The organism is Streptomyces sp. JLYT201, assembly GCF_059448825.1.
On sequence record NZ_CM182551.1, the window covers coordinates 6,662,002 to 6,892,687 of the forward strand.

Sequence of the window (230,686 nt, forward strand, 5' to 3'; positions counted from 1 at the left end):
AGTCATGAGCAGGGAAATCGCCAACCTCGCCGCCAGGGTCGCTGCCTTGGAGAAGAGGCTCGACCGGACCACCCGCTCGGCGAGGCTGGCCTACTCCTCCATCGAGGCCGGAGCCATCGAAGTCCACAACCACGACGGCACCCTGACGGGGATCGTCGGAGTGCAGCCGGACGGCACCACCGGCATCACCGCGGTGAACGGGGCACCGCCCCCCACACCGAGCGCACCCCTCGTCGAAGCGGGCGTGGCCGTCGTCAAGGTCACCTGGGACGGAACGTTCACCGACACCCTGGCAGCACCGCTCGACCTCGCGCGAGTACAAGTGCACGTGCTGACCGACCCCGCATCCGAGCCCGACCCGCGCAACCCGGCAGCGACGATCGAGGCCGCCTCCGGGGCCACCGTCACGATCGGGGTCGCGAGCTACCAGACCGTATGGGTTCGGCTCGTCGCCCTCAACACCTCCGGCCGCCCCGGCGGCGCCTCGCCCGCCTCGCCCGCCGCGCCCCGCCGCGCCAACCGAGACGACCTCGCGACCGGTGCCGTGGAACTGACCCATCTGTCGGGGGCACTGGCCGACTCCGTCGCCCAAGGCTTCGCCGACGCCACGTTCAAATCCTCCACCTGGGCGGTCGTCGGCCTCGGCACGGGCGCCTCATGGACAGTCGTCGGGTCCCCTGACGCGCAGAGCGGCGGAACCGTCGGGCAGGCCACCGGAGCAGTCTCCCTGGGAGGACGCGTCCGCATCCCCTACGAGCCGACCACGCTCTACCGCGTCTCCGTACGCGTGCGCACCACCGCCCAAGCCGATCCAGCCGCACCAGACACCGTCTACCTGGGCCTGCTGGGATACGCCGCTGACGGCACCACCCTCGTCAACCGCAACGGCGAGTCCTCCCTGCTGTCGCAGAACTACTGCGCCGCCGCCGGCGCGAGCGTCGCCGCGACGTCCGGCTGGAGCACGTATACCGGATACGTGAGGGGGAGAGCCGTCCCCGGCACGAGCGGCCCGAACCGGGACCTGCGGAACCCGGGCAACATGCACGACTACGTCCGCTACATCAGCCCGTACGTCCGCCTCAACTACGGCAACAGCCCCGGCACGATGCAGGTCGACTGGGTGTCCGTGACCGCAGTGCAGACCGGGCTCGTCACCGTCGACAACCTTGCTGCTGGCTCCGTGCGCGCCGAACACCTCGACGCGGACGCGATCAACGGCAAGACCGTCACCGGCGCCGTGGTCCAGACAGCGACCGGCGGGCGGCGCCTGGTCATGAACCCTGCGGCCCGCGATGGCCAGCCCGCCTTGGAGATGTACTCCGGATCCCGGGCCGAGGTCGCGCCGGGACGTGTGCGGTCAGAGGTCCTCGACATGGGCTCCTGGCTTCAGCCGGAGATCTCGGTCGAGTCTCCTCTCGTCGGCGGATCACGCGCTGGCATCACCCTCAGATCACCGGAGGTGGACGGGCAAGGGCGTGTGAGGATCCAACCCTCCGACCAGACCGACGGACATGCACACATCACAGTGGAGAACGGCGGGCCGGGCGCTGACTCGACGGTCACGCTGTACGGCTCACGAGGCAGCAGAGCGGGCCGCGGCTACCACTCCGTGATCGTCAAGGGCAGCGGCGTCACCGTTCACGGCGGCACTCGACAAATGCGCTATGTGGATGGGGTGTTGAGCGTGCCCAGCATCGCGACGGGTGCCGTAACGATCACGCCGACGCCGAATGCACCGACATCTGTGACCGTGAGTGGCCTCGACGTTGCGGGTAAAGATCATCGCGGGTTCGTGACCGCAGCCTCCTCCGTTCCCGGTGCCATCGAGGAGTGCACGGTCACCAATGTGAGCGAAAGGGGACTGACTGTGTGGGTGAAACGGAGCAACAACACGGCTACGAACATCTCCTACCTTGTCATAGGGAGTTGACGCTCATGTCATCTGCTGGTGAATCCGTTGAATGGCCTGCAGTCGTCCTTGTGGCTGTTTGTCGCACGCTGGGTTGCCCAGCGGAGAACATTCCATACCCTGGGCTTTACTACGAAAACCTTGAGCCTCCGGTCTATCGTGGCCAGTGTGGCCAATGTGGCCAATCTGTCAAGGAATTTCACCGAGACGGGGGCGCCTAGCTCGTACTCAAGCGCGGAAGGGTGCCTCGGGTGCGATCTTTGCCTTTCCGCTGCGAGATGCATTTGGTGACTTAGTAGAAGTCGAATGGGCCTCCGGGCATGATTACCGCTTCACCGGCTCCTCGTGCGAAATGGAGGGCCGCAGTTGTCAATTCGTCTAATTCCCTTGTCCAAATGCTCTCATCTCTAAAGGGCCAGTGGCGCATGCTCTTGAAGGTAGTGTCCCGATTCTTGAAGTCGGAGGAGGGGGTGACGGACTCCCCGTTCCAGGCGTTCAGAATGGCTGCGGGTGTGGCGTGCGCTCCAGGGGTGTTCGCGATGTCTAGTGCAGTTGGAGAGTTGAGGAGGCTGGTACGGATCTCCGCCAGGCAACTTGTGGCGAGCCTGCTTGCGTACTCGGCGACACGTTTATTGGCTCCTAGGAAGTCTGTTTCGTCGATGTCGCGCAGGTGCTGGAGGTCATGGATTGCCCGCGCGTGAGCCCAGTTCCACATGGCCCGTTCGCGGCATCGAGTTGGTGGGATGTACCTTCCCTCGCCTTCTTTGTTGCAGATTCTCCAGAGGGCACCGATAACGGCCTGGCGGGCTTTGAGTGCCCAGTCGGGTTCCCTTTCGCTCCCTGCCGCTGCCATAACCCACAGTACGTCGGGCGCGCTTAGTGACTGTGTCTGTTTTGCGATTTCCTTTTCGCTCGGGCTACCGGCGGCCAAATGGTAGTTTCGCACTTCACATTCGAAGAGGTGGCGAAATCTCTCTCTTTCCTCGTAATGGGGGTAGAGTACTGACGATACATAAGGGCGAATAGTGAGGCTGACACTTCGAGGAGTATTTCCTCGTACGCCATCTTCTGCGAGTCGGCGTCGGTCCTGCCAGTAGGAAGGGTCTCCGCCCCAAGCATTCACCACCAAGTCGAGTACATCGCGCTCTGGCAGGTGTGTACCACTTAGCCATGAGTAGTACGTGGTCCGGGAGATGCCAGTAACCTCGCATGTTGCCTTCACGCCGCCTGCGTGGCCAGCACTGTCTCTCAAAGCTCTCAGCTCGATAGCGAAGGCGTGGAGGGGTTGCTCCGGGTCAAGTCGATTGGCTCGTCTACCCACGTTGTCCCCCTGTAGTCCCGCGTAGTCCTGAGAAGTCGCGAGGTAGTCCGAGGCCGTAGCCTAGCCCGCTCGCTCGTGTCGATGCTGATGTTGTCCATCTCTAGGGCCTGCAACGGAGGTTGAAGTGGGGATCGCGCACAGCGTGAAGTTGATCCTGGTCTTAGCGGCGGGGCTAACAGCACTCAGTGTTGGCCTGGCGGCTGGTCTGCTGTCACGGCTGGACGGAAGCTCACTTCCCGCCTGCGTGAAGTGCGGAGCTGCTGCTTTCAGTGTGTCCTTGACTCTTCTGCTCCTTGTGCTCACCAGTGTTGGGATCCTGGCCTGAGACTCGGCAGATCTCGATGCTCGGGCGAGAGCTTAGACTGAGCCGAGGCGCGGGGCTGCGATGGAGGATCCACGTGACCGCGCCAAACCAGGACCCCACCCCTTGGGAACTGCTGCGTGCCATGCAGCAGATGCGCGATGACCTGCGTGCCGACTTCGCTGAACTTGGGGCTCGGCTCGCAGAGATGGTCACAAAGATCCAGTACGACGCGGACCGCCGTACCGACGAGATTCGGATCAAGAACCTCGAAGACGGCGTCGCGGACCTGGAACGTGCCTGGGAGGCGGAGCGCGAGGCCGCCCGCGGTGCTCGCCGCCTGGCGCTCACCGCCCTCGCCGCCCCGATCGTCGTCGGCGTCGTCGTCGCGATCCTCGTGAGCGTGCTCGAACTGTAAGTCCACACCGCGGCGCGGGGGAGAAGCAGGACGCGCCATGCCGGAGCTCTGGCTCCCCGGCGCCGAGCGGCACCCGCTCGGCGACACCGCACCGACCGATACCCAGTACGCGCCCCGCGTGATCTGGCACATCACCTGGGACAAGAACGGCACCCCCTCCAAGCCGCTGGAGCGCGTGCCGTTCGACAACCTCGTCCGGTACTTCACCGGCGCGGGCAAAAGTGCCGCGCCGCATCTGCTGTGGGACCCCTTCACAGGACGCACCGCACAGTTTTACCCCGCCATCAGTCGCTCGAAGTCCGTGGTCGACACGGCCGGCGGCACACGCACCAACCGAACCGGGCGCGTGTGCCTCCAGGTGGAGACCCTGTTCTTCCCCTACTGCCGCGTGGGCGGCAAGACCTACCGGACCGTCCAGGAAACCCCGGCCAAGGGACTCGACAAGATCTTGACGTGGGCCCGCAGTTGGGGCGTTCCTGACGTGTGGCCCATGGGCACGCCGACCTGGAGCGCGAACCGAAGTGAAGGCACCTGGCGGCGTCAGGGTGGTCACTACGCGCACGCCCATGTGCCGGAGAACCGCCACACCGACCCCGGTCCCATGCCGAAGTGGCCCACGAAGGGGCCACAGCCGAAGCCCGGGACGCCCCCGTTCCCTGGCCGGGGCTCCTTCGGCCCCGGCAAGGCGAACGCCTCGGTCCTTCTTCTGGGCCAGCAGCTTGTCCGTCGGGGCTTCGGCAAGCACTACAGCGTCGGTCCGTCACGGGAATGGGGCGAGGCGGACCGGCTGAACGTCGCCGACTTCCAGCGGGCACAGGGCTGGAGCGGTGCTGATGCCGACGGCTACCCCGGCCCAGAGACATGGCGACGGCTGTTCGCCTGACTGCCCTGCTTCAAGGAGTGGAACCTGATGAACCTCTACACGTCCCTGCTCAGGACCGGTGTGCCGGCTGCGGTCGGCTGGCTCGTGGCTGTCGCTCTGAGGCACGGCCTGGAACTCGACGCGACCGCCGTCACCGGGGTCCTGACACCGATCGTCACTTTCGTCTACTACGGCATCTTCCGTCTCGCGGAAGAACATCTTTCGCCCAGGTTCGGCTGGCTGCTTGGGTACGCGCGGCCTCCCAAGTACGAGAAGGGCGAGCAGGCCATGGCGTAGAGGGAGCCGCTAAGCGGACTCCGGGTGTTCCGCGCCTGTCCTATCGTGGGCTCCAAGGTTGGACGAACGGAGGGGCGGGACATGCAAGTTGATCAGCAGCACATGACTCTCGATGAGGTGCGCAAGCTGCTGGCGGAGCTCGATGACCAGCCGCAGGAGCAGCTGCTGGCCCGGCTGCTGACTGAGCGCAACGCGCGTGTCGGAGGGCTTCTCCACACGAGCGTTCGCGAGGCTACCGCGAGCTGCCCGGCGGAACTGTCCGCAGCCGAGCCCGGCAAGCGGAGGGTGCTACCGCTCGATTCTCAGACCGCCGCTGAAATGGCGACGATGATCGCTGACCGCGCAGAGGGACCGCTCTTCGGTGGGACGGTACGTCACTGACTTAAGAGCGACAGGAAGAAGGCCCCCGCCTCACGGCGGGGGCCTTCGACCTCTTGGAGAAACCCACCCTACCAACGATGGGGGAGGGGGAGCCCCGCCTCGCGCCTGGTTACAATCTATATGCAAACAGGTCGGTATCGAGGGAGGCGCAGGGGTGGCGGACCAGGAGAGGCCAGTGGTGAGGAAGCCCTACTTGGCTGGGGGGGCCGAGTTCGCGGCCCTCTACGGTGTGAAGCGGCTCCAGGTCAGCCAGTGGATCAGCCGTGACGGCACCCTCGACTACCGGTACGCGAAGATCATCAGCGGTTCCCCCTACTGGCTTCTCGACTTCGCCCGCCGGTTTGGTGAGACGACCCCGCGCCCGCGGCAGCTCAACGCTACGGAGCTCGCGCGCCTGGAGGCGGAGCAGTCGCCGGGGCGCTGGGTCCGAGAGGTCAGTGAGCTTCCCCCGCTCGTCGGCCAGGCCGAGCTGGTGGAGCTGTTCCGCCTGCCGTCCAGCGCACTGCTGCGGAACGCCGTGAAGTCGGGCCGGTTCCGGCCTGCCGACTACACGCTTTCAGGATCGCCGATCTGGCTTCTGGAGCCCATCGTCGACGATGTGCCAGCTCTCCAGGCGGGGGCGCGAGCGGTGGACTGGACCATGGACGAGAAGGTCCTTGAGGTCCTGCGGGAGGGAACCTACGACGGCCCCGGCTCGAAGATCATTCCGCGCGGTCGCGCGGCGAGCCGCGCGACCGAGTAATCGCAGGTCAGGGCCATGCATTCTTGATCTTTACCCTCTATGCATATAGAATAAAACTACCCCGAACGGGGTGTGTCCGCCCATGTGGAGGGGTGTCGTGCTGCGCTGCAGGGGTCCGCCAGAGGTTGGTTCGACGAGGCCGTCGATCGACATTCCGCCTCATCAAAGATAGATTCCAACACTCCACGGAGTGCGTACTATCTCTGAGGGGGAGCCGTGATTGACCAGCCTCCGTTGTTCAGCACGATTCAGTCCGTTCGCCATCCCGCCGACGTCGGGATCCAGCAGAGGTTCGAGGCCTTCCATGCGCTGAACCCCTGGGTGCTCAGGGCGCTGGCCCGGCTGACGGGCGACTGCGCCGACAAGGGCTTCAGCCGCATCAGCATCGGGATGCTCTTCGAGCTCCTGCGCTACCAGTACGGCGCGGCGACCCGCGGCGACGAGTTCGCCCTGAACAACAACTTCCGCTCCAGGTACGTCCGCTTGCTGCTGGCCGAACACCCGGAGTGGGCACCGCTTTTCGAGGTCCGCGCCCTGCGCGCGGACTGACCACGACCTCTTGGAGCCAGATCGTGAACGCACCAGCGGGCGCCGCAGTACAGCCCGCAATCAAGATCAAGTCACGCAAGCCGACCGGCATCGTCCCGTGGCCTCTCCTGCTCATCGAGGGCGAGGAAGGCGCGGGCAAGACGTACGCGGCCGCCGAGTTCTCCCGCAGTGAGCGCATCGGGCAGATGTACTGGATCGACCTCGACGAGGGATCGGCCGACGAGTACGCCGCCATCGAGGGCGCCAACTACCTGATCATCGTGCACGACGGCACGTACCGAGACATCCTCGAACAGGTGGAGGCGGTGCACGCCGAGGCGCGTCGTGTCGCTGCCGCCCAGGAGCCTCCGGTCGTGCTGGTCATCGACTCGGGATCGGCGCTGTGGCGCATGCTCACCAACTGGACCTACGAGCGCGGCCGCCGGACGCGGAAGAACCGTGCCCTGCTCGCGCAGGACCCGGATGCCGCCTACGACATCGGACGAAACCTCTGGAACGACGCCTTGGAGCGGTGGAACCGGGTCATCTACCTGCTCCGCACTCTGCCCGGCATCGCCATCGTGCTCGCACGCGGCAAGCAAGTCAGCGCGACGGACGACAACGGCCAGCCGATCCAAGGCCGCGCCGAGTGGAAGGTGGCAGCCCAGAAGGACTTGGGCTTCGACTCCACGTGCTGGGTCCGGATGAAGCGCGACTCCGAGCCCCAGCTCATCAAGGCCCGCTCCTTGCGGATACGCGTGGAGCAAGGAAGGCCGCTGGCTCTGCGCGACTTCAGCATCGAGGACCTCGTCTTCGACAAGCTCGGCTGCTCCGTGGACTCCCAGCCGCGCATCATGCCCGCGCTCGCCGGTGACCTGGTGCAGCCCTGGCTCACCCGCATCGCTGGCCTGGACGACAAGGCAGCCCTCGGTGCCCTGTGGCGCTCGGTCCCTGACCCGGTCAACCGCCTCAGCCGCGATGAGATCGCCACCGTCCGGGCCGCCGCAGAGCAGAGGGCCGCCGAACTGGACAACCCCCGCCCGGAGATGGGCGACGGGGCCCTGAGTGACGCCGACAAGCTCCGAGCGGCAGCCAAACGCAAGGCCGCAGAGCAGGACGCCGACGCCGAGCAGTGACCAGCCCGCCCTCATCTCTTGGAGAACTCCCATGTCTGTAGTCACCGTCGCTGACGGCGGCGCCCCCTCCATCTGGAGCGCGGCACATGACGTCGACGCCCGCCGCCCCCGGTCACGGCAGACCCAGCTCGGAGCGTCCGACACCGTGTGCGGTCGGCGCGCGGCGTACATCCTGCACGGCGTCACGCCGACCGATCACCCCGACAAGCGGGCCGCGATCCTCGGCACCTTCATCCACCAGGGCCTCCTGGAATCAGCGCGTACCGAGTACGGGTGGCTGGTGGAGCGCAGTGTCCAGGACGCCCTGATCCGGGGCCACGTCGACGTCGTCCAGCTCGACAAGGCGACCGCTGCCGGTCTTCCCGCCCGCCACAGACCGGCCGTGCCCGCCGATGTGCTCACCGTGGAGGACGTGAAGACCAAGTCCACGTACATGTGGGACCGCGTCCGCCGCTATGGAGCCACCGTCGCCGAGCTGCGTCAAGTCCACCTGTACGCGGGGGCGTTGAGCGAGGTCGGTTTCGAGGACGTACCGGGCCAGCGGTACCTGTCGCGCCTGGGCCCTCTCGACATCCAGCGGCTGCGCTTCCGGTTCATCAACCGCGACAGCGGCGAAGAGTACATCCAGGAGATCGACTTCGACCCGCAGCGCGCGGCGGAGGCCCAGTGGTGGGTGGAGCGCGTACGGGAGATCAGCGACCCCGAGGAGATGCCCCGCGATTTCAACGGACCGGGCCTGGATGCCATCTGCGACTACTGCCCCTTTCGCTCAAAGTGCTGGCCCGGCACAGCGCCCGGAGTGCCTGAACAGGCCGCGCTCATCCGCAACGAGGCAGATCGTGAGCAGGCCCTCGCCGACTACGTGAAGGGACACGAACTGGCCAGTGAGGGCGAGCGGATCAAGAAGTTCGCCCGGAAGAAGCTCGACCAGTCCCCGGCAGGGATCTACGGCGCCAACAAGCTCTCGTGGCGCGGTGGCAACGACGAGGAGCGGGACGACGTGGAGGCGATGGTCGATCTCCACGAGGTCGCCGACATCCCCGTGCCGATGAAGCCGGACGCCGACCGCATGGTGAAGAACCTGAAGGCGGCAGGTCTGCCCATTCCGCGACGGAAGACCGGCAGGAAGACACCCGCGGTCATCAGCGTCACGCCGGCCTGACCTCGGTTCTTGCTCCAGCCCCGCCCGGCATGACCGGGCGGGGCACCCCGTTCTGCCGCCATGCCCGCACCGCCCAAGGGGACTCGTGTCCATCCAACTGATGATCGCGGCCGCGTACTTGCCGCCCGACGTGCTCAGCCAGAGCCAAAAGCTTGCCCTCATGAAGATCGCCGACAGCGCCGACGATGAGACGCGTCTTGCGCGGCCCGGCCTGACTCGCCTCGCCGCGTGGGTCGGTGTGACGGACAAGCGCGCCATCACCATCGTCACGGAACTGATCGCCAAGGGGCTCGTCGAACGCGTCGAGACCGGAAAGGCGGGGCGCGCTGCGGTGTACCGGGTCTTCCCGCTCGGCGTGCCGCCCACCCCCACTACCGCAGAGCTGAAGTCGGCCGCGGAGGCGCGCAAGGCGGCCCCGAAGAATCCCCGCAAGGCCCGCCCTGGTGTGAAGCGATCATCACCGGCCAAGCCCGCCATGACCTACCAGGATGTCGAAGCCAGGCAAGCGGCCCGCGCGCACACCATCGAGGAGCCGCAGGCCCATGCAGGGTTCCACGCGGAGAACCCTGGGAGCGGGCGAGGGTTCCACGAGAGGAACCCGGACGAAGAAGGGTTCCACGGGGGGAACCCGGGGGCCGAGAGCGGCAGGGTTCCACCAGGGGAACCCGAGAGGTTCCACGGGGGGAACCCACTGGGTTCCTCGGGTGGAACCCCTTCCTTTCCTGGTCCTTCCTCTGCTCTTCCTGTCCCCCCTCCCCCCACGGCTGGCGCCGTGAGGGAGTCCGCTCCCGTGGGCACGAGCTCCGGAGTCACCGGTACCGAGGAGTCGACGGCGGGGTGTGAGCGGCATCGCGGGCGGCCCGCAGCCTCGTGCCGTGGGTGCGGCACGAATCCACGCGCCGGACGTCAGAGGCAGCAGGAGGCGCTGAAGGCAGTGGAGCGGGAGCAGGCCTCTCGCTTCTGGGACGAGTGGCACCAGGGCGCGAGCAGCCGCCGTCAGCAGGCCGGGGAGCGTGCGGAGGCAGCGGAGGCGGCGCGCCGCGAGGCGAGGCAGGCCCTGCTCCAGGCCAAGGGCCGCAGGCGCAAAGAAACTTTGCCCCCTGAGTGATCTTTCGTCCTGGAATCTGGACATTCCCCGATATGCATATAGAATAGAATCAGAAAGAGAGGGAGGGGCCCTCTCTTTACCGAAAGGACGACATGACCTACCTGCCTACGCTCCGGCGCGACCGCAAGGGTGCGCTCGTGCTCGATGGCGGCGCCGCCGCCCGCGAGCAGATCGGCCTCCTCGCCGACCTGTACCGCGAAGACCCCGAGGGTGTCGGCGACCTGCTCATCGACATCGGTGACCTCAAGGAGCAGGTTGAGCGCGAACGCTGCCTCAACGGGCTCGGCCAGGCCGAGCTCATGCGCGACACAATCGTCCAGGAACTCCTTGACGACATCGGTGGCGCCGAGTTCCGCCTCGACCCCCGCGAGAACCATCATGCGCTCGCGCAGGCGCGCGGCCTCGCCTATCGGGCGCAGCTCATCGTCGACGTCGCCCGGCGTCGCGCCGACGAACTGGCGACGCTGACCGCCATCGCCCGGGGGGAGCGGGAGCGGGAGCGGTCCGCGCTGCCGCCGGGTCCTCGCCTGGTCGGCTGATCAGGCTTCCGACTGTTCCAAGATAGATCCCAACTCTGTACTGTTCGTGGCACACGACCTCTTGGAGAACCCGTGAGCAAGATCCTGATGGCCCCCCTGCCGGTGCACGGCCACACAAGCGACCCGCTGTGGCAGAAGCTGTGGACCGCCTACGAGCCGCTCATCACCTCCCTGCGCTGCATGCCGCTCCTCACCAACGTGGAGATCAGCGGCGGCATGTTCGGCATCACCGCCGAGCTCAACGACGGCTCGCATCTGTGGATCTCCTCGGTCGCAGACCTGCCCGTCGACCCGGCCGAAGCCCAGGGGTTCCAGGTCAAGCGCATGCACTTCGACAACCCGACCGTCGACGAGCTGATCTACGACTCCACGGAGGACGGGACACAGTCCGAGCACCGCAACAACATCGTCCCTCTCGTGAAGGCCGTCGCCGCCTTCGTCGCTGACCGCCATCTGGCGCCGAAGATCGCCGACGTGTACTCCGTCTACATCCAGGCAGCGACGGTCAAGCACGAACCCCTGAACCGGAAGCTCTGCGGACCCGCCGACGCCCGCCAGACGACGCTGGCCTGCTACGAGGGCTTCATCGACAGGCAACTGAGGGGCAAGGGCTGGCGCTGCATCCACAAGCAGGGCGGCACTGAATGGCCCGTGTCCGTGTGGGTGCTCGCAGGCGAGGTCGTCACCGTGTCCATCGTCCGCGACGGCCAGGCCATCTGCAGATGAGTGCCGCAGGCAAGCCAGAGGCGACGGCACAAGCGAGCAGCGGGCGCTGCTACTGCTTGGTCGCGCACGTGCAGAACAACAAGGACCGCACCGAAGTCCAGACCGCTCTGGACAACGCGCTCCGCACGAACGACGCCCACGCCGTCCTCGTCGCCTGCCTTCAGCTCCTGGCCCCCTGCCCAGCCCGCGGTGAGCAGGTGACGCGATGAACGCCGTGCACGCGCTGCTCGTGCTCGCCGTCGCCACCGCCTCCGGCCTGCTCGTGCTCGTCGTCGACGAACTGCGCTGGCAGGCCCGCAACCGGCGCCCGCGGTGTACGACCTGCGGCCAGCACCACCGCACCAACCGCTGCTGAACCCTGTCCGGCCCGGCCGCAAACAGCGCCGGGCCGGACAGTCCGACCTCTTGGAGAACACCTCATGGGATACGACATCTACATCCAGACCCCCGACGGCAAGGACGCCGAAGGCGACGAGAACTACTTCCGCTTCGCTTGGACGGCCATGCCGCGCACGCTCGACGCGATGAACAACTTCGGGATGCTCGTCGACCTGCCCACCCCCACGTTCCCGAAGCTGTCCGAGTACGCGCTGACGCGTGAGGACTTCCTGCCCGGGGCGGAGCCCGACACGACCACCACCGACCGCGTTGCCGCGTACCGGACCGCCTACCTAGCGGCCAAGGACGCCTCGGAGCCCGACCCGAAGGGCATCCCCGCCTACAAGCTCGAGTACAACGACGGCTTCCTGGTCACCGTCGCCGAGATCACCGCCGCACTGGCCAGCTACGAGGCCCAGGCGAACGCGGACATCGCCGAGATGCCCGTAGGCGACCTGACGTGGCCGTCCTGGATGGCCTTCCTGCGCCGTGCCAAGACGCTCGGCGGCCTGCGCACCTACTGACCCGTCCCTCGCTCGGCCCCGCCGACGCGGGGCCGAGCCTGCGCGCGAACTCTTGGAGAACGACCACCACCATGGCCACAGTCATCGACCTGCTGTGCGGCGCCGGCGGCAGCAGTACCGGCCTCGTCGAAGCTGGATACGAACTGATCCTCGGGATCAACCACTGGCAACTCGCGATCGACACGCATTCCGCCAACCACCCCAACGCCGAGCACGCGACCATCGACATCTCCGGCTTCCCGATGCGCTACCTGCCCAACGCCGACGTGCTCTGGGCATCAGTCATCTGCACGGAGATCAGCCCCGCGGGCGGACGACGCAGGGAAACCCATCAGCTTGACCTTCTCGACCTGCTCCAGGAGGAGCGCGACGAGTGGGAGACCCTGACCAAGGACGCCTTCGAACGAACCCGCGTCACCGGCTGGTGCGTCGTACGCGCCGCCGAAGCCAAGCGGTTCAAGGCCATCGTCGTGGAGAACGTCGTCGAGTTCGGCCTCGAATGGATCTTGTTCCCCAAGTGGCTCGAAGCAATGGAACTGCTCGGCTACCAGTACCAGATCGTGTGCGTCAGCAGCGCGCACGTCGGCGACGACACCAACGTGCGCGCCCCGCAGTGGCGCGACCGCATGTACGTCGTCTTCACCCTCAAGACCATGCGCAAGCCGGACCTGGAGCCCAGACCGCTCGCCCCCTGCGCCGACTGCGGCGAGGACGTGCCTGCCGTCCAGTCCTGGAACGTTGAGGGCGTCCGCATCGGGAAGTACCGGCGTGACTACCTCTACCGCTGCCCCAACACACGCTGCCGCCATGCCGTCGTCGAACCGTACGTGCGACCGGCCAGCGACATCATCAACTGGAACGACCTCGGCACGCGCATCGGTGACCGCAAGAAGCCGCTGGCGGACACCACGATGGACCGCATCCACGCGGGACTGCTGAAGTTCCCCTACCGGCCCAGCTCCATCACCCTCACCCACGGCAAGGACGGCGGAGACAGGGCATACGCCGTCGAGGACCGCCCGCTCCCCACACGTACAGCCAAGCAGGGCGACGCCCTCCTGGTGCCGACCGGCGGCTCCTGGAACACCGACGCCGCCCCGCTCGACGTGCCGCTGCGCACCCGCACCACCCGCGAGAGCGAAGCCCTCGTCACCGTGGACCCGTTCATCGTCGAGTTCCGCAACCACTCCACCGCCAGCCCCGCCAGCAACCCGCTGGCCAGCGTCACCGCCCAGGGCAACCACCACGGCCTGGTGACCCACAACGGCCGCGTGCCCGACCAGGCGAACACCACCCTCGTCGTCCCCTACCGCAAGGCCGCCGTCAAGACAGCCGCCGAGCCCGTCCACACCCTGTCCACACGCGACTCGGCCGCCCTCGTGCGCAGCGCCCCGCGGGTCGACGACTGCTACTTCCGGATGCTCAAGCCCCGCGAACAGCTCCTGGGACAGCGGTTCCCGGAGAGGTACGTCGTCTACGGCAACCAGGCCGAACAGACCATGCAGGCAGGCAACGCGGTCAGCGTCAACGTCGCCAGGTGGATCGGCAAGCGATTGGAACCCGTCCTGTGACCGGATTCCGCAGCGCCCTGCCCGGCACCCACGTCACCGGCCACGCCCCCTGCTGGGGCGACCCCGACTTCGCCGTGGCCGAGGACCGCTGGAACACGAGCGAGGACCTGGTCGCCATCTGCGAACCCGTCCTCTACGTCTGCGGACACTGCCCCTACCGGGCCCCCTGCATCCGACAAGTCATTCCCGCGAAGAGCGAGTTCACCGGCGTGTGCGGCGGCCGGATCTGGCTCAACGGGGAGGTCATCGAGGCCCTGCCGGAGGCGGACCACGGCGAACTGCCGCCGCCCGTGATCCGCAAGTCGTGCGGCACCGCAGCCGGAGTCCGCGCTCACCGGCGCGCCGTCGAGCAGCAGTGCCCCAGATGCCTGCGCTTCCGCGACATGCCAGACCAGCTCGAACTCCCCACCACCTTGACCAGCACGGAAGAGACCCCATGACACACCATCGCGCGATGCGTGAACTCCTTGGCCCTGTCGCGGCCGTGGCCCTCATCGCCCAGGCCAACCCCGACCTGTCCGCGCCAGGCATCGAGTTCGTCACCATCATCCACGACGGTGAGGACCGCGGCATCGGCGTACGACTGCACCTGCACCAGCCCGCCCGCGGCGTGTACGAGCGGTGGGCGCACTTGATCGGCAGCAACGACCCCGACTCGCACACCACGAGCCTGACCCGCTGCGGCACCGTGTGCCGCCGCACCTACGGCTCCTACGCGGACATCCCGGTTGAAGCCATGGCCTACACCACCCCCTCCGTCAGCCGCCGTGGACCTACGGACCAACGGCCCACCGAGCCGTCGAAGGGAGCAGGCCGGTGAACCAGGACGCCACAGCCGCGCGCGTGTGGGAAACCGTCGGCCTCTGGGCTGACGGCCGCCGCGGCGAGGCCATGAGGGAACTCGCCGACCTCACCGAAGCACAGACCCTCCCCGAGATGTACGGCGTCGCCTGCGGCCTCGCCGTCGTGGCCCAAGCCGCTCTCACCCAGATGCACGGACTCCAACCCGGCGCAGCCTTCTGGGGCGTACGAACCCCCCACGGAGCCAGCCCGGAGGATGTCCTGACGGCCGAGCAGCTGTTCACCGCGCGCTTCATCGCTGCCTTCCTCAACAGCGACACCGACACGACCATGGCCCTGTTCGTCTCCGCCTACACCTCCCCGGACCCGGCGCTGCTGCCGGCCTGCCTGGGCACCATGCTCGCCGCGACCGGGGAAGCGGTCGGCGAGCTCACACGAGGCGGCCGCCGTTGAATAGCACAGCGACCTACACAGGCGATGGGCTCCGGCACGACGTCGCTGACCCTCAGACCTGGACGGTACGGGTTTGCTCTGACCGATGCCGCACCTGCATCTTCCGGCCGGGCAACCCCATGGGCCTGGAGCCCGGACGCGTCGCGGGCATGCTCAAGGCGGCGCTCGCCGAGGAGGGGCACATCGTCTGCCACGCAACCCTCGGCACCGACACCCCGGCGATCTGCTCCGGCTTCGCCACGCACCCCCGCGGGCGCGAAGCGTCCCTGGCGATGCGGCTGGCCCGAGCCGGAGTGCTGACGGTCGTTCCCGTCCAGCCGGACCAGAAGGGGTGACCATGCCCCGGAGAGGCACGAGCAGTGGCCCTGGCTCCGAAGAGGTCCATGCCGAGGAGTGGTTCGAAGGCCTGCCCGGCCGAAGGTTCCGGGTGGCCCTGCCCCCGCGGTTGCTGCTGCTCAACGCGAACCAGCGGTTGAGTCCCTTCAGGCGCGCGGAACTCACCAAGGTGCTGCGCCGCGCGTCCTGGGCGGCCGCGCGCGGCATCCCACAGCTGGAGCGCGCGCACATCATCGGCGTGCTCCACCCGCAGAACCGGCAGCGGCGAGACCCGGCTAACTGGTACCCCAGCTTCAAGGCGTGCGTCGACGGGCTCGTGGACCAAGGGGTCTTGGAGGATGACGACCACACCCGGGTCGTCGGACCGGACATGCGCCTCGGACACGTGGTTGAAGGCGCGCGTCTCGTCCTCCACATCCGTGAGCTACCGCCGGTAGGTGCACGCCGCGACCTGCAGAAATAGCACCACCGGTGATCGAAAAATCTCACCGGAAATCTTACCCTCACCCTTAATGCATATAGAATAGAAGTAGAAGGAAGGGGGGAGCCCTTCCGCTACCCAGGGAGTGATCGTGACCGACCCCTTCAGCCTCGCGGGCATTCGTCAGCGCCTGAGTGCCGCACATATCAGCTCCGAACAGGCGGACCGGCTGGCCGACGTCATCGCGGCCTCGCTCCGGGAAACATGCGCCACCTCGTTCCCGGGCTCCGACTATGAGCTCTGGTGCCAGATGCTCCCCGAATCGCTCCTCGACCTCATCGTCGAGGTCCTCGCCTGGACCGACGACGGCCTGATCGCCGCTGACCACCTGCCTGCCGGGGCGGCCAGCCGCGTCCTTGAGGACCTCTGCATGAAAGGCCTCATCGTCCCGGCCTCCTGACACCGCCAGTCAAGCCTGGCGGCCGGGGGCGGTCGCTCCCGGCCGCCGGGGAACCCACACCAAGGAGGTGTGCATGTCTCTGCTGGACCCGTGCCCTCTTGCCGACCGCCAGGTCTGCCAGGCCACCCGCGGGCTCGCCCGCGCCATCCTGCGGCGCCTCGGTCATACCGCGGCCAGGGTCGAGCCGCGCATCAGGACGATCATCGTCACCAGGGCTGATGCGCCCTCGCGTCATGTGCTGTGGCGCCTGCACGGTGATGACGGGCGACTCCTGCTCCAGTTCGACCTTCTGCGGGCCCCCGGCGCCGCATGGGATGGCCTCGCGGCCGACGCGGCCTTCCTTGCCGCGCTGGCCGACCTCCGAGTTCACCCGCCCGGCTACTACTACGTGCACCCCATGCCCGACCCGCGTGACCTCGCGATACCGCTCCCCGTAAACCCGCGAGGCCTGCCCCCGCGCGCCGTGGGTCCGCTCACCGGACTGCCCCCTTCTGGCGAGGTTGCCTGACCGGCCCCGCCTGGCCGGGGGCGGCCCCCTATGACCGGAATGCACATAGAAAAGAATCCACTGGGGTGTCTGCCCCACACACACCTGGAGAACCCATGTCCCAGCAACCCGCGACCCCGCCGCTCGAAACGCCCGACCACCACTTCGGGGCCATGTGCCTGCTCCTCCTCACCCGCAACCCCGACAACGACCTCCTCCGCGACGCAGTCCGCCTCGCCGATCACGCCACGACCGCCGCATGGGCCCTGCGCCCAGACGACCTCGCGACGCTCACCGCCGAGCAGTACCGGCAACTCCTCAACTACACCGGCGCGCCCCAACTCCTCGACATGGCCCTGTACCTGCGCGGAGACAGGCGACGCATCCGCACGCTCATCGACCACATCACCCGCGCCATGACCGACCTCCTCGCCCACTACCCCTCACCGACCAAGCAGAGCTGACCCGGAGCCGGGGTCGGCCCTCGTCAAGTGCCCGCGGCCGACCCCCGCCAGTCCCAACCCAAGGAGAACCGTGCACACGCCAATACGGACGTGGTGGGTCATCTTCCACGAGCCGAGCCCCACTCAGATGGAGACCGTCGCCGTCGAGCCCCCGCCCAGCGACGCCGACGCCCACGACCAGCGGTGTGCCGAGCTGGAACAGGCCGGACACCGCGCCTACGTCATCAACGCGTCCGACGAGGACGCGGCCAGCGACATCGCCGCCCGCATCTGGGCGCAAGAGCTCGTCACCAACCCCCACCGCCGGGCCGCCGCCAACGCCCACCTCGACCGCACCCGACCCACCCGATAACCCTCCTGGAGACCCGCATGTACAACGCACTACAGGGCCTGCGCGCCCGCCTCATCGACCGCCTCGGCATACATCCTCACAGCGTCAACACCGCGCTGAAGACGACCGTCGACGAGTACCGTGCCAGAGCATCCCACCCCGCCATCGCGCGTAGCGGGCTCACCCCGGCCCAGTGCCTCAGCGCAGCCATCCGCACCCCGCACTTCCGTGCCTCCGCGTCCTGGCGCGCCCTGACCCTCGACGGCCGAGACATTGATGCCCGACTGCTCTGGGAGGCCTACCTGCAACGGCAAGCCTCCGCCGCCAAGCGCGCCCTCCGGGCCGTACCCCGTACCGCAGTCCTCGGCAACCCAGACGCCCTCAGGTGCATGGGCCGCCAGCTCGGCCTCGATGACGAGCAGACCGACCAACTCGTCCTCAACATCGCCGTCACCGTGCGCTCCGGATACCCCTACCGCCCGGCATCCCTGCGGCACCTCACCTTCCCCGAGCTCCTCGCTGAAATCCCTGCCGATCAACTCGCCGCAATGCTTCAGCTCGCTGCCAGGCAAGCCGAGAACGACGACGCCCAGGGCTACTCCCGGCGCGATCAGTAACACTCCCGTGCGGGCCGGACTGGCACCTCAAGACCGGCCCGCACAGGCCCAGATACCCCTCGCGACGGAAGATCTAGATGAGCCAACTCGACCTGTTCGCCACGGCCCCCGACGAGCCGCCGGCCCCGACCGCCCCCATCGCCCCGGCTCCCCGGATCCTCACCGACCTACCGCCAGCACCCGCCCCGACAACCCTGTTCACCCGCGCTCGCAGCACCCCTATCCCGGACAAGCCGAAGCTGCACCACTACCGGCCCATCAGCCGTGACCCGCACGAGACCGCCTTCGATATCGCCGAAGCCGTCAGCTATGCGTGGCACCACAACCAGGGCGGGGACGGCATCGAAGTCCCCCTGGGCGTCGTCGCCGCCCTCGCCTTGTGGCCACTACGGGGCCCGGACGCATACCTCGCCGCCGACTGGTGGCTCAGCCTGAACGACACGCAGCTCCTGAAGGCCTTCCGCGAGTGCTGGGCCCGCTGGTGGATCATCCGCCCCGACCTCATCGACAGGGCCACCCCCCTGCACAAGTGGGTCGACGACGAGGACCCGCACCCCAGGCGAGCCTGTGCCGTACGGGCGGTCGTTGAAGCCGCCCTCACCCGAGGCCTCCTGCACCTGACCAGCAGCGACAAAGCCGACGCCCGCTCCACCACCGACGTCATGGGCGCGCTGCTCACCATCATGCGCTCGCCCGGCGCTAGGGATTCGCTGGCCGAGGTCCACACGCCGCCCTGTCTCGCCGAACTGATGGCCCGCATGGTGCTCGACGACGTCGAACTCCGGCCCGGCGTGTCCTTCGACGAGCCCGCGGGGGGAACGGGCGGCATGTACCGAGCTGCCGCACAGGTCCTTCGCGACAGAGGCCTTGATCCGCACAACGTCGGCTGGTCCCTCACGGACATCGACCCGGTCGCCGCCGCCGGTGCCGCGGTCAACGCGATCATCTGGGATCTCGGCCCGCACGTGCTGATCGCGTGCGCCGACACCTTGGTCGAAGGTAACCCTCAGGCCAGGGCGGCGAAGGAGGCGCGCGAGTCTTGGGCGCGCCGTGATCGGCTTCAGTCGCAGGCCGCCTTCCTCGCGGCCCTCAAGCAGGCCGATGCGCTAGTGCAGGCCATAGCTGCCTGACCTGCGAGAACTCCAAAATTTAGGCACGGGTGATCTTGCCCCTCCCTTGAATGCATATAGAATAGAAGCATCAAGAGGGGGGCGGCCGGCCCCTCGCTACTGCCTCGGCATACGACACCACCGGAGTTCACGTGACCTACCAGCGAGGCGACCGCATCGCGCTCGTCCACACCACAGACCCGCACACCGACCTCACTGAAGGAGATAAGGGCACCGTCAAGCGATACGACGCCAACCTCGCCCAGCTCTACATCGCCTGGGACAGCGGCTCCAGCCTCTCGATGCTCCTCAACGACGGCGACGAAGTCCGCCCTGCATAGCGACACCGGGCCCGCCCCCGCGCGGGCGGGCCCAACGCACCACCAGCACCACACCTCTTGGAGAAACACGCATGCTCATCACCGACGCCGCCGTCCAGGACGCGGCGACCACACTTGCCCAACTGCTGGGCGGTGACTGGACGCTCAACCCCAACGCCCCCAACGACGGGGCAGCCCACCTCATCTGCAGCGACGGCCGAGCCATCAGCTTCCGCCCCGTCTTCGGCGGAGCAGCCGTCCAACTGTGGATCACCGGAAACGCCGCGCCCGTACCGCCAGACGCCACCACCCCAACCGAACGAGCCACCCACGAAGCCCACATAGCCGCCCGCCTCCCCGAAGGGCACCGCTACAACAAGGCGGCCACCCTCCTCAGCGAGGAAGACGAAGACCCCACCCACATCATCCTCCGCACCCTCGAAGACCACCTCCTCCCCGCCTTCGACTACAAGCCGGGCTACGTCGGCCACCGCCCATGGATCGACCTCTTCAACCACGCTCTCGTCGACGTGGTCGACGAGAGGGGCGCCCCATCCGCCGTCGGAGAGCTCGTGCCCGATCCTCAAGCCGACCCGGTGATAGAGGAAGGTGCACAACCTCAGGGCGACGGGAGTACGCAGGACCCGCTCGCCAGCGCCGCACGCCACGAGAGGCCAGAAGCCACGGCAGGTCATCAACGCGAGGCCGTCGCGCCTGCCTCAACTCCGGAGCCTGCAACTCCAGAGCAGCCAGGCAAACGAGAGTCGGCCGTTACGCAGCGACGTGACCGTAAGCGCCCGCCCAAGCGCCGTCCTAAGGCCAGCACTGTGTAGTGCGTGAGACCGAGGGGCGCGCCACAGGCGTGCCCCTCGGCGAACGCGAAGGCGGCGGTGCACCGCGCAGTGCTCCGACCTCGCGCTCAAGTCACGGGCCCTCCCCACCACCCTGGCCCTCCTCGTCGTCCTGGCCCTCATCTCGGCGACGACGCAGCCGCTCGACAACGCCGCTCCAAGCGGCGACAAGCTCCTCCACCTCACTAGCCAGACGGGTTCCCATCACGCACACGACGCTGATGAGACCGAAGACCGCGAGCACCCACAGAGTGGGACCGTCCACAGATCTACCTCTCGAAATACGGGCGAGAGCCGCCCATACGCAAGAGGCGTCAGGCGGCGATGGCGAACGAAGCAGCGCACTCTGGCGAACCAGGGGCCCGCGGGACGCGGCACGCGGAAAGGCCCAGTACTCCACACGGCGAAGTATCCCGACGCACATCACGAGCCACCGTGGCGGCGAGGGACACCGCAGCATGCAGCAAGCTCTCCGTCAGCCATGCCACTACTGCTGCATGGAACTTCGCCTGGTGCTGGTGGAAGGCGGCTTCGTCGATCTGCTCGGAGTGTCCGACGAGAGTCCACGCACCACGATGGGCGAGCGGCGACACGCAAGAGGCCAATCCCATTGCCTCCTCTGCTGAACCCGCGATTCGGCGCGCCAAGGCGACCACGTCAAGGTCAAACAGCCTCGCGCGGCGTTCCGCCTCCTTCTGCAGGCGCGCGTGGTGGAGGAGGGTGAGGAAAGTGTGGGTCTTCCCGGAGCCGACGTAGTGCAGGGCGATGCCTGAGCTGAGGCGAGGGTTGGAAAGGCGCACACTCCCGAGATGAACCTCATCGACGAGCATGAGTTCGACTGCTGCCATCTGCAGCGAAGCCGGGGTGTAGAAGCCGCCTGTCTCCGTCGACACGTGCGGCACTCTAGCGCCCTATGGATATGGCTGCGCAGCCTTGAAGCAGGGGCGACGAGAGGCATAGGCTGGGAAGCGACGTAGCCTGCAAGAAGACAGGCTTGAGGCCCCGCCCCGGGTACAGGGGCGGGGCCTCTGCGCGTTGGAAGGGGAATCCGCTGCGCGGAGGTTCACTGCCCGCGGCTCATCTGGAGCGATGCCTGCGGCCTTCCTGTGGGGGCGTCCCGCCGGGACGTGTTCGGGACACGTTCCGGACGCAAGGAGAGGAACAGGTCGACAAGGGCCGACGAGGTCAGGAACAGAACATGCCGTCTGACCTGGTGAAACGTAGAGATTCGGCGTTGATCGGCAAGAGCCGCCAAGATCCTCGAAGGACTCATAATCCGTCGGCCGTGGGTTCGAGTCCCACCCGCCCCACTGCGCGGCGCAGGTGCAGAAACGTGACACCTGGCCTGGCGGTAGGCGATCGCACGGTGGCCCCGGCGGACTCGGTCCGGTGGGGCCACCGTCGTATGTGGCCGTCTGACCGCCCCTGATGGACATTCCCGACCGGGAGCATCGCTCATGGCCCCTCTTGCCGCGCCTGTCGATGCTGGTCGAGGACGTCGGCGACCGCCGATACGGCCTCGGGCGCGGTCCGGGCGAGGACCGGCAGGGCCTCGTACCAGCCGCTGGTGCTGAGGACATCGCGGAGCACGTCCCTCACCGTGGTGTCGTCGCCCGCGTGGCCCGGCATCGCTTGGCGTGCGAGAACGCGCAGCAACGAGATTGCCCAGGCGTCGCCGGTCACGGTGGCCACGTCCAGGTGAGCTGGGACGCCCGCCAAGTGCGCGGCCACGGTGGTCAGAGCCGTGGCCCGCTCCACCGGATCCGTCAGGCGCGCCGCCGCGCGTAGCGCGCGGTCCGGGGCGCCGAGCACGGTGTGGAGCAGCGCGAGGCCCGTGCTGAGCAGCGGCTCCGTGGCGCCGCGTGCGCGTGCCTCGTCCTCCAGCGCGACGAGGTCGGCCTCCACTCGCTTTCCGGCCGCGATCCGGAGTACGGCGTGAGCGAGCCGCGTGCCGTAGCCGCTCATCAGGCCGGGGCGTTCGACGCCGGGAACGATGGCCTCCGGGGCGAGGCCCACCTCGACGGCGAGGGCCACGCGCCGGTCGTGACGTCGCGCCCGACCGGAGCGCCCGCGCGCGTCCGGCGCGGACCACCGCGCCGCTCGCTGGGCCTGACCGGCGTGGGCGAAGGCCTGCGCGACCAGTCCCCGTACGAGGGGCGCCGTCGAGTCCGTGACGTCCACGTTCCGTACAACGTCCTCCGCCTCTTCCGCGTACCGCAACGCCTGACCGGAACGTCCCGCGCCGGAGTGAGCCAGGGACGCCGACGTCAGGATCCGGACGGGAAGGGAGGGGCAGGGGTCCGAGGCTCGGGCCAGGAGCATGTGGGCCTCAGCGAGCCAGGAGGCGTCGTGGTGCGCGAGCGCCCCGGCGAGGAGCGGCAGCCAGGGAATTGGGTTCGCGCCGGCGGCTGTGCCTCCGGCCTGTCGCGTGGCCTGGGTCAGGGCGAGCCGCGCGCGGGGGCCGTCGCCGATGTCCGCCAGGTGCCGCATCCTCGCCGGCAACTCGTCCGGTTCGTCGGGCTCGTCGGCGAGCGTCATACGGGCCCTGGCCGTGGCCTCCGGGGGAGCGCTGTCCAGCAAGGCCCGTGCCCGGTCTGGCGTGCCGTCGACGTCGAGCAGGGCCCGGACCAGCCGGGCCAGCGTCTCGCGGACCCTGTCTCCCGCCGGGGCGTTCAGGAGTCCGTCCATCCTGTGGAGCGCGGCGTCTGCCAGGGCGCGGGCGTCGTCCGGTCGGGCCCTCGCGAGTACGGAGGCGGCCAGGGCGGGGCAGTCGACGGCGGCGAGCCCTGCCGACGTCACGTCCAGCCAGCGGCCGAACTCCGCCATCCTGTGGTGGACCGGGTCGGTCCGCCGGGGGTCGGCGGCGGCTACGGCGGCCCACATCTCCACCGCGACGGCGCTGCCTTCGTCCGCCTCGTAGGCCAAGTGGTCTGCCTCGTCGCACAGTTCGTCGAGGAGTCGGGTGGCGAAGGCGGGGTGGGAGTCGTGGAGCAGGGAGGCGGTGTCGGCCGCCGCCGCGAAGGCAAGGGGGTGGCAGACGTCGATCGTGTCGAGGAGTCGGATCGCCTCGTCCGGTTCCCCCGCCGAGGCGAGCACGACGGTGACCTGCGCCACGATTCCCTCCGTGTCGGGTTCCTCCGCCGGGGCCAGCAGGGCGTTCTGGTACCGGGCCCGTTCCGCCCAGTCGGCGGCTTCCCGGGCGATCTCCCCCGCGCCCGGGCGCCCCGTCTCCACGAGGGCCTGTGCCACCGTGATGAGCCGTATCGCCTTGGACGCGGGGTCCTGGGGGGACCGGGCGAGGGACCGGGCCCACGCGGTGTCCCCGGCCCGGGCCAAGGCCCGGAGGACGTCACGGGGCACAGCACGACGCTCCCGCTCCAGGAAGAACCGGGAGGCGGCCGCCGAGGCCAAGGCGTCCAGCCCGTGGCTCATGCACGTGACGTGGTCGAGTGAGGCCAGCGAGAGGTCGGTGCGCGCGTGGTCGGCCAGGCGCAGCAGGCGGCGGTGGTCGAGTGCGAAGGCGGTGAATCGGGTGGTGTCGCCGGTGCTGCGGAGGAGTTCCGGGTAGCCGTTGAGCAGGTAGAGGGGGGTTGTTGGCGGCCACCGTTCGGCGCGGTAGGCGTCGGCCCAGTGGTGCAGCCGTCGCGTCAGGTCGGTGACCGCGCGGCGGGGCAGGAGGTGCGTGGCCGTGTCGTACAGCGTGTCGTGCGCCAGGACGTACGTGTCCGGTTCCAGGTCCTCCGGTGCCAGTCCCCGCCCTGCCACGTTGCGCAGTAGGTACTCCAGGCGGAAGGGGGACGGCGCTGTGGCGCGTCCGCCCAGCTCCATCAGGTCGGCCAGGTCCTGGTGGCCGAGACCGCCGCGGGCCAGGGCGAGCAGGCCGATGACCTCCTCGCCCTCGGGCTCCCTGAGCAGCACCGTCAGGTCCCGGAGGGCGGCGTCGCGCAGCCCGTGCGCGACGGGGGAGGGCCGGAAGCCCGGGATGACCACGGCGCTCCGTAACGCGTGGTCCCCTTCCACGTCGGCCGGTACGGGCGGGTGCCAGCGGCTGCTGACGAGGACCCGCAGCCCTGGGGGCGGGTCCTTGGGCAGCAGAGAGGCGATGCTCTGCCGGTCGAGGCGCGCCTCGGCGTCCTCGTCGAGCCCGTCGACGACCAGAAGGAGTTCCCGGCCGTGCCGCAGACTTGTCCGTGCGCCCTGCTCGTACAGCGAGAACAAGGCGGCCTCGTCGAAACGGCTCGGCTTCTTGCTCCCGACGAGGAGGCTGAGCTGGGCCGTCATCTCGTCGAGGAAGTTCCGCGCGTTGTTCGCCGGGGTGGCGCGCCGTACGAAGTAGGCGATGAGGTCCACGTCGTGCGGCACGTGGCCGGTGACGAAGGCGGCGAGCAGCGCGGTCTTGCCGGACCAGGGCGGTGCGAGCAGCTGGGAGTACGCGGGTCCGCTCCGGCTCGACTCGGCGAGCGCGTCGAGATCCGCCTGCCGTCCGACGAGCTCGCGGGCCAGGTGCCCCGGCGCTGTGTGGACCGAGCGGAAGAGGGGGGCAGGGGCGGAGCGGGAGGTGTGTGACGGTCGTCCGCCTCTGTTTCTGCGGCTCTCCGCCATGGCGTCCCCGATCACCTGCTCCCAGAACCGGGACTGGCGAGGGGGCTTCCCGGTCCTCGCTTCCAAGTAGGTGATCAGGCGCCGGTACTTGTCCACGTTCGCGTCCATCGGCGCCGTCGCCCCCTCAACTTTCAGCCACTCGCTGAGCGTTGACGTGGAGATGCCCAGGTCGATCCTGATGCGGTTGTACGAGATCTCGTCGTGCGCCGCCTTGGCGTCCCCGTACAGCTTCCGCAGGAGGGCGGCGAGCTGATCCCTCGCGCTCCAGTCGTTCATCGGCCTCCTCGCCGGAAAGTCCCCGGACACCTATCGCGGAGCTTCTGAGCAGGGCAAACACCGCGTTCCCCGACGATCCGACCTCGCCGGAAACCCGCCGGACACGGGACAACTACCGCACTCGCCGCCCGGCAACCAGACCATGGGGCGGCACGTACGGGAGGAGCCCCCTCATGTCCGCACTGCCCGCCCTGCTGGCCGACGCCCCCACGCTGGCCGCCACCGTAGGCCTCACTTACACCACGACTCTGCTGACCGTCGCGCTCGTCTCGGTCGTCTCCCGCAACCCGGTCCGCCGCCGCGACGCCCGCGCCACCCTCGCCATCCTCGTGAGGCGTCGGCCGTCTCGTTGAATCAAAGGGCGGCGAGACGGGCGGGCAACTGAGAAGTTCCCCTTATAAGGGTTCGCTCGAACGCGAGACGGCGCATCCCTTCCCGTGCCAAACTGCCTCTCGCCAGAGGCCAGTTCACCTCCCGCCGCTCCGTGCCCTGAATGCCACTCGGCAGGGCGCGGAGCGCAGGAGGAGGGCAACCCATGGATGAAGGTCCGTGGAGCTGGTTGAGAAGTCACCTTGCTGATGCGAGGAGGTGGTTATGGGGACACAGAGGCGATGCGGCACGGCTGGTGATCGAAGTCGTCGCCTCGGCAATGGTGTCCCATGTTGTGACGTTCCTTTAGGGAGGCCGCTCCCGGCACTCCAATTGTCGGGAGCGACCACCTGAGCCATGCCCAGAGTCTTGCCTCCGACGTCGGGGGTGAGACGGCAAGGGCACGGCAGTCCGTGAGTCAATGCTGGTGACGATACCTGACGTCAACTGGCTACGGACTGGTGAACCCTGCGCTAGCAGGGATGCATCGTGAGACGTTCCCGTTACGGCGTTTGACGCTTGGTTTTCCCCGCGTGAGCGGGGACCCCTCCATGTGGACTATCCGAGACACCGAGGTCGCCCCCCATGCGCCTGCCTGACTTACCCCAGCCCAACGGCGAGTGGCCCCGCCCCCGTTGGGACCCCCGCCACCACCCCTGCGTGCGCGCCCTGTCGTTGGACGGCGATGTCGTCGAGCAGAATTTAATTCAACTCCTCTCCCGTGCCGAGGAGTTGAAGGACGTCGGGGGTCTGGCCCCCGGGGAGAAGGTCGCCCTCATCGAGTACCTGCTCGCCATCTGCTACGCCTCGGGTACGTATCCGTCCTCGACGGAGGACTGGACGCGGTGGGTTCTGGAGGCCCGGTCGCTGGGGACGGCGGCGGCGTGGCTGGGGGCGCGGCCCGATGAGGACTGGGACCTGTTCCATCCCGCTCGGCCCCTCGGGCAGAACGCTCGGCTCGCGGACTTCATGGCGCGGTACGGGACCGGGCCCGCCCAGCTCGTCATCGAACGCGCCGGGGACTACGCGCAGTTCGCCGACCACCACCATCTGGAGGATCCCGAGGCGCTGCCCGCGGCCGACGCGTTCAGGGCCATGCTGACGCAGCACACCTTCGGGCTCGCCGGGCGTGCCCGCGTGTCCGGCAAGGGGACGCTGGGCCCCGCCCTCACCAACCTGGCCGCCGGACGGCTCAGCGGCCGGATCCGGGTCCTCGCGCTCGGCCCCACGCTCGGCGACACCCTGCGCCTCAACCTCGCCCCGACCGCCGACGGCCCGGGGGCGCTCAACCTGACCTGGACCGAAGGGCCAATCGAGCGGCGGGGGTTCACGGCCAAGCCGCGGGGTCGTGCCGTCACGGGGTTCGCGGATCTGCACAGTTATCTGGGGCGGTCCGTCTTGATGCGGCCGGTGCCGGGAGCGTACGGCGAAAGCGCCGCTGTCGACCGGGTGTTGGTCGGGGCCGGTGAGCTTCTGGAGCTGGACCCGGAGCTGCACCTCCAGGACGCCGTCATGTCCGTCACGCGCACCGGCGAGAGGAAGCCGCTGTGGCCGTCCGCGACCCGCGACCTGTGGCGCGAGGCCCACGCGCTGTACGCCGCCGTGGAGGAGGAGGCCGGTGGGCTCTACACGCGCCTCGGCAAGCTACCCAAGGCGCGGCAGCTCGGCGGCCACCCCTTCGCACCGCACGGGCGTCACCCCTTCGACCTGTTGGCCGTCGGGCTCGTCTCGAACAAGTCCACGCCCGTCACCTGGGTCACCAGCGTCTTCCCCTTCGCCCCGGGCCTCGCACCCGTGCTGCATCAGGCGTCGTCGCGTGGTTCCCAGGTGGCGGAACATATAGCCAGGAGCCTCGACAAGGCGGCGTACTCGGCCTGGGAGATCGCCTATCCCAACCCCAAGCCGACCGACAAGAAGGCGCAGCTCGCCCGCTTCGACGCGCGCGGCGAGCACTGGAAGGCGACGGAGGAACCCTTCCACACCCTGCTCCAGGACGTCGCCGACGGGGAGTTGGTGACGGACTGCATGGCCGAGTACGTGGAATGGCTCGTCCCGATGGCGCGCCGCGCCCTGGAGAAGCGCCTCGACTCGCTGCCCGGCAATACGCGGGGTATGCGCGCCCGCGCCGCCGCCTTGCGGCGCTTCGACGCCGAAGTCACCGGCTTCCGCGCACCGGACGACCTCAAGGGGCTCAAAGGCCTCGACGGACTCAAGGGAGGGGAAGGGTGAGCAGCGGGATCGAGCGTGATGCCGCGGCGGCGGGCACGGATCAGTCTGGCGGCGCCCAGCTCACGGCCTGGCTCACCGCGCTGGTGCGCAACCGTGAATACGGCGAGCTCGCCCAGCTCCGGCGCGGTCGCGTCCGGACCAACGCCCATATCAGGGCGGGATGGTACGACCCGGAGCGCAGGGAGATCTATGAACAGGTCGCCTTCCTGTTCGCGGTGTACCACCGGGGCGTGAGCAAGCCCGCCCCCGGCGTCGGTAGCCTCGGCACGGCCGTACGCCGGATCGGCGGGCCCGCCGGGCGCGGGCCGAACGACCCCGGGGCCGCTCGCCTCGTCGACCGCATCGTGACCAGCCGCCGCGTCCCCTGGCGGCACCTCCAGCACGCGATCGCCCGGCTGCGGGCCTGCGAGCAGCCGCCGCCGTCCTGGTCCCGACTCGTCGACGACCTCCAGCGGTGGCACGACCGGAAGGCCCGCGTCGCCTACGGCTGGGCGGTCGACTTCCACGAGCCCGAGCCGCACGACACCGGTAGGAACACGACCCAGAAGGGCCCCAGCACGTGACTGATGCCTCCGCGCCTCGCGGCCAGTTCCTCTCGCTCCACCTGTTGGAGACCCTCGTCGCGGTCCTGCCGGTTCGCGACGAGAACGGCTCGCCCAAGACCCTGGTGTACGGCGGTGCCGAACGCCACCTGATCACCAGCCAGGCCCGGCGCCGGGCCGAACGCGTCCACGCCCGCAACCGCGCCAACGACGGGGTCGGCCCGCTGGCCGGGCGCACCACCGGCCTCCGTACCCGCGAGTGGGCCCTCATCACCGCGCGGGCGCTGGAGTCCGCCCACGGCTGGGACAGGGACGAGGCCGTCGCCATGGCGCGGTCCGTGCTGGAGGCGACCGGGCTGAAGTTCGGGGACCCCGCCAAGAAGACCGTTGCCAACCTCACCAAGGTGCTGGTGTTCGCCCCGGCCGACACCGGTGACCGGATCGCCGCGCACATCGCTGCCCACGCCGGGGAGCTTCGCGGGTGGCGGGACGCATACCTCGGCGCGCAGGCGGCCGCGGCGAAGCCGAAGCGCGGCGGGCGCAAGGCGGCGGAGGAACCCGAGGGGGATGACGGCACGGCCGCCGGCAGCGCCGCCGACGGCAAGGTCCCGCCGCTGCCCAAGGCGTCGCGCGACGCGGTGCTCACCGCCCTCGCTCCCCGTGACGCCATCGACATCGCCCTGTACGGCCGGTTCCTCGCGGAGATCGCCGAGTCGCCCAACGTGGACGGCGCCGTGCAGAGCGCGCACGCCTTCACCATCCACGAGGCCGAGCAGGTCGACGACTTCTACGCCGCCGCAGACGACGCCAAGCTGGAGCGGAAGAAGAACGCCCTCGACTTCCTGGACGCGGCGGACGACGCGGGCGCGGGCATGACGGGCTACCAGTCCCTGATCTCCGGCACGTTCTACCGGCACTCCGTGCTCGACCGCCGCCAGCTGAGGGCCAACCTCCAGGCCGCGGGCATGACCGAGGAGGAAGCGGCGGACGCCGCCGTGGGCGCCGAGCGGGAGTTCGTCACCGCCTTCGTCGAGGCGTTCCCCGAGGCGAAGAAGAACTCCACCGCCTCTACCGGTTCGCTGCCCGCCCTGGTCCTCGCCTTCGAAGGGGAACGCCCCTACAACTACGCGGCGGCCTTCCAACGGCCCGTCGACGAGAACGCGGTGGACAAGGAGGAGGGCGGCCCGGCCGGGCTCGCCGGTGTGCGGCGGCTGCTGCGCCACCACGTCTTCGTCAGCGAGCGCCGCCCCGATCTGCGTACGGCCCGACTGCTCACCTACGACCCGCAGATCGACGCTCTCCTCGACGAGCTCGAAGCGCGGCACGCCGTGGGCGGAGTCCGCGTGGAGACCATCGACGGGCTGACGCCATGACGCACGTCCTGCTCATCAGGCTGGCCGCGCCCCTGCAGTCCTGGGGCACTATCTCCCGCTTCGCCTCGCGTCGCGACTCGCACAGCCGCCCCACCAAGTCGGCCGTGATCGGACTGTGCGCCGCGGCCCTGGGGCTGCCGCGGGACGAGGACCTCGGGGAGCTGGCGCGGACCGTCTTCGGGGTGCGCGCCGACCATCCCGGAACTCCCGTCCGCGACTACCACACCGTCGGCGCGGGCCGGTACCCGCTGCGCCCACGCGACCTGATCACCGACCACCGGCGCGCCGCCGCGGCCTCCGCGAGCCTCGACGCGGCCACCGGCGACCGCTTCAGCCACCACCGGCTTGCCGACTGGTACGGCGCGCCCAAGAAGATCGCCTCGGACCCCGTCTCCGGCGTCCTCGTCTCCGGTGAACCGGCCCGTTCGGCGCTCATCACGGAGCGGTGGTACCTCGCCGACGCCACCTTCCTCGTGGGGCTCCAGCACGCGGACCCGGACCTTCTGGAGACCGTGGCCGAGGCGTTGGAGCGGCCGCGACGGCTGCTGTGGCTGGGCCGCAAGTCCTGTCCTCCGTCGGGGACCCTCGCCGCCGGGATCGAGGCCGGGGACCTGGAGGAGGCCTTCCGTACCAAGCGGTTGCTGCCCGGGCCCGACGGCACCGCCGACCCGGCGCGGCGGCCCTGGGCGTGGTTCCAGGTCCCCGCCGCCACCCGGGGCGCCACCCCCGTACAGGACCAGCCGGTCAGCTTCGACGCGGCACGGCCGGAGCACACCACCCGCTGGGAGATCCGCCGACGCGTCACGATCGACCCGAACGCCACCGGATGGGACGTCATTCCGTGAACGACCCCACGCGCGCCACCCCCGCCCCGGGCCGGTTCGTCGCCAGCCACTCCGTCCTGACCCTGGACGCCCGGCACCCCTACGTCGCGAAGTCCCTCGTCGACGCCCAGGACATGCACCGCACGGTGATGAGCGGCTTCCAGGGGTGGGAGGTGGCGGAGGGCAGCCGTGACGCCCGCGCCCAGATGGGCGTCCTCTCGACCTGGACCCTCGACCTCAAGGAGGCCGCTCTCGTCCTGGTCGTGCAGTCCCGGGTACCCCCGGACTGGGGACACGTGCCGAGGGCGGCACTGCGGGACCAGCCGCACCTCATCACCGTCGACCGCACCTTCCGGGTGGGCGACACCGTCGTGTTCCGCACCGTCGTCAACCCCACCTACAGCAAGCCGCAGGACGGCCCGGACGGCCGGATGGTCCGGGGGAAGCGGGTGGCCCACACCAAGCCCGACGGGGTCAGGAAGTGGGTCAGGCGCCACTTCGGCGACGGTCGGGAGCCCGGCCGCGTCGGCGTCACCGCGGACCCCGACGACGTCGCGGTGCGCATGCTGCCCCCGGTCTCCAGCCCGGCCCCCTACAAGAGACTGAAGATCGCCCGGGCCGAGCTGCGCGGATCGCTGACCGTCACTAACCCTGGAGCGTTTGTCACTGCACTCTCCGACGGCATCGGTCACGCCCGCGCCTACAGTTGTGGACTGCTCCTGACACGATGAACACGAAGTAGCCAGTTCGCTGAGGCAGGTTTCCGTCGTATTGGAATGTGGACGGAGGCTCAGGCGTAGCTCTTCAGCGGGAATCTGCTGAGCCGAGAGCACGCCATCGCCTACGCGCAAGCTGTTGCTCGGTCTCTTGCCGCCCTGCCCTGTAGTGCTACTGCGGACTGGACGCGGTGGCCATGACCATGGTGAACGGCACAGTGGGATCATCCCCGCACGCGCGGGTCCACAGCGCGTGACCTGCGGCGCTACGTCGTCGGCAGTGGATTTTCTCCTACTTCTTGAGATGCCGGCATTTCAATTGGATGCGGACAAGTCCCTGCTATGTGCCGCAAAGGTCTCCCTAGCCGCAGCGTCCCGGCGACGGACTCGTGTTGGAGCCACGTCTGTAGAGACGCGTAGGCGTGAGCCTTGGTTGGGCGTCATGGGGAGGGCTGGGTGTGCACCAGTAGATGCCTCCGCTGTTCCGGGCGGCAGCTCACCGTGTCTCGCCCGGGACCGTGGAGTCGGGGAGGCAATTGCCTCCCCGCCCCGGCTTGGGTGGGACCGAGGGGAGCTTGGTGGGGTCGAATCGGGCGGACATGTCCGGTTCCCCGGCGAAGCCTCAGGTGAGATGCGGCACCGGATTAGGTTTCGTTCACTCAGGTAGACCGTGCGGGCCAGTGTGCCTGTGCCTCCCCGATATTTCGGGGAGGCACAGGCCCTCACACCCGAGCGAGGTCAGCGGTCTCCGAACAGCTTCTGCTGGCGTTTTCTTTCCAGGAAGCAGGTGCCGGTGAAGACCGCGCCTATGAGGGTGCCCCCTAGGAGGGGGATCAGAACGCTGGAGGCGACTCCGTTCCCTGCGGTCAGGGACACAAGGAGGAAAATCACAAACATGACCACGCCTGCGAGCGACCCGATCAGCACGGGGTGCCTCGCGGAGAATTTCTGGCTTCTTGTGGGCGGACGGCCGCCAAAACGCTTCTCGAAGCGCCAGTAGGTGTCAGCAAGGCGAGCCATCAGGCCCCTTGGGTTCGGAGATCCCATCAGAGCGTTCCACCCTCAGTTGGGGAGGTTCCGGTCGGCCCTCCACCGGTTGACCGCGGGGCCGAGCTTCCCCGCGAAGCTACCAGCGATCCCCCAAGCCATGGGCTGCCAGGTCGCCGACCAGTACCCGCCGAGGGTCTGGTTCTCCCCAGAGGCGGCGTGGGCGCCCGCGCCGGCGACGCCCGCTCCGACGATGACGCAGGCGGCAGTCGCGGTCCCGCCGGAGACGAAGCTGCACCCGGCGGCGACTCCGATTCCGAGGATGGCTCCACTGTGCTTCTTCCAGACCTTCTTCACCTTCCCCCACCCGGGTATGCCCCAGAGGCCGTTGGGATCGATCACGTTGGTGGGGTCACCAGAGGCGTACAGGTAGGGGTTGGCTTCCAGGCCCGAGGGGTCGGGCTGGGTGAAGCGGCCGAGGCGCGGGTCCATGTAGCGCGCCTCGTTGTGGTAGAGCCCGGTGGGGTCCTGGTAGCCACCGGCGAAGCGGTACGGCTGGGGGACCTTCTCACTGATGTTCCGGGTGACACCGCGCGGGCTGTAGTCGTACGTGTTGACCTTCGCGCCTTGGTCGTTGACGACGACCCTGGTGGAGCCGAGGGCGTCGGTGAGGTAGTAGTACGTGCTCTGTGTCCTCGACGCGCCCTCCGTGCGGAAGGAGTTGAGGTTCCTGCCCGGCTCACGGGTGAAGTTCATGTCCACCCCGGCCGTGGTCTTGGAGGACAGACCGACGGGGCCGTGGTGGAAGGTGGTGTCGCCGAACTGGGTGCGTTCGGACTGGTCGGTGGAGGCGTAGCGCCCCTTGAAGTCCTGTCCGCCCTGGGTGAGGGAGGTGAGCTGGGAGAAGTCGTTCCACTGGCCGCCGGTGCGGGCCGACTCAGGGGTCGGGGTGGCCGCGGTCTCGTTCCCGGCCTTGTCGTAGGACCAGCCCCTGGTGTCGCCGTTCTTGCCGGTGATCTGGGAGGCGTCGTTGTAGGTGTAGGTGGTGCCACCGGGGCGGCCCGCCTTGGTGCCCTGGGAGGTGAGGTTGCCCGCCTTGTCGTAGCAGTACAGCCAACTGTCGTTGACCGTGGTCCCCTTGGTCTCGTTGGTGAAGGTGAGGCGCCCGGCGGAGTCGTAGGTGTAGGTGCGCTTGAGCCCGGCGACGGCGTCCGTCTCCGTGCGGATCTGCGTGCCGTCCTTGGTGGTGCCGCCGCTGGTGTACGCGTAGTCGTAGTCGAGGTCGACCAGCGTGCCGGACGGTGAGGCCGCCTTGATGCGCTGTGTGCGGTTGGCCTTGTCCGGGGTGACGGTCTCGACCGTGCCGCCGGGGAAGCTGGTCTTGGTGCGGAAGTCGTTGGCGTTGTACTCGTAGCCGGTCTTCTTGCCCTGCGCGTCGGTGAGGGATTCGAGATTGTTGACCTTGCTGTACGTGTACTTCACCGTGCCCGACGGGTCCGTGTACGACTCGACGTTGCCCTCGGCGTAGTAGGTGAGGACGGTCTGTGAGCCGTCCTGCAGGGTGCGGATCGTCTCCCGGCTCAGCGGGTCGAAGTCGTACTTGGTGATCCCGGTGGCGTCGGAGCGCTGCTTGAGGTTGCCGTCCCCGTCGTAGTCGTAGGTGACGGTCATGTTGGTGCTGGAGACCTTCTTGATCCGGTCGCGGTTGTCGTACACGTAGACGGTCTTGATGCCGCGGCCGTCCACGCTGGTCTCGGCACGGCCCAGACTGTCGTACGTGTAGGTGCTCGCACCCAGAGGGTTCGGCGGGGTGACCTTGGACAGGTTTCCCTTGGCGTCGTAAGTGACCTTGGTGGTCTTGCCGTTGGCGTCCGTCACCTCGCAGCGCTGACCCTTGAAGCCGCCGCAGGTGGGGTCGGCGGGGTTGTAGGTGAAGGTGCGGGTGCCGCCCTGGGCCCCGGCGACGGTCTCCTTGGTGGTGTTGCCCGCGTCGTCGTAGTCGTACGAGACGGCCACACCGTCGGCGGACGTGATCTTTCCGGGGACGTCCGAGCCGGCGATGGTCTTGTAGCCGGTGAGCGTCGAGGTGGCGCCGGTGGGCAGCTTGGCGGACGTCGGGTTGGACCGGGTGTCCCAGCCGTAGGCGGTGACGTTGCCCGGGGTGCCGCCCACGCCCATCGCGTCCACGGCCGTCTCGACGTTGAGGTTGGCGTCATAGGTGCGCTCGCGGTTGCGGCCCAGCGCGTCGGTGACCTTCGTGATCTCCCCGTCGGCGGCGTGCGCGTAGGTCGTGGTGTTTCCGGCCGGGTCGGTGACCTTGGTGGTTCCCGCCCTGCCTTCCCCGGTGGTGTAGGTGTAGGTGTACGTCGGTCCGGTCTCGCCGGAGCCGTCGAAGTGGGTGGCCCGCTTCATGGAGGTGACGCGGTTGTCGCCGTCGTAGGTGAAGACCGTCACCCTCCCCTCCGGGGTGGTGATCTTCGTCAGACGGCGGCTCGAGTCGTAGCCGAACTGTGTGGCCTTGCCCTCGGTGTCGGTGGTCTTGGCCAGGTCACCTGCGGGGTTGAGGTCGAACACGGCGGTGCGGCCCGTGTTGTCCTTGGCCTGCCACTGTGAGGCGTCGGTCTTGACCAGGTCGACGAAGCGGCCCGAGCGGGACTCGGTGAGCTTGAAGCCCTTGTGCTCACTGCCCTGGTCGTGCTGCTCGACGAGGATGTGGCCGCCGTTGCGGTCGGTGACCTTCACCAGCGTGCCGGAGGCGCTGTAGGTGTCCTTGCTGCCGGAGCCGCGCTCGGTCACCGTGTACTCGCCGTTCGAGGACTGCTTGAGGTCCAGGCGGTAGCCCTTGGGGGTGCTGTAGGTGCCGTCCGTCTTCTTGGTGAAGGTGACGGCCCCGCCGGTGGCGTCGTACAGCACCACTTGGCTGTCCTCGATCTGCAGGTAGCGCTCGTAGTTCTGCCACCAGCGCTGCGACACCTTGCCCCACGGGGCGTCCAGGGAGTTGTAGGTGCGGGTCAGCTGGAGGGACTTCCCGACCCCGGCGACCTGGAAGTCGGTCCCGGCGAGCATCAGGTTGCCGGTGGAGTAGTTGATGCGGGCCACCAGGGAGTCGGTGACCCGGACGTCGGAGATCTGGTGCCAGGGCACGTCCCCCTGCCCCTTGGGCACCACCGCGGCCACCGCCTTCGCGGGGCGCTTCCGCTTCCCCGTCGCGGCCCCGGCGCGCTCCTTCTGCGCGGCCCGCCACGCCGCCACCTCAGGCGACGGCTCACGCTCACGGACCGAGTCCGGAGCCTTCGTCTCGCCGACCTTCACCGGCGGCATCTCGGCCTTGGCGCTGCGCTTGCCCCAGGCCGAGGACGGGCCGTCCGGCTCGCCCTGGGCGAAGGCCGCGGGCACGGCTCCGGCCAGCAACGCCACGGCGGCCGAAGCCGCCACGACCGTGTGTCTCGCGCGAATCCGCCTACGTCTCTTCGGTGTTCCTGTGGTGCGTGAAGACATGCTTCTCCTCAGGAAGACAGAGCCCGGTGACCCTCACGGCCACGGGGTCTTTGCACGTTTGCAGCACTTCACGGAACTCGTACAGACCCCTGCCTTGATTGCGTGACATTCCAGCCCTGATTTCCCGCCGCGAAAGCGACAAGTCGCTCGTCGTCCGGCGTGCCTGGGGGTCTGGTCGCTACCGGACCAGCAGTGGTTGCGTATGGGAAGCATCGGCTCGAAATGCACGCCCTGTTCGGTCCGCTGTCTGGCTACTGGCGGGCCTTGGGCGTCGAGGGCGGAGTGGCGGTGTGGTGACGGTGCCGGCCCGTCGTTTGCTTGGCTTGCAGGGGGTGATTGTCGTGGTGCGGCGATGGCGGGGGTGGCTGCGGTCGGGGGCCATCCCCGCACGCGCAGGGACCACAGGCCGCGACCTGCAGCTCTACGCGGCGGACACTGGGTTTCCCCTTACTTTCAAAGAAACCGCCATTCCGCCCCATTAGCCACCAAGCACTACTAGCCATCACAAAGCCCCACTCAGTGGCAGCATCCGAAGGCCAGGCCGACGGCGTAACCCTATGCCCGCTGTGGACGCAGCCCCGTGGCCAACTCGTACTCGACCTGCTCCCGCAGAAGCGCAGGCCCTTGTCCTCGCTGGCCGTGAGGCGGGCGTGGCTGTCAGGCGGCAGCGTGGGCACGGACCAGGAGGGTGCCGACCGGCTCATCGGCGGGGGCCAGTAGGACCGTGGCGTCCACGTCGGTGAAGCCGTACCGTTTGAGCAGGTCCGTCCAGGCTTCAGGGCCGTACTGCCAGCGCAGCACGGTGAGTTCGTGCTCGCGGCCCTCCAGCCACTTGCCGCGCATGCGCTGGGGCCCGTACGTCTCGCCGGTCGGTGCGGCGTGGGCGAAGGCCAGGACGCCGCCGGGGGTGAGGCGGCGGGCGATGAGGGGCAGGAGCCGGTCGGGGTCGGTGAACCAGACGGCTCCCCACGCGCTGTAGACCGCGTCGAACGTCATTGAGGTGGTGGCGAGGTACTCCACGGCGTCGGCGTGCACGAACTCCAGCCGCGGGGTGTCCTGCCACCAGGCGCGGGCGCGCGCGACCTGGACGGCGGACAGGTCCACGGCGGTCACATCGACGCCCTGCCGGGCGAGGTGTGCGGCTTCCACGCCTTGCGCGGGGCCCAGGTCGAGGGCGCGTCGGGGCAGGGGAGTGCCCAGGAATTCGGCGCCGGGCCCGTGGCCGGGGTACTGCGTCCACTCGAAGACCGCCGCGTCCGGCCGCGGCGCTGGGCCCTCGCCGCGGTGGGGTTTGTAGGTGTCCCAGTACTCGGCCGGGGTCTGCGGCGCACGGGGCATGAGGCTCCTCGAGGAGGCGGCGGGGCCGGTGGAGTGGGCCACCGTACCGATCCGTCCGCCCCCGCGCGGGGTGAGGGCGCAATCGGTTCAAGGAGCGACGGGAACGGGCCCGGAAGCGCGCGGTGCGCTTCCGGGCCCGTTCGGGTGAGGCCGTTTCTCAGTGGCAGTTCGACCCCGGACGGCAGGGGCCGCACTTGGCGAAGTCGGCCTCCCATAACTTCCAGTCCACCTCGAAGCCGTTGTCGGCGATGATGCGCGCGGTGCGCTCGACCGAGCCGTCGTACTTGAAGGCGATCTCCGGGATGTGCTCCAGGAACCGGCCGTTGAAGTGCTCGGCGCAGAACTCGCGGTAGTTCCGCGTGTCCAGGATGAACACGTGCACCGCGATGTCCACGATGCGCCGCAGCACAGCTCCAGGCCCTGGCCCCACTTCTCCATCGCGGTGATCAGATAGCTGACGGCCGCGTGGAAGAGGCGGGTGGCCATCACCTCGTCGAAGGGGTGGTCCCGCATCAGGAGCAGCACCTCGCGCTCCCACACCTCCGGCTTCACGTACGTACGCGGATCGCGTACGAGGGTCTCGACTGCTGTGGCCATGCTGACCTCCCGGTGTGCTGGTGCCCGGTGCCCGCCGACCGCCCGTCGGGGTCGACATGCCTCCACGAAAGCGCCGGTGAGAGCGCAGCGGCAGCCAACTCCCGTACCGTGCGCGTCGTTTGCAGGCCGTGCACATGCGGTCGACGGTGCGGGCCCGGGCCTCTACCGTGGACGTTCCTGCCCCCGCGAGCGGAGGTGGGCATGCCTGCCACCGGTACCGACCCGCTGTGGAACAGTGCACTCGTCCGCGCCCTCGTCGCCCGCTGCGACCCGGGCGGGCTGATCCGGCTCGGCCGCGAGCACCGTGGCTGGCGCCAGAGCGACCTCGCCGAGCGCATCGGCTGCTCGGCCTCCACTGTCTCCCGAATCGAACAGCGCGGCAGACGCACCGACCTCACTCTCCTGCGGCGTGCCGCCCGCGAGGTGGGCGTACCGACACACGTGCTGGCTGCGTCGCTCGGGCTCAGCGCCTCTCCAGCCACTAGGGTGGCCCGCGACAGGCCACGCTGCGCCGAGGAGGCCGATCCCATGCGCCGTCGTACGCTTCTCGCCGCCGCAGGGCTTGCGGGCCCTGCCGCGCTGCTGAGCTCGCTGGACGATGCGCTGGCCGTCACGCCCGACCCGACCGGGTCGCCGGTCCCTCTCGACACCCGGTTGGCCGCGGCCCGTGCCACCTTTGACGCCGGCCGCCACACGGCATTCCTCCAGGACCTGCCCGGCCTCCTCGGAGACCTGCACCACGACGTTCGTACGCACGGCACCGACCACGCCCACGCTCGTCTGTCCGTCTGCTACGGCCTGGCCACCGCCGCCCTGATCAAGATCGGCCGCTACCCGCAGGCCCGCCTGACCGCCGACCGCGCCACTACCCACGCCGAGCTGTCCGGATCTCCGCTGGCTGCCGCGTCAGCCGCCCGCGAGCTGAGCATCGTCTTGCGCCACCAGGACCAGTCCCAGGCCGCGCAGCGCCTGGTCCACCAGGCCCTCCGGGGCGTTGAGCAGACCGGTCTCAGGACCGACGCCCAGGCCTCGGCGTACGCCCAGATGCTCTGCACCACCGCGTACACCGCGGCCCGCGCCGATGACCGCGACCAGGCCCTTGCCATGATCGGAGAGGCTCGCCGCGCCGCCCGCGGCCTTCCCAGCCAGGCTCCCGAGGGGCGACTGTTCCCCCTCACCCCAGCCGCCGTCGACCTGTACGCGGTCGGCGTGCACTGGGCGCTTGGCGACGCGGGAACAGCCCTCGACGTGAGCCGCGGCCTGCACCCCTGCCACTTCAGGACACCCGAGCGCAAGGCCAGGCTGCACACCGACCTCGGCCGCGCGTGGTGGCAGTGGGGCAAGCCCGAACAGACGGCGACGGAACTGCTCTCGGCCGCCCGGGTCTCACCGGGCGAGGTACGCGACCGCCCGGCGATCCGGACGATCATCTCCGACCTGCGCGCCAAACACCCACGGACACCGGGCGTACGCGAACTGGCCGCGGCCGCGGGGCTGACCGCCACCTGACACCTGGCGCTCGCCCTGGCCGTCGCCCTCACGGGCGAGGAGTGAAGGCGGCGGCCGCGCAGAGCACCTCCCGAGCTGCGATGCGCTCTGCGTGGAGTCCCGGCAGGGGATCATGTGGTCGAGGGGGCCATCCCCGCACGCGCGGGGACCACGGCACCCAGACCGTCCTGCAGGCGGAGTCCCAGGGACCACCCCCGCACGCGCGGGGACCACGTGACGCCGAGGTGTCCGGCGTGGCGGGTGATGGGACCACCCCCGCACGCGCGGGGACCACAGGCCGCGACCTGCGGCTCTATGTCGTCAGCAGTGGATTTCCCCTTACTCCTTGAGATACCGACATTCCATCCCGATATGCGCAATCGCCAGCATGTGCCGCCAAGGTCCGATGATGTGGGTCATTGGGACGCCCTTACGTGGGAGAGGTGTTGGCCTGCTGGTGTACCCATGCTGCCTTGAGGGCCGCGCATCGGTGGATTGGTGGGATATCACGGCGGACGTGTGGTGCGGGGATACGATTCTGAGGGTCGTCTGGGGTTGACGGACAGGGGAGAGGTCTCGTGGCCAAGTTGGTTCAGGAGCAGCTGCTTGAGGTGTTCGTGGACGACTACGTGTTCGCTCTTCAGGAGTCGTGGGATGCCGAGCTGCCCGTTGAGTTTCCTGACGGCTTGAACGCCGATGTGTTCGTGAACGCGTTTCCGGGCCGGGTGGACGTGTCCAGTGCCGGTCACATTCATACTGCCGCAGTGAAGGTGCAGGTGTGGGACGGGGCGCCGCCTGCTGAAGACGCCTCTGCGTGGGATGTGAGAGACGAGGTCGGGTTCGAGTCGGTGAGCGGCGATGTCGCCGTGTGGACCCCGACCTTGGGGCGCACTGACGATCTGATCGAGCTCGGCAGAAAGGGCTCGTGGCGGGTGCGGGTGCACTGTGCGGGCCGTGACGAGGTGGCCGCGTTGAGGGGTTCGGAAGAGTCCGTTGTGGGTGTCGAGCGCTATCTGGTGCAGTTCTTCCCGGTCTGCTGACTGGTGCGGGGGCGGCTGGTGGGCGCCGGCCCCCCCGGTTCGTCACGTTGTGATCTTTACGAGGAAGGCGTCGTCCTTGGTGTCGGCGAGCATCCTGTTCTTGGCGTAGAAACCTTTCAGCAGCAGCCCGGCGTCGCGGTTGTGCTCTGCCAGAACGGGCTTGGCTGAGAAGTTGAACTTCCGGGCGTCCGGGTTGTATTGATGTTCAGCGGCTCCTTCCAGTGTGGAGCGGAAGGGGTACTCGTCGCACTGCTTCTTGCCGCCCTCTGTGTAGTTCGGGCCCCAGTGCCTCCGGCACTGAGCGATGGCGGCCTTGCCGTTGTCCTCGTTGCGCCCGCTGTCCCGTGTGCGGTGCAAGGGGGCACTGGGATTCTGTCCGGGAACCTTCTTGGCGGACATATAGGGCTTGGTGTCGTCCGGGCTGAGGAAGGCGAGCCGGATGTGCTTGGCGACTTCTTGCTCCACCGCTCCGTTCTTGGCGCTGTACACGAGCGGGACGGCGTAGCTGAAGGTCGCTGCACCGCGCCGGGCGGGGTTGCCGCTGCCGGTGGAGTTGGCCAGATAGCCGGCGGCTTCCCACCGGGGAGCGAGCAGGAACAGCCTGGTGCTGGAAGGGGGCTTCACGGTCCATGGGGCGGGAGGTGTGACGGTGACGGTCGGCTGGTAGACCGCGAAGATCGTGTCGAGCCGACCGCTGCCCTGGCCCGGTTTGGCATGGACGGTGTGCGTGAACGACTTCTGCCGCTTGGCCTCGGCGAAGGTCTTGGTGCCGGGCATGGTGCCGCCGTAGGTGTAGCGGGCGCCGGACGGCCAGCTCTGGGTGATCTTCGGCTTCACCGAGATCTTGAGGGCGTCGGCGGGGACGCTGCCGTTCTTGCCCATCTCGCTGAAGTGGAATGTGTAGTCGGTCTTCCGGCTGTTCTTGGCGACCGTGCCCACCACGCGCAGGTTGAACCAGCTCTGTCCCTTGACGCGTCCGTTCTTCAGCCAGGTCTGGAGGAAGGACGTGCCGGTGCACACCGCGAAGCGGGACTTGACGAAGAACTTCTTGTCGCTTCCCAGACCCTTCCTGCATTCGTCCAGGGTCATCTTCCGCGAGGGCTCGGGGTAGATGGCGTCCCGGGGGGCCGGGACCGAGGGCTGAGTCCCAGAGGGCGAGGCGGGCGGCGAGGGTGCGAAGGACGACTCCTTGGCGACTGTCCCATGGGTGGCGGCAGGCCCAACTGTCTCGGCTGCGGTGAGAGGCTTCTGTGCTCTGCTGGTCCGGGCCATCGCGTGCAGTCGTTCCAGGCCGCCGTCGGCTTGAAGCTGCGCGAGTGAAGGAAGGGGCGTGCCCAGTGGCAGCGCGTAGGTGAGCACGGCTGTGTCCGGGCCGTCGTCGGCGAGCGCGGGTGCGACGGCAGGCAGGGCGGTGAGGGCTAAGGCGACGGCCAGGGTCGTGCGGCACGATATGCCGAACCACGGTCTTGCCATGGGGCGTTCTCCTGTTCGGTTCGTGCCGGGCTCGTCCGGCACGGAGGCGCAAGATTTACCGAACTGGTGACCGAGATGTGGTGCGGAGTGCCCAAGGCGGCGCGATACAGCGCTTCGCTGGCCAGAAGCGCCACGGCCGCCCCCTGGGGCCTTGAGGGACTTGGTGGTGGGGCGGAGCACCGTGGAGCCAGCTGGGTGCAGCCCTTGTACGTCCCAGCCGCTGCGGAGGAATGCCGCAGCGCGCCATGATTGACGCGAACCGGCGCGCTGACCCCCTGTGGAGCTGCCGCAGGAGCGGCGAAGCGACGGTGGAACGCTGATCCGCTGAGGAGAAGGTGGCGTGGGAGCGGTGGAAGGCTCACGCCTCGCCGCAGATGCTCGCGCTCGCCTGGCTCGCGGCTGCCCACTGTGAGGGCTGTCGCGTGATTCCGGGTCGTGTGCCGCAGCCACACGATCGCTCAGACCGTTCCAGGCAGTCGTGCGTGTGTGCGAGTCGTGGGACTTGTGCGCTACGAGTGCTTGACCGAGGGTCCGTGAAGCCAAGACAGTGGCGGGACTTGCGGGTTCTACTCGGCGGTGAGGCCGGAGGTGGCGCGCAGCAGGGCGCGGTACTGGCGGTTGATGGGTCCCCCCCGCATGCGCGGGGACCACTTCACCTGGCGGGACGTCAGCAGTTAGCTGCCGAGGCCACCCCTGCACGCGCGGAGGCCACCGGCCAGGGCGTCGGCACGGCCGTCACCTACGGGGGACCATCCCCGCGCGCGGGGACCACAGTGGCACGACATCGAGCTGCACGGCGACGTCGGGACCACCTCCGCACGCGCTGGGATCACCTTGCCCTCGGCTACGGCGGGTTCGGTGCCTGGGGACCACCCCCGCATGCGCGGGGACCACATTGACGCGTCCGCGAGGAGCAGCAGCCGCTCGGGGCCACCCCCGCACGCGCGGGGACCACGGGTGGGGCCTTTCTGGCTACCACCCCTGACTGGGACCACCCCCGCACGCGCGGGGACCACCCCGCATGGCTCATGCCAGATGAGGCCGTGGTGGGACCACCCCCGCACGCGCGGGGACCACGTCCAGCTGGTTCTCGTAGAAGTCGCTCATGAGGGACCACCCCCGCACGCGCGGGGACCACCTGTAGAACGCAAGAATTCCTGCCGGACGGCGAGGGACCACCCCCGCACGCGCGGGGACCACGCCATGCTGCTGGGGTCGGTCATGGAAGACAAGGGACCACCCCCGCACGCGCGGGGACCACTGGCGGGCCGTCACCCGGCTGCGGGCCGCGTCGGGACCACCCCCGCACGCGCGGGGACCACCAGACGTGGCGGCGAGCGCGGCTCCGGGAGCAGGGACCACCCCCGCACGCGCGGGGACCGCGACGACGACAGCGAGGTCGCGGAGAAGTACGGGGGACCACCCCCGCACGCGCGGGGACCGCAAGGACGGCGTGAAGGCGTCGGCCATGGCCGGGGGACCACCCCCGCACGCGCGGGGACCACAGGCCGCGACCTGCGGCTCTATGCCGTCGGCAGTGGATTTTCCCTTACTTCTTGAGATACCGGCATATCATCTGGATGCGGACAAGTCCCTGCTACGTGCCGCAAAAGTCTCCCTAGCCACAGCGTCCCGGCGACGGACTCGTGTTGGAGCCACGTCTGTAGAGACGCGTAGGCGTGAGCCTTGGTTGGGCGTCATCGGGGGGGGGCTGGGTGTGCCCCCGTATCGTGGATGGTTCCCCCTCGGGGCGTTTCTGTCGCGCCGCGCCGTACTGGGCGCTGTCGCGTGAAGCAGACCACGACGTTCCTGCCGGGCGGCTACTCTTCGTAGTCGCAAGTGGGCCGAGTTCAGCAGCTGTTGCGGTCGCGCCGGGGGGTGCGGCTATGTGCGGCAGGCCGCCAGGTCGTTCCCGGCCCCGAAGGGCAGGTCACGGTGAGCGCTCCTGTCGCCGTCGTATCCAATGGGCGACCTCGCCTCGATGTGCTACCTGCACCAGCGCGTCGATCCTGACGCCGGAATTCGTCTCGACGGAGAGGACCTTTCCCTGGTGGAAGGTGACGTGCTTGCCCAGGTGCAGCGCCCCTCTCGGGCGTCCGGTGAACGTGGACCGTGACTGGATGAGCAGACGCTGGTCGGTCAGCGCTACGGAGAACTCATCGCCGAGCAGGGAGAAGGGCAGGCGTCCAACCTTCCGGCGCACCGCCACCACCAGTCTCACCTGTTCGCCTTGGCGCACTTTCTCCCGGATGTCCCATCGGGCGACGGTGCGTAACAGCGAGAGTTTTACGGCGTAAACAAGGACGACGAGGGACGCGTCCCAGATGGCGGACGTGAAGGGGGGGCATCCGGCGATCCATGGGGTGCGGATGACGGCGATGGCCGCGATGAGGATGGAGAGGCGGGCGGAGCCGATCGCTATGCCTTTGGCGGCGGGGTTCATTCCGTTCCCTCGGGTCGGCTGCGCGGACCGGTGCTGTGCCTCAACTTACGTAGTGGAACGGAGGGAGGCCGGGCGAGCGGCAGCGGGGTGACGGGGGTGCCTGTCGTTCGCTCGGGTCGCGGGGCCGATTGGTGTAGGGCGGTGTGGCGATCGCGGGGGGTGGCTGCGGTGGGGGCATCCCCCGGGCGGGGACGGACCGCTCCGCCTGCGGACCTGCTGGGCCCAATGGCGGAGGGCCACTCCCGCACGCGGGGCCAGGGTGCAGGCGTCGGCGAGCTGCTGCGTCCGCGAGGGCCACCCCCGCACGCGCGGGGACCACGGCCCGCGTTCGACGAGGCGCTGAGCCGGGCCACGGCCACCCCCGCACGCGCGGGGACCACGGGCGGCAAGGCCGAGTGTGCCCCGCAGTTGCTGCTGGGTGGCTACGCTTCGTGGCCCTAAGTGGGCTGAGTCCAGAGGCTGTTGCGGTTGGGCCCCAGGGTGCGGCCATGCGTGCGCCAGCGGGTGTCTCCGCCGTTCCGGGCGGGGCCGGGCAGGGCTCGGCAGGGGCGAGTCAGGCGGGCCGGGCCCGCGGCCGGCGGTCGCGCGTGTGGGCGTCGCCGCGTATCCGGCGAGCGAACGCAGTCGAGCGCGGCGCCCATCGGCGACATTGCGGACTTTCGCCCCACCCGTTTTGGGACCAATGGCCCCCTGTCATCCCCGAACGCGCCGATACCTTTGCCCCTTCTTGACGCTTTCTTTAACTGGGAGGGGACCCGTGTCAGAGAGCCCGCCGAGGCGGTCATTCCGGAGAGCGGCGGTGTTGAGCACCTGTCTCGCGCTGTCCGGACTGCTCACCTTTGAGGCCGTCGTATCCGGAGCCACCGCTGTGGCCGTCACCGCCGAGCCCCGGTCCGGCAAGTCCGACGATGGCGTGCCCGCCGGTGTGCCGAAGGCTGCGACCGATGCCTCGGGCGCCGTGCTGAAGGCGCGCCTCGACGGCAAGCGCGTCGAGGTCGTCAGCAGGCGCACCGAGACCCGTACCGTGTGGGCGAATCCGGACGGGACCCTGACGGAGGATCAGTCGGCCGGTCCCGTGCGCTTCCGCGCGGAGGACGGCTCCTGGCGGAGCGTCGACATCAACCTCGCCGAGCGGGCGGACGGCAGTGTCGCTGCCAAGGCCCATCCGCTGGGCCTCACGCTCGCGGGCCCCGCCCCCGAGCGCGCTGACGCGGCGGCCACCCGTCGGCTTCGAGCTGATGAGCCGGTGCCCGCAGCCACTCCCTTGGTGTCCCTGAAGTCTCCGGAAGGGCAGCGCGTCGAACTCGGCTGGCGCGGCGCCCTGCCCGCGCCCCGGATCGACGGCACCAAGGCGACCTATCACGAAGCCCTGCCCCACGCCGACCTCGTCGTGGACGCCACCCGTACCGGTTTCGAACAGTTCCTGTCCCTCAAGTCCCGCGCGGCCGTGGACGAGGCGGGCACCCTGCGCATGACCCTCACCGCGAAGGGGCTGACCGCCAAGGCGTCCCCGGACGGCGGCGTGACCTTCGTCGACACCGGGACGGGGAAGGCGGCGGGGACGCTGCCCGCCCCCGTCATGTGGGACGCCCGCGTCGACGCGCGCTCCGGAGAGCACCCGCACCGCGCGCCGGTCGAGATGGCCTTCGCTCAGCGCGGCGACACGGTCGACCTGACGCTCACTCCGGACGCGAAGTTCCTCGCCGACTCCGAGACCCGGTTCCCGGTCACCGTCGACCCGTCCGTGAACCTGCTGTCCACCTTCACCACGTTCGTACAGGAGGGCTGGACCACCGACCAGTCCACCGCCAAGGAGCTGAAGCTGGGCAACAACGGGTCGGGGCAGGTCGCCCGCTCCTTCCTGAAGTTCGACAACCGGCCGGTGAAGAACGCCGAGATCAAGTCGGCGACGCTCAAGCTCTGGAACCACCACTCGTGGTCCTGCCAGGCACGCGCCTGGGAGGTGTGGGACACCAACTCGGCCGGCACTGCGACCCGCTGGGACAGCCAGCCCAAGTGGAACCGCAAGTGGGCGACCTCCACCCAGACCAAGGGCTTCGGCAGCGGCTGCGCCGACGGGTGGGTCAGCGCCGACATCGCCAAGCTGGCGCAGGCGTGGGCCACCAACCCGTACAACGAGAACATCCTGGGCATCCGGGCCGCGGACGAGAAGGACCCGCACGCCTGGAAGCGCTTCAACTCCCGCAACGCCGCCGGCGACGTGCCGGTCATCTCGGTGACCTACAACCGCCTGCCCGCCGCGCCGAGCGCCGTGAAACTCGACCCCTCGGCGTCCAACACCTTCAACAAACGCACGTACGCCACGTCCAGCACGCCCACCTTCTCCGCGAAGGTCTCCGACCCGGACGGCGGCACCGTCAAGGCACAGTTCGAGGTGACCGCCGACCCGGGCCCCGGTGACGCGGGCTCCTACTCCTGGACCGGCACCAGTACGGGCGTCGCGTCGGGCGCCGTCGCCAAGGTGACGCTTCCCGCCGACAAGAAGCTCGGCTCGTTCGCCTACCGCGTCCGGGCCCGCGCCCACGACGGCTCCGCCCACGGCCCGTGGAGCGAGTACGTGCCCTTCAGGGTGAACACGGCCAAGCCCGTGCGGCCCGCCATCAGTTGCGACGGGTACCCGCAGGACGAGTGGACCGACAAGAACGGCGAGCTGAGCTGCACCTTCACCACCACCTCCAGCGACGGCCGGGGTTTCCTGTACGGCCTGGACGACCCGAACACTCCGCAGCAGGTCAATGACCCGGCGGGCACCGGCGGCAAGCCGCAGACCGTGAAGCTCAAGGCCGCCAAGGGCCGGCACACCCTGCACGCCCGCACCGTCGACTCGGCCGGACTGCTCTCGGGCACGAGCACGCTCCAGTTCGGCGTCGGCCCCAAGCCCGCCGCACTGCTCGTCCCGGACGTGCCCACCACGCTCCAGGAAGGCGCGACCGACACCCCGGCCCCGCTGCTCTCCGGCGTCGTCACCTCTGCCGACCAGGCCCGGGTGAGCGGCGAGTTCGCGCTCTACGACGCCTCCGGCAAGGCACTGTCCGGCGTCGCCCTGCCGCCGTCCACCGAGGAGAGCGGCAGCCGTGTGGCCACCGTGATCCCCGAGGACACGCTCGCCCCGGGCACCACGTACCAGTGGGCCATGCGCGCCTGCGGTGAGGCCGCGTGCTCCCCCTGGACCCCCAAGCGCACGTTCACCGCGAAGGCCCCGAAGGCCGACCCGGTCCCGGACACCCGTACGGTGGAGGTCGCGGCGCTGACGGACGTCACCGCCCCGGTCGGCGCCGAGGACTGCGCCGGAAAGGACTGTGCCGCCGTCCGTGACGAGACGCTGCGCGTGGGCACGCCCGGCGGCGTTTCCTGGCGCTCCTGGCTCAAGGCCGACCTCGCCGCCGTCCCCGCCGGAGCACGGGTCACCGACGCCCGTCTGAAGCTGCACCGCGCGGACTGCTCCGCCGACGACGACTGCACCGAGCCCGCCGCGACCCTGAAGGATCTCGCCGAGGCGTGGGGCCCGGAGCAGAGCGGCCAGGCCCTGGCCGCCGCCGCGCGCGACGAGGCGTACGAGACGGAGGAGGGACTGCCCCTTCCCCTCGGTGACCTGAACATCGGTCCGCTGGTCGAGGACTGGCTGGAGACCGGCGAGAACCACGGGCTGAGCCTCCAGCTCGGTGATGAGAAGGACGCCGCCCCCGGCGTGGTCTATCACTCCTCGCGCGCCGCCGACCCGGCGAAGCGCCCGAAGCTCGTCATCTCCTACATTCCCGCGGCCGAGCCCGGCGTCCCCCAGGACGTCAAGGCCGTTCCGGCCGACGGCGGGCTGCTCGCCACCTGGAACGCCCCGCAGGACCCGGGCTCGGCGGCCGATGCCCTGAAGTACACCGTGGTCCTTCGCGAAGGAACGGACGAGGTCGCCCGCCAGACGGTGGAGGACACCCGCGCGGTCTTCACCGGCCTCGACAACGGCGCCGCCCACACGGTCACGGTCACAGCGACCACGGAGTTCGGCACGTCGAAGACGGCCGCCTCGCAGACCGCGAAGCCGGTGGCGGTCGCCGCTCAGGACCGCTACGCCCAAGCCGTACGGGACTACTTCGCGGCCCGCGCCGCGCTCCTCAAGGGCACGCACTCCACCGCGGAGAAGGCCGCGGCCGCGTCCCCGCACGGGGCGATGTTCCGGGACCTGCTCGCCGAGCAGGAGCCCGAGCTGATCCGGACCCGTGCCGCCCACGCCCGCCGCGCCCGCCACTTCTCGGAGGTCAAGGCCACCTTCGAGGACCTGCTCACCGGCCCGGGCCCGGACCGCACGGTCGTGGTGCGCGGCCGGGTCACCGAGCGGACCGTCCTCACCCACGAAGACGGCACGCAGGAGCCCGAGGAGGGCGAGGCCCCCGGCCGGTTCGTCTTCGCGGACGGCGTCCTGCGCATGGAGGCCAACGACGCCGCCGTCGAGGTCACGATGCCCACCGACCAGGCCGCGGTCCAGGCCGCCACGGTCGCGCCACCCGTCGAGGACAGCCTGTCGGAGGTCGCGCCCCCCGAGGACGAGGCGCTTCCCACCGAGCTGGACGAGGACGGCATGCTGCGCGACGACCCGGCCGCGTCCGGGCCGCCCCTCGCCTACGCCGCGCCGAACCACAGCGGCACCGCCTCCTGGGCCAAGCGCCACGTCGGCATCGGGTGGGACCACGGCAACGACTGCGCCAACTTCGTGTCCAAGGCCCTGCACCACGGCGGCAAGATGAAGATCCGCAAGGGTCCGCGCAGGAACCTGTCGAGCTGGTACCGCGGGAAGATCTTCTGGAAGCGGGTCGACAGCTTCACGTGGGCCGCCGCGGCCAACCTCCGCCAGCACCTGAAGAAGTACCGGGGCGGCCGCGAGATCTCCCGCTACGACGCCCGGCCGGGTGACGTGATCTTCGCGTTCTACCGGAAGGACCGGCAGTGGAACCACGCCGGCGTCGTCACCGGCGGCAAGCGCGGCAACCTGAACATCACCCAGCACGGCAGCAAGAACCACACCACGCTCAACCAGTGGCTCAAGCCCAAGAAGATCACCGCCATCAGCGTCATCAGGCCGGGGAGGCGCAGTTGAGGAGAGTACGCATCGCAGGCTCCGTGGCGGCGGCGGCGCTGCTCCTGAGCGCCTGCACCGCGGAGGACCGCACCCCGCCGTACGTCAAGGACGGCACGGCCGACCTCGACCTGTCCGTGACGGGGCAGCCGGTCCCCAAGACCCTGGCTCTCGTCGAGAAGGCGCTCGTCCGCATCCAGCGGCACGACGCCGACGGCCTCGCGGAACTGTCGTACGACGGCAAGCACGCCACGGAGACGGCGGGTGACTGGGTGGCGAAGTGGGGTGACGCGGCACAGCGGCCCATGGTCGCGAACTTCCTCGTCAGCCCGCAGAAGTACGTGGACGTCAAGATCCGCTTCAAGGGCGTGAAGGGCACCCTGTCCCTCACCCTCCAAGAGGACACGGACGACTGGACGTACGGAATCGTGACGCGGGAGGGCTTCTACGACGACTGACCCGCCGACTGCCCGGCGAGCCGCCGGAGGCGGCTCCGGCGGCCGCATGGCCGCCTGGGCCGCTGCCCGGCGGCGACCCCGCTGTCGACAAAGGTTGTGGCGAAGGCGCGAGTCGCGCGCCGCACGGCGGCCGCGCGCCGCTCATGGCGCGAGCCCGGTCGCTCGGTGCGGCCGGGCTCGCCTTCCCCGTTGGTGCGCAGGCCCCTCGCGCTCGCGCGGGGCCCGCGCACCGCGGAACCGGACGAGGCGTCGGCAGGGCGTGCCCCGCGCCGTCGGGAACCGCGCTGGATGTCTCAGTACTTGTTCAGGCGCCAGTTGCTCCAGTGCCCGGGGGCGCCGCCGGTGTTGCCGCCGTTGAACCGCTCCTTGTACCAGGCCCTTCCGTCGGTCCCCTTACAAGTGATCGCGAAGTTCCAGCCGTTGGCCCAGGCCATGTCGATGGAGTGGTTGCCGGGCTGGGTGCACTGGCCTCCGAGGGAGGTCCAGGCGCTCGTTCCGCTTCCGGAGCCCCACTTCGTGTACGCCTGCTTGTTCGTGCCGATGACGAAGACCTGCCACTGCCCGTTGGGCAGCTTGTGCTTGAGCTGGCTGTCGCAGTAGAAGCTGCCGCCCCAGTTGCGGTAGTGGCACCATCCGCCGCTCTGGTAGGTCGTTCCGGGGTCCGACACGGCCAGGGCCGCGCCGCGGCTCTCGGCGCCCGTCGCGGCCTGGGCCGCCACGGCCGTACCGCCCAGGGCGAGCGTGGCGCCCAGGGCGAGGCCCGTCAACGCGTGTGCTGTGCGCATGGTGATTCCCCCTTGTTGTCCGGTTGTTCTCCGGTGGTGTGCTCGACACGAGAACCTAGGGGGAGGGCCTCGGGGTTCGCGTCCGGCGCTCGTTAGACCTTGCTCGTCAACCGAGCACGTAACCGGGGTAAACCTGAGCGGCAGCCGACCGGCTCAGGCTCCCGTCGCGGACCCCGGCACCACGAGCCCGCTCTCGTAGGCGACGACCACGGCCTGGGCGCGGCTCTTGAGGTCCAGCTTGGACATGATGCGGTGCAGATGCGTCTTCACCGTGCCTTCGCTGAGGAAGAGCTCGGCGGCGATCGCGTCATTGGTGAGCCCGCGCGCCACCAGGGTGAGGACGTCGAGCTCGCGCGCGGTCAGCTCGGCCAGCTGCTCGGGCCGGCGCAGCACGGCACCCGGGCGGGGCGTGTACGCCTCGATGAGGCGGCGCATGACCGTCGGCGCGAACAGCGCGTCACCACCGGCGATGGTGGCGATCGCGCCGAGCAGCCGCTCCGGCGGGGTGTCCTTGAGGAGGTAGCCGCAGGCGCCGATGCGCAGCGCGTCGTACACGTACTCGTCCACGTCGAACGTGGTGAGGACGACGACGCGCGGCGGGGGAGCGAGGTCCAGGGCGAGGATGCGCTCCGCCGCGGTGAGGCCGCTGATGCCGGGCAGGCGGACGTCCATGAGCACGACGTCGGGCCGGTGCCGCTCGGCCAGGGACACGGCTGCTTCGCCGTCCGCGGCCTCCGTGACGGACGTGAAGCCGGGCGTGGCGCGCACCAGCGCGGCCACCCCCGCCCGGATCAGGTCTTGGTCGTCGACGACGAGAACACTGGTCATGTACGAGCTCCCCCTTAAGTTTCGCTGCCGTCCGGCGCGTCGGGCACCGGCGTCGCGGCGCCGGCCGGAAGGGTGAGCCGGACCTCGTACCCCCCGTCACGCCGCGGCCCGGCGGACAGCGAACCCCCGCAGAGGTTTGCCCGTTCCCGCATCCCGATCAAGCCGTATCCGCTCTCCGGCGCCGAGACGGCCGGTCCGTGGCTGTCGCCGGGCGCCCTGCCATCGTCGCGCACGACGACCGTCACCTGGTCCGGTTCATAGGTGATGTGCACGTACGCGCTGGTGGGCGCCGCGTGCTTGACCACGTTGGTCAAGGCCTCCTGGACCACGCGGTACGCGCACAGGTCCGGGCCCAGAGCCAGCTTCCGGGGAGTGCCGCGGGTGCGGACGGTGACGCTGACGTCGGCCGCCCCGAGCCGGTCGGCCAGCTCGCCGACCCGGCTGAGTCCGGGCGGAGCGTGCCGCGGCGCGCCGTCCCCCTGCTCGTCACCGACGTCGTCCACGCGCAGCATCGACAACAGGCGCCGCAGCTCGTCCAGTGCCTCCCGGCTGGAGTCCGCCACGGCGGACAGGGCCGACCGCGCCGTCGCGCCGTCGGAGTGGAAGACGTACGCGGCCAGGCCCGCCTGTACGGAGATGGCCGACAGGTGGTGGGCGACGACGTCGTGCAGTTCGCGGGCGATGCGGACCCGCTCGCCGAGGACGGCGGTGCGCGCGTGCGCCGCCTGCTCGTTCGCCAACTGCGCACTCAGCCGCCGCAGTTCGAGGTTGCGCTGGGTGATCAGGCGCATCGCGTGCCCGAAGGCCAGGGCGATCGCCGGGATGAGGATCCCCTGGGCGAGGACGAGGATCGCGGGAAGGCGCCCGCACACCCCGTTGTACAGGAGCACGGCGCCGGTCAGCGCGGCCGAGGCGAGCGACACGCGTGGCGCGCGCGTCGCGGCCACGCTCACCAGGGCGATCATCGGGGCCCACCAGTTCAGCGAGGGCTGGTAGCCGAGCGCGAGATAGCCGGTGTACGCCGCGCAGGACACGGCGAGGGCCACCACGGGCGCCGAGCGGCAGCACGCGAGGGGCAGCGCGACCAGGCAGGTGAGCAGATACGCCCACGCGTCGAACGGCTCCCACCCCTCGGGGTGGTACTCGTGCCCCGCGACGCTTCCGCTCACCGCGAGCCCGGCGGCGAGCGCGGCGTAGACCATCCGCTGAACGGGCGCGGACCGCACTGATCTCACCTGCATCGGGGGATGGTAGGCCCGCGTACGAGTCCTGTCTTCAGCCCGGCGGTTGAGTCGCCGTCAACCAGCGTTGGACTTCCCTTGTCAGCGATGGGTGATCCGTGCCCGGTGCCCGGTGCCCGGTGCCCGGTGCCCGAGGCTTGGTGCTCGGTTCTCGGCGCCGGGCTCGGCGCCGACTCGCTCGTCCCGGCCGGTCCCCCACGGCGGCGCCCCAGCGGAATTTCCCGTCCCGCCACGCCCCGAGGCCACGCTGCTGCCCGTCTTGCGGTGACTTAGGATGCGCCAACCGGCGGGGGTCGGACGCGCGGTCGTTTCAGGGGGAACCATGGACGCATACCGGTTTGTGCTGCTCGGGCCACCTGCCGTGGCGCGCGACGGCGGTCAGGCCCTGACGATGTCACCGCAGCAGATGGCGATACTCGCCGCCCTGGCCCTGCGGGCCGGCACACCGGTCGGCGTGGCAGAGATCATCGACGGCCTGTACGACGCGTCGCCGCCCGCCAGCGCCACCAACGTGATCGCCAATTACGTGCTGAGGCTCCGCAAGGCGCTGGCACCGTCGTTGATCGTCCGCACCCCGGCGGGCTATCTGCTGGACGCCGACCCCACCGACGTGGACGCGACCGCGTTCCTCCGGGCGGCGGGCGCACCGGCCCTGGACGACCCGCGAGCGGAAGCGGCACGGCTGTCCGCGGCCCTCGGCCTGTGGTCCGGGCGGATCGCGCTGGCCGGGCTGCCCGGTCCCTGGTGCGCCCGGCAGCGCGAGTCCCTGACCGTGCTGCGCGAGGCCGTCCGCCAGCGCTGGTTCGACCGGCGACTGGCCCTGGGGCAGCACGCCGAGATCCTCTCGGACCTCGCCGACGCCTGCGCCGAACACCCCTACGCGGAGCACCTGCACGCCACCCACATGCGCGCGCTGCTGCGCTGCGGGCGCCAGGCCGAGGCGCTCCAGGCCTACCGCCAGGTGCGCCACACGCTCACCCAGGAACTCGGCATCGACCCCGGCCAGGAACTGACCCGCGTCCACGACGCCATCCTGCGCGGCGACGACCCGGGCCCGGCGTACGCGGCACCCCGGCCCGCCGCCTCCGCGCCCGCCCCACCGCCCGCGCCCGCACCCCCCGCCCCGCTCACGGCGCCGAAGATCGTGCCGCACCAGCTTCCCGCGCCCCCGGCGGACGCCACCGGACGCCACGAACACGTCACGCACCTGACCGCGACGCTCCGCACGACCGACCACGCGGTGGGGCTCATCACCGGCATGGGCGGCGAGGGGAAGAGCACGTTGGCCACGCTGGTCGCGCACGCCGTCGCGGAGGACTTCCCCGACGGGCGGCTCTGGGCCTCCCTGCACGGCGCCTCCGACGCGCCCGCCAAGCCCGGCGACATCCTCGCCGACTTCCTGCTCGCGCTCGGCGTCACTCCGGAACGGCTGCCCGAGGGCACGCGGGAGCGGGCCGCGCTGTACCGGAGCGTCACGGCCGACAAGAGGATCCTCGTCGTCCTTGACGACGCCGCCGACGCCACCCAGCTCACCCCGCTGCTCCCGCCCGCCCCCGGCAGCGCGGCCCTCATCACCTCCCGCACCCGTGTGACCACCGCGGTGAGCACGGCGGTCGTCCTGGACGGGATGGAGCAGAGCGAGGCCCAGGGGTTTATCACGGCGATCATCGGCGAGCGGCGGGCCCGGGCCGAACCGGCCGACGTGGCCGCCCTCGCGGCGGCCTGCGGGCACCTGCCGCTGGCCCTGCGCATCATGGCGACCCGGCTCGCCCAGCGCCCCCGCTGGAGCGTGCGGTCCATGGTCGAGCGGCTGTCCAGCGAGGACCGGCTCCTCGGCGAGCTGCGCACCGGGGACCTGAGCGTCGACCGGGCCTTCGAGCTGTCCTTCGGCCAGCTCACCGCGGAGCAGGCCGCCGCCTTCGTCACGCTGGCGGTCCCGAAGGTGCACGACTGGAGCCTGGCCGCCGCGGCCACGGTGCTCGGCCTCCCGGAGGAGCGGGCCGAGACGGTTCTGGAGGAACTGGTCGACACCGCGCTGCTGACCTCGCCGGAGCCCGGCCAGTACGCCTTCCACGACCTGGTCGTCGCCTACGCCCGCACCAAGGCGGTCCACCGGCTCGCCGAGGGGGAGCGCATCGCCGCCCTCACCCGCACCGCGGACTTCTGCCACGCGAGCGTCCGGACCGCCCTCAGGCTCGCGGCCTCGGGCGTCGTCCCGTACCTCGGTCCCGACGGTGACGTCCCCACCGCGAGTCCCGGGGCCCCCGACATCGTCGACAACGCGACCGCGGTGGCCTGGATACGCGCGCACCTGCCCGCCCTGGTGACCCTGTCCGTCCAGGTGGCGGCCGAGGGTGACCGGCACGCCGCCGCCCACACCGTGGCCCTGCTGAGCCTGCTCAGCTGCTGGACGGACGCCGTGCCCATGGCGGCCCTGCTCGAAGCCGCCGAGCCGCTGGCCGTCGCGACGGCACCCGGCGGCCGGGCCTACTCCGACGACCTCGTCCACGGCGCGGCCTGCTGCGCCCTGGGTTCTCTCCGCTTCGGCGGGCCGCGGCACGACACCTCCCTCGCGGCGTTCCAGGAAGCGGTCCGCTACGCCGACGGCGGTCCGGCGGACGACCCGCGGACGCACCATCTCCTCAGCCACAGCCACGAGGGGGTGTCGGACATCCTGATCCGCCTCAGGGACTACCGCGCCGCACGCCACCACGCCCGGCTGAGCATCGAGGCGGCACGCCGGACCGGCCACGAGGCCCTCGTGCACCAGCAGCACATCACCGCGCTCCAGATCGAGGCGTTCGACCCCGACCGGGAGACGGACCTCGGCGTCATCGCGGCACGGTCACTGGAAGCGGCGGACTGGTTCGAGCGGGCCGGGAACCGCGACAAGCAGATCGCCGCCCTGGTCCTCGCCGGACTCGCGCACCTCCACGGGGAGCGGCCCGTGGAGGCGGCGGACGTCTACGAACGGACAGCGGCCCTTGCCCGTACGTTCGACCGCACCATGATCGAGACGCTGTGCCACTACCGGGCCGCCGAGGCGTACGTCGCCGCGGCCTCGGGCCCTCGCGACGCGACTCTGCGGCGCGCGCTCGACCACGCCGAAGCGGCCGTGGACGGCGCCTCGTTGTGCGGCGACGACGTGATGACGGCCCGCGCCCACCAGGCCATGGGCAAAGCCCTCGCCGGAGTAGGCCGGGAAGCGGCAGCCCGGCCCCACCTCCACTCCGCCCTCGCCGCCTACACCAGCCTGGACATGACGCGGGACGTCGACCACATCTGCGGCGTCCTTGCCTCCATGGACCCGGCGTAGCGGGCGGGGGCGCGCCTGCCGTGCCAGCCCCGGGACCGGGGGGGGGGGCGACCGCGTTCGAGGTACCGCGCCCCCGGCCCGGGCCGACTGCGTTCGAAGGCCAAATCCGGTCCAGGGTCTTGGTGACTCGTCCCAACATGGGGATCTCGGGGCTCCATATACTTTCGATATATCGAGGAGTCGGCTAGTCGAGGAGTCGGTTATGGTTGCCCCGTTCGACGCGACGGAGTTTCGGCGGGCCCTCGGCCATCTGCCGACCGGGGTTACGGTCATCACCAGCACCGGGGAGTTCGGTGAGCCGGTGGGCATGGCCTGCAACTCCTTCGTCTCGGTTTCGCTGAATCCTCCGCTGGTCATGTTCTGCGCGGGAAAAGCGTCGGCGACTCTGGTAGACCTCCGGCGGAGCGGCAGATTCTGCGTCAATATCCTGGGCAGCGACCAGGGAGAACTGTGCCGGAAGTTCTCGATCAAGGACATCGACCGGTTTTCCGGTGTGCCGTGGACCGATTCGCCCGTCGGCCCTGAATTGGGCGGTGCCGCCGCCTGGCTGTCCTGTGTCACCGAGGTCGAGCACGCTGCCGGGGACCACGTCATCATCATCGCCAGGGTGACCGCGTTGCGCGTGAACCCGGACGAGCCCGCGCCGCTGGTGTTCCACCGCGGAAAGTTCGGATCGTTCTACGAGAACGTGGAACCGCTTTCCGTGGCGGCCGCGCTGCCCCGGCAGACGATCGGCGGCAGCCGTCGCGTACCACCGGTGGCGCCGGGCGCCTACGGACACGCGCGGGGATACGCGTACGGATACGCGCACGGATAAGGGGCGCAGCCCGCTCGCGTCCCGTACCGCGGCTTCGGCCGCGGAGCCGGGCGGGGGTATGTGCTGTCCAGATTCTGGACTGTCCCCAAAGCGAGCCCCCGGAATTCATTGGTCCGGATAACTGTGCCATGGTGGAGGCAGGCGCGGCCGTCAGCGGTCGGCGCTTCCGGATCCACCGCCCTGGTATGACCTCGTGTGACGCGCGATTGCCGCGCCTTTCCGCAGGTCAGCGGTTTCGGACGGAATAGCGGAATCTTGCGTTCGGCGCTCTTGGGCGCGCACTTCCTCGCCTCTCCGGTCATCGGGGCGGCGCTGCGGCGAGCTCCGCAGAAACGATTCCTCTTCTCGCATGTCGCCCATCGGGGCGGAGAAGCGAATAAACCAGACTTACGCCAGCAACCACGGCTAATGGCACCTGGCTCATCGGGGGTGAGTCCTATACATTGGCGTATTGGTAGAAACATCGAACACCGCTCGGGCAGATTATCCCATCCTGGGGGAATTGGAGGGGATACTTAGTGAACTTGGAGCGCCTTTGTTTCCCAAGCCGGTTGCTGGAGTTTTTGAAGTTTATGAATGGAGTTTAGACAGGGACGGCTTCGCCGTCGACGACGTCGCCCATGAGCTGGGTTTCCGTCCTGCCGAGAGCGAGGAGATCGTCGCCAAGCTCCTGGAGCTCCAGCTCATTCAGCCGTCCCGGGACCGGGACGCCTGGTTCATTCCCACGGACCCGGGTATCGCCTCTTCGCAGCTCCTGAACCAGGGCGAGCTCGACCTACTCGAACGCAAGCTGGCGGTGGGCCAGCTCAGAAACGACCTCGCGCGGCTCTCGCTGCTTTTCCGGTCGAGCAAGTTCGGTAGTCAATATACAAACTCGTTCGATATTGTGAAAGTCCCCGAGACGGTCCGACTGCTGCTCTCGGAGGCGGCCGCGAACAGTTCCCAGGAAGTCGTCTGCATGCAGCCCGGCAGCGGCTGGCCCGCCGACGACCTGGTCGAGTCGCAGAACAACGATTTTCAGGCGCTCAAGCGGGGGGTGCGTCTGCGAGTCCTCTACCAGCATGCCGCCAGGTTCGACACACCGACCCGCGAGCACGCGGGGAAGCTGATCGAGTCCGGCGCCGAGATCCGGACGGCCGGCGCGCTGTTCGGCAAGATAGTCATCTTCGACCGCACCGCGGCGTACATCCCGGCGAGCGGCGAGGACGGCGGTGCCGTCGTCATCCAGGAACGCTCGCTCATCGACTTCCTCCACTCCTGTTTCGAGCACGTCTGGGCGACCGCGAAGGAGTTCGACACCCGGCGGGCGGAAATCGATGTCATCGGCGGTGACATGAAGAAGGAGATCGTCAAGATGTTGATCTCCGGCGCCAAGGACGAAGCCATCGCCCGGCGCCTCGGCGTATCCGTGCGCACCTGCCGCAAACACATCGGTCAGGTCATGCAGATGTTCGGCGCGACAAGCCGCTTCCAGTTCGGCTACCTCGTGAAGGAGGCGAACCTCGAAGAGGACGTGTAACGCGCGACCCGAGAAGGCCGCACGGCGTCCTGCCTTACGCAACACGGCCGGACGCCGGGCGGCCGCGCGCTGCCCCGGGGCCCTGGTCCGCGCCCGCCGCACCGGCGGGCCGCCCTGCCCCGGGGCCGAGGTGTGCCCAGGTCGGACGGGGGGTGGGGGAGGTTCCTCAAGTGGAAGTGCAGCTTGATGAGCGGGCTGCGGGGTGGAGCCGCCGTGTGTTCTGTCAGACACTGTGGGCCGTTGCAACAGTGCAACCGCGGAGTTGTTCGCTGAACACCAAGGGGGCCGCGTCCATCCATTCATTCCTCGTTTCGCAGACCGGTCGGGGCAGTACATGTGGTGCCTCCGACGTCATCGCGGCGGGGTAATCTGCGTATAGGGCGGTGCACGCGAGTTTCGTGGCGCGCGACCCATGCGAATGTTTAATATTTCTTGGTTACTTCCTTTGGGTCGAGTGTCGTAAAGTCCTCGGTAGTGAGGTCTTTGTCGTCGGCGCCGCACATGCGGCTTGGCCGGCCTGCCGATCCATTTTCGTGTTCGCATACATCAAGCGCGATTCTCTGAATTCGGCTATTTTCTTCCGGAAAATCCTTGTCGGACGTAAAGCTGAGGTGTGCTCAATGAGCGGGTCTGTCGTGTGTGGCGCCGGTCGGGGGCCGGGAAACCCCCCGGCCGCTCGGGAACGGACGGGTGTGGTCGGACGATGACCGGCAACGGGGGAGAGCAGCGGCTCGCGGTCTTCGGCGCGGGCGTGATGGGCATCGGCATCGCCACGCTGGCCGTCGGCCGCGGCGTACCGGTGACGCTCGTGGACGTGGACCAGGAGCGCCTGGGCACGGCACGGCGCCGGCTCCGCGACGAGCTACGGCTCGCGCAGATGATGGGCGCCCTGCCGAGGAGCGGCCCCGCCGGCGAGCTGGAGCTCGCCGACTCCGTGGCCGCCGCGGCGGACGCGACCTGGGTGATCGAGGCGATCACCGAGGTCGCCGAGCTGAAGACCAAGGTGCACCGGGAGATCGCCGCCGCGGTCGCGCCCGGCACGCTGCGGGTCACCAACACCTCGTCCATCCCGGTCGACGAGCTCGCCGGCCAGGTCCCGGCCCCCGAGGACCTGGCCGGCATCCACTTCATGAACCCGCCGTACCTGATCGGGACCCTTGAGGTCGTGCGCGGCCCGCGCACGTCGGAGCGGACGATGACGGCCGTTCAGGAACTCCTGGCCCTCCTGGGCCGCAAGGGCATCGTGGTCGGCGACGGCCCCGGCTTCGTCACCAGCCGGGTCCTGCACCGCATGATCAACGACGCGGCGAACGTCGTCGAGGAGGGCCGGGCCACGGCCGAGGACGTCGACGCCCTGATGGAGGGCTGCCTCGGACACCCGACGGGCCCGCTGCGGACCGCCGACCTGATCGGCATCGACAACCTCGTCGACTCCCTGTGGGTGCTGCACGAACGCACCGGCGACGAGGGCTGCCGCCCCAGCGAACTGCTCCTGCGCAAGGTCGCCGAAGGCCACCACGGCCGCAAGACCGGGCGCGGCTTCTACGAGTACGAGGTCCGCTGATGGCCGGTCAGGTGGAGCTGGACGAGGGCGTCCTCGACTACGTGCGCTCGGTGTCCCTGCGCGACGACGAGATCCTGCGCGACCTCGTCAACGAGACGGCGTTCATGCCGTCCCTGAACGCCATGGTGACCATGCCCGAGGAAGGGCAGCTGCTCGCCCTCCTCGTCGGTCTGACCGGCGCCTCCCGGGTCCTCGAGGTCGGCACGTTCACCGGCTACAGCACGCTGTGCATGGCGCGGGCGCTGCCCGTCGGCGGATCCCTCGTCACCTGCGACATCAGCGCCCGCTGGACGAAGATCGCCCGGCGGTACTGGGAGCGCGCCGGGGTCGCCGACCGCATCGAACTGCGCCTCGGCGACGGCGCCGAGTCCATGGCGGCCCTGCTCGCCGAGCACGGCCCCGAGACCTTCGACCTGGTCTTCATCGACGCCGACAAGACCGGCTACGCCCGCTACTACGAAGAGGCGCTGACCCATCTGCGGCCCGGCGGCCTCGTCGTGCTCGACAACACCCTCTACTTCGGCCGGGTCGCGGACCCCGAGGCGCACGACGCCGACACCGAGGCCATCCGCGAGCTCAACGCCGCACTCCACGCCGACAGCCGGGTGGAGCTCTCGCTGCTCCCCATGGCCGACGGCATCACATTGGCACGCAAGAACAAGGCGCAGTGAGAAAGGGACTTCCCATGACGGACTCGACAACGGAACTGCCCGTCGCCGCCATCGAGCAGCAGATCGGCGCGTTCCTTGAGGCCAAGACCAAGCTGACCTGGGAGCCGGAGGTGGACCTGTTCGCCTCGGGCGCGGTCTCCTCGCTCTTCGCCATGGAACTCGTGGTGTTCGTGGAGAGCACCTTCGACGTCGAGGTCGAGGGCCCCGACCTCGCCCTGGACAACTTCCGCACCCTGCGGACCATGAGCGCGCTCGTGACCCGGCTGCGCGGCGGGGGCACCGGTGCTTGACGCCCTGACGGCGCTGGTGACCGAGACGGTCGGCGACGCCGCGAGCGAGTGGGACGTGACGGGCGAGATCCCGATCGGGGTGCTGCGCGGACTCGGCGCCAAGGGCGTGCTGTGCGCCGAGGCGAAGCCGGAGTTCGGCGGCCTCGGCCTGACCGGCCTGGACAACGCCGAACTCACCGCGCACACCGGGGCGCTGTGCAGCTCGCTGCGGTCGGTGATGACCTCGCAGGGCATGGCCGCGTGGACGCTCCAGCGGTTCGGTGACAAGGCCCAGCGCGCCGAGTACATCGGCCGCCTCACCGGCGGTGAGCTCGCCGCGGTGGCGTTCAGCGAGCCGGGCGCGGGCAGCGACCTCGCCGCGATGAGCACCGAGATCCGCCGCGACGGCGATGACATCGTCGTCAGCGGCACCAAGACGTGGATCACGGTCGCCGGGTACGCGGACTGGATCATCGTCTTCGGCCGCTACGAGGGCGGCGGAGCCGCCGCCGTGGTGCCCGCCACGGCCCCCGGGGTCCGGGTGACGCGGGTGCCCGAACCGCTGGGCTGCCGCGCGGCCGGACACGCCACCGTCCAGCTCGACGAGGTACGGCTGCCCGCCGAGCACCTGCTCGCGGTGGCGGGCCAGCCGGTGGTCATGCTGACCACCATCGCGCTCACCTACGGCCGGCTCTCGGTGGCCTGGGGGTGCGTCGGCATCCTGCGCGCCTGCCTCGCCGCCGTCGCCCGGCACGCCAAGACCCGCGAGCAGTTCGGCAAGCCCCTGCTCCAGCACCAGCTCGTCGCCCGGCACCTGGCCGAGCTGTACGCCGCCGAGCGGACGGCGACGCTCGCCTGCGAGCGGGCCAGCGCCGCCTGGGACGGCGGTTCGCCGGAGCAGGTGCCCGCGTCGGTCCTCGCCAAGCACGTCGCGGCCACGAACGCGGCCCGGGGCGCCGCCGCCGCGGTACAGGTGCTCGCCTCCGCGGGAGCCGTGGGCGGACACGTGGTGGAACGGGCCTTCCGGGACGCCAAGTTGATGGAAGTCATCGAGGGCAGCAACGAGATCTGCCAGCTCATACTCGCCGAGCACGCCGCCGCGGCGGCGTGCTGAACGGCCCCACGGAACGGGGGAGCGAACATGTCAGAAGCACCACCCATCGTGAAGTGCCTGGTCTGGGATCTCGACAACACCCTGTGGCAGGGCACACTCGTCGAGGACGGCCACGTCGAGGTCGACGACGCCCTCCGCAAGGTCGTGGCGGAGCTCGACGCCCGGGGCGTCCTGCAGGCCGTGTCGAGCCGCAACGACCACGACGAGGCGTGGGCGAAGCTGGAGGAGCTCGGCCTCGCCGAGTACTTCGTCCTTCCGCACATCGGCTGGGGCCCCAAGTCGGAGTCCGTGCGCTCCATCGCCGAGCGCCTCAACTTCTCCCTGAAGACGATCGCGTTCATCGACGACCTGCCCACCGAGCGCGCCGAGGTCACCTACCACCTGCCCGAGGTGCGGTGCTACCCGGCCGAGCAGGCGGGCCTGCTGCTCGACCTGCCCGAGTTCAGCCCGGCGGTGGTCACCGTCGACGCGCGCAGGCGCCGCGAGATGTACCAGGCCGGGTTCCAGCGCGACCAGCAGCGCGAGGAGTACCAGGGCGCCGACGAGGAGTTCCTGCGCTCGCTCGACCTGGTGATGCGGATCGGCAAGGCCAGGGACGAGGAGATCACCCGGGTCGAGGAACTGACCCTGCGGACCAGCCAGATGAACGCGACCGGCGTGCACTACTCGGACGCCGCGCTGCGCTCCCTGCTGTCCGACGAGGACCACGAGGTCCTCGTGGTCTCCATGGCCGACCGCTTCGGGCCGCACGGCGCGGTCGGGGTCATGCTGATCGAGAAGACCCCGGGCGCCTGGCGCATCAAGCTGCTCGCCACCTCGTGCCGGGTCGTGTCGTTCGGCGCGGGCGCGGTGCTGCTTCGGTGGCTCACCGACGCCGCCGCGCGCGCCGGGGTGCACCTCGTCGCCGACTTCAGGCGTACGGAGCGCAACCGGATGATGGAGGTCGCCTACCGGTTCGCGGGGTTCGCCGCCGCCGAGTGCGCCTGCCTCGCCGCGTTCTCCGCGCCCGAGGGAACCGAGTGCCTGCATCTGGAGCCGGTCCGTCAGGACCCGCCGACCACCCTGCGCGTCCTCGCCCCCGAGCCGCTCGTCGGCGGGGCCGAGGCGGAGTGGCGGTAGGCGGGGACATCACGCACGGCTCACGCTGAACACGCACGATCTACGGGGGATGTCTTGCAGTTCTTGGTACTTGGCCCGTTGCAACTGATGGACGACGAGAAGCCGATCGCGCTCGGCGGCGACCGCCGCCGGGCGACGCTCGGCCTGCTGCTGCTCAACGCCAACCGGGAGGTGGCGACGAGCAAGCTCCTCGACGGGCTGTGGGGCACCGACGAGACGCCCGTGACGGCACGGAAGGTCCTGCAGAACGCCGTGCGGGGCCTGCGCGTCACGTTCGCCGAGCACGCGCACGGCGACGCGCGGCCGCCCGCCCTGCTGACGTGCGCACACGGCTACCGGCTCGAAGTCGACCCCGAACAGGTCGACATGTTCCGCTTCCACCGCCTCGCCCGGGTGGGCCGCGCGGAGCTGGCGGCCGCCCGCCCCGGCGCCGCCGCGGCCACCCTGCGGGAGGCACTCGCCCTGTGGCGCGGGCGGGCCCTCGCCGACCTCGTCGAGTCCGGGCACTCCTGGCCGGAGCTCACCGCCCTGGAGAACGCGCGGCTCGACGTCATGGAGGACTACTACGAGGCCGAGCTGGCGGGCGGCCGCCACCAGGCCGTCCTCAGCGACCTGGAGGCCCTGGTCGAGGCCGAGCCGCTGCGGGAGCGGGCCTGCCACCAGCTGATGCTCGCGCTCTACCGCGGCGGCCGGCAGGCCGACGCCCTCGCCGCCTACCGGCGGGTGCGGGTGCGGCTCGCCGAGCAGTTCGGGCTCGAACCCGGGCGCGAGCTGCGCCTCTTGCAGCACGCGATCCTCGTGCACGACCCGTCCATCGCGGCGCCCGCGGCGCCCGTACGACCGGTGGTGCTCTCCGGCCCCGGGCCGGAGGCGGCGCCCCGCGAGCGCCCGGTCGCCCGCCCGGTCCAGCTCGTCCCCGCGCAGCGCTCCGTCGCCCGGAGCGGGGTGAGCACCGTCCTGATCCGCGCCGACTACGCCACCGGCGGCCGGGCCGGGGACGTCGGCCGGGCCCTGGAGCGCACCGCGCGGATCGTGCACGAGGAGGTGGGGCGGCTCGGCGGCGTGGTCGCCGGGTCGACCGGCTCCGTCACCCTCGCCCTGTTCCGGGCCGCGACGCCGCGCGACGAGGGCGCCGCACAGGCCGCCGAGCGCGCGGTACGGGCCGCGATGGCGCTGCGGCAGCGGATCTGCTTCGACGTACCGGACGGCGAGCGGCCCGTGCTGCGCGTCGCGGTGGCGACCGGCGAGATGCGGGCGCGCCCCGGCGGCTCCGACCGGGAGCCCCTGCCCGTCAACGGCGCGCTGCTCGTCGACAGCGAGTCCCTGCTCCAGGCCGCCGAGGACACGGAGATCGTGGTGTGCGGCCGCACCCGGAGGCTCACCGGAGCGGCGATCGCGTACGGCCGCGAGGGCGGCACCCGGCCGCGCTGGGCGGTCAAGGGCCGCTACCGCGACTCCTTCGCCAGGGCGGAGGTCTTCGACCGCGAGCCCGAACTCGGCGTGCTCAACAGCCTCCTGGAGCGGGTCAGGCGCCGCGCGCGGCCGCATCTCGTCCTGGTCGTGGGCGGGCCGGGGATCGGGAAGTCACCCCTGCTCGCGGCGTTCGAGCGGCGCGTGGAGAACGCGGCGACCGTGCGGCTCGGCCCCGCGGGGGCGAGCACGCCGAACGTGGCGAAGCTCGCCGAGCACGGCCCGCTGGTGGTGTTCGCCGACGATCTGCACCGGGCCGACACCGCGGTCCTCGATTTCGTCGAGGAGCTCCTCGACGCGCCGCAGCCGCTGCCGGTGCTCGTGGTCGCCGCGGCCCGCTCCGAGCTGTTCCGCAGGCGCCCGGGGTGGGGCGCGGGGCAGCGGCACGCCAGTCGGATGACCCTCGAACCGGTGGCGGTCGAACCGCGCGTCGAGGCACCCCGGGCGCCCCGCCTGGTGAGGCTCTGCCATGTCGCCAGTTGAGAACACGCCCGCCGGTTGGTTCCGGGGGCCAAATTCGCCGCCCGGTCCGGTGTTCTCGAACCCGGCTGCCCACCACCCCCGCAATGTTGACTGGCCGAGCTGAGTACCCGGCCGGAGGAGTGACGAGACGATGGAGAACGAGGGCAGGCTGCGGAACTACCTCAAGCAGGCCGTCGGCGAGCTGCAGGACACGCGCGAGCGCCTGCAGGAGCTGGAGCGGGCGGCCAGCGAGCCGATCGCGATCGTCGGCATGGCCTGCCGCTACCCGGGCGGCGTCGTCTCGCCGGACGGCCTGTGGGACCTGGTGACCGAGGGCCGGGACGCCATCGGGGCGTTCCCCGCCGACCGCGGCTGGGACGTCGAAGGGCGCTACGACCCCAACCCCGGCGTGCCGGGCACCTACTACGCCCGCGGGGGCGGATTCCTGTACGAGGCCGCCGAGTTCGACGCCGAGTTCTTCGGGATATCCCCCAGGGAAGCCCTCGCCATGGACCCCCAGCAGCGGCTGCTCCTTGAGACCTCGTGGGAGGCCCTGGAGCGCACCGGCGTCGACCCGCAGGCGCTGCGGGGCAGCGACACCGGCGTGTTCGTGGGCCTCATGGGCCACGGCGGGCAGCGCTACGGGCTCGGCGCGGAGGAGTCGGGGCAGGGCGGCGAGGGGTTCGGCGGGACCGGCAGCGCGGCCAGCGTGGCTTCCGGCCGGATCGCCTACCTCCTCGGTCTGGAGGGGCCCGCGCTCACCGTGGACACGGCGTGCTCGTCGTCGCTCGTGACGATGCACCTGGCCGCCCGCGCACTGCGCGGCGGCGAGTGCTCGCTCGCCCTCGCGGGCGGGGCCGCGGTGATGGCGACCCTGGACACCTTCGTCGAGTTCAGCAGGCAGCGCGGCCTCGCCGAGGACGGCCGCTGCAAGGCCTTCTCGGCCGCCGCGGACGGCACGGGCTGGTCCGAGGGCGCAGGCATGGTCGTCCTGGAGCGGCTCTCCGACGCCCAGCGGCTCGGGCACCGGGTGCTCGCGGTGATCCGGGGCAGCGCGGTCAACTCCGACGGCGCCTCCAACGGCCTGACCGCGCCCAACGGCCCCGCGCAGCAGCGCGTCATCCGCCAGGCCCTCGCCGACGCGGGCCTCACCGCGGCCGACGTGGACGTCGTGGACGCGCACGGCACCGGCACCCGCCTCGGCGACCCGATCGAGGCGCAGGCCCTCCTCGCCACCTACGGCCAGGAGCGCCCGGAGGACCGGCCGCTGTGGCTGGGCTCCCTGAAGTCCAACATCGGCCACACCCAGGCGGCGGCCGGGGTCGGCGGCGTGATCAAGATGACCCAGGCGCTGCGCCACGGCCACCTGCCGCGGACGCTGCACGCGGACGAGCCCTCGCCCGCCGTGGACTGGGAGTCGGGCGCGGTGGAGCTGCTCACCGAGGCGCGCGACTGGCCCGAGAGCGACCGGCCGCGCCGGGCGGCGGTGTCGGCCTTCGGCATCAGCGGCACCAACGCCCACCTGATCATCGAACAGGCGCCGGAGCCTTCGGCCGGGCCGGATCCGGAGGCGGGCACGGGCCCGTCGGCCGGGGCGGAGGCCGGGGCAGCGGCAAAGACCGCGACGGAACCGGAGGCCGGGGCGGAGCCCGCGCGGCTTCCCGGCCCCGCCCTGCCCCTGCTCCTCTCCGCCTCCTCCCCGGCCGCGCTCGCGGCCAGGGCCGAGCAGCTGCACGCCCTCGCCCCGGCAGCCGCGGGCGGACCCCTGGCCGTCGCGCTCGCCACCCGCGCGCCCCGGCTTCCCCAGCGCGCGGCCGTGACCGGCGACGACCCGGCGGCGGGCCTGCTGGCCCTCGCCGAGGGGCGGCCGTCGCGGGACGTCCTCACCGGGGTCGCCCGCCCGCGCGGCAAGACGGTGTTCGTCTTCCCCGGGCAGGGCTCGCAGTGGTCCGGCATGGCGCTCGCCCTGTACCGCGACTCGGATGTCTTCCGCGCCCAACTGGACGCCTGCGCCGCCGCCTTGGAGCCGTACACCGACTGGAGCCTCCTCGACGAGCTCGCCGGGCCCCTGGACCGCGTCGACGTCGTCCAGCCCGCCCTGTGGGCCGTGATGATCTCGGTCGCCGCGCTGTGGCAGCACCACGGCGTGACCCCCGACGCGGTCCTCGGCCACTCCCAGGGCGAGATCGCCGCCGCGTACGTCGCCGGGGCGCTGTCCCTGGAGGACTCCGCGGCCGTCGTCGCCCTGCGCAGCAAGGCCATCACCCGGCTCGCGGGCACCGGAGGCATGGCCTCCGTGCAGTTGGCGCAGGGCGAGACGGAGCGGCGCATCGAGGCGTTCGGCGGCTCCGTGGAGGTCGCCGCGGTCAACGGCCCCGGCAGCACGGTCGTTTCGGGCCGACCCGAGGACCTGGCGGAGCTCGTCGCGTCCTGCGAGGCCGACGGCGTCCGCGCCCGCCTCGTCCCGGTGGACTACGCCTCGCACTCGGCCCACGTGGAAGCGCTGCGCGAGGAGATCCTCAGCGCGCTCTCCGGCATCGCCCCGGGCCCGTCCCGGGTCCCGTTCCACTCCACCGTCACCAACGAGGTCGTGGCGGGACCCGAGCTCGACGCCGCGTACTGGTACGGCAATCTGCGCAGGACCGTCGGCTTCGCCCAGGGCACGCGCGCCCTGCTCGACCAGGGCCACACAGTGTTCGTCGAGGTCAGCGCGCACCCCGTCCTCGTGAACGCGATCGGCGAGACCGTCGAGGAGGCGGCGGCCGACGCGGTCGTCCTGGAGTCGCTGCGCCGCGACGACGGCGGCCCGGCCCGCTTCCACACCGCGCTCGCCAAGGCGTACGTCCACGGCGTCGAGGTCGACTGGCGGATCCCGCCCGGCGCCGCGACCGCCGACGAGCTGCCCACCTACCCCTTCCAGCGCAGGCGCTACTGGCTGGAGGAGCCCGCGGCGGTCGGCGACACCTCGGCCCTCGGCCTGCGCAGGGCGGAGCACCCGCTGCTCGGCGCGGCCCTGCGCACGGCCGACGCGGACACGCTCGTCCTCACCGGACGGCTCTCCCGCGGCGCGCAGCCCTGGCTGTCCGACCACGGGCTCGGCACGTCGGTACTGCTGCCCGGCACGGCCCTGGTCGAACTGGCCCTGCACGCCGGGGACCAGGTCGGCTGCGGGCACCTCGCCGAACTCACCCTGCACGCGCCGGTCGTCCTGGACGCCGACCTGGACCTCCAGGTCCTCATCGGCGCGGAGAGCGATGACGGACGCCCCGTGAGCGTGCACACCGCCCCGGCGGGGACGGACGACTGGACCCGCAACGCCACGGGACGGCTGACCAACGAGAGCCGCCCGGCCCCCGACGCCCTGACCGCCTGGCCCCCGCCCGGCGCCGCGGCCGTGCCCCTCGACGGGTTCTACGAGACCCTCGCCGAGCGCGGCTACGCCTACGGCCCCGCCTTCCGGGGCCTGCGCGCGGCCTGGCGGGACGGCGACGCGCTCTACGCCGCGGTGGCCCTGCCCGACGAGCAGGACGTCACCGGCTTCGGCCTGCACCCCGCGCTGCTCGACGCCTCGCTGCACGCGGCGGGCCTCTCCGGGGCCGACGGCGTCCGGGCCCCGTTCAGCTGGAGCGACGTGCGGCTGCACGCCACCGGCGCGCGGGCCGCCCGGGTCCGCCTCACCCCGGCGGGGCCCGACGCGGTCGCCGTGCTCGTCACCGACGAGGCCGGGCAGGCCGTCGCCTCGGTGGGCGAGCTTGCCCTGCGGCCGGTGGACGTGGCCGCGCTCGGGCACCGGCGCGCGGACGCCTCGGCGCTCTTCGCCCTGGACCTGGTGCCGGTCGACCTGCCGGAGCCGCCCGCCGAGCGGACCTGGATCGAGCTCGGCGCCGACGGCAGCGACCGCCCCGCCGCTCCGGTGTCGGCGACGGCCGCGCTGTGGACCTGCCCCGAGGGCGAGGTCGAGGACGTCGTCGACCGGACGCTGCACGTCGTACGGGAGTGGCTCGCCGAGCCGCACCTCACCGACGTCCCGCTCGTCGTCCTCACTCGCGCCGACGACCTCGCCCACCGCGCGGTGACCGGGCTGCTCCGCACCGCGCGCAGCGAACACCCCGGCCGCCTGCGCCACATCGACGTCGACGGCCACCCGCTGGCGCGGGCCGCGCTGCCCGCGGCGATGGCCGCGGACCACCCGGAGCTGGCCCTGCGCGGCGCGACCGCCGCCGTGCCCCGGCTCACCCGCGCGGCCGCGTCCCCGGCCCTGCCCGAACCGGCCGAGCGGCCCTGGCGCCTCGGTCTGACCTACGGCGGCGACCTCGACAGCCTGTCCCTCACCCCGTGCCCCGAGGTGCTGCGCCCGCTGGAGCCGGGCGAGGTGCGGGTCGCGGTGCGCGCGGGCGGCCTGAACTTCAAGGCCGTGCTCCTGGAACTCGGCATGGTGGCCCGCGACGAGTGGTCGTCCCTCGGCGAGGGCGCGGGCATCGTCCTGGAGGTCGGCGCCGACGTCACCGGGCTCACCGCGGGCGACCGGGTGATGGGCCTGTTCACCGGCGGCCTCGGCACGGTCACGGTCACCGACCGCAGGCTGGTCGCCCCGATGCCCAAGCGCCTGACGTTCGCCCAGGCCGCCGGGGTGCCGGTGGTGTACCTGACGGCGTACTACGGCCTCGCGGACCTGGCCGGGCTCACGGCGGGCGAGTCGCTGCTCCTGCACGCGGCGACCGGCGGCATGGGCTTCGCCTCCCTCCAGCTCGCCCGGCACTGGGGCGCCGAGGTCTTCGGCACCGCCAGCTCCGGCAAGCGGGACGTGCTGCGCGCCTGGGGCTTCGACGACGACCACCTCGCCGACTCCCGCAGCCTCGGCTACGCCGAGCACTTCGCGAAGGCCACCGGCGGGCGCGGCGTGGACGTGGTGCTCAACTCCCTCGCGCACGAGCACGTCGAGGAGTCCCTCGCCCTGCTTCCGCGCGGCGGCCGGTTCGTGGAGATGGGCAAGACCGACATCCGCGACGCCGACGAGATCGCGGCGGCACACCCCGGCGTGCGCTACCGGGCCTTCGACGTGATGGAGGCCGGGTTCGACCGCATCGCGGAGATGCTGGAGGAGATCCGCGTCCTGTTCGACGAGGGCGCGCTGCGGCCGATGCCGCTCACCACGTACCCCGTGCACCGCGCGCCGGAGGCCTTCCGGTACCTCAGCCAGGCCCGGCACGTCGGCAAGATCGTCCTCACCCTGCCCGCGCCGCTCGACTCCGACGGCACGGTCCTCGTGACCGGCGGCACCGGGGTGCTCGGCGGGCTCGTCGCCCGGCACCTCGTCGCCGAACACGGCGTACGCCGCCTGCTGTTGACCAGCAGGCGCGGCCCGGCAGCCGACGGCGTGGACGCCCTGGTCGCGGACCTGCGGGCCGCGGGCGCCGAGGTGTCCGTGGTGGCGTGCGACGTGTCCGACCGGGAGTCCGTCGCCGAACTCGTCCGCTCCGCGCACCGGCTCACCGGCGTGGTGCACGCGGCGGGCGTGCTGTCCGACGGGGTCCTGGAGGCCCTGACGCGGGACGACCTCGACGCCGTGCTGCGTACGAAGGCGCGCTCGGCCCAGTACCTGCACGAGCTGACGCAGGACCACGACCTGGCCCTGTTCGCGCTGTTCTCCTCGGTCGCCGGGGTCCTCGGCAGCGCGGGCCAGGGCGGGTACGCCGCGGCCAACGCCTACCTCGACGGACTCGTGGAGCACCGGCGCGGCCTCGGCCTGCCCGGCACGTCCATCGCGTGGGGCCTGTGGGCGCGGGAGAGCGCCATGACCGGCCATCTGAGCGAGGGCGACAAGGACCGCCTGGCGCGGATGGGCCTCGGCGCGATCGACGACGAGCAGGGGCTCGCCCTGTTCGACGCGGCGCTCGGCCTGCACCGCCCGCTGGCGGTGGCGGTGCCCGTCGACGTGGCCCGGCTGCGGGAGAGCGGACAGCCGGTGCCGGAGCTCCTTTCGGCCCTCGACCCGGCCGCGCGGGTCCGGCGGCGCGTCGTCGCGCAGGCCGCGGCCACGACTCAGGCGGACCGGCTCGTCGAGCTGCCCGAGCGGCAGCGCCGCAAGGAACTCCTGGAACTCGTACGGGAGTCCGCGGCGGTCGTCCTCGGCCACAGCACGGCCGAGTCGGTCGACGAGGACAGCGCGTTCAAGGACCTCGGGTTCGACTCGCTGACGGCGGTGGAGCTGCGCAACCGCCTCGGCGCCGCCACGGCCCTGCGGCTGCCGCCGACGGTCGTGTTCGACCATCCGACCCCGGCCGGGCTCGCCGCGTTCCTGGACGGACTGCTCGTCCCCGCGCAGGAGACGACCGTCGGCTCGCTCGTGACGGAACTCGACCGGCTCGCCGTGGCCGACCTCGACGAGGACGAGCGGGGCCTGCTCGCCAAACGGCTCCAGGAGGTGCTGCGCCGTCTCGCGGCGCCGGCCGAGGCGGGCGGGGAGGAACGGGACTTCACCGAGGCCTCCGACGACGAAATCTTCGACTTCATCGACGGCGAACTCGACATCGCGTGATCTCGCCTGTGCCGAACGAAAGGGGGCTGCCCGGGATGTCCAACTCCAACGAGCAGAAGCTTCGAGAGTATCTGCGGCGGGTCACGACCGACCTGCAGCGGGCGCGGCGGGAGCTGCACGACGTACAGACCGCCGCCCGCGAGCCGATCGCGATCGTCGGCATGGCCAGCCGCTTCCCGGGCGGCGCCCGCACCCCCGAGGAGCTGTGGGAGCTGCTCCGCGACGGCGGCGACGCCCTCACGGAGTTCCCCGACGACCGGGGCTGGGACCTCGACCGGCTCTCCGACCCCGACCCGGAGACGCCGGGCACCACGTACCTCACCAAGGGCGGGTTCCTGGCCGACGCGGCCGGGTTCGACGCCGAGTTCTTCGGGATCTCGCCGCGCGAGGCGCAGGCGATGGACCCGCAGCAGCGCGTCCTGCTCGAAGCGTCCTGGGAGGCCCTGGAGAACGCCCGCATCGACCCGGCGTCGCTGCGCGGCAGCTCGGGCGGCGTGTTCGTCGGCGTGATCCCGCAGGAGTACATGCCGCGCGCGGGGGAGACGCCCGAGGAGCTGGAGGGCTTCGTGCTCACCGGCGGCACCACGAGCGTCGCCTCGGGCCGCATCTCCTACGTGCTCGGCCTGCTGGGCCCGACGGTGACCCTCGACACGGCCTGCTCGTCGTCGCTGGTGTCGATGCACCTCGCGGAGCAGGCGCTGCGCAACGGGGAGTGCGACATCGCCCTCGCGGGCGGCGCCACCGTGATGTCGGGCCCCAGCGTGTTCGTGGAGTTCTCGCGGCAGCGCGGCCTCGCGCCGGACGGCCGCTGCAAGGCGTTCGCCGCCGCCGCGGACGGCACCGGCTTCTCCGAGGGCGTCGGCGTCCTCGTCCTCGCCCGCCTCTCGGTGGCGCGGGAGCGCGGCCTTCCCGTACTCGCCCTGGTCCGGGGCAGCGCGGTCAACTCCGACGGCGCCTCCAACGGCCTCACCGCACCCAACGGCCCCTCCCAGCAGCGCGTCATCCGCCAGGCCCTCGCCGACGCCGACCTCTCGCCCGCCGAGGTCGACGTGGTGGAGGCGCACGGCACCGGCACGAAGCTGGGCGACCCGATCGAGGCCCAGGCCCTGCTCGCCACGTACGGGCAGGCGCGTACGGACGGCTCGGACGACCAGCCGTTGCTGCTGGGCTCGTTGAAGTCGAACATCGGGCACACGCAGGCCGCCGCGGGTGTCGCGGGCGTCATCAAGATGGTCATGGCGATGCGGCACGGCGTGGTCCCGAAGACCCTTCACGTCGACGAGCCCACGCCCGCCGTCGACTGGACCGCCGGTGCGGTCGAGCTGGTCACCGAGGAGCGCCCCTGGCCGGAGACGGGACGGCCGCGCCGCGCGGCGGTCTCCTCCTTCGGGATCAGCGGCACGAACGCCCACGTCATCCTTGAGCAGGCCCCGGCGGAGGAGCCCGCGGCGGAGGAGCCCGCTGCGGTGGAGCCGACCGGTTCTTTGCCGGTGGTGCCGGTGGTGCTCTCGGCCAGGAGCGAGCTGGCGTTGCGGGTGCAGGCGGAGCGGTTGGCTGCCGTGGCCGGGGCGGGTGTGTCGCCGTTGGATGTGGGTGTGTCGGCGGCGGGTTCGCGGTCGGTGTCGTTCGAGCATCGTGCGGTGGTGCTGGCGGCCGACAGCGAAGAGCTGGTGGCGGGGCTGCGGGCGTTGGCGGTGGGTGAGTCGGTTCCGGGTGTGGTGTCGGGGGTGTCGGGTGAGGGGCGTACGGCGTTCTTGTTCACCGGGCAGGGTGCGCAGCAGCCGGGTATGGGGCGGGAGTTGTATGACACGTTCCCGGTGTTCGCGGCGGCTTTCGATGAGGTGTGTGCGGGGTTTGAAGGCCTGGTGCCGGGGTCGTTGAGGGAGGTGGTGTTCGGCGGGGCGGGGCTGGATGAGACGGGGTGGACGCAGCCCGCTCTGTTCGCGTTCGAGGTGGCGTTGTTCCGGCTGGTGGAGTCCTTGGGTGTGGTGCCGGACTGTGTGACCGGGCACTCGGTGGGTGAGTTGGCGGCGGCGCATGTGGCGGGTGTGCTGTCGCTGGGGGACGCGTGCCGGGTGGTGGCGGCGCGGGGTCGTTTGATGCAGGCGCTGCCCGCGGGTGGGGCGATGGTCGCGGTGCAGGCGGGTGAGGCCGAGGTCCTGGAACTGCTGGAAGGCCATGAGGGCGAGGCGGGGATCGCGGCGGTCAACGGGCCCACGTCGATCGTGATCTCGGGGGCCGAGGATGTCGTGACGGGGATCGCGGAGGTGCTGAAGGGGCGGGGTCGTAAGACGAACCGGCTCGCGGTCAGTCATGCCTTCCATTCGCCGTTGATGGATCCGGTGCTTGAGGAGTTCGCCGCCGTGGTGGGCGGGGTGGAGTTGCGTGAGCCGCAGATTGCGATGGCGGCGGGGGCCGAGGAGGTGTGTTCACCCGGGTACTGGGTGGAGCACATCCGGCGGGCGGTGCGTTTCGCCGATCACGTGGTGCGGCTGCGGGAGCTGGGGGTGTCCCGGTTCGTGGAGATCGGGCCGGACGGGGTGCTCACGGCGATGGGGGCGCAGAGTGTGGAGGCGTCGTTCACGGCCGTGCAGCGGCGTGGGCAGCCGCAGGTGCGGACCGTGCTGGCCGGGCTCGCCCGGGTGCACGCGGCCGGGCACGCGGTGGAGTGGGCGCGGCTGTTCGAGGGCACCGGGGCCGTCCTGGTCGACCTGCCGACCTACCCCTTCCAGCACCAGAACTACTGGATGGCGGGCCCCGCGTCCGGCGACGTCGTGTCGGCGGGGCAGGTGTCCGCGGGCCATCCGATGCTGGACGCGGTGGTGCGCGTCGCCGGTGCCGACGAGGTCGTGTTCACCGGGCGGCTCTCCGCGCGGACGCACGCCTGGGTGGCCGAGCACGAGCTGGGCGGCCGCGCCCTGGTGCCGGGCACCGCGCTGATCGACATGGCCATGTCGGCGGGCGACGAGGTCGGCTGCGCCGGTGTGGACGAGATGGTGATCACCGCGCCGCTGCGCGTCCCCGAGTCGGGCGGCGTCCGCGTCCAGCTCGTGGTGAGCGAGGCGCGGGACTCCGGCCACCGGCCGTTCGCGATCTACTCCTGCCCGGAGGCCGACCGGGACGCCGAGGAGGAGTGGACCTGCCACGCCACCGGCGTGCTCGCGCCCGAGGCCCCGGAGCCCGCGTTCGAGCTGGGCCAGTGGCCGCCCGCGGGCGCCGAGACCGTGGCGACGGAAGGGTTCTACGACCGGCTCGCGGAGAGCGGCTACGTCTACGGCCCGCTCTTCCGCGGCCTGCGCGCCCTGTGGCGCCGCGACGGCGACGCGGGCGCCGAGTTCTTCGCCGAGGTCGCGCTGCCGGACGGTGCGGACACGGCGCGGTTCGGCATCCACCCGGCCCTGTTCGACGCGGCCATCCACCCCCGTGTCGTCGCCGCGATCGCCGACGCGGGCGAGGACTTCACGCTCCAGCTGCCCTTCGTGTGGAACGGGATCCACCTCTACGCGACCGGCGCCACCGCCCTGCGGGTGCGCGTGGTCATCGACGCGGAGACCGACGGCAAGACGTCCTGCCAGGTGCAGCTCGCCGACGAGACCGGGCAGCCGGTCGCCGAGGTGCGCTCCGTGGAGGCCCGCCCCGTCTCCGCCGACCAGCCCGCCGGGCGGGACGAGACGGCCGGTTCGCTCTTCGGCGTGGACTGGGCGCCCGTCGAGGCGGCCCCGGCCGAACCGGCCGGTCGCTGGGCCCTGCTCGGCACCCCCGCCCTACCGGTCGCAGAGGCACTGCCCGTCGAGACCTGCGCGACCCTGGCGGACGCGGCCGGGGCCGACGTGCTCCTGTTCGCCCCCGCAGGGCAGGCGGACGCCGAGGTCGTGGCCTCCGTGCACGACACGGTCGCCGTGGCGCTCGACCTGGTGCGGGAGTGGCTGACCGGCGAGGCGTTCCTGTCGGGCCGCCTCGTCGTGGTGACCCGCGGCGCGGTGACGACCGGCCAGGACGGCGCCGCGCCGGACCTGGCGGGCGCCGCCGTGTGGGGCCTGCTGCGGTCCGCGCAGGCCGAGCACCCCGACCGGATCGTGCTCGTGGACGTCGACGACGACCCGGCCTCGCTCACGGCCCTGCCCGCGGTGCTCGCGGCGGGCCTCGACCAGGTCGCGGTGCGCGCCGGTGCGGTGACCGCGCCGCGCCTGGCCCCGCAGGCCCCGACGGACGCAGCGGGACCGGAGTTGGCGGCGGAGGGGACGGTGCTGATCACAGGGGGTACCGGTGCCCTGGGTGGTCTGTTCGCCCGGCATCTGGTGGGTGCGTACGGGGTGCGGCATCTGGTGCTGACCAGCCGCCGGGGCCAGGACGCGCCCGGGGCACGGGAGTTGGCCGAGGAACTGACCGGCCTGGGCGCCACCGTCACGGTCGCCGCGTGTGACGCCGCCGACCGCGACGCGCTCAAGGCCGTCCTGGACGCCATCCCCGCCCAGCACCCCCTCACCGGCGTGGTGCACACCGCCGGGGTCATCGACGACGGCATCATCACCGCCCTCACCCCCGAACGCCTCACCACCGTCCTGCGGCCCAAGGTCGACGCCGCCTGGCACCTGCACGAACTCACCCACGACCAACCCCTCGCCCTCTTCACCCTCTTCTCGTCCCTCGCGGGCACGCTGGGCAACGCGGGGCAGGCCGGATACACCGCGGCCAACCACTTCCTCGACGCCCTCGCGCAGCACCGCCGCGCCCACGGCCTCCCGGCGGTCTCCCTCGGCTGGGGCCTGTGGGACACCGAGGGCGGTCTGCAGGCCGGGGCCGCGGAGCAGCTGCGGCAGACGGGCCTGCGGCCCCTGACGCCGCAGTCCGGTGCGGCCCTGTTCGACCGGGCCCTCGCCCTGGAGAGCCCGGTCGCCCTGCCCGCGCGGCTCGACCTGCGGACGCTGCGGTCCGGCTCCGTGCCCGTTCCGGCGATGCTGCGGAGCCTCGTCGGCCGCCCGTCGCGCCGGGTCGTCCGCCAGGGCGCGGGCGACCAGCGGGAGCTTGCAGGACGGCTCGCCGCGCTGCCCGAGCAGGACCGGCACGAGCACGTCACCGAGCTGGTGCGGACCGAGGTGGCCGCCGTGCTCCAGTTCGGCGCGGGCGAGCGGATCAGCGAGAACGTGCCGTTCCGGGACCTCGGCTTCGACTCCCTGACGGCGGTCGAGCTGCGCAACCGGCTCACCGCGGTCACCGGCCTGCGCCTGTCGCCCGGCGTGGTCTTCGACTACCCGACGACCTCGGCGCTCGCCGCGTACGTCCTGGGCGAGCTGAGCGGCGACCTCGCGGCTCCGGCCGCGGCCGTCGCGGCGGCGGTCCCGGGCTCCGGCGGCGCGAACGAGCCCATCGCGATCGTCGGCATGGCCTGCCGCTTCCCCGGCGGGGCCAGCACGCCGGAAGGCCTGTGGCGGCTCGTCGCCGACGGCGTCGACGCGATCGGCGACATGCCGGACGACCGCGGCTGGGACATCGAGCGGCTGTGGGACCCGGACCCGGACAAGCCGGGCACCTTCTACACGCGGGAAGGCGGATTCCTCTACGACGCCGCCGAGTTCGACGCGGGCTTCTTCGGCATCTCGCCGCGCGAGGCCCTCGCGATGGACCCGCAGCAGCGCCTCCTCCTGGAGACCTCGTGGGAGGCCCTGGAGAGCGGCGGCATCGACCCGCAGTCGCTGCGCGGCAGCGACACCGGCGTCTACACCGGTCTGACCGCGCAGGAGTACGGCGCGGGCGCGGGCGCCGCCGAAGGGGGCGCCGAGGGCTACCTCCTGACGGGGTCCACGACGTCCTTCGGCTCCGGCAGGATCTCCTACGTCCTCGGCCTCGAAGGCCCGACGATGTCCATCGACACGGCCTGCTCCTCGGTCCTCGTGTCCCTGCACCTCGCCTCGAACGCGCTGCGCAGCGGCGAGTGCGGCCTCGCGCTCGCGGGCGGCGCGACCGTGATGGCCCAGCCCATCGGGTTCGTCGAGTTCTCCCGGCAGCGCACCCTCGCGCCCGACGGCAGGTCCAAGGCGTTCGACGAGTCCGCCGACGGCACCGGCTGGTCCGAGGGCGTGGGCCTGTTCGTCCTGGAGCGGCTCTCCGACGCCCGGCGCAACGGACACACGGTGTTCGCCGTGGTCCGGGGCAGCGCGGTCAACTCCGACGGCGCCTCCAACGGCATGACCGCGCCCAACGGCCCCTCCCAGCAGCGCGTCATCCGCCAGGCCCTCGCCAACGCCGGTGTCGCACCCGCCGACGTGGACCTCATCGAGGCGCACGGCACCGGCACCCAGCTCGGCGACCCCATCGAGGCCGAGGCCCTGATGGCGACGTACGGCAGGGAGCGGCCCGCCGACCGCCCGGCTTGGCTCGGCTCGGTGAAGTCCAACATCGGGCACGCCCAGCACGCCGCGGGCGCCGGCGGCCTGCTCAAGGCGATCATGGCCATGCGCCACGGCGTCCTGCCGAAGACCCTGCACATCGACAAGCCGACCTCCGCCGTGGACTGGGAGTCGGGCGCGGTCCAGCTGCTCACCGAGGCGCGCCCGTGGCCGGAGCTCGACCGTCCGCGCCGGGCCGCGGTCTCCGCGTTCGCGCTCAGCGGCACCAACGCCCACGTCATCCTGGAACAGGCCCCCGACGCCCCGGCCGGACCCCGGGCCGAGGTGTCCCTGCCGGTGGTGCCGTGGGTCCTTTCCGCCAAGTCGCCGCGGGCCCTGCGCGCCCAGGCCGAGCGGCTGCTCGCCCTCCTGGAGGCCGACACCGAGCCGGACCCGCTCGACGTCGGGTTCTCGCTGGCGCAGCGCTCCGCGTTCGACCACCGCGCGGTGCTCGTCACCGGCGGCGGCGCCGCGGCCCTGACCGGGCTGCGGGCGATCGCCGGGGCCGACGCGCCCGCCGCCGCGGACGGCCGGACCGCGTTCCTGTTCACCGGGGCCGCCGACGGCCCCGACCAGGTGCTGTACGAGACGCTGCCCGCGTACGCGAAGGCGTACGACGAGACCCTGGCGGGGCTCGGCGAACAGGGCGGGGACGCGGCCGGGTTCGCCGCCGAGGTGGCGCTGTACCGCCTGGTCAGGGCCTGGGGCGTCACCGTCGGCTGTGTCGCGGGCACCGGTGTCGGCGAGCTCGCCGCCGCGCACGTCGCCGGGGCCCTCTCCCTGGCCGACGCGGGCCGCGTCCTGACGGCGGAGGACGCGGCGGAGGTGACGTACGACGCACCGCGGATCCCCGTGGTGTCGCTGCGCACCGGCAGGCCGCTCACCGTCGACGACCGCCCGGGCCGCGACGGCGGGACCGAGGGCGGCGCCGCCGCCGCGCGGTGGCTCGCCGAGCACGGCGTGACCCGGTGCGCGGAGTCCGGCCCCCGCCGGGTGCTCCCGGACTCGGTGCTCCTGCTCGCCGAAGGACGCCCCTCCGTGCACGCCGTCCTCGACGGCGTGGGGGAGCTGTTCGTCGCCGGTGCGGCCGTCGACTGGGCGGCCGTGTTCGCGGGCACCGGAGCGGGCCGGACGGCCCTGCCCACCTACCCGTTCGAGCGCCGCAGGTACTGGGCCGCCGAGTCCGCCACCCCCGGCGGCGAGAGCGTCGAGGCCGGGCGGCACGCCCTGCTCGGCGCGGCCGTCGCCGTGGCGGGCCGGGACGAGACGGTGTTCACGAGCCGGCTGTCCCTGACCACCCACCCGTGGCTCGCCGACCACGTCGTCGCCGGGGTGCCGGTGCTGCCCGGGGCCGCCCTGGTGGACCTGGCGATCGGCGCCGGGGACGCCACCGGCTGCCCCGACCTCGCCGAACTCACCGTCACCGAGCCCCTCGTGCTGCCCGACCAGGGTGCCGTACGCGTACAGGTCGTGACCGGAGAGCCCGACGCGGCCGGGCGGCGGACCGTGGGGATCTACTCCCGGCCCGCCGAAGACCCGGGACGGGACGCCGACGGCACCGCCCCGGAGTGGGCCCGCCACGCCACCGGCGTGCTCGCCCCCGCCGCCGACCGGGCCGACACCGAACCGGCGCTCTGGCCGCCGACCGAGGCCAAGGCGGTGGACTGGGCGTACGAGGACCTCGCCGACGCCGGACACCGCTACGGCGAGGCGTTCCAGGGCCTCACCTCGGTGCTGCGCCGGGGCGACGAGCTGTTCGCCGAGGTCCGGCTGCCCGAAGGCCCGGCCGCGGACGTCGGCGGCTACGGGATCCACCCGGCCCTCCTGGAAGCCGCCGTGCAGCCGCTCCTGATCGGCGGGCCCGGGGCGGGCCCGGACGGCTCCGCGCTGCTTCCGCTCGCCTGGGAGGGCGTCGCCCTGCACGCCAGCGAGGCGACGGCCGTGCGCGTGCGCCTGGCTCCCGCCGGTGCGGACGCGTTCCGCCTGGAGGCCGTCGACGAGGCCGGGCTCCCCGTCCTCGTGGCCGCATCCGTGCGGCTCGCCCCGGCGGTCCTGACCCCCAGGGACGGCGCTGCGGCTCCGGTGTCCGCCGGTACGGCCCCGTTGTTCGCGCCCGAGTGGACACCGGTCGCACCGGTGTCCGACGACGAGCCGGAGAGCCTGCTCGCCCTGCTCGGCGACGCCACCGGCGACCTCGCCGGGATCGCGCCGCTGCGCTTCGACGGCGTCGACGAGGCGGCCGCGTCCTTCACCCCGTGGGACGTCCTCCTCGTCGAGCCGTCGGGGCCGGACCCGGCGGGCGACCCGGTGGCCGCCGCGCACCGGGCCGTGGCGCGGGCGCTGGACGTGGCCCAGCGCTGGCTGGCCCAGGAGGACCTGCCGGACAACCGCCTGGCCGTGGTGACCAGGGGCGCGCTGTCCTGCGGCGCCGACGACGAGGTGCGCGACCCGGCCGGGGCCGCCGTGTGGGGCCTGCTGCGCTCCGCCCAGGCGGAGCACCCCGACCGGATCGTGCTCGTCGACCTGGACGACGACCCGGCCTCCGTCGACCAGCTGCCCCGGGTGGCCCAGGCGGGCGAGCCCCAACTGGCAGTCCGCGCGGGAGAGTTGTTCGCGCCGAGGCTCGTTCCCACGGCCGCGGCCGAAGCGGCGCCGCCCGCCCTCGTGGACGGCGGCACCGTGCTCGTCACCGGCGCCGACGGGGAACTGGGCGCCCTGTTCGCCCGGCACCTGGTCACCGCGTACGGCGTGCGGCACCTGGTGCTCGCCGACCCGCACGGCCCCGGCTCGCCCGCCGAGGGGCTGCGCGACGAACTCACCGGCCTGGGCGCGAGGGCCACCGTGGTGGCCTGCGACCTGGCCGACCGCGAGGCCGTGCGCGCGCTGCTCGCCGACATCCCGGCCGAGCACCCGCTCACCGGGGTCGTCCACACCGAGAACGTCCTGGACGACGGGGTGTTCACCGCGCTCACCCCGGAGCGCGTCGCCGCCGTGCTGCGGCCCAAGGTCGACGGGGCCCGGCATCTGCACGAGCTGACGGCCGACGCCCCGCCCGCGCTGTTCGCGCTGTTCTCCTCCGTGGTCGGCCTGCTCGGCAGCCCCGGGCAGGCCAACTTCGCCGCGGCCAACGCCTACGCGGACGCCCTTGCCGCACACCGCCGCTCCCGCGGGCTGCCCGCGGTGTCGCTCGCCTGGGGCCGGATGGTCGAGGGCGGGCAGCCGGGCCTGCGGGTGATCGCCGGGGAGGAGGCGTGCGCGCTGTTCGACGCCGCCCTCGCCACCGGGCTCGCCGTGGTCGCGCCCGCGCCGCTCGACCTGGCCGCCCTGCGCCGCGACCCGGCGCAGGTCCCGGCGGTGCTGCGCGGGCTCGTGCCGCGCGGCGAGCGCCGCCGGGCCGGCGCCGACAAGCCGGGCGACCGGTTCGCGGACATGGGCCGGGCCGAGGCCGAGGCGTACCTGCGGGACCTGGTGCGGGCCGAGGCAGCCGCGGTGCTCGGCCACGCGGCACCGGACCACCTCCAGTGGGAGGTGTCCTTCCGGGACTCCGGCTTCGACTCGCTGTCCGCCGTGCAGTTCCGCAACCGGCTCGGCGAGCGGACCGGTCTGTCCCTGCCGACGACGCTGGTCTTCGACTACGCCTCGCCCGGGGCGCTCGTCGACCACCTGCTGGAACGCCTCGCCCTCACCGACGGCGTCAGCCGGCGCTCCGCCCTGGCCGAACTGGACAAGCTGGAGGCCGTCCTGATGGCCGTCCCGGTCGGCGCGGAGGCCGACGAGGAGTCCGGCCGCACCGAGATCGCCGCCCGGCTCAACGCCATCCTCACCCGCTGGAACAAGGCCTGGACCGACGCGCGGCCCGACGCGGTCCCCGGCACCGGCGACACGGACCTGGCCGCCGCGATCGAGACCGCGACGGAGAACGAGGTCTTCGACTTCATCGACCGGGAACTCGGCCGCGCTTCCGCCCAACCGAACCGCTGACCACCAGGAGACACGGTGAACTCACCCACCCGATACGCCGAAGCCCTACTGACCGGCATGCTCGGCACCTTCGGCCTGAACCTCGAGTACGTCCGGGCGGAGCGGAACTCCCTGTACTACCTGGACGAGAGCGGCACCGAGGTGCCGGTGCTCGACCTGGTCGGCGGCTGGGGCTCGCTCATGCTCGGCCACAACCACCCGGAGATCGTGGCGCACGCCAAGCAGCTCCTCGACACCGGCGTGCCCGTGCACTCGCAGTTCTCCGAGCACCCGACCGCCGACCGGGTCGGCGCGGTCCTGAACGGCATACTCGGCCGGGAGTTCCCCGGCGCCGAGCCCTACCCGGTGATCTTCGCCAACAGCGGCGCGGAGGCCGTCGAAGCGGCCGTCAAGCACTGCGAGTTCGACCGCGTGCTGCGGCTGAAGAGCCTGTTCGAGCAGGTCGAGTGGAACGTCGACGCGGCCGTGAAGGCCGTGGGCGACGGCTCCGCGCAGCTGCCGGACGACACCTCCCTGCTGCCCGGCGACGTGCCGGTGCCGACCACCGCCGAGGAGTTCGGCGCGCTGCTCGGCGCGGTGGCCGCGCACAACATCGGCCTCGCGGGCACGAGCCCGGTGTTCTTCGCCCTGGAGCGCGCCTTCCACGGAAAGCTCCTCGGCAGCACCCAGTTCACCTTCAACCCGACGTTCCGCGCGGCGTTCGCCTCGCTCGGCCTGCCCGTGACCTTCGTACCGCCGAACGACGCGGCGGCGCTGGAGAGCGCCCTCGCCGAGCACCGGCTCGCCGCGCTCGACGTCGAGGTCGTGGACGGCAGGGTCACCCTCGTCGAGCGGCCCTTCCCCGTCGTCGGCGGGCTGATCGTGGAGCCGATCCAGGGCGAGGGCGGGATCCACGCGCTGACGCCCGAGTACGCCGCCCGCGTCCGGGAGCTCTGCGACGCGGCCGGGTGCCCGGTCATCGTCGACGAGATCCAGACCGGCATGGGCCGCACCGGGAAGTTCTTCGCCAGCTCCCACATCGGGCTGCTCGGCGACTACTACCTCCTCGGCAAGTCCCTCGGCGGCGGCATCGGCAAGACCTCCGCCATGCTGGTCCGGCAGTCGCGCTACCGCCCCGAGTTCGAGCTGGTGCACAGCTCGACCTTCGCCAAGGACGGCTTCACCACGGCCATCGCCCTGCGCACCCTCGAACTTCTCGAAGCCGACGGCGGCGCCGCCTACGACCTGGCCGCCGAGCGCGGCGAACGCGTCCTCGGCGTGCTGCGCGAGCTGGCCGAGGAATACCCCGACGTGGTGCTCGACGTCCGCGGCAAGGGCCTGCTCATCGGCCTGGAGTTCGCCGACCAGAGCCAGGCCGCATCGCCGGTCATCCGCGAGAAGGCGGCCGCGGGCCTGCTGGTCTTCCTGATCGGCAGCTACCTCCAGCTGGTCCACCGCATCCGCACCGGGCCGACGGCCAGCGTGCCCAACATGCTGCGGATCGAGCCCTCGATCCACCTCACCGACGCGGAGATCGAGCAGCTGCGCACCGGTCTCACCGCGGTCTGCGAGATCCTGCGCCACCAGGACGCGCTGCCGCTGATCCACCCGCTGACCGGCGCCGCGGGACAGCCGCGCGAGATCCGGGACTTCCGTACGCGACCGGCGGAGGCCGCCGCGCCGGAGCCGGCCGCGCCCGCCGAGCCGGCCGCCCACAAGGTCGCGCTCGTCAGCTACCCGCTGACTCCGGACACGCTGCGCGAGCTCGACCCCTCGCTCGCCGACCTGGACGACGCGGCGCTGCTCGCCTACGTCCAGCGCTCCGAGCTGCTCAAGGACCTGCCCGCCACGGCCCCGGTCCGCTACACGTCCCCGCAGGGCGCCTCGGTCGACCTCACCGTCTACCCGCTCCTGGTGTCCCAGCACCAGCTGCGCGCCTACCGGACCACCGGGCAGACCTTCCTGATCGGCCTCGACCTCGACCGCCGGGTGCGCGCGGCCAAGGCGGACGGCCACGAGACCGTCGGCATCGGCTTCGGCCTCGGCACGGTGAGCGAGCACGGCGGCGCGCTGCGGGTGCCCGGCGTCACGGTGACCGCGGGCAGCACCCTCGCGGTCGGCGCCACCCTGGCCGCGCTCGAACAGCCCGCGCTCGCCCGCTTCGGCGACCTGGCCGGGCTGACCGTCGCGGTGGTCGGCGGCGGTGGCCGCGTGGGTTCCGCCCTCGCCGCGCTCAGCGCCGAGTACGTCGCGCGGATCGTCCTGGTGGGCAGCGGCCGGGAGGGTTCGGCCGAGCGGCTGCGCGCCACCGAGCACCGGATCTACCAGGACGCATGGACGCGGATCGCGGCCGGGGGCGAGCTGAGCGGCATCGCGGCGGCGCTGTCCGCCGAGCCGCTCGTCACCAAGTGGCTCGCCGACGGGCGCTCCGGTGACGAGCCGAGCGCCGAGGCCATCGCCGCGCATCTCGCTGATTCCTACGACGTCAACCCGTTCGTCGTCGCGACCGACGACCTGGCCGAGGCGCGGAATGCGCACGCGGTGATAGCGGCGCATTCGAGTCCGGTTCCGGTTCTCGCGGAGAAGCATCTCGCCCAGGGCGCGATCGTCGCCGATCTCTCCTTCTTCGGCACCGGTGCGGAATCGGCCATTGTCGCCGGGCGGGACGATTTGCTTTACATCCGGGGTGGTGTTCTTTCGGTACCGGAGGATACTATTCTGCCGCGTGGTTTCAATGGTCCATTGAACACGGGTGAATTGCTGGCGGGGACTGCGGAAGCAATCGTCCTCGCCCTGTCCGGCGCTGGCGGAACGTTGAGCGAAGGCGCCATTACCCAGGAACGGGTGCACGCAATCATCGACCTCGCCCAGCAGCACGGGTTCGAGGCGATTTCCACCTGACGTCTGCCGGGAATTCAGCTCGCCGGACCATCGGCCGATGGTCCGGCCTGATCGACAAAGGGTAAGTGGAATGTCAGAGTCAGCAGAATCCGGAGCAAAGGTGGCGGCGGAACTCTCGTCCGATCCGCACTACGCCAAGCGCTGGTTAATCCTCGCCGTCATCGGGGTCGCCCAGTTCACGATCTTCCTGGACACCACGGTCGTCAACATCGCGCTGCCGTCGGCCCAGGCCGACCTCGGGTTCGGCGACGGCGACCGGCAGTGGGTGGTCACCGCCTACGCCCTCGCCTTCGGCAGCCTCCTGCTGATCGGCGGCAGGATCGTCGACCTGATCGGCGCCAAGCGGTCGCTGATGATCTCCATCGTCGGCTTCGGCCTCATGTCGGTGCTCGGCGGCGCGGCCAACGGCTTCTCCATGCTGGTCACGGCGCGCGCGTTGCAGGGCGCCTTCGCCGCCCTGGTCGCACCGGCCGCGCTGTCGTTCCTGCTGACCGTGTTCAAGGACCCGAAGGAACGGGTCAAGGCCTTCGGCGTCTACGGCGCCCTCGGCAGCGGCGGGCTCGCGCTCGGCCTGCTGCTCGGCGGTGCCCTCACCGACTGGCTCGACTGGCGCTGGTGCCTGTACGTCAACGTCGTCTTCACGGCGGCGGTGTTCGTCGGCGCGATGCTGACCATGCACAACCGGCAGGCGGAGCACCGTCCCGACAAGCTCGACCTGCCCGGCACGGTGACGGCGTCCGTCGGCCTGTTCTGCCTGGCCTACGGCCTGTCCAACGCCGACGACGGCGAGTGGGGCGGCACCGACGTATGGGGCCTGCTCCTCGCGGGCGGCGTCCTGCTGGTCGCATTCGTCCTGTTCGAACTCCGTACGCGCACCCCGCTCCTGCCCATGCGGATCGTGCTGCACCGCAACCGCGGCAGCGCGTATCTGGGCATGTTCCTGCTGGGCATCGGCCTGTTCGTCCAGTTCCTCTTCCTGACCTACTACCTCCAGTTGATCCTGGACTTCTCGGCGATCGAGAGCGGTCTCGCCTTCCTGCCGATGATCGTCGGCATCGCGATCGGCGCCACCACCATCCCGCCGGTCCTCGAACCGAAGCTCGGCTCGCGCGTGCTGATCCCCGGCGGCCTCGTCCTCGCCGCCGTGGGCTCGTTCTGGCTCGGCCGGCTCAGCGTCGACAGCTCGTACGCCACCGGCATCCTCGCGCCCATCTTCATCGCGGGCGTCGGCTTCGGCCTGGTGGTCTCCCTGGGCGCGGCGGTCGCCACGGTCGGGGTCGAACCGCAGGACGCCGGAGCCGCTTCGGCCCTGGTCAACACCGTGCAGCAGGTGGGCGGTTCGATCGGCACCGCGCTGCTCAGCACCCTGGCGATCACCGCGGCGGACAACTTCGTCGAGGGCAAGCAGCCCACGCCGCAGCTCGCCGCGGAGGCGTCCGTGGAGAGCTACACCACGGCCTTCTTCTGGGGCGCGGTGGTCTTCCTCGCGGGAGCGGTCATCTGCGGCCTCCTCTTCGACCGCCATGTGACGGCCCAGGCCGACGCGGAGGTGGGAGGGGCGGCCCCCGTCCCCGGGGTGTGAGACCAGCGCCCCAAAGGGGCGCGGGGCTGCGTCGATATGCGGCTCCGCCGCGCGGGCGCGACGAGCCACGATGCACCCGCAGGCGAAAGGCGGGCGCATCGTGGCAAGACGCGATGCGGCCGCCCCGCTGGTACTTGGTCCCAAGTACCAGCGGGGCGGCCGCATTTGGTATCCGGGGCCCCTGGGGCCGCAAGGCCCCACTGGATTGACTAGCCCGCACGGAGTGATGCGACCTACCGAGGAGGACTTCGTGACAGCAGTGGCCGGTGAGCGGGCTGACATCACAACCGGAGCGGCAGCGGTGGACGCGGCGGAGCTGTTGCGCCGGGCCCGCGAGCTCGCTCCGCTGATCCGCGAGCACGCGGTGAAGACCGAGCAGGACCGCAGGCTCGCGGAGGAGGTCGTGGTCGCGCTGCGGGACGCCGGTCTCTTCCGGCTCACGACGCCGACCCGGTTCGGCGGCTACGAGCTGCCGATGCCCGACCTCCTGTCGATCATCGTCGAGGTCGGCAAGGCCTGCGGCTCCGCGGGCTGGAACCTGTCCATCGACACCGCGTCGACCCGGTTCGCGCTGAACGCGCTGCCGGAGACCGCCCTGGAGGACGTGTTCGAGGGCAACCCCGACGCGTACGTGATCTCCACGGCGCACCTGTCCACCACCAAGGCGTGGCGCGCCGAGGGCGGGTTCAAGGTGACCGGCACCTTCCCGTGGAGCTCGGGCTGTGAGATCGCGGACTGGGCGTACATCCCGGTCGTGCACGTCTACGACGGCGACGAGCAGACCACGGACCTCGTCGGCGTCGTGGTGCCCATGAGCGACCTGCGGATCGAGCGGACCTGGCACTCCGCGGGCCTGTCCGGCTCCGGCACCCACACGGTCGTGGCCGAGGACGTGTTCATCCCGGAGCGCCGGGCGACCCCGTTCAGCCTCACGGACCTCGTGGGCGAGGACCACCGGGACAGCATGCTCATCCAGGGCAGCGCGCAGTCGCTCGCCGCGATCGTCGGGGCGGCCCACGGCGCCCTGGAGGTCACCAAGGCGCACCTGGACAAGGGCCGTCCGATCACGTACGCCAACTTCGAGCGGGCCGCGGACGCGCCCTCGGTGCAGATGTGGTTCGGCGAGGCCGCGCACCTCATCGAGACCGCCCAGCTGCATCTGACGGAGGTCGGCAGGGCGCTCGACGGCATTCCGGAGACCCAGCAGATGCCGTGGGCGGACCGGGCGCGGATCCGCATGCACGAGAAGTCCGCCCAGGAGAAGTCGCGGGCGGGCGTGGAGAAGCTCCTCGACGCGGTCGGCGGCAGCGCGTTCGCCCTCTCGAACCCGCTGCAGCGCCTGTGGCGTGACATCGCGGTGATGAGCCGGCACAACGCGCTGAACGCACCGCTCATCCTGGAGGACTACAGCCGTGCCGTCCTCGATGTGCACCCGGCGGTGACCCTGCTCTACTGACGCCATTGGTCCGGCCTCCGAAAAGAGAGGCAGGACCCCCGCGTCGCCTGTGCGCCGGTATTATCCGTGGCCGAAAGAATACGGTCACTGGGTAATGCCGGTGCGCCTTTTTGTAGGGGCCTTCTTTCCCTTCGCTGTTCCCGGCCACCAGATTCCGGATCGCGTTTTGGGACCGGGCGACAAGCCGGGGCGTCCGTACGCATTGTTGACTGCCTGGCATGAGACAGATCGCCGTGGTCGGATTGGCTTGTCGGTTCCCTGGGGCCAGCGACGGCCACGAGTTCTGGCGCTTGCTGCGGACCGGGACCGACGCGATCCGCGAGGCCCCCGACGACCGCTGGCGCGGCGCCGAACTGCCGCACCGGCTCGGCGGGTTCGTCGACGGCGTCGACCGGTTCGACGCCTCCTTCTTCGGCGTCTCGCCGCGCGAGGCCGCCGCGATGGACCCGCAGCAGCGCCTGATGCTGGAGCTGTCCTGGGAGGCCCTGGAGGACGCCCGGATCGTCCCCGCCACGCTCGGCGGCGGCGACACCGGCGTGTTCGTCGGCGTCATGTGGGACGACTACGCGGCGCTCCAGGACCGCCTGGGCGCGGCCGGGATCGGCCGCCACACGATGACCGGCACCCGCCGCAGCATCATCGCCAACCGCGTCTCGCACCACCTCGGCCTGCGCGGGCCGAGCCTCGCCGTCGACACCGCGCAGTCCTCCTCGCTCGTGGCCGTCCACATGGCGTGCGAGAGCCTGCGCCGCGGCGAGTGCGGCGTGGCCGTCGCGGGCGGCGTGAACCTCAACATCCTGGCCGAGACGACGCTCGGCGCCGCCCGGTTCGGCGGCCTGTCGCCGGACGGCCGCTGCTTCACCTTCGACCGGCGGGCCGACGGGTTCGTCCGCGGCGAGGGCGGCGGCGTCCTGGTGCTGAAGCCGCTGGCCGACGCGCTCGCCGACGGCGACGACGTCTACTGCGTCCTCAACGGCGGCGCCATGAACAACGACGGCGCGGGCGAGGGCGAGCACGCGGGCCTGACCGTGCCCAGCGCTTCCGCGCAGGAGGAAGTCGTCCGGCAGGCCTACCGCCGCGCCGGTGTCGCCCTGCGCGGCGTGCAGTACGTGGAGCTGCACGGCAGCGGCACCCGGGTGGGCGACCCCATCGAGGCCGCCGCGCTCGGCGCCGCCCTGGGGCACGCCCGGCAGCCGGACGCCCCGCTCGCGGTGGGCTCGGTCAAGTCCAACATCGGGCACCTGGAGGGCGCGGGGGGCATCGCCGGGCTGCTCAAGGTGGTCCTCAGCATCCACCACCGGCAGCTGCCGCCGAGCCTGCACTTCACCGCGCCGCCCGCGGACATCCCCCTCGACGACCTGCGCCTGCGGGTGCAGACCGAGCTGACGCCGTGGCCCGAGCCGGACAAGCCGCTGGTGGCCGGGGTGAGTTCGTTCGGCATGGGCGGCACGAACTGCCACCTGGTGGTCAGCGAGCCCCCGGCCGCCGCGACCGGCGCCACGACCGCCCCGGCGACGGGTGCCACGACCGGCCCGGTGGCCGGTGCCACGACCGCCCCGGCCGTCGGCTCGGCTGCCGGGGCGACCACCGCCCCGGCCGTCGAGGCGCGCCCGGCCCCCGCCGCCCTCGCCTGGCCGGTCTCCGGCCGCACCCCCGAGGCGCTGCGCGCCCAGGCCGCCCGGCTCCTCTCCTTCGTCGACGCGCGGGCGGCGGCGCCCGCCGCGGACATCGGCCTGTCCCTCGCCACCACCAGGACCGCCTTCCGGCACCGCGCCGTGGTGACCGGCGGCGACCGGGACGAACTCCGCGCCCGCCTGGCCGCCTTCGCCTCCGGCACGGCCGTCGCCGGAGTGGTCGAGGGCCAGGCCACGGCGTCCGGCAAGACGGTCTTCGTCTTCCCCGGGCAGGGCTCGCAGTGGGCGGGCATGGCCGTCGGACTCCTGGAGTCCGTACCGGAGTTCGCCGCGTCGATGCGCGCGTGCGAGGAGGCCTTCGCGCCCTACGTCGACTGGTCCCTGGACGAGGTGCTGCGCGACGCGGCGGCCCTGGAGCGGGTCGACGTCGTCCAGCCCGCGCTGTTCGCCGTGATGGTGTCCCTGGCCGCCGCGTGGCGCTCCTGCGGGGTCGAGCCCGCGGCGGTCGTCGGGCACAGCCAGGGCGAGATCGCCGCCGCCTGCGTGGCGGGCGCCCTGTCCCTGGAGGACGCCGCGCGCGTGGTGACGCTGCGCAGCCGGGCCATCCTCACGCTCTCCGGGCGCGGCGGCATGGTGTCGGTCCTGCGCTCCGCCGCCGAGGTGCGCGACCGGATCGCCGAGTGGGACGGCGCGGTGTCGATCGCCGCGGCCAACGGCCCGTCGTCGGTGGTGCTCTCCGGCGACGCCGACGCCCTGGACCGGCTCGTCGAGCAGTGGACCGCGGAAGGCGTCGAGACCCGCAGGATCGCCGTCGACTACGCCTCCCACTCCGCCCACGTGGAACAGATCGAGGAACGCCTCCGCACCCTCCTCGACGGGATCAGCCCGAGGACGTCGGCGGTGCCGTTCTACTCCACGGTGACCGGCGGCCTGCTGGACACCGCCGGGCTCGACGCGGCGTACTGGTACCGCAATCTGCGCCGGACCGTGGAGCTGGAGCGGGCGACCGAGGCGCTGGTCCGCGACGGGCACGGCGTGTTCGTCGAGTGCAGCCCGCACCCGGTGCTCGTGCCGCCGCTGCGGGAGACGGTGGAGCGGGCCGGCGTCGCGTCCGCCGTCGTCACCGGCTCGCTGCGCCGGGGCGAGGGCGGCCCCGAGCGGTTCCTCACCTCGCTCGCCGAACTCCACGCGCGCGGCGCCGAGGTGGACTGGCCGCGCGTCTTCGCCCTGCGCGGCGCCCGGACGCTGCGCCTGCCCACGTACGCCTTCCAGCGCCAGCGGTACTGGCTGGCCGAGGCCACGGCCGGGCCCGCGGCCCCCGACGTCCCCGAGTCCCCGGGCGCCGAGCCCGCGACGGCCGCCGCCGCGGTGGCGGCCCCCGCCCTCCCCGCCGGGCCCGGGCTGCTGGCCCTCGTACGGTCGACGGTCGCGGTCGTGCTCGGGCACGCGGACGGCGACGCGGTGGAGCCCGGCACGACCTTCAAGGAGCTCGGCTTCGACTCGCTGTCCCTGGTGGAGCTCCGGGACCGGCTCAGCACGGCGACCGGAATCGCGCTCCCGGCCGGGACGCTGTTCGGCCACCCGACACCGGCCCGGCTCGCCGACCACCTGCGGACGCTGACGCCCGGAGGGGAGCGGACCACGGACGCGCCGCCGCCCGCTGCCCCCGCCGCGGCGGCCGACGAGCCCATCGCGATCGTCGGGATGGCCTGCCGCCTCCCCGGCGGCGTCGCCTCGCCGGAGGACCTGTGGCGCCTCGTCCTGGAGGGGACCGACGCGATCTCGGAGTTCCCCGCCAACCGGGGCTGGGACACCGACCGGCTCTACGACCCCGACCCGGACCGGGCGGGCACGTCCTACGCCCGGCACGGCGGATTCCTGCACGACGCCGACCGGTTCGACCCCGAGTTCTTCGGCATCTCGCCCCGCGAGGCCCTCGCCATGGACCCGCAGCAGCGCCTCCTCCTGGAGACGTCCTGGGAGGCCCTGGAGCGGGCCGGGCTCGACCCCGCGGGGCAGCGCGGCGCGTCCGTGGGCGTGTTCGTCGGGGCGATGGCGCAGGACTACGGGCCCCGGCTGCACGCCGCCCACGCCGAGTCCGACGGCTACCGCCTCACCGGCAGCACCATCAGCGTGGCCTCCGGCCGCATCGCCTACACGCTCGGTCTCCAGGGCCCCGCCGTCACCGTGGACACCGCGTGCTCCTCGTCGCTGGTGGCGCTGCACCTGGCGGCGCAGGCCCTGCGCGCGGGGGAGTGCTCGCTGGCCCTCGCCGGAGGCGTCGCGGTGATGTCCACGCCCGGCATGTTCGTGGAGTTCAGCAGGCAGCGCGGCCTCTCCGAGGACGGCCGGTGCAAGGCGTTCGCCGCCGGGGCCGACGGCACCGGCTGGGCCGAGGGCGCGGGCACCGTGGTGCTCGAACGGCTCTCGGACGCGCGGCGCAACGGCCACCGCGTCCTCGCCGTGGTGCGCGGCAGCGCGGTCAACCAGGACGGCGCCTCGAACGGCCTCACCGCGCCGAACGGCGTCGCCCAGGAACGCGTCATCCGGCAGGCGCTCGCCGGTGCCGGGATGTCCGCCGCCGACGTCGACGTGATCGAGGCGCACGGCACCGGCACGACGCTCGGCGACCCGATCGAGGCCGACGCCCTCGCGGCCACGTACGGCCGCGGCCGGGCACCGGAACGCCCGCTGCTGCTCGGCTCCCTGAAGTCCAACATCGGCCACGCCCAGGCCGCCGCGGGCGTGGCCGGGGTGATCAAGACGGTGCAGGCCCTGCGGCACGGCACGGTCCCGCGGACCCTGCACGTCGACGAGCCGACGCCGCACGTGGACTGGGCCGCGGGCGGCCTGGAGCTGGTGACCGAGGCGCGCCCGTGGCCGGAGACGGGCCGCCCGCGCCGGGCCGGGGTGTCCTCGTTCGGCATCAGCGGCACCAACGCCCACGTCATCATCGAACAGGCCCCGCAGGAGCAGGAGCAGGAGGCGCGGCCCCCGTCGGCGCGCCCGGAGCCCGGCCCCGTGCTGCCCTGGGTGCTCTCCGCGAGCGCGCAGGACGCCCTCGCGGACCAGGCGGCGGCCCTGCTGTCCTTCCTGGACACGCACCCCGGACTCGACCCGGTGGACGCCGGGTTCGCGCTGGCCGCCGCCCGTTCCGGGCTGCCGCACCGGGCCGCCGTCGTCGCGGCGGACCTGCCCGCGCGGCGCCGGGGCCTCGCGGCGCTCGCCGAGGGCAGCGACGCCCCCGGCGTGGTGCGCGGCACCGCGCGCGAGCCGGGCGGCATCGTGTTCGTCTTCCCCGGCCAGGGCTCGCAGTGGGCCGGGATGGCGGTGGAACTCCTCGACACGGCACCGGTGTTCGCCGCGTCGATGCGGGCGTGCGCCGAGGCCCTGGCCCCGCACGTCGACTGGGACCTGTTCGAGGTGCTGCGCGACGCCGCCGCCCTGGAGCGGGTGGACGTCGTCCAGCCCGCGCTGTTCGCGGTGATGGTGTCCCTCGCCGCGCTGTGGCGCTCCTACGGCGTGGAGCCCGCCGCGGTGGTGGGCCACTCCCAGGGCGAGATCGCCGCCGCCTGCGTCGCCGGGGCCCTCGGCCTCGCGGACGCGGCGAAGGTCGTCGCCCTGCGCAGCAAGGCCATCCTGGCCCTGTCCGGCACCGGCGGCATGGTCTCGGTCGCCCTGTCCGAGGACGCGGCCGCCGAACGCCTGCGCCCGTGGGAGGGCCGGATCTCCGTGGCCGTCGTCAACGGCCCGGGGGCGGTCGTCGTCGCCGGAGCCCTGGACGCCCTCGACGAACTCGTCGCCTCCTGCGAGGCCGACGGGGTGCGCGTCAAGCGGCTCCCGGTGGACTACGCCTCGCACTCGGCGCCCGTCGAGCGGATCGCCGACGACCTCGCCGCGCTCCTCACCGGCCTCGCGCCGCGCCCCGCGGCGATCCCGTTCTACTCGACGGTCACCGCCGACGTCCTGGACACCACCGCCCTCGACGGCGCGTACTGGTACCGCAATCTGCGCCAACAGGTCCGCTTCGCCGAGACCGTGAGGGTGCTCGCCGAGCGGGGGCACTCGGTGTTCGTCGAGGTCAGCCCGCATCCGGCGCTGACGACCGCGGTCGAGGACCTGGTGGACCACGCGGTCGCCGTCGGCTCCCTGCGCCGCGACGACGGCGGCCAGGAGCGCTTCGTCACCTCGCTCGCCGAGGCGTACGCACGCGGCGTACGGCCCGACTGGCGGGCCGTCTTCCCCGGCGCCCGGCCCGTCGACGTCCCCACCTCCGTGTTCCGGCGGCGGCGCTACTGGCTGGAGCCCGCGCGCACCGACGCGGCCGCGGACGTGGCGGCCGCGGGCCTCGCCGCCGCCGACCACCCGCTGCTCGGCGCGGTGGTCGAACTGCCCGACTCCGGCGGCGTCGTCCTGACCGGACAGCTCTCCGCGCGGACCCAGACGTGGCTGGCCGACCACGGGCTCGGCGACACGGTGGTCCTGCCCGGCGCGGCCTTCGCCGAACTGGCGATCCGCGCGGGCGACGAGGTCGGCTGCGACCAGGTGGCGGACCTGACCTGCGAGGTGCCGCTGGTCCTGCCGCCGCACGGCGCGGTCGCCGTCCGGGTCACGGTCGGCGACGAGGACGAGTACGGCCGCCGCCCCCTGGCCGTCCACGCCCGCCCGGCGGACGGCTCCGGCGGCTGGACCCGGCACGCGAGCGGCCTGCTCGCCTCGGGCCCCGCCGAGGAGTTCGACCTGAGCGCGTGGCCGCCGCCCGGCGCCGTCGCGGTGGACTGGGACGGCGGCTACGACCGCTGGACCGAGCTCGGCTACCGCTACGGCCCGGCGTTCCAGGGCCTGCGCTCCTGGTGGCGGCGGGGCGCGGAGACCTTCGCCGAGGTCGCCCTGCCCGAGGAGGTCGCGGCGGACGCGGGCCGGTTCGGACTGCACCCGGCGCTGCTCGACGCGGCCCTGCACGCCGCCGTCGGGGACGGCCCGGACTGCCGCCTGCCGTTCTCCTGGCAGGGCGTGTCGCTGCGGGCCACCGGCGCGGCCGCGCTGCGGGTGTGGATCACCCCTGACGGCCCGGACACCCTCGCGCTGCGCCTCGCCGACGCCTCCGGGGCGCCGGTGGCCTCGGTGGAGGCCCTCGCGCTGCGGCCGATGCCCGCGGGCGAGCTGACCGCGGGGCCCCCGGACGCGCTGTTCCGCGTGGACTGGACCGAGGCGCGCACACCGGAGGCCCCCGAAGCGGCCCCGTCGTGGGCGGCCGTCGGCACCGACGACCTCGCGACCGGCGCGCCCCTGCACGCAGGACTCGACGCGCTCGCCGCCGCGGGACCCGTGCCGCAGACCGTCCTCGCCCCGGTCACCGAGGCCGACCCCCACGCCGTCGCGGGCCGCGCGCTCAGCCTGATCCAGGAGTGGCTCGCCGACGACCGTTTCGCGTCGTCGAAGCTGGTCTTCGTCACGCAGGACGCGATGGCGGTGGACGAGCCCGCGACGGGAGCGGCCGTCAGGGGCGCGGGGAACTGCGCGACCGGCCACGGCGCATCCGCAGACGAACGGCGGCCCGACGCGGCACATCCGGCGGAGCTCACCGGGCTGGCGGGCACCACGGCGTGGGGCCTGGTCCGCACCGCGCAGCGGGAGCACCCCGACCGCTTCGCGGTCGTCGACCTGGATGCCCACGCGGCGTCCACCGCGGCCCTCTCCACCGCCCTGGCCGCGGCCGAACCCCAGCTCGCGCTGCGCGAGGGGAGGCTGCTCGTGCCCAGGCTCGCCCGCGCCACGGGCCTGCCGACGGCCCGGCCGGACCTGGCGCGGGGCACGGTCCTCGTCACCGGCGCCACCGGCACCCTCGGCGGCCTCTTCGCCCGGCACCTGGTGACCCGGTACGGCGCCACGCGGCTGCTGCTCACCAGCAGGCGCGGCCCCGACGCCCCCGGCGCGGCCGAACTCGCCGCAGAGCTGACCGAGTTGGGCGCGGACGTCACCGTGGCGGCCTGCGACGTCGCCGACCGGGACGCCCTGGCCGCGCTCCTCGCGACGGTCCCCGCCGACCGGCCGCTGACCGGCGTGGTGCACGCCGCCGGGCTGCTCGACGACAGCGTGCTCGAAGCGATGCGGCCCGAGCAGCTGGGCCGGGTCCTCAGGCCCAAGGCCGACGCCGCCCTCAACCTGCACGAACTGACCCTCGGGCTCGACCTGTCGATGTTCGTGCTGTTCTCCTCGGTCGCCGGGATCCTCGGCCTCCCGGGGCAGGCCAACTACGCCGCCGCCAACGCCTTCCTCGACGCCCTCGCGCAGCGCCGTGCCGCGCGGGGCCTGCCCGGCGTGTCGCTCGCCTGGGGCCTGTGGGCCGAGGCCAGCGGCATGACCGGCCACCTCGCGGACGCCGACCTGAGCCGGATGCGCCGCGCCGGACTCGCGCCGCTGACGTCCGCGGAGGGCCTGGCCCTCTTCGACGCGGCGGTGTCCTCCGCCGCGCCCCTGCTCGTCCCGGCCCGCCTCGACCCGGCGGCCGTACGGGCCCAGGGGGCGGTGCCCGCGCTGCTGCGCGGCGTGGTCCGCGAGCGGGTCCGCCGCGCCGCGGCGGCCACCGGCGGCCCCGCCGGCCCCGCCCCGCTCGGCGAGCGCCTGGCCGCGCTGTCCGCCGAGGAGCGCGCGCAGGCCCTCCTCACCTTGGTGCGCGAGCACACCGCTACCGTCCTGGCCCACGGCGCGCCGGACGGGATCGACCCGGGCCGCACCTTCAAGGAGCTCGGCTTCGACTCCCTGACGGCCGTGGAACTGCGCAACCGCCTGGGCACGGCGACCGGCCTGCGGCTGCGGGCGACCCTGGTGTTCGACTACCCGACGCCGTCGGCGCTCGCCGCGCACATCGGCGCCGCGCTCGGCCCGGCCGCGCCCGCCGTACCCGAACCGGCCGAAGAGGCCGCGGCGGCACCGGAGTCCGCACCGCCGGGCGGCGAGCTCGACGGTCTTGAGCTCGCGGAGCTCTTCGATCTCATCGATGGCGAACTTGGCACGTCCTGAAGCGGGGGTCTTGTGACTAACGAAGAGAAGCTGGTCGACTACCTCAAGCGGGTCACGGCCGAACTGCAGCAGACCAAGCAGCGGTTGTCCGACGCGGAGAAGGCGAGCCGGGAGCCGATCGCCGTCGTCGGCATGGGCTGCCGCTTCCCCGGCGACGTCGGCTCGCCGGAGGAGCTGTGGCGGCTGCTCGACGCGGGCGGCGACGCGATCACCGTGTTCCCCGCCGACCGGGGCTGGGACGCCGACGCGCTGTACGACCCGGACCCCGACACGCCCGGTCGCACGTACACCCGGCGCGGCGGATTCCTGCGCGGGGCCACGGACTTCGACCCGGAGTTCTTCGGCATCTCGCCGCGCGAGGCGGTGGCGATGGACCCGCAGCAGCGCCTCCTCCTGGAGACCTCCTGGGAGGCCCTGGAGCGGGCCGGGGTGCGCCCGGCCTCGCTGCGCGGCGCCCGGGTCGGGGTGTTCGCGGGCGCCATGGCCCCGGACTACGGGCCCCGGCTGCACCAGGCCGTCGGCGGCGCGGAGGCGCACCTGCTGACCGGCACCACCAACAGCGTGGCCTCCGGGCGGATCGCGTACACCTTCGGGTTCGAGGGCCCCGCGGTCACCGTCGACACGGCCTGCTCCTCGTCGCTCGTGGCGCTGCACCTGGCGGTGCAGTCGCTGCGCAGGGGCGAGTGCACGATGGCGCTCGCGGGCGGGGCCACGGTGATGTCGACGCCGGGCATGCTCGTCGCCTTCAGCAGGCAGCGCGGCCTGTCCCCGGACGGGCGCTGCAAGTCCTTCGCCGACGCGGCCGACGGCACCGGCTGGGCCGAGGGCGCCGGGATGCTCCTGGTGGAGCGGCTCGCGGACGCCCGGCGGCTCGGCCACCCGGTCCTCGCCGTGGTGCGCGGCAGCGCGGTCAACCAGGACGGCGCGTCCAACGGCCTGACCGCGCCCAACGGCCCGGCGCAGCAGCGGGTGATCCGGCAGGCCCTGGAGGACGCGGGCCTGGCCCCCGCGGACGTCGACGCCGTCGAGGCGCACGGCACCGGCACCAGCCTCGGCGACCCCATCGAGGCGCAGGCCCTCCTCGACACCTACGGCGCCGAGCGCGACCGCCCCCTGTGGCTCGGCTCGCTCAAGTCCAACATCGGGCACACCCAGGCCGCGGCCGGGGTCGGCGGCGTCATCAAGATGGTCCTCGCGCTCCAGCACGGCGTCCTGCCCCGGACCCTGCACGTGGACGCCCCGTCGTCGCACGTCGACTGGTCGACGGGGGCGGTGAACCTCCTGACCGAGCGGCGCGAGTGGCCCGTGACCGGCGAGCCGCGCCGGGCCGCGGTGTCCTCGTTCGGCATCAGCGGCACCAACGCGCACCTCGTCCTGGAGCAGGCGCCCGAGGCGGAGGAGGCCGCGCGGGCGGAGCGGGTGCCCCTGCCCGCCGTGCCGCTGGTGCTCTCCGGCAGGACCCCCGAGGCGCTCGCCGCCCAGGCCCGGCAGCTGCTCGCCGCGGTGGACTCCCTGGACCCGCTGGACGCCGGGTTCACCCTCGCCACCACCCGGACGGCGTTCGAGCAGCGGGCCGCCGTGGTGGCCAAGGACCAGGAGGGGCTGCTCGCGGGCCTGCGGGCGATCGCGGGCGGCGGCGCGGGCTCCGGCGTGGTGCGCGGCGCCGCCCGGGGCGGCCGCACCGCCTTCGTCTTCGCCGGGCAGGGCACCCAGCGCCTCGGCATGGGCCGCGAGTTGTACGCGGCGTTCCCCGTGTTCGCGGCCGCGCTCGACGAGGTGTGCGCCGGGTTCGAGGGACTGCTCGACCGGCCGCTGCGCGAGGTGCTGTTCGCGCAGGAGGGCGCCGAACTGCTCGACCGGACCGGCTGGGCGCAGCCCGCGCTGTTCGCGGTCGAGGTGGCCCTCGCGCGGCTCCTCGGCTCGTGGGGCGTACGCCCCGAGGTCCTGGCCGGGCACTCGATCGGCGAGCTCGCGGCGGCCTTCGTCGCGGGCCTGTGGACGCTTGAGGACGCGTGCCGCGTGGTGGCGGCGCGCGGCCGGCTGATGGAGCGGCTGCCCGGGGGCGGCGCGATGGTGTCGGTGCAGGCCACCGAGGAGGAGGTCGCCGAGGCCCTGGCGGGCGGCCCCGGTGCACGGGCCCTGGCGGGCGCCGACGGTGAGGGGGTGGGCATCGCCGCCGTCAACGGGCCCCGGTCCGTGGTCGTCTCGGGGGCGGAGGAGGCGGTCCTCGCGGTCGCCGGGCACTTCGCTGCCCTCGGCCGGCGCACCAAGCGGCTGCGGGTGAGCCACGCCTTCCACTCGCCCCTGATGGACCCGATGCTGGAGCCCTACCGCGAGGTGCTCGCCGGGGTGGCGTTCCACGAGCCGGTCCTGCCCGTCGTGTCGACCGTCACCGGCGAGCCGCTGACGGCGCGGGAGGTGTGCTCGCCGGAGTACTGGGTGCGCCAGGTCCGCGAGCCGGTGCGGTTCGCCGCCGCGGTGCGCCGCCTCCAGGACGACGGGGTCACCCGGTTCGTGGGCGCGGGCCCCGACGCCGCGGTGACCACCATGGCGGAGGGCTGCCTCGCGGAGCGGGACGGGGAGCCCGCGCCGGTCGTGGTGCCGGTCCTGCGCGCCGAACGGCCGGAGGGGGCCACGGCGCTGACCGCGCTCGCCGCGCTGTACGCGCACGGCGTGGAGGCGGACTGGCAGCAGGTGTTCGCCGGTTCCGGGGCGCGGGCCGTGGAGGTGCCGACGTACGCCTTCCAGCGCGAGCGGTACTGGATGGACGTGACGGCGGCGGCCGGGGACCTGCGGGCCGCGGGCCTGACCGCGGGGGAGCACCCGCTGCTCGGCGCGGTCCTGGCGCTGCCGGAGTCCGGCGCGACGGTCCTGACCGGACGGCTCTCCCTGGAGTCCCAGCCGTGGCTGGCCGACCACGCGGTGTTCGGCCGGGTGGTGGTGCCCGGCGCGGCGTTCGTGGAGATGGTCCTGCGCGCGGGCCGCGAGGTCGGCTGCGGCCTGCTCTACGAGCTGACGCTGCACGCCCCGCTGGTCATCGGCGAGCGGACCGGGGCCCGCGTCCAGGTCGTGGTCGAGGACGCCGACGGCTCCGGCCACCGGGCGGTGTCGGTGCACGCCCAGGTGGAGGGCGGCGAGTGGGTCCGGCACGCCGAGGGCTCGCTGGCCGACTGGGCCCAGCCCGCGGGCTTCGAGGCCGCGGTGTGGCCGCCGGAGGGGGCGCGGGAGGTCGCGCTCGGCGACCTGTACGCCTCCCTCGCCGCGCGCGGCTACGACTACGGCCCGGCGTTCCAGGGGCTCTCGGCGCTGTGGCGGCGCGGCGACGAGGTGTTCGCCGAGGTCGCCCTGCCCGCGGAGGCCGCGGCCGACGCGGACCGGTTCGGGCTGCACCCGGCGCTGCTCGACGCGGCCCTGCACACCATCTGGTGCGGCTCCTTCCTCGACGGGGCGGACGGCGCCGTCCTGCCGTTCGCCTGGTCGGGCGTGTCCCTCTCGGCGACCGGGGCGTCCGCGCTGCGGGTGCGGATGGCGGGCGCGGGGACGGACGCGGTGTCGGTGCGGCTCGCGGACACCGCCGGGGTGCCGGTGGCGTCGGTCGACGCGCTGCGGGTGCGGCAGCTGCCCGCCGACGGGCCGGGCGCGCCCGCGGACTCGATGTTCCGCGTCGACTGGTCGGCCGCGCCCGCCGAGGCGGCCGCCGCCGCCCGGTGGACGCTCGTACGGGAGTTGGCGGAGGTCCCGGACGACCCGGGCGTGGTGTTCCTGCGCTGCCCGGAGGGGCCCGACGCCCGGCAGGTCACCGTGGAGGTCCTCGCGGTCATGCAGGAGTGGCTCGCCGACCCGCGGTGGGCCTCCGGCACGCTCGCCCTGGTGACCGGGGGCGCGGTCGCCACCGCCGCCGGGGAGCCGGTCGACGGGCTCGCCCAGGCGGGCGTGTGGGGCCTGGTGCGCTCGGCGCAGACGGAGAGCCCGGGCCGGTTCGCCCTGGTGGACGTGGACGAGGCGGCGGACGGGGCCGTGGCGTGGGGCGAACTCGCCGCGCTGCTCGACCAGGAGCCGCAGCTCGCCGTCCGGCAGGGCCGGGTCCTCGTGCCCCGCCTCGCCCGGGCCGAAGCGGGCGGCTCCACCGCGCCCGCGGGGGCGTTCGGCGCCGGTACGGTGCTCGTCACCGGCGGCACCGGCACGCTCGGCGGGGTCGTGGCCCGGCACCTGGTGAGCACGCACGGCGTCCGGCGCCTGGTGCTCGTCAGCCGCGCGGGCGCGGACTCGCCGCGCGGCGCGGAGCTTGCGGCCGAACTGACGGAGCTGGGGGCCGAGGTCGTCCTCGCCGCCTGCGACACCTCCGACCGGGCCGCGCTCGCCCGCGTCCTCGCGGACGTCCCGGCCGGGGCCCCGCTGACGGCGGTCGTGCACGCGGCCGGTGTCGTCGACGACGGGGTGCTCACCGAGCTGAGCCCGGAGCGGCTCGACGCGGTGCTCAGCCCCAAGATGGTCGCCGCGTGGAACCTGCACGAGCTGACCCGCGACCTGGACCTGTCGGCGTTCGTCCTCTTCTCCTCGATGTCCGGCCTGATCGGCCCGGCGGGCCAGGCCAACTACGCGGCGGGCAACGCCTATCTGGACGCCCTCGCGCAGCACCGGCGGGCCCGGGGCCTGCCCGGCGTGTCCCTGGCGTGGGGCATGTGGGCCGAGCGCAGCACGATGACCGAGCACCTCACCGACATGGACCTGGCCAGGCTGGCCCGGTTCGGCGTGACCCTGTCCTCGTCGGAGCAGGGCGTGGCGCTCCTCGACGCCGCGCTCGGCCTCGACGAGCCGGTCCTGGTGCCGGTGGCGCTCGACCTGGCGTCGATGCGCGCCCAGGCGGACGTGCCGCCGATCCTGCGGCGGCTCGCGGGCCGGGGCACGGCCCCGCGCCCCGCGCGCCCGGCGCCGGTGAGCGCGGGCTCCTTCCTCGACCGGCTCGCCGGTCTCGCGGAGGACGACCGCTACGAGGTGCTGCTCGGCCTGGTGTGCACGGAGATGGCCCGCGTCCTGGACTATCCGGCAGGCCGGACGGTGGCCCCCGACCGGGCGTTCTCCGAGCTGGGCGTCGACTCGGTGGCCGCCGTGGAGTTCCGCAACCGCCTCGGCGCGGAGACCGGCATGCGGCTGCCGCAGACGCTGGTGTTCGACCATCCGACGGCCGTCGCGGTGGCCCGTGAACTGGTCCGCGAGCTCGCGGACCGGGCGCCGCGCCCCGCGCCGGGTTCGGTCCTCACGGAGCTCGACCGGGTCGAGGCGGCCCTGACGGCGTCCTCGGCGACGGGGCCCGACGGGGACGAGATCGCGCAGCGGATCGAGGGCCTGCTGGTTCGGCTGCGCACGCTCAGGGACGCCGACAGGTCCGGGCCGAAGCTCGACGTCACGGACGCGACGGACGAGGAGCTCTTCCAGTTCCTGGACGGCAGTTGAGAACGGGGCCCGCCGTGACCGCGCGCTGAGGCGCCGCGGGCGGCGGGCCCGAAAGCCGCGAAGGGTCCGCTCGGGGCATCGGCCGCTGCTCCGAACGGGCCCTTCGCTCTTTCACGGCCGGGCGGCAATTCCGCGCCCATCGCGCGGTAATTCCCTTCAGGGCGCGCGGTTACCGCGGCATGACCGCGCGCCGGGAAAAGCGTGTCAGTCTTCCGCCATCCAGTCACATTCGTTTTCTGGTACGGAGGCCACCCATGTCAGGCTACCCGATAGCGCGGGCCATTCCTGCGCAATCACAGACCAATTCCGTTTGTTTTCGGCCGAGTTCCGGCCGCTCCTTTTCCGGGCGGACCGCATGCTGACGCGGCTGCCGTCCCTCACGGGCCTGCGCTTCGTGGCGGCCCTGATGGTCTTCGCCACGCACGTCGTCTGGTACACCCAGCTCATCCCGGGCGACACCGGGGTGAAGCTCCGGGACGCCTTCGCCCTCTCCGGCTCGTACGGCGTCGGCTTCTTCTTCATCCTGAGCGGCTTCGTCCTCGCCTGGACGGCCCGCGCGAGCGACACGACGGCCTCGTTCTGGCGCCGCCGCCTGGTGAAGATCGGGCCCATGCACTGGGTCACCTTCGGCCTCGCGGCGCTCTTCGTGCTCAGCACCGACCGGCCCACGCGCACCGTCGACTGGCTCGCGTCCCTGACCATGCAGCAGGCGTGGTTCCCGGACATCCGGACGAGTTCGGCCGTCAACGGGGTGAGCTGGTCGCTGGCCTGTGAATTCTTCTTCTACCTGGCCTTTCCGGTCCTTTTCCCCGTGGTGCGCCGCATCCGCGAGGAATGGCTGTGGCCGGCGCTCGCCGTGGTGCTCGGGCTGATCGTGGGAGCATTCCTCGTCGCCACGTACGCGGTGAGCGACCGGCCCGGCCTCATCGGCTTCGGCCTGACCGGCGAGGTCTCCTTCGACCAGGTGTGGTTCGTGTACTTCTTCCCGCCGGTCCGCGCCCTCGAATTCGTCCTCGGCATCGTCCTGGCCCGGATCGTGGCGGCGGGGCGGTGGCCGCGCGTCGGCCTGGCGCCCGCCTTCGCGATCGCCGTCGCCGGCTATGTGCTCGCCCTGAAGCTGCCGTACCTGGCGGGCACGGCCGGGATGTCGACGGTGTGGACCGCGCCGCTGATCGCCGCCGCCGCGGTCGCCGACCGGCAGCAGACCCCGTCGGTGTTCCGCAGGCCCGCGATGGTGTTCCTCGGCGAGATCTCCTTCGCCTTCTACATGGTCCACTGGATCATCATCGTGACGGTGGCCGACCGGCTCGGCCCCACCCGCACCTTCTCGCTCGCGACGGGCTCGCTCATGGTCCTCGTCCTGCTCGCGGCGGCCGTGGTGTCCGCCACCGTCCTGTACTGGTGCGTGGAGAGGCCCCTGATGCGCCGCTTCGGCCGCCACCGCCCGGCCGCGGCCGTCGCGGTCGCGCCGCCCGCGAAGGCGGAGGGCCAGCGCGTACTCGACTGAGCGCCACCCCATGCCGGAGGGCCGGACGCGTCCCGTGGGACGCGTCCGGCCCTCCGTGCCCAGGCCCGGTGCTCTACCGGAAGTGCCGCGTCGGGCCGTCGTTCACCTGCGAGCCGACTGTGGCTGGTCGCGCAGTTCCCCGCGCCCCTGCGGGGCGCCGTCGGGCTCCGGGAAGTATCCGGCCTCCGTGAAGAACTCCGCGTACGTGGCGAAGAGTTCGGCGTCGATCTCCGGGCAGGTGATGCCCGTCCCGGCCAGAGCGGCCTCCGTCGCGCTGACGTCCACCCGCATGTACAGGGCCTCGCCCGCCGTCATGTAGGCGCGGAAGATGTCGATCGTCGGGAAGAGCGCGTTCTCCCGGTCGTCGCGGACCGTGGCCTCGAACTCGTCCCAGGAGACCTCGTCCAGGACGTGGCCGAGGGTGCGGAGCCGCGTCACCATGTCGGCGAAGCTGACCGCCACCGGGTTGAACAGGTGGAAGGTCCGGCTGTCCGCCGTGCGGGACAGCTCCAGGACGGCCGCGCTGACGTAGTCGACCGGCACCATCGGGAACAGCGCGTTCGCGCCCGTCGGCACCTTCCCCGCCTGGAGGCTGCCCTTGAGGCTCAGCCAGACGAAGTCGCGGGTCTGGCAGGCGCCGTTGGTCCGAGCCCCGGAGATGACGTCGGCGCGGTAGACCGACACGGGCAGGCCGCGCTCCTGGGCGAGCCCGATGATCTTCTCGGCGACGTACTTGCTCTGCCGGTAGCCGTTGGTCAGCTCCTCCGGCGGCCCGGTCGGGTCCTCGGGGGTCAGACCGGCGCCGCCGGGCGCCGCCTTGGCGAAGACGCCGGTGCTCGACACGTAGTGCAGCGGGACCGTCCGGTGCAGCGCGGCGAGCCGCAGCGCCTCCTCGGTGCCGGTGACGTTGGCCGCCTTCAACGACTGGTACGGGTGCAGCCAGTTGACGGTGGCGCCCGCGTGGTACACCGCGTCGACCTCCCGCGCGAGCCGGTCGTACCGCTCGGCGGTGAGTCCGAAGCGCGGTGCGGAGAGGTCGCCGGGGAGCACCCTGAGGCGGTCGGGGTCGATGTCGTCCCAGATGCCGTACCAGGTCAGACCGGACCGCAGCCGGTCCAGGGCGGCCGCCTCGTCGGCGCCCCTGACCAGGCAGTGCACGGTGGCCCCCGTCGACCGCATGAGGTCCCTGAGCAGGAAGCCCCCGACGAACCCCGTCGCCCCGGTGAGGAACACCTGGCCGGGGTCGGCGACCACGCGGACGACCTCGGCGGCCGGGACCACGTCGTCGGCGAGCCGCACCTCGGCCGCGAAGTCCACCGCGGACCGGGCGGGCGCCTCGGACCGGCTGGCCAGCTCCGCGCCGAGGTGGCCGATGAGCGCCGCGGGGGTGTTGTGGTCGAACAGCAGGGTCGGCGGCAGCCGCAGACCCGTCACGCCCTCCAGGTGGTTGCGCAGCTCCACGGCCGTGAGCGAGTCGAAGCCGAGGTCCGTGAAGACGGTGGCGGGGGTGATGCCGTCGGTCCTGCCGTGGCCGAGGATCGCGGCCACCGACGAGCGCACCAGGTCCAGCAGCAGCTCGTGCCTGCCGGGCCCGTCGAGCTCGGCGAGGCGCTCCGCGAGCTGCCCGCTGTGCGCGGCCGCGGCGGTGACCACGCGCCGGTCCGGCCTGCGCACCAGGCTCCGCAGCACCGGGAAGAGCGGTCCCGTCTGCCGTTCGAGCAGCCCGACGTCGAGGTGCATCGGCACCGTCGCCGGGTGCGCGGAGGCGAGCGCCGCGTCGAACAGCTCCGGCCCCTCCTCCGGCGCGATGGGCCTCAGGCCCGACTGGGTCGCCCGGCTCCAGTCGACCTCGGAGAGCCGCGACGCCATGCCGTGCTCCTGCGCCCACGCCGCCCAGGCCAGCGAGTCCGCCGGGAGTCCGTGGGCGCGGCGGTGCTGCGCGAGCGCGTCGAGGAACAGATTGGCCGCCGAGTAGTTCGCCTGCCCCGGCGAGCCGATGACACCGGCGACCGACGAGAAGAGGGTGAAGAGGGCGAGGGGTTGGTCGTGGGTGAGTTCGTGCAGGTGCCAGGCGGCGTCGACCTTGGGCCGCAGGACGGTGGTGAGGCGTTCGGGGGTGAGGGCGGTGATGATGCCGTCGTCGATGACCCCGGCGGTGTGCACCACGCCGGTGAGGGGGTGCTGGGCGGGGATGGCGTCCAGGACGGCCTTGAGCGCGTCGCGGTCGGCGGCGTCACACGCGGCGACCGTGACGGTGGCGCCCAGGCCGGTCAGTTCCTCGGCCAACTCCCGTGCCCCGGGCGCGTCCTGGCCCCGGCGGCTGGTCAGGACCAGATGCCGTACCCCGTACGCCCCGACCAGATGCCGGGCGAACAGACCCCCCAGGGCACCGGTACCCCCTGTGATCAGCACCGTCCCCTCCGCCGCCAACTCCGGCACGGCCGCGGTGGCCGGGCGCACCCTGGCCATCCTCGGGGTGCTCGCGCGGCCCGCCCGGAGAGCCACCTGCTCGTGGCCGGAGGCGATCGCGGCGGTGAGGCACCCGGCGCTCGCCGGGTCGTCGTCGAGGTCGATCAGGGTGATCCGGCCGGGGTTCTCGACCTGGGCGGACCGGACCAGGCCCCACACCGGGGCCGCGCCGAGGTCGACGTCCTCGCCGTCACGGGTCGCGACGGCGTTCCGCGTGACCAGGACGAGCCGGGACGTCTCCAGGGCGAGACCGGCCTGCACCAGTTCGAGCGCCCGCAGGGTGCTCCGGTGCGCCGCCTCCACCGTGCCGTCCCCGGACGGTACGTCGAGTACGGCCACGAGGACGTCCCCCGCGGCCTCCGCGACGCTCTCGACGCGGTGTCCGAGGCCGTCCGGCGCGTCGCCGAGCACGGCGAGCCGGGAGGGCGTGAGGTCCTCCGGGTCGGGCAGGCCGACCGGCGACCAGACCACGTGGAACAGCGAGTCGCCCGCCGCCCCGGCGAGCCGCTCCGCGGGCGCCACCGGGGTCGGCCGCAGCGCGCGGGCCTCGGCGACCGGCTCGCCCGCCCCGTCGGCCAGCCACAGCCGGAACGCGTCGTCGCCCTTGGACCTGAGCCAGACCCGCAGCGTGCGCGGCCCGGAGGCGTACAGGTTGAAGCCGTGCCAGGACAGCCCGGTGGTGTCGCGCCCGGCGGCGAGCAGCGGGTGCAGCGCGGCGTCGAGGAGCGCGGGGTGGATCCCGAACGCCTCCAGGTCCGCGTCGTCGGGCAGCGCGACCTCGGCGAACAGGTCGTCGCCCCGCTGCCACAGCGCCCGCAGCCCCTGGAACACCGGCCCGTGCGCGAAGCCCTTCTCGTCGAGCCGCTGGTAGAAGCCGTCGAGCCCGACCGGGGTCGCGCCCGGCGGCGGCCAGGCCGCCAGCGACACCAGGGGCGCGGGCTGCGCCTCGGTGAGCAGGCCGGTGGCGTGCGTCTGCCAGGGCGCGCCCTGCTCGTCCCGGTCGGGCCGGGAGCTGATGGTGATCCGCCGGTACGCGTCCTCGCCCGCCGCGCCGATGGCCACCTGGACCTGGACGCCGCCGCTCTCGGGCACGGTCAGCGGGGCGTCGACCGTCAGGTCGGCGACGCCGGAGCAGCCCGCCTCGTCACCGGCGCGGACCGCGAGCTCGACCAGGGCGGCCGAGGGCAGCGTCGTGGTGCCGCCGACGCGGTGCCCGTCGAGCCAGGGGTGGGCGTGCAGCGAGAGCCGCCCGGTGAACACCGCGCCGTCACCACCGGCGAGCCGGACGGCCGTGGCGAGGAACGGGTGCCCCGGCGCGGCGAGCCCGAGCCCGGGTGTGCTCCGCGAGGCCGCCGAGGTGCTGTCCAGCCAGTAGTTCTGGTGCTGGAAGGGGTAGGTCGGCAGGTCGACCAGGACGGCCCCGGTGCCCTCGAACAGCCGCGCCCACTCCACCGCGTGCCCGGCCGCGTGCACCCGGGCGAGCCCGGCCAGCACGGTCCGCACCTGCGGCTGCCCACGCCGCTGCACGGCCGTGAACGACGCCTCCACACTCTGCGCCCCCATCGCCGTGAGCACCCCGTCCGGCCCGATCTCCACGAACCGGGACACCCCCAGCTCCCGCAGCCGCACCACGTGATCGGCGAAACGCACCGCCCGCCGGATGTGCTCCACCCAGTACCCGGGTGAACACACCTCCTCGGCCCCCGCCGCCATCGCAATCTGCGGCTCACGCAACTCCACCCCGCCCACCACGGCGGCGAACTCCTCAAGCACCGGATCCATCAACGGCGAATGGAAGGCATGACTGACCGCGAGCCGGTTCGTCTTACGACCCCGCCCCTTCAGCACCTCCGCGATCCCCGTCACGACATCCTCGGCCCCCGAGATCACGATCGACGTGGGCCCGTTGACCGCCGCGATCCCCGCCTCGCCCTCATGGCCTTCCAGCAGTTCCAGGACCTCGGCCTCACCCGCCTGCACCGCGACCATCGCCCCACCCGCGGGCAGCGCCTGCATCAAACGACCCCGCGCCGCCACCACCCGGCACGCGTCCCCCAGCGACAGCACACCCGCCACATGCGCCGCCGCCAACTCACCCACCGAGTGCCCGGTCACACAGTCCGGCACCACACCCAAGGACTCCACCAGCCGGAACAACGCCACCTCGAACGCGAACAGAGCGGGCTGCGTCCACCCCGTCTCATCCAGCCCCGCCCCGCCGAACACCACCTCCCTCAACGACCCCGGCACCAGGCCTTCAAACCCCGCACACACCTCATCGAAAGCCGCCGCGAACACCGGGAACGTGTCATACAACTCCCGCCCCATACCCGGCTGCTGCGCACCCTGCCCGGTGAACAAGAACGCCGTACGCCCCTCACCCGACACCCCCGACACCACACCCGGCACCGACTCACCCACCGCCAACGCCCGCAGCCCCGCCAGCAGCTCTTCGCTGTCGGCCGCCAGCACCACCGCACGATGCTCGAACGACACCGACCGCGAACCCGCCGCCGACACACCCACATCCAACGGCGACACACCCGCCCCGGCCACGGCAGCCAACCGCTCCGCCTGCACCCGCAACGCCAGCTCGCTCCTGGCCGAGAGCACCACCGGCACCACCGGCAGCACGGACGTCGGCTCCACCGGCTCGCCGGGCTCGGCCGCCGGGGCCTGCTCGACGACCAGGTGGGCGTTGGTGCCGCTGACGCCGAAGGAGGAGACCGCGGCGCGGCGCGGGCGGCCGGTGGCCGGCCAGGGGCGCTCCTCGGTGACCAGCTCGATCGATCCGGCGGTCCAGTCGACGGCGGGGGTGGGCTCGTCGACGTGGAGGGTCTTCGGGACCACGCCGTGCCGCATCGCCATGACCATCTTGATGACGCCCGCGACACCGGCGGCGGCCTGCGTGTGCCCGATGTTCGACTTCAACGAGCCCAGCAGCAACGGCTGGTCGTCGGGCCGGGACTGGCCGTAGGTCGCGAGGAGCGCCTGGGCCTCGATCGGGTCGCCGAGCATCGTGCCCGTGCCGTGCGCGTCGACGACGTCGACCTCGGCGGGGGAGAGCCCGGCGTTGGCCAGGGCCGCGCGGATGACGCGCTGCTGCGAGGGGCCGCTCGGGGCGGTCAGGCCGTTGGAGGCGCCGTCGGAGTTCACCGCGGTGCCCCGGATCACCGCGAGGACCGGCAGGCCGCGCCGCCGGGCCTCGGAGAGCCGCGCGAGGGCGAGGACGCCGACGCCCTCGGAGAAGCCGGTGCCGTCCGCGGCGGCGGCGAACGCCTTGCAGCGGCCGTCCGGCGCGAGGCCGCGCTGCCGCGAGAACTCCACGAAGGGGTCCGGCACCGGCAGGACCATCGCCCCGCCCGCCAGGGCCAGCGAGCACTCGCCGCCGCGCAGCGCCGACACGGCCTGGTGGATCGAGACCAGCGACGACGAGCAGGCCGTCTCCACGGTGACCGTCGGGCCTTCGAGGCCGAGGAGGTAGGAGATCCGGCCGGAGGCGACGCTGGTCAGCATCCCGGTCATCATGTAGCCCTCGGTGCCCGCGGCCGAGGCGTCGACGTCGGACGCGTAGCCCGTGTACATCACGCCGACGAACACGCCGGTGTCGCTGCCGCGCAGCGAGCGCGGGTCGATGCGCGCCCGCTCGACGGCCTCCCACGTGGTCTCCAGGAGCAGCCGCTGCTGCGGGTCCATCGCGAGGGCCTCGCGCGGGGATATCCCGAAGAAGGCCGCGTCGAAGCCCTTCACGTCGCTGAGGAAGCCGCCCTCGCGCGCGGAGACCTTGCCGGTGGCGTCGGGGTCCGGGTCGTACAGGGCGTCCACGTCCCAGCCGCGGTCGGCGGGGAAGCCGGAGACCGCGTCGACGCCGTCGGCGGCCAGGCGCCACAGGTCGTCGGGCGTCGTCACGTCGCCGGGGTAGCGGCAGCCCATGCCGACGATGGCGATGGGCTCGGAGCGGCCCGCCTCCAGCTCCTCGACCCGGGCCCGGGCCTTGTGCAGGTCGGCGGTGACCCACTTGAGGTAGTCGAGGAGCTTCTCGTCCTTGTTCATCTGCTGACCGCTCATTTGGCTACCGCCCGAATCGAGTTCTCAAGGCCTGTCGCGGGATCGTGGTCGGCGAGCACCGTGGAGCCGAGCCGTCCCGCCAGGTACAGCGCGAGGTGCAAGCGGAGGCGGTCCTCGCGCAGGGACCGCCCGAGGAGTTGCTCCGCCTTCTTCACCCGGTAGACCACGGTGTTCTTCGCGATGTGCAGGTGTTTGGCGGTGAGGGCGACGCCGCGCTCGTTGTCCAGCAGACAGCGCACGGTCTCGCGGAGCGCGGCCATGGACCTGTTGTCGGCGGCGAGCGGACCGAGTTCGCGGCGCACGAAGTCGGCGGTGGCCTCGGCGTCGTTGCCGAGCAGGATCACCGGCTCCAGGTCGCCGTAGTCACAGAGCCCGTACGGTCCTGGCTCGATGATGCCGCCGACGCGCTCCGCGGTGACGGCCTGCTCGTGGGAGCGCTGGAAGCCCGCCACGCCGTCGCCCGGCAGGCCGGAGGCGACGTGGATGTGCGGGGGCAGGTCCACGGGCTTCTCGGAGCGCCGCAGCTCGGCCGGGCGGTCGGTGGCGCGGCCGCCCCACGCCCACAGCCGCCCCGGGCCCGCCGGGAGCATCAGCATCGAGGAGCAGCCGGCCCGGTCGAGCAGGCGCAGGGCCGTGGCCTCCAGCTCGCGGCTGCTGTCGGGGGTGATCTCGTCCTGCCGCAGGACGAGCGCGACGTGGTGCAGCGTCAGGTCGTACCCGAGCTGGCGCAGCGCCCGCATGGTGTCGACGGGCTTGCCCTTGAGGATCGAGGAGACCAGCTCCAGGCGCTCGCCCACCGAACCGGCGAACCAGCGGTCGCGCTCGGCGCTGAACTTCTCGGCGACCGCGGCGGACAGCGTCTCCATTCCCTCGAAGAGGTCGGCGGAAATGGACCGCATCATCGTCGCCTGGTCCTCGGCGGGGATCACGGCGTCGCGGAACTCGAACAGCTCGCGGGTGAAACGCGCGTGGGCGGCCCGGACATAGCGAAGCAGGTGGTCGACGGTCGTGTTGTCCGAGATGCGTTCCCGAATGGTGTGGGTGAGCTCCGCGGAAAGGACACCGGTGATGGATCTTATGCCGCTGAGCCGCAGGACCACCCAGAGCGCTATCGCCTCGACGAGCCTGGTCTCGCTGCGGGACTTCTGGTCGAAACGGGCGAAGGGCTCCCCGGAGAGTTCGGCAAGCAGCAGGCGGCTGTTCTCGATCGCCCAGCCGGTCGCACCCGTGCCGACGCGGGCGACTACCTCCTCGACCAGCTGCGGATTCGTCGCCGGTAAATGGAGTACGGAGTCGTCAGCGGGGCGCAGTAGATGCAGCAGGGAACTGGTGGACGTGATCTGTGGACGCGCAGGAATAGTGGCCTGCGAAGTCGGGCAGCCTGACAACGAGTAGCCTCCCTAACGGAAAGCGGACGCGACTGGGTGCGGGCAGCCTATACGCGCTTTCGGCCACCGCGGGTAACCGCCCGGTAACCGGCCCTGACCGGCGGAATTACCGCGCGGTGGGCGGTAGTTCCGGGCTTCGGGGATATCTTGCGCTCGCGGTCCACCGATCGGCAGTGGCCTTGGCGCTGCCCGGTCCCGCCGACGGGCAGCGGTCCTGCGCCGTGCCCCGCCATCGACCGGTCCCCCTGATTGGCAGTGACGAGGAGTGCTCGTGACCAAGCCCGCCACGCAAGACCTTCGAATCGGCGCAGTGACCGGCACGGTGCCGTGGGTGCTGTCCGGGCGCAGCGCGGCGGGACTGCGCGCCCAGGCGAGCCGCCTCGTCGCCCGGCTCGCCCCCGGCCCGGCGGCGGGCGCGGCCGAGGCCGGGCTGCTCGCCGAGGTGGGCCGGTCGCTCGTGGCGGCCGGGGCCGCGGGCGAGTACCGGGCCGTGGTCATCGGGCGCGACCGCGCCGAACTGCTCGACGGGGTGCGCGCGCTCGCCGAGGACCGGCCCGCGCCGCACGTGATCACCGGCCGGGCGCCCCGGCGGGCCGGGGCGGGCACCCGGCCGGTGTTCGTCTTCCCCGGCCAGGGCACCCAGTGGGCCGGCATGGCGGTGGCGCTGCTCGACGCCTCGCCCGTGTTCGCCGAGGCGGTCCGGGACTGCGAGAAGGCCCTGTCGCCGTATCTGAACTGGTCCCTGGAGGACGTGCTGCGCGGCGTTCCCGGCACCCCGCCGCTGGACCAGGTCGACGTCGTGCAGCCGGTGCTGTTCTCGATGATGGTGTCCCTGGCCCGGCTGTGGCGCCGCTTCGGCGTCGAGCCGGGCGCGGCGGTCGGCCACTCGCAGGGCGAGATCGCGGCGGCGCACGTCGCGGGCGCGCTGTCCCTCGACGACGCCGCGCGGATCGTCGCGCTGCGCAGCCAGGCCCTGACGAAGATCCGCGGCCGGGGCGAGATGCTGACCGTGCTCGCCCCGGGCGACCAGGTGCGGACCATGCTGGCCGACTGGGAGGGCACCCTCTCGGTGGCCGCGGTGAACGGCCCGGCGACCATCACGGTCTCGGGCGACGTGGCCGCCATGGCCGACTTCGGCGCCGCGCTGCGGGCGGCCCGGATGATGCGCTGGCGGGTGCCGGGCGTGGACTTCGCCGCGCACTCGCCGCACGTGGAGGACCTGCGGGAGACCCTCATCGACCTGGCCGCGAGCGTCGAACCGGCGGCGGGCGAGGTGCCGTTCTACTCCACGGTGACCGGGCGGCGCGTCGACACCGAGGGCCTCGACGCGGAGTACTGGTACCGGAACCTGCGCCAGACGGTCCGGTTCGACGAGGCCGTGCGCTCCCTGGTCGCCGACGGCCACGAGGTCTTCGTCGAGTGCAGCGCCCAGCCCGTGCTCACCGTCGGCATGCAGGACATCGTGGAGGAGCTCGGCCGCTCGGCGGTGCTCATGGCGACGCTGCGCAACGAGGACGGCGGCGCCGCCCGGTTCCTCGCCGCGCTGGCGGAGGCGTATGTGCACGGGGTCGCCGTCGACTGGACGGCCGCCTTCGCGTGACGGACCCCCACGGGGCCGAAGGCCCTGACCGGTGCAGCGGTCAGGGCCTTCCCGTACGCGGCCGGGGCCGCGCCGTCAGTCGACGTCGATGCCCAGCGTGCGGAGCTTCGGTTCGATGACCGCCCGGCAGTACGGCTGGAAGCGGTTCTTGTTGTAGAAGTCCTGCTGATCGGAGTCGGCCACGACGAACTGCTGATAGGGCCGGAGATCGGTCACGATGTCCTGCCCCCATTCCTTCCGCACCCGATTCATGACCTGCTCGGAACGCGCCCGCTGGTCCTCGTCGGCGTAGAAGATCGTCGAGTGGTAAACGGTGCCGTGGTCCGCGCCGCTCTGGTTCGGCGTGGTCGGATCATGGCTCTGGAAGAAGAGGGCGAGTATCTCCTCGAAAGAGATGGTGTCGGGCCGGAACGTCAGTTGCACCGCCTCGACGAACTTCTGCGGATTGAGTCCGTAACGCTCGTAGTCCTCGTAGTTGGGGGGCGGGCCGTGGTCTCCCGCGAAACCCGCGACACTTGATGTCACACCGGGGGTCCGGCGCATCACCGCGTCGAAGGACCAAAAGCATCCGGGACCGAGTGTCGCGGTCTCGGCATTCCCGGATTCGGATATTTCATCGGCCATCGGAGTCCTCCCCAGACTCAGGTCCGAATTTTCGCTGGATTGTAGCAGGAATAACAATTCCAGCGGATGGGTGAAGCGCCTGTGCGGGAAGGGGAGTTCGGCGGTTTCGCGGGCTCGGCGGCGCGTTCGCCCGCCCCCGTGCGCAAGCGGCGGGAACCCGGCGGGGCCCCGGCGCGACTCCTGGGCTGCCGGTGCGCGAGGCCCGGCCCTGACGAGCGGTTCCAGGAGAGGTCCGATGCGTACGCGTACGGGGTGGGGTGTGGCGGTCGCGGTGGGCGGCCTGCTGGTGGCGGGCTGCGGCGGTGGCGGTGGCGGCACGGGCGGCTCCGCCGCGGACGGCGGGGCCGCGGGGTTCCCGGTGCGGGTCACCGACTGCGCGGGCAACGCGACCACCTTCTCCGCCGCGCCCCAGAAGATCGTGACCAGCAACGCCGCCGCCCTGGAGCTGCTGCTCAGGCTCGGCGCCGGGGACCGGGTGGTCGGCACCGGCTTCCCGCCCGGCAAGGGCACGCTGCCGGGCGTGCTCGGGGCGCGGGCCGAGGACGTGAAGGTGCTCAGCCGCTCCGTGATCCCCAAGGAGAAGCTGCTCGGCTCCGGGGCCGGGCTGTACGTCGACACCTTCGCCTCCATGGGCGGGATGGGCGGCGGGATGGGCGACGCCCCGACCCCCGAGGAGTTCAAGGCCGTCGGGATGAAGCACATCTACTTGAAGTCCACCGCCTGCGCACAGGGCCGGAAGGGCCCCGTGACCGATCTGTCCGCCGTGGAGCGGGACATCACCTCGCTCGGCGCCGTCACCGGCAACCGGAGCACGGCGGCGGAACTCGTCGACGGCATGCGCACGAAGCTGGCCGCCGTGCACAGGGCGGTGCGCGGCGTCCCCGAGCGGAAGCGGCCCACGTACTTCTTCTTCGACTACGACGCGGGGACCAAGCAGCCCACGGCCGTCTGCAACCGTCAGGTCGGCCACGCGGTGATCACCCTCGCGGGCGCCCGGAACGTCTTCGCCTCCTGCGACGCCGCGTTCAAGCAGGTCGGCTGGGAGGACGTGGTCGCCGAGGACCCGGACTGGATCCAGCTCGGCGTCCGCAACCGCGGCAGCGCCGCGGCCAACGAGAAGGCCTTCGACGAGGCCAGGAAGTGGCTGGAGAACAACCCGGCCACCAAGGGCCTGCGCGCGGTGCAGCAGGGGAAGTTCCTGCGCGTCGGCTCCGAGGCCACGACCATCGCGGGCGTCTCCAACGCCGACACCGTGGTGCGGATCGCCAAGACCCTCTACCCGGGCAAGGTCCGCTAGCCGTGGCGTCCCCGCGCACCGGGGCGAAGACGGCGGGCCGCGCCGACGGCGACGCGCGGGTCCTGCCCGCGGGCCCCGTCGCCGTGGGCCTGGCCGTGCTGCTCCTCGCGGCCCTCACCGCGGCCGTGTCCTGGGGCTCGACGTCGCTGCCGCCGGGCGAGGTGTGGGGCGTCGTCGGGCGCAGACTGACCGGCGCCGCGCCCAGGCCAGGGACCAGCGACCTGATCGTGTGGCAGCTGCGGGTGCCGCGCGCCCTGCTCGCCGCGCTCGTCGGCGCCGGGCTCGGCCTGGTCGGCACCGCCGTGCAGGCGCTCGTACGCAACCCGCTGGCCGACCCCTATCTGCTGGGGGTCTCCAGCGGCGCCTCCCTGGGGGCCGTCGCCGCGATCGTCCTCGGGGCGGGCGCGGGCAGCGCGCTCGGGCTCTCCGGGGCGGCCTTCGCCGGCGCCCTCGTGACCTTCGCCCTGGTGTGGGCCGTGGCCCGGCGCGGCGGCGGCTTCGCGCCCCTGCGGCTCGTGCTCGCCGGGGTCGCGATCGGCCAGTTCCTGTCCGGGTTCACCAGCTACCTCGTGCTCCAGGCCGGGGACGAGCAGCAGACGCACAGCGTGCTCTTCTGGCTCATGGGCAGCCTGAGCGGCGCCACCTGGCAGCTGATCGCCGTGCCCGCGGTGACCGTCCCGGCCGCCCTGGTGCTGCTCCAGGCGCGCGCCCGGGGCCTCAACGCGCTCCTGATGGGCGACGAGACGGCCGCCGGGCTCGGCGTCGCCGTGGGGCGGCTGCGCCGGGAGCTGTTCGTGGTGACGAGCGTCCTCACCGGCTCCCTGGTGGCGGTGTCCGGGGCGATCGCCTTCGTCGCCCTGATGGTGCCCCACACCCTGCGCCTCCTGGTGGGCGACGACCACCGCAGGCTGCTGCCGCTGTCCGCGCTCGGCGGGGCCGTCCTCATGGTCGTGGTCGACATCGTGTGCCGGACCGCCATGGACGCACAGGAGCTGCCCGTCGGGGTCGTCACCTCGCTGATCGGCGCCCCGGCGATGCTGTTCCTGCTCGACCGGCGCCTGAAGCAAGGGAGTTGAGCGTGGTCCGCGGCCACACGAGCCAGTACGTACGGGAGATGACGCGGCACGTACGGGAGACGACGGCGAGGGGAGCGGCCGGTGCGGGTTGACATCGAGGACCTGTCCGTCGCCTACGCGGGGCGCACCGTCGTCGCGGGCGCGCACCTCGTCGCCGCCGAAGGGCAGATCACCGGGCTCGTCGGCCCGAACGGCAGCGGCAAGTCCACGCTCCTGCGCACCGTCTACCGCCATCTGCGACCGGTGGCGGGCCGGGTGCTCCTGGACGGGGCCGACCTGCGCGAGCTGACCCCCGCGCGGTCGGCCCGGCACGTCGCCGCGCTGCCGCAGGAGCGCGGCGCGGACGTCGAGCTGATCGTGCGCGAGGTCGTCGCGATGGGACGCACACCCTACAAGCGGGCCTTCGCCGGGGACGACGCGGCGGACCGGGACACCGTCGCGCGCGCCCTCGCCGAGGTCGGCATGGGCGCGGCCGCCGGACGCCGCTTCGCGGCCCTGTCCGGCGGCGAACGCCAACGCGTCCTGCTGGCCCGCGCGTTCGCCCAGGACCCCGACGTCCTCGTGCTCGACGAGCCGACCAACCACCTCGACGTGCGCCACCAGGTGGAGCTGCTCGCCCTGCTGCGCGGCAAGGGGCGCACCACGCTCGTGTCCCTGCACGACCTCAACGCGGCCGCCTCGGTCTGCGACCGCCTGCACGTGCTGCACGGCGGGCGCGTCGTCGCGTCCGGGCCGCCGCGCGAGGTGCTCACGCCCGCGCTGCTCGCCGAGGTGTTCGGCGTCCGCGCGGCCGTCCTGGACCACCCGCTGACCGGCGACCCCCTGATCGCCTTCGACCACCGGCAACCGGCGGAGGAGCCCGCAGGAGATGCGCCGGAGCGCGTGCGGTGCGCGGACATCCCGTGAAGGCCCTGTGGCGCGCCCCGCACCCGCAGTAGGTTCGGTGAGCGCGTGGCCGCCCACGGCCGCCCGCGGGGTCCTGACCACGGCTGAGGGGAGCAGGGGTGCGCCGGGGCACGACGGTCGGCGGGCGCTACCGGCTGGTGCGCGGCCCCCTCCACGGGGGCATGGGCGAGGTGTGGATCGCCCGCGACCAGCGGCTGCCCCGCCAGGTCATCCTCAAGCGGCTGCGGCGGCGCGGCCGCCGCGGCACCGACCGCAGGGAGTCCGACCGCCTCGAAGCCGAGGCCCGCGCCCTCGCGCGGTTCAGCCACCCCCACGTCGTCACCCTGCACGACGTGCTCACGCTGCCCGAGGGCGCCCTGCCACGCCGCAGGACCGCGTCCTGGCTGGTCATGGAGTACGTGTCCGGAGGCAGCCTCGCGGACCGGCCGCCGCTCACGCCCCGGCGGGCCGCGCGCGTCGGCACCCAGGTCGCGGCCGCGCTCGCCGCCCTGCACGCCGAGGGGATCGTGCACGGCGACGTGAAGCCCGGCAACGTCGTCGCCACCCCCGAAGGCCTCGCCAAGCTCGCGGACTTCGGCGCCGCCTACCGGGTGGGCGGGCAGGAGACCCTCAGCCCGCCCGGCACGCTCAGCTTCACGCCCGACTACGCCGCCCCCGAAGTCGTGCGCGGCCGTCCCGAACCGGCGTCCGACGTGTTCTCCCTCGCCGCCCTGCTGCACACCCTCGTCACCGGCCGCCCGCCGCGCCCGCGCACCGGCGGCGACGTCGACCCGTTCGTCGCCGAGCGGCAGGCCGAGCGCGGCGAGGTCGCCCTCGACGCGGACCTCGGCCCGCTCGGCGACCTCCTGCCCGCGATGCTCGACCCCGCGCCGAAGAACCGCCCGGGCGCGGCCGAGGCGGGCCGGCTGCTCGCCGGGATCGCGGGCCCGCAGGAGCCGCTGCCGCGCGGGGACATGGGCGGCGACGGCGCGGGCGAGGGGGTCGGCCAGGACAGCGAGAGCTCCGGGCGGATGGTGCTGCCGGGCAGGTCCCGGCAGTTCCTGATCGTGGCGGCCGTGGCCGGGGTGACGCTCGCCGCCGCCCTGTGGCTGCCGCCCCTGCGGCCGGACGGCCACGACAAGGGCTCCGGCGGCACGCACCGGACCCCGACGGCCTCGCCCCTCGGCGACCACCGCACCGTCGACCCCTGCGCCCTCGCGGACCCGGCCGCCCTCAAGCGCTTCGGCGGGGCCGAACTCGACCGGAACTACGGCAACTTCGACCGCTGCGACATCCTCGTGGACACCGGCGGCGACGCCCCCGTGGACGTCCAGTTCCACCTCGGCACGGGCGGCGACTCCGGACGGCCCGCACCCCGCCGCTCCGAGGGCGCCGTGGCCGTGGCGAAGGAGCCCGGCGACAGCGACGAGTGCGTCCGCAAGCTGTTCCTGGCCACCGAACGCGACGCGCACGCCGTCGTCGTCGTGGAGGACACCGGGTCCGGCGAGGGGGCCGAGCGCGTCGACGCCGCGCAGCTGTGCGCCATGGCGGACGCCGCCACCCGCGTGGCCGTGCGGCGGCTCAACGCCGGGCCGCTCGCCCGCCGCCCCGAGGCCGGGCCCGACTCCCTCGTCCACCAGGACGCCTGCGCGCTCCTGACCGGGCGGGCCCTCGAAGCCATGCCCGGCGTCGACGCCCGCGACCCCGACGTCGGCTTCGGCAACTGGGAATGCAAGTGGGCGAGCACCACCAGCCGCCTCTGGCTGGAGCTGCGCTTCGACCAGGGCAGCTCGGCGCCCGACGCGAGCGACGGCACGCTCACCCGCGTCGGCGGCCGCCGGGCCGTCGTCGAGCCGGGCGCGGAGGGGCCGCACACCTGCCGCGTCCGCGTCGTCCACCGCGGCCCGGACGGCGGCCGCGCCGTCGAGACCCTGAACGTCACCGTCGGCGGCGATCCCTCCAAGGGGCGGATGCGCCGCCTCGCCCTGCGCTTCGCGACGGCGGCGGTGGCCGAACTCCGCTGACCCGGGGCGCTCCGGGACGGGTCCCGGGCCCGGCCGCCCACACTGGCGGACACCGTGCGGTGAAGGAGGAGACGCCCATGAACGGTCCCGCGAGCCTCGCGCGCGGCGTCGCGCCCGCGCCGCCGGGCACCCTGCACGCCCGCACCGTCACCGGCGACCTCCAGGCCCCGCCGAGGCCCGGCCTGACCGTGCGCTTCGGACGCGGCGAGGAGCCCGGCGTCGACCTCGGCGTCGGCGAGCACGACCTGATGGTGAGCCGCCGCCACGGCGAACTCACCTACCGCGACCGCGCCTGGTGGCTGCGCAACACCGGACGCCAGCTGCTGCGCCTGCCGCGCGGCCGGATGATGCACTCCAGCACCGACCCGGTGCCGCTCGCGCCGGGCTACACCCCGCTGTTCGTACGCGGCTCCGGCTACCGCGAGCACCTGGTCGAGCTGTACGTCACGGGCCACGACGACCTGGGCCCGGTCTCCCGCCGCCGCGCCGACACCGTGCCGCCCAAGCGGTGGCCGCTGTCGGACGAGGAGCGGCTGCTGCTCGTCGTCCTCGGCCAGGAGTACCTGCTGTACGAGGAGAGCCCGCGCCCGCTGACCTATCCCAGGGCGGCCGAGCAGCTCGCCTATCTGCGCCCCGACGAGCTCTGGGGGGAGCGCAGGATCGAGTACCGGATCGAGGTCGTGCGGCGCAGGCTGCACGACAGCGGCTTCCCGTACCCGCTCCTGCACGACACGTCGGTGGGCCGCCCGTCCGACAACAGCCTGCTGCACAACCTGCTCAGGGGCCTGGTGGAGTCCACCACGCTGGTGCCGCCCGACCTCGGCCTCATGGACGACGAGCCGGGCCGGTAGCGGGCAGTGACTCCAGGAGGAACACGGCGGCGTCCCGCAGGGACGGGGGCGCGGCGCCGGGCTCCCGCAGGCGGCGGGCGAGCCGCCCGAGGACCTCCGTGGTGCGCGCGGAGCCGATGGCCCCGGCGCGCGGGGCGAGGTCCGCGACCAGGTGCTCCGCGTCCCGCCAGGCCCCCGCGCGGACGAGGGCCGCGAGCAGCTGGGCGGTGAACAGGTGCCGGTAGGACGGGCCGGGAGCGGTGGCCGCGCGGTGCAGCGCGGGCACCGCCCCCTCGGTGTCGCCGAGCCGGGCGAGGACCCAGCCGCGGTGGCCGAGCAGCTCCCACTCGTCGAGCCACCACGCCCACGGCGGGTCGTGCCGCGAGACGCCGTCGAGGAACCGGCTTGTGGCCCGCGCCAGCAGGGCGCGCGGCTCCCGCCGGGCGCCGAGCAGCGCGGTCGCGTGCGCCTCGCGGATCAGGACGAGGCTCGCCACCCGCGGCGGCAGCGGCCGCGGCCCCCGCGCGCGGGCGGCGGCGGCCAGCGCGGCACGGGGGCGGCCGGTGTGGGCCAGGAGCATGCTGTCGTTCAGGAGCGTGAGGCGGGCCGTCCAGCGGTCGCCGCACCGCTCCGCGAGGGCGAGCGCACGGGCGTTGAGCTGGTGCGCCCGCCGGTAGTGGCCCGCGTCGAACAGGATCCACCCGGCGACCTCGTACAGCTCGGCGAGCGCGGCGAGCCGGTCGCTGTCCGTGCCCCGCGCGGCGCCGGACGGGCGGCGGCGGGCCGGGTGCGCGCGCGGCCCCGTCGCCGTGCCGGGCAGGCCCCGCAGGGCCGCGCGCACCAGCGGCACGGCGGCGCGGGCGCCGTGCGCCGCGTCCACGGCGACGAGCCGCCGCACCGCGTCCACGGCGTACGCGGTGACGTCGCCCTGCTCGCCCCGCCCGTGCTCCACCACGCCTCCCCCGGGCCGCAATGATCTCTATGTGCGCTGCAACGGCCCCCGCGCGGACTCTGTTCCCGCCGCGGCCGGGGCCGGGGCCGCCGCGCCCGCCCACTCCATCCGCGACCAGGGCAGCGCGAGCGCGTCCAGGGACGTGACCGTGCGCGGCGCCAAGGACGCCAGCGGGGCCGCCTCCGCGTGCCGGGCGAAGACCGTGTCCACGTAGCGGTGGCCGGTGTCGGCGGCGATGAAGACCGTGGTGCGGCCGGGGTCGGCGGCGTGCTCCCAGCGCGCGGCCGCGTATGCGGCGCCGGTGGACAGGCCCGCGAACACCGCGTGCCGCCGCAGCAGGTCCACGCTCCCGGCGAGCGCGGTGTCGAAGGACAGCCAGTGCAGGGTGTCGTACGCCGGGTGGCGGACGTTGGCGAACGGGATGGAACTGCCGATCCCGGCGATGATGATCTCCGGGTCGGCGACGTGTTCGCTGCCGAAGGTGACGCTGCCGAAGGGCTGCACGCCGACCAGGCGCACGTCGGGGCGGCGGGCCCGCGCGTAGCGGGCGAGGGCGCCGGTCGAGGCGCCGGAGCCCACGCCGCCGACGAGCGTGAGGCCGCCGGTGTCGCCGGTCTGCGCGCACACGCGGTCCGCGATCGCCTCGTAGCCGAGGTAGTGGATGTCGTCGTGGTACTGCCGCATCCAGAAGTACTCGGGGTGCTCGCGCAGGATCTCGTGGACGCGTGCGACGCGCCGCCGCTGGTCGAGCTTCAGGTCGTCGCTCGGCGGCATCTGCTCCAAGGTGGCCCCGAGCACGGCCAGTTGGGTGCGCAGGGTGTGGTCGACGGTGGTGGAGCCGACGATGTGGCAGCGCATGCCGTAGCGGTGGCAGGCGAGCGCCAGGGCGTAGGCGTAGATGCCGCTCGAACTGTCGAGCAGCGTGTCGCCGCGGCGCACCGCGCCGGTGTCCAGGAGGTGGCGCACGGCCGCGAGGGCCGAGACGGTCTTCATGGTCTCAAAGCGCAGGCAGACGAACCCGTCGGCCACGCGTATCAGGTCGGGGCGGCCGATCGCTTCCGCGATGTGCTCGTCCATGCGGGGGCTCCTCGCTCGTGGTCGCAGGCGGGGTGGGGGTGGTGTGGAAGGTGTGGGTGGCGGGGATGCCCGTGGCCGCGAGGGCCCGGCGGCAGGCGCGCACCCGGCCGCGCAGGTCCCGCGCGGCGGGGTCGAAGAGCAGCCCCGCCACGTTGCCGCTGTGCGCGACCTGGACACCGAGCGCGCCGACGCGGCCCGCGATGCCGGTGAGCGCGGTGAACTCCGCGTGCGGCAGGACCCGTTGGCGCAGCCGGGCGCTCTCGGTGGCGACGTGGCCGAGCAGCGCGGGGTCGGCGGCGGCGACGGCCTGGCGCAGCAGTCCCCGCAGCCGCTCGTAGGCCGGTACGTCGGTGTCGTCCGCCGGGGCGGGCAGCGCGAGGGTGTCCACCGACCGGCCGCCGCCGAGCGCGCAGCCGACGACGACCGCCGGGGGCAGGGCCGCGCCGAGGTCCTCCAGGACGCGGCCCTCGCGCTGGGCGAACAGCAGCGCGCGGCCGTCCAGCATCAGCGGGTCCGAGGCGCGTTCGGCGCGCACCGCGAGCCGCGCGACGGCCTCCGGCGCGAGGTGCACGCCGAAGGCGTCGGCGACCGCGCGCACGGCCGCGATCACGTCGCTGCTTGACGAGCCCATGCCGAGCCCCACCGGGACGTCGCCGACGAGCCGCAACTCGCCGCCGCACAGCGGCTCATCGCCGTGCGCGCCGCACTCGGCGAGGGCGTACGTCGCCGCGCGCAGCGCCTTGGTGCGGTCGGCGGGGACCACCGTCACGGCCGCGGTGCCCGGGCGGCGGGTGAACTCCGCGCGGGTGCCGAGCCCGGCGAGCGGCAGCGTCACCAGGCCCGCGACGTGCCGCCCGCGCCCGTCCAGGAACACGCCCTGGAGGATCTCGCCGTGGTGGCAGGCGGCCCGCCCGGTCCCGGCCCTCACGCCCCGTCCTCCTCGCCCGGCGCGGCCCGGTACCGGTACAGGACCGTCGGCTCGGCGCTGAACTGCGAGAACGGGAACGGCTCCGCGGACAGCGCGGTGACCCCCGCGCCCAGGAAGGCCCGTGCGACCGCGCTGCCGGACTGCGCGTACACGACCAGCGGGACGCCCCGCTCGCGGCAGCGGGCGAGGATCGTGTCGAAGCTGCCGTTGGACAGGGTCATGCCGGTGGCGACGACGGTGTCCGCGGCGTCGAGGACCTCGTGCATGTCGCGGCTCACCGGGTCGCCCCACTGGGTCGTCCGCAGGTTGAAGTCGCAGGGCAGCGGGTCGCCGCCGCGCTCGCGGATCGCCGCGACGAGCGGGTTGACGACGCCGATCAGCGCGACCTTGGCGCCCGGCTCGATGTCGAGCAGGCCCGCGATGGCCGTGTCCCGGGCCACCGCGCGCACCTCCGGCGGTCCTGCGGGCAGCGTCACCGGTTCGGCCCCGGGCGTCCGCCGGTGCGGTGCGACACAGGCCAGATAGGCGTCGAGGGCGGCCGTGCGCAGCGGCGTCGGCGCGTCCTTCAGGAGCGCGCCGAGCGAACTCCCCGACGCTTCGCGGCAGATGGCCGGGTCGATCTCGCCCGCCTCGAAGGCGCAGCCGCCGAAGGCCCCGCCGACGCGGACGAGGACGTACTGGTTGAGGTAGGTGACGTCGCCCCCGGCGAGCCGAGTGCCGTGGTGGATCCAGAACACGCTGGTGGCCGTGAGGTCCGCCGGATCGGGCCCCAGTTCGCCCGCGAGGGCGGCGGCGAGGAGTTCCTGGACGTTCCCGGGGTGCGTCATGCCCGGCCTCCACGGGTGAAGGCGAACAGGAAGGTGAGGACGCCGTCGTGCCAGTCGCGCACGGAGTCGACCCGGGGCGCGAAGCCCCGGTCCTGGGCGTCCTGGACGATGCGGCGCAGGTCGGCGGTGTTCGACGCGATCACGTACGCCACGCCGTCCGGCGCGAGCAGCTCCCGCTCGGCGAGCTGGGTGAAGAACCGCGCGAGCAGGGCCGAGCCGACGCAGGTGTTGCGCACGACGTCGGGGTCGTCGCTCACCGGCAGGCTGACGGCGGGCGGGTTGAAGGTGACGACGTCGAGCCGCGCGCCCGGCGGGAGCCCGTCGAAGAGGTCGCCCGCGGCGGGCAGGAACGCCGTGCCCTCCTGGGGGCCGACCAGCCGGGCGTAGTGCCGGGCCGCGGTGGCGACGCTGGTGGCGTGCACGTCCATCGCGTAGATCTCGCGCGCCCCGCGCACCCCGGCGGCCACGGCCTCCACGCCGAGTCCGGCCCCCATGGCGCCGTAGCGCAGCCCGCGGGTCTCTATGCGGCCGTCGAGGATCCGCTCGTGCACCATCCGGCTGGTCTCGCCGGGCAGGAACACGCCGGGCGGCACGTCGAAGCTCCAGCCGTTCCACTCGTACGCGCGCGTGGTGTGCAGGTCCGCCTTCGGCTGGTTGAGCGCGACGATCCGCTCGGCGGGCAGGGGCGGCGGCAGCTGCCGCAGCAGGTCGGGTCCGGTGGCTCGGGTGGTCATCAGCTGTCCTTTTCCATGGGGGAGTCGGGGGGAGGGAGGGTGCCGCGGTAGCTGACCGCGAGGTGGCCGAGGGCGTCGGGGCCCGGCTCGGCGTCGACCTCGAAGACCTCCGCGAGCAGCTCGGGCGTCAGGACGTCCTTGGGCGGCCCGGCGGCGACGAGGCGCCCGCCGTGCAGCAGGAACAGCCGGTCGCAGTGGCGGGCGGCGAGCGACAGGTCGTGCAGCGCGACCAGGACGGTCTGGTCGGTGCCCGCGAGCAGCGCGAGCAGCTCCAACTGGTGCTTGACGTCGAGGTGGTTGGTCGGCTCGTCGAGCAGGATCGCGTACGGCTGCTGGGCGAGCGCGCGGGCGATGTGGGCGCGCTGGCGCTCGCCGCCGGACAGGGCCTTCCAGGCGCGCTCGCGCAGCCCGGTCAGTCCGAGCCGGGCCAGGGCGGCGTCGACGACGGCCCGGTCGTGCGCGTCGGGCCCGCGCCACCGGTCCCCGAACGGCGTCCGGCCGAGGCTCACCACGTCCACGACCCGCAGCTCGCTGTCGGTGTCGGCGGCCTGCTCCACGAAGGCGACGCGCCGGGCGACGCGCCGCGCGCCCCAGGCCCCGATCGGCTCGCCGTCGTAGCGGACGACGCCCTCGGTGGGCGCCCGCAGCCCCGCCAGGCACCGCAACAGGGAGGACTTGCCGGAGCCGTTGGGCCCGATCAGGCCGACGGTCTCGCCCGGGGCGACGTCCAGGGACACGCCGTCGACGACGGTGCGGCCCGCGACCGTCCAGCTCACGTTCTGCGCGGTGATCCTCACAGCTCGCCCCGTCCGCGCAGGACGAGCAGGAACAGCGGCACGCCGAGCAGCGCGGTGAACACGCCGACGGGCACCTCCTGCGGTGTGAACGCGACCCGCGCGAGCGCGTCCGTCCACACCAGGAACACCGCGCCGACCAGGGCCGACAGCGGAAGCAGCACCCGGTGCCGGGGGCCGACGAGGAACCGTACGCCGTGCGGCACGATCAGGCCGACGAAGCCGATCGCGCCCACGGACGCGACGGCCACCGAGGTCATCAGGGACGTCACGACGAGGAGCACCCAGCGCATGGTGCGCACGTCGACGCCGAGCGACGAGGCCGTGTCCGCGCCGAAGGAGAACCCGTCCAGGGCCGCCGAGTTGAGCCAGAGCACGAGCAGGCCCACCGCCGTCACGGCGGCGGTCACGGCCACCGCGTCCCAGCGCGCGGGCGCCATCGAGCCGAGCAGCCACTGCGTGATCGCCCGGATCATCTCCGCGTCGCCGGACGCCATCAGGACGAGCGAGGTGAGGGCCGTGAACAGCTGCGACACCACGACGCCCGTCAGGACGATCCGCACCGAGTCGAGACCGCCGCGCCGCAGCAGCAGCATCAGCAGGGCGAACGACACCATGGCGCCGACGAACGCGCCGCCCGTCACGCCGAGCGAGGCGGACCCGACGCCGAGCACCACGACGGTGACCGCGCCGGTCGAGGCGCCCGAGGAGATGCCCAGGAGATAGGGGTCGGCGAGCGCGTTGCGCGTGACCGCCTGGAGCGCGGCCCCGCACACCGCGAGCGCGGCGCCGACCAGGGCCGCGAGAAGCACGCGCGGCACCCTGAGTTCCCAGATCAGCGAGTCCACCAGCGGCGCCGACGGCTCGGCGCCGAGCCCCAGGTGGTGGCCCGCGCTGCGGGCGATGTCCCCGTAGCCGACGTCGGTGGTGCCGATGCGCACGGACACGGCGGCGGACGCGACGAGGGCGAGCGCGGCCAGGAGGAAGAGCCCGGCCCGCGCCCCCGGCCCCCGCAGCACGCTCCGGGAGGTCGCGGGGGAGGGGGCGGCGGCCCCGGGGGAGCGTGCCGCCGTCCGGGCCGACGGGTGCAGCAGGTCCACTGCGCCGCCGCCGGGACCCGGTGGCGCGGGCGGTCCGGCGACGGCCGCCGGACCCGGGCTAGCGGACATATCCGAGGTCCTCCATCCCCGTGACGAGCCGCGGCAGGGCGCCGACCGCGCGGACCGAGGGGTCCATCTCCGTGCCGGGTATCTCGATGAAGCGCTTCTCCCGCACGGCGGGCAGCTTCGCCATCACCGGGTCGGCACGGACCGCCGCGAGCTTGTCCGCGGCGCTGTCGCCCGGCTTGCCGCGCTCCGACAGGTCGCCGAGCACGATGAAGTCCGGCTTGCGCTTGGCGACTTCCTCCCAGCTGACCTGCGGCCAGTCCTCGTCGACGTCGTCGAAGGCGTTCCGCGCGCCGACCACGCGGCTCATCTCGCTGGGTATCGCGGAGCCGCCCGCCACGTACGGGGTGTTGCCGTACACCGAGTACAGCCACACCACGGTCGGCTCGCCCTTGACCCGCTTCTTCGTCCTCGCGGCCCCGGCGAGCGTGGCGCGCTGCTCCTTCACGAGCTTCTCGGCGCGCTTCTCGACGCCGAAGACCTTGCCGAGGTCGGCGTAGTCCTTGAAGAGCAGCTCGAAGGGGGTGCGGTCGGTGCCCCGCGGCGGGCAGTCCACGGCGCTCACGTACGACGGCAGCCCGAGGCCGGCCAGCTCCTCGCGGGTGCCGACGCGGTCCTTGGTGAAGTAGTCCGCGAAGCCGCCGACGGCGAGGTCGGGCGCCGCGGCCCGCAGCTGCTCGCTCGTGAGGATCTTCGGGCTGAGCACCTTCACCTCGTCGTACGCCGCCGCGTACTCCGGCGCGATCTTCGTCTTGAGGTTGGACGTGCCGGCCATGCGGTCCTGGAGCCCGAGCGCGAGGAGCACCTCGGTGGAGGACTGGTCGAGGGCGACGGCGCGCTTCGGCGGACCGTCGAGGTCCAGCTTCTTCCCGCAGCTCGTGACGGTCGTCTTCCGGGCGGCGGCCGCCCCGTCGTCCGACGGGTCGCTGCCGCCGGAGGCGCAGCCGACGGCCGTGAGGGACAGGGCGAGGGCGACGGTGCCGAGGCGGGCGGGGTGACGCGGACGCATGGGACCTCCGGTGTGGGTGGGGACGCGACCACTGTACTGTAATGGCAATCATTTTCATTAACGGGTCTCGGGGTGTCCGCCGACGAAGGGTGGCGACCCGCAAAGGGACCCCAAGTCCCTTGCCAGTGCGGTGACTTGGGGTCTCCGGCGAGACCGCATAACGATTTCAAGACCGCGCGGTCCGCGCGGACGACAGCAGAGGAGTACGTCACGTGGCGACCACGCCAACGCAAGCGGCCGGACCCGCCGAGGGTGCGGAAGGGGGCGCGGAAAAGGGCACGGAAGAAGGCGCTGCCCCCGCGCGGAGCGTCCTGCGGGAACCCGCCTTCCTGCGGCTCTGGGCGGGCACCACCGCGTCCGGGCTCGCCACCTGGGCGCTGCCCTTCGTCCTCGGGCTCGCCGTGCTCGACCGCACCATCGGCGCGGCCACCCTCGGCCTGCTGCTCGCCGCCCGCACCGCGGGCTTCCTCGTCGCGGTAGCCGTCGGCGGCGTCCTCGCCGACCGGTACTCGCGGCGCGGCGTCGTGCTCTGGTCCGGCCTCGCCGCCGCGGCCGCGACGCCCCTCCTCGCGCTCGGCCTCGGCCGCTCGCTCCCGCTGACGCTCGTGGCCGCCGCGGTCGCGGGCGCCGGGCAGGGCGCGTGCCGCCCCGCCTTCCAGGCGCTGACCGCCGAGGTCGTCGACGAGGACCGGCGCCAGGCCGCCAACGCCGCGATGACCCTGTCCGTACGGGCCACCACGCTCACCGGGCCCGCGCTCACCGCGCTGCTCGCCGTCGTCCTCGACACCTGGGCGCTGCTGCTCGGGATCGGCCTGCTGTGGCTGGTGGCTGCGCTGGTGCCGGGCCCCGGCCGGGCGGCCGCGACGGCCGCCACGGCCACGGGCGCGCCCGGTGAACGCCCGTCCTTCCTCGCGGAATTCGGCGAAGGGCTGCGGGAGGCCCGGCGCCACCCCTGGTTCCTGGCCGGGCTCGGGGCGCTGACCACCGTCATAGCCACCGGCTACTCGGCCACCGGCGTGGCGCTGCCGCTGGTCAGCCGCGACAAGTACGGCACCGGGGTGGTGCTCGCCGCCGCCATGACCGCGTACACCCTCGGGGCCCTCGGCGGCGCCCTGGTCGTCGCCCGCTGGCGGCCGCGCGCCCAGGGCCGGGCCGCCCTCGCGGGCCTCGCCCTCTACGGCTTCGCGCCGCTGAGCCTCGTCCTGCCGGTGCACTGGACGGTCGTCGTGGCGGCGTACGCGGTGGCCGGGGTCGGCATCGAACTGTTCAACGTGCCGTGGTTCACCGCCACCCAGCGCGAGGTCGCGCCCGACAAGCTGGCGCGGGTGTCGTCCCTGGACTTCATGCTGTCCTACGGCCTCGCCCCCGCGGGCCTCGCCCTGATCGCCCCGGCCATCGACGCGTTCGGCCCCCGCCCGGTCCTCGTGGCCTGCGCCGCCCTGTGCTTCGCCGCCCCGGCAGCGGCGGCCCTGGTGCCGAGCAGTCGGGGGTTCAGCAGGTCTCCGGCCTGATCCCGGCGGAAGGCGACGGCGCGCGGCCGAAGGATTCAGCCTGTCCGGCGTTTGAGGACAAAGCGCGGAGCGCCGGTGAGGCGGGGGTCCGAGGGGCGGCAGCCCCCGGAGGGCCCGGCTACAGCGGGGCCTGCCAGGTGGTGGTCGTGCCCGTGTCGGAGGCGGAGTCCGCTTCGCCGTCGTCGTGGACGACGAGCCGCACCCCGGCACGCCCGTCCGGCAGGACCCCCGCCTCGACCGTCACCTCGACCCGGGAGACGCCGGGTCGCCGCGACGCCGCGGCCAGGGCCCGGCGCAGGGCGGCGAGGAGGCGGCCCGCGGCGGGCTCCGTGACCCGGGTGTCCACCGCGCCCGTGAAGTGCACCGACGGCTGCACCCCGAGCACCGCGCCCGCCCCGGCCGTCTCCTTGAGCACCTTGCCCCGGAACGTCGTCGGCGCGTCGGCGGGCGGCTGCTGGAGCGCGAAGATCGCCGTCCGCACCTCCTGGATGGTGGACTCCAGCTCGTCCACGGCCTGGTCGAGCGCCGACTGCTCGGGGGCGGAGCCCGCCCTGCGGCGCGTCGACTCCAGCATCATGCCGGTCGCGAAGAGCCGCTGGACGACGAGGTCGTGCAGGTCACGGGCGATGCGGTCGCGGTCCTCGAACACGGCGAGCCGCTGCCGGGACTGCTGCGCGTCGGCGAGCACGAGGGCGAGCGCGGCCTGCGAGGCGAACTGGGTGGCGAGCAGCCGCTCGACCGCCGTGTACGGGCGTTCGCCGCGGCGGCGCGGCAGCGCGAGCGTCCCGATGAGACGGCCGCCCGCCTGGAGCGGCAGCATCATGCTCGGCCCGAAACGGGACCGCACACGGGTCGTCATCCGGGGGTCGGTCGCCGAGTCCTCGATGAACACCGGCTGCCCGCCCAGGAGTTGTTCGAGGACCGCGCTGCCGGGCTCGATGGTGGTCCCCATGAGGTCGTTCTGCGCAGCCGCCGCGGGGTGGCGCCGGTACCCCGGCCCGGCCGTCCCCGAGGTCGCCGCCGCGACGATCCGCATGCCGCCCTCGGCCGTCGGCTGGAGGACGACGCCCGCCGCCGCGTCCGCGAGGAGCCGGGCCTGCTGAGCCACCGTCATCAGGGCGTCGGGCGCCGCCTCGCCGGTGAGGAGGGCCGTGGTGACCGCCGCCGCGCCCTCGATCCAGCGCTCCCGCTGGCGGGCGGTCTCGTACAGGCGGGCGTTGGCGATGGCGATGCCCGCCTGGCTCGCGAGGACGCGCAGCATCCCCCGGTCCTCGGCGGTGAAGGCGCCGCCCCGCGCGTGGGTGAGGCGGAGCAGGCCGAACGCCTCGTCCTGGACGTGGATGGGGACGCTCAGCACGGAGTCCCCCTCGGCCCCGGAGCCCCCGTCGTCCGCGGAGCCATCGGAGCCATCGGAGTCCCCGTCGTCCCCGGCGTCCGTCGCGCCGGGCTCCGGCTCCGCCCCGGCCGTGAACCGCTCCGGCCGCGCGCCCTCCGCCGCCGGGACCCGCAGCACGGCGTACCGGGCCCCGGTCAACGCGGCGGCGCTGTCCACGATGTGCTGGAGCGTGGGGCGCAGGGACAGCTCCGTGCCGACGCCGATGACCGCGTCCAGGAGCAGCGGCAGGGGCGGCGGGGCTCCGCCGGCGGCGGCGTCGGTCATGGCGGCGGCGTACTCCCGTCACGGACGGGCCGGGCCTCGTCAGCCTGTCAGGGGAGCGAGGACCAGCGGCTGGATCTTGCCCTCAAGCATGGCACCGAGGCCGAGCACCGCGCACACGTCGGGCCGCTCCGCGATGTGCACGGGCATGCCTGTCGCGTTGCGCAGCATCTGGTCGAGGCCGGGGAGCAGCGCGCTGCCGCCGACCATCATGATGCCCCGGTCGGCGAGGTCGGCCACGAGGTCCGGCGGGCAGTCGCGCAGCACCTTGCCGATGCCGTCGAGCACGGCGGTGAGCGGGGTGTGGATGGCGTTGCGGACGGCGGCCGTGTCGACCTGGACAGAGCGGGCCAGGCCCGTCGCCACGTCCCTGCCGTGGATCTCGGTGGACTCCGGGCCGTGCGGGGTCAGGCCGTTGCCGCTGAGGGCGAGTTGCAGGGGGCGTACCGACTGGGAGGGCAGCATCAGTTCGTGCTGGTGGCGCAGGTGTTGCACGATCGCGTGGTCGATGGCCTCACCGCCCACCGGGATCCGCTCGGCCGTCACGATGGAGCCGAGGGAGAGCACCGCCACCTGTGTGGTCGCGGCGCCGCACACCATGATCATGGTCGCTTCCGCGCGCTCCACCGGGAGCCCACAGCCCACCGCCGCCGCGATGAGCGTGTCCACCAGTTCCACGCGCCGCGCGCCGAGGCCCACCAGGGTCTCGACGGTGGCGCGCTGCGCGAGCGGGTCCGCGTCGTGCGGGGTGCACGCGGCGGCGCGCAGCCGGGGCTTGCGGCGCAGGGTGCGGCGCAGCTTCTCGCCGAGGAGGCTGCGCAGCATGCGCTGGGCCATCTGGATGTCGACGACCGTGCCGCCGGACACGGGGCGTACGACACGGATGTAGGCGGGGGTGCGGCCCGTCATCTGCTCCGCGAACTGGCCGACCGCGATGAGCGCGCCCGTGCGCGTGTTCACGGCGGCCACGCTCGGCTCGTCCACGACGAGCCCGGCCCCCTTCACGAACACGCGCGTGCGGGCCGCCCCCAGGTCGACGCCGATATGGCAGCGGCGCAGCTGTTCCAGACTGACGGTCACGGCGGATCCTCCCGAGAGCACGCGGGGGCCCACCGGGCGGTGGGCCCTGCCCTTCGCATCCTGCGGGGGGCCGGGGGCGGCTGCACGCGGGGGTGGGCCGGGCGGGGTGCGGCCGAGCGGGTGGTTCCGGACACCGCGCGGGCCGGATTCCCCGGCGCGTAAATCGGTACGTGGCCTCCGGAGCGGCCGGTTAGCATCCCGTGTGACACGAGCATCCACTGAAGACGCGACTGACGACGAGCGCCCCGCCATAGCGGACACGGGGCCCGGTTCCGGCGCGTCCGCCGCGCCCAAGCGCCGTATCCTCGCCGACCTGACCCCGCTGCGGATCTCCGCGGACTACCGGCGCCTGTGGTTGGGCAACACCGTCTCCTGGATCGGCCAGGCGATGACCGCCCTCGCGGTCTCCCTCCAGGTGTACGACATCACCGGGTCCAGCTTCTCGGTCGGCCTCGTCGGGCTGTTCTCGCTCGTCCCGCTCGTCGTCTTCGGCCTGTACGGGGGCGCGATCGCGGACACCGTGGACCGCCGCAAGCTCGGCCTGTACTCGGCCATGGGCCTGTGCGCCCTGTCGGTGGTCCTCGCGGCGGCGGCGTTCGCGGACTTCCACCACGTGTGGTTCCTGTACGCCGTGGTCGCGCTCCAGGCGACGTGCGGCGCCCTGAACTCGCCCGCCCGCACCGCGATGATCCCCCGTCTCCTGCCGCCCGAGCAGCTGCCCGCCGCCAACGCCCTCACCTCCCTGACCACCACCTCCGGCACGACCGTCGGCCCCATGCTGGGCGGCCTCATCGTCGGTCTGTGGGGCTACCAGGCGGCGTACGCCATCGACGCCGTCGCCTTCACGGCCGCGCTGTACGCGATGTGGCGGCTGCCGACGATGCTCCCCGGAGACGACGGTGCCGACGGCGGCGGCGCGGCGGCGGACGGCGGCAAGCGGCGCCGGGCCTCCGTCGTCGACGGCCTCCGCTTCCTCGCCACCCGCCCCAACCTGCGCATGACGTTCTTCACCGACATGTGCGCGATGGTGCTCGCGCACCCGCGCGCGCTGTTCCCCGCCATCGCCGTCGTCTGGTACGGCGGCGACGCGAAGACCGCGGGCCTGCTCGCGGCGGCGCCCGCCGTGGGCGCGCTGCTCGGCAGCGTGTTCTCCGGCTGGCTCGGCCGCGTCCACCATCACGGGTTCGCCATCGCGCTCTCGGTGGCGGGCTGGGGCACGGCCGTCGCCGTCTTCGGCCTCACCCGCGACCTCTGGCTGGGCGTCGTCTTCCTGGCCCTCGCGGGCGCCGCCGACACCATCTCCATGGTGTTCCGCAGCACCATGCTCCAGGCGGCCACGCCGGACGCCATGCGGGGGCGCCTGCAAGGCGTGTTCATCGTGGTGGTGGCGGGCGGCCCCCGCCTCGGCGACTTCCTCGCGGGCACGGTCGGCGACCTGACCTCGCCCCGGGTGGCGATCGTCGGCGGCGGCGCGGCCTGCGTCCTCGCGGTGGGCCTGCTGGTGCTGCGCTGGCGCGCCTTCCTCCGCTACGACGCCCGCGACCCGCAGGCCTGACGCCACGCCGCCCGCGCCCCGGGCGGGCCCGACCGGTCAGCGGCCGCGCACGGCGTCCACGACCTCCGCCAGGGAGCCCACGGTGTGCCGGGCCCCGGCGGCGTGGAGGCGGTCCCGGGCGCGGCCGTCCGGGGCGAGCCCGACGAACGGCACCCCGGCGGCCGCCGCCGCCCCGGCCTCCGCCACGGTGGACCCGATCATCACGCAGCGCTCCGCGGGGGTGTGGAGGCGGTCGAGGACCCGGCGCAGCCCGGCCGGGTCGGGCAGCAGCCGCGTCAGGTCGGGCGTGCGGCAGGCGATCGCGTCGGCCGGGATGTCGAGCGCGTGCGTCGCCACGTACGTCGCGACGGCGCGCGGCGCGGTGTCGGTGACGACGGCCAGGCCCCGGCGGGCGGCCCGCACCGCCCGCACCAGCGCGGCGGCGTGCGGCACGGGCCGCGCCCCGTACACCGCCTGGCGCTCGATCCGGTCCAGCTGGTCGTGCAGCTCGCCCGCCGGGGCGCCGTCCCCGGCGAACGCGCGCAGGACGTCCACCGGGTGCGCGAACTCCTCCCCGGCCCCGTCGCCCTCCCGCTCGCGCGCGACGAGCGAGAGCAGCCGCAGCGCGGCGTCCCGGGCCTTGCCGGGGGCGTAGAGGCGGGCGAGGGTGCCGTCGAAGCCGAGGACGACGGCGGCGGCGCGGCCGAGGTCCGCCGCGAGCGGGCCGGGGTCGGCCGGGAGCCTGCGGAACCAGGAGTCCGCGCCGGGCACGGGCTCGAAGCGCGGGTCGTCCAGGGCCTCGCGCAGTGCGGAGGGGACGACCACGAGCGCGTGGTCGGTGCTCGGCGGCAGGGCCGGCCCCGGGGGGTCGTCGACCGTGACGACGAGGCCGAGCCCGTTGAACCTCCGGACGACGTCCGGCAGTTCCTCCAGGAGCACGGTCATCAGGTCGGGCAGGGGGGCGCCGGGGCCGAGGGCCGCGTCCCAGCCGTTCTCGCGGGGCAGCAGCTCGAACTGCTCGGCCCCGACGCCGCCCTGGACCAGCAGCTCGATCACCGCCCGGCTCAGCTTCGTCAGGGCGTCCGCCTGCCAGCCCGGGCGGGCCGCGAAGGCGAAGGAGAGGGTCGTACCGGTGTCGGACACGCGCTCCAGGAGCGACTGGCGCATGCCGCGCAGCTGCGCGCGGAACGCGCGGGCGGCGGGTCCCGGCACGCCCTCCAAGGGTTCGCCCGTCCACAGCGCGAGCGCGGCCGCGGCGCGTTCGGCGAAGGGCCGGGAGCTCTCCGCCGCGTACGCGCGCTCCGCCGCGGCGTGCAGGTCCCGGAAGCGCAGGACGTCGACGGCGGCGGTCCCGTCCACCGGGTCCATCGGCAGGAAGCAGCCGTCGTCGTCCCGCATCACGCCGAGGGTCTCGGACAGGCGGGTGACGTACGCGCCGACGAGGCGATCCGCGTCGGGCGGCACGTCCTCCTCGTCCCAGAGGGCGGCCACCAGAGCGTCCTCGTCGACGGGCTCTCCCTCCGCTCGTACGAGTGCGAGGAGCAGCGCCTGTTCCGGGCCCGCGCCGGTGGGCAGCGGGCGGTCGTCCTGGAACACGCGGACGCGGCCGAAGAAGCAGTAGCGGCGGCCCGTGAACGCCAGGTCGCGCAGGCGCGTGAAACCCTCCTCCTGGGTGTCCGGGTGGTGGGACAGGAGGTCGGTGATGGAGGTCTCCAGGACCACGCGCAGCCGCTCCGGCAGGCCCGTGAGCCGCAGGTGGAGCGTTCCCCCGGGGTCCCGGCCCAGGCACAGCGTGCGGACGAGTTCCCCCAGCGCGCGGAAGTCGTCGGTGCGGCTCGCGGTGCCGAGCGGCACGAAGTCCAGGACCTTCAGGACGGGGCCCTCCGGCGTGACGAACACGGTCCGCAGGGAGAGCGCCCCGTGGGGCAGGCCGTGGTCGTGCAGGAGGGCCAGGGCCTCGGCGATGCCGGGCAGCAGCGAGATCAGCTGGGGGCCGGGCAGGCCGTGCGGGGAGTCGCGCAGCAGGACGCGCAGGTCGTTGCCGTGGATGTACGCCTGCACCACGTAGGGGGAGGTGTCCACCACGCCGTAGTCGGTGACGGCGGCCACGCCCGGGTGGCGGAGCTTGACGAGCCGCATCGCGTTCCCGAGCACGTTCAGGCGTCCCCACGTCCGGCGTGAGTAGGTCCGGATCAGCACCTGTTCGCCGTCGCCGCGGGTGTCCTCGGCCAGCCACTCGTCCGGCGACGCCATGCGGCGCAGCAGCCGGTAGCGGCCCGCGAACAGCCGCGCGTGCTCGGTGAGGCGCCGCACGCTGTCCGGACTCACCTCGGCGAAGGGCTCCGCCGTCACCTCCTCGGCGCCCCGGCCCGGCCCGGGGGCCACGGCCCGCAGAGCTCCCGGCGCCGTGCCCGCCCGCTCGTCGATCAACGCGCCCACCCGGGCCAGGAGTTGCCGGGTGCGGACCCTGGCGGACCGCGGCAGGGTCGTGAGCAGCACCTCCCGCACGCCCTCGCGGAAGGCGTACGTCCCGGGCTCTTCGCCCGGCCGCTCGCTCAGCATGCCGCTGAGGACGACCTCCGCCAGGTGCTGGGGCAGCGGGCGGCGCGACACGGCGGCGTGGACGAGCCGCATCACCGGAAGGTGCGGTTCGCCCACCGCCAGATGACCGGCGAGGCGGAACGCCTCCGGGGACGCCGACGAGCGGAAGCGCAGGACCAGGTCCTCGGCGGACAGCAGCGCGACGTCCTCGCGCGGCGGCTCGCCGTCGGGCGGCGCGGGGGAGGGCCCCAGCCACGCGGCGGCGCCCGGCAGTCGGCGGCCACCGGTGTCGGCCACCAGCGCCGCCCAGTGCCGCAGCCACGCCGGGGCGACCTCGACGACGGGGACCGGCACGGCTCCGGCGGGCGGGGCGGAGCCGTCGTAGGGGGCGAAGTCGAGAGCCGCCGTCGGGGCCGCCGCGTGCGGCGCGCCCAGGAGCCCCGGGGCGGCGGGCAGCACCGTGGTGGGCCACAGGCGCTCGGGCAGGGGCTGGACTACCGCGAGCGGCAGCCGGTCCGCCCAGTGGCGCAGCGTCCGGAACCAGCGGCGGCCCGCCGGGCCCTCGCGCCACTGCGGGCCCATGCAGTCGCTGACCACCAGCGTGACCGTGCGGCCCGTCGCGGGCACCTCGGCCGCGCGCGCCGGGACCGTGCCGTCCGGCGCGGCGCGGTGCAGCTCCACCGTGCGGAACAGGCCCGACTGGACGAGCGCGGTGTGCAGTTCGCGGACCAGCGGCAGCCAGACCGGCATCGTGGGCCCGTCGTCGTACACCAGACACAGCCGCAGCCAGCGCTCGTCGGCCGGGCGGAGCACCGGCAGCCAGGCGCGCGGGCCCGCCCCGAGCGCGGCGATGCGGTGGGCGGTCGCCGCCTCGTCGAGGACGTGCCGGTCGGGCGCGGGCACGCGGCGGCCCAGGGGGCGCAGGGCGCGCTGGAGGGCGAGGGGGCGGGAGATCATGGGCGGGACGGGGACGCGGATGCCGGTGCCGCCGCCTCCCGCGCCGAGGGCGCCGTGCCGCGACCCGGCGCCGGAGCCCGGCGCCGGGTCCGCCGTGCGCGGCGTTCCCTGCGGCCCCGGGCGCGGCCGCGGGGCGGGCCCCGCGGGCAGGTGCAGCGGGACGCGGTCCTCGGGCGGCGGCTCCGGCGGGTCGGGGTGCGGCGGCTCGGGCGGGGCCCCGGGGCGGCGGTCGGCGGTGGCCGGGGCCGCTCGCGGGAGCCGCGCGGCCCAGGCGCCGTCCTCGTCCGGGGCGCCCGGGGGCGGCGCCATGTGCCGGGCGAGCCACAGGAGTTCGGCCAGCTCCTCGGCCGAAGGCCCGGCGCCGGTGGAGCGCGCCGCCGCGAGCACGGCGGAGAGCCGGTCGACGGGGGAGTGCGCGGGCCCGTCGGACCGGCCCGCGGGGGGCGGCGGGGTGTCAGAGGGCGGCATCCGGTCCCTCGTCACCGGCCGGGCCCCCGCCCTCGCTCAGATACGGCATGAGCAGCCGCGCCAGCTCGTCGCGCGACGAGGTGTCGAGGCCCGCCGCGCCCGTGAGGTAGATCGCGTTGAGGAGCTGGTCGGTGGCCAGTTCGCCGCCGCTGCCGCGCTCCATGAAGCGGGTGATCAGCTCGCGGGCGTAGGCGTCGGGCGCGCCGAGGTGGGCGCGGACGATCTCCTCCAGGTGCTCGCCGTGCGGCTGCCGGAGGCGCAGCGTGACGCAGCGGCGCAGGAACGCGGGCGGGAACTCCCGCTCGCCGTTGCTGGTGAGCACCACGAACGGGAAGGCCCGGCAGCGCACCCGCCCCTGCCGGACCGTGACCGGCGGCCCGGAGTCGGCGGTGAGCAGGGCCGCATCCGGCGCGTGGCGGGCGACGCGGACCAGCTCCGGGATCTCGTACTGGCCCTCCTCCAGGACGTTGAGGAGGTCGTTCGGCAGGTCCAGGTCGCTCTTGTCGACCTCGTCGACGAGCAGGGCGCGGGGGCGCTCGTAGGGCAGCAGGGCGGTGCCGAGCGGGCCGAGGCGCAGATGGTCCTCGACGCCCGCGCGGTCCTGGGGCGCCCCGCCCTCGTGGGCGCGCCCGGCCGCGTACAGGCGCGACAGCGGGTCGTACTGGTAGAGCCCGTCGTGCAGGGCGCTGCGGCTGGTGATGTTCCACCGCAGGACCGGGCCGAGCCCCAGCTCGCGCGCGACGGCGTAGGCGAGGCTCGACTTGCCGCTGCCGGGCGGTCCGGTCACGAGCAGCGGGCGGCGCAGGTACAGGGCGGCGTTGACGAGCTGGACGCACTCCTGTGTCGCGCGGTACGTACGGGCGCGGTGCGCGCGGTCCGGCGACGTCGCGCGGGCCCCCGGCGCCGGGACCGGCAGGACGGGGCCGCCGTCGAAGGCGCGCCACGGGGGCGGCGGCGGCAGCTTCGTGATGCCGTCGTGCGGCTCGCTGCCGCCGGTGTAGACGGGCCACAGGGACATGCGGACTCCGGGATCTCCGTAGGGGCGGGCGGTCAGGCGACGGGGGAGCGCAGCGGGGCGGGCGCGGCGTCGGGGAAGCAGCGCGGGTCGTCCCACAGCAGCTGTATGTCCCGCGCCCAGTGCCGGTCGGGCTCGTCGGCCGCGTCGGCGGCCTCCCGGAACTCCAGGACGTGGCGCGGCAGTTCGGCGGGCGGGAGCCGCGACAGATGGGCGGCGAGCTGGTCGAGGAAGGCCGCGCCCGTGCAGTCGCCGCCGTCGTGCGCGCAGCCCGTGCGCGGCCAGAGCAGCACCGGCGCGGGCGCGTTCAGGGACGCCTCGAAGTGCGGGCGCAGCCGCGGCGACCTCGGCGGCGCGGCGAAGCCCGCCAGGTCGGCCTCGTCGTGGCGCAGCCGGAAGCGCAGCTTGTTCGGCTTCTCCCCGGCGGCGCAGTCCACCCGGTGCACGGTCGTGGTGGCCTTGGCGTCGAGCCGCTCCCACTTGCGGGCGAGCTGGTGCCGCAGGCCGCCCGCGCGCCGCGCCCTGTCGGTGACCACCAGCGGGTACGAACAGCCGAGCGGCGTCGGGTCGTCGGCGCTGCGCGCCCAGTGCGCCACGGGCTCGTTCAGCCACTCGCGGGGCAGGACGAAGGCGATCAGCTCGGCCGCGTCCAGGGGGAGCCTGCCGAAGGCCTCCTCGATCAGCTCCTGCACCTGGCGGCGCACCCGGCCGCGCGCGAGCGTCCGCGAACCCACGGGGTGCCTGCGCCCGTCCCGGCACGCCGACACCTCCACCAGGACCTGGTCGTCCCCGGCCCCGCTGCGCGCGAGCTCCACGAGGATGGGCGACCAGACGGCCCGGCCGCCCGCCCCGGGGCCCGCCGGGGCGGGCGCGGCCGACGGGGCCGGGACGCACGGCGCTTCCCGCACGCCCACCGGGCCCGGTACGGGCACCGCGTCGCCCGCCACGGCCACGGCTTGGGGGACGGCGGCGGCCGGCCGCGCGGGGAGGTCCGCCGCCTCCTCGGCCGACTCCACGAGGGCCCGCAGGCGCTCCGCGAAGCGGGCCGCGGCGCCCGGCACCTCCACCTCCGAGAGCACGTACCACGCCGCCGACCACAGCGAAGGGAAGCCGCCGGGCGGCGGTGGCGGGCCGAGGGGGCCGACCGCGTCCAGGTAGAGGCGCTCCGGCGCGCAGGCGAGGGCCGTGCCGGCCCGCTCGGCCCGGTCCACCAGGTCGCGCAGGCGCGCCGGGTCGGCGCCGGGCCGCAGCGGGGCCGGGACGAGCCCGGCGAGGCGGGGCCAGTAGCGGGCCATGACGTGCGCGGGCAGCATCCGGCCCGTGCGCACGCCCGCGGCCCCGGCCGCCGCCGAGACCATGCCGACGACGAGCCCGCTGTCCGCGAGGGCCACGGCGGCCCCGCTGAAGCCGGGCGCGAGCGGCTGCCCGTGGGCGCTCCAGGCCTCCAGCTGGATCCACTCGTCGGCGATCAACTGGGCGGCGGTGGCGCGGTACTCGGCGATGGTGCCCTCCTCGTACCCGCGGGGAAAGCCGTACGCGACCAGCCGGGGCCGGGGCTCCGCGTACGCGTCGTCGGGCCCGGCGAACCCCGCGGGTGCGATCGGCACCGGCCTCGCCAGCTCCAGGACGGCGAGGTCGCCCGGGTCGGTGCCGCGCCCCGCCCAGCCGCCGTGCGCGTCGACCTCCGCCGCCACCGTGCCGAGGTCCCCGCGGTGCGGGAAGGCGACGGCGACCGGTGCCCGCGCGCTGTCCCGCACGACGTGTGCGCAGGTCAGCACGTGCCGGTCGGAGACGAGGAAGCCCGCGCCCGTCTCGCGGCCGCACTCCACCCGGGCGTGCCAGGACGCGCTGCTCATGAGGTGGCGGCGGACTCCGGGCGCGGGGCGGGGGCCGACGCGGGGCCCGCCGAGGGCGCGGGGTCCTTCTCCGGCGACCAGGAGAGCCGCACCAGGAGATGGCCCTCGGCGGAGCCCTTCACGAGCACCGCCCCGGCCTCGGCCGTCATCCGCACCCCGAACTCGATCTCCACCGTGTCCGGCCTGAGCGTGCCGTCGCGGAACACCTGGAGCGCCGACTCGGCGGCCGCCCGCGCGCTGTCCAGGGTGGCCTCGAAGGTGCGGGCGGCCTGCGCGGGCCCGTCGCCGCGCGAGACCAGCCGGACGCCGTCCAGGTCGTCGGGGTCGAGCGCCACGACCACCCGCGCGCCGCTGTTCGTCGTGTACTCGACCAACCCACCGTCCATACCGCCCCCGTCGTCACGCGGGCCCACCGCGGCCCACTGCTCGGTCTCCGAGCCCACATTCTGGCCGACGTCCCCGCTGGCGGAAAGCCGCCCTGGCAGCTTCCCGCCAGGCCCGCGCAACTCTCCCGCAACACAAGCGGACTGACACTTGCCGCATCGCCCGCGGGCCCCCGCGCCCCGGGCGCCACCCGCACGTGGTGCCGACGAAGAGAGGTCGCCTTGAGACCCAGACCCCGTCAAGCCCGCCGCCCCCGCCGGGCCCGCCGCGGACTCCTGCCCGCCGGACTCGCCCTCACCCTGCTGCCCGCGGGCCTGACCGCGGCCGCCGTCCCCGCCGCCGCGGCACCGGGACCCGGCCCCCGCACGCCCCAACCCGCCGCGCACGCACGGCAGTCCACCGTCACCCTCGTCACCGGCGACGAGGTGACCGTCACCCGGCTCGGCGACGGCAAGCAGACCGTCGCCGTCGACCGCCCGCGCGGCGCGAGCGGCGCCGTGCGCACGCGCGTCGTCGACGGCCGCGTCACCGTCGTACCGGACGAGGCCCGCCCGTATCTGCGCGCGGGCGTCCTGGACGAGCGCCTCTTCGACGTGTCGGAGCTGATACGCCAGGGAGCCGGTGTCCGGCGAGGAGCACGGGGGGCCGCGTACGGCGGCCTCCCGCTCATCGTCACGTACAAGAAGGACGCCCCCGCCGTCCGCGCGGCGCCGCGCGGCACGCGCCAGGTCCGCTCGCTGCCCAGCATCCGGGGCGCCGCGCTCAAGGCAGCGCCGGGCGCGGCCTTCTGGCGGAGCGTCACCGACGGCGGGAAGGCCCCGCGCGCCCTCGGCGGCGGCATCGCGAAGGTGTGGCTCGACGGCCGGGTCCGGGCGGACATGGCGGCCAGCAACGCCCAGATCGGCACCCCCGAGGCCTGGCAGGCCGGGCTCACCGGCAAGGGCGTGAAGGTCGCCGTCCTCGACACCGGAGTGGACGCCACCCACCCCGACCTCAAGGGCCGCGTGGGCGCGACGAAGAGCTTCGTCCCCGGCGAGGAGGTCGCCGACCGGGGCGGCCACGGCACCCACGTCACCTCCACGGTCGGCGGCAGCGGCGCCGCGTCCCACGGCAAGGAGAAGGGCGTCGCGCCCGGCGCGGAACTCGCCGTCGGCAAGGTGCTCAGCGACGAGGGCTTCGGCAGCGAGTCGCAGATCGTCGCCGGGATGGAGTGGGCCGCCAGGGAGGTGGACGCCAGGATCGTGTCCCTGAGCCTCGGTTCGAGCGAGCCGAGCGACGGCACCGACCCGATGGCCGCCGCCGTCGACGCGCTCACCGAGGAGACCGGCGCCCTCTTCGTGGTCGCCGCCGGCAACACCGGCGCGCCCTCCTCCATCGGCTCGCCCGCCGCCGCCGACTCCGCGCTCACCGTCGGCGCCGTCGACTCCGCCGACGAGGCCGCGTACTTCACCAGCCAGGGCCCCCGCCACGGCGACCGGGCCCTCAAGCCCGACCTGTCCGCCCCGGGCGTGGACATCCTCGCCGCCCGCTCCCGACTGACCCCCGGCCAGGGCGACTACACCACGATGAGCGGTACGTCGATGGCGACCCCGCACGTCACCGGCGTCGCCGCGCTGCTCGCCGAGCGCCACCCCGACTGGTCGGGGCAGCGGCTCAAGGACGCCCTGATGTCCACCTCGCACGCGCTCGACGCGTCCGTGTACACGCTCGGCGCGGGCCGCGTGGACGTGCCGTCCGCGATCGGCGCGAAGGTCACCGCGACCGGCGCCGCCGACTTCGGCTTCTACGCGTGGCCGTACGAGGACAAGAGGCCGGTGCGCAAGACGGTGACGTACACCAACGCGGCCGACGAACCGGTGGAGTTGAGCCTCGCTGCCGAGGGAGCCGCCGAGGGCGTCGTCACGCTCGCCGACGAGAAGCTCACCGTGCCCGCGCACGGCACCGCCACCACCACCGTCACCGGCGACGGGGCGCGGGCGCCCGTCGGCAACACCAGCGGCCGCATCGTCGCGAGCGCGGGCGGCAAGCGCGTCGCGCACACCGCGTTCGGCCTGGTCAAGGAGGAGGAGCGGTACACGCTCACGCTGCGGGTCAAGGACCGGGACGGTGCCCCCACCGGCGCCGACGTCGTCGTGCACCCGCTGGCCAAGGGCGCGGACCCCACCCCGGCGACGGTCGGCGCCTCCGGCGAGCTGAAGCTGCGGCTCAAGCCCGGCGCGTACTCCCTGACCTCCTTCCTCGACGTGCGCGGTGCCCACGGCGCGGACTCCCTCGGCCTCGGCTTCCTCGCCGCGCCCGAGGTCACCCTCGACCGCGACCGGGCCGTCACCCTCGACGCGCGCGACCTGCGGGAGATCACCGCGAAGGTCCCGCGCCGCACCGAGACCCGGCAGCTGCTCATGGAGGCCGCCCGCACCGCGAACGGCTCCTCCTACCAGGGCGCCGTGCAGGTGCCCGTCACGTACGACAGCGTCTTCGCGGCACCGACCCCGAAGGTGCGGCAGGGCACCTTCGAGTACCGCACCGTCTGGCGCCTCGGCAAGCCCGTCCTCGACGTCAAGGGCGTCGGCGCGGCCGTCGCGCAGCCCGGCGGCACCGTCACCGAGGGCCGGGCCCGGCTGAAGGCCTTCGACGCCGGGGACGGCACCCCGGGCGCGTACGCGGGCAAGGACGCGCGCGGCAAGGCCGCCGTGGTGCGCCGCACCGGCGCGGCCGGGCAGCCCGCGCCCGCCGCGCTCGCTCAGGCCGCCCAGGACGCGGGCGCCGAGGCGCTGTTCGTCACCGACGGCGTGCCCGGCCGCCTCAACGCCTGGTTCGGCACGGACGACAACGCGGACCGGCCCCTGACGATCGCCACGGTCGGCGCCGCCGACGGAGCGCGGCTGCTCGCCGCCGCCCGCGCGGGCCGCACCCTGGAGACGACCGGCACCCCCTACACGCCCTACGTCTACGACCTGGAGGACGGCTTCACCGGCGCCGTCCCGGACCGGCCGCTGACCTACGCGCCGGGCAAGCGCGAACTCGCCGTCGTGGACGCCGCGTTCCACGCGCCCGCGCGCAAGGCCACGCCCGGCGGGGAGTTCCGCTACTCCCTCACCGACACCTTCCCCGTCGGCCTCGGGTTCCTGGAGAAGATCGCCTACCCCGCCGAGCGCACCGACTACGTCGCCTCCGGCAAGGGCCGCCTGTGGCACGAGACCGTCCACGCCGGGCCCACCGCCCTGGAGCAGCGCGGCGGGCTCGTCGACTACCGGGGCGGCAAGCACACCGCGCTGAACTGGTTCAGGCCCGTCTGGCACCCGTGGCTCGGCTCCGGGCTCGGCTGGGGCCAGGAGCGCACCGGCGACGACCTGGCCTTCAACGTGCCCGGCTGGGGCGACTCCGGGCCCGACCACACCGGCTTCGGCGACGTGTGGAACGACGACTCCATGACGCAGGTCAGCGCCGTCTACGCCGACGGCGAGCTGGTCGACCGGCGGCAGAGCTCCGGCGTCCACGTGTGGGACGCCGCGCCCGAGGAGCGCACGTACAAGGTGGTGACCGACACCACGCTCGCCGCCGAGCGGTGGCGCCTGGCCACCAAGGGCCACGCCGAGTGGACCGTCCGCTCCGCCCGCACCCCCGCCGACCGCAGGACCGTCCTGCCCGTGCTGAACCTCGGCTTCGACGTCGACACCGACCTGTACGGGGACGTGCGGGGAGGCCGGACGCTGCCGGTGGGCCTCTCGGCCGCCTACGTCCGGGGCGCCGCCGCCCCGGGCGCGATCCGCTCCGCGCGCCTTGAGGTGTCCTACGACGACGGGGCGTCGTGGACGGACGTCCGGCTGCGGAGGGACGGGGCGTCCTGGAGCGGGAAGCTGCGGGTGCCGCGAGGTGCTGGTGCGGTGTCGCTGCGGGGCTCCGCCTCGGACGACCGGGGCGGGTCGGTCACCCAGGAGATCCTGCGCGCCGTGGGCGTGCGCTAGCCCCGCCCTCCTGGCCCTGGGCGGCTCGGCTCAGCCCACCGCGCTACCGCGCTTGTCCTCAAGCGCCGGACGGGCTGGATCGGCTCGGTCCTGCGCAGCCGTCTGCCGCCCACCCGCCCCCGAGGGGGCGGGTGGGCGGAAACCCGCCGGGCGGTTCAGCCGGACGCGGTCAGGGACCGCTTAAGGATCTTGCCCATGTCGTTGCGCGGGAGGGCGTCGAGGACGCGCAGGGCCCGGGGGCGCTTGTGGGGGGCGAGCCGGTCCGCCACGTGGGAGGCGAGCTCGTCCAGGGACGGCACCCGCCCGGGGTCCGCGGGGACGATCCACGCGACGACCCGCTCGCCCAGGTCGGGGTCGGGCTCCCCGGTGACGGCGGCCTCCCGCACCCCGTCGTGTTCGAGGAGCGCGTTCTCGATCTCCCCGGCCCCGATCTTGTACCCCCCGCTCTTGATGAGGTCGGTCGCCTTGCGCCCGACGATGCGGACGTACCCGTCGGGCTCCCGCACCGCCATGTCCCCGGTGCGGAACCACCCGCCGTCGGCGAACGCGGCCGCCGTGGCGTCGGGCCGGTTGAGGTACTCGGTGAAGAGGTTCGGCCCGCGCACCTGGATCTCGCCGACGGCGTCGGGCTCTGCGGGGACCTCCCGGTCGGCCTCGTCGACGAGACGGAGCTCGACGCCGGGCAGCGGCACGCCCACGGTGCCCGCGCGGGCCTCGCCGTCCGCGCGGACGCTGGTGTTCATGAGCGTCTCGGTCATGCCGTACCGCTCGATGACGCGCCGCCCCGTGGCCGACGCGATCCGCTCGTGGTCGTGCACGGGCAGCGCCGCCGAGCCCGACACCAGGAGCCGCGCGCCCGCGAGGGCCTTGACCAGGCCGGGCTCGTCGGGCAGCGCCTCCGCGACGCGGTGGTACATCGTGGGCACGCCGAAGAGCATCGTGGCCCCCGCGGCCAGCTCCCGGGCGACGCCGTCCGTGCTGAACCGGCCGAGGTGGCGCAGCGATCCGCCGCGCCGCAGCGGTCCGAGGACGCCGAGGATCAGGCCGTGCACGTGGAACAGCGGAAGGCCGTGCACCAGGACGTCGTCGCCGGTCCACTGCCAGGCGTCGGCGAGCGCGTCGAGGGTGGCCGCGAGCGCGCTCCGGGGCAGCACCACGCCCTTGGGCGGGCCCGTCGTACCGGAGGTGTAGACGACGAGGGCGGGGGCGTCGGGGGACACCTCCCGGGGCGGGGCGGGCGCGGGCCCGTCCGCCGCCGGGTCCACGTCGACGCGGTCAAGTCCCGCGAGGGCCGCGGGCAGTTCGTCGCCCGGCCCCGCGAGCACCAGGGACGGCGCGCTGTCCCCGACGATGTGCCCCAGCTCCTTCTCGCCCGACTTGGGGTTGAGCGGCACCGCGGGCACCCCGGCGAGCAGCGCCGCCACCACGCCGACGGCGGTCTCCAGGGTGGGGGTCGCCCAGACGGCCACGCGGGCCGCGCCCGAGCCGGTGATGCGGTCGGCCAACGCGCCCGCCGCGGCGCCGAGTCCGGCATAGCTCAGGGCCCGGTCGCCGAACCGCAGGGCCGGGGCGTCGCCCGGTGCCGTGAGGGCGGGGATGAGGGGTTCGGGTTCCACGAGTCGTCCTCCGTAAGTGCTCAGCGTGTGCGCGGCGGCTTGATGAGGGAATTGCGCCACCGACGGTGTGGTGTCGCGGTGATCGGCACACCGGGCCGGGGCGACCGGCCCGCCGGCGGGGGGTGCCCGCTCCGCGGACGCGGACGCGGGGCACGGGGTTCCCGGCCCGTGCCCCTGCCCGGGTGCGGCGCGGCGCGGGGTGGCTGGTGCGCGTCCGCGCGCGGCGTGGCGCCGGGCGCCAGGCCTGTGTCCGCGTGCGGCGTAGGGCCGGGCGCGTGGCCTGTGTCCGCGTGCGGCGTCGCGCAGGACGTCCGGTGCGGGGTCGCGTGCGCGTGGTGCGACGGGCGGGGCCGGTCGGTCCGCGGCGCGGGGCGTACGGTCCGCGTACGCGCGGCGCGGGGTCGTACCGCACGCACCGCCCCGCGCTCACCTCGCACCGCTCCCCCTCGTCGCCCTCCGACATCACGATCACTTCCCCCGCAAACCTATCCACCTCCCCACCGCCCCAAGCCCCCGGCCGGGCGCCCGCGGAGCCGCCGTGGGAAATGCGCTTTCCCGGCGGGGGAGGGGCGGGTTAGCCTGCGGCCCCCGCCGTCCGGCTCCATGGTGCCCCGCCCCGGGCCCCGTACCCGAGGAGAGCGCCCGTGGCCCTCGCCGTCGCCCTTGCCACCTTCCGGCCCCAGGACCACATCGGCGCCGTGGACCGCGACCTGCCGGACCTCGCGCGCGCCGTCCGCGCGGCGGGCGCCACCGCGCGGGTCGCGCCCTGGGACGACCCGGACGTCGACTGGGGCGCGTACGACCTCGTCCTCATACGCTCGACCTGGGACTACATCGAGCACGTCGCCGAGTTCATGGCCTGGGCAGGGCGCGTCGCCGCGGTGACGCGGCTCGCCAACCCGGCGGACGTCGTGTGCTGGAACGCCGACAAGCGGTACCTGGGCGAGCTGGCGGCGGCCGGGGTGCCGACCGTGCCGACGGCTTACGCGGCCCCGGGCTCCGGCGCGGAACCGGACCTGCCCGCGGGCGAGTTCGTCATCAAGCCCACCGTCGGCGGCGGCTCCCACCTCGCGGGGCGCTACGGCCCCGGCGGGCACGCGGCCGCGCGGGCCCACCTGGCCCGCCTCGACGCCGAGGGCCTCACCGCGATGGTGCAGCCCTACATGAGCCGGATCGACACCACCGGCGAGCGCGCCCTGATCTTCTTCGGCGGCCACTACCGGCACGCCATCCGCAAGGGCGCCGTCCTCACCCCGGGCACCGCGTACGACGCCGCCAAGACCTCGCACCCCGACGTCCGCGCCTGGCAGCCCACCGGCGCCGAACTCGCCCTCGCCGAGCGCGCCCTGGCCGCCGTGCCCGGCGCCCCCGAACTGCTCTACGCCCGCGTGGACCTGGTCGACGGCGACGACGGCGCGCCGCACGTGATGGAGCTGGAGCTGATCGAGCCGAACCTGTTCCTCGACGTCCACCCGGAGTCCCTGCCGGTGGTCGCGGAGCTGATCGTGAAGGCGGCCGGACAGTGAGGGGGCCGAGGCCCCGCTAAGGGCCCTCGGGGTACGAAACGCGCTGCAACAGGCCCCAGGTGAACTCCGCCACGCACGCGCGCGGCCGCCCGGTCTCCCCGTCCGCGGCGCTGAACGCGAGCCGCCACCGCGTCGGCGCCGTGCCCTCCATGGGCCGCGCGGGAGCGAAGGCGCGGGCGGCCTCGTCGACCGTGCAGGACCAGGGCGTGAGGTCGGCCAGCGTGCGCAGGGCGGGGGACGCGGCGCCGGGGGCCCGGACCAGCCACTCGTTCCAGACGGCGTTGCGCGGCCCGAGCAGCACCTCGAAGCGGAGGTCGGGCCAGAGCGGCACCGGCCACAGCAGGGCCTCGCACTCCAGGTCGCCGATGGCGCGCCGGGCGGTGGCCGCGGGCTCGCCGAGCACCGAGCGGTAGCGGGAGACCGCGGCCCGCGACCGCGGGGAGCGCACCATCGCCTGCCAGCGCCGGTTGGCCTCGCGCATCTCGCCGATGGAGACGCCGAGGGCGTGCCGGGCGTCCTCGACGAGGTCCGGGTTGTGGTCGGCCATGCGGCGCAGCAGCACCAGCTGGAAGTCCAGCGGGGTGAAGGGAGCGGAGGGGCTTGAGGGCATGGGATCCATCGTGGCCCATCGCCCGGCCGGGGGTGGACGGCCCCTCCGCGCCCCGGCTCAGGGAGCGGTCTGCGTCAGGAGCCGCTCGTGCTCCTCCTCGGTGACCTGCTCGCCGGAGGACGGAAGGAGCTGCGGAATGCCGTCGACGATGGGGTAGCGGCGGCGCAGGCGCGGGTTGTACAGGGCCTGGTCCACCTCCGCCGGGTCGGACCGCTCGGGCAGCACGAGCACCAGTGGCCCCTTGTCCAGCGGGCAGGCGAGGATCTTCAGGAGCGGGTCGTCGGGGTTCATCCTGAGGTCAGCTCCTTGGGAGGCGTGGGGGTGTGGGCGGCGGGCGGCCCGTCGTGCTTGGGCATGACGAGCAGGACCGTCACGGCCAGGGCCGTGCCCGCGACGCGCAGCGCGAGGCGCGCCGGGTCGTGGGGCAGCGCCTCGCCGAACGCGAGCGTGCCGAGCACCGCGGTGAACAGGCTCGTCACCGTCGTGCACACCGGCACGATCAGCGAGGCCCGGCACCGCTGGAGCGCCGCCTGCGACATGACCAGGCCGAACGCGCCGGTGAACAGCAGCAGATAGGGGTACGGCGAGCGCAGCAGGTCGAGCAGCGCGCCGCCGATGCCGTGCGTCGTCAGCGAGCTGGAGACGCCCTTGATGGCCAGCGAGCTGACGCCGTACAGGAGGCCGACGGCGACGCCGTACTCCACGCCCGACGTCGGCTGCCGGTGGAGCTGTCCGGCCCGGCGCTCGCCGTTCGCGTACAGCCAGACGCCGAGGGCCAGCGAGGGGAGGCTGACCAGCAGGACCAGCGCCACCGGGGCGTCCTTGCCCACGGTGTCGGCGCCCTCGTCGAGGGAGAGCACCACCATGAGCAGGGCGACCAGGATCGCGCCGACGGCGACGCGCTCGCGCCCCGAGGTCCGCTCGCCGAGCAGCCGCGAGGACAGCAGCAGGAGCAGGACGAGGCCGGAGACGAAGATGCCCTGGGCGGCGGCGATCGGCAGCGTGCGGTAGACGGCGAGCTGCGCGCCGAAGCCCGCCGCGAGGGCGAGCGAGCCGCCGAGCCACAGCGGGCTGGAGACGACCTGCCCGAGCAGCCGCAGCGGTGCCCGCACGCTCACCGAGGGCATCGCGGACAGGGCCCGCTTCTCCAGGACGAAGCCGGTGCTGTACAGGACGTTCGCGAGCAGCGCCGCCACCACACCCACCCACATGGGCTCAGGCCTTCCGGGCGTGCAGCAGCAGGATCGAGGCGGCGCCCGGCACGGCGCAGGCGAGCCGGTCCAGGGCCCGCAGCGGCCGGGGCACGCCGTGGAAGGGCGCGCCCGCGAGCCGGACCACGTCGAAGCCGGAGGCCGCCACGAACTCCCGCAGCGCGCGGGCGGTGTAAAGGCGCAGGTGCCCGACGACCTCGCGCCCGGGGCGGCCGTGGATGGCGCGCAGGCTCACCTCGGAGAACACCGGCTGCACCCCGGCGAGCAGCAGGCCGCGGTTGTACCAGGCGGCGAGGTTCGGCGTGGACAGCATGAGGTGGCCGCCGGGGCGCAGCACGCGGCGCAGCTCGTCCAGGGCCGAGTCGGGGTCGACGAGGTGCTCGACGACCTCGCTGAAGAGCACCGCGTCGACGGTGCCGGACGCGAACGGGAGCCCGCCGTCGGTGAGTTCGCCGCGCACGACGTACGGCAGGTGCCCGCCGGCGCGGCGCAGCGCGTCCTGGGACCAGTCGACGCCGATGACGCGGTGCCCGGCGAGCAGCGGCGCCGCGACCCGGGCCGCGGAGCCGTCGCCGCAGCCCACGTCGAGGACCACGCGGGCGCCGCGGGTGGCGGGGCCGAGCGCGGCGGCGAGCATCCGTGCCTGCCGCAGGCTGCGGGCGTCACCGGAGGCGACGGGGACGGCCGGGTTCTCGTAGAAGTCCCGCAGGCCGTGCGGGCGTTTCGGCGCGGACCGCGCCGCGGCCCCTGTCGTGCCGGTCGTCGTCATGGGGCGGGCTCCTCCTCGGTGACGTGGAGGTAGTGCTCGAAGAGGCCGCGCAGATGGGCGCCGTCGCCGTGGCCGAGCAGCGTCCGGGACCAGCGCAGGGCCAGGTGCAGCCGGCCCGCGGTGGACGCGGTGGTCACGGTCAGGCCGCGCGGCATGCGGGCGGGCGCCGAGAACCACACCGCGTGGGCCGCCCCGGCGTCCCCGAAGTCGAGCGCGTACGGGATCCGGCCGATGTTGCTGAGCAGCGTCGTCGACGTCCACGGCGCGGCGGCCCTGCGCAGCCCCCGGGTGACGGCCGCCCGCACCCCGACCGGCAGGACCGGCGCGGTGAGCAGCGTCGCCCCGTGGCCGAGCTGCGGCCGGGACAGGGCCTTGAGGGCCCGGGTGCGGTCGGAGGTGCGGCGCAGGAGCGTACGGACGTCCTCGGGGCGCGGCTCGGCGTCGAGGAGCGGGGTCAGCTCGTCGGCGCCGAAGGGGACTTCGACGAGCCGGGTGCCGTTGCCGATGGGCATCGACATGTCGCGCGGGCGGTCGTCCACCGGCATGGTGATGCGCAACGGCCTGGGCTTCGCCCCGTGTTCGCGGTTCCAGTGGGCGATCATCAGGGCGGTCGCGATCATCAGCTGGTCGTTGACGGTGAACGGCGAGCCCTTGGGGCGGCGCGGCACCGGCAGCTCCGCGACCAGCATGCCGTTGCCCGGCGAGGGCTCGGGCGCGCCGTGGGCGACCCGGGCGGGCGGGGTCCACGGCGAGGGCAGCTCCGGCGCGTCGGCCGCCGGGGCGGTCGCGGGCGTGCGCGTCGGGGGCGCGGCGGGCGCGTTGTCCCGGCCCCCGTACAGCTCGGCGGCCGTGGCGAGGACGCGCAGACAGGCGGGGCCGTCCAGGGCGGTGTGGTTGATGGTGAGGAACAGCACGCTGCCGCCGGACTCCGGTGCGGCGACGACCTCCAGGCGCACCGGCGGGGACGCGGTCAGCGGCGGCGCGTCGCACAGCGCCCGCTCCCGGGCCCGCCGCAGGCCGTCCGTCCGCGCCTCGGGGAAGGTGACGACCTCCACGTCGGGTCCTTCGGTCAGCTCCCACTCGTAGCGGCGCCGGTACCAGGCGCCGCGCGCCTCCCGCATGAGGATGCGCGGATGGCGGCGCAGCGCCTCGGTGAAGGCCGTCCGCAGCCGGTCCGGGTCCGGGGTGCCCGGCAGGTGCACCTCGATGTGGACGGTCTCCGGCTCCTCCTCCTGGAGGCAGTGCCGGGCGACCTCGTCGACGACGGGGAACGGCACCCGGCGCCGCGGACGGCCGGGGCCGTCCGCGCGCCGTGCCGGTTGTTCCAGCGCGGTCATGCCTGGTGGTCCTCTCCCTGCTCCGTGCCGTCGCCGGACGTCCGCTCGCGGTGCGGCAGCGGCGGCGCCCCCGGCCCGCGGTCGGGGCCGAGCGGCAGCGTCGTCGCGGACGGGTCGCTGTCCGACGGCCCGGCGGGCCGCGCGGCCGGGCCGGGGCCCGGCGCCGGTGCCTGCTTCGCGAGCGGGTCATCGCCCGGCGCCGGGGCGGGCTTCGCTAGCGGGTCACCGCCCGGGGAAGCCCCGGCACCGGCGCCCGCGGGTCCGGCGCCCGGCGCCGCCGCAGGTGACCGCGGCGGCCCCGCGGGCGGCGCGGCCTGCCCGGGCACGGGTGTTCCGCCCGGACCCACAGCCCCCGCGGGGGCGGCCTCCCGCACCGCCACCAGGGCCGCGAACAGGCCGATGAACGCCATGATCTGGGCCGCGTGCCCGAAGGCGCCCTCGTCCGCGGCGACCGTCTCCCCGGCACCGACGGCGGCGGCGATCCCCGCCCCGGCGAGCGCGACGAAGGCCAGCGGCGCGAGCAGCTGGTGCCGCCGCCACGCGAGCACCGCGAGGGCGGGCACGAGCAGCGCGAACCAGCCCGCGACGACCACGGCCACCAGGGTCAGGGCCACCGTGCCGAGGACCACGCCGGGCGCGGGCGGCGCCACGTCGGGGCCGTCCGGGTTGGCGTCCCTGCGGCGCACGAACACGAGCACCACGAGCGCGAGGACGCCGACGCCACCGCCGATGAGCCCGGCCTCGTACGCCGTCGACGGCTCGTAGCTGAGCTTGACGGTGCCGCCCTCGCCGGCCGGGATCAGCCAGCCCTGCTGCCAGCCGTCGAGCCGCACCTCGCGCAGCTCCTCGCCGTTCAGGGTGGCCTTCCAGCCGTCGTTGACGTTCTCGTACGTGGTGAGGTACGCGGCCGCGCCGTCCCCGACGGCGAGCTCGCGCCGGTCGCCGAGCCAGTCCTTGACGCGCAGGTCGCGCGCGGTCGTGTCGAGGTCGCCGGGCGTGCCGCGCGTCAGCGTCACGTCGGTGACCTTGAGCGGTCCCGCGTCACCGGCCTCCACGGTGTGCTCGCCCGCGCCCAGGTTCACCTCGGGCCGGGGCTTGGGCTTCCGTTCACCGCGCTCGCACAGCGTGACCTCGACGGGCCGCCGCTGCACGAGGTCGCGCACGGTGCCCTTCACGGAGGTCGGGTACAGCTTGCCGTCGACGGCCACCTCGGGGCCCTGGCCGCAGGCGAGTTCGAAGGTGCGCCCGGCCCGCGGCTGCTTGGTGCGGTACTGGTCGAGCGCCGGGACGTACGCCTCGGTCAGGCCCACGGGCAGCTGGAGCTTCTCGTCCGCGACCGGGTTGTGCAGGGTCAGCGGCGCGGTCTCGGTGATGGTGATGTCGAGCCGGTCGGTGGTGATCGGCGTGAAGCGCGCCATGCCGTTCTCGTCGACCCCGGCGACGGCCGCGCCGTCCGGCGAGCTGATCTCGATCTTCTGGGCCCGCGTCGACAGACCGCCCGCCGGGGGCAGCACGATCTCGCCGACGGGCACCTTGCCCGGCCAGCGCAGATGGATCACCGGGGTGTCCCCCGCGATCCACGCGGTGGTCAGGTCGCCGTCCGTCAGATTGCGCGCGGACAGGCCCGTGCCCAGGCCGGACGTGGAGTCGGCGCTGGCGCGGATCTGCTGGCGCTGGTCGGGAGCCACGTCGTAGAGCAGCTCGTCGAGCTTGGACCCGGGCACCGCGACGGCGCTCATCCGCACGTCGTACGTGTCCTGCCCCTCGGTCGTGAACCGGCGGTGCAGACCCGCCTCGGAGGTCACGGGCGACAGACCGCTGAGGTCGGCCGAGCGGTGCATGGAGTACGTCGTCGCGTCGGCGTCGGCACCCTCCGTGCCCTTCACGTCGTTCGGCATCCGCAGCAGCTTGGTCACCTGGACGCCGGGGATGCTGATCTCCGCGAACCCGGCGCCGGTCAGGCCCTCCGTGGCCACCTGGGAGTCCAGGATGGTGATCTTGATCCAGTCGGTGTCGCCCGGCACGGCGGCGACGCGCTGCGTCGTGCCGTTCGCCTTGAGGAACGACTCCTTCTCGCCCTTCTCGGTCTCGACCCGCACCCGCGTCGGGGCCGCCCGCACCCCGTCCTGGGGCAGCGGCGTCACCTTGAACGAGGCCGGGACGGCGGTCTTCTTCCGGAACTCCGCCTTGATCCACTCGCCGTCGGGGCTGCCCGGGTTGCCTTCCGTCCAGGCCGTGTCGGGGTTGCCGTCGAAGGCGTTCACGGGGTCGTACTGCGGCAGGTGGAAGAGCCAGTTGCCGTAGGAGGAGGCCGTCACCGACTTCGCACCGCGCAGCTCCGCCGTCGTCTGGTGCTCGATCCCCTTGGTCGGCAGGATCTGGTGCGGCTTCTTGCCGGGATCCTGGAGCGCGTCCGGCGCGTTCTTCTCGTCGCGGGTGTACGTGTACGAGGTGTTGGTGTTGACCAGGCCGAACCGCGTGTCCGCGCGCCGCAGGCCGTCACCGACCGCCTGGAGCCCGGGCGCGGACCCGAGGCCGGGGTGGTTGTCCCCGGTCAGGACCACGGGGCGGTCGCGCAGCTGGGGGTCGGCGGACAGCGGGAGCAGCGCCTCGGGCCCGCCGCTGACGACGGCCGTGTTGGACACCGGCTTCAGGCCCGCCTGGCCGGGCCGCGGGGTGTCCTTGCCCGGCGTGTAGATCTCCACCGCGCGCTGGCGCGGGTACAGGCCCTCGACCTGCACGGGTGTGTCGTTCGCGATCCGCCCGCCGGTCTGGGTGGGGCCGAAGCCGGTCACCCGCGTGTAGCCGGACTGCTCCAGGGTGCGCTTGACGGTCGCCGTCGGGACGTGCCCGATCTGGTCCGGGTCGAGGTCGTTGCGCACGACCACGTAGTACAGGCCCGCCCGCGTCAAGTAGTCCTTCAGGCCCGGGACCTGACTGCCCGTCATCAGGGCCTGCTCGACGGCGTCCATGGCGCGCCGGTTGCCGGGCGTGCCGAAGGGCACGTAGTCGCGCTGGGCCCAGCGCGACTCGGCCTGCACGTCGAGGGGCTGGTCGATCGGGGAGCCCCAGGTGTAGATGCCGTGCGCGGACGCGGGCACCACCAGGGCGCGCGAGTCCGGCGAGTACTTGTCCAGCCAGTCGGCCGTGGCCTGCCAGTGGTTCGGCAGCTTCTTGAACGAGCCGGGCTGCAGGATCGAGCCGTTGAGATACGGCCACAGCAGACCGGGAAGCACCAGGACGGCCGCGATCAGGGGCGCGTACCGCCGCCCGGGCAGGGCCCGTGCGCCGCGCGCGGGGCTCACCACGCCCGCCAGGTGCGCGAGGCCGAGGGCGAGGGCGAGCGCGAGGCCCGTCTGGAACTTGTAGATGTTGCGGAACGGCACCAGCCAGCCGTTGAGCCAGTCCTGCACCGTGCCGTGGAAGAGCGCACCGGAGGCGCCGCCGTACCCGGCGAGCAGGACCAGGGCGGTGGAGAGGACCGTCAGGGTCAGCCACCGCCGCTCCGGCAGGTCGCGGCGGGCGAGCCCGGCGAGCCCGAGCCCGGCCGCGAGCGCCGAGCACACGACGGTGACCACGGAGGTCGCCACCGTCCAGCCCGCGGGCAGCCAGGCGTCGCCGAAGTGCAGGTAGGCCACCCAGTTCCCGGCGCCGCGCAGCGCCTCGGTGGCCGACATGGTGCCGGTCGTGGTGGCCGCGTTCTCCACGTACGGAAGGAAGTTCTCGCCGTAGACGCCGAGCAGCAGCAGCGGCACCACCCACCAGGCGGTGGCCAGGACGACGCCCGGCACCCACCAGGTGATGAGCTTGCGCTTGCGCGGTCCGTTGGGGCGCGAGAGCAGGTACAGCGCGACGGGAAGGAGCGAGGCCAGCGTCGACGCCGCGTTCACGCCGCCCATGAACGGAATGACGAGAGCCGACCGGAACGCCGCGATCCGCGCGGTCACGCGGTCGTTGGTGAGCGGAAGCAGCACCCACGGCAGGAAGGCGCCGGGCAGCGCCGCCGCCGACGTCGAGCCGATCACCACGGTGAACGTCGGCCACAGCGCGTACACCGCCGCGCCGAGCAGCCGCGAGCCGCGGCTGCCGATGCCGAGCCGCTCGGCGAGCCGCAGCGCGCCCCAGAACGCGGCCGTCACGATCAGTGAGAACCACAGCCGCTCCGCGATCCACACCGGCAGCTGGAGCAGGTCGGTGAGCGCGTAGTACGGCAACATCGGGAAGGCGTACCCGATGTACTGGTCCTGGAGGCCCCCGAAGCCGCCCCGGTCGTGCCACAGCTGACCGAGGTCGGACAGGAACTGCCATGGATCGACGGCGACACCCAGCTTGGTGTCGAACGTCATCCGCCCCGGCTTCACCGCGAGGAAGCACACGAGCGTGACGGCCCAGAACCCGGCGAGCCAGCGCCGCCGGCGCGGGCCGTGCTCGGGTTCGGGCCGGCGCGCCGTCGGCCGCGTCGCGGCCGGGGGAGGGGCCTGGACCGTTGTGGTCATGGACACCGCCTGAGGATGAGGAGAAGGTTCCAGGTCGTGAACTCACGCACGCCCGGTACCTTCGCCACGGACTCGGCGAGGAACGGCCAGTAGCGCGAGCGCGCGGAGACGACGGTGACGTCGTCGCGCGCCCGCACCTGTCTGAGCGTGGGTCCTATGTGGTGCGCGAAGAGATTGACGCCGAGCGTGTGCTTGGCGGGCGTGCCGGTGCGCCGCTCGTAGCGGGCGCGGGCGCGCTCGGCGCCCAGGTAGTGCCAGGGCGCCCACTCGTGGCCGCCCCACGGGGACAGCCAGTTGGTGAACGCCACGTAGATCAGCCCGCCGGGCCGGGTGACCCGGACCAGCTCGCTGAGGAAGGTCTGCGGGTCGGCGACGTGCTCCAGGACGTTGGAGGAGAACGTGACGTCGGCGGCGCCGGTCGCCACGGGCAGCAGATAGCCGTCCGCGACCACCGCGCCCTCGGGCGGCTTGGCGCCGCTCGCGTCCCGCGCGCCGAGCTCCCGCAGGTCCGGCTCGAAGAGGAACGCCTGCGCGCCGCGTCTGCGGAACTCCTCGGTGAAGTAGCCCGCGCCGCCGCCGACGTCCACGACCACCTTGCCGTTGACGGGCAGGTACCGCTCGACCTGGTCGGCGGCGTCCCGGGCGAGCAGCGCGTAGCAGCGCTCCGGTTCCTGCCGCTCCCGCAGGAAGGCCCGGAACAGGGTCGCGGAGCGGCGCAGCGAGGGATCCTTCACCCGGACCCCTCGGGACGTGGCGCGGGTGGCGGCTCGTGCGCGGCGACGGCCTCGGCGGCCACCGCGGCGAACTGCCGCACGGTGTTGGCCCAGCGGAACTGCGCGGCGCGCTCGGCGGCGGCCTTGCCGAACGCCCGGCGCCGCTCGGTGGAGAGCGCCAGCGTGCACCAGGCGGCGGCGAAGGAGCTCTCGCCGCCCGCGAGCAGGCCGGTCACGCCGTCCTCGACGGAGTCCCGTACACCGGGTACGTCGAAGCCGATCGCGGGCGTGCCGCGCGCCGCGGCCTCGGTGATGACCAGGCCCCAGCCCTCGACGGCGGAGGGGTGCAGGAGCAGCCAGGCGGCACACAGCAGCCGGTGCTTCTCGGCCTCGGAGACGTGCCCGGTGAACTGCACGTCCGGGCCCGCCATCCGCTCCAGGCGGGCCCGCTCGGGGCCCTCGCCGACGATGACGAGCCGCCCGCCCGTGACCGGGCGGACCTGCTCCCACAGGCGCAGGAGCAGATCGACGCGCTTGTACTCGACGAGGCGGCCCATGGCGAGGAAGAGCGGTTCGTCGGAGCGCTCGTGCAGCGGCCCCGGCTCCTCCACGCCGTTGTGCACGACGCGGATGCGGTCGCGGTCGACGCCCAGGTCGCGCAGGGCGGTGGCCGTCGAGGGCGAGACGGCGACCAGGAGGTTGCCGCGCTGGGCGCCCGCGAGCGCCCAGTGTTCGAGCCTGCGCCCGAGCCGGGCGGCCGGGGCGAGGGGGCCCTGGAAGCGCATCGCCCACAGCTCGGTGTGGACGTGGTTGACCAGACAGAGGGTGGGGCCGCGGTGCCACAGGGGCGCCAGGTACGGCATGCCGTTGCACACCTCGACCAGCAGGTCGCTGTCGCCGATCCGGCGGCGGTAGGTCGAGCGGGCGCGCAGGTAGTGGCCCAGGTCGCCGCCCGCGGACACCACGCGGTAGTCGCGGTGCGCGGCGGGTCCGCCGCACAGCAGCGTGACCTGGTGACCCCCGCGGGTCAGCCCGTCGGCCAGGCGGTCGACGAGGAGTTCGGAGCCGCCTGCCGCGGGGTTGCCGAGATCGCGGCGGGCGAGGAAGGCGATCCGGCGCGGCTGCGGGGGAAGCGCCGGCAGGAGCCGCGCGGGCCGCTGGGCGGCGGGGCGCAGCGACGGCGGCACGTGCTGGGGCATGGGGTGCTCCAACTCGTCTCAGGGTGCGGAACTGTGGGGGGACCGGACGGCAGTGCGGTGGCGCTCTTCCTGGCTCTGGTGGCGGACGGGCGGTGCTCGGCGGGTTCCGGACGGTGCGTGGGGGCGGAATCCCGCAGGTCGGTCGGGGCGCGGGGGGCTCGGGGGGTGGTGCGGGCCGGTGCGTGTGGGTGGGGTGGTTAGTTTTCGCCGCACCGAACGGTGCGGCTACTCACCGGCGTGACAATTTCAGGCCTTCTTAGATCTGACGTCTCATCACTTCGTGCTGGATTGCAGGGTGCTTCGTGAGATATCGGAATGTGGACCTTCCGCATCCGGATTTCCACCGTGCCCGTTCGAGCCATCCGGGCCGTTCGGGTCGCGGGGGTCGTCCGCCCCGTTCGCACCCGCGCTGCGGCCCCGCAGGACCAGGGCGCCGCCGAACAGCGTGAGCGCCCCGCCCAGGACCACACAGAGCAGCGGCAGGGTCTCGCCGACCAGCTTCAGGCGCGAGCTGTCGTCCTTGGCGAGCTTCACCTGGGCCCGCTGCGTCTTCTCGTTGAACGCGATGCGCCGGCTGTCCAGGAGCACCGTGCGGTCCGTCTTGCCGCCGGGCGCGCGCAGCGTCTTGCGCGGGCCGATGGCCGCGTAGATGATCCGGCCGGTGCGCTTGTCGGCGACCAGGTCGATCTTGTGGTTCGCGTACCACTCCTCGGCCATGACCTGGCCGCGCTTCGGCAGCCCGACCAGACGCCCCGGCACCTGCCGGGTACCTGCCTTCGTGGCCTTCACCTCGCCGGTGAAGCGGTAGCCCTCGTACCCCTGGATCTTCTTCGTGCCCCGGTAGCTCAGCGGGACGGTGTCGCCGAGGGTGCTGTCCCACCACAGGTAGGCGCGCTTCTGCACGTCGAACGGGAACTTCAGGTACGCCTCGCCCTCGAAGTACGGCTTCTCGCCGCAGCAGTGCACGGGCTTGTTGGTCCTGCGGTCGGTGACCCAGCGCTCCAGGGACCACTGGAGCGAGTCGTGCGGGTCGGCGGCGGGCAGCGTCTTGTCCGGGTCGACGGACGTGGACACGTCCCAGATCGCCCGCCCCGACTTCTCGCTGTCGGCGACGTCGCCGCGCACCTGCCGGGTGATGGTGAGGTGCTGGTCCTCCACGGTCTTGATCTTCTCGGTATCGAAATAGCTGCCCGTCCCTTCGAAGACGGTGATCTGGTCTACGTCGATCGGCGTGCGTTTCGCCCGCGGCTCGACGTACCAGGCCAGCATCGGGGCCAGGACCAGCAGAAAGGCGCCGAGACCGAGCAGGACCAGGGACAAGGGCGAGGCTGTACGGCGCGTCATCCGGCGCTCCTGCCGTGAGGTGAACAGGGGGACGGTCGAACACAGAGCTGTGGAGCACAAAAACGGTGGATCACGAATCGGTCACACACTGGTCGGCCGCTCAACTGTGAGGCATTACCGATGAGTTGCGCAGGTGCTTCGGATCTGTTGCCGATGAGTTGCCCGAATCGCTGCGCCGCTGTCACCACGGTGTTACTGACCCGTATGAGCCGCGAACGCTAGGCGGACCCTTGACGCAGTGTCAATGGTTGTCGACACTGGGCACCTGCCGGACGGGGCCGGCAACGGGCCGGTTATCGACTCTGCGTGACCGGACAGCTCGGGATCAGGGTGGGGTACGACCTCCAGCAGAGAGGCTGACCCTCGTATGCACAGACTGCTCGCCGCGGCACTGACCGCCGCCGTCGCCGCGGCCCTCGCCGTGGGCGCCGGCTTCGGCATCGTCGCGCTCCTGAACGCCACGCCCGACCAGCCCAACCGGCCGCTCGTGCACTACGAGTCACCCGACCGCGACCAGCGGGACCAGTGATCCGGCCGTGTCCGCCGCCCCCGACGTCTCCGAGAGCGAGCGCCCGACCATGACTCGCTCCGCCTGGCGCGATGTACCGCCCCTCCAGGTCAGACGCTTCGCCGCGCTGGCCCTCGAAGAGGTGCCCGTGCTCGCCCAGGACATCCTGCGGGAGATCCGCGCCGAGTATCCGGGCCTGCCCGTCGTCCTCGACGACTCCGGCGAGCCCATGGCGCTCGTCGGCATCAGGCGCGCCCTCGAAGGCTTCGTCCAGCAGCTGGCCGCCGCCGACCGGCCGCGCTACCACCCCGAGGTGTTCCAGGAGTTCGGCCGCGGCGAGGGCCTCGAAGGCCGCAGCCTCGACTCGCTCCAGGCGATCTACCGCCTCGGCGTCCGGCTCGCCTGGCGCCGCCTCGCCGAGATCGGCCAGCAGACCGAGATACCGCCTCCGGCCATGTACGAGCTCGCCGAGTCCGGCTTCGAGTACCTGGACGGCCTGGTCGACCAGTCGGTGCGCGGCTACGCCGAGGCCGCGGCCCGCCAGGCCGGGGAGCGGCTGCGGCTGCAACGCAAGCTGATGGAGTCCCTGCTCGCCGAGCGCCGCCCCGAGCCGCAGCCCAACTCCGTGCTCGGCGCCGACGGCGGCCTCGACGAGCGGGCCGCGCGGGTCGGCTGGCCGCTGCCCGAGCGCGTCGCCGTCGGCGTGCTGCTCCGCCCGGCGCGCGAGGCGGTCGCCCCGGCCGTCGGCGAGGGCGTGCTGCTCGACATGGAGGCCGAGCAGCCCCGCATGGTCGTGCCCGACCCGGACGCCGCGGGCCGCCCCGAACTCCTGCGCCGCGCCATGACCGGCTGGTCGGGCGCCATCGGCCCGCCCGTGCCGCTCGCCGACGCCGCGAAGTCGCTGCGCTGGGCGCAGGCGGCGATCGGCCTGATGCAGCGCGGACTGCTGCCCGCGGGCGAGGTGCTGCACTGCACCGAGCACACCGAGGCCCTGGTCCTGCTCCAGCCCGAGGAGCTCATCGAGGACCTCACCCGGCGCTGTCTCGCCCCCCTCGAACACTGCGGGCCCGCCCACGGCCGCCGCCTCGCGCAGACGCTGCTCGCCTGGCTGGAGACCCGCGGCGGCGCCCCCGAAGTCGCCGCCCGCCTTGGTGTGCACCCGCAAACCGTGCGCTATCGCCTGCGGCAGATCCGGGAGCTGTGGGGCGACGAGATCGACGACCCGGACCGCCGCTTCGAGCTGGAGCTGGTCCTGCGGGCCCGGCGGCTGCGCGGTGAACTGGGGCGGCCCTGACGCGCCGGGGGCACACCGTTCCCGGATGGTTCAGTTCCGCACACAACCTTCACAGCTTCGGCTTCCTTGCGCCCCGCGCGGGACCTAGCCTCCATGCCTCATGGGCCCCACGGACTACTGCCACGCGTGCCACCGGCACCTCAACGGCGCCTTCGCCTGCCCCGGCTGCGGAACCCCCGCCGAGGCGTGCCGCGCGTACGAGCCCCACGACACGTACGAGCCGCACGAGGCCGACGGCACGAGCGAGGAGTACGAGGGCGAGGAGCACGGGGCAGGCGATGAACGGTCCCAGGAGCCGGGGCGCCGGGGCGGCCGCACCCGCAGGGCCGCCCAGCACCGCCGCAGGCGCCGCCGACTGCTCCTGGCCACCGCGGGCCTGGCGCTCGCCGCGGGCGGCCTGAGCTTCGCCGAACTCGGCACGGAGTCGCGCTCCGAACGCCCGGAGAAGGCGTCCGCGGCCGAGGGCGAGCCGCGCCACGACACCGCCGAACACCCCGACGGCACGGCGGACGCGGTCGGCGCGGACACCTCCGCCGAGCCGGTGTCGTCCTCGGCGTCCCCGTCGCAGGACGCGACCACGGGCACCCCCCAGGAGAAGGAACGGGAGGGGACGGCGGAGGCGGCGCGGAACGGGAGCGCCCCGGACGAGTCGTCCTCGTCGGCGCGCGGTCCGTCCGCCTCCGACCCCCGCCCCGAGCCCACCTCGAACACCCCCACCACGGCCCCGGCCCCCAAGCCCACGACGTCCAGGTCCCCGACGAACAAGCCGCGCCCGACCCCGGCCCCGACGGAATCGTGCGACCGCTTCCTGTGGTGGTGCACCTAGGCGGCCGGGGGAGCGCCCCGAAAGGGGCGCGGGGAACTGCGCGACAAGCCACCGGCGGCCCGCGGACGAAAAGGAACAAGGGAGAAGGCGAGGGCGCTAGCCCTCGCCCAGCATCCGGCGCAGCAACCCGCGAAGGGACTCGCGCTCGTCCCGGGAGAGCTGCGCCAGCGGCTCGCGCGCGAAGTCGAGGGACTCGCGCAGACTCCGCGCGGTCCGCAGCCCCTCCGCCGTCGGCGCCGCCAGCTTCACGCGGCGGTCGGTCGGGTCGGGGCGCCGCTCGACGAGGCCGCGGGCCTCCAGGCGGTCGACGATTCCGGTCACGTTCGACGGCTCGCACTTCAGCTTCTGGGCGATGCGCCGCATCGGCATCGGCTCCAGGGAGAGCAGCCCGAGGACGCGCGCCTGTGCCCCGGTCAGGGCGTGCTTGCCCGCCGCCACCTCGTACTCCTCGTGATAGCGCGCCACGACCGTGCCGATCAGCTCGACGACCTCGAGCGTCAGCGGGTCGATGCGGGGGGCGGGGGAGTCCTTGGTGACCATGTCTCACAGCGTACCCATTTACTTGACAATCTAAAATATCGAAGCGCATGCTTATTTCAGAACCTGAAGCATTAGGCCCCGAAGCCCTCGCACCCCGACGGCGCCCGGGGCCTGACGTCCGAGGAAGTCTGAGGAGGACGCCCCCATGTCCGTCACCCCCGAGCAGCTCCCCGCCACCGGCCGCGCCTGGCACCTCGTGCGGCGCCCGCACGGCTGGCCGGTCCCGGAGGACTTCGCGCTGCGGGAGGTCCCCGTCGAGGCCCCGGCGGAAGGCCGCGTCCTGGTCCGGAACCTGCACTTCTCCGTCGACCCGTACATGCGCGGCCGCATGAACGACGTGAAGTCGTACATCCCGCCCTTCCAGCTCGACCAGTCCATGGACGGCGGCGCGGTCGGCGTGGTCGTGGCCTCGAACGCGGACGGCTTCGCGGTGGGCGACCACGTGCTGCACTTCGGTGGCTGGCGGGAGTACGCCTCGGTGCCCGCCCAGCACGCGACCAAGGTGGACCCGGAGGCGGCCCCGCTCTCCGCGTACCTGGGCGTGCTCGGCATGCCGGGCCTGACGGCGTACGCGGGCCTGCTCGAAGTGGCCTCCTTCAAGGAGGGCGACGCCGTCTTCGTCTCCGGCGCGGCGGGCGCGGTCGGCAGCCAGGTCGGCCAGATCGCCCGGCTCAAGGGCGCCTCGCGCGTCGTGGGCTCGGCGGGCTCGGACGACAAGGTCAAGCTCCTGGTCGAGGAGTACGGCTTCAATGCGGCCTTCAACTACAAGGACGAGAAGCCGGTCGTCGACCAGCTCAAAGAGGCGGCCCCCGACGGCATCGACGTCTACTTCGACAACGTGGGCGGCGAGCACCTGGAGGCCGCCATCAGCCGGATGAACGTGGGCGGTCGCGCCACCATCTGCGGCATGATCGCGGGCTACAACGACACCGAGCCGACCCCGGGCCCGCGCAACATGGCCATGATCATCGGCAAGCGCCTGCGGCTCCAGGGCATGCTCGTGGGCGACCACGAGAGCCTCCAGCCGCAGTTCGTGCGCGAGGTCGGCGCCTGGGTCCGCTCCGGCGAGCTGAAGTACGCCGAGACGTTCGCGCACGGCATCGACAGCGGCGTGGACGCCTTCCTCGGCATGCTGCGCGGCGAGAACACCGGCAAGATGATCGTCTCTCTCGACGGCTGAGAACTTCCGCCACTCGGTAAGGTAATTCCAATCGCCGGGCCGGCGGGCGCGCGGAACGGCACACACCAGGAGGATTCGACACCCATGTCCATCCAGAACATCGACGTCAAGTACACCGCCGTGGCCACCGCGGAGAACGGCCGCGACGGGCGGGTCGCCTCCGACGACGGCAAGCTCGACGTCGTCGTGAACCCGCCGAAGGAGCTGGGCGGCAGCGGCGCGGGCACCAACCCCGAGCAGCTCTTCGCCGCCGGTTACAGCGCCTGCTTCCAGGGCGCCCTCGGCGTCGTCGCCCGCCGCGAGAAGGCCGACATCTCCGGCTCCACGGTCACCGCCAAGGTCGGCATAGGCCAGACCGAGTCCGGCGGCTTCGGCCTGGAGGTCGAGCTGGTGACCTCCATCCCGAACGTGGACGAGGCCACCGCCAAGTCCCTGGTCGAGCAGGCCCACCAGGTGTGCCCGTACTCGAACGCGACGCGCGGCAACATCAAGGTCGAGCTCAAGCTGGCGTGACCTGCCTCGGTTGATGCCGGAGGGGCTGGATCTTCCAGCCCCTCCGGCGTTTGAGGAGCGGGGTCTGGGGCGGAGCCCCAGTTCGGGAAGGGGCGGGCCTGGGGCGCCCCGCGAGGGCTAGCGCCCCGCCAGCAGCGCCCGCCCCACCTGCGCGTACAGCCCCTTCGGGTGGGCCCGGAACAGGGGCTCCGTGCCGAACAGGGTCACCCGGGAGCCCCCGACCGCCCCGGAGACGACGGCGGCCTGCCCGGCCGCGTCCGAGGGCCCGCCCCGCCCGCCATCCGCCGCACGCCAGTGCCCGGACAGCAGCGGTTTCCCCGAGCCGTACGACTCCTCGACCCGCACCCCGTCCCCGAGCCCCGTGAACCACACCGGGGCGTAGACGAAGCTGAACCCGGCCGCCCCGCGGGCGTCGCGCACGCGCACCACGCCGTTGGCGTCGCCGTTGCCCTCGACGGCGGTGACGGGCAGCAGCCCCGCCGCGGAGTTCAGCGCGGCACCCTCGGCCCCGCGTCCCACCAGGCCGCCCCCGCGCGCGAAGAACGCGTCGAGCCGGGCCTTCGCCTCGCCGTTCAGCTTCGCGCGGTCCAGGCCCGCCGACGCGAAGAGCACGTCGGTCCGGCCCCAGTCGAAACCGGCGTTGAGGGCGTTCGTCGACACGGGCACCACGTCGAAGCCCATCTCCCGCAGCGCGAACAGCTCGCCCGGCGTCACCGCGGCCGCGACCCGCGTGCGCCGCAGCACCTCGCCGCCGCGCGCCCGGGTCGCGCGGAAGGCGACGTCGTACTCGGCGGCGGCCTCCCGGGCGAGCCGCCGCGCGGACCCGGGCACGATCGCGCCGCCGTCCCCGGCGTCGCGCACCGCGACCCCGTCCCCGAGCAGCGAGTTGAGGGCCGCGACCTCGCGCGGGTCGTCGAGCCGCAGCCGCAGGTCACCGCGCGGGGCGACGTACGCGACCCGGGTGGCGGCGTGCACGCGCCGGGCGGGCACCCGCGCCGGATCGCCCTGGCCCACCGACCGCACGGACGCGCCCCACAGCCGACCGAGGCTCCAGCCCGAGATGTCGTACATGGTCGACACCTTGGCGCTGATGTCACGGCCGTCGGCCAGGATCACGTTCGCCAGGCCCCGCTTGGGCTGGCGCATGTCGACGACGTACGAGCCCTTCGCGTACGCGCGCCCGCCGAGCCGGAAGTCCCCGGTGGCGCGCCGCACGCGCACGTCGTTGGCGAGCAGGTGGTCCACGAGCCGGGACGCGGCCGCCGCCGAGCGCTGATCACGGCCGCCCGCCGGAATCACGTACGCGCGCGGGAACCTCGTCGTGTAGACGTCCTCCGGGCCGATGCCGGGAACCCCGGGCACCGTCTCCTTCGACACCGGCACCTGCCGCGCGCCCGCCGCGCCGCGCCGGAACACCTCGATCTGGTCCGCGATCAGCGACCGCCCCCTGCGGTCGGCGAAGCCGATGCTCGCCTTCATGGCCGCGCCCGCGATGTCCACGTTGACGGCGGCGCGGCGGCGCAGCTCGGCGACCGGCTGGGAGTCGTACTCCTCGTTGTTGACCTGGAGCGGGAACTCGATGGTGTGCGCCGCGACCGCGCCGTGGAAGGGCATGTACTGCGGCGTGAAGATGGGCGGCCAGTCGTCCCAGCCCTCCTTCTGGTCCCGGAAGGGGATGACCGCCGGCAACACGCCGTCCTTCGCCTCGGTGTAGCCGAGGCCGTTGACGGCCTTCTCCATGCCGAGGGCGTTGGCGTAGCTGTTCTTCAGGAACAGGTCGTACTCGTAGTTCTCGCCGTGCGGCGGCGTGGTCGGCTCGATCAGCGTGCCGTTGACGTAGCCGTGCAGGTCGATCATCACGGCGGGCTGCTTGGTGACGGCGATGCGCCGCACCGCGCGCGCCTCGGGCTGCGACGCGGTGATGAAGTCGCGGTTCAGGTCGAAGCCGCCCGCGTTCTGCCGGGTGCCCGCGATCCGGCCGTCGGGGTTCATGGTGACGTTGAAGTACAGGCGGTTGCGGGTCAGGAGCCTGCGCGTGCCCGCGTCCTTCGCCCCGGCCAGCTTCCTGATCAGCTTGAGGGCCGCGTCCGTGCCCTCCCACTCGTTGCCGTGGATGTTGTTGTTGACGAAGACGGGCGTCTTGTACGCGGACTTGATCGCCTTGTCCTTGGCGGCCGCGGCGGGCGCCTCGCTGATGAGGCGGCGCATCCGCTCCTGCCGGGCGGCCTCGCGCGCCGACTCGGGCGCGGTCACCGTCACCAGGTACAGCTCGTGGCCGCCCGCCGAACGCCCGGCGATCTCCACGCTGACCCGGTCGCCGATCCGCTGGATCTCGTTCAGCTCGGGCGCGATGGCGTGGTACGGGGTCAGGCCCAGCTTGATGGACTTGTCGGCCGGGTTCGGCGGCTCCGGGGCCAGCCTGCGCTCGCGGGGATAGCCGCGGATCCGGCCGGAGCCGAGCGGCACGTCGGCGCCGTCGAGCGCCCGCGCGGCCGCGGACTCGGGCGCCCGCGCCGCCTCGTCGGGCGGGTCGAGCGGCGTCCCGTCGCGGACGACCGGGCGCGGCGCGGGCCGGGGATCGGCGCTGGCACCGCCCGGCGCGAGCACGGTGAACAGCAGCGTGCCCGCGGCGGCCGAGGCGGTGAGCAGAACCGGTCTGGATGGCCGGGATGTCCCCATCCGTACCTCCCTTGGAAGATCCTGAGAGACCCTGAGAGATCAGGTAGGGGAGGTCTACAGGGTGAACTCCGCCGCAACAAGAGGGTTTTCATCCACCGGATAAGGTGTGCCGCATGCGTGATCTAGGTCAGGGCTTCGGCTATCTGGTGAAGGGGCAGCGCTGGGTCGCCCAGCACCGCAAGCAGTACGGCTGGGGGCTGCTGCCGGGCCTCATCACCCTCGTGCTGTACGCGGCCGCGCTCGTCGCGCTCGCGCTGTGGGGCTCCGACCTGGTGTCCTGGGCGACGCCGTTCGCCGACGACTGGGGCGACCCGTGGCAGGGCGCGTTCCGCGGCTTCCTCACCGCCCTGCTCTTCGCCCTCGCCCTGCTCCTGTCCGTGGTGAGCTTCACCGCCGTGACCCTCCTCATCGGGGAGCCGTTCTACGAGTCCCTGTCGGAGCAGGTCGACGTCTCCGTGGCGGGCTTCGCCCCCGAGTCGGGCCTGCCGCTCTGGCGCGACCTGTGGATCTCCGCGCGCGACAGCCTGCGGATCGTGGTGCGGGCCCTGCTGTGGAGCGTCCTGCTGTTCGGGCTCGGCTTCCTCCCCGTCGTGGGCCAGACGGTGATCCCCGTCCTCGGCTTCCTCGTCACCGGCTTCTTCCTGGCGGAGGAGCTGACGGCGGTCGCCCTCCAGCGCCGGGGCGTGCAGCTCCGCGAGCGGCTCGCCCTGCTGCGCGCCCGCAAGACCCTCGCCTGGGGCTTCGGCACGCCCCTCGCGGTGGCGTTCCTGGTCCCGTTCGTCGCCGTCTTCCTGATGCCGGGCGCGGTCGCGGGCGCGACCCTGATGGCCCGCGACCTCCTGGACGAGGACGATGACGCCGCCGTCGGGGACGACGGGGCCGCCGCCTCCGACCCGCCCCGCACCCCCACCACGGCGTAGCCCCGGGCTGGGTCTCTTCTGCGGCGCCGTCGTGGCCCATCGCGCCGGCGCGCTCGTCCTCAAACGCCGGACGGGCTACATGCCCGCGGCCCGCACCGGAGAGTTTCAGCCCGTCCGGCGTTTGAGGACGAGGCGCGGAGCGCCGATAAAGGCGGGGGCACGGGGGCGGCAGCCCCCGGTTCGGGAAGGGGCGGGCCTGGGGCGCCCCCGCGAGGGCACCTAGCCGCGGGCCTCCACCGCGGCCACCACGATCCGCCGCGTCTGTTCGACGATGTCCGTCCGGTTGCGCACGAACTCGGGATCGGTGACCGCCCCGGTCGCCGGGTCGGTGTTCCCCGCCCCGAACTGAAGCACCGGCGTGTGCACATGGCCGCCCGGCAGCCGGTCGTGCAGGCCGAGCCGGTCGCGCAGCAGCGTCGCGCGGTAGGCGATCTCGTTCGACAGGTAGTCACCGCCGCCGCCCTGGCGCGCGGTCGACCCGGGCGTCGGCCCGTCGGGCCGGTTCACGGGCGTGCTGCCGCCCGCGGGGATCTCGGTGACGGCCGTGTTGTCGTAGACGGGGAAGCGCCCGGTGGAGGCCGCGACGATGTCCTTGTACGGCAGCGTCGTCGTGGTCCACTGCGGCTGCGAGGCGGGGTCGGAGACCGGCACGGTGCCGGTGCTCGACAGGTTCTCGTTGTCGCCGAAGCCGCCGCGCCACGCGCCGTTGGTCCGCTCGACGTCGAACTTGCCGACCCGGCCCTGGCTGACGGTTGTGAACAGGTCCACGCGCGGCAGCTGCCGCCGCAGCGCCCGCTCCACCGCACCGTCGGCGAAGTCCGTCCAGCGCACCGGGAACGTGACCGTCTCGATCCGGACGGGGCCCGCGGCCGTCCGTACGACCGTGCCGTCGAGGGCGAGCGCCGTCGCGCCGGACGGGTTGCTGATCCGGACGTCCCGGTCCAGCGTGAAGGGGTCGAAGCCGGTCAGGAGCACCCGCTTCATCCGCTTGCCGTGCCCGTGCGGGTACGTCACCGCGTCCTGGCCCCGGGACGACGCCTCCAGCTTCCGCAGCAGCCGCGCGCGCTGCTCAGCGCCGAGTTCGAGGCCCCGCGGCTCCCACGCCCGCAGCTCCCGCGTCATCCCGAGCCGCGCCCAGTACAGCGGCCGGTCGTCGTCCCGGCTCAAGTCCCCGCCCTCCGGACCGCGGCCCTGCACCCGGTCCACGGCGCGCTTCCACAGCGCCTGCCCGTGGCGTACGACGATCCGCTCGGCCTGCCCGTAGGAGTGCGCGCGGTCCAGGTCCCGTGCGAAGGCGGGCGCCACGGCGTCGAAGCCGCTGCGGCGCAGGATCTCCTGGGGCACCGCGCGCTCCAGGCGCTGCTCCTCGACAGTGGGCGCGGCCCCGCGCGGGACCGGGGAGTCGGCCAGGGCGGGTGCGGCCGAGGCCCCGAGCAACAGCGCGGCGCCGAGGGCCCCGAGCCGGAGCCCGACTATGTGAGACGAAGCCACGAGAGTCCTTCCGTTGCAGGTGAGGTGGCCGCAGTATCGCGGGGCGGGGGAGCCGAGCGCTACGGGTACGGGATCTTTGGCGAGCGACGCGGCCCGCCAGCCCAGCGGCCCGCGAGCCCCCCGCGGCCCGTGAGCCCCAGCGGCCCGCGAGGCCCGGGCGACTCATGAGGCCCCAGCGGGTCGCACCGGCCGCACGGCCCGCGCATGTCCACCCCAAGGCCCGGTCCGCCTCCCCCGCGCGGCGGAGGCGGACCACCGCGGGAGCCGATGTCCCGGCCGGGGCCGCGCACCAGCATGGAACACATGCTGAGAGTCACCTCCCTGCCCGGCGTGCCCCGCCGGGTCGCGCTCGCCGCGCACGCCGTGCCCTGGGTCGTCCTGCCGTCCAGCCTGTGGCGCGTCGCCCTCGTCCTGGGCCTGCCCGTGTCCGACTACCGGCCGGGGCCCGGCGAATCGCTGTACGTCCTCGCGCTCAGCGCCGTCTCGGAGGGCCTGGCCCTGCTGACCCTCGGCCTGGTCAGACCGTGGGGCGAGGTCGTGCCCCGCTGGCTGCCGCTGCTCGGCGGCCGCCCGGTGCGCCCGCTGGCCGCCGTGGTCCCGGCCGCGCTCGGCTCCGTGGCGCTCGCCGTGATCTGGGCCTTCGCCTTCTGGCGCGTGGGCACCGGCATGGACTCGGGCATCGGACCCGGCAGCATGGGATCGCCCGCGCAGGACGCGTTCCTGGTGCTCTGCTACGCCCCGCTGCTGCTGTGGGCCCCGCTGCTCATGGTGGTGACGGCGGCCTACCACCACCGCCGCCGCACGGCACGCCCCTCAGCCGGTGAGCAGCCGCCCGGACTCCCGCAGGGCGGCCAGGAACGGATCCACGCTGGGCGCGCGTGAGCGTCCCCGCGCCGTCGCCGCGTACACCGCGCGGGCGGGCGTGCCCTCGTCGTGGACGGGGACGAGCGCGACGTCCTGCCGTACGCCCTGGGCCGCGAGCGCCGGGATCAGCGTGACGCCGAGCCCGGCGGCGACGTACCCCTGCTTGGCGGTCCACTCGGCGACGACGTGGGCGACGCGCGGCCGGAAGCCGTGCCGCAGGGCCGCGTCGAGCAGCGTCCCCGCGGGCTCGGCGCTGCCGGAGATCCAGTCCTCCCCGGCGAGCCGGGCCAGCCCCAAGGAGGCCTCGCCCGCCAGGGGATGGGCGGCGGGCAGGGCCACGTACAGCGGCTCGTCCAGGAGGTGGTGCAGCTCGTACGCGCCCTCCGGGAGCGGGCCGCCCGTCGTCGACACCACGGCCAGGTCGAGCTCGCCGTCCGTGAGGCGGGTCAGCAGCGGCCCGGTGAAGCCCTCCTCGCGCGTGAGGGTCACCCCGGGGTGCCGGGCCCGGAACGCGGCGATGGCGCGCGGCACCAGGGCCACGTCCGCCGTCGCGAAGGCCCCGAACCGCAGCAGGCCCCGCGCGGCGCCCTCCAGGTCCGTCAACTCCTGCCGCAGCCGCGACAGTTGGCCGGTGACGGCCCGCGCGTGCGGCAGCACGGCCCGGCCGTGCGCGGTGAGCCGCACACCGCGCGGCAGCCGGTCGAAGAGCGGGGTCCCGCCGAGCGCGGCCTCCAGGGACGCGATCTGGCGGGACACGGCGGACTGCGTCAGGGACAGCCGCCGCGCCGCCACCGTGAACGAGCCCTCCCCGGCCACCTCCAGGAAGGCCCGCAGCCAGGAGGTGGAGAGATCGGCGGCGCCCGGGCCCGGCCCGTCCGCTCCACCATGCGCAGTCTGCATGCCTGCCATGCTAGACATTCGCTTGTCGCATCGCGTGCCCGGCCCTAGCGTCTTCCTCATGAAGCAGCGCACACAGCAGCCGGAACGCATCGCCTTCCTCGGCCTCGGCCACATGGGCGCGCCCATGGCCCGTCAACTGCTCGCCGCCGGGCACCCGTTGACCGTCTGGAACCGCACCGCCGCGAAGGCGGAGCCGCTCGTCGACGAGGGCGCGCGCCGCGCGCCCTCGCCCGCCGACGCCGTGCGGGACGCCGACGTCGTGATCACGATGCTCGCGGGCCCCGACGCCGTGCGGTCCGTCGCCGACGCGATCCTTCCCGCGGTCCGCGAGGGCGCGTACTGGGTGGAGATGTCGACCGTCGGGCCGGACGTCGTCAAGGAGCTGGAGGAGCGGGTCGCGGGCCGCGTCACGCTCGTCGACGCGCCCGTCGCGGGCAGCACGGACAAGGCCGCGGCGGGGCAGCTCGGCATCCTCGCGGGCGGCGACGCCGACGGGGTCGCGCACGTGCTCGCCCGGCTCGGGACCGTGACCCGCACCGGCCCCGTCGGGTCCGGCGCCGCGCTCAAGCTCGTCGTCAACACCGCGCTGCTCGGCGGTGTCGCCCTGGTCGCCGAGGTCCTCGCCCTCGCCGACGCGCTCGGCATCGACCAGGACGCGGCCCGCACCGCCCTCGCCGACGGGCCGCTCGGCGGCGCCGCGAACCGCGCCTTCGCCCAGGACGTGCACTTCGGCGCGGACCTCGCGGCGAAGGACACCGCGCTGGCCGCGCGGGCCGTCCGCCTCCCCGTCACGGAGGCCGTCGCGGCCCACTTCGAGGCCGCGGCCGCCGACCCCGACACCGTCCACCAGGACATCTCCCACACCGTGTCCCGCATCCGGGGCCGCGCCGCCCGCACCGACTGAGACCGGAGCCCACACCCGTGCACGCCACCCTGGCCAACCCCGCCGACGCGCCCCAGCCCCTCGGCCCCTACTCCCAGGTCGCCCACGTCCCGCTCGCCGACGGCCACGCGCTCCTGCACGTCTCCGGCCAGATCGCCGAGGGCGACGGCATAGCCGAGCAGAGCCGGGGCGTCTTCGAGACCCTCACCGCCCTCCTCGCCGCGTACGGCGCCACCCTCGACGACATCATCAACATCCGTACGTACCTGACCGACATGGACGACCTGCCCGGCTACGCGGCCGTACGCCGCTCCTACCTCACCGGTACGCCGCCCACCAGCACGACGGTCCAGGTGGCACGCCTCTTCCGGCCGGAGGCGCGGATCGAGGTGGAGGTGGTGGCGGTGACCCCCTAGGAGCCGGGCTCCGCCGGCCGGTCAGGGGCGGCGGGAGGTGATGCTGCGGTAGGCCATCTCGGCGAGCTGTGCCTGGCCGCTCTTGCTGGGGTGGAACCAGTCCCAGTGGCTCAAGTGGTCCTCACCGAAGCGGAAGCCGAACACCGCCCCGCCGTCGTACCGGCACCGCAGGTCCTTCGCGCAGACCTCCTTGAGCACGGTGTTGTACGCGACGACCCGCTCCTGCACGGACTGCCTGCGCTGCGTGGCGGCCCGGTCCGTCGCGTCCGCGTCCTGGAGCATCGACTTGCAGATGCCGAGCTTCCACACCTGCTTGCCGAGCAGGTTCTCGCGGCCCTCGGACCACAGCCGCTTGAGGTCCGGCACGCTCGCTACGTACACCTGCGCCTTGGGCCGGGTGGCGCGCAGCGCCGCCATCGCGTCCTCGAAGTCCGCCCGGAACTCGGCGACCGGCGTCATCTCCGCGACGGAGGACCGGCAGGCGTCGTTGGCCCCCGCCATCACGGTCACGAGCTCGGGCCGCCGGGCGGCGGCCTGCTCCATCTGCCCGGGCAGATCGGCCATGCGGGCACCGGTCTTGGCGTAGTTCCAACTGTGCGTGGCGGCGCGCTGCTTGCCGAGCAGCCGCTGCGCGAGGCTGCGCACCTCGCCGTCGCTGCCGGTCGCCCAGGACGCCTCGGGGCAGTCGGAGAGCACCGAGCAGGCGTCGAAGCCACGGGTGATGGAGTCGCCGACGGCGGCCAGGGAGCGGGGGCTCTCGTCCCACACGGGCACGGCCTTGCGGCCCGCTCTGTCCTGCGCGGAGGGGCCGTTCGGCGCCGCGTCGTCACCGCCCGACGCGTCACACGCGGTGAGCGTGGCGATGCCGGTCAGAGCCGCCGCCGCGACGGCGACGGCGGCCCGGGAGCGGCGCCGTGAGTTCCGCATACTCGTCCCCTCTGTCCCGTAGTCGTCCAACGGGACGTCGTACGGGCCCTTCAGGTTGCGTGCCACCGCATGGTGAGATGTCCCGGCGACGGCCGACGGACACCCGGCCGGGGGGCAACGGGCCTCCCAGCGAGTGAAACATCCGTGTTGCCCGGCATGCGGACCGACGGTACGTCACAATCCTTGCCTCACATCACGGTAGCCTCGCCACCCAGTGGCAACCGATTTTTTTCGGTTCCGCTAAATTACATCACGTCACATCTGTCCCGTTTTCAGTCTTTCCTTGTCTTTCCTCGGATTCGAGGAACAGCTGGAATACCGCTCGGCACGGGCTCGGGGCCGCCGGGAACGGCGTGTCCCACCCACACTGGAGGTCCCGGTGACGACACGTGGAGTTCTGTACGTGCACTCCGCACCGCGCGCGCTGTGCCCGCACGTCGAGTGGGCGGTCGCCGGGGTGCTCGGCGCCCGCGTCAGCCTCGACTGGATCAGGCAGCCCGCGGCGCCCGGTACGTGGAGATCCGAGTTCTCCTGGCGCGGCGCGGCCGGGACCGCCTCCAAGCTGGCCTCCGCGCTGCGCGGCTGGCAGCTGCTGCGCTTCGAGGTCACCGCGGAGCCCTCCGCCACGGCCGAGGGCGAGCGCTACAGCGCCACGCCCGAGCTCGGCATCTTCCACGCCGTCACCGGCATCCACGGCGACATCCTGATCCCCGAGGACCGGCTGCGCGCCGCCCTCGCCCGCTCCAAGGGCGGCGAGAGCGATCTGGAGGCCGAGGTCGCGGGGCTCCTCGGCAAGCCCTGGGACGACGAGCTGGAGCCGTTCCGCTACGCGGGCGAGGGCGCACCGGTGCGCTGGCTGCACCAGGTCGTCTGACGCCTCGACCGGGCGTACGTACGCAACGGGAAGGGCCCCCACCGCTCGGTGGGGGCCCTCCGCGTCGCTACCGGCTCGTCAGACCGTCCGGAAGGCGAGCACCACGTTGTGACCGCCGAAGCCGAACGAGTCGTTCAGGGCCGCGATCGTGCCCTCGGGCAGCGGGCGGGCCTCGCCGCGGATGATGTCCGCGTCGACCTCGGGGTCGAGGTTCTCGATGTTGATCGTCGGCGGGGCGATGCGGTGCTTGAGCGCGAGGACCGTGGCCACGGTCTCCACGCCGCCCGCGCCACCGAGCAGATGGCCGGTCATCGACTTCGTCGACGCGATCGCCATGTGGTCCACGTCGTCGCCGAAGGCCTTGCGCAGCGCCTTGATCTCACCGATGTCGCCCTGCGGCGTCGAGGTGGCGTGCGCGTTGATGTGCGCGATCTCGGACGGCTTGAGGTCGTTGTTCTCGACCAGGTGGCGCAGCGCCTGCGCGATGCCGCTGCCGGAGGGCTCCGGCTGCGTGATGTGGTGCGCGTCGGCCGAGATGCCCTGGCCCACCGCCTCCACGTAGATCTTGGCGCCGCGGGCCCTGGCGTGCTCCTCGGACTCCAGCACGACCACGCCCGCGCCCTCGCCGAGCACGAAGCCGTTGCGGTCGACGTCCCAGGGGCGCGAGGCGCCCTGCGGGTCGTCGTTGTTCTTCGACATCGCCATCATGTTGCCGAACGCGACGATCGGCAGCGGGTGGACCGCCGCCTCCGTGCCGCCCGCGACGACGACGTCGGCGCGGCCGGTGCGGATCATCTCGATCGCGTAGCCGATGGCCTCCGCGCCCGAGGCGCAGGCCGAGACCGGGGTGTGCACCCCGGCGCGGGCGCCGAGGGCGATGCCGACGTTCGCCGCGGGCGAGTTGGGCATCAGCATCGGCACGGTGTGCGGGGACACGCGGCGTACGCCCTTCTCCCGCAGCACGTCGTACTGGTCGAGCAGGGTGGTCACGCCGCCGATGCCGGAGGCGACGACCGCGCCGAGCCGGTCGGGGTCGACGCTCGCGTCCTCGCCCGCCTTGGCGGTGAAGCCCGCGTCCTTCCAGGCCTCCTGGGCCGCGATCAGCGCGAACTGCGCCGAGCGGTCCAGCTTGCGGGCCTGCGGACGCGGGATGACCTCACCCGGTTCGACGGCGATCTGGCCCGCGATGCGGACCGGCAGGTCCGCCGCCCAGTCCTGCTCGAGGACGCTGACCCCGGAGCGCCCGGCGAGCAGGCCCTCCCAGGTCGAGGCTGCGTCGCCACCCAGCGGTGTGGTTGCGCCGATACCGGTGACGACCACGGTGCGATTGGTCGAGTTCACTGGATTTCTCTCTCCACGGTTGGTTCAGATGCGGATGCGGCGGCGCCACCGCCGGGTGGCGGATGGCCAGAGCCTGCTGGCCGCCAGGATCAGGCCTGGTGCTCGAGGATGTACTTGGTGGCGTCGCCGACCGTCTTGAGGTTCTTGACGTCGTCGTCCGGGATCTTCACGTCGAAGCGCTCTTCGGCGGCGACGACGACCTCGACCATGGACAGCGAGTCGACGTCCAGGTCGTCCGTGAAGGACTTGTCCAGCTGGACGTCCTCGACCGGGATGCCGGCGATCTCGTTGACGATCTCCGCGAGACCGTCGACGATCTCCTTCTCAGTGGCGGCCATGAGGCGCTCCTTCTTGTGTATCCAGAGGGTGTGACGGCATCCGTACGGATCCGAAGATCCGCAGCGGGTGCCTAGGGGAGGGTAACGACCGTGGCGGCGTACACGAGACCCGCCCCGAAGCCGATGACGAGAGCGGTGTCGCCGCTCTTCGCCTCGCCGGTCGCCAGAAGCCGCTCCATCGCGAGCGGAATCGAAGCTGCCGACGTGTTGCCGGTGGTCTCCACGTCACGGGCGACCGTGACGTGCTCCGGCAGTTTCAGAGTCTTCACCATCGAGTCGATGATCCGCATGTTGGCCTGGTGCGGGATGAAGACGTCCAGGTCGTCCGCGCTGATCCCGGCCGCGTCGAGCGCCTCCTTGGCGACCTTCGCCATCTCGAAGACGGCCCAGCGGAACACCGCCTGGCCCTCCTGCGTGATCGCGGGGAACTTGACCTCGCCGTCGGCGCCGACGGGCAGCTGGGTGACGTCGCCGATGCGGTACTCGTCCCAGGCCACGGTCTGCTTGATGGTCTCGGACTTGTCGCCTTCCGAGCCCCAGACCGTCGGGCCGATCGCGGGCTCCTTGGCGGGGCCGACGACGACCGCGCCCGCGCCGTCACCGAACAGGAAGGCCGTCTTGCGGTCCTCCAGGTCGGTCAGGTCACTCAGCCGCTCCACGCCGATGACCAGGGCGTACTCCGCGGAGCCGTCGATGATCATGCCCTTGGCGAGGGTCAGGCCGTAGCCGAAGCCCGCGCAGCCCGCGGAGATGTCGAACGCGGCGGGCTTGCCGGTGCCGAGCTTGTCCGCGATCTCCGTGGCGATGGCCGGGGTCTGCTTGAAGTGCGAGACGGTGGAGACGATCACCGCGCCGATCTGCTCGGGCCGGATGCCCGCGTCCGCGATGGCCTTGCCCGCGGCCTCGACGGACATCGCGGCCACGGTCTCCTCGGGGGAGGCCCAGTGGCGCGTCGCGATGCCGGAGCGGGAGCGGATCCACTCGTCGGAGGAGTCGATCTTCTCCAGGATGACCTCGTTGGGCACCACCCGGACCGGGCGGTAGCCGCCGACTCCCATGATGCGCGCGTACGGGGCGCCCTGGCTGGGCTTGATCTTCGTCATGCTCCAGGCTCCTTCTCAGGCACCCGCCGCGTCGGCGGCGGAGGCGGCGGTCTCGGCGATGAGCTCACGCGCGGCGTCGAGGTCGTCCGGCGTCTTCACGGCCAGGTTCTTGACCCCCTTGAGCGCGCGCTTGGCCAGACCGGTCAGCGTGCCGCCGGGGCACACCTCGATCAGCGCCGTGACGCCGAGCTCCTGGAACGTGTCCATGCACAGGTCCCAGCGGACCGGGTTCGCGACCTGGCCCACGAGGCGGGAGACCACCTCGGCGCCGCTCGCGACGGCCTGGCCGTCCCGGTTCGAGATGTACGTGAGCCGCGGGTCCGCGATGTCGAGGCCCTGGGCGGCATCCTCAAGAGCGGCGACCGCGGGAGCCATGTGGTGGGTGTGGAACGCGCCCGCGACCTTCAGCGGCACGACCTTGCGGACGCCCTCCGGCTTGTCCTCGGCCAGCGCGGCCAGCTGCTCGGCGGTGCCGGCGGCCACGATCTGGCCCGCGCCGTTCACGTTCGCCGGGGTCAGGCCGAGCTTCTCCAGGTGCGGAAGCGTCACCTCGGGGTCGCCGCCGAGGAGGGCGGCCATGCCGGTCTGCGTCACGGCGGCGGCGTCGGCCATGGCCAGGCCCCGCTTGCGGACGAAGCCGAGCGCGGCGTCCTCGGACAGCACGCCCGCGTACGCGGCCGCGGTGATCTCGCCCACGCTGTGGCCCGCCACGGCGCCCGGGGAAATGTCACCCAGTGCCTGCGCGGACAGCAGTCCCGCGGCGACGAGCAGCGGCTGCGCCACGGCGGTGTCACGGATCGCGTCGGCGTCCGCCTGCGTACCGTAGTGGACGAGGTCGAGCCCGATGGCGTCCGACCAGGCGGCGAGGCGGTCCGCGGCGCCGGGAAGGTCGAGCCAGGGGGTCAGGAAGCCGGGCGTCTGAGCGCCTTGGCCGGGAGCGACGAGTACGAGCACTCTCACACTCTCTCTTGTGGACAGTACGAACCGCCCGTGGGGACAGGGACGAAGAACCGCTAGGGGAATTGTAGGGGGCCGACAAACCCCTACGGTTGGGCGTCGCCGGCGGCCAGACGTCCCAGGATCAGTGCGATCCGCAGTGTGAAGGCGGAGCGTACATCTGAAGGAGACCATCCGGTGACGTCGGTCACACGTCGAAGCCGGTAGCGCACGGTGTTGGGATGCACAAAGAGCATCCGCGCGGCGCCCTCCAGGCTGCTCGCCTGTTCCAGGTAGACACTGAGGGTCTCCAGGAGCGCGGAGCCCGCCTCCTCCAGTGGTCTGTAGATCTCCTCCACCAGCTGTTCCCGTGCGGCAGGATCGCCCGCCATCGCCCGCTCGGGCAGCACATCGTCCGCGAGCACCGGACGGGGGGCGTCCTGCCAGGCGGCGCAGGCCTTGAGCCCGGCCGCGGCCGCCTGGGCCGAGCGGGTCGCGGCGAGCAGGTCGGGCACGATCGGCCCGGCCACCACGGGCCCGGCCGCGTACGGCCCGATCAGGGCCTTGGCCACGGCCAGGGGGTTGTCGTTGCCGCCCGCGATGACCACCAGACGGGCGCCGAGCACCCCGGTGAGCACCTGGAGCTTCGCGTGCCGGGCGGCCCTGCGGATGGCCTCGACGGTCAGCTCGCTGTCGCCGTCGGGCGCGGTGCCGAGGACCACGCACACGTGGTCGGGGGAGTTCCAGCCGAGCGCGGCGGCCCGGGACACGGCGCCCTCGTCGGCCTCGCCGGACAGCACGGCGTTCACCACGAGGGACTCCAGGCGGGCGTCCCAGGCACCGCGTGCCTCGGCGGCCTGGGCGTACACCTGAGCGGTGGCGAAGGCGATCTCGCGGGCGTAGACGAGCAGCGCCTCGCGCAGCACCGACTCGTCGCCGGGCGCGGCCACCTCGTCGATGGCGGACTCCATGACCTCGATGGTCGTCCGCACCATCTCCACGGTCTGGCGCAGTGTGATGGCGCGGGTCAGCTCGCGCGGCGCGGTCCCGAAGACGTCCGTCGAGATCGCCTGCGGGGCGTCCGGGTGCCGGAACCACTCGGTGAACGCGGCGATGCCGGCCTGGGCGACCAGGCCGATCCACGAGCGGTTCTCCGGTGGCATGGCCCGGTACCAGGACAGCGTCTCGTCCATGCGCGCGATGGCCTGCGCGGCGAGGCTGCCGGACGACTTCTCCAGACGCCTCAGGGTCGCGGTGTGCGGGTGGGCGCGGCCGGTACGGGCCGGACCCGGGGCCGCGGCACCTGTGTCCTGGTGGATTTCGTTCGCTGAGGGTTCGGGCACGGGGACAAGACTGCCTTATCGGGGCGGCGGCGTGCGGGGCCGGGTCTACCGTGGGGGACGTGATTGATGTGCGGCGCTCCGGCGAGCGGTACCCCGGCGGCGACCCCGGGGCGGGGATCGACTCCTACCACGCGTTCTCCTTCGGGCCCTACTACGAGCCCGACAACCTCCGCTTCGGCGCGATGCTCGCCTGCAACGAGGAGCGCCTCGCCCCCGGCGCGGGCTTCGACGAGCACCCCCACAGCCACACGGAGATCGTCACGTGGGTGGTCGAGGGCGAGCTCACCCACCGCGACTCCACCGGCCACGAGTCGCTGATCGGGCCCGGCGACGTCCAGCACCTCAGCGCGGGCGCGGGCGTCCGCCACGTGGAGCGCAACGCGGGCCCCGCCCCCCTGACCTTCCTCCAGATGTGGCTCGCCCCCCTGGAGCCCGGCGGCGATCCCGCGTACGGGATCGTCCCCGGCATCGCCGACGCCACCCCCTACGCCCTGCCCGCGGCGGGCGCCCTCCTCCACGTCCGCCGGCTCTCCCCGGGCGAGCGCGCCGCGATCCCGCCCGCGCCGCACGTGTACGTCCACGTGGTGCGGGGCGAGGTCGCCCTGGGCCAGGAGGAACTGGGCCCCGGCGACTCGGTGAGGATCACGGAGGAGGAGGGCCTGGAAGCCGTGGCGTACGAGACCCCGGCGGAGCTCCTGCTCTGGGAAATGCCCTAGCCCGCCCTTGTGGGCGGCTGGTCCGCCCAGGGGGCGGAACGGGCGGGCACAAGGGCGGACCCCGCCGCGCCGGGCTGCGCACCACCCGGCCCACAGTCGGCGGTCAGAGTTCAGCCAGCACCGCGTCCGTGAAGACGGGCCACACCTCCACGGCCCACGGCCCGAAGGCCCGGTCCGTCAACGCCACACACGCGGCCCCGGCGTCGGGGTCCACCCACAAGAACGTTCCCGCCTGCCCGAAGTGCCCGAAGGTCCGCGGCGAGGACGAGGCCCCCGTCCAGTGCGGGGCCTTCCCGTCCCGGATCTCGAAGCCGAGCCCCCAGTCGTTGGGGTTCTGGTGCCCGTACCCCGGGAGCACCCCCTTGAGCCCCGGGTACGTCACCGACATGGCCATCGCCACGGTCCGCGGGTCGAGCAGCCGCGGCGCCTGCACCTCGGCGGCGAACCGCACGAGGTCGTCGACGGTCGACACCCCGTCCTTGGCGGGGGACCCGCCGCCCGCGAGCCCGGTGGACGTCATCCCGAGGGGTTCCAGCACGGCCTGCCGCAGATAGTCGGCGAAGGGGATGTCCGTCGCCTTGGCGATGTGGTCCCCGAGCACCTCGAACCCGGCGTTGGAGTACAGCCGCCGCGTCCCGGGCGCGGCCATCACCTGGTGCTCGTCGAAGGCGAGCCCGCTGGTGTGCGCGAGCAGGTGCCGCACGGTCGACCCCTCGGGCCCGGCCGGCTCGTCGAGCTCGACGGCGCCCTCCTCGTACGCGACGAGCGCCGCGTAGGCCGCGAGCGGCTTGGTGACCGAGGCCAGGGCGAAGCGGTGCGCGGTGGGCCCGCGGCTCCCGGCCACGGTGCCGTCCGCGCGGACGACGGCGGCGGCAGCGGTGGGGACCGGCCAGTTCTCGATCAGCTCCAGGCTCTGCATGCGTACGAGCGTAAGCGCCGCGCCACCGCCCCGGAGCCGGGGGGTCGGGCCGCGGGAGCGGGCGAAAACCCCTTGCTTCGAGTGCGCTCGAAGGCCCTAGCGTGGAGCCATGACGGTCATGGAGACGGGGTCCGCCCTCGCGGAGAGCCACTACACGATCAGCGAGGTCGCCGCGGAGACCGGTCTGACCGCGCACACCCTGCGCTGGTACGAGCGGATCGGGCTGATGCCGCACATCGACCGCTCCCACACCGGCCAGCGCCGCTACCGGGACCGCGACCTGCGGTGGCTGACGTTCCTCGGCAAGCTGCGCGCCACCGGCATGCCGGTGGCGGACATGGTGCGCTACGCGGAGCTGGTGCGCGCGGGCGACCACACCTTCGCCGAGCGCCAGGACCTCCTGGAGCGGACCCGGCGCGACGTCCGCGCGCGCATCGCGGAGCTCCAGGACACCCTCGCCGTGCTCGACCACAAGATCGGTTCGTACGCGGTGGCGCGGTCGGAGGCCGCCGTCGGCGCGGAGGCGGCCGCAGGCTCCTGCGGCCCCTGACCGCTCACAGCTCGGCGAGCAGCTCCGTCTTCTTCGCCGTGAACTCGTCGTCCGTGAGCAGACCCGCCTGGTGCAGCTCGCCCAGGTGCCGGATGCGCTCGGCGATGTCGGCCGGGTCGCGCCGCCCGGCCGGGGCCGCCGGGGCGCTCTGCGCCGCCGGGGCCGGGCCGCACGCCCTGACGGCCGCGAGGACCGACGCGGCGAACGGCAGTGACTCGTGCACAGGGCCGTAGCCGAGCCCGAAGACGACCGCTGCCGGGTCCTGGTCGGCCTGGGCGGGCTGCGCCACCGGCGACTCGCGGCGCAGCAGGCGCAGATGCCCCTCGAAGACCTCCGGGGAGCGCCACTCGACCCCGCTGAGGTCGGTCACCGCGAAGCTCTGGTCCCCGGCCTTCCACTTGGCCGACGACGCGCCGGTCCAGAACCAGCGGAAGGCCACCGCCTTGCCGTCGAAGGACGCCTTCCCGTCGTACGCCTTGAACTGCAGCGGCACCTCGGGCGCGGCCACCAGATAGCGGTCCGCCTCTCCCGGGTCCTCGGCGGGCAGCAGGGCGCGCAGCTCGTCCGCGTAGTACTCGGCGAGCGTCTCCCGCTCCGCGGGCAGCACCAGGCGGTACGGGTCGGCCCCGTCCTTGAGCTGTCCCGCGGCTGCCTCCATCAGTGGATCGGCACCTGGTCTCGGGACCAGGTGCAGAACCGTCGTCCCCCGTTTGCCCGGTGTGAGCGTGACCCCCGCGATCGCCTCAAGGGGGATGCAGCGTTCGCCGAGAGCCTGGAACAGCTTCGGCGTACGGATCCCCCGTTCGAAGCGGATGAGCACGGAGTCGGACTCGAACTCCCAGGCGGCGTGAAAACCGGCCAGTACATCACCCATGCGGCTCATCGTATGCGGCACGCGCTCCTCCGTCTCTCCTGCGGCGGGCCGCTGTTTCGCCGATTTCTACGCGCGTCAGGCCGCCGTCGTACCGGAAATTCCGTCGTGGCAGCCCGCGTCCCCGTCGGCGCAGCGCACCGCGCCGTACGCGCCGACGCCGATCCGGGCGAAGTTGCTGAGGCTGTCCGTGCCCGGCTCGAAATAGCCGGTGTGGCCCCGGGCGCGGTCGGCGGACACCACGCGGGCGCCGAAGCCGCCCGACACCGGGTCGGCGCCGTGGCCGAGCCCGCCGACCTCCATGTGCGGCACATCCTGGATCCAGTCGTCGCTGTCCCGTGCGGCCCAGACCCGCGCGCGGGTGCCGAGCCCTGACACGTTGTCGGCGCGCATCCCGGGGCTGCCCGCGACCGCGATGTCCGTGACCCGCTCCGGCAGCCGCCTCGCGGCGACCCCGCACACCACCGAGCCGTAGCTGTGGCAGTACAGCGCCACCCCGGTGCGCCCCGGCAGGGCGCGGACCAGCGAGTCGAGGCGGACGGCGCCGTCGTCGGCCCGCATGGAGGTGGCGGCGTCCACGCCGAGGCCGACGGGCGTGGTGTAGTCGGCCCACGCGATCACGGCGGTCCGGGTGCGGGGGTCGGTCCTGCGCTCGGCGCGGTAGAGGGACCGGGCCATGCCCACGGGCGCCGCGTACTTGCGCTGGGTCCGCTCGAAGGTGAGGACGTCGGTGTCGACGCCGGGCACGATGACCGACACGCGGCTCGCCCGGTCGAGGTCGCCGAGGACCTCGGCCATGCGGCCCGAGCCCATCGGGTCGAAGGCGAGGACCTGGCGGCCGGGGCGCATCATCACGCCGAACCGCTTCATCCTGCGCTCCGCCTCCTGCTTGCCGACGGGCGAGAGCCGGTCGTCGTGCATGCGCCGCCGCTCGATCACCCGGGCCTGCTTGAGGGCGATGCGGTTCGCGCGGTAGCGCAGCCCCACGGGGGCACCGTTCATGTTGCCGACCGCGAGCGGGTAGCGCAGGGCGAGCCGGTCGCGCTGGTACGCGGTGAGCGAGGCGAAGAACCGCGCGAGCCGGTCGGCGGGCGCACCGGGGTCGGGCAGCTCGCGTCCGTCGATGTGCCCCCGCTCCCAGGCGGCGAGGGTGGCTTCGAGCGGCGACGCGTCGCCTCTGTTCTGGCGCACCGCGGTCCACCCGGTGGTCGCCAGCATGACGAACACGACGGTGAGCGCGAGCAGCGCGCGCCAGATGCTGAGTTGGGGGGATGAGTCGAAGGAAGTCACTGCGGGACACCCTAGGAGAAGGCTGAAGCCCGCCGTGCACGGGGTGAGGCAGATCACGTTTCTTGCTGGGTATTTGCGGCAAAGCGGGCGCACGCCGTATCGGATCGTCACGCTCCGTCGAAGGGGCGTACGTGTGGCGCGCGTGGGGCGCGAGGGGGAGCGGGGGTGGGAGCCGCCACGAAGCGTCAAGCTCCGCTACTCAACGTGGTGGTCGGTGGGGGAGGTTGACGGGTCCCGCCCGGGGTCGGCCGTCGCCCCTCGGGAGCGGCTCGCCGCACTTGGGGAAGGCCCGCAACGGTCCGCCGCGCCCGTGCGGGGCGGGTCAGCGGCCCCGGTGCCAGTCCTCCGCGAGCGCGCCCAGGTGGTCGAGGTACTCCTCCGTCGTCGCGCGGATCGACGCGACGCTGACGTCCTCGCCGGTGGCCCACAGCCGCCCGGCCGCCCGCATGACGCCGCCGAACGCGGCGGTCGCCACCCGCGGCCGCGGATCCGCGGGGTCCAGGCCCTCCCGCTCGGCGAGCACGTGCGCGGCCCGCGCCTCCAGTTCGGTGGAGCGGTGCAGATGGGCGGCGAGCAGCGAGGGCGTCGACTCGATCATCTGGTACGTACGGATGTGGAGTTCGACCGGGATCAGCTCGGCCATCGCCTCGTTCATGGCCTCCCAGGAGTCGAGCACGGCCCCGCGCAGTGCCACGAACGGCGGCTCGCCCGGGGGGCGTTCGCGCAGCGCCCGCATGAAGCGGGTCTCCACCATCTCGGGGACGGCGAAGGCGGTCTCCTGCTTGCCCGCGAAGTGCCGGAAGAACGTGCGCTGGGAGACGTCGACGGCCTCGACGATCTCGTCGACGGTCGTCTCCTCGAACCCCTGTGTGGTGAACAGTTCGAGCGCCGCGCGCAGCAGCGCGTCACGGGTGCGCCGCTTCTTGAGTTCGCGCAAGCCGGGCCTGGTCACGCCGCTCTCTTTTCTCCTGGAGTCCGCTCACCCTACCCGCGCCCTCCGAGGGGCGCGGGCCTACGCGTCAGCGGCTGTCTCGTGAGGCTCCCTACCAAGTGTCAGCGGCTGACACTAGCCTCGGTCCATGACCACTCAGACTCCGATCGGCTCGGCGGACAAGCCGCCGGATCCGTCCTCGACCTCCGGCCTGGGCAAGGGACTTCGCGGTCATCCCTGGCTGACCCTGGTCTCCGTCGGGATCGGCGTGATGATGGTGGCCCTCGACGGCACGATCGTCGCGGTCGCCAACCCGGCCATCACCAAGGACCTGGACGCCACCCTCGCGGACGTCCAGTGGATCACCAACGGCTATCTGCTCGCGCTCGCCGTCGCCCTCATCACGGCGGGCAAGCTCGGTGACCGCTTCGGCCACCGCCAGACCTATCTCATCGGCGTCGTGGGCTTCGCCGCCGCGTCGGGCGCCATCGGCCTGTCCGACACCGTCTCCCTCGTCATCGCCTTCCGCGTGCTCCAGGGGCTGTTCGGCGCGCTCCTCATGCCCGCCGCGCTCGGCATGCTGCGGGCGACCTTCCCGGCCGAGAAGCTGAACATGGCCATCGGCGTCTGGGGCATGATCATCGGCGCCTCCACCGCGGGCGGCCCCATCGTCGGCGGCCTGCTCGTCGAGCACGTCAGCTGGCAGTCGGTCTTCTACATCAACGTGCCCGTCGGCGCCCTCGCGCTCGTCCTCGGCCTGGTGATCCTCAAGGACCACCGCGCGGAGAAGGCACCCCGGTCCTTCGACGCCCTCGGCATCGTGCTGCTCTCGGCCGCGATGTTCGCCCTGGTCTGGGGGCTCATCAAGGCGGGCGACCCGTGGGGCTGGGGCAGCGGGAAGACGTGGCTGTTCCTCGGCGGCTCCGCCCTCTGCTTCGTCCTGTTCGCCTTCTGGGAGACCCGGGTCCAGGAGCCGCTGATCCCGCTCGCCCTGTTCCGGTCGGTGGCGCTGTCCGCGGGCGTGGCCCTGATGGTCCTGATGGCCTTCGCCTTTCTCGGCGGCCTGTTCTTCGTGACCTTCTACTTGCAGAACGTGCACGGCATGAGCCCCGTCGACAGCGGCCTGCACCTGCTGCCGCTGACCACCATGATGATCGTCTCCTCGCCGGTGGCGGGCGCCCTGATCACCCGGGTCGGACCGCGCCTCCCGCTCATGGCGGGCATGGTCTGCACGGCCGCCGCGATGTTCGGCATGACGAGCCTGACGGAGGACACCGGCACCCTCGCGATGTCCCTGTGGTTCGCGCTGCTCGGTCTCGGCCTCGCGCCGGTCCTGGTCGGCGCCACCGAAGTCATCGTGGGCAACGCCCCGTTGGAGCTGTCCGGCGTCGCGGGCGGCCTCCAGCAGGCGGGCATGCAGGTCGGCGGCAGCCTCGGCACGGCCGTCCTCGGCGCGGTGATGTCCACCACCGTGGACTCCGACCTGGCGGGCAACTGGCGCGACGCCGGGCTGCCCGGCACCCCGCCGCCCGGCCTGGAGAAGGCGGCCTCGACCGGATCGGTGCCCGAGGAGCTCGCCAAGTCCCCCGGCATGACCGAGAGCACCTTCGCCCGCATCACCGACGTCGTCCACGACACCTTCATGTCGGGCCTGGGCGTCGCGTTCGCCGTGGCGGGCGTGGTCGGCGCGCTCGCGGCGGCGGTGGCCCTCCTGACCAAGCGCGGCACGAACACGGAGCCGGGAGGCGGAGCGGGCCACGTCTAGCCGACGCCCCGAACGGCCAGTGCCCCGAAGGGGCGCGGGGAACTGCGCGACAAGCCACGGCGCACCCGCAGGCGAGAGGCGGCCGACAGCGGCCCGGCGAAGCGCCCGGGTGTTCTCAGGGAGATCCCCTGAGGGTGAGGGGGCCAGGCCCCTCCGGGCTCAGCCCGGGGGATTTCGCCTATCCGGGTGAGCCCCACCGAAACCCCTTCCCGCCCCCGGGACCCGCGGCGGAGAGTGACGCCAAGTGACCGATGCGACACGGGGGTTCACATACATGCGTACGACCAAACCCGCCGCCACCTTCACGGCCCTCACCGCCGCCGCGCTCGCCGCGGCGGTCCTGACCCCCGCCCACGCGGGCACCGCGGGCACGACGGACACCACAGCCCCGGCGCGGGCCGGTGCCGCGCCCCCGGGCAAGCTCGGCGCGTGCGGGCCCGGGGAGCTCTGCCTCTGGGAGAAGGCGGGCTTCAAGGGCCGACGGCACGTGTTCGAGCTGGCCGGGGTCGACATCGAGAGCTGCGTCGCGCTGCCGGAGGGGGGCAGCGCGCAGGCCCTCGCCAACCGCACCGGCCGCCCCGTCACGACGTATCAGTCCCGGGAGTGCGCCGAGACGGCCGAGTTCAACACCTATCCCGGGGGTGGCACCTGGGCCCCCGAATCGCCCTACCGCATCAGGGCGTTCAAGGTCTGGGAGCGCTGAGGCGCGCGGCCGCCCCGCCCGGCGGGCACGTCAGGGCCTGCGGGGCCCCGGGACGGGCGGGGCGGCCGCCTCCTCGTCGGACGCAGGGAGCGGCACGGGGCCGCCGGCCAGCGCGGCGACCTGCGCCCGCAGCGCCATCACCTCCGCGGTGAGGGCCTCGATCGCCGCGGTCTGGCGCCGCTCCTCCAGGTTGTCCTTCTCGAAGCGGGCGATGAACCACGCCGCGATGTTGGCGGTGACCACACCGAGCAGCGCGATGCCCGACAGCATCAGGCCCACCGCGAGGACCCGGCCGAGCCCGGTGGTCGGCGCGTGGTCGCCGTAGCCCACGGTCGTCATCGTGGTGAAGGACCACCACACGGCGTCCCCCAGGGTCTTGATGTTGCCGTCCGGCGAATCCCGCTCCACGGACAGCACCGCCAGCGAGCCGAACATCAACAGGCCGACCACCGACCCCACGACATACGTGGTCAGACGTATCTGTGACGCCATCCGCGCCCGCCGCCCCACCAGGAGCAGCGTCGCGACGAGCCGCAGCAGCCGCAGCGGCTGGATCATCGGCAGGACCACGGCACACAGGTCGAGCCAGTGCGTGCGGACGAAGTGCCTCCGGTGCCCGGTCAGCGAGAGCCGCACCAGATAGTCGACGGCGAACGAACCCCAGACGAACCACTCCACCGCCGTGCAGGCGCTCGTCAGGGACGCGCTCGCCCCGGGCCTGACTATCGGTACGGCGTAGGCGACGGCGAAGGCCACGGCCAGGGCGAGCAGCGGACGTTGCGTGCGGCGCTCCCAGCGGACCTGTGCCGACGGCTGCCGCTCAGCCATTTCCTCCATGAGCGCATCGTAGGAAAAGCCCGAAGGGCGACGGGCCCCGGGCCCGTCGCCCTTCGCACTGATGAGGTGTTCGCAGGAGGTGGAGAGTGGTGCGGAGGTGCGCCGGAGCGCGTTACGCGTCGCCTCCGGCGGCGCCCGGGTCGGCCGCCGTCACGTCCAGGAGCTGGTAGCGGTCGATCGCCTGCTTCAGCGCGGAGCGGTCCACCTTGCCCTCGCGGGCCAGCTCGGTGAGGACCGCGAGCACGATCGACTGCGCGTCGATGTGGAAGTAGCGGCGGGCCGCACCCCGGGTGTCGGCGAAGCCGAACCCGTCGGCGCCGAGCGACTGGTAGGTGCCGGGCACCCAGCGGGAGATCTGGTCCGGGACGCTGCGCATCCAGTCGGAGACCGCCACGAACGGACCCTCGGACCCCGACAGCTTGCGCGTCACGTACGGCACGCGCTGCTCCTCCTCGGGGTGCAGCAGGTTGTGCCGCTCCACCTCCACGGCCTCGCGGCGCAGCTCGTTCCAGGAGGTCGCGGACCAGACGTCCGCCTTCACGTTCCACTCCTCGGCGAGGACGCGCTGCGCCTCGATCGCCCACGGCACCGCGACGCCGGAGGCGAGGATCTGCGCGGGAATGGCGCCCCGCTCGCCGGACTTGAGGCGGTGGACGCCCTTGAGGATGCCCTCCACGTCCACGTCCGCCGGCTCGGCCGGGTGCTGGATCGGCTCGTTGTAGACGGTCAGGTAGTAGAAGACGTCCTCGCCCGGCTTGCCGTCGGCCGTCTCGCCGTACATCCGGCGCAGGCCGTCCTTGACGATGTGGGCGATCTCGAAGCCGTACGCCGGGTCGTACGCCACACAGGCCGGGTTGGTGGAGGCGAGCAGCTGCGAGTGGCCGTCCGCGTGCTGGAGGCCCTCGCCGGTCAGCGTCGTGCGCCCGGCGGTCGCGCCGAGCACGAAACCGCGCGAGAGCTGGTCGCCCATCTGCCAGAACTGGTCGCCGGTCCGCTGGAAACCGAACATCGAGTAGAAGACGTACACCGGGATCAGCGGCTCGCCGTGCGTCGCGTAGGCGGAGCCCGCGGCGATCAGGGACGCCGTGCAGCCCGCCTCCGAGATGCCGTCGTGCAGCATCTGGCCGGTCGGCGACTCCTTGTACGCGAGCAGGAGTTCGCGGTCCACGGCCTCGTACTGCTGGCCGAGCGGGTTGTAGATCTTCGCGCTCGGGAAGAAGGAGTCCATGCCGAAGGTGCGGTACTCGTCCGGCGCGATCAGCACGAAGCGCTTGCCGATCTCCTTGTCCCGCATCAGGTCCTTGAGCAGCCGTACGAACGCCATGGTGGTGGCGATGGACTGCTGGCCGGAGCCCTTCTTCACGGACGCGTACGTCTTGTCCTCCGGCAGGTGCAGCGGCTTGGCGCGCACGACCCGGGTCGGGACGTAGCCGCCGAGGCCCTTGCGGCGGTCGTGCATGTACTGGATCTCTTCGGAGTCGCGGCCCGGGTGGTAGTAGGGCGGCGCGCCGTCCTCCAGCTGCTTGTCGGTGATCGGCAGGTGCAGCCGGTCCCGGAAGCGCTTGAGGTCGTCCACGGTCAGCTTCTTCATCTGGTGCGTGGCGTTGCGACCCTCGAAGTTCGGGCCGAGCGTCCAGCCCTTGATCGTCTTGGCCAGGATCACCGTCGGCTGGCCCTTGTGCGCCTTGGCCGCGGAGAACGCCGCGAAGATCTTCCGGTGGTCGTGACCGCCGCGGCCCAGGTGCAGGATCTGGTCGTCGGTCATGTTCTCGACCATGGCGCGCAGCCGCTGGTCCTCGCCGAAGAAGTGGTCGCGGATGTACGCGCCGGTCTCCGTGGCGTACGTCTGGAACTGGCCGTCCGGGGTGGTGTTCATCTTGTTGACCAGGACGCCGTCGCGGTCCTGGGCGAGCAGCGGGTCCCAGCTGCGGTCCCACACCAGCTTGATGACGTTCCAGCCCGCGCCCCGGAAGATCGACTCCAGCTCCTGGATGATCTTGCCGTTGCCGCGCACGGGGCCGTCGAGGCGCTGGAGGTTGCAGTTCACGACGAACGTGAGGTTGTCCAGGCCCTCGCGCGCGGCCAGGGAGAGCTGGCCGAGCGACTCCGGCTCGTCCATCTCGCCGTCGCCGAGGAAGGCCCAGACGTGCGACTTCGTCGTGTCGGCGATGTCGCGCGCTTCCATATAACGATTCATGCGGGCCTGGAAGATCGCACCGAGCGGCCCGAGACCCATCGAAACCGTCGGGAACTCCCAGAAGTCCGGCATCAGGCGCGGATGCGGATAGGAGGAGAGGCCGTAGGGCTCCTTGGACTTCTCCTGCCGGAAGGCGTCGAGCTGCTGTTCGCTCAGCCGGTCGAGCAGGAAGGCGCGGGCGTAGATGCCCGGCGACGCGTGCCCCTGGAAGAAGATCTGGTCGCCGCCGTCGCCCTCGTCCTTGCCGCGGAAGAAGTGGTTGAAGCCCACGTCGTAGAGCGAGGCGGAGGAGGCGAAGGTGGCGATGTGGCCGCCCACGCCGATGCCCGGGCGCTGGGCGCGCGAGACCATCACCGCGGCGTTCCAGCGGGTCGCGTTGAGGATCTTCCGCTCGATCTCCTCGTTGCCGGGGAAGAACGGCTCGTCCTTGGTGGCGATGGTGTTGACGTAGTCCGTGCTGCGCATCTCGGGCACGGCGACGCGCTTCTCACGTGCGCGTTCGATCAGCCGGAGCATCAGATAGCGGGCCCGCTCACGGCCGCGCTCGTCGACGGCGGCGTCGAGGGAGTCGAGCCATTCCTGGGTCTCTTCGGGGTCGAAGTCCGGGACCTGGCTGGGAAGACCGCCAATGATGATCGGGTTGCGATCGGATCCGGAAGCCACGCTGTTCCTTCGCTGTGTTGTCGCGCATGCACGCGATCGGATTCGTGCTCTGCCTTGACCTGCTCTGAAACTCTGCTCTGCGCTGTACGTGTGCTGTACCGGTACGTACGACGTTCACCATCGTGTACCCCGGTGGTGGATACGTCATCTCTACCGGGGGGTAACCGGGATGCTGACTGGTGACCCTGGGGTAGGCTCGGTCAAATCGCAACGATACGCCCATCCTGCCTAAGGGCCGCGCGGCCCCGTACGGGCCCGACGGATGTGGCGGGAGTTGCGGTGACACGGCCGGGAACGTCACCGTTTCGGCGGTCTCGACGGCCGGGTACTTGCGCGATCCGTCCCGCCCGTGTGGACTACGGCCAATGCCCCGCGCACGCGCGTGGCTGAAGGCATTCCCAAAAACATGATCAGGAGGCAATCCGTGAGCGCGACCGCGGACCACGCGGAGACGAACCTTGCCGTAAGGCTGGGTTTCCAGCCCGACATGGTGGTCCAGGAGATCGGCTACGACGACGACGTCGACCAGGAGCTCCGCGAGGCCATCGAGCAGGCTACCGGCACGGAGCTCGTCGACGAGGAATACGACGACGTGGCTGATGCCGTGGTGCTCTGGTTCCGTGAGGACGACGGGGACCTGACTGATGCGCTGGTGGATGCCATCGCGTACATGGAGGAGGGCGGCTCGATCCTGCTCCTCACACCGAAGACGGGCAGGGACGGCTACGTCGAGCCCAGCGAGATCGGTGAGGCATCCACCACGGCGGGTCTGTCCCAGACCAAGAGCATCAACGCGGGCAAGGACTGGAACGGCAGTCGGCTCATCACGCCCAAGGGTGCCGCCAAGAAGAGGTAGCCGGCCACAGGCCCACCGCACGGCCCCCGACGGTCCCGTCCGTCGGGGGCCTCACGTGTTCCGCCACCCGCCACCCGCCCCCTCCCCGCTCCGGGCCGAAGGGCCCGCCGTAGGCTGGGGGCGCCCCAATGGCGTATCCGAAGGGAAGTGGGTCCTCGTGACGGTTGCGGTCGGCGAGACGGCTCCGGAGTTCGAGCTCAAGGACAACCACGGGCGGACCGTGCGGCTGGCGGACTTCCGGGGACGGAAGAACGTCGTGCTGCTGTTCTACCCGTTCGCCTTCACCGGCGTGTGCACCGGCGAGCTGTGCGCGCTGCGCGACGAGCTGCCCACGTTCGTCAACGACGACACGCAGCTGCTCGCCGTCTCCAACGACTCGATCCACACCCTGCGGGTCTTCGCGGAGCAGGAGGGCCTCGAATACCCGCTGCTCTCCGACTTCTGGCCGCACGGCGAGGTGTCCCGGGCCTACGGCGTCTTCGACGCGGACAAGGGCTGCGCGGTGCGCGGCACCTTCATCATCGACAAGGACGGCGTGGTGCGCTGGACCGTCGTGAACGGCCTTCCCGACGCCCGCGACCTGAACGAGTACGTCAAGGCCCTCGAGGACCTCGGCGGCCGCTGAGGCGGCGGTCGCCCCCTAGGGGCGACACCCTGCGATCCCTAGGGGCGACACCCTGGGATTCTTCGGGTGCGGAGCCTGTGGCGGGCGGGAACCGCTCACTAGGATCCAGACGTTGATCCGATGGCAAGCACGACTGGGGCTCCCCGCCCCTGGACACTATTTGGGAGGACTCGTGGGAGTCAGCCTCAGCAAGGGCGGCAACGTATCGCTGAGCAAGGAGGCGCCTGGTCTGACCGCGGTCACGATCGGCCTCGGCTGGGACGTCCGTACCACCACCGGTACGGACTTCGACCTGGACGCCAGCGCCATCCTGACGAACGCGGAGGGCAAGGTCACCAGCGACCAGAACTTCGTGTTCTTCAACAACCTGAAGAGCCCGGACGGCTCCGTCGAGCACACCGGTGACAACATCACCGGTGAGGGCGAGGGCGACGACGAGCAGATCAAGGTCAACCTCGCGGCCGTCCCGGCCGACGTCGAGAAGATCGTCTTCCCGGTCTCCATCTACGACGCCGAGAACCGCCAGCAGTCCTTCGGCCAGGTCCGCAACGCCTTCATCCGTGTGGTGAACCAGGCCGGCGAGGCGGAGATCGCCCGTTACGACCTCTCCGAGGACGCCTCCACGGAGACGGCCATGGTCTTCGGCGAGCTCTACCGCCACGGCGCGGAGTGGAAGTTCCGCGCCGTCGGCCAGGGCTACGCCTCGGGCCTGCGCGGCATCGCGCAGGACTTCGGCGTCAACGTCTGAGCCGAGCAGTCCGCACGACCCGAGCCGTCCGGCGCCGCACTCCCGAGTGCGGCGCCGGACGCGCTCAGCACCACAGCCCAACGGCAGGCACCACCCCGGGGAGGACACGATCATGGGCGTCACACTCGCCAAGGGAGGAAACGTCTCCCTGTCCAAGGCCGCACCCGACCTCACCCAGGTGATGGTCGGACTCGGCTGGGACGCTCGCTCCACCACCGGAGCCCCCTTCGACCTCGACGCCAGTGCTCTGCTGTGCCAGTCGGGCCGGGTCCTGGGCGACGAGTGGTTCGTCTTCTACAACAACCTGAAGAGCCCGGACGGCTCCGTCGAGCACACCGGTGACAACCTCACGGGCGAGGGCGAGGGGGACGACGAGTCGCTGCTCGTGGACCTGTCCAAGGTCCCGGCCCACTGCGACAAGATCGTCTTCCCGGTCTCGATCCACGAGGCGGACAACCGGGGACAGACATTCGGCCAAGTCAGCAACGCGTTCATCCGCGTGGTCAACCAGGCGGACGGCCAGGAGCTCGCCCGCTACGACCTCAGCGAGGACGCCTCCACGGAGACCGCGATGATCTTCGGCGAGGTCTACCGCTACGGCGGCGAATGGAAGTTCCGCGCCGTCGGTCAGGGGTACGCGTCCGGTCTGCGGGGCATCGCTCTAGACTTCGGAGTCAATGTTTCCTAAAGGACTCTGCCCGGGCTCCCCAAACAGCTGACGCGGTCGGCTCGCAGGGGTCCCGGGAAGCCCCCGGCAGCGCGAGCGGCCGGGGACGGCGCGGGGGAGACCCGTACACACACGATTGGGTAGCCAGTGGTTCTGAAAACCTTCGGCTGGTCGTTCGCAGTCACTGCGCTCGGCTTGGTCGCAGCGGTGCTCTTTGGGGGGTGGACGGCGTTCGGGATCGTGGCGATCCTGTCCATCCTCGAGATCTCGCTGTCCTTCGACAACGCGGTGGTCAACGCCGGGATCCTGAAGAAGATGAATGCCTTCTGGCAGAAGATCTTCCTCACCGTCGGCATTCTCATCGCCGTCTTCGGCATGCGCCTCGTCTTCCCGGTCGTGATCGTCGCCGTCAGCGCGAGCATGGGCCCGATCGAAGCGGTCAAGCTCGCGCTCAACGACAAGGACCAGTACCAGCAGCTGGTCACGGACGCGCACCCGTCCATCGCCGCCTTCGGTGGCATGTTCCTGCTGATGATCTTCCTCGACTTCGTCTTCGAGGACCGGGACATCAAGTGGCTGAGCTGGCTCGAGCGCCCGCTCGCCAAGCTCGGCAAGGTCGACATGCTGTCGGTGTGCATCGCGCTCGTCGTGCTGCTCGTCTCCGCGATGACCTTCGCCAAGAACGCGCACCAGCACGGCGGCACCCACGCCGACAAGGCGGAAACGGTCCTGATCTCCGGTGTGGCGGGTCTGATCACCTATCTCATCGTGGGCGGTCTCTCCAGCTACTTCGAGGACAAGCTGGAGGAAGAGGAGGAGCGCGAGCACGAGGCCGAGGAGGAGGCCAAGGCCAAGGGCAAGCAGGTCTCGGTGATCCAGCTCTCCGGCAAGGCCGCGTTCTTCATGTTCCTCTACCTGGAGGTCCTGGACGCGTCGTTCTCCTTCGACGGCGTCATCGGCGCCTTCGCGGTCACCAACGACATCGTCCTGATGGCGCTCGGCCTCGGCATCGGCGCGATGTACGTCCGTTCGCTCACGGTCTACCTGGTCCGCCAGGGCACCCTCGACGACTACGTCTACCTGGAGCACGGCGCGCACTACGCCATCGGCGCGCTCGCCGGGGTCCTGCTCGTCACGATCCAGTTCGAGATCCACGAGCTCATCACCGGCTCCATCGGCGTCATCCTCATCGGCGCCTCCTTCTGGTCGTCCGTGCGCCGCAACAAGGCGCTGGCGGCGGCCGAGGGGCAGTCGGGCTCGGACGAGAAGGCCGAGGTCTCCTCAGGCGTCTGACCGCCCCGGGCCCCGGCCCGGCCACGAGCACCGCACTGGCGGCGTCCCCGGCACGGGGGCGCCGCCAGTGGCGTCCGGGCGCTGCCGTACGGTGAGATCCGGATCACTGGACGGGACGTGTGACACCGGCTCCGGCGAGGAACTCTTCTGTTCGGGGCCGTTGTTGGGGCGCGGCTCCCCGGCCGCCCGGGGGCGCGGGCGGACGGTGACCGGGGCATCGAGTGGGGGGTAGGCATGGGCTTCTTCGACGGTCTGCGGCCCGGGCGGGCGATGGACTTCGCGGCGGGCGCGGCCGCGACGAACGCCATCGAGCTGACCAAGCGGCATCCGATGGTCTCGCTCACCAAACAGGGCGCGGCCACGGGTAATCTGCGCGTCAATCTGTCCTGGCAGATGCGCACGTCCGACCTCATCGGCAAGAAGCGCGGCGGCGGTCTGCTGCGCCACCCCTTCAAGCTGTTCCAGCCCGAAGAGGTCCAGGCGCACACCCAGAGCATGGTCAATGTGGACCTCGACCTCGGCTGTCTGTACGAGCTGGCGGACGGCGCCAAGGGCGTGGTGCAGCCCCTCGGCAACTTCTTCGGGAGCATCAACTCGCCGCCCTATGTGAAGGGCAGCGGCGACGACCGGTTCGGTTCGGGCACGGGCGAGACGCTGTACGTCAACCTCGACCACCGGGAGTCCATCAAGCGGCTCCTGGTGTTCGTCTACATCTACGACCAGACCCCGGCGTTCGACCGCACCCACGCCAAGGTCACGCTCTACCCCAGCAACGGCCCGCGGATCGAGATCGACCTGGACGAGCGCCAGCCGCAGGCCCGCTCGTGCGCGGTGGTCCTGATCGAGAACATCAAGGACGAGCTGATCGTGCGCCGCGAGGTGAAGTTCGTCTACGGCTTCCAGGCGGAGCTCGACCGGCTCTACGGCTGGGGCCTGCAGTGGGGCCGCGGCTACAAGTCCAAGGTCGGCTGAGCCGCCGCCCGCGCCCCGCTCAGCGCGGCAGGAACTGCGGCCCCTGCGGCGGCATCCGGAAGGCCGGGTCGGGCACGGGCGCGACCGGGTGCGGATAGCCGTACGCGGGCTGGGGCGCCGCCGGGGGCTGGGTGACGTGCGCGGCCGCGGGCTGCGGATAGCCGTAGGCGGGCCCCGGCGCCGGGTAGCGCGGCGGCTGGGGCGGGTAGCCGTACGCGGGCTGGGGGGCGATGGCGGGCGCGGGCGGCGCGACCGGGTACTGGGTGTGGGGCTCCGGCCGGGCCGGGGGCGGCGGCTGCACGGGGTGGGCGGCCGAGGGCTGCTGGGCGGCCGAGGGCTGTGCGGCGGCGCCGGGCCCGCCCGGCAGCGAGGCGTCCGGGGTCGGCTCGGGCACCGCCTCCGACTCGTCCACGGAGATGCCGAAGTCGGTGGCGAGGCCCACCAGGCCGTTGGAGTACCCCTCGCCGAGGGCGCGGAACTTCCAGCCCTCGCCGCGGCGGTAGAGCTCGCCGCAGATCAGCGCGGTCTCGGCGCCGGTCTGCGGGGTGATGTCGAAGTACGCGAGCGGCTCGGCGGCGGCAGCGGCGGCGGGCGAGGCGTCGTACAGCAGGATCCGCAGCGCCCGCACCTGCTCGAAGGGCACGTCCTCGGCGGAGGCGACCAGAAGCACCCGGTCGACGGCCGCGTCGAGGCCCGCGAGGTCCGCCTGGACGGTGTCGGTCAGATGGACGGCGGTGCCCTCGGTGACGCGCTTCTGGCCCAGGCGCCAGACCTTCCCCGAGGGGTGGCGCGGCTGGTTGTAGAAGACGAAGTCCTCGTCGGAGCGCACCCGGCCGTCGGTGCCGAGCAGCAGCGCCGACGCGTCGACGACGGGGGAGCCCTGGCTCAGCGTCCAGCGCAGGACCGCGCGGACCGCGGTGGCTTCCAGCGGGACGTTCGACCCCTTCAACATCGCGTGCGTCATGCCGTCATCCTGCCTTCCTCGTCCCGGCCGGGACAACGTGGGGCCCGGGGGCCGTCCCGGACTCCGGCCTTCCCCGATCCGCCGGTCCTCAGGCCTCGTCCGCCGACCGCTTGTTTTCGGACACTCGTACGTCTTGAAGCGCCGTTGATTGCCCCTTGACGCCCCCTTGGGGCCTCTTGTCCTATGACATCCGACTGTGCCGGTGTGGTGCCGAGGTGTGCGTCATGGCCGGGTTACCTGGATTTCACGCCCGAGGGGAACCTCCGACACCCGCTCTTACGTACTATTACCGGCCACGTCTTCGGATCGCAGAGGCGATGCGGGCGGAAACAGGAGAATCCCAGGGGAACCCCATGCGTCACTTCGGGCACATAGCCCCAGAGGTGCGAGAGCGCCTCTTTCACAGGGAGCCGTGCGCCTTCACCGCGGACTCCCCGCCGCAGCTCATCGCCGCCGCTCTCGGCGCCACGCTGTACAGCCCGGCCACGCGGCCGCGCCTGGCCGACGACATCCTCAAACAGGCTGGCCGTGGCGTGATCTCGATGGTCATCTGCCTGGAGGACTCCATCGACGACGCCGAGGTCGTCGGCGCCGAGGAAAATCTGATCCGGCACTTCCGGGATCTCGCCGAGCGCCCGGACGCCGAGCCTCCGCTGCTCTTCGTCCGTGTCCGCGACCCGGAGCAGATCCCCGATCTGACCCGGAGGCTCGGCCCCGCGGTCCGTCTCCTGTCCGGATTCGTACTGCCGAAGTTCACCGAGGAGCGGGGCGTTCCGTTCCTGGAGTCGCTCACCGCCGCCGAGACGGCGAGCGGACGGCGCCTGTTCGCCATGCCGGTCCTCGAATCGCCGCAGCTCCTCCATCTGGAGAGCCGCGCCGAGACGATCGCCGGCATCGCCCGCACCGTCGACAAGTACCGCGACCGGGTGCTCGCGCTGCGGCTCGGCGTCACCGACTTCTGCTCGGCGTACGGCCTGCGCAGGCCGCCGCACATGACCGCCTACGACGTGCAGATCGTCGCCTCCGTCATCGGCGACGTCGTGAACCACCTCGGTCGCGCCGACGGGACCGGCTTCATCGTGACCGGGCCCGTGTGGGAGTACTTCCGCGTCCAGGAGCGGATGTTCAAGCCGCAGCTGCGCCAGAGCCCGTTCCTGGAGGTCCGCGCCGAGGAGCTGCGCCAGGCCCTGATCGAGCACGACCTCGACGGCCTGCTGCGCGAGATCGAGCTGGACCGGGCCAACGGCCTGCTCGGCAAGACCTGCATCCACCCCTCGCACGTCATGCCCGTGCACGCCCTGTCCGTGGTCAGCCACGAGGAGTACGGCGACGCCCGGGACATCCTGCGCCCCGAGCGCGACGGCGGCGGAGTCATGCGCTCCGCGTACACGAACAAGATGAACGAGGTGAAGCCGCACCGCGCCTGGGCCGAGCGGACTCTGCGCCGCGCCGAGGTCTTCGGCGTCGCGCGCGAGGACGTCGGCTTCGTGGAGCTGCTCTCGGCGGGAGTGTCCATCTGATGGGGCGAGCGAACGGCGAAGTGACAGCAGGTGGCAGGGCATGACAATGAGTGACGAAAGGGCGTCTGAGAACGTGGTGTGGTCCGGTACGTGGGTCGCCGAGCGGCTGGGTGTGGAGCTCGTCGGCGACGACCTGCGGGAGCTGCTCGGGCTGGCGCTGCGCCGCAACCCCAGGCGCGCCCACCTCCTGGTGTCGAACGTGCTGGGCAAGCACGTGCCGCAGCTGCCGTCCGTGGTGCGGCGCTCCGGGTACGAGCTCGGCCTGCGGGTGCGCGAGCTGCTCGGCCCGGACGCGTGCGCGCACGCCGTCGTCCTCGGCTACGCGGAGACGGCGACGGGCCTCGGCCACTGCGTCGCCGACGGCGTCGGCGACGCCCCCTACCTGCACTCGACGCGCCGCCCCGTCGCGGGCGTGGCCCGCGCGGGCGGCTTCGAGGAGGCCCACTCGCACGCCACCTCCCACCTGCTGCTCCCCGAGGACCCCCGGCTGCTCGCGGGCGCGGGCACCCTCGTCCTCGTCGACGACGAGTTCTCCACCGGCAACACCGTCCTCAACACCATCCGCGACCTGCACGCGCGCTTCCCCCGCGAGCGGTACGTCATCGTGGCCCTGGTCGACATGCGCGCCCCAGCCGACCGCGACCGCCTGCACGCCTTCGCCGCGGAGATCGGCGCCCGCGTCGACCTGGTGGCCCTCGCGTCGGGCACCGTGCGACTGCCGGAGGACGTCCTGGAGAAGGGCCGGGCCCTGGTCGAGGCGCACGAGGGCGCGGCGGAGCCGCCGCCCGTGCCGCGCGCCGCGCCCGCCCCCGTCACCCGCGTGCCCCTGGCCTGGCCCGACGGCGTCCCCGACGGCGGCCGCCACGGCTTCACGCCCGCGCACCGGGCGCGCCTGGCCGCCGCCCTGCCCGGCATGGCGGAGCGGATCGCGCGGGCGCTGCCCGAGGGCGCCCGGCGCGTCCTCGTCCTCGGCTTCGAGGAGCTGATGTACGCGCCGCTCGCGCTCGGCGTCGCCCTGGAGGGGCACCTCGGCGGCGCGGCGGAGGTCCGCTACTCCACCACCACCCGCTCGCCCGTCCTCGCCGTCGACGACCCGGGCTACGCCATCCGCACCCGGCTCGTCTTCCCCGCCCACGACGACCCCGCCGACGGGCCCGGCGACCGTTACGCCTACAACGTGGCGGGCGGCGGCTTCGACGCGGTCGTCGCCGTCGTCGACTCCGCCGCCGACACCCCCGCCCTGCACGCCCCCGACGGACTGCTCGCCCGCCTGTCCGCGCACACCGGGCACGTGCTGCTCGCCGTCGTGCCCTCGTACGCACCCGAAAGGTCCCCGTCCGTGCTGCCCGAACCCCTCCGCGGTCCCGCCTTCTCCTCGTACGCGCCCGACGACGTCGGCTGGCTGCTCCAGGACCTGTCGGCGGTCACGCTCGAAGCGCCCACCGAGGAGCGCGAGGAGGCGATCCAGAGCGGCGGCGCGCACTACGCCGAGTCGCTGCCCGTCGAGTACCAGCCGAGCGCGCAGTACCAGGAGCTGTTCCGGGCCGCGCTCGACGACTCCGCCGCCCGGATCGCCGAGGCCGTCGGCACGGTCACCGAGACGGTCCTCGCCGAGCGCTCGCCCCGCCCCGTGCTCGTCTCCCTGGCCCGCGCGGGCACCCCCGTCGGCGTGCTGATGCGCCGCTGGGCGCTGCACCGCCACGGCCTCGACCTGCCGCACTACGCGGTGTCGATCGTGCGCGGCCGCGGCATCGACGCCAACGCGCTGCGCTGGCTCGCCGCGCACCACGACCCGGCCGACGTCGTGTTCGTCGACGGCTGGACGGGCAAGGGCGCCATCACCCGCGAACTCGCCGCCGCGATACGGGAGTTCGAGGAGGCCGAGGGCGTCACCGGCTTCGACCCGGACATGGCCGTGCTCGCCGACCCGGGCTCCTGCGTGCGCACGTACGGCACCCGCGAGGACTACCTCATCCCCTCCGCCTGCCTCAACTCCACGGTCTCCGGCCTCGTCTCGCGCACCGTCCTGCGCGCCGACCTCGTCGGCCCCGACGACTTCCACGGCGCGAAGTTCTACCGCGACCTCGCGGGCGCCGACGTCTCCGCCGACTTCGTGGACGCGGTCGCCGCCCGCTTCGACGAGGTGGGCGACGCCGTGGACCGGCGGGTCAAGGAGATCCTGGCCGCCGACCGCACCCCCACCTGGGAGGGCTGGGCCGCCGTCGAGCGGATCAGCGAGGAGTACGGCATCCACGACGTGAACCTCGTCAAGCCCGGCGTCGGCGAGACCACGCGCGTGCTCCTGCGCCGCGTGCCGTGGAAGATCCTCGCCCGGGCCGGGGCGGGCGCCGACCTCGACCACGTCCGGCTGCTCGCCGCCCAGCGCGGCGTGCCCGTCGAGGAGGTGGACGGACTCCCGTACACCTGCGTGGGCCTCATCCACCCCCAGTACACGCGCGGGGCGACCGGCGCCGACGGCAAGGCGGTGACCGGAGCGTGAGCGCCCGCCCCGTCCGTCTTGTCGCCAGCGACCTCGACCGGACCCTCATCTACTCCGCCGCCGCGCTCGGCCTGCGCATGCCCGACGCCGAGGCGCCGCGCCTGCTGTGCGTCGAGGTGTACGAGGGCAAGCCCCTGTCGTACGTCACGGAGACCGCGGCCGGACTCCTCGCGGAGCTCGGCCGGGCCACCGTGTTCGTGCCCACGACCACGCGCACGCGCGAACAGTACGCGCGCATCCATCTGCCGGGCCCCGCGCCCGCGTACGCGATCTGCGCCAACGGCGGCCAGCTGCTCGTCGACGGCGTCCCCGACCTCGCCTGGCGCGCGGCCGTCGACCGGCGCATCGCCGCGGAGTGCGCCCCCCTGGAGGAGGTCCGCGCCCATCTGCTGCGCACGGCGGACCCGGCCTGGCTGCTCAAGGAGCGCGTCGCCGAAGACCTCTTCGCCTATCTGGTCGTCGAGCGCGCCCTGCTGCCGGACGGCTGGGTCAAGGAGCTCGCCGCGTGGGCCGGGGAGCGTGGCTGGACCGTCTCGCTCCAGGGGCGCAAGGTGTACGCCGTGCCGCGGCCGCTCACCAAGAGCGCGGCCATGCGCGAGGTCGCGCGGCGGGCCGGCGCCGACGAGACGCTGGCCGCGGGCGACTCCCTGCTGGACGCGGACCTGCTGGCCGCGGCGGACCGGGCCTTCCGGCCCTCGCACGGGGAGCTGGCCGAGGTGGGCTGGACGACGCCGGGGCTCGTGGTGGTGCCGGAGGCCGGGGTCGCGGCGGGGGAGTCGATCGCGCGGCGCCTCCTGTCGGAGTGACCCTCGCGGTGCGCCCCGCTGTGCCCATGAGCGCGCTCCGCGCGCGGGCGCCCCTCCCCGATCAAGGGGGCTCCGCCCCCTTGGCCCCCCGTTTGTCGGCGCTCCGCGCCTCGTCCTCAAACGCCGGACGGGCTATATATAGCCCGTCCGGCGTTTGAGGACGAGCGCGCCAGCGCGAAAAGGGCGGGGTGCCAGGGGCGGCAGCCCCTGGTTCGGGAAGGGGCGGGTCTGGGGCGCAGCGCGGCGTAATCTTGGGGCATGCCCCGTTACGAGTACCGCTGCCGCCCCTGCGGCGACACCTTCGAGCTGAGCCGCCCGATGGCGGAGTCCGCGGACCCGGCCGTGTGCCCGGCCGGCCACGAGGACACCGTGAAGCTCCTGTCGACCGTGGCGGTCGGCGGCACCGCCCCGGCCCCCGCCGGCGGTGGCGGCGGCGGGGGCGGAGGGTGCTGCGGCGGCGGCTGCTGCGGCTAGCGCAGCACGTCGGCCGCGCCGAGCAGCCCCAACTCCGCCCGCGTGGGGGCGCCTTCCCAGTCCCCGCGCGAGGCGACCGCGAAGGCCCCGGTGGTCACCGCCCGGTCGAGCCGCCCCGGCACGTCCGCGCCGTCGAGCAGCGCGGAGAGGTACCCGGCGACGAACGCGTCCCCGGCGCCCACGGTGTCGACGACGCGCACCGGCACCGCCGGGCGGTGCCACGCCGCGCCCCCGTCCCCGTACGCGGTGGCGCCGTCCGCACCCAGCTTCACGACGACCTCCGGGACGCCGAGCCGCAGCAGCCGCTCGGCCGACTCCCGTACGTCGGCCGGTCCTTCGTCCGGCGGCAGGCACACCGGCAGCTCGTCGGCGGAGGCCACGAGCACGTCGACGGCCGGCAGCCAGGGGCGCAGAAAGGCCCCCGCCTCCCGCGTACTCCACAGCCGGGAGCGGAAGTTGACGTCCAGGCAGACGGGCACGGCGTGCTCGCGCGCCAGGCGCAGCACGCCCTCCCAGGCGGCGCGGGCCGCCTCGCCGAGGGCCGGGGTGACACCGCTCAGATGCAGCAGGCGCGGCGGCGCGGCGGCGAAGGCCCGCGCGACGGCCCGGGCGTCGACGCGGGCACCGGCCGAGCCGGAGCGGTAGTAGTGGACCCGCGTCACCTCCGGAAGACGCGGCTCGAAGAGGATCAGGCCGGTGGGCGCGTCCGGGTCGCGGCGGGCGCCGGTGACGTCCACGCCCTCGGCCCGCAGCGTCCGCAGGACCAGCTCACCGGCCTCGTCGTCGCCGACGGCACCCGCCCAGGACGCGCGGTGCCCGAGCCGGGCCAGGCCCACGGCCACGTTCGACTCGGCGCCCGCGACGGACACGGTCATGGTGCCGCCCAGCTTCAGCGGCCCCGCGCCGCGCAGGGCGACCATGGTCTCCCCGAAGGTGAGGACGTCCGGGCCGGGGCCGCCGGCCGCGCTCACCCCGCTCACGCGCACACCTCCGCGAACCGCCGCGCGCGCCGCCGCAGCGCGTCCAGGTCGCCGCCGTCCGCCGCGTCCCCGACGAGCGGCGAGCCGACGCCCACCGCTGTCGCACCGCGCTCCAGATAGGCCGCCGCCGCGTCCGCGTCCACGCCGCCGACGGGGACGAAGGGCAGGCCGGGGAACGGTCCGCGGAGCGCCTTCAGATAGTCGGGGCCGCCCGTCGCCGACGCCGGGAAGACCTTCAGGGCGGTCGCGCCCGCCGCGCTCGCGGCGATCACGTCGGTCGGTGTGAGGACGCCCGCAAGCACCGGCAGGCCCAGCTCCAGGCCGGTGTCGACGCCCGCGCCGAGGCCGGGCGTCACGATCAGGTTCGCGCCCGCCCCGGCCGCGCGCCGGGCGTCGTCCGCGGTCAGGACCGTCCCCGCGCCGAGCCACGCGTCCGCGCCGAGCTCGGCCCGCGCCCTGCGCAGCACGCCGAGCGCGTCGGAGCCGCTCAGCGAGACCTCGACCAGCGGCACCCCGGACTCGACGAGCGCCAGGACGGTACGGAACGACGCCTCCGGGTCGCGGCCGCGCACGATGGCGAGCAGCCGCCGGGCCCGCAGCGCGGCGAGGAAACCGGCCGCACCCGCGGCCGGACCGTCGGTCGAACTCTTGCGCACACCCTCGGTCATGCCCTCAGGCTCGCACAGCCGCCGGGCCGCCCCGACGCGGGGCCCGGGGCTCAGCCCGCGCCCTGCCCCCGCTCCTCGCGGATCCGCGCGACCACCCGGGCCGCCGTCGCGCGCACGGCCTCCATCTCGGTCAGGAACTGCCAGTAGTCGGGGTGGCGGCCCTCCAGGGTCTCCACCGCGCGGTCCAGACGGGCCACCGACTCGTCCAGCGGGCGGGCGTCCCGCGGGTCGGGGCGCTGGCGGCCCGCCATGGCCAGGCGCTGGGCGTCCCGGACCGCGAACCGGGTGCGCTCGATCTCCGCCTGCGGGTCCTTGGAGACCTCGTTCAGCCGCCGCAGCCGGTCACCGGCGGCGGACACCGCCTCGTCGGTGGAGTCGAGCAGGGCCCGCACGGTCGACAGGCGCGCCGTCGCGTCCGGCCACCGCTGCTCCTCACGGGCCCGCTGGGCCTCCGCCAGCTTGGCCTCGGCCTGCCGTACGTTCTCCTCGGCCTGCTCGGGGACGCGCTGGAGGTCCTGCCAGCAGGCCGCGGTGAAGCGGCGGCGCAGCTCGCTGAGGACCGGCTCGACCTGCTCGCTGCGGGTGGTCAGGGCCTGGGCGCGGGTGCGCAGCGACACCAGGCGCCGGTCGATGTCGCGGGCTCGCTCGGGCAGCCGCTCCGCCTCCGCGCGGACGGCCTCCGCCTCGCGTACGACGCGGTCGGCGCGCTGCAGCGTGTCGGCGACGCCGTGCTGCCCCGCGCCCTGGTTGAGCTTGGTCAGCTCGGGCGCGAGCGCGGCGAGCCGCCCCGCCAGGTCGTCGGCCTTCAGGCCCGCGCCGCGCACCGCGTCCAGGGCGTTGCTCGCGGCGAGGAGCGTCTGGCGGGCCCGCTCCACGGCCGGGGCGAGCCGGGCGAGCTGGGTCTCCGCCTTGTCGAGCAGCGGCCCGAGCCCCTGCGAGAAGCGGTCCAGGTCCTGCTTGGTCCGGCCGAGCGCGTCCTTGGCGGCCGTCAGCTCGGTGCGCGCCCGGGTCGCGGCGGACGCCTCCAGGTCGTCGCGGTCCAGGTCGTGCGCGTCGACCGCGGTGATGTACTGGTGGCTGACCTCGTCGATGCGCTGCCCGAAGGCCTCGAAGTCGGCGGCGGCGCGGCGCGCGGCGGGCGAGGAGTCCACCGCCACGATCGTCTCGATGGAGATCCGCAGGTCCCGCTGCGCGGTGTCCAGCTCGTAGAACGCGGCCGCCGCCGCGTCCTTGGCCGCCTGCGCGTCGGCCCGCGCGCCCTCGCCCCGCCCGCCGAACCACCGCCGCGTCCCGCCCCCGGTGAAGGCGGCGGGCGCCACGGCGAGGAGAAGGGGAAGCAGGGCAAGCGCCAACGCCCCGGGAAGGGGCGCGGGGCGAGACACGGTGCGGCTCCGCCGCGTGGGCGCGCCCAGCCGCGTACGGCCTGCGGATCGCGCGGCACGCGCGAGGAGACGGCGACGCACAGCGCCGGAGGCGGAAGGGGCCACCGGCCGCGGCGGAAAGGCAGAGGGGGCCGTGCCACACCTGTGTGGCTGCGATGGTGTCGCCGTCACTGTCCCTCTCCCGTGCTGTCGTCCGCCCTGCCAGGCCGGTGTCACATTCTCCCACCGGTGAAGGACGAACACACGGGGTGGTCAGTTCGCCGCGCGCACCGTGATGTGGCCGTCGACGCTGCGTACCGACACCCGGTGCGGGCTGTCGTCGGCGCGCGGCACGGACACGTCGACGCCGCCGTCCACGCTCCGGGTGTCCACGCGGTACCGGGCGTCGGGCAGGCCGACGGTCACGGAACCGTCCGTGCTGCGCGCCCGCACCCGGTCCGGTACGGCGCCGAGTTCGAGCCACACGGAACCGTCCCGGGAGCGGGCGCTGACCCGCTTCGAGGTGACGCCGTCGGTCCGCACCGACCCGTCGGTGCTGCTCAGGTCCAGTGGCCCGCTGGAGTTCCGCACGGTCACGCTGCCATCGTCGGTGCGCACCTTCAGGGGCTCGCGGAAGCCGCTCGCGGTCACCTGGCCGTCGCGGTTCAGGATGGTCACGGCGACGCCGCGCGGTACGACGACGCGGTGCTTGGCGGAGCAATTGCTGATCACTCCGCTGCACTTCACCCGGAACGTGAGCTTGTCGCCCTCGGCACTCTGCTTCCACGTGACCTTGGGGCTGCCGCCGAGCACGGTGCGCCCGTCGAACCAGCGCGTGACCCGGACGTCCTTCACGTGGTCCGACACGACGACGTCCAGGGCGGAGTCGTCGGAGTCGACGGTCAGCGTCCGCCCGGGCAGGCTGAACGTCCGCCGGTCCGGCGTCTTGTCGTCCTCGGCGCTCGCCCCGCACGCGGCGACGAGCCCGAGGACCGCCGCCGTGGTGCCGACACCGGCGAGGATCCGCGCGCTCCGCGGCCCCAGCGGACCCGGGCGGCGGCTGTGGGCGGTGCTCATGACGTTCTCTCCCCTGGAAGCCCCCTCGCGACCCCTGCCGCGAGCTCACCTCCGACAGTAGGGAGCGGGGCGCGCCCGGAGGATCCGGGCCGCTACCGGATCCGGGGTGGGGATATCCCCCCGGCCGCTCGGGGGCCCGCCACGGGTTTGCGGTCCACCGCCACCGGCAAGGTAGGCTGTCCACTCGTCCGGGCGCGTAGCTCAGGGGTAGAGCGTCGCCCTTACAAGGCGAATGTCGGCGGTTCGAAACCGTCCGCGCCCACCGGGTCTGAACTGCAGCGGAGCCCCGTACCAAGATCGGTACGGGGCTCTTTGTAGATCATTTAGGAGATCCTTGGGAGGTCATCCCATCAGGCCCTCACGACCTTGCCCGACGCGCCATCCGCTGCCCGAGCCGCCCCGAGCCTCCAGGCAGTTCAGACTGTGCCTGCGCATCTCACTGGTGCGGCCGCTGCGAGGCCGCCGCCGGGCCCGCGTCCACGTCCGCGCGCGCCGAGCTCGCCGCCCGCCCCAGCCCGCGCCGCCCGCTCACCCCGCGACCGCCGGCCCGGCCCGCCATCCAGGACGGCACCCCCTCAACCCGCGTGAGACCGTGGTTTTCACCTCGCTCGTCGCCCACTACGACGACCGGAACGCGGCATGAGCGCCACCTGCGGCCGGTACGAGCGCGACCTGGAGCACGGCTACCTCTGCCCCGGCGATACCCGCGCGCTCGCCGAGCGTCTGGACCCGGCTCCCGCGCGTGTACGACGCGCTCGCCGCCTTCCTCGCCCCCGCCGCCCACGGCAGCACCGGGCCCGTCGCCCGCGGCCGGGCCGGGGCCCGCCTGCCCGTCGACGAGGCCGCCCTCAACCTCCGCTACGGCGGCATCGCCCTCGTTCTGGAGTCGTGGCGCGCGGACGTCCAACGCGTGCGCGGCTGGGGGCAGCCCGCCATCACCGGCACCATCGAGCACCGAGTCCTTGCCGCCGCGCGCTGGCTCGGCATGAGCCTGGAGTGGATCGCCGCCGCCTACCCCGCGGCGGGCGACCTCGCCCGCGAGGTCCGCGAGCTCGAGGGCGCCGCCCCGTCCGTCGTCGGCGCCCTGCCGGACCGCGGCCGCCGCATCGGGCACTGCGTGGCCGCCGACCCCTCCGGGGCTGTGTGCGGGGCCGTCCTGCGGCACCAACGGGGCGAGACACAGCTGGTGTGCCCGTGGTGCCGGTACGTGTACGGGCAGGACGACTTCCTGCTGCTCGCGGCCTCCAGCCCGGGCAGTGACGCCGTCCGCTGGGCTAGTCCAGCACGCCGAGCTCGGTGTCCCGCCGACAGTGCGAGCAGGCGTCCACGCCCTCGACGAGGGCCCGCCGCGCCTCGTCGGCGGTGACACCGCGGCCCTTCGCGCCCATGTGGCAGCCGCCCACGTGCACGTACAGCGGGGCGCGCCCGGCGAGGCCCTGCTCGATGAGCCAGCCCTGGGTGAGCGTCGCTCCTCGCCACGCCGCCGCACAGCCTCACGTCGCTCTTCGGCCTCGATCCACCGGCGGGTGCGCGCGATGCTCCGCTCCTGTAAGTGTTTCAGGAAGTAGGGCGCGACGGTCTTTAGTCAGAGGACATCCGGAAGAGCGTTTATGAAGCAGTACACGGAGTAGAGGAGCACCAAGCCGAGCGCACCACTCATGATCCGCACCCACCAAGACTGTCGGGCACGCTTGTGTACTTTCCACATGCGCCAGATTCTGGCCCCTGCAGACATCCCAGACAGAGTCAAGATAGCAAAGGAGATCCAATAAATGACCGGCCTCCCTTGCTCTGCACTCTTCTCTGCAAGGTGACGGCCAACAGAAAGACCCGAAAACGGGACTATGTATGCGGTCAAACTGAAAACGTCTTTGGATTCCTCGACGTCGGCCATATGAAAGGCACCCCTTCGCTTCACGGTGACACAAAAACGGAGTGGGCGCCCCACCGTGAAAGCCTCGGGGCGGGGCGCCTTTCCCTTTCGGTTGACAGGCTCAGAGGATGATGTCGAGCAGCCAATCGATCACGTCATCGTACGCCAGGGTGCCTCCGACAGTGAGGATCTTCTTGACGCTCTTGGGGAGCTTATTGAACGCCTCCTTGAAGGCTCCCTTACCCTTCTTGGCGGCCTTTTCGAGGGCCTTCGTCCACTTGCTGGGGAGTGATTCCCAAGCTGCCTTCAGCGCCTTCTTCTTGACGCTGTCGATAATTCCCTTGGATTCGGGTGAGTGCGTGTTGGCTGCTGCCGCGAGATCCGCCTGAGGGATCTCTGAGCCCTTCAGCAGCGGCTGCCCCTCAGGGGAGTTGAGGTAGGCGAGGAGCGCCCGATCGGAGTTCGGCTCCACCGAGCTCCGGACGATTGCAGTCCGGTGATCGTGAGTTGCAGCCTGAGCCGTCGTACCGGCTGCACCAAGCGTGACGGCGGCCAACACAGTAGCCGCACCAATCCGCAGCATCTTGTAATTCATGAAAATCCCTTCCCGTTTCGAGAGCGAGCTGACGGAAGATCCCCCGGGGCGTGATAAACGCCATTTGCTGCAAAAATCCCGCCGTGATGGAACCGTACTGAAGGGCTCGACTCGAGTCGATTAGGAATTTCCGATACGCCGACAGGTGCACCCTTTCACCACCGCCCTCCGGCCGGGCAGGCCGGTCCACGGTGAGGGTTGAAAGTCGCTCGCTAAGTCGGCCGGGGTGACGCGTCAAGCGGCGGAAGGATCGTCGCGCAGGTCGCTTTCAGCGGGTTGGGGATCGCGGCGACGGTCGCGGCGGTGCGGTCACGGGCTCGGCGAGCGCGACGCGCATCGGGTCCTCCACACCACCAGCGTCCCGGCCCCGGCCCGGCCACGCCTCCTGGGCTACTCCAGCACGCCGAGCCCCGTGTCCGGGCGGCAGTGCGGGCAGGCGGCCACGCCCTCGACGAGCGCGCGGCGGGCCTCCTCTGTCTGCACACCCAGTCCGACCCCTCCTTCGGGGTCACCGCAGACTCGGCCCTCGCTACGAGCGTCACCGGCGCCCACCTACCGGCCCAGAAGGCGGGGGTCCACGTCGCCCTGGCGGATGTTGACTTCCGTCACACCACGGTCCGTGGCCGCTCCAGCCAACCGGAGGGCTTTGCGCGTCACGGCCACGGCGATGTCCGCCGCCTTGCCGGGCGTGTCGGCCGATATCTGCACAGTGGCGCCGACGGAGAAGAAGGCGCCGGTCGGGCCGTTGGACGTGGCAGTCGGTACGATTTCGTACTGCGGTTCCGCCGCCATCGAGTCGACCATCCCCTGCTGTAGCCGCTCCCACTCACCGTCGGCAATGTCCATCAGCAGTTGTACGTCGACTTCCCAGTCACTGGCCATAGCAAGGCGCCTTCGTCCGAATCCGACTACTTGGGTTTGAGGTCGGCTGTCCTGCTGACAACCTGCGTCTTGGTGCCCACGATAGGCGACACGATCTGTGCGGTGCTCCGCCCCCAGAACCGCGCGCTGTACTTCACCTTCTTGCCGTTCGGGACAGGGGCGTAGAACGTCGCTTTGCCGCCACCGGTCCGCACGGTCTGGGTCTTCTTCGCCGTCGCGGCGACGAGCGGCTTCGGCGCACTCGCCCGCATCAGCTTGGAGGTGACCTTCAACTGAACCGAGGGGACGTTGCCGTAACACTGGGCGCGCGTCTTGTAGATGACGCTCTTACCCTTCTTGGACCAGCGGGGAGTGTCCGCCGTGATGGTGCCGTACACGCGAATCGTCCTTTTGTGACCGTCCGTGCTCGGCGCGCTCAGCTGGATCCGCGTAGTGCCCTCCACCTTCGGCGTGACGTCGTCGTCCGGCGTATCTGCGGAGCGGGATGAGACCTTCGTCGCGCCCGTTGGAGCGGGGTCGCTGTCAGCATGCGCTGCGGGAGCAAGTGTCAACGCCGGACCAAGGATTACGCAGGACGCTTTAAGCAGTGACTTGCCGAGTGTGACCCTCTTGGTCAACTTCCCAGCCCTCTTTCGCGCTTGGGTGGAGTTCACGATAAGCAGCTGCCGCACAGGACATCCGCTAAATGGGATCGACTCAGTTCGTTCACTCAACGCCGGACGGTACTCGGCACTTTCGGGCCAGGTGAATTAGAAGAATCCGGTATGGCGATAGGGCGCCTCTTTAACCTCGCCATCCCCTAGCGAATCGATCCGAGGGGCCGTTGTCATGCCTGGAGTCCACTGACTTGTCGCCCGGCCCGGCGGCAGGTGCCGGTGTGCCGGTAGCTGAGCTCCGCTCCGCGGTGGCTCTGCCACAGGTGTGGCTGCCACAGTTCGTCGGGCCGCATGATGCTCAGGCAGTTCATGCACCAGACGGCCGGCCGTCCGATGCGGTACCGGGCCTGTATGTGCGCGGCGCGTAGGGCCCCCGCGGTGGAGCACGGTGCGTGCCGGTGGCAGGCGGCGCAGCCGAGTAGGTGGTCGTTCCAGTCGGCGTACGTCGCCACGGAGCGGAGGTTGTTGGCGTAGCAGGGGTTGCAGGCGTGCGGCCACCAGTCCCGGTCGGCGGTGTGGCCGTCGCGGATGTCGATGCCGTCGCCGGGGCGCAGGACCGTGGGGCACCACAGGCAGACGGTGCCCTGCCGCTGCTGCACGGTGAGGGCGGGGCCGCGCTCGACGATGGTCAGCAGCAGGGTCTCGGCGACGCCGGGCGCGCTCACCGGGGCCTCGGCGGGCAGGTGTGGCCGACGGGCGGGTATGCCGACAGGTCCCGCAGTCTGCGGGCCAGCTCGGCGACGCGCAGCGCCGCGCCGGTCGGGCCGTCGCCCGGGGCCGGTTCCTGGCCCACCATCGCCAGGACGTCGTGCGTCGCGTCGATCACCCGCTGGTGCGTGTACCAGGCGTCGCTGCGCTCACGCTCGGCCCCCGCGGCCTGCTCCGCCTGCGGCAGGCGCAGGAGGATCTCCGCGACGATGCGGCGGTGCAGGGCGGCGGTTTCCTCGGGCGCGGGCGGGTCTCCGAGCGCACCGAAGCCCCGGGCCACCAGTTCCTCCAGCGACGACAGGTCGGCGGTCATCACCGGCCCACCGTCCTGAGGGAGGCGGTCGTCGCGAGGAGCGTGTGCACGTACCGGGTGTCGCACAGGGCGCCGGGGTACGACGGTAGGACCACCCAGCGGGACAGCGTCGTCGCGTGGCCGGGGCGCGGCACGCCGAGGTAGGTGCCCGTGGTGAGCCGCTCGGCCGGGCCGTCCCAGTCGGCGCCCGGCGTGATGAGCACGTAGTACGGGCCCATGCTGCTGCGGATGTCCCGGATGACCGGGCCGTCGAGCCACGCCGTCAGCACCTTGGCCACCGTCTTCGCTGCGTCGCTGCCTACGACGTCGTGGACTTGCTCAGCTGGCATGCGGATCGCGTCGAAGAGGCGGCCGAGCGGGAGCAGCGCGGCTCCGCGTTTCTCCCACTCCGCCCATGCGTTGCCCGGTCGCGGGTCGGCTTCCGCCAGCCACTGCGATACGGCGAGCAGTTGCCTGTCCTCAAGCGTGGTCATCGGGCCCTCACAGTTGCAGGTGATCTGAATCACTTCTGCGACCGTAAGTAGTCCTCCTCGGGCTCACCCGAACTGTCAGCTCGGGTGAGCCACGGGCTCGGCAGCTACACGAGCCCCATCCGTACAGCGAGTTTCTCCGCCTGCCGTGCGTGCATCGCTCGGGCCCGCCGGATCACCGTCAGTACCAGCTGCCGGGCAAGCGGCGTCCGGGCCAGGTCTTCGGGGGCGATCGCCTCCAGGCTGAGCAAGGAGAGGAGTGCTGCGGCGTCGTCACGCCGCTGGCTGTGGCAGGCCGCGACCTCCAGGCCGAACGTGAACTCCCGCTCCACCGAGGGGAGTCCAGCGGTATCGATGGCGTCCGCTGTGTGCAGGGCCTCTCCTGTCTCTCCCGCTTCCATCTCGATGGACAGTGCGTGCAGGGCGATGTTCGTCGACCCGAAGACCGTCCAGCCGATGTTGCTGTTGTCGGGCACCTTGCGCGCCGCGGGCGCTGCGTGCTCGACCAGTCGCTCGCGCGCCTCCCACCAGCGTCGCCGACGGGCCGCGCCGAGCACGGCCACCAGCTGGAGCGCGCCGCGCATCGCCTGGCGCTCCACCTCCGGCATCTGAGCGGTAGCCACCTGCTCGGCCGCCCGCAGAGCCAGTTCCTCCGCCTCGGACGGCTGGCCCGCCGCGAGGAGCGCGTGCCCCAGATTCCACTGGGCAGTGGCAATGCGCAGCGGATCGTCAGCGTCCTCGGCGGCCCTCATCGCCCGGTCGGCCGCGAGCGTGGCAAGGTCGACACGGCCGATGCGGCGCAGGTAGGAGCGGAGCAGGCAGTACAAGTCAGCAGCTGCACGCAGGACCGCGCGGCGGTCCTCGGCGTCGCTGCTGGCACGCACAGTGCGTAGCGTGTGCTCCACGTCGGCCACCAGCCCCGGGAGCGTCTCAGCCGCGGTGGTGAACCGCTCGCCGCTGGTCTGCCAGCTGTGCCACGCGGTCTCTACCCGGTCCTTCAGTACACCAGCCTCGACGGGCGTGGAGCTGCGGGCGGGGCCGTAGCCGAGGAGCGCGCGGCCTACGGTTGTCCCGGGGCTGTCCGATGTCTCGATCTCGGGGGGCGGCTGCTCCGACAGCAGGGCTGCGGTGGGCACGCCCAACTCCTGCGCGAGGGCGTACAGGATCGGTAGCGATGGCACCTTGAGGCCTCGCTCGATCTGTGACAGGTAGTCCGGCGAGATGCCGACCAGTCCGGCGATCGCGTCCTGCCGACGCCCTCCGCGGTAGTGCCTGATCCGGTCCCCGATGAGTAGATCTGCTGCAACCATGCTGCCCACGCTCCTCGTTCGCTGCCTGAGCGTAGGGTTCCCGCTACGCGGGGACACGCGAATCTGCCGAGACAGGGGGCGCCGTGACGAAGCTGGTGTTGTGGGACATCGACCATACGCTGATGGCCACCAGGGGCATGGGGGGCGAGCTGTGGGCTCAGGCTTTTCGCGAGGTGACGGGAGTTGAGCTGCGAAGGCAGGCGTCCGTCACCGGGTCGACCGAGCGCGTCATCCTGCGGCAGACCGCGCGCCTGCACGATCTGCCCTACAGCGATGAGCTGTTCGAGTCCTTCGCGCACGCGCTCAGCACCGCCCATGTCCGACGGGCTGCCGAGCTGCGTGAGCGCGGGCACGCGTTGCCCGGAGCCGCCGCGGTCCTCGCCCGTCTCGCTGAGCAGGGCCTGCGGCAGACCGTGGTGACGGGCAACGTCCGCGGCGCCGCCGAGGTGAAACTCGCAGTCTTCGGCCTCGTTGACTACCTCCGTCTGGACGACGGGGCGTACGGCGAGGACGGGGAAGAGCGCCCTGAGCTCCTGCGCGTGGCCTTGGCCCGGAACTCCGCCCGGCGCGAGGACGCGGTGTTCCTGGGGGACACGCCCGCGGACGTCGCGGGCGGGCTGGAGGCTGGCGTCCGGGTCGTCGCTGTTGCGACGGGACGCACGTCGGCGGATGAGCTCCGCGATGCTGGTGCTGACGCGGTGCTCGACGGGCTGACGGACACGGACGCGGCGCTCACTGCCATCGTGGCCTGACTGTGAATTGGTCAGACGGTGGCGGCGCTGCGGCCGCTGTCAACGCCACCGCCTCCGCCGTCGGCATGTCCCCAACCCCAGCCCCCGGGCCGCCGTGCGCCCTCCCGCGGCCGTGAGCGAGGACATCCGCAACCCCCGTACAGACCTCCGCGTCCAGCTCGCCAATGCCCAACGCCCAGGGCCCAACGCGCCCGCTACGACCGCCTGCTCGCCGCAGGGACCGCAGCCGTCCGTGCACGAGGGATCCTCACGAGCCCCGGGGCGCCTTGGGGCTGTCCGCGCTCAGGATGGTTTTCGCGTTCTTCAGTGCGCGGGCGCGCAGTCGGCGCCATTGGGTGAGTTCCGCGCGGTGTCCGGCGCGGACTTCGGCGAGTGGCCGGTCGGCGTGCGCGGCCTCCGGCTTGAGGTTGTTCACCACCGTCGAGACGCGGAACCAGCGCTTCTGGTCGCCGTACAGGGCGCGCTGGGCGGCTGCGAGGCAGCCGTCGGTGTGCGCGCCCACCGTGTGGCCCGTGGGCAGGGTGAGGGAGAGCTCCGTGCGGCCGGTGCCGAACAGGGCGGCGGCCACGCGCTGCCGCTCGGCGGCGGGCGGCGGGTGCTCGCCCGGGCGGGGCGGGGTGAAGCCGCGGTGCCGCAGGCAGCCGTCGGTGAGCCGCTGCTGGGCCGCCTTGACGACGTCGTCCGGGTTCGGCGCGGGCGGACGCGGCGCGGGCGACGAGCACCCCGCCGCGAGGGCGCCCGCCAGGAGGACGGGCAGGGGTACGCGGACGAGGGCGCGCAGGCGCATGGGGCTCCCCGGGGTGGGCTCGGCACGGTGCGTGCGCAGGCTCCCCGGTGACGGGGCGGGTATGCGTCGCTTCACCCGCGACGGTGAGTAGTCCTACCGGTTCCGGTGACGCGGCGGGGCCCGGGGAGGCGCGGGCTAGCCGCGGCGCGCCTGCTTCGACGGGTGCGTACGGCGGTACCTGCGGTCCCAGCGCTCCTGGCGGGACCGGCGGATGCGGTAGTCGCGGTACGTGACGGGAGCACTCGCCCCGCCCGCACCGCCGGTGCCCGCGCCCCCGGCTCCGGTCATGCCGCCCTTGACCGCGGCGCGGTCGTGGCGGCGGATCAGGAAGTACGCGATCGCCGCGGCGAGCAGCCACAGCAGGGGCTGGCTGAAGCCGAGGACGATCAGGACGAGCAACAGGGCGATCGTCAGGACAATCATGGATGTACCTCCGCAGGCTGGACGCGGGGGCTGGGCGTGACCTTCAGGGACGAGGCGGGCCCGCGCCGAGCGAAGCGGGGGCGGCTCCGGAGCGCGAACCGCGGAGTGCCGGGTCGTACACGGGCTCATTCGGGCCTCGTACGGCGGAGTCAACGCCCGCCGCCGGTGCCTGTCAATGCTCTCGGACTCCCGGAAGGCCGCCGCTCACGGCTCCTCGGGGGGGTGGCGCGCTTGCGCCCCGCCCGGGTGTCCCCGCCGCCGGTCCCGAAACCTGCTCCGGGGAAGCCGCGGGGGAGCCGCGGGGAAGCCAGGGGTTCTCGTCGGGGGCCGGGACGCGCGAAGCTGGAGGCATGTGCCGCAGCATCAAGACCCTTCGCCCGCCCGCGCTCCCCGAGGAGGCCACCGAGGACGAGATCCGGGCGGCCGCGCTTCAGTACGTACGCAAGGTGTCCGGGTTCCGGGCGCCCGCCGCGCACAACCAGGAGGTGTTCGACCGGGCCGTGGACGCGGTCGCCGCGGCCACGGCCGAGCTGCTCGACGGGCTCGAAGTGCGGGGTGCCGTCCGCGCGGCCCGGACCTAGGCGCCGGACGGGCCGGAGTTCGCCGCGGGGCGGCGGACCAGATAGGCCGCGCCCGCGCCCGCCGCGACGAGGGCCAGGACCGAGACGCCCGTGGCCAGCCAGGTCGCGCCGAGCCACTGGCCGCCGAAGTAGCCGAGGCCCACGCTGTATCCGGCCCAGGCCACGCCCGCGAGGGCCGACCAGGGCAGGAAGTCGCGCTTGCGGCGGTGCGCGGCGCCCGCGCCGAGGGAGACGATGGAGCGCCCCGCGGGGGCGAAGCGCGCGATGACGACGAGGATGCCGCCGCCCCGCGAGAGGGCCGTGCCGAGCCGCTCCTGCGCGCTGGTCAGGCGCCGGGAGCGGGCGATGGCCCGGTCCAGGCGCTCCCCGCCGCGCCAGGCGATGCGGTAGGCGACGAGGTCGCCGAGCACGGACGCGGTCGCGGCGCACAGCATCAGCAGCAGGATGTCCGGCACGTCGTGCGGCACCCGCCCCGTGCCGGTGCCCGCCGCGGCGGCGGCCGTGGCCGCGGTGATGACGAGGACACCGCTGGGCAGCAGCGGCAGGAACACGTCGAACAGGACGGAGAGGGCCACGACCGCGTAGATCCACGGACTGGCGGTCAGCGCCCCCACACTCTCAAACACCCTAATCTCCCCGTAACTCCCCGGTCGGCAACTCATCGCCGCGATATCTCGGGGAGCGGCGGGTGGCGGCCTGACGACAGCTGTACAGCGTACGCCGCGAGATCGCCCAGAGATCCACTGGGGGCTCAGTTGTTCGCTACGTCACGTTCATCAGGGGGACGGCTCGTTCACCCGGCGGGCCGCGTGGCCGCGGCGTACGGTGGTGGGCGGCCCGTACGAACAGTGACAGAGCGCCCCAAAGGGGCCTGACCTGGCGATACGAGGAGCTTGCCATGCTGGCAGGAGTGTTTGCCTCGGCTGTTGCGGCGGCTGTGCTCGCCGCGGCCGGAGCCGTCGGAAGCGGCGCGGCGGACCGTGCGGAGAGCGGCGCGGCGGACCGTGCGGGAAGCGGCGCGAAGGACCGTGTGGAACGTGGCGTGACGGACCCTGCGGGAGGTCGCGGGGCGGACTTCGGGGGACGTCGCACGACGGACCGCGTGGAGGTCCGCGCGGAGGCGCGGTTCGCACCGCCGACGGCCTTCGTGCCGTCCGCCGCGATCACGTACGTGCAGGAGCTCGTCCCCGCCGCCTCCTGGATCGAGGTGAAGCAGCGCAGCGATCAGATCGGCACGCGTGTCTCCCTGCGCGTGAAGGGCCTCAAGCCGGGCCACGCGTACGGCGTGCACGTGCACCAGAAGCCGTGCGGCGCGGACCCGGCGGCGGCAGGACCGCACTACCAGAACGAGCCGGGCCCCATGGACCCGGAGAACGAGGTATGGCTGGACTTCACCGCGGGCAAGGACGGCTCCGGCAAGGCCTCCGCCGTCCACAACTGGGGCTTCCGGCGCGGCGAGGCCGCGGCGGTCGTGCTGCACCGGGAGCAGGGCGGCGCGGGTGAGCGGCTCGCGTGCTTCAGCGTGCCGTTCGCACCGCCCCCGGCGGGCTAGGGACACCGCCCCCCGGCGGGCCAGGGCCGCGGCCCTCCCGTCCGCACATGACGGTGCCCCCGTTCCGTACCCGTGAACCGGTACGGAACGGGGGCACCGCTCGCGCGTGGGGCGCGGTCAGGCCGCGATGGGGGTGCGGTCGGAGCCCTCGTTGGCCTTCTGCTCGCCGCGGGCCGCCGCGATGACGCGGTCGAGGCCGAACGCCCCGGAGCCGGTGAAGACCAGGAGCAGCATGGCCCAGCAGAACATCGCCGAGGCCTCTCCCGCGTTCTCTATCGGCCACAGGGCCTCCGGCTGGTGGACCTTGAAGTAGGCGTACGCCATCGAGCCGGACGAGAGGAACGCCGCCGCGCGCGTACCGAGGCCGAGGGCGACGAGGGCGCCGCCGACGAGCTGGATGACGGCCGCGTACCAGCCGGGCCAGGTGCCCGCGTCGATGGTGGCGCCGTTGCCGTCGGTGCCGCCGAAGGCGCCGAAGAGCGAGGCGGCGCCGTGGCAGAAGAAGAGCAGGCCGACGACGATGCGGAAGAGGCCGAGGGCATAGGGCTGGGCGCTGTTCAGCCGCTCAGTCATGGTGGGGGACTCCTTCGGTCTTGTTCGGTTGGGGACGGGAACCGATCGCGAAGCCTCAAGATTAGGTGGGCCTAACTAGTACTTGCAACTTCAACATCTAAGTGTTTGATGAGAATCATCTGTATTCGGCCGTCTCGTTCTTCCCTTGCTTCCCTGGTCGCACGGGGTGCGGTCGGGTGCGGGGGCAACTCCGCGCCCGCTCACGAGGTGTTGGTCTGTACCAAGCCGGGGGTCTGGACCAAGTCTGGAGCCTGGGGAGTGCCGGGGGCCAGAGTCGTGCCGGGGAAAGCTGTCACGGCCCGCAGCGCGGCACGCGCCACCGCGTCCGCGTCCGACAGCGTCACCGAGTCCACACCCGGCCGCGCCCCGGCCGCCGTCACCCAGTGCACGCCCTCGGTGGGCACCCCGAACGCGAACCGCCGCGGGTGCGCACGGCCTTGACGGTCGATCAGGTGGTAGGGGCGCCCGGTCACGTCGAGGCCCCCCGTCTCGTGGTCGTCGACGGTGTGCGGGCGGCACTGCCCGGTCCGCAGCAGGCCCGCGAGCAGCGCGTCCCCGGTGCGCCGCAGGTCCGGCTCCGGGAGCCGCGCCTCCACGAGGGCCGTCACCCGCACCCCGGACCCCGGCACGTCCGGCGAGCGCGCGACGAACGCCCCGTCCCGCGCCCGCACTTCGAGGCGCGGCCCGAGCACCTCGACCACGCCCGCCTCGATCAGCGCCGTCAGCTCCTCCGTGCGGCGCCGGGGCGGGCCGATCGACAAGAAGGCGTTCAGCGGGGTGTACCAGGCGTCCAAATGGTCGCGGCGCGAGCGGCCGGTGATGCCGCCGTGGTCCACGGCGAGCCGCAGCTCGTTGCGCAGGTCGCGCAGCACGTCGAGGGCCGACTTCAGCGGGCCCGCGACATTGCCGAGCGCGGCCTGGGCCGCGTCCTCGCGCAGCAGGGCGAGCAGCCAGGCGCGGAACTCCCGCGGCGAGCCGAAGGCCAGTCCCGCGCACGGGCGGGCGAGCCGCTCCCACGACCAGCGGTCGGCCTCCGGTATCCCGAACGCGTCCAGGAGCAGGGGTTCTTCGGGCCCCCTGTGGGGGAGGTCGAGGAAGCGGTCGCGGAAGTCCCGCGCCCGCCCGGGTGTGCCACGGGCGCTCAGCAGCGCCCCGTAGTAGACCGTCTCCACCTCCTTCGCCACCAGCGGCCAGACCTCGGCGCGGAAGTCCGGCGCGTCCCCGCTGTCCGCGCGCTTGCGGAAGCGGGCGATCACATCGGCGGTGAGCAGGGCGGGCTCGTGCCGGCCGTAGGGCCCCTTCGCGTTGTCGCCGCGCGCGTGGTACGGCACGCCGCGCCGCGAACCGGCGTACAGGCGCGGCTCGTTGCCCGACGGCACATAGCGCGGCGGGCGGCCCGGGGCGCGGACGAAGCGGCCGCCGCGGCCCTCGGTCAGGAGCGTCACGTGGTCGAAGAAGTTCAGGCCGAGCCCGCGCAGGAGCACGCCCTCGTCGGGGGCGAGGGCGGAGAGGTCGACGTCGGCCGGGTTGGCGGGCAGGACGTGGCGCAGGCCGTGACGGGCGGCGTACTCCGAGAGGCCGGTCAGCGCGGCGTCGGGGGCGGCGGGCAGATGGCCCTGGGCGAGCACCACGGCCGACAGGCCGTTGAGGGTGCGGGAGTCGTCGAGCACGAGGGTCTGGAGGCCGTCGGCCGTCTCGGAAAGCCGGGTCGCGCGGGCCGCGTGGGTGACGACGCGGACGGTACCCGGGGCCGTGCGCAGCGTCCGGGCGAACACCCACTCCAGATAGCGGCCGTACGCGGCGCGCGTCGGGTAGTCGTCCGGGCCGAGCCCGGATATGTGCCCGTCCGCCGCCCACTCGTACAGGCTCGGCCCCGGTCTGACCGGCCCCGCGCAGTCGACGCTCGCGTCGGTGAACAGGGTCACCTGGGAGGCGACGGTGTTCATCAGGAGCTCGGGCGCCTGGTCGGTGCGCCAGACCCGGCCGGGGCCCGGTGCCGCCGGGTCGACCACGTGGACGGTGACCCGCGTGCCCGGGGCGAGCAGTTCGGCGGCCGAGGCGCAGAGGCGTTCCAGGACGCTGGTGCCGCGGGGGCCCGCCCCTACGACGGCCAGGGCGGGGGTGAGGGGTGCGAGGGACAAACGGGGGCTCCCTGTGCGGTTACGGCGGATGCGGCGGTCGTGGTGCGTGGGGAAGCGGACCGTCCGCATCATGCCTCGCGGCGCGCCCCGGGCCCGCCGCTTTCCCGAAACTGGGGACCGGCGCCCCCGGGCCCCCGCCCTGGGCGCTGCGCGCCTCGTCCTGCCGCGCCGGACGGGCGTGATCCCTGGCCTAGAGCTGCCGGGTCGCCGTGGTCGTCAGGCCCCCGGCCCGCCGGGCCTGCTCCAGGCGCAGCTCCGCGGCGCGGCCGCGCATCGTCAGGGTCATGAGCTGGTTGCCGAACCAGGGCCCGCCCGTCCTGCGCCAGCTGACCCCGGTCGGGGCCAGCCTGCCGTGGCGGGCGAAGAGGCGGCCGAGGGCGCGCCCCGCGCGGCTCCAGCCGAAGCGGAAGCCGACGCGTATCGAGGCGGGGATGGAGTTGTGCACGGGCGAGCAGGTGAGCTGGAGGACCCGTGCGGCGGGTGCCGGGCCCCGCGGCCAGGCGGGCTCGGCGACGTAGGCGTGGTGGACGTCTCCGGACAGGACGAGGACGGTCGCGGGGGCGTCCGGGCCCGTGCCCGCCTCGGCTATCAGCTCGGTGAGCGCGGCGAAGGAGGCGGGGAACGCCGCCCAGTGCTCCAGGTCCGCGCGCCGCCGCAGGTCCTCGCCGAAGCGGGCCCAGCGGGCGCCGCGCTCGCCCCGGCACAGCGCGGCGTTCCACCCCTCGGCGTCGTGGATGAGGTGGGGGAGCAGCCAGGGCAGCGAGGTGCCGATCAGGAGGTGGTCGTACGCCCCGTCGAGGGCCTGCTCGCGCAGCCAGCGCGCCTCGTCGGCGTCGAGCATGGCCCGCCGGTCCTCGTCGAGGACGCGGGCGGCGCGGGTGTCGACCATGAGCAGGCGCACGCCGCCGAAGTCGCGGCGGTAGCTCCAGCGGACGGCCCCGGGGTCGGCGTCGGCGCGGGCCGCGAAGGCGCTCAGCGCGTCCGTGCCGTCGGGGGTCTCGCGCACCGCCGCGTACAGCTCGTCGCGGTCGAGTTCGGCGGGCGGCAGATTGCCCAGGTGCTGGTACACCCAGTACGACATCAGGCCGCTGCGGACGCGCTCGCCCCACCAGGGCGTGGCCCGCATGTCGGCGAGCCAGGAGGCGCTGGTGTTCCAGTCGTCGATGACGTCGTGGTCGTCGAAGACCATGCAGCTCGGCACGGTGGAGAGCAGCCAGCGCACCTCGGGGTCGAGCCAGGACTCGTAGTAGAGGTGGGTGTACTCCTCATAGTCCGCGACCTGGTCGCCCGGGGGCTCGGACAGGTCGCGGCGGGCGGCGAGCCAGCGGCGCGTGGCGTCGGATACCTCGTCCGCGTACACCTGGTCCCCGAGGAGCAGCAGGACGTCGGGGCGCTCGGCGGCCGGGTCGGCGGCGATGCGCGCGGCGAGGGCGTCCAGGGCGTCCGGGCCGACGGGGTCGTGATCACCGGCGGGCGGCGCGGCCCAGCGGCAGGAGCCGAAGGTGACGCGGACGGCCTCCCGGCCGTCCGGCGGCGTCCGCAGGGTGCTCGGCGGGAACGGGCTCTCGGGCAGCGGCCAGACGGCGTCCCCGTCGAGCGTCACCTCGTACGCGGTCTCCGTGCCGGGGCGCAGTCCGGTCACCGGGACGAGCGCGTAGTGGTGCCCGGCGATCTGGAACGTGCGGGCCGAGCCGCCCGCGCCGTCCGCGCACCGCACCTCGGCGGTGCAGGGCCGGTCGGCCTCGACCCACACGGTCGCGGTCCGCCCGTCCACGTATCTCAGCAGAGGGCCCAGACGCAGCCGTCCCACAGTGATCACTCTCCTCCGTCGCCCCGTACGGTACGGAACGACGGAGGCGGGCGGGACGGCTTTGGCGATCTGCCGGTCAGCAGCCGTTCAGGATCGAGGCGAGCTTGCTCTTCTCGGCCGGGTCGACGGTGAGGTTGTAGTGCTGCTTCACGTCCACCCACATGCGGGCGTAGAAGCAGTGGTAGGAGGCGGCCGGGGGCAGCCACTCGGCCGGGTCCTTGTCGCCCTTGGCCTGGTTGATGTTGTCGGTCACCGCGATGAGCTGGGGCCGGCTCAGGTCGTTGGCGAAGGCCTGGCGCTGGGACTGGGTCCAGGCGTTGGCGCCGGACTTCCAGGCCTCGGACAGCGGCACGACGTGGTCGATGTCGAGGTCGGAGGCCTGGGTCCAGGTGGCGTTGTCGTACGCGGACTTCCAGGTGCCGGAGACGGCGGCACAGCTGCCGTCCTGCTGGACGTTCTCGCCGTCGCGCTCGAGGACCACCTCACGGGTGTTGCAGGTGCCGGACTGGGTGATCCAGTGCGGGAACTTGTCCCGGCTGTAGCCGTCGGACGAGCCCTCGGCGCGCTCGGTGAGCTGGCCGAGGTAGGTGCGGGCGGTGGCGGCGCTGACCGGGGTGGGCGGCGCGGCCTGGGCGGGGGAGCCGGACAGGAGGGTGGCGGCACTGGCGAGGGCGGCGGCGCCGGCGAGGGCCGCGAGGCGGCGACGCGCGTAGATTCCGGGCATGCGAACTCCCTTGAGGTGGGGGGATGTTGACCACTCGGGCGTGGACAGGCTGGCGGTGTGGGGTGGCCAGCAGGTGTGCGCGCGGTGACAGGGTCGCGTCAAAAGGGTGGCCGGGGCAAGGGGTTCGCCGGTATGTCACGGCTTGTCATATGTGCGCGGGGCCAAGGGGGTTGCGGAAAAGTGACCCGGCTCACCCCGCGCGGCGCCGGGGAGCGGACCGAAGTCCCTGTTCGCGGGCCTGGAGGGATCACGTACCATGGCCGGTGCAGAAGGGGAGTAGCTCTTCGCCGGACCGTCGACACACTGCTCAGCGCGAGCTGGGCCGGCGCCCGGAGGCGGCCCACGGGGTGGGCGGCCAGCGAGACCTTCGGCAAGCAGTGCCCCGCGCACACATCCGTGTGCGCCGCTGTGCGCTGCCGTGCCGAGGTGTCGTACGCGAAGGCTGCTGCGAAGCTCTCGGTGGGGTGGCCCGACCGATTGAGGAACCTTGATCAGCTTGAGTGTGACGGCGCTCGTCTTCGGCGTCGTCTTCCTTGCCGAACTGCCCGACAAGACCGCGCTCGCCGGACTCGTGCTCGGCACCCGCTACCGCGCGAGCTACGTCTTCGCGGGCGTCGCCGCCGCGTTCGCCGTGCACGTCGTGCTCGCCGTGGCCGCGGGCAGCGTCCTGACGCTCGCCCCGCAGCGCCTGGTGCACGCGATCACCGGCGTGCTGTTCCTCGGCGGCGCCGCGATGCTGCTGATGAAGAAGGGCGATGACGACGACGAGGTCAAGGCGCCCAAGGACCAGAGCTTCTGGCGGGTCTCGGGGGCGGGCTTCATGCTCATCCTGGTCGCGGAGTTCGGCGACCTGACGCAGATCATGACGGCGAACCTGGCCGCCCGCTACGACGACCCGCTGTCGGTCGGCATCGGCGCGGTCCTCGCCCTCTGGGCGGTCGCCGGGCTCGGCATCGTCGGCGGCAAGGCGCTGATGAAGCGGGTGCCGCTGGCCCTCATCACCAAGATCGCGGCACTCCTGATGCTGGCGCTCGGCCTGTGGAGCCTCTATGAGGCGGTGGCCTGAGGCGGCCGCGGTGCGGGAGCGGCGGATGCCTCCGGGTGGGGCTGCTGACAAGGGTCTGACCTGCGTTGTTGCCCCTTGCGGGACTTGTTTTGTACCGTGAAGAAACAAAGTGGCTCCGCCCGTACTCCCTGACCGGCGGGCGGGGCTGCCTTGTTTCGTCGACCTTCTCTCGACCTCGATCTCTTCTCGACCTCCCGATCTCCTCTCGACGCGTGTGCGGGTTCCCTTCGCCTTTGGAGTACGCCGATGACGGCCGTGACCGAACTGACCGCCCGAGCCCTCCTCCTGGACATGGACGGGACCCTCGTCAACTCCGACGCCGTCGTGGAGCGCTGCTGGCGCGACTGGGCGGCCCGGCACGGGCTCGACCCGGACGCGGTCATGAAGGTCGTGCACGGCCGCCAGGGGCACGCCTCCATGGCGCTGCTGCTGCCCGACCGGCCCATGGCGGAGAACCACGCGGAGAACCGCGAGATGCTCGCGCGCGAGACCGCCGACCTGGACGGCGTCGTGCCCGTGCCCGGCGCCCCCGCCTTCATGGCCTCCCTCGCCGGGCTCCCGCACGCCCTGGTGACCTCCGCCGACGTGCCCCTGTCCACCGGCCGCATGGGCGCGGCGGGGCTCCCGATGCCCGCGATACGCGTCACCGCCGAGAGCGTCGGCGCCAGCAAGCCGGATCCGGAGGGCTTCCTCAAAGGGGCGGCGGAGCTCGGGGTCGCTCCCGAGGACTGTGTCGTCTTCGAGGACTCGGGGGCGGGGATCGCGGCGGGGCGCTCCGCGGGCATGCGGGTCGTTGGGGTCGGCCCTCGGGCGGCTGAGTACGGTCCGACCGTGTGCGTCGACGACCTCACCCAGGTCCGGGTCGCCGCCCTGCCGGGCGGGGGGCTGCGGCTTTCTTTCGGCTCCTTCTGAGTCTTCCGGCAGCGTCGTAGAGGGTTCCGTGGTCTTCGGGCCGCGGGTGGCACTGGGCTGATCACGCAGTTCCCCGCGCCCCTTTGGGCGGCCTCGCGTCCGCTCAAGGGGTCGTTGTCTCCGCTTCCAGGGCTCGGCGCGTGGCCTTGCCGTAGGTGCCGAGGGGGTCCTCCGTGATGCCTCGGGCCCATTGGTAGCGGGCCACCGACTGGGCCAGCAGCGGGGTGTAGACGCCGTCCGTCGGGCCTCCGTACAGCTTTAGCTCGCGCAGCCGGTGCTGGAGTTCGGTGACCTCCGGGCCGCGGTCGCCCAGGTGCAGGACGGGCGGCGGGGACGGCGGGAAGGACACGGTGCCGGTGGCGCGGGCCGTGGTGCGCGTCGGGGACGTGGCGGGCGCGTGCAGGGGCCGCAGGGACGGCGAGGCCGACGGCGTCCGGGACGCGGTGGGCGAGGGCCGCTCGCGGCTCGGCGTCGGCGTCGGACTCGGTGGTGGGGTGGTGACGGGCTCGGCCGACACGCGCGCGGCCGGTTCCTCCGGCGGCGGATCGTCGTCGGTGCTGGCCGTGGTGTCCGGCAGCGCCCGGTCGGAGCCGCCGCCACCGCCCCCGGAGAGCATGCCGGTGGCGAACACGGCCGCCGAGGCGAACAGCGCCCCCGCCCCCGCGAACAGCGTCGTACGGCCGCGCCTGCGGGACCGTCTGTGGGCGGCCCGCGCGGTGCCCCGCTCCCCGGCGCCGCACGTCACCGCGGGCCGGGCGGCCGGTGGGGGCGGAGCCGACGCGAGGGCCGGAAGCGGGGCCCGCGGCTCCGGCAGCGTCACGTAGGGCCGGATGTGCAGCGGATCGAAGTCCTCGGCGGCCGCCGCCTGCGCGGAACGGGTCTCGCGCAGCGCCTCCGCCGTCTCGCGCGCACAGCCGCACGCGGGCGCACCACCCGGCGCACGCGATCTGCCGCACCGGGGGCAACACGCCCCCACCGGCGTCCCACCAGCCCCTAAGGCAGGCTCCTCGGGCCCCGTGGGCCTCCCGTGCCGCTCGCTCACTGGGTGCTCCCCTCGCTCGGTGGCCCCGTAGAGCTCCCCAGGAGTATGCAGCCGTATGACTCAACAGGCCATAACGGGTGACTCGGCTCAGGATGGAGATGAGGAGCACCCGGGGAGGTGGCCATGACGCAGGACGCGAGTGCCCGTCCGTCCGGGCCGGAGCGCGGGGCGGGGCCCGGCGAGCACGTGCCCGGCGGCGTACTGGTCTCCATCGGCGCGCTGCTGCTCGGCATGCTGCTCGCCGCCCTCGACCAGACCATCGTCTCCACCGCCCTGCCGACGATCGTCAGCGACCTCGGCGGCATGGAGCACCTGTCGTGGGTCGTCACGGCGTATCTCCTCGCCGCCACGGCGGCCACCCCGCTGTGGGGCAAGCTCGGTGACCAGTACGGCCGCAAGAAGCTCTTCCAGACCGCGATCGTGATCTTCCTGGCGGGTTCGGCGCTGTGCGGCGCCGCCCAGAACATGTCCGAGCTGATCGCCTTCCGCGCCCTCCAGGGCCTCGGCGGCGGCGGGCTCATGGTCCTGTCGATGGCGATCGTCGGGGACCTGGTGTCGCCGCGCGACCGCGGCAAGTACCAGGGCCTGTTCGGCGCGGTCTTCGGCGCCACCAGCGTGCTCGGGCCGCTGCTCGGCGGCCTGTTCACCCAGCATCTGAGCTGGCGCTGGGTCTTCTACGTCAATCTCCCCGTCGGGGCGGTCGCGCTCGTCGTGATCGCCACCGCGCTGCGCATCCCGGCCCGCTCGACCCGGCACACCATCGACTACCTCGGCACCTTCCTCATCGCGTCCGTCGCCACCTGCCTGGTGCTCGTCGCCTCGCTCGGCGGCACCACCTGGGGCTGGGGCTCCCCGCAGATCATCGGGCTCGCGGTGCTCGGCGTGGTGCTCGCCGGGTGCTTCGTCGCGGTCGAGCGGAGGGCGGCGGAGCCGGTGCTCCCGCTGCGGCTCTTCCGGGTGCGCACCTTCGCCCTCTCCGCCGTGATCAGCTTCGTCGTCGGCTTCGCGATGTTCGGGGCCATGACGTACCTGCCGACGTTCCTCCAGGTCGTCCAGGGCGTGTCGCCCACCATGTCGGGCGTGCACATGCTGCCGATGGTCATCGGCATGCTGATCTCCTCGACCGCGTCCGGCCAGATCGTCAGCCGCACCGGCCGCTGGAAGGTGTTCCCGATCGCGGGCACCGGCGTCACCGCGCTCGGTCTGCTGCTCCTGCACCAGCTGAAGCCCGACAGCCCGACCTTCGAGATGAGCGCGTACTTCTTCGTCTTCGGCTTCGGGCTCGGCCTCGTCATGCAGGTGCTCGTCCTGATCGTGCAGAACGCCGTGGGCTACGAGGACCTGGGCGTGGCCACCTCCGGCGCGACCTTCTTCCGGTCCATCGGCGCCTCCTTCGGCGTCGCGGTCTTCGGCACGGTGTTCACCCACCGGCTCGGCGACAAGCTCGGCACGGCCCTCGCCGGACAGCAGCTGCCGCCCGGCGTGAGCGTCGACTCCCTCAAGGCCGACCCGCGCGGCATTGCGGAGCTGCCGCCCGCCCTGCGGCCCGGAGTCGTGGACGCGTACGCGAGCTCGATCACCGACGTCTTCCTGTACGCGGCCCCCGTGGCGCTCGCCGCCTTCGTCCTGGCCTGGTTCCTGCGCGAGGACAAGCTGCGCGGCGCGGTCACCGCGCCCGACCCCACCCAGACGCTCGCCAGCAACCCCGTCGAGCGGTCGTCGTACGACGAGGTGGCGCGGGCCCTGTCCGTCCTCGGGACGCGGGAGGGGCGGCGCGCGGTCTACGAGGACATCACGCGGCGGGCCGGGTACGACCTGCTGCCCGCCGCGAGCTGGCTGCTCCTGCGCGTCAGCAGGCACGGGCACGTGGAGCCCGCGACGCTCACCGAGCGCAGCATGGTGCCGCTGACCGTCATCACCCAGGCCGCGCGCCAGCTGGAGGAGCGCCGCCTCGTGGTGCGCGAGGGCCTCGGCCTGCGGCTCGCCCCCGAGGGCCGGGAGGCGGCCGCCCGCCTCGCCGGGGCCCGCGAGGACTCCCTCGCGGAGCTCCTCGGCGACTGGTGGGGCCCGCAGCGCCCGACCGACCTGATGCGGCTCGTGGAGGAGCTGGGCGCGCAGCTGTGCGGCTCGGACGGGGAGCGCCCGCGGGGCCCCGTGCGGGGAGCTGTGCGGTAGGGCCGCGCCGTTGGTCACCTGCGGGTCCGTCGTGGCCGGGCGCGCCTGCGCGGCGGAGCCGCATATCGGCACAGCCCCGCGCCCCTTCGGGCGCGCCCCTAGGCCTGCTTCGGCGCCGCCTGCTGGACCACCTCGAAGGACCACACCGTGGAGCCGCTCGCGGCGGGCTTCGGGCGGTCGCCGCCGCCCTGGTGGGCCGCCTTCATCGGGCCCTCCATCCACGCCTGGAAGGACGCCTCGTCGCGCCAGCGCGTGTACACCAGGTAGTTGTCCGTGCCGTCGACCGGGCGGAGCAGCTCGAACCACTCGAAGCCGTCCGAGCCCTCGACGGCCCCCGCGCGGGACGCGAAGCGCTTCTCCAGGACCTCGCGCTGCTCGGCGGGCACGTTCAGGACGTTGATCTTCACGATGCTCATGCAGTCATCCTCGCCTACGGCCGCGTCGGGGCGGCGTGAGGCCCCGGTCCCGCCCGGGCCGGGGCGCCGGGTCAGGTGGCGCGCCGATCGCGCCACTCGCGCGCCACCTCGTCCGCGTCGTACGGCCGCAGACCCAGCGGCGGGCCCGGCGGAGGCGTGCGCAGCGCCTCGCGGATCTTGTCGTTCAGCTCCGTCACCAGGCGCCGCGCCACGCGTTCGGACGGGGCGTCGAGGGCGGCCGCGAGGACGTCCTCCGCCTCCTTGCGCAGCGCCAGCGTCGGCGACAGGACGGACATGCCCTCGCGGGCCAACTTCCGCTTGATCCACCACAGTTCGTCGTACGCCGCGGTCGCGTCGTCGGGCAGGGGCCGGCCGCGGCCGGGCAGCGCGGCGAAGTCCCCGCGCTCCTCCGCCTCGCGGATCTGCCGGTCGATCCAGGACTCGAAACTCACCCCGGGGGGCTTGCGCTCCGTCATGGATCCATGGTCCCCGAGGCAATCGGCGGCGGCGGGGCTAGGATGCGCGCGAGTGTCCGAAACCATGGGGGTGCGGAGATGCTGGAGCTCACGATGGCCACGGTGTCGGGTGCGGACGCGGGCGCGACCGCGGGCATGACGATGGCGGAGGCCCCCAGCGAGCCGGGCGCGGTGCTCCTGGTCGGCCGCGACGGCAGCGTGTGCCGGCTCGTGCCGCCGCAGGACTGGCTGTTCGTGTCCCGTACGCACCTGGAGTTCCGCTGCGGCCCCGACGGCGTCTGGACCGTCACCTGGCTGCGCGGCTCCCAGCCGAACCCGGCGTCCGAGGTCCGCCTCCTCGCCCACGGGGCGGCGACGCCGCTCGCCTACGGAGGGGCGGCGCCGCTGCCGCGGGGCGGCTCCGGGGAGATCGTGGTGCAGGACCGCTCGGGGCCGCGGAGCGTGAACGTGGGCTTCTACCACGAGGAGTGAGGACGAGCAGCGGGTGCGGGGTGGGCGCGGGCGCGAGCCCCGGCCCGCCGTGGGTCAGGCCCGCACCCGGGCGAGGGCGAAGCCGTCGTAGCCCTTGGCGCCGACCGTCTGCACCGCCGTGCCGTCGAGGTCCGGGTGGCTCGCGATGAGCTCCAGGGCCTCGCGGGTGCCGAGGGTCGCCGGGTCGTCCGAGGCGGCGTCGGCGACCCCGCCGCTGCGGACCACGTTGTCCAGGACGATGAGGCCGCCGGGCCGGGTCAGCTTCAGGGACCACTCCAGATAGCGCGCGTTGTTCGCCTTGTCCGCGTCGATGAAGACCAGGTCGAAGGGGGCGGTGCCCTCGGCGTGCAGCGCGGCCAGGGAGTCGAGGGCGGGGCCCGTGCGCACCTCGGCGACCTTGTCGAGGCCCGCGTGGGCGAGGTTGGCGCGGGCCACGGCGGCGTGGGCCGGTGCGAACTCCAGGGTGATCAGGCGGCCGTCGTCGGGCAGGGCCCGGGCCAGCCAGATGGTGCTGTAGGCGGCGAGGGTGCCGATCTCCAGGATCCGGTGGGCCGGGACGAGCCGGGCCAACAGGTGCAGGAGCTTGCCCTGCGTGGGGGTGACGCTGATCGGGGGCAGCCCCGCCGCGTCGGCGGCGCGGCGGGCGTGGGCGAGGGCCTCGTCCTCGGGGACGAGGAGGTCCGTGAAGTAGGTGTCCACGGTGGTCCAGGCGGGGTGGGCCGTCACGAGGGGCTCCTAGGTGCGGGGGTGGCGTGGGCGGTGTGCCCTGCCGGTGGGCTCCCCACTCCCGCCCCACCCCGAAACCACCGCCTCCGGCGGGGTCAGGCGCCGGGCTCGACCGCGGGCGGCGACCCCGGCAGGGGACGGCCCGCGGACTCCGTCATGCGCCAGACGGCGAAGCCGCCCACGACGGCCGCGGCCATCATGTAGTACGCGGGCATCATGACGTCCCCCGTGGCCCCGATGAGGGCCGTGACCACCAGGGGGGTCGTCCCGCCGAAGACGGACACGGAGACGTTGAAGCCGATGGACAGCGAGCCGTAGCGGACCTTCGTGGGGAAGAGGGCGGGCAGGGCCGACGGCATGGCGGCCGTGAAGCAGACCAGGAGCAGGCCGAGCGCCGCCATGCCGAGCCCGATGGCCCACAGGGAGCCGTCGCGGATCAGGAGCAGGGCGGGCACGGAGAGCAGGAAGAAGCCGGCGCAGCCCGTCGCGATGACGGGGCGGCGGCCGACGCGGTCGGTGAGCGCGCCGACGAACGGCTGGGCGCACATCATCAGGGCCATCACCGCGAGCACCACGAGCAGGCCGTGCGTCTCGTCGTACTTCAGCTCGCCGGTCAGGTACGTCGGCATGTACGACAGGAGCATGTAGTCGGTGACGTTGAAGACCAGGACGAGGCCCACGCACAGGAGCAGGGTGCGCCACTGGCCGGTCACCATCTCGCGCAGGCCGGTCTTGCCGCGGGTGCGCTCGTCGGCGTGCGCCCGCTCCAGCTGGGCCGCGAACGCCGGGGTCTCCTCCAGGCGCATGCGCAGGTAGAGGCCGATGAGGCCCATCGGGCCCGCGATCAGGAACGGGACGCGCCAGCCCCAGGACAGCAGGTCCTCGCTCGACAGGAGCGCGGTCATCAGGGTGACCAGGCCCGCGCCGCCGATGTAGCCCGCGAGGGTGCCGAACTCCAGCCAGCTGCCGAGGAAGCCGCGCCGCTTGTCGGGGGCGTACTCGGCGATGAAGGTGGCGGCGCCCGCGTACTCGCCGCCGGTGGAGAAGCCCTGCACGAGGCGGGCGATGAGCAGGAGGACCGGGGCCCAGACGCCGATCGTGGCGTACGAGGGGATCAGGCCGATCGCGAACGTGCCCGCCGCCATCATGATCATGGTGAGGGCCAGCACCTTCTGGCGGCCCACGCGGTCGCCGAGGGGCCCGAAGACCATGCCGCCGACGGGGCGGATCAGAAAGGCCGCGGCGAAGGCGCCGAAGGTGGACAGGAGCTGTGCCGTCGGGTTGCCCGAGGGGAAGAAGACCTTGCCGAGGGTGACCGCGATGTAGCTGTAGACGCCGAAGTCGAACCACTCCATCGCGTTGCCGAGCGCGGCCGCCT

Annotated in this window: 177 protein-coding genes, 1 tRNA gene, 1 pseudogene and 1 CRISPR repeat array (2 of these 180 running past the window's edge); of the genes and pseudogenes, 99 read left to right on the top strand and 80 right to left on the bottom strand. The window is 73.0% G+C overall.

Going from position 1 to position 230,686, the window contains the following annotated elements; genetic code table 11:
- From AC5WAM_RS28210 to AC5WAM_RS28355, 30 genes are all read left to right on the top strand, one after another.
- Window positions 1-8 carry the 3' portion of a hypothetical protein gene (locus AC5WAM_RS28210; RefSeq protein WP_172388178.1) on the top strand. The gene continues 1,081 nt to the left of window position 1, outside the view, so 8 of the gene's 1,089 nt are visible here — the last part of the coding sequence; the start codon falls outside the window, past its left edge; the stop codon is at window positions 6-8.
- Window positions 5-1,930: a phage tail protein gene (locus AC5WAM_RS28215; RefSeq protein ID WP_495519233.1), complete on the top strand. Its 1,926-nt coding sequence runs from the start codon at window positions 5-7 to the stop codon at window positions 1,928-1,930. The genes AC5WAM_RS28210 and AC5WAM_RS28215 overlap by 4 nt, the downstream gene beginning before the upstream one ends.
- Window positions 1,931-3,628: 1,698 nt before the next feature.
- Window positions 3,629-3,949 (top strand): hypothetical protein, encoded by a 321-nt coding sequence (locus AC5WAM_RS28220; RefSeq protein ID WP_495519234.1) that lies wholly within the window; start codon window positions 3,629-3,631, stop codon window positions 3,947-3,949.
- A 118-nt stretch (window positions 3,950-4,067) separates the two neighbouring features.
- The gene (locus AC5WAM_RS28225; protein WP_495519235.1) at window positions 4,068-4,832 is read left to right on the top strand and encodes a peptidoglycan-binding protein; all 765 of its coding nucleotides are present in this window, start codon (window positions 4,068-4,070) and stop codon (window positions 4,830-4,832) included.
- A 27-nt stretch (window positions 4,833-4,859) separates the two neighbouring features.
- Complete coding sequence (locus AC5WAM_RS28230) at window positions 4,860-5,108, top strand: hypothetical protein (RefSeq protein ID WP_495519236.1); 249 nt, start codon at window positions 4,860-4,862, stop codon at window positions 5,106-5,108.
- Window positions 5,109-5,189: 81 nt separating this feature from the next.
- Window positions 5,190-5,489 (top strand): hypothetical protein, encoded by a 300-nt coding sequence (locus AC5WAM_RS28235; protein WP_495519237.1) that lies wholly within the window; start codon window positions 5,190-5,192, stop codon window positions 5,487-5,489.
- A gap of 193 nt (window positions 5,490-5,682) precedes the next feature.
- Complete coding sequence (locus tag AC5WAM_RS28240) at window positions 5,683-6,231, top strand: hypothetical protein (RefSeq protein WP_495519238.1); 549 nt, start codon at window positions 5,683-5,685, stop codon at window positions 6,229-6,231.
- A 216-nt stretch (window positions 6,232-6,447) separates the two neighbouring features.
- Window positions 6,448-6,780: a hypothetical protein gene (locus tag AC5WAM_RS28245; protein WP_495519239.1), complete on the top strand. Its 333-nt coding sequence runs from the start codon at window positions 6,448-6,450 to the stop codon at window positions 6,778-6,780.
- Between the two features lie 23 nt (window positions 6,781-6,803).
- On the top strand, window positions 6,804-7,895 hold the full coding sequence (locus tag AC5WAM_RS28250) for an AAA family ATPase (RefSeq protein WP_495519240.1): 1,092 nt from the start codon (window positions 6,804-6,806) through the stop codon (window positions 7,893-7,895).
- A 31-nt stretch (window positions 7,896-7,926) separates the two neighbouring features.
- Window positions 7,927-9,057, top strand: coding sequence for a PD-(D/E)XK nuclease family protein (locus tag AC5WAM_RS28255; RefSeq protein WP_495519241.1), 1,131 nt, complete (start codon window positions 7,927-7,929; stop codon window positions 9,055-9,057).
- Window positions 9,058-9,142: 85 nt separating this feature from the next.
- The gene (locus tag AC5WAM_RS28260; RefSeq protein ID WP_495519242.1) at window positions 9,143-10,165 is read left to right on the top strand and encodes a helix-turn-helix domain-containing protein; all 1,023 of its coding nucleotides are present in this window, start codon (window positions 9,143-9,145) and stop codon (window positions 10,163-10,165) included.
- Between the two features lie 92 nt (window positions 10,166-10,257).
- The gene (locus AC5WAM_RS28265; protein ID WP_495519243.1) at window positions 10,258-10,704 is read left to right on the top strand and encodes a hypothetical protein; all 447 of its coding nucleotides are present in this window, start codon (window positions 10,258-10,260) and stop codon (window positions 10,702-10,704) included.
- Window positions 10,705-10,776: 72 nt separating this feature from the next.
- Window positions 10,777-11,430, top strand: coding sequence for a hypothetical protein (locus tag AC5WAM_RS28270; RefSeq protein WP_495519244.1), 654 nt, complete (start codon window positions 10,777-10,779; stop codon window positions 11,428-11,430).
- Window positions 11,427-11,639 (top strand): hypothetical protein, encoded by a 213-nt coding sequence (locus AC5WAM_RS28275; protein WP_495519245.1) that lies wholly within the window; start codon window positions 11,427-11,429, stop codon window positions 11,637-11,639. The genes AC5WAM_RS28270 and AC5WAM_RS28275 overlap by 4 nt, the downstream gene beginning before the upstream one ends.
- Window positions 11,636-11,785, top strand: a complete 150-nt coding sequence (locus tag AC5WAM_RS28280; RefSeq protein ID WP_172387155.1) for a hypothetical protein — start codon at window positions 11,636-11,638, stop codon at window positions 11,783-11,785. Before AC5WAM_RS28275 ends, AC5WAM_RS28280 begins: the two co-directional genes overlap by 4 nt.
- Before the next feature lie 64 nt (window positions 11,786-11,849).
- A complete protein-coding gene (locus AC5WAM_RS28285) occupies window positions 11,850-12,332 on the top strand; it encodes a hypothetical protein (RefSeq protein ID WP_495519246.1) in 483 nt (160 codons plus the stop codon).
- Between the two features lie 71 nt (window positions 12,333-12,403).
- Window positions 12,404-13,903: a DNA cytosine methyltransferase gene (locus tag AC5WAM_RS28290; RefSeq protein ID WP_495519247.1), complete on the top strand. Its 1,500-nt coding sequence runs from the start codon at window positions 12,404-12,406 to the stop codon at window positions 13,901-13,903.
- Window positions 13,900-14,343 (top strand): hypothetical protein, encoded by a 444-nt coding sequence (locus tag AC5WAM_RS28295; protein WP_495519248.1) that lies wholly within the window; start codon window positions 13,900-13,902, stop codon window positions 14,341-14,343. The genes AC5WAM_RS28290 and AC5WAM_RS28295 overlap by 4 nt, the downstream gene beginning before the upstream one ends.
- Before the next feature lie 14 nt (window positions 14,344-14,357).
- Window positions 14,358-14,723 (top strand): hypothetical protein, encoded by a 366-nt coding sequence (locus tag AC5WAM_RS28300; RefSeq protein WP_495519249.1) that lies wholly within the window; start codon window positions 14,358-14,360, stop codon window positions 14,721-14,723.
- Window positions 14,720-15,157 carry a hypothetical protein gene (locus AC5WAM_RS28305; RefSeq protein WP_495519250.1) on the top strand — a complete coding sequence of 146 codons (438 nt, stop codon included), beginning with the start codon at window positions 14,720-14,722 and terminating at the stop codon, window positions 15,155-15,157. The genes AC5WAM_RS28300 and AC5WAM_RS28305 overlap by 4 nt, the downstream gene beginning before the upstream one ends.
- Window positions 15,158-15,276: 119 nt before the next feature.
- Window positions 15,277-15,492: a hypothetical protein gene (locus AC5WAM_RS28310; RefSeq protein ID WP_216678358.1), complete on the top strand. Its 216-nt coding sequence runs from the start codon at window positions 15,277-15,279 to the stop codon at window positions 15,490-15,492.
- A 2-nt stretch (window positions 15,493-15,494) separates the two neighbouring features.
- Window positions 15,495-15,956, top strand: coding sequence for a hypothetical protein (locus AC5WAM_RS28315; RefSeq protein ID WP_495519251.1), 462 nt, complete (start codon window positions 15,495-15,497; stop codon window positions 15,954-15,956).
- 109 nt (window positions 15,957-16,065) lie between these two features.
- Window positions 16,066-16,374 (top strand): hypothetical protein, encoded by a 309-nt coding sequence (locus AC5WAM_RS28320; RefSeq protein WP_495519252.1) that lies wholly within the window; start codon window positions 16,066-16,068, stop codon window positions 16,372-16,374.
- A 73-nt stretch (window positions 16,375-16,447) separates the two neighbouring features.
- Window positions 16,448-16,882 carry a hypothetical protein gene (locus AC5WAM_RS28325; RefSeq protein ID WP_495519253.1) on the top strand — a complete coding sequence of 145 codons (435 nt, stop codon included), beginning with the start codon at window positions 16,448-16,450 and terminating at the stop codon, window positions 16,880-16,882.
- A gap of 95 nt (window positions 16,883-16,977) precedes the next feature.
- Window positions 16,978-17,325 carry a hypothetical protein gene (locus AC5WAM_RS28330; RefSeq protein ID WP_495519254.1) on the top strand — a complete coding sequence of 116 codons (348 nt, stop codon included), beginning with the start codon at window positions 16,978-16,980 and terminating at the stop codon, window positions 17,323-17,325.
- 70 nt (window positions 17,326-17,395) lie between these two features.
- Window positions 17,396-17,677, top strand: a complete 282-nt coding sequence (locus tag AC5WAM_RS28335) for a hypothetical protein (protein ID WP_172387144.1) — start codon at window positions 17,396-17,398, stop codon at window positions 17,675-17,677.
- A 17-nt stretch (window positions 17,678-17,694) separates the two neighbouring features.
- On the top strand, window positions 17,695-18,273 hold the full coding sequence (locus AC5WAM_RS28340; RefSeq protein ID WP_495519255.1) for a hypothetical protein: 579 nt from the start codon (window positions 17,695-17,697) through the stop codon (window positions 18,271-18,273).
- A gap of 77 nt (window positions 18,274-18,350) precedes the next feature.
- Window positions 18,351-19,403, top strand: coding sequence for an N-6 DNA methylase (locus AC5WAM_RS28345; protein WP_495519256.1), 1,053 nt, complete (start codon window positions 18,351-18,353; stop codon window positions 19,401-19,403).
- 131 nt (window positions 19,404-19,534) lie between these two features.
- Window positions 19,535-19,723 carry a DUF4314 domain-containing protein gene (locus tag AC5WAM_RS28350; protein WP_309248825.1) on the top strand — a complete coding sequence of 63 codons (189 nt, stop codon included), beginning with the start codon at window positions 19,535-19,537 and terminating at the stop codon, window positions 19,721-19,723.
- A 71-nt stretch (window positions 19,724-19,794) separates the two neighbouring features.
- Window positions 19,795-20,535 (top strand): hypothetical protein, encoded by a 741-nt coding sequence (locus tag AC5WAM_RS28355; RefSeq protein ID WP_495519257.1) that lies wholly within the window; start codon window positions 19,795-19,797, stop codon window positions 20,533-20,535.
- A 332-nt stretch (window positions 20,536-20,867) separates the two neighbouring features.
- Here AC5WAM_RS28355 and AC5WAM_RS28360 read toward each other — a convergent pair whose 3' ends face one another.
- Both AC5WAM_RS28360 and AC5WAM_RS28365 read right to left on the bottom strand, forming a co-directional pair.
- On the bottom strand, window positions 20,868-21,446 hold the full coding sequence (locus tag AC5WAM_RS28360; RefSeq protein WP_495519258.1) for a hypothetical protein: 579 nt from the start codon (window positions 21,444-21,446) through the stop codon (window positions 20,868-20,870).
- A 562-nt stretch (window positions 21,447-22,008) separates the two neighbouring features.
- Window positions 22,009-25,431, bottom strand: a complete 3,423-nt coding sequence (locus AC5WAM_RS28365; RefSeq protein ID WP_495519259.1) for a hypothetical protein — start codon at window positions 25,429-25,431, stop codon at window positions 22,009-22,011.
- A 173-nt stretch (window positions 25,432-25,604) separates the two neighbouring features.
- Here AC5WAM_RS28365 and AC5WAM_RS28370 point away from each other — a divergent pair, with 173 nt between their 5' ends.
- From AC5WAM_RS28370 to AC5WAM_RS28395, 6 genes are all read left to right on the top strand, one after another.
- Entirely contained in the window at window positions 25,605-25,784 is a 180-nt protein-coding gene (locus tag AC5WAM_RS28370) for a hypothetical protein (RefSeq protein WP_495519260.1), read from the top strand.
- 676 nt (window positions 25,785-26,460) lie between these two features.
- Entirely contained in the window at window positions 26,461-28,029 is a 1,569-nt protein-coding gene (locus AC5WAM_RS28375) for a type I-E CRISPR-associated protein Cse1/CasA (RefSeq protein ID WP_495519261.1), read from the top strand.
- Window positions 28,026-28,592, top strand: a complete 567-nt coding sequence (gene casB, locus AC5WAM_RS28380; RefSeq protein WP_495519262.1) for a type I-E CRISPR-associated protein Cse2/CasB — start codon at window positions 28,026-28,028, stop codon at window positions 28,590-28,592. Before AC5WAM_RS28375 ends, casB begins: the two co-directional genes overlap by 4 nt.
- Entirely contained in the window at window positions 28,589-29,944 is a 1,356-nt protein-coding gene (locus AC5WAM_RS28385) for a type I-E CRISPR-associated protein Cas7/Cse4/CasC (RefSeq protein ID WP_495519263.1), read from the top strand. The genes casB and AC5WAM_RS28385 overlap by 4 nt, the downstream gene beginning before the upstream one ends.
- Window positions 29,941-30,789, top strand: coding sequence for a type I-E CRISPR-associated protein Cas5/CasD (cas5e, locus tag AC5WAM_RS28390; RefSeq protein ID WP_495519264.1), 849 nt, complete (start codon window positions 29,941-29,943; stop codon window positions 30,787-30,789). The genes AC5WAM_RS28385 and cas5e overlap by 4 nt, the downstream gene beginning before the upstream one ends.
- On the top strand, window positions 30,786-31,499 hold the full coding sequence (locus AC5WAM_RS28395) for a type I-E CRISPR-associated protein Cas6/Cse3/CasE (RefSeq protein ID WP_495519265.1): 714 nt from the start codon (window positions 30,786-30,788) through the stop codon (window positions 31,497-31,499). The genes cas5e and AC5WAM_RS28395 overlap by 4 nt, the downstream gene beginning before the upstream one ends.
- 723 nt (window positions 31,500-32,222) lie before the next feature.
- Here AC5WAM_RS28395 and AC5WAM_RS28400 read toward each other — a convergent pair.
- The 4 genes from AC5WAM_RS28400 to AC5WAM_RS28415 form a co-directional block, all read right to left on the bottom strand.
- Window positions 32,223-32,504, bottom strand: coding sequence for a hypothetical protein (locus AC5WAM_RS28400; protein ID WP_495519266.1), 282 nt, complete (start codon window positions 32,502-32,504; stop codon window positions 32,223-32,225).
- Window positions 32,505-32,546: 42 nt separating this feature from the next.
- Entirely contained in the window at window positions 32,547-35,792 is a 3,246-nt protein-coding gene (locus AC5WAM_RS28405; RefSeq protein WP_495523663.1) for an RHS repeat-associated core domain-containing protein, read from the bottom strand.
- 834 nt (window positions 35,793-36,626) lie between these two features.
- On the bottom strand, window positions 36,627-37,307 hold the full coding sequence (locus tag AC5WAM_RS28410) for a class I SAM-dependent methyltransferase (protein WP_495519267.1): 681 nt from the start codon (window positions 37,305-37,307) through the stop codon (window positions 36,627-36,629).
- Between the two features lie 157 nt (window positions 37,308-37,464).
- Complete coding sequence (locus AC5WAM_RS28415) at window positions 37,465-37,716, bottom strand: UCP032817 domain-containing protein (protein WP_495519268.1); 252 nt, start codon at window positions 37,714-37,716, stop codon at window positions 37,465-37,467.
- 389 nt (window positions 37,717-38,105) lie between these two features.
- Between AC5WAM_RS28415 and AC5WAM_RS28420 the strand changes: the two genes are divergently transcribed.
- Window positions 38,106-39,413, top strand: a complete 1,308-nt coding sequence (locus AC5WAM_RS28420; protein WP_495519269.1) for a helix-turn-helix domain-containing protein — start codon at window positions 38,106-38,108, stop codon at window positions 39,411-39,413.
- A gap of 557 nt (window positions 39,414-39,970) precedes the next feature.
- Entirely contained in the window at window positions 39,971-40,432 is a 462-nt protein-coding gene (locus AC5WAM_RS28425; protein WP_495519270.1) for a hypothetical protein, read from the top strand.
- Window positions 40,433-40,474: 42 nt separating this feature from the next.
- On the opposite strand, the gene AC5WAM_RS28430 is transcribed toward AC5WAM_RS28425, so the two are convergent.
- A complete protein-coding gene (locus tag AC5WAM_RS28430) occupies window positions 40,475-41,947 on the bottom strand; it encodes a NucA/NucB deoxyribonuclease domain-containing protein (RefSeq protein WP_495519271.1) in 1,473 nt (490 codons plus the stop codon).
- 762 nt (window positions 41,948-42,709) lie between these two features.
- Window positions 42,710-43,411: a CRISPR direct-repeat array (repeat unit 29 nt; unit sequence GGGACCACCCCCGCACGCGCGGGGACCAC).
- A 424-nt stretch (window positions 43,412-43,835) separates the two neighbouring features.
- On the bottom strand, window positions 43,836-44,348 hold the full coding sequence (locus tag AC5WAM_RS28435; RefSeq protein WP_495519272.1) for a hypothetical protein: 513 nt from the start codon (window positions 44,346-44,348) through the stop codon (window positions 43,836-43,838).
- A 799-nt stretch (window positions 44,349-45,147) separates the two neighbouring features.
- Here AC5WAM_RS28435 and AC5WAM_RS28440 point away from each other — a divergent pair.
- Both AC5WAM_RS28440 and AC5WAM_RS28445 read left to right on the top strand, forming a co-directional pair.
- A complete protein-coding gene (locus AC5WAM_RS28440; RefSeq protein ID WP_495519273.1) occupies window positions 45,148-49,455 on the top strand; it encodes a DNRLRE domain-containing protein in 4,308 nt (1,435 codons plus the stop codon).
- Entirely contained in the window at window positions 49,452-49,892 is a 441-nt protein-coding gene (locus AC5WAM_RS28445) for a hypothetical protein (RefSeq protein ID WP_495519274.1), read from the top strand. The genes AC5WAM_RS28440 and AC5WAM_RS28445 overlap by 4 nt, the downstream gene beginning before the upstream one ends.
- Before the next feature lie 293 nt (window positions 49,893-50,185).
- On the opposite strand, the gene AC5WAM_RS28450 is transcribed toward AC5WAM_RS28445, so the two are convergent.
- The 3 genes from AC5WAM_RS28450 to AC5WAM_RS28460 all read right to left on the bottom strand — a co-directional run bounded on the left by AC5WAM_RS28450 (window position 50,186) and on the right by AC5WAM_RS28460 (window position 52,746).
- Entirely contained in the window at window positions 50,186-50,677 is a 492-nt protein-coding gene (locus AC5WAM_RS28450; protein ID WP_366793766.1) for a PLL family lectin, read from the bottom strand.
- Window positions 50,678-50,830: 153 nt separating this feature from the next.
- A complete protein-coding gene (locus tag AC5WAM_RS28455; protein WP_366793765.1) occupies window positions 50,831-51,505 on the bottom strand; it encodes a response regulator in 675 nt (224 codons plus the stop codon).
- A gap of 14 nt (window positions 51,506-51,519) precedes the next feature.
- Window positions 51,520-52,746 carry a sensor histidine kinase gene (locus AC5WAM_RS28460; protein ID WP_495519275.1) on the bottom strand — a complete coding sequence of 409 codons (1,227 nt, stop codon included), beginning with the start codon at window positions 52,744-52,746 and terminating at the stop codon, window positions 51,520-51,522.
- Between the two features lie 322 nt (window positions 52,747-53,068).
- Here AC5WAM_RS28460 and AC5WAM_RS28465 point away from each other — a divergent pair, with 322 nt between their 5' ends.
- The 17 genes and pseudogenes from AC5WAM_RS28465 to AC5WAM_RS28545 all read left to right on the top strand — a co-directional run bounded on the left by AC5WAM_RS28465 (window position 53,069) and on the right by AC5WAM_RS28545 (window position 103,508).
- Window positions 53,069-56,062, top strand: a complete 2,994-nt coding sequence (locus AC5WAM_RS28465) for an AfsR/SARP family transcriptional regulator (RefSeq protein ID WP_495519276.1) — start codon at window positions 53,069-53,071, stop codon at window positions 56,060-56,062.
- A 202-nt stretch (window positions 56,063-56,264) separates the two neighbouring features.
- The gene (locus AC5WAM_RS28470; protein WP_495519277.1) at window positions 56,265-56,879 is read left to right on the top strand and encodes a flavin reductase family protein; all 615 of its coding nucleotides are present in this window, start codon (window positions 56,265-56,267) and stop codon (window positions 56,877-56,879) included.
- Between the two features lie 535 nt (window positions 56,880-57,414).
- Entirely contained in the window at window positions 57,415-58,398 is a 984-nt protein-coding gene (locus AC5WAM_RS28475; protein WP_138959585.1) for a LuxR C-terminal-related transcriptional regulator, read from the top strand.
- Between the two features lie 703 nt (window positions 58,399-59,101).
- On the top strand, window positions 59,102-59,962 hold the full coding sequence (locus AC5WAM_RS28480) for a 3-hydroxyacyl-CoA dehydrogenase family protein (protein WP_366793761.1): 861 nt from the start codon (window positions 59,102-59,104) through the stop codon (window positions 59,960-59,962).
- Window positions 59,962-60,633: an O-methyltransferase gene (locus AC5WAM_RS28485; protein ID WP_495519278.1), complete on the top strand. Its 672-nt coding sequence runs from the start codon at window positions 59,962-59,964 to the stop codon at window positions 60,631-60,633. The genes AC5WAM_RS28480 and AC5WAM_RS28485 overlap by 1 nt, the downstream gene beginning before the upstream one ends.
- Window positions 60,634-60,647: 14 nt before the next feature.
- The gene (locus AC5WAM_RS28490) at window positions 60,648-60,923 is read left to right on the top strand and encodes an acyl carrier protein (RefSeq protein WP_138959582.1); all 276 of its coding nucleotides are present in this window, start codon (window positions 60,648-60,650) and stop codon (window positions 60,921-60,923) included.
- Window positions 60,916-62,016: an acyl-CoA dehydrogenase family protein gene (locus AC5WAM_RS28495; RefSeq protein ID WP_495519279.1), complete on the top strand. Its 1,101-nt coding sequence runs from the start codon at window positions 60,916-60,918 to the stop codon at window positions 62,014-62,016. The genes AC5WAM_RS28490 and AC5WAM_RS28495 overlap by 8 nt, the downstream gene beginning before the upstream one ends.
- Before the next feature lie 27 nt (window positions 62,017-62,043).
- Complete coding sequence (locus tag AC5WAM_RS28500; protein ID WP_366793757.1) at window positions 62,044-63,135, top strand: HAD-IIIC family phosphatase; 1,092 nt, start codon at window positions 62,044-62,046, stop codon at window positions 63,133-63,135.
- A gap of 87 nt (window positions 63,136-63,222) precedes the next feature.
- On the top strand, window positions 63,223-65,088 hold the full coding sequence (locus tag AC5WAM_RS28505) for a BTAD domain-containing putative transcriptional regulator (protein WP_495519280.1): 1,866 nt from the start codon (window positions 63,223-63,225) through the stop codon (window positions 65,086-65,088).
- Window positions 65,089-65,218: 130 nt separating this feature from the next.
- On the top strand, window positions 65,219-71,605 hold the full coding sequence (locus tag AC5WAM_RS28510) for an SDR family NAD(P)-dependent oxidoreductase (protein ID WP_495519281.1): 6,387 nt from the start codon (window positions 65,219-65,221) through the stop codon (window positions 71,603-71,605).
- Between the two features lie 35 nt (window positions 71,606-71,640).
- Window positions 71,641-81,972, top strand: a complete 10,332-nt coding sequence (locus AC5WAM_RS28515; RefSeq protein WP_495519282.1) for a type I polyketide synthase — start codon at window positions 71,641-71,643, stop codon at window positions 81,970-81,972.
- Window positions 81,973-81,987: 15 nt separating this feature from the next.
- Entirely contained in the window at window positions 81,988-84,852 is a 2,865-nt protein-coding gene (locus tag AC5WAM_RS28520) for an aminotransferase class III-fold pyridoxal phosphate-dependent enzyme (RefSeq protein WP_495519283.1), read from the top strand.
- A gap of 70 nt (window positions 84,853-84,922) precedes the next feature.
- Entirely contained in the window at window positions 84,923-86,434 is a 1,512-nt protein-coding gene (locus AC5WAM_RS28525; protein ID WP_366795767.1) for an MFS transporter, read from the top strand.
- A 250-nt stretch (window positions 86,435-86,684) separates the two neighbouring features.
- The gene (locus tag AC5WAM_RS28530) at window positions 86,685-87,890 is read left to right on the top strand and encodes an acyl-CoA dehydrogenase family protein (RefSeq protein ID WP_172387679.1); all 1,206 of its coding nucleotides are present in this window, start codon (window positions 86,685-86,687) and stop codon (window positions 87,888-87,890) included.
- A gap of 218 nt (window positions 87,891-88,108) precedes the next feature.
- A complete protein-coding gene (locus tag AC5WAM_RS28535; RefSeq protein ID WP_495519284.1) occupies window positions 88,109-96,547 on the top strand; it encodes a type I polyketide synthase in 8,439 nt (2,812 codons plus the stop codon).
- Between the two features lie 51 nt (window positions 96,548-96,598).
- Window positions 96,599-102,001, top strand: a pseudogene (locus tag AC5WAM_RS28540) (type I polyketide synthase); the annotation flags it as partial.
- 355 nt (window positions 102,002-102,356) lie between these two features.
- On the top strand, window positions 102,357-103,508 hold the full coding sequence (locus tag AC5WAM_RS28545) for an acyltransferase family protein (RefSeq protein ID WP_495519285.1): 1,152 nt from the start codon (window positions 102,357-102,359) through the stop codon (window positions 103,506-103,508).
- A gap of 102 nt (window positions 103,509-103,610) precedes the next feature.
- Here the strand turns inward: AC5WAM_RS28545 and AC5WAM_RS28550 are convergent, their stop codons facing one another.
- Together AC5WAM_RS28550 and AC5WAM_RS28555 are read right to left on the bottom strand one after the other, a co-directional pair.
- Entirely contained in the window at window positions 103,611-110,045 is a 6,435-nt protein-coding gene (locus AC5WAM_RS28550; RefSeq protein ID WP_495519286.1) for a type I polyketide synthase, read from the bottom strand.
- A complete protein-coding gene (locus AC5WAM_RS28555; protein ID WP_366793951.1) occupies window positions 110,042-111,433 on the bottom strand; it encodes a PucR family transcriptional regulator in 1,392 nt (463 codons plus the stop codon). The genes AC5WAM_RS28550 and AC5WAM_RS28555 overlap by 4 nt, the downstream gene beginning before the upstream one ends.
- 310 nt (window positions 111,434-111,743) lie before the next feature.
- Between AC5WAM_RS28555 and AC5WAM_RS28560 the strand changes: the two genes are divergently transcribed.
- A complete protein-coding gene (locus tag AC5WAM_RS28560) occupies window positions 111,744-113,033 on the top strand; it encodes an acyltransferase domain-containing protein (RefSeq protein WP_366793952.1) in 1,290 nt (429 codons plus the stop codon).
- A gap of 75 nt (window positions 113,034-113,108) precedes the next feature.
- Here AC5WAM_RS28560 and msrA read toward each other — a convergent pair whose 3' ends face one another.
- A complete protein-coding gene (gene msrA, locus AC5WAM_RS28565; RefSeq protein ID WP_495519287.1) occupies window positions 113,109-113,657 on the bottom strand; it encodes a peptide-methionine (S)-S-oxide reductase MsrA in 549 nt (182 codons plus the stop codon).
- A 235-nt stretch (window positions 113,658-113,892) separates the two neighbouring features.
- Between msrA and AC5WAM_RS28570 the strand changes: the two genes are divergently transcribed.
- The 5 genes from AC5WAM_RS28570 (at window position 113,893) to AC5WAM_RS28590 (ending at window position 119,790) form a co-directional block, all read left to right on the top strand.
- Window positions 113,893-114,954, top strand: a complete 1,062-nt coding sequence (locus AC5WAM_RS28570) for an ABC transporter substrate-binding protein (RefSeq protein ID WP_366793954.1) — start codon at window positions 113,893-113,895, stop codon at window positions 114,952-114,954.
- 2 nt (window positions 114,955-114,956) lie between these two features.
- The gene (locus AC5WAM_RS28575) at window positions 114,957-116,030 is read left to right on the top strand and encodes a FecCD family ABC transporter permease (protein ID WP_495519288.1); all 1,074 of its coding nucleotides are present in this window, start codon (window positions 114,957-114,959) and stop codon (window positions 116,028-116,030) included.
- Window positions 116,031-116,111: 81 nt separating this feature from the next.
- Entirely contained in the window at window positions 116,112-116,936 is an 825-nt protein-coding gene (locus AC5WAM_RS28580; protein ID WP_495519289.1) for an ABC transporter ATP-binding protein, read from the top strand.
- Between the two features lie 98 nt (window positions 116,937-117,034).
- On the top strand, window positions 117,035-118,939 hold the full coding sequence (locus AC5WAM_RS28585) for a serine/threonine-protein kinase (RefSeq protein WP_495519290.1): 1,905 nt from the start codon (window positions 117,035-117,037) through the stop codon (window positions 118,937-118,939).
- 77 nt (window positions 118,940-119,016) lie between these two features.
- A complete protein-coding gene (locus tag AC5WAM_RS28590) occupies window positions 119,017-119,790 on the top strand; it encodes an FHA domain-containing protein (protein WP_366793958.1) in 774 nt (257 codons plus the stop codon).
- On the opposite strand, the gene AC5WAM_RS28595 is transcribed toward AC5WAM_RS28590, so the two are convergent.
- Genes AC5WAM_RS28595 through AC5WAM_RS28630 form a run of 8 tightly spaced genes read right to left on the bottom strand, consistent with a single transcriptional unit; the run spans window position 119,765 to window position 127,256 of the window.
- The gene (locus AC5WAM_RS28595) at window positions 119,765-120,721 is read right to left on the bottom strand and encodes an NsdA family TPR-like regulatory protein (protein ID WP_495519291.1); all 957 of its coding nucleotides are present in this window, start codon (window positions 120,719-120,721) and stop codon (window positions 119,765-119,767) included. The two genes, AC5WAM_RS28590 and AC5WAM_RS28595, sit on opposite strands and share 26 nt — an antisense overlap.
- A 27-nt stretch (window positions 120,722-120,748) precedes the next feature.
- Window positions 120,749-121,798, bottom strand: a complete 1,050-nt coding sequence (locus AC5WAM_RS28600; RefSeq protein WP_495519292.1) for a pyridoxal-phosphate dependent enzyme — start codon at window positions 121,796-121,798, stop codon at window positions 120,749-120,751.
- On the bottom strand, window positions 121,719-122,726 hold the full coding sequence (locus AC5WAM_RS28605; protein ID WP_495519293.1) for a GHMP family kinase ATP-binding protein: 1,008 nt from the start codon (window positions 122,724-122,726) through the stop codon (window positions 121,719-121,721). Before AC5WAM_RS28605 ends, AC5WAM_RS28600 begins: the two co-directional genes overlap by 80 nt.
- The gene (locus tag AC5WAM_RS28610) at window positions 122,723-123,553 is read right to left on the bottom strand and encodes a Rossmann-like domain-containing protein (protein ID WP_495519294.1); all 831 of its coding nucleotides are present in this window, start codon (window positions 123,551-123,553) and stop codon (window positions 122,723-122,725) included. The genes AC5WAM_RS28605 and AC5WAM_RS28610 overlap by 4 nt, the downstream gene beginning before the upstream one ends.
- Window positions 123,550-124,287 (bottom strand): class I SAM-dependent methyltransferase, encoded by a 738-nt coding sequence (locus AC5WAM_RS28615; RefSeq protein WP_495519295.1) that lies wholly within the window; start codon window positions 124,285-124,287, stop codon window positions 123,550-123,552. The genes AC5WAM_RS28610 and AC5WAM_RS28615 overlap by 4 nt, the downstream gene beginning before the upstream one ends.
- Window positions 124,287-125,084: an ABC transporter ATP-binding protein gene (locus AC5WAM_RS28620; protein ID WP_495519296.1), complete on the bottom strand. Its 798-nt coding sequence runs from the start codon at window positions 125,082-125,084 to the stop codon at window positions 124,287-124,289. Before AC5WAM_RS28620 ends, AC5WAM_RS28615 begins: the two co-directional genes overlap by 1 nt.
- Entirely contained in the window at window positions 125,081-126,250 is a 1,170-nt protein-coding gene (locus tag AC5WAM_RS28625) for a FecCD family ABC transporter permease (RefSeq protein WP_495519297.1), read from the bottom strand. Before AC5WAM_RS28625 ends, AC5WAM_RS28620 begins: the two co-directional genes overlap by 4 nt.
- Entirely contained in the window at window positions 126,240-127,256 is a 1,017-nt protein-coding gene (locus AC5WAM_RS28630; protein ID WP_495519298.1) for an ABC transporter substrate-binding protein, read from the bottom strand. The genes AC5WAM_RS28625 and AC5WAM_RS28630 overlap by 11 nt, the downstream gene beginning before the upstream one ends.
- Window positions 127,257-127,567: 311 nt before the next feature.
- Between AC5WAM_RS28630 and AC5WAM_RS28635 the strand changes: the two genes are divergently transcribed.
- The gene (locus AC5WAM_RS28635) at window positions 127,568-128,767 is read left to right on the top strand and encodes an MFS transporter (RefSeq protein WP_495523664.1); all 1,200 of its coding nucleotides are present in this window, start codon (window positions 127,568-127,570) and stop codon (window positions 128,765-128,767) included.
- A gap of 118 nt (window positions 128,768-128,885) precedes the next feature.
- Here AC5WAM_RS28635 and AC5WAM_RS28640 read toward each other — a convergent pair whose 3' ends face one another.
- Together AC5WAM_RS28640 and AC5WAM_RS28645 are read right to left on the bottom strand one after the other, a co-directional pair.
- Window positions 128,886-130,427, bottom strand: coding sequence for a GAF domain-containing protein (locus AC5WAM_RS28640; protein ID WP_495519299.1), 1,542 nt, complete (start codon window positions 130,425-130,427; stop codon window positions 128,886-128,888).
- Window positions 130,428-130,466: 39 nt separating this feature from the next.
- Entirely contained in the window at window positions 130,467-131,504 is a 1,038-nt protein-coding gene (locus tag AC5WAM_RS28645; RefSeq protein ID WP_138959557.1) for a rod shape-determining protein, read from the bottom strand.
- 250 nt (window positions 131,505-131,754) lie between these two features.
- On the opposite strand from AC5WAM_RS28645, the gene AC5WAM_RS28650 reads away from it, so the two are divergent.
- Window positions 131,755-133,059, top strand: coding sequence for an MFS transporter (locus AC5WAM_RS28650; RefSeq protein ID WP_495523665.1), 1,305 nt, complete (start codon window positions 131,755-131,757; stop codon window positions 133,057-133,059).
- A 36-nt stretch (window positions 133,060-133,095) separates the two neighbouring features.
- Here the strand turns inward: AC5WAM_RS28650 and AC5WAM_RS28655 are convergent, their stop codons facing one another.
- From AC5WAM_RS28655 to AC5WAM_RS28670, 4 genes are read right to left on the bottom strand one after another with little or no spacing between them, the layout of a single operon-like run.
- Entirely contained in the window at window positions 133,096-137,004 is a 3,909-nt protein-coding gene (locus tag AC5WAM_RS28655; protein WP_495519300.1) for an SAV_2336 N-terminal domain-related protein, read from the bottom strand.
- The gene (locus AC5WAM_RS28660) at window positions 136,991-138,022 is read right to left on the bottom strand and encodes an AAA family ATPase (RefSeq protein WP_495519301.1); all 1,032 of its coding nucleotides are present in this window, start codon (window positions 138,020-138,022) and stop codon (window positions 136,991-136,993) included. The genes AC5WAM_RS28655 and AC5WAM_RS28660 overlap by 14 nt, the downstream gene beginning before the upstream one ends.
- Window positions 138,023-138,054: 32 nt before the next feature.
- Window positions 138,055-139,875 (bottom strand): VMAP-C domain-containing protein, encoded by a 1,821-nt coding sequence (locus tag AC5WAM_RS28665; RefSeq protein ID WP_495519302.1) that lies wholly within the window; start codon window positions 139,873-139,875, stop codon window positions 138,055-138,057.
- Window positions 139,872-140,261, bottom strand: a complete 390-nt coding sequence (locus AC5WAM_RS28670; protein ID WP_366793972.1) for a CU044_2847 family protein — start codon at window positions 140,259-140,261, stop codon at window positions 139,872-139,874. The genes AC5WAM_RS28665 and AC5WAM_RS28670 overlap by 4 nt, the downstream gene beginning before the upstream one ends.
- A gap of 219 nt (window positions 140,262-140,480) precedes the next feature.
- On the opposite strand from AC5WAM_RS28670, the gene AC5WAM_RS28675 reads away from it, so the two are divergent.
- Window positions 140,481-144,224 (top strand): S8 family serine peptidase, encoded by a 3,744-nt coding sequence (locus AC5WAM_RS28675; RefSeq protein WP_495519303.1) that lies wholly within the window; start codon window positions 140,481-140,483, stop codon window positions 144,222-144,224.
- 155 nt (window positions 144,225-144,379) lie between these two features.
- Here AC5WAM_RS28675 and AC5WAM_RS28680 read toward each other — a convergent pair whose 3' ends face one another.
- Complete coding sequence (locus tag AC5WAM_RS28680; RefSeq protein WP_495519304.1) at window positions 144,380-145,840, bottom strand: acyl-CoA synthetase; 1,461 nt, start codon at window positions 145,838-145,840, stop codon at window positions 144,380-144,382.
- 644 nt (window positions 145,841-146,484) lie between these two features.
- On the opposite strand from AC5WAM_RS28680, the gene AC5WAM_RS28685 reads away from it, so the two are divergent.
- Complete coding sequence (locus AC5WAM_RS28685) at window positions 146,485-147,366, top strand: DcsG N-terminal domain-containing protein (protein ID WP_495519305.1); 882 nt, start codon at window positions 146,485-146,487, stop codon at window positions 147,364-147,366.
- A 16-nt stretch (window positions 147,367-147,382) separates the two neighbouring features.
- On the opposite strand, the gene AC5WAM_RS28690 is transcribed toward AC5WAM_RS28685, so the two are convergent.
- The 9 genes from AC5WAM_RS28690 to pgfA form a co-directional block, all read right to left on the bottom strand.
- On the bottom strand, window positions 147,383-147,976 hold the full coding sequence (locus AC5WAM_RS28690) for a hypothetical protein (RefSeq protein ID WP_366793976.1): 594 nt from the start codon (window positions 147,974-147,976) through the stop codon (window positions 147,383-147,385).
- Between the two features lie 57 nt (window positions 147,977-148,033).
- The gene (locus tag AC5WAM_RS28695; protein ID WP_138959547.1) at window positions 148,034-148,267 is read right to left on the bottom strand and encodes a Trm112 family protein; all 234 of its coding nucleotides are present in this window, start codon (window positions 148,265-148,267) and stop codon (window positions 148,034-148,036) included.
- A complete protein-coding gene (locus AC5WAM_RS28700; protein ID WP_366794018.1) occupies window positions 148,264-149,175 on the bottom strand; it encodes a hypothetical protein in 912 nt (303 codons plus the stop codon). Before AC5WAM_RS28700 ends, AC5WAM_RS28695 begins: the two co-directional genes overlap by 4 nt.
- Window positions 149,176-149,191: 16 nt before the next feature.
- Complete coding sequence (locus AC5WAM_RS28705) at window positions 149,192-149,956, bottom strand: class I SAM-dependent methyltransferase (RefSeq protein WP_366793977.1); 765 nt, start codon at window positions 149,954-149,956, stop codon at window positions 149,192-149,194.
- A complete protein-coding gene (locus tag AC5WAM_RS28710; protein ID WP_495519306.1) occupies window positions 149,953-151,293 on the bottom strand; it encodes a condensation protein in 1,341 nt (446 codons plus the stop codon). The genes AC5WAM_RS28705 and AC5WAM_RS28710 overlap by 4 nt, the downstream gene beginning before the upstream one ends.
- Entirely contained in the window at window positions 151,290-155,789 is a 4,500-nt protein-coding gene (locus AC5WAM_RS28715) for an alpha-(1->3)-arabinofuranosyltransferase domain-containing protein (protein WP_495519307.1), read from the bottom strand. Before AC5WAM_RS28715 ends, AC5WAM_RS28710 begins: the two co-directional genes overlap by 4 nt.
- Window positions 155,786-156,523, bottom strand: a complete 738-nt coding sequence (locus AC5WAM_RS28720; RefSeq protein WP_138959543.1) for a class I SAM-dependent methyltransferase — start codon at window positions 156,521-156,523, stop codon at window positions 155,786-155,788. The genes AC5WAM_RS28715 and AC5WAM_RS28720 overlap by 4 nt, the downstream gene beginning before the upstream one ends.
- Window positions 156,520-157,701 carry a glycosyltransferase family 4 protein gene (locus AC5WAM_RS28725; RefSeq protein ID WP_495519308.1) on the bottom strand — a complete coding sequence of 394 codons (1,182 nt, stop codon included), beginning with the start codon at window positions 157,699-157,701 and terminating at the stop codon, window positions 156,520-156,522. The genes AC5WAM_RS28720 and AC5WAM_RS28725 overlap by 4 nt, the downstream gene beginning before the upstream one ends.
- 273 nt (window positions 157,702-157,974) lie before the next feature.
- On the bottom strand, window positions 157,975-159,045 hold the full coding sequence (pgfA, locus tag AC5WAM_RS28730; RefSeq protein WP_366793981.1) for a cell envelope lipid trafficking protein PgfA: 1,071 nt from the start codon (window positions 159,043-159,045) through the stop codon (window positions 157,975-157,977).
- 367 nt (window positions 159,046-159,412) lie between these two features.
- Between pgfA and AC5WAM_RS28735 the strand changes: the two genes are divergently transcribed.
- From AC5WAM_RS28735 to AC5WAM_RS28745, 3 genes are all read left to right on the top strand, one after another.
- The gene (locus tag AC5WAM_RS28735; RefSeq protein WP_171075729.1) at window positions 159,413-159,574 is read left to right on the top strand and encodes a hypothetical protein; all 162 of its coding nucleotides are present in this window, start codon (window positions 159,413-159,415) and stop codon (window positions 159,572-159,574) included.
- A gap of 49 nt (window positions 159,575-159,623) precedes the next feature.
- Window positions 159,624-160,847, top strand: coding sequence for a PucR-like N-terminal domain-containing protein (locus AC5WAM_RS28740; protein ID WP_366794020.1), 1,224 nt, complete (start codon window positions 159,624-159,626; stop codon window positions 160,845-160,847).
- 100 nt (window positions 160,848-160,947) lie between these two features.
- Window positions 160,948-161,673: an SCO2400 family protein gene (locus AC5WAM_RS28745; RefSeq protein WP_495519309.1), complete on the top strand. Its 726-nt coding sequence runs from the start codon at window positions 160,948-160,950 to the stop codon at window positions 161,671-161,673.
- Between the two features lie 96 nt (window positions 161,674-161,769).
- Here the strand turns inward: AC5WAM_RS28745 and AC5WAM_RS28750 are convergent, their stop codons facing one another.
- A complete protein-coding gene (locus AC5WAM_RS28750; protein WP_495519310.1) occupies window positions 161,770-162,213 on the bottom strand; it encodes a MarR family winged helix-turn-helix transcriptional regulator in 444 nt (147 codons plus the stop codon).
- A gap of 145 nt (window positions 162,214-162,358) precedes the next feature.
- Here AC5WAM_RS28750 and AC5WAM_RS28755 point away from each other — a divergent pair, with 145 nt between their 5' ends.
- Together AC5WAM_RS28755 and AC5WAM_RS28760 are read left to right on the top strand one after the other, a co-directional pair.
- Window positions 162,359-163,393 (top strand): NADP-dependent oxidoreductase, encoded by a 1,035-nt coding sequence (locus AC5WAM_RS28755; RefSeq protein ID WP_495519311.1) that lies wholly within the window; start codon window positions 162,359-162,361, stop codon window positions 163,391-163,393.
- An 84-nt stretch (window positions 163,394-163,477) separates the two neighbouring features.
- Window positions 163,478-163,906, top strand: coding sequence for an organic hydroperoxide resistance protein (locus tag AC5WAM_RS28760; RefSeq protein ID WP_138959536.1), 429 nt, complete (start codon window positions 163,478-163,480; stop codon window positions 163,904-163,906).
- Window positions 163,907-164,023: 117 nt separating this feature from the next.
- On the opposite strand, the gene AC5WAM_RS28765 is transcribed toward AC5WAM_RS28760, so the two are convergent.
- Window positions 164,024-166,585, bottom strand: coding sequence for a M14 family zinc carboxypeptidase (locus AC5WAM_RS28765; RefSeq protein WP_495519312.1), 2,562 nt, complete (start codon window positions 166,583-166,585; stop codon window positions 164,024-164,026).
- A gap of 113 nt (window positions 166,586-166,698) precedes the next feature.
- Here AC5WAM_RS28765 and AC5WAM_RS28770 point away from each other — a divergent pair, with 113 nt between their 5' ends.
- A complete protein-coding gene (locus AC5WAM_RS28770) occupies window positions 166,699-167,505 on the top strand; it encodes an EI24 domain-containing protein (protein WP_366793987.1) in 807 nt (268 codons plus the stop codon).
- Between the two features lie 219 nt (window positions 167,506-167,724).
- On the opposite strand, the gene AC5WAM_RS28775 is transcribed toward AC5WAM_RS28770, so the two are convergent.
- Complete coding sequence (locus tag AC5WAM_RS28775; protein WP_495519313.1) at window positions 167,725-168,996, bottom strand: pyroglutamyl-peptidase I; 1,272 nt, start codon at window positions 168,994-168,996, stop codon at window positions 167,725-167,727.
- Between the two features lie 303 nt (window positions 168,997-169,299).
- On the opposite strand from AC5WAM_RS28775, the gene AC5WAM_RS28780 reads away from it, so the two are divergent.
- Window positions 169,300-169,878 carry a hypothetical protein gene (locus AC5WAM_RS28780; RefSeq protein ID WP_495519314.1) on the top strand — a complete coding sequence of 193 codons (579 nt, stop codon included), beginning with the start codon at window positions 169,300-169,302 and terminating at the stop codon, window positions 169,876-169,878.
- Here AC5WAM_RS28780 and AC5WAM_RS28785 read toward each other — a convergent pair.
- A complete protein-coding gene (locus AC5WAM_RS28785; protein ID WP_495519315.1) occupies window positions 169,810-170,769 on the bottom strand; it encodes a LysR family transcriptional regulator in 960 nt (319 codons plus the stop codon). The genes AC5WAM_RS28780 and AC5WAM_RS28785 overlap by 69 nt on opposite strands.
- Before the next feature lie 49 nt (window positions 170,770-170,818).
- Between AC5WAM_RS28785 and AC5WAM_RS28790 the strand changes: the two genes are divergently transcribed.
- Both AC5WAM_RS28790 and AC5WAM_RS28795 read left to right on the top strand, forming a co-directional pair.
- Window positions 170,819-171,664, top strand: coding sequence for an NAD(P)-dependent oxidoreductase (locus tag AC5WAM_RS28790; RefSeq protein ID WP_495519316.1), 846 nt, complete (start codon window positions 170,819-170,821; stop codon window positions 171,662-171,664).
- Between the two features lie 17 nt (window positions 171,665-171,681).
- Entirely contained in the window at window positions 171,682-172,059 is a 378-nt protein-coding gene (locus AC5WAM_RS28795) for a RidA family protein (RefSeq protein ID WP_366793991.1), read from the top strand.
- A 21-nt stretch (window positions 172,060-172,080) separates the two neighbouring features.
- Here the strand turns inward: AC5WAM_RS28795 and AC5WAM_RS28800 are convergent, their stop codons facing one another.
- The gene (locus tag AC5WAM_RS28800; protein ID WP_495519317.1) at window positions 172,081-172,986 is read right to left on the bottom strand and encodes an SGNH/GDSL hydrolase family protein; all 906 of its coding nucleotides are present in this window, start codon (window positions 172,984-172,986) and stop codon (window positions 172,081-172,083) included.
- Window positions 172,987-173,365: 379 nt separating this feature from the next.
- Between AC5WAM_RS28800 and AC5WAM_RS28805 the strand changes: the two genes are divergently transcribed.
- The gene (locus AC5WAM_RS28805; protein ID WP_138959528.1) at window positions 173,366-173,860 is read left to right on the top strand and encodes a DUF3145 domain-containing protein; all 495 of its coding nucleotides are present in this window, start codon (window positions 173,366-173,368) and stop codon (window positions 173,858-173,860) included.
- A 78-nt stretch (window positions 173,861-173,938) separates the two neighbouring features.
- Here AC5WAM_RS28805 and fabF read toward each other — a convergent pair whose 3' ends face one another.
- From fabF to fasR, 5 genes are all read right to left on the bottom strand, one after another.
- Complete coding sequence (gene fabF / locus AC5WAM_RS28810) at window positions 173,939-175,201, bottom strand: beta-ketoacyl-ACP synthase II (RefSeq protein ID WP_366793994.1); 1,263 nt, start codon at window positions 175,199-175,201, stop codon at window positions 173,939-173,941.
- An 89-nt stretch (window positions 175,202-175,290) separates the two neighbouring features.
- A complete protein-coding gene (locus AC5WAM_RS28815) occupies window positions 175,291-175,539 on the bottom strand; it encodes an acyl carrier protein (protein WP_030358543.1) in 249 nt (82 codons plus the stop codon).
- 71 nt (window positions 175,540-175,610) lie between these two features.
- Window positions 175,611-176,642, bottom strand: coding sequence for a ketoacyl-ACP synthase III (locus AC5WAM_RS28820; RefSeq protein ID WP_366793995.1), 1,032 nt, complete (start codon window positions 176,640-176,642; stop codon window positions 175,611-175,613).
- 15 nt (window positions 176,643-176,657) lie between these two features.
- Complete coding sequence (locus tag AC5WAM_RS28825; RefSeq protein WP_495523666.1) at window positions 176,658-177,596, bottom strand: ACP S-malonyltransferase; 939 nt, start codon at window positions 177,594-177,596, stop codon at window positions 176,658-176,660.
- 89 nt (window positions 177,597-177,685) lie between these two features.
- Window positions 177,686-178,897, bottom strand: a complete 1,212-nt coding sequence (gene fasR, locus AC5WAM_RS28830) for a fatty acid biosynthesis transcriptional regulator FasR (RefSeq protein WP_366794022.1) — start codon at window positions 178,895-178,897, stop codon at window positions 177,686-177,688.
- 83 nt (window positions 178,898-178,980) lie between these two features.
- Between fasR and AC5WAM_RS28835 the strand changes: the two genes are divergently transcribed.
- Complete coding sequence (locus tag AC5WAM_RS28835; RefSeq protein ID WP_366793997.1) at window positions 178,981-179,637, top strand: pirin family protein; 657 nt, start codon at window positions 178,981-178,983, stop codon at window positions 179,635-179,637.
- Window positions 179,638-179,740: 103 nt separating this feature from the next.
- Here AC5WAM_RS28835 and AC5WAM_RS28840 read toward each other — a convergent pair whose 3' ends face one another.
- Window positions 179,741-180,556, bottom strand: a complete 816-nt coding sequence (locus tag AC5WAM_RS28840; RefSeq protein WP_172385810.1) for a serine hydrolase domain-containing protein — start codon at window positions 180,554-180,556, stop codon at window positions 179,741-179,743.
- Window positions 180,557-180,665: 109 nt separating this feature from the next.
- On the opposite strand from AC5WAM_RS28840, the gene AC5WAM_RS28845 reads away from it, so the two are divergent.
- A complete protein-coding gene (locus AC5WAM_RS28845; protein ID WP_495519318.1) occupies window positions 180,666-181,106 on the top strand; it encodes a MerR family transcriptional regulator in 441 nt (146 codons plus the stop codon).
- Between the two features lie 4 nt (window positions 181,107-181,110).
- On the opposite strand, the gene AC5WAM_RS28850 is transcribed toward AC5WAM_RS28845, so the two are convergent.
- The 3 genes from AC5WAM_RS28850 to AC5WAM_RS28860 form a co-directional block, all read right to left on the bottom strand.
- On the bottom strand, window positions 181,111-181,980 hold the full coding sequence (locus AC5WAM_RS28850) for a DUF4429 domain-containing protein (protein ID WP_495519319.1): 870 nt from the start codon (window positions 181,978-181,980) through the stop codon (window positions 181,111-181,113).
- A 75-nt stretch (window positions 181,981-182,055) separates the two neighbouring features.
- Window positions 182,056-183,267, bottom strand: coding sequence for an alpha/beta hydrolase (locus AC5WAM_RS28855; protein WP_495519320.1), 1,212 nt, complete (start codon window positions 183,265-183,267; stop codon window positions 182,056-182,058).
- Between the two features lie 322 nt (window positions 183,268-183,589).
- The gene (locus AC5WAM_RS28860; protein ID WP_366794004.1) at window positions 183,590-184,219 is read right to left on the bottom strand and encodes a TetR/AcrR family transcriptional regulator; all 630 of its coding nucleotides are present in this window, start codon (window positions 184,217-184,219) and stop codon (window positions 183,590-183,592) included.
- 127 nt (window positions 184,220-184,346) lie between these two features.
- Here AC5WAM_RS28860 and AC5WAM_RS28865 point away from each other — a divergent pair, with 127 nt between their 5' ends.
- Both AC5WAM_RS28865 and AC5WAM_RS28870 read left to right on the top strand, forming a co-directional pair.
- Window positions 184,347-185,963: an MFS transporter gene (locus tag AC5WAM_RS28865; protein ID WP_495519321.1), complete on the top strand. Its 1,617-nt coding sequence runs from the start codon at window positions 184,347-184,349 to the stop codon at window positions 185,961-185,963.
- Between the two features lie 274 nt (window positions 185,964-186,237).
- Window positions 186,238-186,666 carry a peptidase inhibitor family I36 protein gene (locus tag AC5WAM_RS28870; protein ID WP_495519322.1) on the top strand — a complete coding sequence of 143 codons (429 nt, stop codon included), beginning with the start codon at window positions 186,238-186,240 and terminating at the stop codon, window positions 186,664-186,666.
- A gap of 30 nt (window positions 186,667-186,696) precedes the next feature.
- Here the strand turns inward: AC5WAM_RS28870 and AC5WAM_RS28875 are convergent, their stop codons facing one another.
- Together AC5WAM_RS28875 and aceE are read right to left on the bottom strand one after the other, a co-directional pair.
- Complete coding sequence (locus AC5WAM_RS28875; RefSeq protein WP_366794023.1) at window positions 186,697-187,494, bottom strand: potassium channel family protein; 798 nt, start codon at window positions 187,492-187,494, stop codon at window positions 186,697-186,699.
- A 121-nt stretch (window positions 187,495-187,615) separates the two neighbouring features.
- A complete protein-coding gene (gene aceE, locus AC5WAM_RS28880; RefSeq protein WP_495519323.1) occupies window positions 187,616-190,363 on the bottom strand; it encodes a pyruvate dehydrogenase (acetyl-transferring), homodimeric type in 2,748 nt (915 codons plus the stop codon).
- A gap of 424 nt (window positions 190,364-190,787) precedes the next feature.
- Between aceE and AC5WAM_RS28885 the strand changes: the two genes are divergently transcribed.
- The 6 genes from AC5WAM_RS28885 to AC5WAM_RS28910 all read left to right on the top strand — a co-directional run bounded on the left by AC5WAM_RS28885 (window position 190,788) and on the right by AC5WAM_RS28910 (window position 195,524).
- Window positions 190,788-191,219: a DUF3052 domain-containing protein gene (locus AC5WAM_RS28885; protein ID WP_030566407.1), complete on the top strand. Its 432-nt coding sequence runs from the start codon at window positions 190,788-190,790 to the stop codon at window positions 191,217-191,219.
- Window positions 191,220-191,376: 157 nt separating this feature from the next.
- A complete protein-coding gene (locus AC5WAM_RS28890) occupies window positions 191,377-191,844 on the top strand; it encodes a peroxiredoxin (RefSeq protein ID WP_366794008.1) in 468 nt (155 codons plus the stop codon).
- 172 nt (window positions 191,845-192,016) lie between these two features.
- On the top strand, window positions 192,017-192,592 hold the full coding sequence (locus tag AC5WAM_RS28895) for a TerD family protein (protein ID WP_366794009.1): 576 nt from the start codon (window positions 192,017-192,019) through the stop codon (window positions 192,590-192,592).
- Window positions 192,593-192,704: 112 nt separating this feature from the next.
- Window positions 192,705-193,280 (top strand): TerD family protein, encoded by a 576-nt coding sequence (locus tag AC5WAM_RS28900; protein WP_495519324.1) that lies wholly within the window; start codon window positions 192,705-192,707, stop codon window positions 193,278-193,280.
- A 126-nt stretch (window positions 193,281-193,406) separates the two neighbouring features.
- Window positions 193,407-194,552 (top strand): DUF475 domain-containing protein, encoded by a 1,146-nt coding sequence (locus AC5WAM_RS28905; RefSeq protein ID WP_366794010.1) that lies wholly within the window; start codon window positions 193,407-193,409, stop codon window positions 194,550-194,552.
- A 234-nt stretch (window positions 194,553-194,786) separates the two neighbouring features.
- Window positions 194,787-195,524, top strand: a complete 738-nt coding sequence (locus AC5WAM_RS28910) for a TerD family protein (RefSeq protein ID WP_366794011.1) — start codon at window positions 194,787-194,789, stop codon at window positions 195,522-195,524.
- Between the two features lie 19 nt (window positions 195,525-195,543).
- Here AC5WAM_RS28910 and AC5WAM_RS28915 read toward each other — a convergent pair whose 3' ends face one another.
- Window positions 195,544-196,488 (bottom strand): TerD family protein, encoded by a 945-nt coding sequence (locus AC5WAM_RS28915; protein ID WP_495519325.1) that lies wholly within the window; start codon window positions 196,486-196,488, stop codon window positions 195,544-195,546.
- A 353-nt stretch (window positions 196,489-196,841) separates the two neighbouring features.
- Here AC5WAM_RS28915 and AC5WAM_RS28920 point away from each other — a divergent pair, with 353 nt between their 5' ends.
- The 4 genes from AC5WAM_RS28920 (at window position 196,842) to AC5WAM_RS28935 (ending at window position 201,788) form a co-directional block, all read left to right on the top strand.
- Window positions 196,842-198,008: an HpcH/HpaI aldolase/citrate lyase family protein gene (locus tag AC5WAM_RS28920; protein WP_495519326.1), complete on the top strand. Its 1,167-nt coding sequence runs from the start codon at window positions 196,842-196,844 to the stop codon at window positions 198,006-198,008.
- Between the two features lie 46 nt (window positions 198,009-198,054).
- Window positions 198,055-200,508 (top strand): phosphoribosyltransferase, encoded by a 2,454-nt coding sequence (locus tag AC5WAM_RS28925; protein ID WP_495519327.1) that lies wholly within the window; start codon window positions 198,055-198,057, stop codon window positions 200,506-200,508.
- A gap of 77 nt (window positions 200,509-200,585) precedes the next feature.
- Window positions 200,586-201,314 (top strand): HAD family hydrolase, encoded by a 729-nt coding sequence (locus AC5WAM_RS28930; RefSeq protein WP_366794024.1) that lies wholly within the window; start codon window positions 200,586-200,588, stop codon window positions 201,312-201,314.
- Window positions 201,315-201,572: 258 nt separating this feature from the next.
- Window positions 201,573-201,788, top strand: a complete 216-nt coding sequence (locus AC5WAM_RS28935) for an FmdB family zinc ribbon protein (RefSeq protein WP_138959511.1) — start codon at window positions 201,573-201,575, stop codon at window positions 201,786-201,788.
- On the opposite strand, the gene AC5WAM_RS28940 is transcribed toward AC5WAM_RS28935, so the two are convergent.
- The 4 genes from AC5WAM_RS28940 to AC5WAM_RS28955 all read right to left on the bottom strand — a co-directional run bounded on the left by AC5WAM_RS28940 (window position 201,785) and on the right by AC5WAM_RS28955 (window position 205,874).
- Window positions 201,785-202,759: a sugar kinase gene (locus AC5WAM_RS28940; protein ID WP_495523667.1), complete on the bottom strand. Its 975-nt coding sequence runs from the start codon at window positions 202,757-202,759 to the stop codon at window positions 201,785-201,787. The two genes, AC5WAM_RS28935 and AC5WAM_RS28940, sit on opposite strands and share 4 nt — an antisense overlap.
- A gap of 5 nt (window positions 202,760-202,764) precedes the next feature.
- Window positions 202,765-203,436 (bottom strand): bifunctional 4-hydroxy-2-oxoglutarate aldolase/2-dehydro-3-deoxy-phosphogluconate aldolase, encoded by a 672-nt coding sequence (locus AC5WAM_RS28945; protein ID WP_366794739.1) that lies wholly within the window; start codon window positions 203,434-203,436, stop codon window positions 202,765-202,767.
- 50 nt (window positions 203,437-203,486) lie between these two features.
- Complete coding sequence (locus AC5WAM_RS28950) at window positions 203,487-204,848, bottom strand: hypothetical protein (RefSeq protein ID WP_495523668.1); 1,362 nt, start codon at window positions 204,846-204,848, stop codon at window positions 203,487-203,489.
- Window positions 204,849-205,070: 222 nt separating this feature from the next.
- Window positions 205,071-205,874, bottom strand: coding sequence for a DUF4097 family beta strand repeat-containing protein (locus AC5WAM_RS28955; protein WP_366794741.1), 804 nt, complete (start codon window positions 205,872-205,874; stop codon window positions 205,071-205,073).
- A gap of 190 nt (window positions 205,875-206,064) precedes the next feature.
- On the opposite strand from AC5WAM_RS28955, the gene AC5WAM_RS28960 reads away from it, so the two are divergent.
- A tRNA-Val gene (locus AC5WAM_RS28960) sits at window positions 206,065-206,136 on the top strand.
- 1,012 nt (window positions 206,137-207,148) lie between these two features.
- Here AC5WAM_RS28960 and AC5WAM_RS28965 read toward each other — a convergent pair.
- From AC5WAM_RS28965 to AC5WAM_RS29005, 9 genes are all read right to left on the bottom strand, one after another.
- Window positions 207,149-207,283 carry a DUF6233 domain-containing protein gene (locus tag AC5WAM_RS28965; RefSeq protein ID WP_495519328.1) on the bottom strand — a complete coding sequence of 45 codons (135 nt, stop codon included), beginning with the start codon at window positions 207,281-207,283 and terminating at the stop codon, window positions 207,149-207,151.
- Window positions 207,284-207,868: 585 nt separating this feature from the next.
- Window positions 207,869-208,342: a hypothetical protein gene (locus AC5WAM_RS28970; protein WP_495519329.1), complete on the bottom strand. Its 474-nt coding sequence runs from the start codon at window positions 208,340-208,342 to the stop codon at window positions 207,869-207,871.
- A gap of 390 nt (window positions 208,343-208,732) precedes the next feature.
- Window positions 208,733-208,894, bottom strand: a complete 162-nt coding sequence (locus AC5WAM_RS28975) for a DUF6233 domain-containing protein (protein WP_495519330.1) — start codon at window positions 208,892-208,894, stop codon at window positions 208,733-208,735.
- Window positions 208,895-209,224, bottom strand: a complete 330-nt coding sequence (locus AC5WAM_RS28980) for a hypothetical protein (RefSeq protein ID WP_495519331.1) — start codon at window positions 209,222-209,224, stop codon at window positions 208,895-208,897. It abuts the gene before it with no gap.
- A 26-nt stretch (window positions 209,225-209,250) separates the two neighbouring features.
- Window positions 209,251-209,601 carry a hypothetical protein gene (locus tag AC5WAM_RS28985; protein WP_495519332.1) on the bottom strand — a complete coding sequence of 117 codons (351 nt, stop codon included), beginning with the start codon at window positions 209,599-209,601 and terminating at the stop codon, window positions 209,251-209,253.
- A gap of 449 nt (window positions 209,602-210,050) precedes the next feature.
- Window positions 210,051-210,545, bottom strand: coding sequence for a hypothetical protein (locus AC5WAM_RS28990; protein ID WP_495519333.1), 495 nt, complete (start codon window positions 210,543-210,545; stop codon window positions 210,051-210,053).
- The gene (locus tag AC5WAM_RS28995; RefSeq protein ID WP_495519334.1) at window positions 210,542-210,901 is read right to left on the bottom strand and encodes a DUF6415 family natural product biosynthesis protein; all 360 of its coding nucleotides are present in this window, start codon (window positions 210,899-210,901) and stop codon (window positions 210,542-210,544) included. Before AC5WAM_RS28995 ends, AC5WAM_RS28990 begins: the two co-directional genes overlap by 4 nt.
- On the bottom strand, window positions 210,901-211,374 hold the full coding sequence (locus tag AC5WAM_RS29000; RefSeq protein ID WP_495519335.1) for a hypothetical protein: 474 nt from the start codon (window positions 211,372-211,374) through the stop codon (window positions 210,901-210,903). Before AC5WAM_RS29000 ends, AC5WAM_RS28995 begins: the two co-directional genes overlap by 1 nt.
- A 104-nt stretch (window positions 211,375-211,478) precedes the next feature.
- Complete coding sequence (locus tag AC5WAM_RS29005) at window positions 211,479-212,681, bottom strand: helix-turn-helix domain-containing protein (protein WP_495519336.1); 1,203 nt, start codon at window positions 212,679-212,681, stop codon at window positions 211,479-211,481.
- Window positions 212,682-212,764: 83 nt separating this feature from the next.
- On the opposite strand from AC5WAM_RS29005, the gene AC5WAM_RS29010 reads away from it, so the two are divergent.
- Entirely contained in the window at window positions 212,765-213,433 is a 669-nt protein-coding gene (locus tag AC5WAM_RS29010; protein WP_495519337.1) for an HAD family hydrolase, read from the top strand.
- Window positions 213,434-213,680: 247 nt separating this feature from the next.
- Here AC5WAM_RS29010 and AC5WAM_RS29015 read toward each other — a convergent pair whose 3' ends face one another.
- The gene (locus AC5WAM_RS29015; protein ID WP_495519338.1) at window positions 213,681-214,220 is read right to left on the bottom strand and encodes a hypothetical protein; all 540 of its coding nucleotides are present in this window, start codon (window positions 214,218-214,220) and stop codon (window positions 213,681-213,683) included.
- Between the two features lie 135 nt (window positions 214,221-214,355).
- Window positions 214,356-214,643: a hypothetical protein gene (locus AC5WAM_RS29020; protein WP_366794753.1), complete on the bottom strand. Its 288-nt coding sequence runs from the start codon at window positions 214,641-214,643 to the stop codon at window positions 214,356-214,358.
- 350 nt (window positions 214,644-214,993) lie between these two features.
- On the opposite strand from AC5WAM_RS29020, the gene AC5WAM_RS29025 reads away from it, so the two are divergent.
- Complete coding sequence (locus tag AC5WAM_RS29025) at window positions 214,994-215,224, top strand: DUF2277 domain-containing protein (protein ID WP_495519339.1); 231 nt, start codon at window positions 214,994-214,996, stop codon at window positions 215,222-215,224.
- Here AC5WAM_RS29025 and AC5WAM_RS29030 read toward each other — a convergent pair.
- Window positions 215,221-215,850 carry a DedA family protein gene (locus AC5WAM_RS29030; protein WP_495519340.1) on the bottom strand — a complete coding sequence of 210 codons (630 nt, stop codon included), beginning with the start codon at window positions 215,848-215,850 and terminating at the stop codon, window positions 215,221-215,223. The genes AC5WAM_RS29025 and AC5WAM_RS29030 overlap by 4 nt on opposite strands.
- A 476-nt stretch (window positions 215,851-216,326) precedes the next feature.
- Here AC5WAM_RS29030 and AC5WAM_RS29035 point away from each other — a divergent pair, with 476 nt between their 5' ends.
- Window positions 216,327-216,776, top strand: coding sequence for a superoxide dismutase family protein (locus AC5WAM_RS29035; protein WP_366794755.1), 450 nt, complete (start codon window positions 216,327-216,329; stop codon window positions 216,774-216,776).
- Between the two features lie 117 nt (window positions 216,777-216,893).
- Here AC5WAM_RS29035 and AC5WAM_RS29040 read toward each other — a convergent pair whose 3' ends face one another.
- The 4 genes from AC5WAM_RS29040 to AC5WAM_RS29055 all read right to left on the bottom strand — a co-directional run bounded on the left by AC5WAM_RS29040 (window position 216,894) and on the right by AC5WAM_RS29055 (window position 222,024).
- The gene (locus AC5WAM_RS29040; RefSeq protein ID WP_495519341.1) at window positions 216,894-217,349 is read right to left on the bottom strand and encodes a DoxX family protein; all 456 of its coding nucleotides are present in this window, start codon (window positions 217,347-217,349) and stop codon (window positions 216,894-216,896) included.
- A 200-nt stretch (window positions 217,350-217,549) separates the two neighbouring features.
- The gene (locus tag AC5WAM_RS29045) at window positions 217,550-219,562 is read right to left on the bottom strand and encodes an FAD/NAD(P)-binding protein (RefSeq protein ID WP_495519342.1); all 2,013 of its coding nucleotides are present in this window, start codon (window positions 219,560-219,562) and stop codon (window positions 217,550-217,552) included.
- Window positions 219,563-219,680: 118 nt separating this feature from the next.
- The gene (locus AC5WAM_RS29050) at window positions 219,681-221,300 is read right to left on the bottom strand and encodes an alkaline phosphatase D family protein (protein WP_495519343.1); all 1,620 of its coding nucleotides are present in this window, start codon (window positions 221,298-221,300) and stop codon (window positions 219,681-219,683) included.
- A 76-nt stretch (window positions 221,301-221,376) separates the two neighbouring features.
- Window positions 221,377-222,024, bottom strand: a complete 648-nt coding sequence (locus AC5WAM_RS29055; protein ID WP_495519344.1) for an HNH endonuclease family protein — start codon at window positions 222,022-222,024, stop codon at window positions 221,377-221,379.
- Between the two features lie 487 nt (window positions 222,025-222,511).
- On the opposite strand from AC5WAM_RS29055, the gene AC5WAM_RS29060 reads away from it, so the two are divergent.
- Both AC5WAM_RS29060 and AC5WAM_RS29065 read left to right on the top strand, forming a co-directional pair.
- Window positions 222,512-223,090 carry a TMEM165/GDT1 family protein gene (locus AC5WAM_RS29060; protein ID WP_138959489.1) on the top strand — a complete coding sequence of 193 codons (579 nt, stop codon included), beginning with the start codon at window positions 222,512-222,514 and terminating at the stop codon, window positions 223,088-223,090.
- 246 nt (window positions 223,091-223,336) lie between these two features.
- Window positions 223,337-224,002: an HAD family hydrolase gene (locus tag AC5WAM_RS29065; protein ID WP_495519345.1), complete on the top strand. Its 666-nt coding sequence runs from the start codon at window positions 223,337-223,339 to the stop codon at window positions 224,000-224,002.
- Between the two features lie 103 nt (window positions 224,003-224,105).
- Here the strand turns inward: AC5WAM_RS29065 and AC5WAM_RS29070 are convergent, their stop codons facing one another.
- Window positions 224,106-224,822, bottom strand: a complete 717-nt coding sequence (locus AC5WAM_RS29070; RefSeq protein ID WP_495519346.1) for a peptidoglycan-binding domain-containing protein — start codon at window positions 224,820-224,822, stop codon at window positions 224,106-224,108.
- Between the two features lie 345 nt (window positions 224,823-225,167).
- Between AC5WAM_RS29070 and AC5WAM_RS29075 the strand changes: the two genes are divergently transcribed.
- A complete protein-coding gene (locus tag AC5WAM_RS29075) occupies window positions 225,168-227,219 on the top strand; it encodes an MFS transporter (RefSeq protein ID WP_495519347.1) in 2,052 nt (683 codons plus the stop codon).
- A 98-nt stretch (window positions 227,220-227,317) separates the two neighbouring features.
- On the opposite strand, the gene AC5WAM_RS29080 is transcribed toward AC5WAM_RS29075, so the two are convergent.
- Together AC5WAM_RS29080 and AC5WAM_RS29085 are read right to left on the bottom strand one after the other, a co-directional pair.
- Entirely contained in the window at window positions 227,318-227,635 is a 318-nt protein-coding gene (locus AC5WAM_RS29080) for an antibiotic biosynthesis monooxygenase family protein (RefSeq protein ID WP_495519348.1), read from the bottom strand.
- Between the two features lie 71 nt (window positions 227,636-227,706).
- Complete coding sequence (locus AC5WAM_RS29085; protein ID WP_495519349.1) at window positions 227,707-228,111, bottom strand: DnaJ family domain-containing protein; 405 nt, start codon at window positions 228,109-228,111, stop codon at window positions 227,707-227,709.
- A gap of 78 nt (window positions 228,112-228,189) precedes the next feature.
- Here AC5WAM_RS29085 and AC5WAM_RS29090 point away from each other — a divergent pair, with 78 nt between their 5' ends.
- Window positions 228,190-228,582 carry a hypothetical protein gene (locus AC5WAM_RS29090; protein ID WP_366794764.1) on the top strand — a complete coding sequence of 131 codons (393 nt, stop codon included), beginning with the start codon at window positions 228,190-228,192 and terminating at the stop codon, window positions 228,580-228,582.
- Window positions 228,583-228,636: 54 nt separating this feature from the next.
- On the opposite strand, the gene AC5WAM_RS29095 is transcribed toward AC5WAM_RS29090, so the two are convergent.
- Complete coding sequence (locus AC5WAM_RS29095) at window positions 228,637-229,308, bottom strand: O-methyltransferase (RefSeq protein ID WP_495519350.1); 672 nt, start codon at window positions 229,306-229,308, stop codon at window positions 228,637-228,639.
- 95 nt (window positions 229,309-229,403) lie between these two features.
- Window positions 229,404-230,686 carry the 3' portion of a glycine betaine/L-proline transporter ProP gene (gene proP, locus AC5WAM_RS29100; protein ID WP_495519351.1) on the bottom strand. It continues 208 nt past the right edge of the window, so only the last 1,283 of its 1,491 coding nucleotides appear in the window; its start codon lies off the right edge, out of view — the gene reads right to left on this strand; its stop codon occupies window positions 229,404-229,406.

Coding starts and splice junctions, on each gene's coding strand:
- AC5WAM_RS28845 (WP_495519318.1), top strand. CDS start 180,666: ATGACGGTCATGGAGACGGGGTCCGCCCTCGCGGAGAGCCACTACACG.
- AC5WAM_RS29085 (WP_495519349.1), bottom strand. CDS start 228,111: ATGACGGAGCGCAAGCCCCCCGGGGTGAGTTTCGAGTCCTGGATCGAC.
- AC5WAM_RS28755 (WP_495519311.1), top strand. CDS start 162,359: ATGTCCGTCACCCCCGAGCAGCTCCCCGCCACCGGCCGCGCCTGGCAC.
- AC5WAM_RS29080 (WP_495519348.1), bottom strand. CDS start 227,635: ATGAGCATCGTGAAGATCAACGTCCTGAACGTGCCCGCCGAGCAGCGC.
- AC5WAM_RS28215 (WP_495519233.1), top strand. CDS start 5: ATGAGCAGGGAAATCGCCAACCTCGCCGCCAGGGTCGCTGCCTTGGAG.
- AC5WAM_RS28370 (WP_495519260.1), top strand. CDS start 25,605: ATGTCCGCACTGCCCGCCCTGCTGGCCGACGCCCCCACGCTGGCCGCC.
- AC5WAM_RS28790 (WP_495519316.1), top strand. CDS start 170,819: ATGAAGCAGCGCACACAGCAGCCGGAACGCATCGCCTTCCTCGGCCTC.
- AC5WAM_RS28525 (WP_366795767.1), top strand. CDS start 84,923: ATGTCAGAGTCAGCAGAATCCGGAGCAAAGGTGGCGGCGGAACTCTCG.
- AC5WAM_RS28315 (WP_495519251.1), top strand. CDS start 15,495: ATGCCCCGGAGAGGCACGAGCAGTGGCCCTGGCTCCGAAGAGGTCCAT.
- AC5WAM_RS29075 (WP_495519347.1), top strand. CDS start 225,168: ATGACGCAGGACGCGAGTGCCCGTCCGTCCGGGCCGGAGCGCGGGGCG.
- AC5WAM_RS28460 (WP_495519275.1), bottom strand. CDS start 52,746: ATGCAGGTGAGATCAGTGCGGTCCGCGCCCGTTCAGCGGATGGTCTAC.
- AC5WAM_RS28745 (WP_495519309.1), top strand. CDS start 160,948: ATGGGCCCCACGGACTACTGCCACGCGTGCCACCGGCACCTCAACGGC.
- AC5WAM_RS28785 (WP_495519315.1), bottom strand. CDS start 170,769: ATGGCAGGCATGCAGACTGCGCATGGTGGAGCGGACGGGCCGGGCCCG.
- AC5WAM_RS29045 (WP_495519342.1), bottom strand. CDS start 219,562: ATGATGCGGACGGTCCGCTTCCCCACGCACCACGACCGCCGCATCCGC.
- AC5WAM_RS28715 (WP_495519307.1), bottom strand. CDS start 155,789: ATGACCACAACGGTCCAGGCCCCTCCCCCGGCCGCGACGCGGCCGACG.
- AC5WAM_RS28710 (WP_495519306.1), bottom strand. CDS start 151,293: ATGACCGCGCTGGAACAACCGGCACGGCGCGCGGACGGCCCCGGCCGT.
- AC5WAM_RS28655 (WP_495519300.1), bottom strand. CDS start 137,004: ATGCCGCCCTCTGACACCCCGCCGCCCCCCGCGGGCCGGTCCGACGGG.
- AC5WAM_RS28410 (WP_495519267.1), bottom strand. CDS start 37,307: ATGCCCCGTGCGCCGCAGACCCCGGCCGAGTACTGGGACACCTACAAA.
- AC5WAM_RS28800 (WP_495519317.1), bottom strand. CDS start 172,986: ATGCGGAACTCACGGCGCCGCTCCCGGGCCGCCGTCGCCGTCGCGGCG.
- AC5WAM_RS28630 (WP_495519298.1), bottom strand. CDS start 127,256: ATGCGTCCGCGTCACCCCGCCCGCCTCGGCACCGTCGCCCTCGCCCTG.
- AC5WAM_RS28725 (WP_495519308.1), bottom strand. CDS start 157,701: ATGCCCCAGCACGTGCCGCCGTCGCTGCGCCCCGCCGCCCAGCGGCCC.
- AC5WAM_RS28515 (WP_495519282.1), top strand. CDS start 71,641: ATGTCCAACTCCAACGAGCAGAAGCTTCGAGAGTATCTGCGGCGGGTC.
- AC5WAM_RS28405 (WP_495523663.1), bottom strand. CDS start 35,792: ATGCCGCCGGTGAAGGTCGGCGAGACGAAGGCTCCGGACTCGGTCCGT.
- AC5WAM_RS28365 (WP_495519259.1), bottom strand. CDS start 25,431: ATGAACGACTGGAGCGCGAGGGATCAGCTCGCCGCCCTCCTGCGGAAG.
- AC5WAM_RS28590 (WP_366793958.1), top strand. CDS start 119,017: ATGAACGGTCCCGCGAGCCTCGCGCGCGGCGTCGCGCCCGCGCCGCCG.
- AC5WAM_RS28510 (WP_495519281.1), top strand. CDS start 65,219: ATGGAGAACGAGGGCAGGCTGCGGAACTACCTCAAGCAGGCCGTCGGC.
- AC5WAM_RS28660 (WP_495519301.1), bottom strand. CDS start 138,022: ATGTCCCTGTGGCCCGTCTACACCGGCGGCAGCGAGCCGCACGACGGC.
- AC5WAM_RS28355 (WP_495519257.1), top strand. CDS start 19,795: ATGCTCATCACCGACGCCGCCGTCCAGGACGCGGCGACCACACTTGCC.
- AC5WAM_RS28765 (WP_495519312.1), bottom strand. CDS start 166,585: ATGGGGACATCCCGGCCATCCAGACCGGTTCTGCTCACCGCCTCGGCC.
- AC5WAM_RS29005 (WP_495519336.1), bottom strand. CDS start 212,681: ATGGTTGCAGCAGATCTACTCATCGGGGACCGGATCAGGCACTACCGC.
- AC5WAM_RS28665 (WP_495519302.1), bottom strand. CDS start 139,875: ATGAGCAGCGCGTCCTGGCACGCCCGGGTGGAGTGCGGCCGCGAGACG.
- AC5WAM_RS28615 (WP_495519295.1), bottom strand. CDS start 124,287: ATGACCACCCGAGCCACCGGACCCGACCTGCTGCGGCAGCTGCCGCCG.
- AC5WAM_RS28870 (WP_495519322.1), top strand. CDS start 186,238: ATGCGTACGACCAAACCCGCCGCCACCTTCACGGCCCTCACCGCCGCC.
- AC5WAM_RS28610 (WP_495519294.1), bottom strand. CDS start 123,553: ATGACGCACCCCGGGAACGTCCAGGAACTCCTCGCCGCCGCCCTCGCG.
- AC5WAM_RS28550 (WP_495519286.1), bottom strand. CDS start 110,045: ATGAGCGGTCAGCAGATGAACAAGGACGAGAAGCTCCTCGACTACCTC.
- AC5WAM_RS28850 (WP_495519319.1), bottom strand. CDS start 181,980: ATGGGTGATGTACTGGCCGGTTTTCACGCCGCCTGGGAGTTCGAGTCC.
- AC5WAM_RS28865 (WP_495519321.1), top strand. CDS start 184,347: ATGACCACTCAGACTCCGATCGGCTCGGCGGACAAGCCGCCGGATCCG.
- AC5WAM_RS28325 (WP_495519253.1), top strand. CDS start 16,448: ATGTCTCTGCTGGACCCGTGCCCTCTTGCCGACCGCCAGGTCTGCCAG.
- AC5WAM_RS28490 (WP_138959582.1), top strand. CDS start 60,648: ATGACGGACTCGACAACGGAACTGCCCGTCGCCGCCATCGAGCAGCAG.
- AC5WAM_RS28420 (WP_495519269.1), top strand. CDS start 38,106: ATGCCTGCCACCGGTACCGACCCGCTGTGGAACAGTGCACTCGTCCGC.
- AC5WAM_RS28760 (WP_138959536.1), top strand. CDS start 163,478: ATGTCCATCCAGAACATCGACGTCAAGTACACCGCCGTGGCCACCGCG.
- AC5WAM_RS29055 (WP_495519344.1), bottom strand. CDS start 222,024: ATGCCCGGAATCTACGCGCGTCGCCGCCTCGCGGCCCTCGCCGGCGCC.
- AC5WAM_RS28640 (WP_495519299.1), bottom strand. CDS start 130,427: ATGACCGACGCCGCCGCCGGCGGAGCCCCGCCGCCCCTGCCGCTGCTC.
- AC5WAM_RS29015 (WP_495519338.1), bottom strand. CDS start 214,220: ATGCGCCTGCGCGCCCTCGTCCGCGTACCCCTGCCCGTCCTCCTGGCG.
- AC5WAM_RS28545 (WP_495519285.1), top strand. CDS start 102,357: ATGCTGACGCGGCTGCCGTCCCTCACGGGCCTGCGCTTCGTGGCGGCC.
- AC5WAM_RS28690 (WP_366793976.1), bottom strand. CDS start 147,976: ATGCCCTCAAGCCCCTCCGCTCCCTTCACCCCGCTGGACTTCCAGCTG.
- AC5WAM_RS28570 (WP_366793954.1), top strand. CDS start 113,893: ATGCGTACGCGTACGGGGTGGGGTGTGGCGGTCGCGGTGGGCGGCCTG.
- AC5WAM_RS29020 (WP_366794753.1), bottom strand. CDS start 214,643: ATGATTGTCCTGACGATCGCCCTGTTGCTCGTCCTGATCGTCCTCGGC.
- AC5WAM_RS28820 (WP_366793995.1), bottom strand. CDS start 176,642: ATGACGAAGATCAAGCCCAGCCAGGGCGCCCCGTACGCGCGCATCATG.
- AC5WAM_RS28920 (WP_495519326.1), top strand. CDS start 196,842: ATGCGTCACTTCGGGCACATAGCCCCAGAGGTGCGAGAGCGCCTCTTT.
- AC5WAM_RS28230 (WP_495519236.1), top strand. CDS start 4,860: ATGAACCTCTACACGTCCCTGCTCAGGACCGGTGTGCCGGCTGCGGTC.
- AC5WAM_RS28480 (WP_366793761.1), top strand. CDS start 59,102: ATGACCGGCAACGGGGGAGAGCAGCGGCTCGCGGTCTTCGGCGCGGGC.
- AC5WAM_RS28465 (WP_495519276.1), top strand. CDS start 53,069: ATGGACGCATACCGGTTTGTGCTGCTCGGGCCACCTGCCGTGGCGCGC.
- AC5WAM_RS28930 (WP_366794024.1), top strand. CDS start 200,586: ATGCCCGACGCCGAGGCGCCGCGCCTGCTGTGCGTCGAGGTGTACGAG.
- AC5WAM_RS28255 (WP_495519241.1), top strand. CDS start 7,927: ATGTCTGTAGTCACCGTCGCTGACGGCGGCGCCCCCTCCATCTGGAGC.
- AC5WAM_RS28915 (WP_495519325.1), bottom strand. CDS start 196,488: ATGACGCACGCGATGTTGAAGGGGTCGAACGTCCCGCTGGAAGCCACC.
- AC5WAM_RS28815 (WP_030358543.1), bottom strand. CDS start 175,539: ATGGCCGCCACTGAGAAGGAGATCGTCGACGGTCTCGCGGAGATCGTC.
- AC5WAM_RS28505 (WP_495519280.1), top strand. CDS start 63,223: ATGGACGACGAGAAGCCGATCGCGCTCGGCGGCGACCGCCGCCGGGCG.
- AC5WAM_RS28455 (WP_366793765.1), bottom strand. CDS start 51,505: ATGACCAGTGTTCTCGTCGTCGACGACCAAGACCTGATCCGGGCGGGG.
- AC5WAM_RS28995 (WP_495519334.1), bottom strand. CDS start 210,901: ATGACCGCCGACCTGTCGTCGCTGGAGGAACTGGTGGCCCGGGGCTTC.
- AC5WAM_RS28310 (WP_216678358.1), top strand. CDS start 15,277: ATGGGCCTGGAGCCCGGACGCGTCGCGGGCATGCTCAAGGCGGCGCTC.
- AC5WAM_RS28435 (WP_495519272.1), bottom strand. CDS start 44,348: ATGAACCCCGCCGCCAAAGGCATAGCGATCGGCTCCGCCCGCCTCTCC.
- AC5WAM_RS28300 (WP_495519249.1), top strand. CDS start 14,358: ATGCGTGAACTCCTTGGCCCTGTCGCGGCCGTGGCCCTCATCGCCCAG.
- AC5WAM_RS28470 (WP_495519277.1), top strand. CDS start 56,265: ATGGTTGCCCCGTTCGACGCGACGGAGTTTCGGCGGGCCCTCGGCCAT.
- AC5WAM_RS28625 (WP_495519297.1), bottom strand. CDS start 126,250: ATGTCCGCTAGCCCGGGTCCGGCGGCCGTCGCCGGACCGCCCGCGCCA.
- AC5WAM_RS28740 (WP_366794020.1), top strand. CDS start 159,624: ATGACTCGCTCCGCCTGGCGCGATGTACCGCCCCTCCAGGTCAGACGC.
- AC5WAM_RS28980 (WP_495519331.1), bottom strand. CDS start 209,224: ATGGCCAGTGACTGGGAAGTCGACGTACAACTGCTGATGGACATTGCC.
- AC5WAM_RS28955 (WP_366794741.1), bottom strand. CDS start 205,874: ATGAGCACCGCCCACAGCCGCCGCCCGGGTCCGCTGGGGCCGCGGAGC.
- AC5WAM_RS28705 (WP_366793977.1), bottom strand. CDS start 149,956: ATGACGACGACCGGCACGACAGGGGCCGCGGCGCGGTCCGCGCCGAAA.
- AC5WAM_RS28290 (WP_495519247.1), top strand. CDS start 12,404: ATGGCCACAGTCATCGACCTGCTGTGCGGCGCCGGCGGCAGCAGTACC.
- AC5WAM_RS28970 (WP_495519329.1), bottom strand. CDS start 208,342: ATGAATTACAAGATGCTGCGGATTGGTGCGGCTACTGTGTTGGCCGCC.
- AC5WAM_RS28600 (WP_495519292.1), bottom strand. CDS start 121,798: ATGGACGAGCACATCGCGGAAGCGATCGGCCGCCCCGACCTGATACGC.
- AC5WAM_RS28500 (WP_366793757.1), top strand. CDS start 62,044: ATGTCAGAAGCACCACCCATCGTGAAGTGCCTGGTCTGGGATCTCGAC.
- AC5WAM_RS28945 (WP_366794739.1), bottom strand. CDS start 203,436: ATGACCGAGGGTGTGCGCAAGAGTTCGACCGACGGTCCGGCCGCGGGT.
- AC5WAM_RS28735 (WP_171075729.1), top strand. CDS start 159,413: ATGCACAGACTGCTCGCCGCGGCACTGACCGCCGCCGTCGCCGCGGCC.
- AC5WAM_RS28400 (WP_495519266.1), bottom strand. CDS start 32,504: ATGGCTCGCCTTGCTGACACCTACTGGCGCTTCGAGAAGCGTTTTGGC.
- AC5WAM_RS29040 (WP_495519341.1), bottom strand. CDS start 217,349: ATGACTGAGCGGCTGAACAGCGCCCAGCCCTATGCCCTCGGCCTCTTC.
- AC5WAM_RS29000 (WP_495519335.1), bottom strand. CDS start 211,374: ATGACCACGCTTGAGGACAGGCAACTGCTCGCCGTATCGCAGTGGCTG.
- AC5WAM_RS28235 (WP_495519237.1), top strand. CDS start 5,190: ATGCAAGTTGATCAGCAGCACATGACTCTCGATGAGGTGCGCAAGCTG.
- AC5WAM_RS28780 (WP_495519314.1), top strand. CDS start 169,300: ATGCTGAGAGTCACCTCCCTGCCCGGCGTGCCCCGCCGGGTCGCGCTC.
- AC5WAM_RS28670 (WP_366793972.1), bottom strand. CDS start 140,261: ATGGACGGTGGGTTGGTCGAGTACACGACGAACAGCGGCGCGCGGGTG.
- AC5WAM_RS28910 (WP_366794011.1), top strand. CDS start 194,787: ATGGGCTTCTTCGACGGTCTGCGGCCCGGGCGGGCGATGGACTTCGCG.
- AC5WAM_RS28485 (WP_495519278.1), top strand. CDS start 59,962: ATGGCCGGTCAGGTGGAGCTGGACGAGGGCGTCCTCGACTACGTGCGC.
- AC5WAM_RS28285 (WP_495519246.1), top strand. CDS start 11,850: ATGGGATACGACATCTACATCCAGACCCCCGACGGCAAGGACGCCGAA.
- AC5WAM_RS28695 (WP_138959547.1), bottom strand. CDS start 148,267: ATGAACCCCGACGACCCGCTCCTGAAGATCCTCGCCTGCCCGCTGGAC.
- AC5WAM_RS28840 (WP_172385810.1), bottom strand. CDS start 180,556: ATGCAGAGCCTGGAGCTGATCGAGAACTGGCCGGTCCCCACCGCTGCC.
- cas5e (WP_495519264.1), top strand. CDS start 29,941: ATGACGCACGTCCTGCTCATCAGGCTGGCCGCGCCCCTGCAGTCCTGG.
- AC5WAM_RS28275 (WP_495519245.1), top strand. CDS start 11,427: ATGAGTGCCGCAGGCAAGCCAGAGGCGACGGCACAAGCGAGCAGCGGG.
- AC5WAM_RS28280 (WP_172387155.1), top strand. CDS start 11,636: ATGAACGCCGTGCACGCGCTGCTCGTGCTCGCCGTCGCCACCGCCTCC.
- AC5WAM_RS28330 (WP_495519254.1), top strand. CDS start 16,978: ATGTCCCAGCAACCCGCGACCCCGCCGCTCGAAACGCCCGACCACCAC.
- AC5WAM_RS29090 (WP_366794764.1), top strand. CDS start 228,190: ATGCTGGAGCTCACGATGGCCACGGTGTCGGGTGCGGACGCGGGCGCG.
- AC5WAM_RS29065 (WP_495519345.1), top strand. CDS start 223,337: ATGACGGCCGTGACCGAACTGACCGCCCGAGCCCTCCTCCTGGACATG.
- AC5WAM_RS28935 (WP_138959511.1), top strand. CDS start 201,573: ATGCCCCGTTACGAGTACCGCTGCCGCCCCTGCGGCGACACCTTCGAG.
- AC5WAM_RS28450 (WP_366793766.1), bottom strand. CDS start 50,677: ATGCGCACAGCACACGCGTTGACGGGCCTCGCCCTGGGCGCCACGCTC.
- AC5WAM_RS28875 (WP_366794023.1), bottom strand. CDS start 187,494: ATGGCTGAGCGGCAGCCGTCGGCACAGGTCCGCTGGGAGCGCCGCACG.
- AC5WAM_RS28265 (WP_495519243.1), top strand. CDS start 10,258: ATGACCTACCTGCCTACGCTCCGGCGCGACCGCAAGGGTGCGCTCGTG.
- AC5WAM_RS28750 (WP_495519310.1), bottom strand. CDS start 162,213: ATGGTCACCAAGGACTCCCCCGCCCCCCGCATCGACCCGCTGACGCTC.
- AC5WAM_RS28345 (WP_495519256.1), top strand. CDS start 18,351: ATGAGCCAACTCGACCTGTTCGCCACGGCCCCCGACGAGCCGCCGGCC.
- AC5WAM_RS28925 (WP_495519327.1), top strand. CDS start 198,055: ATGAGTGACGAAAGGGCGTCTGAGAACGTGGTGTGGTCCGGTACGTGG.
- AC5WAM_RS29025 (WP_495519339.1), top strand. CDS start 214,994: ATGTGCCGCAGCATCAAGACCCTTCGCCCGCCCGCGCTCCCCGAGGAG.
- pgfA (WP_366793981.1), bottom strand. CDS start 159,045: ATGACGCGCCGTACAGCCTCGCCCTTGTCCCTGGTCCTGCTCGGTCTC.
- AC5WAM_RS28535 (WP_495519284.1), top strand. CDS start 88,109: ATGAGACAGATCGCCGTGGTCGGATTGGCTTGTCGGTTCCCTGGGGCC.
- AC5WAM_RS28340 (WP_495519255.1), top strand. CDS start 17,695: ATGTACAACGCACTACAGGGCCTGCGCGCCCGCCTCATCGACCGCCTC.
- msrA (WP_495519287.1), bottom strand. CDS start 113,657: ATGGCCGATGAAATATCCGAATCCGGGAATGCCGAGACCGCGACACTC.
- AC5WAM_RS28770 (WP_366793987.1), top strand. CDS start 166,699: ATGCGTGATCTAGGTCAGGGCTTCGGCTATCTGGTGAAGGGGCAGCGC.
- AC5WAM_RS28900 (WP_495519324.1), top strand. CDS start 192,705: ATGGGCGTCACACTCGCCAAGGGAGGAAACGTCTCCCTGTCCAAGGCC.